At 69.6% G+C, this 221,882-nt stretch carries 223 protein-coding genes and 1 pseudogene (2 of these 224 only partly in view); 112 read left to right on the top strand and 112 right to left on the bottom strand.

Features of this window, described 5'->3' with window-relative positions:
• Positions 1-812, bottom strand: the 5' portion of a protein-coding gene (locus tag ACIBJH_RS02925) for a D-alanyl-D-alanine carboxypeptidase family protein (protein WP_399115064.1). 511 nt of this gene lie to the left of the window's left edge; 812 of the gene's 1,323 nt are visible here — the first part of the coding sequence; the start codon lies at positions 810-812; the stop codon falls past the left edge of the window.
• A 91-nt stretch (positions 813-903) separates the two neighbouring features.
• Between ACIBJH_RS02925 and ACIBJH_RS02920 the strand changes: the two genes are divergently transcribed.
• The gene (locus ACIBJH_RS02920) at positions 904-1,143 is read left to right on the top strand and encodes an SCO4848 family membrane protein (protein WP_399115063.1); all 240 of its coding nucleotides are present in this window, start codon (positions 904-906) and stop codon (positions 1,141-1,143) included.
• Positions 1,144-1,147: 4 nt separating this feature from the next.
• The gene (locus ACIBJH_RS02915) at positions 1,148-2,374 is read left to right on the top strand and encodes a metallophosphoesterase (protein ID WP_399115062.1); all 1,227 of its coding nucleotides are present in this window, start codon (positions 1,148-1,150) and stop codon (positions 2,372-2,374) included.
• Between the two features lie 24 nt (positions 2,375-2,398).
• On the opposite strand, the gene ACIBJH_RS02910 is transcribed toward ACIBJH_RS02915, so the two are convergent.
• Positions 2,399-2,962 (bottom strand): dihydrofolate reductase family protein, encoded by a 564-nt coding sequence (locus ACIBJH_RS02910; protein WP_399115061.1) that lies wholly within the window; start codon positions 2,960-2,962, stop codon positions 2,399-2,401.
• Positions 2,963-3,019: 57 nt separating this feature from the next.
• Positions 3,020-3,616, bottom strand: coding sequence for a DinB family protein (locus ACIBJH_RS02905; RefSeq protein WP_399115060.1), 597 nt, complete (start codon positions 3,614-3,616; stop codon positions 3,020-3,022).
• A 255-nt stretch (positions 3,617-3,871) separates the two neighbouring features.
• Between ACIBJH_RS02905 and ACIBJH_RS02900 the strand changes: the two genes are divergently transcribed.
• Positions 3,872-5,428, top strand: coding sequence for an ABC transporter substrate-binding protein (locus ACIBJH_RS02900; protein WP_399115059.1), 1,557 nt, complete (start codon positions 3,872-3,874; stop codon positions 5,426-5,428).
• The gene (locus tag ACIBJH_RS02895) at positions 5,407-5,754 is read left to right on the top strand and encodes an ATP-binding protein (RefSeq protein ID WP_399115058.1); all 348 of its coding nucleotides are present in this window, start codon (positions 5,407-5,409) and stop codon (positions 5,752-5,754) included. Before ACIBJH_RS02900 ends, ACIBJH_RS02895 begins: the two co-directional genes overlap by 22 nt.
• A 13-nt stretch (positions 5,755-5,767) precedes the next feature.
• Here the strand turns inward: ACIBJH_RS02895 and ACIBJH_RS02890 are convergent, their stop codons facing one another.
• On the bottom strand, positions 5,768-7,222 hold the full coding sequence (locus ACIBJH_RS02890; protein WP_399115057.1) for a sensor histidine kinase: 1,455 nt from the start codon (positions 7,220-7,222) through the stop codon (positions 5,768-5,770).
• Positions 7,219-7,905, bottom strand: a complete 687-nt coding sequence (locus tag ACIBJH_RS02885) for a response regulator transcription factor (RefSeq protein ID WP_399115056.1) — start codon at positions 7,903-7,905, stop codon at positions 7,219-7,221. The genes ACIBJH_RS02890 and ACIBJH_RS02885 overlap by 4 nt, the downstream gene beginning before the upstream one ends.
• Before the next feature lie 187 nt (positions 7,906-8,092).
• Here ACIBJH_RS02885 and ACIBJH_RS02880 point away from each other — a divergent pair, with 187 nt between their 5' ends.
• Entirely contained in the window at positions 8,093-10,495 is a 2,403-nt protein-coding gene (locus ACIBJH_RS02880; protein ID WP_399115587.1) for an MMPL family transporter, read from the top strand.
• 9 nt (positions 10,496-10,504) lie between these two features.
• Here ACIBJH_RS02880 and ACIBJH_RS02875 read toward each other — a convergent pair whose 3' ends face one another.
• The 4 genes from ACIBJH_RS02875 to ACIBJH_RS02860 all read right to left on the bottom strand — a co-directional run bounded on the left by ACIBJH_RS02875 (position 10,505) and on the right by ACIBJH_RS02860 (position 12,732).
• Positions 10,505-11,290 carry a TetR family transcriptional regulator gene (locus ACIBJH_RS02875; protein ID WP_399115055.1) on the bottom strand — a complete coding sequence of 262 codons (786 nt, stop codon included), beginning with the start codon at positions 11,288-11,290 and terminating at the stop codon, positions 10,505-10,507.
• Between the two features lie 11 nt (positions 11,291-11,301).
• Entirely contained in the window at positions 11,302-11,823 is a 522-nt protein-coding gene (locus tag ACIBJH_RS02870; RefSeq protein WP_399115054.1) for a thiol-disulfide oxidoreductase DCC family protein, read from the bottom strand.
• Positions 11,820-12,227, bottom strand: coding sequence for a hypothetical protein (locus ACIBJH_RS02865; RefSeq protein WP_262056093.1), 408 nt, complete (start codon positions 12,225-12,227; stop codon positions 11,820-11,822). Before ACIBJH_RS02865 ends, ACIBJH_RS02870 begins: the two co-directional genes overlap by 4 nt.
• A gap of 94 nt (positions 12,228-12,321) precedes the next feature.
• Positions 12,322-12,732: a VOC family protein gene (locus tag ACIBJH_RS02860; RefSeq protein ID WP_399115053.1), complete on the bottom strand. Its 411-nt coding sequence runs from the start codon at positions 12,730-12,732 to the stop codon at positions 12,322-12,324.
• Between the two features lie 75 nt (positions 12,733-12,807).
• Between ACIBJH_RS02860 and ACIBJH_RS02855 the strand changes: the two genes are divergently transcribed.
• On the top strand, positions 12,808-13,548 hold the full coding sequence (locus ACIBJH_RS02855) for a hypothetical protein (protein WP_399115052.1): 741 nt from the start codon (positions 12,808-12,810) through the stop codon (positions 13,546-13,548).
• Positions 13,549-13,557: 9 nt separating this feature from the next.
• Here the strand turns inward: ACIBJH_RS02855 and ACIBJH_RS02850 are convergent, their stop codons facing one another.
• The 12 genes from ACIBJH_RS02850 to ACIBJH_RS02795 all read right to left on the bottom strand — a co-directional run bounded on the left by ACIBJH_RS02850 (position 13,558) and on the right by ACIBJH_RS02795 (position 28,935).
• Complete coding sequence (locus ACIBJH_RS02850) at positions 13,558-14,934, bottom strand: FG-GAP and VCBS repeat-containing protein (protein ID WP_399115051.1); 1,377 nt, start codon at positions 14,932-14,934, stop codon at positions 13,558-13,560.
• Between the two features lie 111 nt (positions 14,935-15,045).
• On the bottom strand, positions 15,046-15,651 hold the full coding sequence (locus ACIBJH_RS02845) for a Uma2 family endonuclease (protein WP_399115050.1): 606 nt from the start codon (positions 15,649-15,651) through the stop codon (positions 15,046-15,048).
• Between the two features lie 76 nt (positions 15,652-15,727).
• Positions 15,728-18,499 (bottom strand): AAA family ATPase, encoded by a 2,772-nt coding sequence (locus ACIBJH_RS02840; protein ID WP_399115049.1) that lies wholly within the window; start codon positions 18,497-18,499, stop codon positions 15,728-15,730.
• Positions 18,500-18,610: 111 nt separating this feature from the next.
• On the bottom strand, positions 18,611-20,083 hold the full coding sequence (locus tag ACIBJH_RS02835; RefSeq protein WP_399115048.1) for a penicillin-insensitive murein endopeptidase: 1,473 nt from the start codon (positions 20,081-20,083) through the stop codon (positions 18,611-18,613).
• 4 nt (positions 20,084-20,087) lie between these two features.
• On the bottom strand, positions 20,088-21,995 hold the full coding sequence (locus ACIBJH_RS02830; protein ID WP_399115047.1) for a hypothetical protein: 1,908 nt from the start codon (positions 21,993-21,995) through the stop codon (positions 20,088-20,090).
• 10 nt (positions 21,996-22,005) lie between these two features.
• Positions 22,006-23,403 (bottom strand): hypothetical protein, encoded by a 1,398-nt coding sequence (locus ACIBJH_RS02825; RefSeq protein WP_399115046.1) that lies wholly within the window; start codon positions 23,401-23,403, stop codon positions 22,006-22,008.
• A 5-nt stretch (positions 23,404-23,408) separates the two neighbouring features.
• On the bottom strand, positions 23,409-24,467 hold the full coding sequence (locus ACIBJH_RS02820; protein WP_399115045.1) for a hypothetical protein: 1,059 nt from the start codon (positions 24,465-24,467) through the stop codon (positions 23,409-23,411).
• Positions 24,468-24,695: 228 nt separating this feature from the next.
• Positions 24,696-25,475, bottom strand: coding sequence for a succinate dehydrogenase iron-sulfur subunit (locus ACIBJH_RS02815; protein WP_362975035.1), 780 nt, complete (start codon positions 25,473-25,475; stop codon positions 24,696-24,698).
• Positions 25,475-27,229: a succinate dehydrogenase flavoprotein subunit gene (gene sdhA / locus ACIBJH_RS02810; RefSeq protein ID WP_399115044.1), complete on the bottom strand. Its 1,755-nt coding sequence runs from the start codon at positions 27,227-27,229 to the stop codon at positions 25,475-25,477. Before sdhA ends, ACIBJH_RS02815 begins: the two co-directional genes overlap by 1 nt.
• 30 nt (positions 27,230-27,259) lie before the next feature.
• Positions 27,260-27,742, bottom strand: coding sequence for a succinate dehydrogenase hydrophobic membrane anchor subunit (locus ACIBJH_RS02805; protein ID WP_399115043.1), 483 nt, complete (start codon positions 27,740-27,742; stop codon positions 27,260-27,262).
• Between the two features lie 5 nt (positions 27,743-27,747).
• Complete coding sequence (gene sdhC / locus ACIBJH_RS02800) at positions 27,748-28,128, bottom strand: succinate dehydrogenase, cytochrome b556 subunit (RefSeq protein ID WP_329256213.1); 381 nt, start codon at positions 28,126-28,128, stop codon at positions 27,748-27,750.
• Between the two features lie 255 nt (positions 28,129-28,383).
• The gene (locus tag ACIBJH_RS02795) at positions 28,384-28,935 is read right to left on the bottom strand and encodes a 2-oxo-4-hydroxy-4-carboxy-5-ureidoimidazoline decarboxylase (RefSeq protein ID WP_399115042.1); all 552 of its coding nucleotides are present in this window, start codon (positions 28,933-28,935) and stop codon (positions 28,384-28,386) included.
• A gap of 155 nt (positions 28,936-29,090) precedes the next feature.
• On the opposite strand from ACIBJH_RS02795, the gene ACIBJH_RS02790 reads away from it, so the two are divergent.
• The 7 genes from ACIBJH_RS02790 (at position 29,091) to ACIBJH_RS02760 (ending at position 35,345) form a co-directional block, all read left to right on the top strand.
• Positions 29,091-30,770 carry a glycoside hydrolase family 20 protein gene (locus tag ACIBJH_RS02790; protein WP_399115041.1) on the top strand — a complete coding sequence of 560 codons (1,680 nt, stop codon included), beginning with the start codon at positions 29,091-29,093 and terminating at the stop codon, positions 30,768-30,770.
• A 1-nt stretch (position 30,771) separates the two neighbouring features.
• A complete protein-coding gene (locus tag ACIBJH_RS02785; RefSeq protein ID WP_399115040.1) occupies positions 30,772-31,449 on the top strand; it encodes a DUF4328 domain-containing protein in 678 nt (225 codons plus the stop codon).
• 138 nt (positions 31,450-31,587) lie between these two features.
• Positions 31,588-32,148, top strand: coding sequence for a hypothetical protein (locus tag ACIBJH_RS02780; protein ID WP_399115039.1), 561 nt, complete (start codon positions 31,588-31,590; stop codon positions 32,146-32,148).
• 137 nt (positions 32,149-32,285) lie between these two features.
• Positions 32,286-32,672 (top strand): hypothetical protein, encoded by a 387-nt coding sequence (locus tag ACIBJH_RS02775; protein ID WP_399115038.1) that lies wholly within the window; start codon positions 32,286-32,288, stop codon positions 32,670-32,672.
• Between the two features lie 124 nt (positions 32,673-32,796).
• Positions 32,797-34,272 (top strand): MFS transporter, encoded by a 1,476-nt coding sequence (locus ACIBJH_RS02770; protein WP_399115037.1) that lies wholly within the window; start codon positions 32,797-32,799, stop codon positions 34,270-34,272.
• Between the two features lie 238 nt (positions 34,273-34,510).
• Complete coding sequence (locus ACIBJH_RS02765; RefSeq protein WP_399115036.1) at positions 34,511-35,161, top strand: RNA polymerase sigma factor; 651 nt, start codon at positions 34,511-34,513, stop codon at positions 35,159-35,161.
• Positions 35,154-35,345: a hypothetical protein gene (locus tag ACIBJH_RS02760; RefSeq protein WP_399115035.1), complete on the top strand. Its 192-nt coding sequence runs from the start codon at positions 35,154-35,156 to the stop codon at positions 35,343-35,345. Before ACIBJH_RS02765 ends, ACIBJH_RS02760 begins: the two co-directional genes overlap by 8 nt.
• 172 nt (positions 35,346-35,517) lie before the next feature.
• On the opposite strand, the gene ACIBJH_RS02755 is transcribed toward ACIBJH_RS02760, so the two are convergent.
• From ACIBJH_RS02755 to ACIBJH_RS02720, 8 genes are all read right to left on the bottom strand, one after another.
• The gene (locus ACIBJH_RS02755) at positions 35,518-36,783 is read right to left on the bottom strand and encodes an amidohydrolase family protein (RefSeq protein WP_399115034.1); all 1,266 of its coding nucleotides are present in this window, start codon (positions 36,781-36,783) and stop codon (positions 35,518-35,520) included.
• A 129-nt stretch (positions 36,784-36,912) separates the two neighbouring features.
• Positions 36,913-37,734 carry an enoyl-CoA hydratase/isomerase family protein gene (locus tag ACIBJH_RS02750; protein WP_399115033.1) on the bottom strand — a complete coding sequence of 274 codons (822 nt, stop codon included), beginning with the start codon at positions 37,732-37,734 and terminating at the stop codon, positions 36,913-36,915.
• Positions 37,731-38,978 (bottom strand): cytochrome P450, encoded by a 1,248-nt coding sequence (locus ACIBJH_RS02745; RefSeq protein ID WP_399115032.1) that lies wholly within the window; start codon positions 38,976-38,978, stop codon positions 37,731-37,733. Before ACIBJH_RS02745 ends, ACIBJH_RS02750 begins: the two co-directional genes overlap by 4 nt.
• An 89-nt stretch (positions 38,979-39,067) precedes the next feature.
• The gene (locus tag ACIBJH_RS02740) at positions 39,068-40,444 is read right to left on the bottom strand and encodes a cytochrome P450 (protein ID WP_399115031.1); all 1,377 of its coding nucleotides are present in this window, start codon (positions 40,442-40,444) and stop codon (positions 39,068-39,070) included.
• An 8-nt stretch (positions 40,445-40,452) separates the two neighbouring features.
• The gene (locus ACIBJH_RS02735) at positions 40,453-41,013 is read right to left on the bottom strand and encodes an ATP/GTP-binding protein (RefSeq protein ID WP_381248619.1); all 561 of its coding nucleotides are present in this window, start codon (positions 41,011-41,013) and stop codon (positions 40,453-40,455) included.
• A 4-nt stretch (positions 41,014-41,017) separates the two neighbouring features.
• Positions 41,018-41,404, bottom strand: coding sequence for a DUF742 domain-containing protein (locus ACIBJH_RS02730; protein WP_019066890.1), 387 nt, complete (start codon positions 41,402-41,404; stop codon positions 41,018-41,020).
• Entirely contained in the window at positions 41,397-42,224 is an 828-nt protein-coding gene (locus tag ACIBJH_RS02725) for a roadblock/LC7 domain-containing protein (RefSeq protein ID WP_399115586.1), read from the bottom strand. Before ACIBJH_RS02725 ends, ACIBJH_RS02730 begins: the two co-directional genes overlap by 8 nt.
• Positions 42,225-42,244: 20 nt before the next feature.
• On the bottom strand, positions 42,245-43,351 hold the full coding sequence (locus ACIBJH_RS02720; RefSeq protein ID WP_399115585.1) for an ATP-binding protein: 1,107 nt from the start codon (positions 43,349-43,351) through the stop codon (positions 42,245-42,247).
• 854 nt (positions 43,352-44,205) lie between these two features.
• Here ACIBJH_RS02720 and ACIBJH_RS02715 point away from each other — a divergent pair.
• Together ACIBJH_RS02715 and ACIBJH_RS02710 are read left to right on the top strand one after the other, a co-directional pair.
• Entirely contained in the window at positions 44,206-44,868 is a 663-nt protein-coding gene (locus ACIBJH_RS02715; RefSeq protein ID WP_399115584.1) for an RNA polymerase sigma factor, read from the top strand.
• Positions 44,868-46,019, top strand: coding sequence for a hypothetical protein (locus ACIBJH_RS02710; protein ID WP_399115030.1), 1,152 nt, complete (start codon positions 44,868-44,870; stop codon positions 46,017-46,019). The genes ACIBJH_RS02715 and ACIBJH_RS02710 overlap by 1 nt, the downstream gene beginning before the upstream one ends.
• Before the next feature lie 202 nt (positions 46,020-46,221).
• On the opposite strand, the gene ACIBJH_RS02705 is transcribed toward ACIBJH_RS02710, so the two are convergent.
• Positions 46,222-47,028, bottom strand: coding sequence for a L,D-transpeptidase family protein (locus tag ACIBJH_RS02705; protein WP_399115029.1), 807 nt, complete (start codon positions 47,026-47,028; stop codon positions 46,222-46,224).
• A 112-nt stretch (positions 47,029-47,140) separates the two neighbouring features.
• Here ACIBJH_RS02705 and ACIBJH_RS02700 point away from each other — a divergent pair, with 112 nt between their 5' ends.
• From ACIBJH_RS02700 to ACIBJH_RS02675, 6 genes are all read left to right on the top strand, one after another.
• Positions 47,141-48,721, top strand: a complete 1,581-nt coding sequence (locus ACIBJH_RS02700; RefSeq protein WP_399115028.1) for a methylmalonyl-CoA mutase — start codon at positions 47,141-47,143, stop codon at positions 48,719-48,721.
• A 90-nt stretch (positions 48,722-48,811) separates the two neighbouring features.
• Positions 48,812-49,393: a Uma2 family endonuclease gene (locus ACIBJH_RS02695; protein WP_399115027.1), complete on the top strand. Its 582-nt coding sequence runs from the start codon at positions 48,812-48,814 to the stop codon at positions 49,391-49,393.
• Positions 49,394-49,423: 30 nt separating this feature from the next.
• Positions 49,424-50,071, top strand: coding sequence for a leucine efflux protein LeuE (leuE, locus tag ACIBJH_RS02690; RefSeq protein WP_399115026.1), 648 nt, complete (start codon positions 49,424-49,426; stop codon positions 50,069-50,071).
• A 414-nt stretch (positions 50,072-50,485) separates the two neighbouring features.
• Positions 50,486-50,692 (top strand): hypothetical protein, encoded by a 207-nt coding sequence (locus tag ACIBJH_RS02685; RefSeq protein WP_366894508.1) that lies wholly within the window; start codon positions 50,486-50,488, stop codon positions 50,690-50,692.
• The gene (locus ACIBJH_RS02680) at positions 50,676-51,197 is read left to right on the top strand and encodes a DUF6879 family protein (protein WP_393759543.1); all 522 of its coding nucleotides are present in this window, start codon (positions 50,676-50,678) and stop codon (positions 51,195-51,197) included. The genes ACIBJH_RS02685 and ACIBJH_RS02680 overlap by 17 nt, the downstream gene beginning before the upstream one ends.
• The gene (locus ACIBJH_RS02675; protein ID WP_399115025.1) at positions 51,187-52,020 is read left to right on the top strand and encodes a helix-turn-helix domain-containing protein; all 834 of its coding nucleotides are present in this window, start codon (positions 51,187-51,189) and stop codon (positions 52,018-52,020) included. The genes ACIBJH_RS02680 and ACIBJH_RS02675 overlap by 11 nt, the downstream gene beginning before the upstream one ends.
• A gap of 1,323 nt (positions 52,021-53,343) precedes the next feature.
• On the opposite strand, the gene ACIBJH_RS02670 is transcribed toward ACIBJH_RS02675, so the two are convergent.
• From ACIBJH_RS02670 to ACIBJH_RS02660, 3 genes are all read right to left on the bottom strand, one after another.
• Positions 53,344-54,516, bottom strand: a complete 1,173-nt coding sequence (locus ACIBJH_RS02670) for a phage major capsid protein (RefSeq protein WP_399115024.1) — start codon at positions 54,514-54,516, stop codon at positions 53,344-53,346.
• A 932-nt stretch (positions 54,517-55,448) separates the two neighbouring features.
• On the bottom strand, positions 55,449-55,619 hold the full coding sequence (locus ACIBJH_RS02665) for an HNH endonuclease (protein WP_399115583.1): 171 nt from the start codon (positions 55,617-55,619) through the stop codon (positions 55,449-55,451).
• A 1,320-nt stretch (positions 55,620-56,939) separates the two neighbouring features.
• Complete coding sequence (locus ACIBJH_RS02660) at positions 56,940-58,517, bottom strand: recombinase family protein (protein WP_399115023.1); 1,578 nt, start codon at positions 58,515-58,517, stop codon at positions 56,940-56,942.
• 35 nt (positions 58,518-58,552) lie between these two features.
• Here ACIBJH_RS02660 and ACIBJH_RS02655 point away from each other — a divergent pair.
• The 3 genes and pseudogenes from ACIBJH_RS02655 to ACIBJH_RS02645 all read left to right on the top strand — a co-directional run.
• Positions 58,553-58,786 (top strand): annotated as a pseudogene (locus ACIBJH_RS02655) (LysE family transporter); the annotation flags it as partial.
• A 130-nt stretch (positions 58,787-58,916) separates the two neighbouring features.
• Positions 58,917-59,609 carry an IS1634 family transposase gene (locus ACIBJH_RS02650; RefSeq protein WP_399115022.1) on the top strand — a complete coding sequence of 231 codons (693 nt, stop codon included), beginning with the start codon at positions 58,917-58,919 and terminating at the stop codon, positions 59,607-59,609.
• Positions 59,537-60,547 (top strand): hypothetical protein, encoded by a 1,011-nt coding sequence (locus ACIBJH_RS02645; protein ID WP_399115021.1) that lies wholly within the window; start codon positions 59,537-59,539, stop codon positions 60,545-60,547. The genes ACIBJH_RS02650 and ACIBJH_RS02645 overlap by 73 nt, the downstream gene beginning before the upstream one ends.
• A 115-nt stretch (positions 60,548-60,662) precedes the next feature.
• Here ACIBJH_RS02645 and ACIBJH_RS02640 read toward each other — a convergent pair whose 3' ends face one another.
• The 3 genes from ACIBJH_RS02640 to ACIBJH_RS02630 form a co-directional block, all read right to left on the bottom strand.
• A complete protein-coding gene (locus ACIBJH_RS02640) occupies positions 60,663-60,959 on the bottom strand; it encodes an ester cyclase (RefSeq protein WP_399115020.1) in 297 nt (98 codons plus the stop codon).
• A 21-nt stretch (positions 60,960-60,980) separates the two neighbouring features.
• Positions 60,981-61,127, bottom strand: coding sequence for a hypothetical protein (locus ACIBJH_RS02635; RefSeq protein WP_399115019.1), 147 nt, complete (start codon positions 61,125-61,127; stop codon positions 60,981-60,983).
• Between the two features lie 302 nt (positions 61,128-61,429).
• Positions 61,430-62,293, bottom strand: coding sequence for a helix-turn-helix transcriptional regulator (locus ACIBJH_RS02630; protein WP_399115018.1), 864 nt, complete (start codon positions 62,291-62,293; stop codon positions 61,430-61,432).
• 550 nt (positions 62,294-62,843) lie between these two features.
• Here ACIBJH_RS02630 and ACIBJH_RS02625 point away from each other — a divergent pair.
• From ACIBJH_RS02625 to ACIBJH_RS02605, 5 genes are all read left to right on the top strand, one after another.
• Entirely contained in the window at positions 62,844-63,227 is a 384-nt protein-coding gene (locus ACIBJH_RS02625) for a nuclear transport factor 2 family protein (RefSeq protein WP_399115017.1), read from the top strand.
• 106 nt (positions 63,228-63,333) lie between these two features.
• On the top strand, positions 63,334-63,675 hold the full coding sequence (locus tag ACIBJH_RS02620) for a hypothetical protein (protein WP_399115016.1): 342 nt from the start codon (positions 63,334-63,336) through the stop codon (positions 63,673-63,675).
• Positions 63,676-63,752: 77 nt separating this feature from the next.
• The gene (locus ACIBJH_RS02615; RefSeq protein ID WP_399115015.1) at positions 63,753-64,673 is read left to right on the top strand and encodes an alpha/beta hydrolase; all 921 of its coding nucleotides are present in this window, start codon (positions 63,753-63,755) and stop codon (positions 64,671-64,673) included.
• Between the two features lie 169 nt (positions 64,674-64,842).
• Positions 64,843-65,031 (top strand): hypothetical protein, encoded by a 189-nt coding sequence (locus ACIBJH_RS02610; RefSeq protein WP_399115014.1) that lies wholly within the window; start codon positions 64,843-64,845, stop codon positions 65,029-65,031.
• A gap of 239 nt (positions 65,032-65,270) precedes the next feature.
• Positions 65,271-65,969 carry a class I SAM-dependent methyltransferase gene (locus ACIBJH_RS02605; RefSeq protein WP_399115013.1) on the top strand — a complete coding sequence of 233 codons (699 nt, stop codon included), beginning with the start codon at positions 65,271-65,273 and terminating at the stop codon, positions 65,967-65,969.
• Positions 65,970-66,139: 170 nt separating this feature from the next.
• Here the strand turns inward: ACIBJH_RS02605 and ACIBJH_RS02600 are convergent, their stop codons facing one another.
• Positions 66,140-67,564: an FAD-dependent oxidoreductase gene (locus ACIBJH_RS02600; RefSeq protein WP_399115012.1), complete on the bottom strand. Its 1,425-nt coding sequence runs from the start codon at positions 67,562-67,564 to the stop codon at positions 66,140-66,142.
• Between the two features lie 81 nt (positions 67,565-67,645).
• On the opposite strand from ACIBJH_RS02600, the gene ACIBJH_RS02595 reads away from it, so the two are divergent.
• A complete protein-coding gene (locus tag ACIBJH_RS02595; RefSeq protein ID WP_399115011.1) occupies positions 67,646-68,296 on the top strand; it encodes a TetR/AcrR family transcriptional regulator C-terminal domain-containing protein in 651 nt (216 codons plus the stop codon).
• On the opposite strand, the gene ACIBJH_RS02590 is transcribed toward ACIBJH_RS02595, so the two are convergent.
• The 4 genes from ACIBJH_RS02590 to ACIBJH_RS02575 all read right to left on the bottom strand — a co-directional run bounded on the left by ACIBJH_RS02590 (position 68,283) and on the right by ACIBJH_RS02575 (position 73,034).
• Positions 68,283-69,179 carry a class I SAM-dependent methyltransferase gene (locus ACIBJH_RS02590; RefSeq protein ID WP_399115010.1) on the bottom strand — a complete coding sequence of 299 codons (897 nt, stop codon included), beginning with the start codon at positions 69,177-69,179 and terminating at the stop codon, positions 68,283-68,285. The two genes, ACIBJH_RS02595 and ACIBJH_RS02590, sit on opposite strands and share 14 nt — an antisense overlap.
• A gap of 146 nt (positions 69,180-69,325) precedes the next feature.
• Complete coding sequence (locus ACIBJH_RS02585) at positions 69,326-70,501, bottom strand: acyltransferase family protein (protein WP_399115009.1); 1,176 nt, start codon at positions 70,499-70,501, stop codon at positions 69,326-69,328.
• A gap of 221 nt (positions 70,502-70,722) precedes the next feature.
• Positions 70,723-72,060, bottom strand: coding sequence for a polysialyltransferase family glycosyltransferase (locus tag ACIBJH_RS02580; protein ID WP_399115008.1), 1,338 nt, complete (start codon positions 72,058-72,060; stop codon positions 70,723-70,725).
• The gene (locus tag ACIBJH_RS02575) at positions 72,057-73,034 is read right to left on the bottom strand and encodes a glycosyltransferase family 2 protein (RefSeq protein WP_399115007.1); all 978 of its coding nucleotides are present in this window, start codon (positions 73,032-73,034) and stop codon (positions 72,057-72,059) included. Before ACIBJH_RS02575 ends, ACIBJH_RS02580 begins: the two co-directional genes overlap by 4 nt.
• 198 nt (positions 73,035-73,232) lie before the next feature.
• Here ACIBJH_RS02575 and ACIBJH_RS02570 point away from each other — a divergent pair, with 198 nt between their 5' ends.
• From ACIBJH_RS02570 to ACIBJH_RS02555, 4 genes are read left to right on the top strand one after another with little or no spacing between them, the layout of a single operon-like run.
• Positions 73,233-74,552, top strand: a complete 1,320-nt coding sequence (locus tag ACIBJH_RS02570) for a DUF6716 putative glycosyltransferase (protein WP_399115006.1) — start codon at positions 73,233-73,235, stop codon at positions 74,550-74,552.
• Positions 74,553-74,584: 32 nt separating this feature from the next.
• On the top strand, positions 74,585-75,886 hold the full coding sequence (locus tag ACIBJH_RS02565) for a cytidylyltransferase domain-containing protein (protein ID WP_399115005.1): 1,302 nt from the start codon (positions 74,585-74,587) through the stop codon (positions 75,884-75,886).
• A 14-nt stretch (positions 75,887-75,900) separates the two neighbouring features.
• Positions 75,901-76,839, top strand: coding sequence for an N-acetylneuraminate synthase family protein (locus ACIBJH_RS02560; RefSeq protein WP_399115004.1), 939 nt, complete (start codon positions 75,901-75,903; stop codon positions 76,837-76,839).
• 60 nt (positions 76,840-76,899) lie between these two features.
• A complete protein-coding gene (locus ACIBJH_RS02555) occupies positions 76,900-77,997 on the top strand; it encodes a hypothetical protein (protein WP_399115003.1) in 1,098 nt (365 codons plus the stop codon).
• A gap of 15 nt (positions 77,998-78,012) precedes the next feature.
• Here ACIBJH_RS02555 and ACIBJH_RS02550 read toward each other — a convergent pair whose 3' ends face one another.
• From ACIBJH_RS02550 to ACIBJH_RS02540, 3 genes are read right to left on the bottom strand one after another with little or no spacing between them, the layout of a single operon-like run.
• A complete protein-coding gene (locus ACIBJH_RS02550) occupies positions 78,013-78,870 on the bottom strand; it encodes a hypothetical protein (RefSeq protein WP_399115002.1) in 858 nt (285 codons plus the stop codon).
• Between the two features lie 48 nt (positions 78,871-78,918).
• Positions 78,919-79,602, bottom strand: coding sequence for a class I SAM-dependent methyltransferase (locus tag ACIBJH_RS02545; protein WP_399115001.1), 684 nt, complete (start codon positions 79,600-79,602; stop codon positions 78,919-78,921).
• A 29-nt stretch (positions 79,603-79,631) separates the two neighbouring features.
• Complete coding sequence (locus ACIBJH_RS02540) at positions 79,632-79,853, bottom strand: hypothetical protein (RefSeq protein WP_399115000.1); 222 nt, start codon at positions 79,851-79,853, stop codon at positions 79,632-79,634.
• Positions 79,854-80,176: 323 nt separating this feature from the next.
• Between ACIBJH_RS02540 and ACIBJH_RS02535 the strand changes: the two genes are divergently transcribed.
• The 8 genes from ACIBJH_RS02535 (at position 80,177) to ACIBJH_RS02500 (ending at position 90,109) form a co-directional block, all read left to right on the top strand.
• On the top strand, positions 80,177-81,415 hold the full coding sequence (locus ACIBJH_RS02535; protein WP_399115582.1) for a M20 family metallopeptidase: 1,239 nt from the start codon (positions 80,177-80,179) through the stop codon (positions 81,413-81,415).
• 288 nt (positions 81,416-81,703) lie between these two features.
• Positions 81,704-82,750, top strand: coding sequence for a BMP family protein (locus ACIBJH_RS02530; RefSeq protein WP_399114999.1), 1,047 nt, complete (start codon positions 81,704-81,706; stop codon positions 82,748-82,750).
• Between the two features lie 228 nt (positions 82,751-82,978).
• Positions 82,979-84,037: a BMP family protein gene (locus ACIBJH_RS02525; protein ID WP_399114998.1), complete on the top strand. Its 1,059-nt coding sequence runs from the start codon at positions 82,979-82,981 to the stop codon at positions 84,035-84,037.
• A gap of 276 nt (positions 84,038-84,313) precedes the next feature.
• On the top strand, positions 84,314-85,936 hold the full coding sequence (locus ACIBJH_RS02520) for an ABC transporter ATP-binding protein (RefSeq protein WP_399114997.1): 1,623 nt from the start codon (positions 84,314-84,316) through the stop codon (positions 85,934-85,936).
• Positions 85,933-87,057: an ABC transporter permease gene (locus ACIBJH_RS02515; RefSeq protein ID WP_399114996.1), complete on the top strand. Its 1,125-nt coding sequence runs from the start codon at positions 85,933-85,935 to the stop codon at positions 87,055-87,057. Before ACIBJH_RS02520 ends, ACIBJH_RS02515 begins: the two co-directional genes overlap by 4 nt.
• Positions 87,054-88,316: an ABC transporter permease gene (locus ACIBJH_RS02510; protein WP_399114995.1), complete on the top strand. Its 1,263-nt coding sequence runs from the start codon at positions 87,054-87,056 to the stop codon at positions 88,314-88,316. The genes ACIBJH_RS02515 and ACIBJH_RS02510 overlap by 4 nt, the downstream gene beginning before the upstream one ends.
• A complete protein-coding gene (locus ACIBJH_RS02505) occupies positions 88,313-88,732 on the top strand; it encodes a cytidine deaminase (protein WP_399114994.1) in 420 nt (139 codons plus the stop codon). Before ACIBJH_RS02510 ends, ACIBJH_RS02505 begins: the two co-directional genes overlap by 4 nt.
• A gap of 84 nt (positions 88,733-88,816) precedes the next feature.
• Complete coding sequence (locus ACIBJH_RS02500) at positions 88,817-90,109, top strand: thymidine phosphorylase (protein WP_399114993.1); 1,293 nt, start codon at positions 88,817-88,819, stop codon at positions 90,107-90,109.
• Positions 90,110-90,183: 74 nt separating this feature from the next.
• Here the strand turns inward: ACIBJH_RS02500 and ACIBJH_RS02495 are convergent, their stop codons facing one another.
• Both ACIBJH_RS02495 and ACIBJH_RS02490 read right to left on the bottom strand, forming a co-directional pair.
• Entirely contained in the window at positions 90,184-90,909 is a 726-nt protein-coding gene (locus tag ACIBJH_RS02495) for an alpha/beta hydrolase (RefSeq protein WP_399115581.1), read from the bottom strand.
• A gap of 197 nt (positions 90,910-91,106) precedes the next feature.
• Complete coding sequence (locus ACIBJH_RS02490) at positions 91,107-92,027, bottom strand: AEC family transporter (RefSeq protein ID WP_399114992.1); 921 nt, start codon at positions 92,025-92,027, stop codon at positions 91,107-91,109.
• 151 nt (positions 92,028-92,178) lie between these two features.
• On the opposite strand from ACIBJH_RS02490, the gene ACIBJH_RS02485 reads away from it, so the two are divergent.
• Positions 92,179-92,529, top strand: coding sequence for an STAS domain-containing protein (locus tag ACIBJH_RS02485; protein WP_399114991.1), 351 nt, complete (start codon positions 92,179-92,181; stop codon positions 92,527-92,529).
• On the opposite strand, the gene ACIBJH_RS02480 is transcribed toward ACIBJH_RS02485, so the two are convergent.
• Positions 92,413-93,429, bottom strand: a complete 1,017-nt coding sequence (locus ACIBJH_RS02480) for a sigma-70 family RNA polymerase sigma factor (protein WP_399114990.1) — start codon at positions 93,427-93,429, stop codon at positions 92,413-92,415. The two genes, ACIBJH_RS02485 and ACIBJH_RS02480, sit on opposite strands and share 117 nt — an antisense overlap.
• Positions 93,430-93,567: 138 nt before the next feature.
• On the bottom strand, positions 93,568-94,836 hold the full coding sequence (locus ACIBJH_RS02475; RefSeq protein WP_399114989.1) for an MFS transporter: 1,269 nt from the start codon (positions 94,834-94,836) through the stop codon (positions 93,568-93,570).
• A gap of 63 nt (positions 94,837-94,899) precedes the next feature.
• On the opposite strand from ACIBJH_RS02475, the gene ACIBJH_RS02470 reads away from it, so the two are divergent.
• A complete protein-coding gene (locus ACIBJH_RS02470; protein ID WP_399114988.1) occupies positions 94,900-95,856 on the top strand; it encodes a LysR family transcriptional regulator in 957 nt (318 codons plus the stop codon).
• A gap of 1 nt (position 95,857) precedes the next feature.
• Here ACIBJH_RS02470 and ACIBJH_RS02465 read toward each other — a convergent pair whose 3' ends face one another.
• The gene (locus ACIBJH_RS02465; protein ID WP_399114987.1) at positions 95,858-96,871 is read right to left on the bottom strand and encodes a zinc-binding dehydrogenase; all 1,014 of its coding nucleotides are present in this window, start codon (positions 96,869-96,871) and stop codon (positions 95,858-95,860) included.
• A gap of 665 nt (positions 96,872-97,536) precedes the next feature.
• On the bottom strand, positions 97,537-98,298 hold the full coding sequence (locus ACIBJH_RS02460) for a prolyl oligopeptidase family serine peptidase (protein ID WP_399114986.1): 762 nt from the start codon (positions 98,296-98,298) through the stop codon (positions 97,537-97,539).
• 113 nt (positions 98,299-98,411) lie between these two features.
• Here ACIBJH_RS02460 and ACIBJH_RS02455 point away from each other — a divergent pair, with 113 nt between their 5' ends.
• On the top strand, positions 98,412-99,569 hold the full coding sequence (locus ACIBJH_RS02455; protein ID WP_399114985.1) for an adenosine deaminase: 1,158 nt from the start codon (positions 98,412-98,414) through the stop codon (positions 99,567-99,569).
• A gap of 140 nt (positions 99,570-99,709) precedes the next feature.
• A complete protein-coding gene (locus ACIBJH_RS02450; protein WP_019066929.1) occupies positions 99,710-100,069 on the top strand; it encodes a hypothetical protein in 360 nt (119 codons plus the stop codon).
• An 86-nt stretch (positions 100,070-100,155) separates the two neighbouring features.
• Here ACIBJH_RS02450 and ACIBJH_RS02445 read toward each other — a convergent pair whose 3' ends face one another.
• The 5 genes from ACIBJH_RS02445 to afsQ1 all read right to left on the bottom strand — a co-directional run bounded on the left by ACIBJH_RS02445 (position 100,156) and on the right by afsQ1 (position 104,160).
• Positions 100,156-100,359, bottom strand: a complete 204-nt coding sequence (locus ACIBJH_RS02445; protein WP_262056304.1) for a PspC domain-containing protein — start codon at positions 100,357-100,359, stop codon at positions 100,156-100,158.
• A 246-nt stretch (positions 100,360-100,605) separates the two neighbouring features.
• Positions 100,606-101,157, bottom strand: coding sequence for a VanZ family protein (locus ACIBJH_RS02440; protein WP_399114984.1), 552 nt, complete (start codon positions 101,155-101,157; stop codon positions 100,606-100,608).
• Positions 101,158-101,267: 110 nt separating this feature from the next.
• Positions 101,268-101,870 carry a hypothetical protein gene (locus ACIBJH_RS02435; protein WP_399114983.1) on the bottom strand — a complete coding sequence of 201 codons (603 nt, stop codon included), beginning with the start codon at positions 101,868-101,870 and terminating at the stop codon, positions 101,268-101,270.
• Between the two features lie 38 nt (positions 101,871-101,908).
• Positions 101,909-103,486: an ATP-binding protein gene (locus ACIBJH_RS02430; RefSeq protein ID WP_399114982.1), complete on the bottom strand. Its 1,578-nt coding sequence runs from the start codon at positions 103,484-103,486 to the stop codon at positions 101,909-101,911.
• Positions 103,483-104,160, bottom strand: a complete 678-nt coding sequence (afsQ1, locus tag ACIBJH_RS02425) for a two-component system response regulator AfsQ1 (RefSeq protein ID WP_019066936.1) — start codon at positions 104,158-104,160, stop codon at positions 103,483-103,485. Before afsQ1 ends, ACIBJH_RS02430 begins: the two co-directional genes overlap by 4 nt.
• Before the next feature lie 254 nt (positions 104,161-104,414).
• Here afsQ1 and ACIBJH_RS02420 point away from each other — a divergent pair, with 254 nt between their 5' ends.
• On the top strand, positions 104,415-105,188 hold the full coding sequence (locus ACIBJH_RS02420; protein ID WP_399114981.1) for a SigE family RNA polymerase sigma factor: 774 nt from the start codon (positions 104,415-104,417) through the stop codon (positions 105,186-105,188).
• Positions 105,189-105,364: 176 nt separating this feature from the next.
• On the opposite strand, the gene ACIBJH_RS02415 is transcribed toward ACIBJH_RS02420, so the two are convergent.
• Positions 105,365-106,012: a uridine kinase gene (locus tag ACIBJH_RS02415; RefSeq protein ID WP_399114980.1), complete on the bottom strand. Its 648-nt coding sequence runs from the start codon at positions 106,010-106,012 to the stop codon at positions 105,365-105,367.
• A gap of 127 nt (positions 106,013-106,139) precedes the next feature.
• Here ACIBJH_RS02415 and ACIBJH_RS02410 point away from each other — a divergent pair, with 127 nt between their 5' ends.
• Positions 106,140-106,544, top strand: a complete 405-nt coding sequence (locus tag ACIBJH_RS02410; RefSeq protein WP_399114979.1) for a hypothetical protein — start codon at positions 106,140-106,142, stop codon at positions 106,542-106,544.
• A gap of 105 nt (positions 106,545-106,649) precedes the next feature.
• Here the strand turns inward: ACIBJH_RS02410 and ACIBJH_RS02405 are convergent, their stop codons facing one another.
• Genes ACIBJH_RS02405 through deoC form a run of 3 tightly spaced genes read right to left on the bottom strand, consistent with a single transcriptional unit; the run spans position 106,650 to position 109,920 of the window.
• Positions 106,650-107,534, bottom strand: a complete 885-nt coding sequence (locus tag ACIBJH_RS02405) for an aldehyde dehydrogenase family protein (RefSeq protein WP_399114978.1) — start codon at positions 107,532-107,534, stop codon at positions 106,650-106,652.
• On the bottom strand, positions 107,527-108,960 hold the full coding sequence (locus ACIBJH_RS02400) for an aldehyde dehydrogenase family protein (protein ID WP_399114977.1): 1,434 nt from the start codon (positions 108,958-108,960) through the stop codon (positions 107,527-107,529). The genes ACIBJH_RS02405 and ACIBJH_RS02400 overlap by 8 nt, the downstream gene beginning before the upstream one ends.
• 3 nt (positions 108,961-108,963) lie before the next feature.
• Positions 108,964-109,920, bottom strand: coding sequence for a deoxyribose-phosphate aldolase (gene deoC / locus ACIBJH_RS02395; RefSeq protein WP_399115580.1), 957 nt, complete (start codon positions 109,918-109,920; stop codon positions 108,964-108,966).
• Positions 109,921-110,088: 168 nt separating this feature from the next.
• Here deoC and ACIBJH_RS02390 point away from each other — a divergent pair, with 168 nt between their 5' ends.
• Both ACIBJH_RS02390 and ACIBJH_RS02385 read left to right on the top strand, forming a co-directional pair.
• A complete protein-coding gene (locus tag ACIBJH_RS02390) occupies positions 110,089-110,823 on the top strand; it encodes a PH domain-containing protein (protein ID WP_399114976.1) in 735 nt (244 codons plus the stop codon).
• 208 nt (positions 110,824-111,031) lie between these two features.
• Positions 111,032-112,777 carry a hypothetical protein gene (locus ACIBJH_RS02385; protein WP_399114975.1) on the top strand — a complete coding sequence of 582 codons (1,746 nt, stop codon included), beginning with the start codon at positions 111,032-111,034 and terminating at the stop codon, positions 112,775-112,777.
• 149 nt (positions 112,778-112,926) lie between these two features.
• Here the strand turns inward: ACIBJH_RS02385 and ACIBJH_RS02380 are convergent, their stop codons facing one another.
• The 3 genes from ACIBJH_RS02380 to ACIBJH_RS02370 all read right to left on the bottom strand — a co-directional run bounded on the left by ACIBJH_RS02380 (position 112,927) and on the right by ACIBJH_RS02370 (position 116,028).
• Positions 112,927-114,561, bottom strand: a complete 1,635-nt coding sequence (locus ACIBJH_RS02380; protein WP_399114974.1) for a phospho-sugar mutase — start codon at positions 114,559-114,561, stop codon at positions 112,927-112,929.
• An 87-nt stretch (positions 114,562-114,648) separates the two neighbouring features.
• The gene (locus ACIBJH_RS02375) at positions 114,649-115,473 is read right to left on the bottom strand and encodes a purine-nucleoside phosphorylase (RefSeq protein WP_019066946.1); all 825 of its coding nucleotides are present in this window, start codon (positions 115,471-115,473) and stop codon (positions 114,649-114,651) included.
• Between the two features lie 117 nt (positions 115,474-115,590).
• Entirely contained in the window at positions 115,591-116,028 is a 438-nt protein-coding gene (locus ACIBJH_RS02370) for a gamma-glutamylcyclotransferase (RefSeq protein ID WP_019066947.1), read from the bottom strand.
• Between the two features lie 284 nt (positions 116,029-116,312).
• Between ACIBJH_RS02370 and ACIBJH_RS02365 the strand changes: the two genes are divergently transcribed.
• Both ACIBJH_RS02365 and ACIBJH_RS02360 read left to right on the top strand, forming a co-directional pair.
• A complete protein-coding gene (locus ACIBJH_RS02365) occupies positions 116,313-117,761 on the top strand; it encodes an NAD(P)H-quinone dehydrogenase (RefSeq protein ID WP_019072870.1) in 1,449 nt (482 codons plus the stop codon).
• 164 nt (positions 117,762-117,925) lie between these two features.
• Positions 117,926-118,879, top strand: a complete 954-nt coding sequence (locus ACIBJH_RS02360; protein WP_399114973.1) for a DeoR/GlpR family DNA-binding transcription regulator — start codon at positions 117,926-117,928, stop codon at positions 118,877-118,879.
• 129 nt (positions 118,880-119,008) lie between these two features.
• On the opposite strand, the gene ACIBJH_RS02355 is transcribed toward ACIBJH_RS02360, so the two are convergent.
• A complete protein-coding gene (locus tag ACIBJH_RS02355; RefSeq protein ID WP_399114972.1) occupies positions 119,009-119,584 on the bottom strand; it encodes a TetR/AcrR family transcriptional regulator in 576 nt (191 codons plus the stop codon).
• Positions 119,585-119,705: 121 nt separating this feature from the next.
• Positions 119,706-121,478 carry an acetyl/propionyl/methylcrotonyl-CoA carboxylase subunit alpha gene (locus ACIBJH_RS02350; RefSeq protein ID WP_399114971.1) on the bottom strand — a complete coding sequence of 591 codons (1,773 nt, stop codon included), beginning with the start codon at positions 121,476-121,478 and terminating at the stop codon, positions 119,706-119,708.
• Between the two features lie 352 nt (positions 121,479-121,830).
• On the opposite strand from ACIBJH_RS02350, the gene ACIBJH_RS02345 reads away from it, so the two are divergent.
• On the top strand, positions 121,831-122,337 hold the full coding sequence (locus ACIBJH_RS02345) for a hypothetical protein (RefSeq protein ID WP_399114970.1): 507 nt from the start codon (positions 121,831-121,833) through the stop codon (positions 122,335-122,337).
• Positions 122,338-122,340: 3 nt separating this feature from the next.
• Here ACIBJH_RS02345 and ACIBJH_RS02340 read toward each other — a convergent pair whose 3' ends face one another.
• From ACIBJH_RS02340 to ACIBJH_RS02325, 4 genes are all read right to left on the bottom strand, one after another.
• Entirely contained in the window at positions 122,341-122,961 is a 621-nt protein-coding gene (locus ACIBJH_RS02340; RefSeq protein ID WP_399114969.1) for a Maf family protein, read from the bottom strand.
• Positions 122,962-122,992: 31 nt separating this feature from the next.
• Complete coding sequence (gene mmpB / locus ACIBJH_RS02335) at positions 122,993-123,121, bottom strand: morphogenic membrane protein MmpB (RefSeq protein ID WP_399114968.1); 129 nt, start codon at positions 123,119-123,121, stop codon at positions 122,993-122,995.
• A gap of 112 nt (positions 123,122-123,233) precedes the next feature.
• A complete protein-coding gene (locus ACIBJH_RS02330) occupies positions 123,234-123,443 on the bottom strand; it encodes an acyl-CoA carboxylase subunit epsilon (RefSeq protein ID WP_093628832.1) in 210 nt (69 codons plus the stop codon).
• Between the two features lie 13 nt (positions 123,444-123,456).
• Positions 123,457-125,061 carry an acyl-CoA carboxylase subunit beta gene (locus ACIBJH_RS02325; protein WP_399114967.1) on the bottom strand — a complete coding sequence of 535 codons (1,605 nt, stop codon included), beginning with the start codon at positions 125,059-125,061 and terminating at the stop codon, positions 123,457-123,459.
• 111 nt (positions 125,062-125,172) lie between these two features.
• Here ACIBJH_RS02325 and ACIBJH_RS02320 point away from each other — a divergent pair, with 111 nt between their 5' ends.
• Positions 125,173-126,048 carry a biotin--[acetyl-CoA-carboxylase] ligase gene (locus ACIBJH_RS02320; protein WP_399114966.1) on the top strand — a complete coding sequence of 292 codons (876 nt, stop codon included), beginning with the start codon at positions 125,173-125,175 and terminating at the stop codon, positions 126,046-126,048.
• A 118-nt stretch (positions 126,049-126,166) separates the two neighbouring features.
• Entirely contained in the window at positions 126,167-127,321 is a 1,155-nt protein-coding gene (locus ACIBJH_RS02315; protein WP_019072861.1) for an adenylate/guanylate cyclase domain-containing protein, read from the top strand.
• Between the two features lie 8 nt (positions 127,322-127,329).
• Here the strand turns inward: ACIBJH_RS02315 and ACIBJH_RS02310 are convergent, their stop codons facing one another.
• Positions 127,330-127,764: an ester cyclase gene (locus tag ACIBJH_RS02310; protein ID WP_399114965.1), complete on the bottom strand. Its 435-nt coding sequence runs from the start codon at positions 127,762-127,764 to the stop codon at positions 127,330-127,332.
• A gap of 51 nt (positions 127,765-127,815) precedes the next feature.
• Positions 127,816-128,445, bottom strand: a complete 630-nt coding sequence (locus tag ACIBJH_RS02305) for a hypothetical protein (RefSeq protein ID WP_399114964.1) — start codon at positions 128,443-128,445, stop codon at positions 127,816-127,818.
• A 146-nt stretch (positions 128,446-128,591) separates the two neighbouring features.
• Here ACIBJH_RS02305 and ACIBJH_RS02300 point away from each other — a divergent pair, with 146 nt between their 5' ends.
• The 3 genes from ACIBJH_RS02300 to hutH all read left to right on the top strand — a co-directional run bounded on the left by ACIBJH_RS02300 (position 128,592) and on the right by hutH (position 132,405).
• Positions 128,592-129,386, top strand: coding sequence for an enoyl-CoA hydratase/isomerase family protein (locus ACIBJH_RS02300; protein WP_399114963.1), 795 nt, complete (start codon positions 128,592-128,594; stop codon positions 129,384-129,386).
• Between the two features lie 76 nt (positions 129,387-129,462).
• On the top strand, positions 129,463-130,608 hold the full coding sequence (locus ACIBJH_RS02295) for a diguanylate cyclase domain-containing protein (protein WP_399114962.1): 1,146 nt from the start codon (positions 129,463-129,465) through the stop codon (positions 130,606-130,608).
• Positions 130,609-130,866: 258 nt separating this feature from the next.
• Positions 130,867-132,405 carry a histidine ammonia-lyase gene (gene hutH / locus ACIBJH_RS02290; RefSeq protein ID WP_399115579.1) on the top strand — a complete coding sequence of 513 codons (1,539 nt, stop codon included), beginning with the start codon at positions 130,867-130,869 and terminating at the stop codon, positions 132,403-132,405.
• A 42-nt stretch (positions 132,406-132,447) separates the two neighbouring features.
• Here hutH and ACIBJH_RS02285 read toward each other — a convergent pair whose 3' ends face one another.
• Together ACIBJH_RS02285 and ACIBJH_RS02280 are read right to left on the bottom strand one after the other, a co-directional pair.
• Positions 132,448-133,254, bottom strand: coding sequence for a hypothetical protein (locus ACIBJH_RS02285; protein ID WP_399114961.1), 807 nt, complete (start codon positions 133,252-133,254; stop codon positions 132,448-132,450).
• Between the two features lie 41 nt (positions 133,255-133,295).
• Positions 133,296-133,589 (bottom strand): LAETG motif-containing sortase-dependent surface protein, encoded by a 294-nt coding sequence (locus ACIBJH_RS02280; RefSeq protein WP_399115578.1) that lies wholly within the window; start codon positions 133,587-133,589, stop codon positions 133,296-133,298.
• A 130-nt stretch (positions 133,590-133,719) separates the two neighbouring features.
• On the opposite strand from ACIBJH_RS02280, the gene ACIBJH_RS02275 reads away from it, so the two are divergent.
• Positions 133,720-134,073 carry a hypothetical protein gene (locus tag ACIBJH_RS02275; RefSeq protein WP_399114960.1) on the top strand — a complete coding sequence of 118 codons (354 nt, stop codon included), beginning with the start codon at positions 133,720-133,722 and terminating at the stop codon, positions 134,071-134,073.
• Positions 134,074-134,283: 210 nt separating this feature from the next.
• Complete coding sequence (locus tag ACIBJH_RS02270; RefSeq protein WP_399114959.1) at positions 134,284-135,534, top strand: Ig-like domain-containing protein; 1,251 nt, start codon at positions 134,284-134,286, stop codon at positions 135,532-135,534.
• Positions 135,535-136,000: 466 nt separating this feature from the next.
• Here ACIBJH_RS02270 and ACIBJH_RS02265 read toward each other — a convergent pair whose 3' ends face one another.
• Both ACIBJH_RS02265 and ACIBJH_RS02260 read right to left on the bottom strand, forming a co-directional pair.
• Positions 136,001-136,312 carry a DUF397 domain-containing protein gene (locus ACIBJH_RS02265; RefSeq protein ID WP_399114958.1) on the bottom strand — a complete coding sequence of 104 codons (312 nt, stop codon included), beginning with the start codon at positions 136,310-136,312 and terminating at the stop codon, positions 136,001-136,003.
• On the bottom strand, positions 136,284-137,147 hold the full coding sequence (locus ACIBJH_RS02260; RefSeq protein WP_399114957.1) for a helix-turn-helix transcriptional regulator: 864 nt from the start codon (positions 137,145-137,147) through the stop codon (positions 136,284-136,286). Before ACIBJH_RS02260 ends, ACIBJH_RS02265 begins: the two co-directional genes overlap by 29 nt.
• Before the next feature lie 112 nt (positions 137,148-137,259).
• On the opposite strand from ACIBJH_RS02260, the gene ACIBJH_RS02255 reads away from it, so the two are divergent.
• The 5 genes from ACIBJH_RS02255 to ACIBJH_RS02235 all read left to right on the top strand — a co-directional run bounded on the left by ACIBJH_RS02255 (position 137,260) and on the right by ACIBJH_RS02235 (position 141,015).
• Entirely contained in the window at positions 137,260-137,445 is a 186-nt protein-coding gene (locus ACIBJH_RS02255; RefSeq protein WP_399114956.1) for a hypothetical protein, read from the top strand.
• Complete coding sequence (locus ACIBJH_RS02250; protein ID WP_399114955.1) at positions 137,442-137,813, top strand: ATP-binding protein; 372 nt, start codon at positions 137,442-137,444, stop codon at positions 137,811-137,813. The genes ACIBJH_RS02255 and ACIBJH_RS02250 overlap by 4 nt, the downstream gene beginning before the upstream one ends.
• Before the next feature lie 296 nt (positions 137,814-138,109).
• A complete protein-coding gene (locus tag ACIBJH_RS02245) occupies positions 138,110-139,576 on the top strand; it encodes an ABC transporter permease (protein WP_399114954.1) in 1,467 nt (488 codons plus the stop codon).
• Positions 139,577-139,712: 136 nt separating this feature from the next.
• Entirely contained in the window at positions 139,713-140,399 is a 687-nt protein-coding gene (locus ACIBJH_RS02240) for an ABC transporter ATP-binding protein (RefSeq protein ID WP_399114953.1), read from the top strand.
• A gap of 103 nt (positions 140,400-140,502) precedes the next feature.
• Complete coding sequence (locus ACIBJH_RS02235; protein ID WP_399114952.1) at positions 140,503-141,015, top strand: hypothetical protein; 513 nt, start codon at positions 140,503-140,505, stop codon at positions 141,013-141,015.
• Here the strand turns inward: ACIBJH_RS02235 and ACIBJH_RS02230 are convergent.
• On the bottom strand, positions 141,005-141,937 hold the full coding sequence (locus ACIBJH_RS02230; protein ID WP_399114951.1) for a helix-turn-helix domain-containing protein: 933 nt from the start codon (positions 141,935-141,937) through the stop codon (positions 141,005-141,007). The genes ACIBJH_RS02235 and ACIBJH_RS02230 overlap by 11 nt on opposite strands.
• 169 nt (positions 141,938-142,106) lie before the next feature.
• On the opposite strand from ACIBJH_RS02230, the gene ACIBJH_RS02225 reads away from it, so the two are divergent.
• Positions 142,107-143,150 carry an NAD(P)-dependent alcohol dehydrogenase gene (locus tag ACIBJH_RS02225; RefSeq protein WP_399114950.1) on the top strand — a complete coding sequence of 348 codons (1,044 nt, stop codon included), beginning with the start codon at positions 142,107-142,109 and terminating at the stop codon, positions 143,148-143,150.
• A gap of 427 nt (positions 143,151-143,577) precedes the next feature.
• On the opposite strand, the gene ACIBJH_RS02220 is transcribed toward ACIBJH_RS02225, so the two are convergent.
• The 4 genes from ACIBJH_RS02220 to ACIBJH_RS02205 all read right to left on the bottom strand — a co-directional run bounded on the left by ACIBJH_RS02220 (position 143,578) and on the right by ACIBJH_RS02205 (position 147,268).
• Positions 143,578-144,615, bottom strand: a complete 1,038-nt coding sequence (locus ACIBJH_RS02220; protein WP_399114949.1) for a FecCD family ABC transporter permease — start codon at positions 144,613-144,615, stop codon at positions 143,578-143,580.
• A complete protein-coding gene (locus ACIBJH_RS02215; RefSeq protein ID WP_399114948.1) occupies positions 144,612-145,601 on the bottom strand; it encodes a FecCD family ABC transporter permease in 990 nt (329 codons plus the stop codon). Before ACIBJH_RS02215 ends, ACIBJH_RS02220 begins: the two co-directional genes overlap by 4 nt.
• Positions 145,602-145,617: 16 nt before the next feature.
• On the bottom strand, positions 145,618-146,640 hold the full coding sequence (locus tag ACIBJH_RS02210; protein ID WP_399115577.1) for an iron-siderophore ABC transporter substrate-binding protein: 1,023 nt from the start codon (positions 146,638-146,640) through the stop codon (positions 145,618-145,620).
• A gap of 151 nt (positions 146,641-146,791) precedes the next feature.
• Positions 146,792-147,268, bottom strand: coding sequence for a hypothetical protein (locus tag ACIBJH_RS02205; protein ID WP_399114947.1), 477 nt, complete (start codon positions 147,266-147,268; stop codon positions 146,792-146,794).
• An 82-nt stretch (positions 147,269-147,350) separates the two neighbouring features.
• On the opposite strand from ACIBJH_RS02205, the gene ACIBJH_RS02200 reads away from it, so the two are divergent.
• Both ACIBJH_RS02200 and msrA (ACIBJH_RS02195) read left to right on the top strand, forming a co-directional pair.
• The gene (locus tag ACIBJH_RS02200) at positions 147,351-148,127 is read left to right on the top strand and encodes a hypothetical protein (protein ID WP_399114946.1); all 777 of its coding nucleotides are present in this window, start codon (positions 147,351-147,353) and stop codon (positions 148,125-148,127) included.
• 60 nt (positions 148,128-148,187) lie between these two features.
• A complete protein-coding gene (gene msrA / locus ACIBJH_RS02195; RefSeq protein ID WP_399114945.1) occupies positions 148,188-148,700 on the top strand; it encodes a peptide-methionine (S)-S-oxide reductase MsrA in 513 nt (170 codons plus the stop codon).
• A gap of 66 nt (positions 148,701-148,766) precedes the next feature.
• Here msrA (ACIBJH_RS02195) and ACIBJH_RS02190 read toward each other — a convergent pair whose 3' ends face one another.
• The 6 genes from ACIBJH_RS02190 to ACIBJH_RS02165 all read right to left on the bottom strand — a co-directional run bounded on the left by ACIBJH_RS02190 (position 148,767) and on the right by ACIBJH_RS02165 (position 151,927).
• Positions 148,767-149,090: a hypothetical protein gene (locus ACIBJH_RS02190; protein ID WP_399114944.1), complete on the bottom strand. Its 324-nt coding sequence runs from the start codon at positions 149,088-149,090 to the stop codon at positions 148,767-148,769.
• Positions 149,083-149,826, bottom strand: coding sequence for an NAD(P)-dependent oxidoreductase (locus ACIBJH_RS02185; protein WP_399114943.1), 744 nt, complete (start codon positions 149,824-149,826; stop codon positions 149,083-149,085). The genes ACIBJH_RS02190 and ACIBJH_RS02185 overlap by 8 nt, the downstream gene beginning before the upstream one ends.
• A 172-nt stretch (positions 149,827-149,998) precedes the next feature.
• Positions 149,999-150,337 carry a hypothetical protein gene (locus ACIBJH_RS02180; protein ID WP_399114942.1) on the bottom strand — a complete coding sequence of 113 codons (339 nt, stop codon included), beginning with the start codon at positions 150,335-150,337 and terminating at the stop codon, positions 149,999-150,001.
• Complete coding sequence (locus ACIBJH_RS02175) at positions 150,334-150,795, bottom strand: DUF6232 family protein (protein WP_399114941.1); 462 nt, start codon at positions 150,793-150,795, stop codon at positions 150,334-150,336. Before ACIBJH_RS02175 ends, ACIBJH_RS02180 begins: the two co-directional genes overlap by 4 nt.
• 299 nt (positions 150,796-151,094) lie before the next feature.
• Complete coding sequence (locus tag ACIBJH_RS02170) at positions 151,095-151,736, bottom strand: hypothetical protein (RefSeq protein ID WP_399114940.1); 642 nt, start codon at positions 151,734-151,736, stop codon at positions 151,095-151,097.
• Complete coding sequence (locus ACIBJH_RS02165) at positions 151,733-151,927, bottom strand: hypothetical protein (RefSeq protein WP_399115617.1); 195 nt, start codon at positions 151,925-151,927, stop codon at positions 151,733-151,735. Before ACIBJH_RS02165 ends, ACIBJH_RS02170 begins: the two co-directional genes overlap by 4 nt.
• 125 nt (positions 151,928-152,052) lie before the next feature.
• On the opposite strand from ACIBJH_RS02165, the gene ACIBJH_RS02160 reads away from it, so the two are divergent.
• Positions 152,053-152,469, top strand: coding sequence for a DUF6234 family protein (locus tag ACIBJH_RS02160; RefSeq protein ID WP_399114939.1), 417 nt, complete (start codon positions 152,053-152,055; stop codon positions 152,467-152,469).
• 135 nt (positions 152,470-152,604) lie between these two features.
• On the opposite strand, the gene ACIBJH_RS02155 is transcribed toward ACIBJH_RS02160, so the two are convergent.
• The 3 genes from ACIBJH_RS02155 to ACIBJH_RS02145 form a co-directional block, all read right to left on the bottom strand.
• Positions 152,605-153,054, bottom strand: a complete 450-nt coding sequence (locus ACIBJH_RS02155) for a DUF4304 domain-containing protein (protein WP_399114938.1) — start codon at positions 153,052-153,054, stop codon at positions 152,605-152,607.
• The gene (gene msrA / locus ACIBJH_RS02150; protein ID WP_399114937.1) at positions 153,047-153,715 is read right to left on the bottom strand and encodes a peptide-methionine (S)-S-oxide reductase MsrA; all 669 of its coding nucleotides are present in this window, start codon (positions 153,713-153,715) and stop codon (positions 153,047-153,049) included. The genes ACIBJH_RS02155 and msrA (ACIBJH_RS02150) overlap by 8 nt, the downstream gene beginning before the upstream one ends.
• A gap of 81 nt (positions 153,716-153,796) precedes the next feature.
• Entirely contained in the window at positions 153,797-154,915 is a 1,119-nt protein-coding gene (locus tag ACIBJH_RS02145; RefSeq protein WP_399114936.1) for a hypothetical protein, read from the bottom strand.
• Between the two features lie 140 nt (positions 154,916-155,055).
• On the opposite strand from ACIBJH_RS02145, the gene ACIBJH_RS02140 reads away from it, so the two are divergent.
• Positions 155,056-156,210, top strand: coding sequence for a cystathionine gamma-synthase (locus ACIBJH_RS02140; RefSeq protein ID WP_200712174.1), 1,155 nt, complete (start codon positions 155,056-155,058; stop codon positions 156,208-156,210).
• A gap of 7 nt (positions 156,211-156,217) precedes the next feature.
• Here the strand turns inward: ACIBJH_RS02140 and ACIBJH_RS02135 are convergent, their stop codons facing one another.
• The 3 genes from ACIBJH_RS02135 to ACIBJH_RS02125 all read right to left on the bottom strand — a co-directional run bounded on the left by ACIBJH_RS02135 (position 156,218) and on the right by ACIBJH_RS02125 (position 157,613).
• Positions 156,218-156,466 (bottom strand): hypothetical protein, encoded by a 249-nt coding sequence (locus ACIBJH_RS02135; RefSeq protein ID WP_399114935.1) that lies wholly within the window; start codon positions 156,464-156,466, stop codon positions 156,218-156,220.
• 25 nt (positions 156,467-156,491) lie between these two features.
• A complete protein-coding gene (locus ACIBJH_RS02130; protein ID WP_399115576.1) occupies positions 156,492-156,995 on the bottom strand; it encodes a sigma factor-like helix-turn-helix DNA-binding protein in 504 nt (167 codons plus the stop codon).
• Between the two features lie 120 nt (positions 156,996-157,115).
• Complete coding sequence (locus tag ACIBJH_RS02125) at positions 157,116-157,613, bottom strand: MarR family winged helix-turn-helix transcriptional regulator (RefSeq protein WP_201049884.1); 498 nt, start codon at positions 157,611-157,613, stop codon at positions 157,116-157,118.
• Between the two features lie 163 nt (positions 157,614-157,776).
• Here ACIBJH_RS02125 and ilvA point away from each other — a divergent pair, with 163 nt between their 5' ends.
• From ilvA to ACIBJH_RS02110, 3 genes are all read left to right on the top strand, one after another.
• Positions 157,777-159,006, top strand: coding sequence for a threonine ammonia-lyase (gene ilvA / locus ACIBJH_RS02120; protein ID WP_200712178.1), 1,230 nt, complete (start codon positions 157,777-157,779; stop codon positions 159,004-159,006).
• A gap of 174 nt (positions 159,007-159,180) precedes the next feature.
• Positions 159,181-160,197 (top strand): ATP-binding cassette domain-containing protein, encoded by a 1,017-nt coding sequence (locus ACIBJH_RS02115; protein ID WP_399114934.1) that lies wholly within the window; start codon positions 159,181-159,183, stop codon positions 160,195-160,197.
• Positions 160,194-161,051, top strand: coding sequence for an ABC transporter permease (locus ACIBJH_RS02110; RefSeq protein WP_399114933.1), 858 nt, complete (start codon positions 160,194-160,196; stop codon positions 161,049-161,051). The genes ACIBJH_RS02115 and ACIBJH_RS02110 overlap by 4 nt, the downstream gene beginning before the upstream one ends.
• A gap of 85 nt (positions 161,052-161,136) precedes the next feature.
• Here the strand turns inward: ACIBJH_RS02110 and greA are convergent, their stop codons facing one another.
• Both greA and ACIBJH_RS02100 read right to left on the bottom strand, forming a co-directional pair.
• Entirely contained in the window at positions 161,137-161,637 is a 501-nt protein-coding gene (gene greA / locus ACIBJH_RS02105) for a transcription elongation factor GreA (RefSeq protein ID WP_200712181.1), read from the bottom strand.
• 168 nt (positions 161,638-161,805) lie between these two features.
• A complete protein-coding gene (locus ACIBJH_RS02100; protein ID WP_399114932.1) occupies positions 161,806-162,204 on the bottom strand; it encodes a DUF4307 domain-containing protein in 399 nt (132 codons plus the stop codon).
• Positions 162,205-162,431: 227 nt separating this feature from the next.
• On the opposite strand from ACIBJH_RS02100, the gene mca reads away from it, so the two are divergent.
• Both mca and ACIBJH_RS02090 read left to right on the top strand, forming a co-directional pair.
• Positions 162,432-163,295: a mycothiol conjugate amidase Mca gene (mca, locus tag ACIBJH_RS02095; protein WP_399115575.1), complete on the top strand. Its 864-nt coding sequence runs from the start codon at positions 162,432-162,434 to the stop codon at positions 163,293-163,295.
• The gene (locus ACIBJH_RS02090; RefSeq protein WP_399114931.1) at positions 163,288-163,539 is read left to right on the top strand and encodes a hypothetical protein; all 252 of its coding nucleotides are present in this window, start codon (positions 163,288-163,290) and stop codon (positions 163,537-163,539) included. Before mca ends, ACIBJH_RS02090 begins: the two co-directional genes overlap by 8 nt.
• Positions 163,540-163,563: 24 nt before the next feature.
• Here the strand turns inward: ACIBJH_RS02090 and ACIBJH_RS02085 are convergent, their stop codons facing one another.
• A complete protein-coding gene (locus tag ACIBJH_RS02085) occupies positions 163,564-166,767 on the bottom strand; it encodes a tetratricopeptide repeat protein (RefSeq protein ID WP_399114930.1) in 3,204 nt (1,067 codons plus the stop codon).
• A 147-nt stretch (positions 166,768-166,914) separates the two neighbouring features.
• Here ACIBJH_RS02085 and ACIBJH_RS02080 point away from each other — a divergent pair, with 147 nt between their 5' ends.
• The 5 genes from ACIBJH_RS02080 to ACIBJH_RS02060 all read left to right on the top strand — a co-directional run bounded on the left by ACIBJH_RS02080 (position 166,915) and on the right by ACIBJH_RS02060 (position 175,647).
• A complete protein-coding gene (locus ACIBJH_RS02080) occupies positions 166,915-168,951 on the top strand; it encodes a thioredoxin domain-containing protein (RefSeq protein ID WP_399114929.1) in 2,037 nt (678 codons plus the stop codon).
• Between the two features lie 192 nt (positions 168,952-169,143).
• On the top strand, positions 169,144-170,412 hold the full coding sequence (locus tag ACIBJH_RS02075; RefSeq protein WP_399114928.1) for a glycosyltransferase: 1,269 nt from the start codon (positions 169,144-169,146) through the stop codon (positions 170,410-170,412).
• The gene (locus ACIBJH_RS02070; RefSeq protein WP_399114927.1) at positions 170,409-172,058 is read left to right on the top strand and encodes an ArnT family glycosyltransferase; all 1,650 of its coding nucleotides are present in this window, start codon (positions 170,409-170,411) and stop codon (positions 172,056-172,058) included. Before ACIBJH_RS02075 ends, ACIBJH_RS02070 begins: the two co-directional genes overlap by 4 nt.
• Positions 172,055-173,245, top strand: coding sequence for a glycosyltransferase (locus tag ACIBJH_RS02065; protein WP_399114926.1), 1,191 nt, complete (start codon positions 172,055-172,057; stop codon positions 173,243-173,245). The genes ACIBJH_RS02070 and ACIBJH_RS02065 overlap by 4 nt, the downstream gene beginning before the upstream one ends.
• Positions 173,242-175,647, top strand: a complete 2,406-nt coding sequence (locus ACIBJH_RS02060) for a galactose oxidase-like domain-containing protein (protein WP_399114925.1) — start codon at positions 173,242-173,244, stop codon at positions 175,645-175,647. Before ACIBJH_RS02065 ends, ACIBJH_RS02060 begins: the two co-directional genes overlap by 4 nt.
• A gap of 214 nt (positions 175,648-175,861) precedes the next feature.
• Here the strand turns inward: ACIBJH_RS02060 and ACIBJH_RS02055 are convergent, their stop codons facing one another.
• From ACIBJH_RS02055 to ACIBJH_RS02040, 4 genes are all read right to left on the bottom strand, one after another.
• Positions 175,862-176,044 (bottom strand): hypothetical protein, encoded by a 183-nt coding sequence (locus tag ACIBJH_RS02055; protein WP_399114924.1) that lies wholly within the window; start codon positions 176,042-176,044, stop codon positions 175,862-175,864.
• Between the two features lie 9 nt (positions 176,045-176,053).
• Entirely contained in the window at positions 176,054-176,689 is a 636-nt protein-coding gene (locus ACIBJH_RS02050; protein WP_399114923.1) for a TetR/AcrR family transcriptional regulator, read from the bottom strand.
• Positions 176,686-178,266 carry a DHA2 family efflux MFS transporter permease subunit gene (locus ACIBJH_RS02045; RefSeq protein ID WP_399114922.1) on the bottom strand — a complete coding sequence of 527 codons (1,581 nt, stop codon included), beginning with the start codon at positions 178,264-178,266 and terminating at the stop codon, positions 176,686-176,688. Before ACIBJH_RS02045 ends, ACIBJH_RS02050 begins: the two co-directional genes overlap by 4 nt.
• A 113-nt stretch (positions 178,267-178,379) precedes the next feature.
• Entirely contained in the window at positions 178,380-179,093 is a 714-nt protein-coding gene (locus ACIBJH_RS02040) for a hemolysin III family protein (protein WP_399114921.1), read from the bottom strand.
• Between the two features lie 317 nt (positions 179,094-179,410).
• Between ACIBJH_RS02040 and ACIBJH_RS02035 the strand changes: the two genes are divergently transcribed.
• The 7 genes from ACIBJH_RS02035 to ACIBJH_RS02005 all read left to right on the top strand — a co-directional run bounded on the left by ACIBJH_RS02035 (position 179,411) and on the right by ACIBJH_RS02005 (position 186,570).
• Positions 179,411-181,234, top strand: coding sequence for a phosphoenolpyruvate carboxykinase (GTP) (locus tag ACIBJH_RS02035; protein WP_399114920.1), 1,824 nt, complete (start codon positions 179,411-179,413; stop codon positions 181,232-181,234).
• Positions 181,235-181,388: 154 nt separating this feature from the next.
• Positions 181,389-182,372, top strand: coding sequence for a serine/threonine-protein kinase (locus tag ACIBJH_RS02030; protein WP_399114919.1), 984 nt, complete (start codon positions 181,389-181,391; stop codon positions 182,370-182,372).
• Entirely contained in the window at positions 182,359-182,820 is a 462-nt protein-coding gene (locus tag ACIBJH_RS02025) for a hypothetical protein (protein ID WP_200712195.1), read from the top strand. Before ACIBJH_RS02030 ends, ACIBJH_RS02025 begins: the two co-directional genes overlap by 14 nt.
• 80 nt (positions 182,821-182,900) lie before the next feature.
• Positions 182,901-183,812, top strand: coding sequence for a hypothetical protein (locus tag ACIBJH_RS02020; protein ID WP_399114918.1), 912 nt, complete (start codon positions 182,901-182,903; stop codon positions 183,810-183,812).
• Positions 183,813-183,862: 50 nt separating this feature from the next.
• A complete protein-coding gene (locus tag ACIBJH_RS02015; protein ID WP_355903431.1) occupies positions 183,863-184,624 on the top strand; it encodes a VWA domain-containing protein in 762 nt (253 codons plus the stop codon).
• A gap of 3 nt (positions 184,625-184,627) precedes the next feature.
• Positions 184,628-185,419, top strand: coding sequence for a PP2C family serine/threonine-protein phosphatase (locus ACIBJH_RS02010; protein WP_399114917.1), 792 nt, complete (start codon positions 184,628-184,630; stop codon positions 185,417-185,419).
• Positions 185,416-186,570, top strand: a complete 1,155-nt coding sequence (locus ACIBJH_RS02005) for a hypothetical protein (RefSeq protein WP_399114916.1) — start codon at positions 185,416-185,418, stop codon at positions 186,568-186,570. The genes ACIBJH_RS02010 and ACIBJH_RS02005 overlap by 4 nt, the downstream gene beginning before the upstream one ends.
• On the opposite strand, the gene ACIBJH_RS02000 is transcribed toward ACIBJH_RS02005, so the two are convergent.
• The 6 genes from ACIBJH_RS02000 to ACIBJH_RS01975 form a co-directional block, all read right to left on the bottom strand.
• The gene (locus tag ACIBJH_RS02000; protein WP_399114915.1) at positions 186,558-187,169 is read right to left on the bottom strand and encodes a hypothetical protein; all 612 of its coding nucleotides are present in this window, start codon (positions 187,167-187,169) and stop codon (positions 186,558-186,560) included. The genes ACIBJH_RS02005 and ACIBJH_RS02000 overlap by 13 nt on opposite strands.
• On the bottom strand, positions 187,156-188,694 hold the full coding sequence (locus tag ACIBJH_RS01995; RefSeq protein WP_399114914.1) for a substrate-binding domain-containing protein: 1,539 nt from the start codon (positions 188,692-188,694) through the stop codon (positions 187,156-187,158). Before ACIBJH_RS01995 ends, ACIBJH_RS02000 begins: the two co-directional genes overlap by 14 nt.
• The gene (locus ACIBJH_RS01990) at positions 188,691-189,908 is read right to left on the bottom strand and encodes a toxic anion resistance protein (RefSeq protein ID WP_399114913.1); all 1,218 of its coding nucleotides are present in this window, start codon (positions 189,906-189,908) and stop codon (positions 188,691-188,693) included. The genes ACIBJH_RS01995 and ACIBJH_RS01990 overlap by 4 nt, the downstream gene beginning before the upstream one ends.
• 13 nt (positions 189,909-189,921) lie before the next feature.
• A complete protein-coding gene (locus ACIBJH_RS01985) occupies positions 189,922-191,001 on the bottom strand; it encodes a substrate-binding domain-containing protein (RefSeq protein ID WP_399114912.1) in 1,080 nt (359 codons plus the stop codon).
• 178 nt (positions 191,002-191,179) lie between these two features.
• Positions 191,180-191,578 (bottom strand): hypothetical protein, encoded by a 399-nt coding sequence (locus tag ACIBJH_RS01980; RefSeq protein ID WP_399114911.1) that lies wholly within the window; start codon positions 191,576-191,578, stop codon positions 191,180-191,182.
• 102 nt (positions 191,579-191,680) lie between these two features.
• A complete protein-coding gene (locus ACIBJH_RS01975) occupies positions 191,681-192,892 on the bottom strand; it encodes a pyridoxal phosphate-dependent aminotransferase (RefSeq protein WP_399114910.1) in 1,212 nt (403 codons plus the stop codon).
• A gap of 126 nt (positions 192,893-193,018) precedes the next feature.
• Between ACIBJH_RS01975 and ACIBJH_RS01970 the strand changes: the two genes are divergently transcribed.
• A complete protein-coding gene (locus tag ACIBJH_RS01970; protein ID WP_399114909.1) occupies positions 193,019-193,654 on the top strand; it encodes a hypothetical protein in 636 nt (211 codons plus the stop codon).
• Between the two features lie 162 nt (positions 193,655-193,816).
• On the top strand, positions 193,817-194,653 hold the full coding sequence (locus ACIBJH_RS01965; protein WP_399114908.1) for a trypsin-like serine peptidase: 837 nt from the start codon (positions 193,817-193,819) through the stop codon (positions 194,651-194,653).
• Positions 194,654-194,765: 112 nt separating this feature from the next.
• Here ACIBJH_RS01965 and ACIBJH_RS01960 read toward each other — a convergent pair whose 3' ends face one another.
• Entirely contained in the window at positions 194,766-196,346 is a 1,581-nt protein-coding gene (locus ACIBJH_RS01960; RefSeq protein ID WP_399114907.1) for an amidohydrolase family protein, read from the bottom strand.
• Positions 196,347-196,354: 8 nt separating this feature from the next.
• Positions 196,355-197,632, bottom strand: a complete 1,278-nt coding sequence (locus ACIBJH_RS01955; RefSeq protein WP_399114906.1) for an amino acid deaminase — start codon at positions 197,630-197,632, stop codon at positions 196,355-196,357.
• A gap of 138 nt (positions 197,633-197,770) precedes the next feature.
• Between ACIBJH_RS01955 and ACIBJH_RS01950 the strand changes: the two genes are divergently transcribed.
• The 5 genes from ACIBJH_RS01950 to ACIBJH_RS01930 all read left to right on the top strand — a co-directional run bounded on the left by ACIBJH_RS01950 (position 197,771) and on the right by ACIBJH_RS01930 (position 202,298).
• Positions 197,771-198,817, top strand: coding sequence for a sugar kinase (locus ACIBJH_RS01950; protein WP_399114905.1), 1,047 nt, complete (start codon positions 197,771-197,773; stop codon positions 198,815-198,817).
• Positions 198,814-199,581, top strand: a complete 768-nt coding sequence (locus ACIBJH_RS01945) for an IclR family transcriptional regulator (RefSeq protein WP_399114904.1) — start codon at positions 198,814-198,816, stop codon at positions 199,579-199,581. The genes ACIBJH_RS01950 and ACIBJH_RS01945 overlap by 4 nt, the downstream gene beginning before the upstream one ends.
• Positions 199,582-199,588: 7 nt before the next feature.
• Positions 199,589-199,993, top strand: a complete 405-nt coding sequence (locus ACIBJH_RS01940; protein WP_200712523.1) for a RidA family protein — start codon at positions 199,589-199,591, stop codon at positions 199,991-199,993.
• A 108-nt stretch (positions 199,994-200,101) separates the two neighbouring features.
• Complete coding sequence (locus tag ACIBJH_RS01935; RefSeq protein ID WP_399114903.1) at positions 200,102-201,580, top strand: GntP family permease; 1,479 nt, start codon at positions 200,102-200,104, stop codon at positions 201,578-201,580.
• Between the two features lie 76 nt (positions 201,581-201,656).
• Positions 201,657-202,298 (top strand): hypothetical protein, encoded by a 642-nt coding sequence (locus tag ACIBJH_RS01930; protein ID WP_399114902.1) that lies wholly within the window; start codon positions 201,657-201,659, stop codon positions 202,296-202,298.
• Positions 202,299-202,317: 19 nt separating this feature from the next.
• On the opposite strand, the gene ACIBJH_RS01925 is transcribed toward ACIBJH_RS01930, so the two are convergent.
• From ACIBJH_RS01925 to ACIBJH_RS01915, 3 genes are all read right to left on the bottom strand, one after another.
• Positions 202,318-203,682: a M14 family metallopeptidase gene (locus tag ACIBJH_RS01925; RefSeq protein ID WP_399114901.1), complete on the bottom strand. Its 1,365-nt coding sequence runs from the start codon at positions 203,680-203,682 to the stop codon at positions 202,318-202,320.
• Between the two features lie 163 nt (positions 203,683-203,845).
• A complete protein-coding gene (locus tag ACIBJH_RS01920) occupies positions 203,846-205,087 on the bottom strand; it encodes a hypothetical protein (RefSeq protein WP_399114900.1) in 1,242 nt (413 codons plus the stop codon).
• A gap of 53 nt (positions 205,088-205,140) precedes the next feature.
• The gene (locus ACIBJH_RS01915; protein WP_399114899.1) at positions 205,141-205,659 is read right to left on the bottom strand and encodes a SigE family RNA polymerase sigma factor; all 519 of its coding nucleotides are present in this window, start codon (positions 205,657-205,659) and stop codon (positions 205,141-205,143) included.
• Positions 205,660-205,794: 135 nt separating this feature from the next.
• On the opposite strand from ACIBJH_RS01915, the gene ACIBJH_RS01910 reads away from it, so the two are divergent.
• Together ACIBJH_RS01910 and ACIBJH_RS01905 are read left to right on the top strand one after the other, a co-directional pair.
• On the top strand, positions 205,795-205,920 hold the full coding sequence (locus ACIBJH_RS01910) for a hypothetical protein (RefSeq protein ID WP_399114898.1): 126 nt from the start codon (positions 205,795-205,797) through the stop codon (positions 205,918-205,920).
• A 192-nt stretch (positions 205,921-206,112) separates the two neighbouring features.
• Positions 206,113-206,349 (top strand): antitoxin, encoded by a 237-nt coding sequence (locus ACIBJH_RS01905; RefSeq protein WP_399114897.1) that lies wholly within the window; start codon positions 206,113-206,115, stop codon positions 206,347-206,349.
• A 219-nt stretch (positions 206,350-206,568) separates the two neighbouring features.
• Here ACIBJH_RS01905 and ACIBJH_RS01900 read toward each other — a convergent pair whose 3' ends face one another.
• A complete protein-coding gene (locus tag ACIBJH_RS01900) occupies positions 206,569-208,257 on the bottom strand; it encodes a chitinase (protein ID WP_399114896.1) in 1,689 nt (562 codons plus the stop codon).
• 379 nt (positions 208,258-208,636) lie between these two features.
• Between ACIBJH_RS01900 and ACIBJH_RS01895 the strand changes: the two genes are divergently transcribed.
• From ACIBJH_RS01895 to ACIBJH_RS01830, 14 genes are all read left to right on the top strand, one after another.
• Positions 208,637-209,446, top strand: coding sequence for a hypothetical protein (locus ACIBJH_RS01895; RefSeq protein ID WP_399115574.1), 810 nt, complete (start codon positions 208,637-208,639; stop codon positions 209,444-209,446).
• A 122-nt stretch (positions 209,447-209,568) separates the two neighbouring features.
• Positions 209,569-210,282, top strand: a complete 714-nt coding sequence (cpaB, locus tag ACIBJH_RS01890; RefSeq protein WP_399114895.1) for a Flp pilus assembly protein CpaB — start codon at positions 209,569-209,571, stop codon at positions 210,280-210,282.
• A gap of 9 nt (positions 210,283-210,291) precedes the next feature.
• Positions 210,292-211,542, top strand: a complete 1,251-nt coding sequence (locus ACIBJH_RS01885) for a CpaE family protein (protein ID WP_399114894.1) — start codon at positions 210,292-210,294, stop codon at positions 211,540-211,542.
• A gap of 5 nt (positions 211,543-211,547) precedes the next feature.
• Entirely contained in the window at positions 211,548-211,931 is a 384-nt protein-coding gene (locus tag ACIBJH_RS01880) for a TadE family protein (RefSeq protein WP_399114893.1), read from the top strand.
• 1 nt (position 211,932) lies between these two features.
• Positions 211,933-212,310 carry a TadE/TadG family type IV pilus assembly protein gene (locus ACIBJH_RS01875; protein WP_399114892.1) on the top strand — a complete coding sequence of 126 codons (378 nt, stop codon included), beginning with the start codon at positions 211,933-211,935 and terminating at the stop codon, positions 212,308-212,310.
• A 57-nt stretch (positions 212,311-212,367) separates the two neighbouring features.
• Positions 212,368-213,708, top strand: coding sequence for a CpaF family protein (locus ACIBJH_RS01870; protein WP_019072776.1), 1,341 nt, complete (start codon positions 212,368-212,370; stop codon positions 213,706-213,708).
• Between the two features lie 11 nt (positions 213,709-213,719).
• Positions 213,720-214,661 carry a type II secretion system F family protein gene (locus ACIBJH_RS01865; protein WP_399114891.1) on the top strand — a complete coding sequence of 314 codons (942 nt, stop codon included), beginning with the start codon at positions 213,720-213,722 and terminating at the stop codon, positions 214,659-214,661.
• A 13-nt stretch (positions 214,662-214,674) separates the two neighbouring features.
• Positions 214,675-215,565, top strand: a complete 891-nt coding sequence (locus tag ACIBJH_RS01860) for a DUF5936 domain-containing protein (RefSeq protein ID WP_399114890.1) — start codon at positions 214,675-214,677, stop codon at positions 215,563-215,565.
• Positions 215,566-215,585: 20 nt separating this feature from the next.
• Positions 215,586-217,283 (top strand): sensor histidine kinase, encoded by a 1,698-nt coding sequence (locus ACIBJH_RS01855; RefSeq protein WP_399114889.1) that lies wholly within the window; start codon positions 215,586-215,588, stop codon positions 217,281-217,283.
• Positions 217,284-217,373: 90 nt separating this feature from the next.
• Positions 217,374-218,243: a response regulator gene (locus ACIBJH_RS01850; protein ID WP_399114888.1), complete on the top strand. Its 870-nt coding sequence runs from the start codon at positions 217,374-217,376 to the stop codon at positions 218,241-218,243.
• 178 nt (positions 218,244-218,421) lie between these two features.
• A complete protein-coding gene (locus tag ACIBJH_RS01845; protein ID WP_399114887.1) occupies positions 218,422-218,658 on the top strand; it encodes a hypothetical protein in 237 nt (78 codons plus the stop codon).
• Positions 218,658-219,260, top strand: a complete 603-nt coding sequence (locus ACIBJH_RS01840; RefSeq protein ID WP_399114886.1) for a pilus assembly protein TadG-related protein — start codon at positions 218,658-218,660, stop codon at positions 219,258-219,260. The genes ACIBJH_RS01845 and ACIBJH_RS01840 overlap by 1 nt, the downstream gene beginning before the upstream one ends.
• A gap of 20 nt (positions 219,261-219,280) precedes the next feature.
• Entirely contained in the window at positions 219,281-219,859 is a 579-nt protein-coding gene (locus ACIBJH_RS01835) for a hypothetical protein (protein WP_399114885.1), read from the top strand.
• Positions 219,860-219,914: 55 nt separating this feature from the next.
• Entirely contained in the window at positions 219,915-220,502 is a 588-nt protein-coding gene (locus ACIBJH_RS01830; protein ID WP_399115573.1) for an OmpA family protein, read from the top strand.
• A 12-nt stretch (positions 220,503-220,514) separates the two neighbouring features.
• On the opposite strand, the gene ACIBJH_RS01825 is transcribed toward ACIBJH_RS01830, so the two are convergent.
• Complete coding sequence (locus ACIBJH_RS01825) at positions 220,515-220,811, bottom strand: GntR family transcriptional regulator (RefSeq protein WP_399114884.1); 297 nt, start codon at positions 220,809-220,811, stop codon at positions 220,515-220,517.
• Between the two features lie 160 nt (positions 220,812-220,971).
• On the opposite strand from ACIBJH_RS01825, the gene ACIBJH_RS01820 reads away from it, so the two are divergent.
• Together ACIBJH_RS01820 and ACIBJH_RS01815 are read left to right on the top strand one after the other, a co-directional pair.
• Positions 220,972-221,295 carry a hypothetical protein gene (locus tag ACIBJH_RS01820; RefSeq protein WP_399114883.1) on the top strand — a complete coding sequence of 108 codons (324 nt, stop codon included), beginning with the start codon at positions 220,972-220,974 and terminating at the stop codon, positions 221,293-221,295.
• Between the two features lie 44 nt (positions 221,296-221,339).
• Positions 221,340-221,663 (top strand): hypothetical protein, encoded by a 324-nt coding sequence (locus ACIBJH_RS01815; RefSeq protein ID WP_399114882.1) that lies wholly within the window; start codon positions 221,340-221,342, stop codon positions 221,661-221,663.
• A 122-nt stretch (positions 221,664-221,785) separates the two neighbouring features.
• Here the strand turns inward: ACIBJH_RS01815 and ACIBJH_RS01810 are convergent, their stop codons facing one another.
• On the bottom strand, positions 221,786-221,882 hold the 3' portion of the coding sequence (locus tag ACIBJH_RS01810; protein WP_399114881.1) for a hypothetical protein. 416 nt of this gene lie beyond the right edge of the window; the window shows 97 of its 513 coding nt (coding positions 417-513); its start codon lies beyond the right edge, outside the window; its stop codon occupies positions 221,786-221,788.

The raw sequence follows: 221,882 nt of genomic DNA, 5'->3' as shown, positions 1-221,882 counted from the left end.
TCGAAGGTCCCGCGGACCGACTTGCCCTTCACCTTCGTGGTCTCGCCCGGGAACTTCACGCTCACCGTCGAGCAGTACTCGCGGAAGTCCTTCTTCTGCAGCCCGGAACGCGCGAACAGCGTCAGGTCGTACGCCGACGAGACCTGCCCCGGCTCGTCGTAGCCGTCCGGCGTCACCACGTGCGTGTCCAGTGCCTGGAGGTCCTGGGCGTGCGCGTTCATGTCGGCGACGGTCTGGTCCACGCCGCCGTTCATGTGGGACAGGACGTGCACGGCGTCGTTGCCGGAGCGCAGGAAGACCCCGAGCCACAGGTCGCGGACCGTGTAGCTCTCGCCCTCCTTTATCGGCACCACGCTGGAACCGGCGCCCATGCCGGCCAGGTCGGACGCGACCACCTTGTGCTCGGTCGTCTTCGGGAACTTCGGCAGCACGGTGTCCGCGAACAGCATCTTCAGGGTGCTCGCCGGAGGCAGCCGCCAGTGCGCGTTGTGCGCGGCGAGCACATCGCCGGACTCGGCGTCGGACACGATCCACGACCGCGCGGTCAGGTCTTTCGGTACGACCGGGACACCGGCCGCCAGATTGACCTGCGTCCCCGCCTGCGCGAGCCGGGCACCGCCCACCGACGACATGTTCCCCGGGGGAGTGGCCGTAGGACTCGTACTCGGACTCGCCGACGCATCAGCCGACGAACTCGGGGTGGGAGTCGGACTCGGGGCCGCGAGGGCGAGCGGCGCGGTGAGCGCGAGGGACGACAGGGCGGCGGAAAGGACCAGCAGGGATCGCCTGACGGTCTTCAGTGGAGCGGGCACGCACGAGAACGTACATGCCCAGGGACCCGAAGTCCCGTCACCGGCCCCACCCCGGCCACCGGCCCCGGAGGACGACGGCGATACTGGACTCATGAAGCTCAGCCGCCCCGTCTCCTGGTTCCTGCTCGCCTTCGGGGTGTGGAGCTGGATCATCTGGATCACTTTCGTCAAGAATCTCGTCGCGGACGGCAGCGGACTGGCCTTCGACGACGGCCGGCCGACGGCGTACTTCTGGGTGCATCTGACCCTGGCCGTCGTGTCCTTCGTATGGGGGACGGTCATCGGGGGCCTCGGGTTGCGTGGACTGCGCGCACTGCGCGAGACGTCATAGAGAAGTGACCGTCGTCGTCATCGCGCTCGTCGCCCTGGTCGCGGTCGCCGTCCTCGGCAGCGCGCACTGGTACGTCTGGCGCCGCCTGGTCCGCGACACCACGCGCGCGTGGGGCCCGGCCCGCGCCACCGGCACGGCCGTACTGATCGGCGGCCCGATCCTGATGATCGCGGCCCTGGCCGCCGAACGCGGCGGCGCCCCCTTCTGGCTCCAGCGCGTCCTGGGCTGGCCCGGCTTCCTGTGGATGGCCCTGGCGATCTACCTGCTGCTGGCCGTCCTCGCGGGAGAGGTCCTACGGCCGCTGCTGCGGCGGTTCGTCGAACGGCGCGGGCGGGTCGGGACGGTCGTGGACGAGACCGAATCCGCAGCCCCCGAAGAGACCTCCGAAGAGCCGCAGACCCCCGCCCCCTCCCGTCGGCTCTTCGTCTCCCGGGTCGTCGGGGGTGCCGCCGCCGCTGCCGCCGTGGGGACCGTCGGCTACGGCACCTACGGTGTGCTGCGCGGGCCGAGTGTGAAGCGGGTGACCGTGCCGTTGGCCAAGCTGCCGCGGTCCGCGCACGGGTTCCGGATCGCGGTCGTCAGTGACATCCACCTGGGGCCGGTCCTGGGGCGGGGGTTCGCGCAGAAGGTCGTCGACACGATCAACTCGACGCAGCCCGATCTGATCGCCGTCGTGGGTGATTTGGTGGACGGGAGCGTCAAGAACCTGGGGCCTGCGGCGGCTCCGCTGGCCCAACTGCGGGCGCGGCACGGGTCGTTCTTCGTCACGGGCAACCACGAGTACTTCTCCGGTGCCGAACAGTGGCTGGAAGAGGTCCGCAGGCTCGGCATCCACACCCTGGAGAACGCCCGCACCGAACTCCCCGGCTTCGACCTCGCCGGGGTCAACGACCTCCAGGGCGAGAGCGAGGACCAGGGCCCCGACTTCGGCAAGGCGCTCGGGGATCGGGACACCACGCGCGCGTGCGTGCTGCTCGCGCACCAGCCCGTGCAGATCCACGAGGCCGTGAAGCACGGCGTCGACCTCCAGCTCTCCGGGCACACGCACGGCGGGCAGCTGTGGCCCGGCAACTTCATCGCGGCGGCGGCCAATCCGACGGTCGCGGGCCTGGAGCGTTACGGGGACACCGAGTTGTACGTCAGCCGGGGCGCGGGCGCGTGGGGACCGTCGACCCGGGTGGGGGCGCCGTCGGACATCACGGTCGTCGAACTGGCGTCCAAACAGGCCTAGTTGCCGTGCCTCCCGGGCGGGCGCTCAGTGCCTCGTCTCGTACCTGGTCAGGATCACGCCGCCGGGGAGCGTCCGCGTCTCCACCAGGTTCAGGTTCACCCAGTTGTCCAGCGCGGTGAAGAACGGTGTGCCGCCGCCCGCCAGGACCGGCGCGGTGGCCAGTACGTACTCGTCGATCAGCCCGGCGCGCATGGCCGCCGCGGCGAGTGTCGCGCCGCCGATGTCCATCGGGCCGCCGTCCTCGGCCTTGAGGCGGGTGATCTCGGCGACCGCGTCTCCGGTGACCAGGCGGGTGTTCCAGTCGACCTTGTCGATCGTCGAGGAGAACACCACCTTCGACATGTCCCGCCAGCTCCGCGCGAACTCGATCTCCGCCGGGGTGGCGCCCGGTTGCTGGTCGCCGGTCGGCCAGTAGGAACTCATCGTCTGCCACAGCCTGCGCCCGTAGAACGACAGGTCGGTCGCCCGCAGCTGGTCGGACCAGAACTGGAACAGCTCGTCGCTCGGCACGCTCCAGCCGATGTCGTCGCCGGGCGCGGCGATGTAGCCGTCCAGAGTGACGTTCATGCCGTAGATCAGTTTCCGCATGGCGTAAGCCTTCCGTGAATCGGTCTCACGCGTACAGACCGGGGCGGCGCGGGAAACTCATCGGTGTGCCGGGAGACAACCCCCAAGCGTCGGCCTGGCGGCCCGCTCGATCTTGGCGCAGTAGGCCGCACGGGCTGCCTCGTCGATCGGCTGCTCGTGTTCGGGGCGCATCCCGGTCCGGCCGTCGAGGCCCTCGCGCAGGATGTCGGCGTGTCCGGTGTGGCGGTTGGACTCGCCGAGGACGTGGACCATGATCGCGAACAGGTTCGTGTTCGGCTGCGGCTCCCGCCACCACGGCACGTGGCCGGGGGCGTCGAGGGGAAGCTCGTCGATCGTCGCGTCCGAGTGGTCCCACGTGCGCCGGTAGAACGCGACGATCTGCTCGCGGGTCTCGTCCTCGGCCGCCCACAGGTCGCTGCCGTAGTGGTCCTGCCAGCGGGGCAGCGGTTCCGGGGAAGGGCGGTCGAAGACCTCGCCGAAGTATCTGGCCTCGACGGTGGCCACGTGTTTGACCAGGCCGAGGAGGTTGGTCCCGGTCGCTGTCAGGGGCCGGCGGGCGTCGTATTCGGACAGGCCGTCGAGTTTCCAGAGCAGTGCCTCGCGGTCCCGCCGCAGTCTTCCGTGCAGGGTGTCCTTCGCGAATCCATCGATCATGTGGCACGAGCTTGCCATCTTCGGGAGGGAATCGTCGAACTGGCTTCGAAACAAGCTGAGTTGCCGGTGCGGGCGCCCTCGGCGAATGGCTGGGAGTCGCCTGTGAAACGGGCGATTAACACTCGTCGGTAAGTTCTTTCTCATCTCGGTAGAACTCTCTTCCCCCGGACGAAACTCCTGTGGTTAGGTGATCCGCGCCACTAGGGGAGTGGCATATGCGCACGGGCCCGGGAGGGTCCTGGGGAGGGCACACCGATGCGGTCGGTTCGCATACGGATTCTCGCGACACTGCTTGTTCTGGCGGCCGTGGGAGTCGGCGGCTGGCAGTTGCTGCCGTCGGACGGGAACAAGAACAAGACGATCACGGTGGGGACGACGGACGCCGTCACCTCGCTCGACCCGGCCGCCGCGTACGACGCGGGTTCCTGGGCGCTGTACAACAACGTCTACCAGTCGCTGATGACGTTCGACTCGGGCGGTACGTCACCCGTCCCGGACGCGGCCAAGAGCTGCGGGTTCGTGGGCAGCGGGCTGAGGACGTACCGCTGTGTGGTGCGCGACGGGCTCACCTTCCCGAGCGGGCGCACGATGACCGCCGCGGACGTGAAGTACTCCTTCGACCGGGTCAAGAAGATCAACTCGGATGTGGGTCCGGCGCCCCTCCTCTCCACGCTCGGTTCGGTCGACGCCTCCGGCATGACCGTCACCTTCCATCTGTCGTCGCCGGACGCCACGTTCCCGTTCAAGGTGGCCACCGGCGCCGGTGCGATCGTCGACAGCACCAAGTACCCGAAGGACGCCCCGCGCAACGGTTTCCAGGCCGACGGTACCGGGCCGTACATCCTGTCGACGTATACGAAGGACAAGAAGGCCGTCCTGAAGCCCAACAGCCACTACAAGGGCGCGGTCAAGAACACCGGGAGCCCGATCGAGCTGCGGTACTACGCCGACTCGGACGCGCTGCAGAAGGCGTACAAGGCGAAGCAGGTCCAGGTCGCCACCCGGCAGCTGCCGCCGAAGATGCTCTCCGGGCTCTCCGCCAGCGACCCGAACCAGCGGGTGTCGGAGGCCGACAGCTCCGAGACCCGCAACCTGTACCTCAACACCCGCAAGGGCACGCCCCTGCACGACGTCCTCGTCCGGCGGGCCATGGCCTGGCTGATCAACCGCGACGAGCTGGCCGCCACGGTGTACGACGGCACGGTCGACCCGCTGTACTCGCTGATCCCGGCCGGCCTCGTCGGCCACACGACGTCCTTCTTCGACGCGTACCCCTCCGAGAGCGTCAGCAAGGCGAAGGACCTCCTCGAAGAGGCGGGTGTCTCCGTCCCGGTGCGCTTCACCTACGGCTACGGCATCGGGCACGGTTCCGGCGCCGAGGAGGCCGCCGAGCTGAAGCAGCAGCTGGAGGCGAGCGGCCTGTTCAAGGTGGACGTCAAGGGCTACGAGTGGACCGACTTCCAGAAGCGCTGGGCCACCGGAAAGCTGGACGCGTGGGCGGTCGGCTGGGCCGCGGACTACCCCGACCCGGACACCTTCGGCTCCGCGCTCGTGGGCACCGGCTCCACCATGAACACCGGCTACAGCAACAAGCTCGTCGACCAACTCATCCTCAACAGCCAGAAGTTCGCCGACCGCAGCCGCGTCGACGACGACTTCCGCGACGTCCAGACGGACGTCGCCGAGGACGTGCCGCTGATCCCGCTGTGGCAGCGCAAGGACTACGTCGTGAGCAGCGAGGACGTCGGCGGCATCTCCTACCTCACGGACGGCACCGGCGTGTTCCGCCTGTGGGCGCTGGACTGGATCTGAGCCCACCCGCCGAGCCGGACCTCGCCCGGCGCCGGGTCCGGGACCATCTGGCCGACTGGGGGCACGCGAGCGACGATCCGGCACTCCAGGACGCGGTGCTGCCGGTGTCCGAGCCGGCCACCAACGTCGTACGCCACGGGCCGCTCCTTGAGCGGGAGTTCGAGGTCGCGGTGACCGCCCTCGCGGACGGCTCCTGCCTCATCGAGGTGTCGGACGAGGGCCGGGGCGAGCCCCGGCTGCGGGTCGTGACGGCCGCGGCGGAGGCCGGCCGCGGCGCACACGGCAAGACCGTGTGGGCCCTCGTCCAGGGCGACGACACTCCCTGACACCCCCGATGTCCTACGACGGCACCGGCGCCCGCGTCGGCAGGGTCACCGTCACCGCGAGCCCCTCGCCCGGCGCCGTCCGCACCGCCACGTCCCCGCCGTGCGCCTGGACGACGCCCTGCACGATCGCCAGCCCCAGTCCGCTGCCCGCACCGCCGCCCGCCCGGAAGAAGCGGTCGAACATGCGGGCCGCGTCGTCCTGGCAGAGCCCCGGGCCCTGGTCCGCGACACACAGCCGTACGACCCCGTCCTCACGCTCCAGGCCGAGCCGCACGGGCACGTCGGCGGGTGTGTGGGTGCGGACGTTGGCGACCAGGTTGCCGAGTATCTGGCGCAGGCCCGACTCGTCGGCGCGCACCAGCAGGGAGCCGTCGGCGCCGACCGTGACGGGCCGCTCCGGCTGCTGCACCCGCAGGTCCTCGGCGGCGTCGCGCACCAGGCGGCTCAGGTCGACGTTCCTGAAGCGCAGCTCGGGACTCTGGTCCAGGCGGGCCAGGGTGAGGAGTTCGTCGACGAGGCGGCCCATGCGGTCGGCCTCCGCGTTCATCCGGTCCCAGGCGCGTCTGCGTTCGTCGGGCTCGGTCAGCATGCCCTTGTCGTAGAGCTGGAGATAGCCGCGTATCGCCGACAGCGGGGTGCGCAGTTCGTGCGAGGCGTCGGCGACGAAACGGCGGAGCTGGGCCGCCGTGCGCTCGCGCGTGCGGTACGCCGACTCCACCTGGTGGAGCATGGAGTTGAGGGCGAGACGCAGCTGCTCGACCTCCTGCGTCGGGTGGTGGCTGGAGGGCACGCGCCGGGTCAGATCGCCCTCGGCGATCGCCGTCGAGGTCTCCACCATGTCCTCCAGGGGCCGCAGCCGCCGCCGCACGCTCATCATCGTGAGCGTGGCGAGCAGCACCAGCAGCAGGCTGCCGAAGGCGAGGTCCAGCTTGAGGGCCTTGGCCATGCCGTGGTGCAGGCCGCCGGTGGAGGCGGCGATCAGGATGTAGGTGCCGTCGGTGAGTCGGGTCCCGGTGGCCCGGTAGGAGTCGCCGCGCAGCGAGATGTCGCGCGGGGTGCGGTCCTTGGTGAGCCCCGCCGGGTCGTGGAAGGCGTCGGCGAGGGCCCGCTGCGCGGCGGTCGGGGCGTACCCGGCGATGGTGAGCACCTTGCCCCGGCGGTCGACCGCCGCGAACACGGTGTCCGGCTTCGGGGAGCCGGGCTGCTGCTGGGGCACCAGCCGGTCGCCGATGCCGGCCAGTGAGCTGAGTACGTTGATCTGCCGCATGGTGAGCTGCGAACTGCTCAGCGAGTCACGGGACTTGGTGAGTTCCGCGTCGACCTGGGCGAGCAGGTAGTGCCGCATGCCCATCAGGCTGACGGCGGTGGCCATGACGATGCCGAGGGAGAGCAGCGCGAGATTGGCCAGGGTCAGCTTGGCGCGCAGCGAGTGGGCGCCGCGCTCGCAGTTCGGCAGCCGGATCTTCATGCGAGTCCGTATCCGACGCCCCGCCGGGTGGTGATCACCGGCGCTCCCAGGGTGTCCAGCTTGCGCCGCAGATAGCTGATGTAGGTCTCGACGACGGTCGACTCCGGCGGGGTGTGCTCGTACTGCCAGACATGGCGCAGCAGCTGCTCCTTGGGCACGATCCGGCCGCCGTTGCGCACCAGGAAGCGCAGCAGGGCGTACTCGGTGGGGGTCAGCTCGACCGAGCGGTCCGCGCGGTGCACCGAGTACGTCGTGTCGTCCAGCTCCAGGTCGCCGTAGCGCAGCGGCGGGCGCTGGGGGAGGACGTCGGCGGGGCGGGTGCGGCGCAGGACGGCGGTGATGCGGGCGACGACCACGTCGATGTCGAACGGCTTGGTGATGTAGTCGTCGCCGAAGCCGAGGGCGCCGACGATCTCGGCCGGCGCGTCCCGTGCGGTGAGGAAGACGAGGGCCAGGTCGGGCCTGCGGGCGCGCAGTTCCTGCCCGAGCGCGCGGCCGTCGCCGTCCGGGAGCATCACGTCGAGCAGCGCGCAGTCCGGGCGGGTGCGCTCGGCCAGCGCGAGCGCCTCGCGGACGGTGCCCGCGGTCATGACCTCGAAGCGGTGGTAGCGCAGCGCGATGGCGAGGACGTCGGCGATGCTCGGTTCGTCCTCCACCACCAGCACGGTTCCTGGAGCCGTCATGCCCCCAGTATCGGCGGCACCACTGACATCGGGGCCGTCCGGTCTTTGGAGTTCCTTGAGAGTCATGGCCAGGACGTGTCCACGCGCGCGTGCCACCGCCAATTGTGTAGCCCAGGACCTGGGGGACCATCCGACCGATCGACCGAGTCAACTCGGTTTTGCATAAGGAGTGTTGAGCGTGGCGGCATTGGCACGGTGGTGCTATCGGCACCGGCTGGTGGTCCTGTTGCTGTGGGTGGGGGCACTGTTCGGCCTGGGCTTCTCGGCGACGACGGCGGGGACGGACTACGCGAACGTCTTCTCCCTCCCGGACACGGACTCCAAGAGCGCGTACGACCTGATGCAGAAGGCGTTCCCGAACAGCTCGGGCGACACCGACACGGTGGTCTGGAAGGTCGACTCGGGCTCGGTCAAGGACCAGTCCGTACAGACCCGCATCCAGCCCGCCCTCGACAAGATCGCGAAGCTGAAGGGCGTCGGCGAGGTCACCGGCCCCTACTCCGGCACCCGGGGCGCGGCCCAGATCAGCTCCGACGGGACGATCGCCTACGCGCAGATCACCTTCGCCGAGCAGGCGAACGCCGTCCCCAAGGAGCTCGTCCAGAAGGTCGTCGACACCGCGCAGGCGGCCCGACAGAGCGGCCTCCACGTCGAGCTGGGCGGCCAGGCCGTCCAGCGGGTCGAGGAGCCGCCGGGCGGCATCGCCGAGGGCGTCGGCATCCTCGCGGCGGCCGTCGTGCTGTTCCTGGCCTTCGGCTCGTTCTACGCCATGCTGCTCCCGATCGGCATCGCGATCTTCGGCGTCGGCACCGGCCTGTTCTCCACCCAGCTCCTCAGCCACACCACCGACATCCCCGACCTGGCGCCCCTGCTGGCCACCCTGATCGGCCTCGGCGTCGGCATCGACTACGCCCTGTTCATCGTCACCCGGCACCGGCGCGGCCTCCAACGGGGCATGGATCCCGAGGAGTCGGCGGTCGTCGCCCTCAACACCTCGGGCCGCGCGGTGCTGTTCGCGGGCGGCACGGTGTGCATCGCGCTCGCCGGCATGCTGGTGACGCAGCTGCGCTTCCTGGACGGCGTCGTCATCGGCACCTCGCTCACGGTCGTCCTGAGCGTCCTCGCGGCCACGACCCTGCTGCCCGCGCTGCTCGGCTTCCTCGGCCCGCGCGTGCTCAGCCGCAAGCAGCGCCGCAAGCTGGCCGCGACCGGGCCCGAGCCGGAGCGCACCGACAATCTCGCGGTCCGCTGGTCGGCCGCAGTGCAGAAGCGTCCGCGCCGGATCGCCGCGTTCGCCCTCGTCGTCATGGCCGTCCTCGCCTTCCCCGTGCTGTCGCTGCGCCTCGGCGCCACCGACCAGGGCAACGACAACGCCTCGACGACCACCAGGAAGGCGTACGACCTCCTGGCCGACGGTTTCGGCCCCGGCTTCAACGGCCCCCTCCAGGTGGTCACTTCGAGCGGTGACACGGCCACCCTGGTCAAGGACATCGAGGCGACGAAGGACGTGGCCCGGGTCGCCGCGCTGCCGCCCACGGGCGGGGTGACGGTGATCCAGGTCGTCCCGAAGACCTCACCGCAGTCCGTCGAGACCGACGACCTGATCGACACCCTGCGCGGCAAGGTGATACCCGAGGCCGGCGCGACCGGTCACGTGGGCGGGGTGACGGCGATCTCGAAGGACTTCGCGTCCGTCACCGGCGACCGCCTCCCGCTCTTCGTCGCGACGATCATCGGCCTGAGCTTCCTGCTGCTCCTGCTCGCGTTCCGCTCGCTCGTGGTCCCGTTGACGGCCGCCCTGATGAACCTCATCGCGGCGGCGGCCTCCTTCGGTGTCCTGGTGGCGATCTTCCAGTGGGGCTGGGGCCTGGACATGCTGGGCCTCGGCAAGGAGGGCCCGATCAACGCCTTCCTGCCGGTCATCATGCTGTCCCTGCTCTTCGGCCTCTCCATGGACTACCAGGTGTTCCTGGTGAGCCGGATGCACGAGGAGTGGGTCCACACCAAGGACAACGCCCGCGCGGTCCGCGTCGGCCTCGCGGAGACCAGCCGCGTCATCAACTCCGCCGCTCTGATCATGGTCTGCGTCTTCCTGGCCTTCGTCCTGAGCGGCAACACGGGCGCGGCGACGGCGGGCGTCGGCCTGGCCGCAGCGGTCGCCCTGGACGCCTTCATCCTGCGGACGGCCCTGGTCCCGGCCGCGATGCACCTCCTGGGCAACTCCAACTGGTGGCTCCCGGCCTGGCTCGACAAGAGCCTGCCGCACCTCGCGGTGGAACCCGCCGAGGAGCCCGCCCCGGCCGTCCCCGACGGCCCGTCCTCGGCCGTCCACGGCTTCGTCCGGACGACCGACGGGGAGCCCGTGGAGAGCGCCGCCGTCACGCTGCGGACGACCGGCGGACGCGAACTGGACCGCGTCGAGTCCCTGGCGGACGGCTCGTACATCGTCTCGGTGCCGGGCCCGGGGACCTACCTCCTGGCGACGACGGCACCGTCGTACGGCGCGACCGCCCGGCAGGTGACCGTGACGGACGATCCGCTGGTCTACGACGTCGAGCTGGCCGAGGGTGAGGTCGACGCCGTCAACTGACCCGATCGCTCAGGGGCGTTCGTCGTCGGCGGGACCGGCGGCGGACGCCCCGCGCTTGTCCCCCCGCTTCTTCTTCGCCGGGTCGGGCAGCGCGTGGGTCATGCCCGGCAGGAAGTCCGTGAACAGCTCGTGCACCTCAAGGACGAGCGGGCGCAGCACCCGGAAGCGGGCCAACGACACACCGCGCGCGGTGAGCCGGGCGCCACGCTCGGCGAGCCGGTAGCTGCGCTCGCGCCCCTCGGTCCGGTCGAACACCCAGTACAGCACCAGGCCCATCTGCGAGAGCCACATCAACTCCGGGAGCACGTCCCGCAGTTCCGGCGCGACCTTGGTCTTCGCGCCGAACAGGACCTCCTTGTGGACGGCGATGGCCTGCACGCGCGCGTGCTCGCTCTCCGGGGAGAACGGGCTGAGCGGGCTGTCCGGGTCGGCGGCGTTCTTGAAGAACTGCACCGCGAACTCGTGGTAGGGCGTCGCGATGTCGAGCCACACCCGGAGCACGCCCGCGAGCCGTGCCTCCAGATCGGTCTCCCGGTCCAGCACCTCGCGGACCGCGAGCCGGTGCTCCTCGGCGATACGGTCGTAGAAGCCCTGGATCAGGTGCTCCTTGCCGGCGAAGTAGTAGTAGGCGTTGCCGACCGAGACGCCCGCCTCCTTGGCGATCGCCCGCATCGTCGTCTTGTCATAGCCGTGCTCCTGGAACAGCCGCATGGCCGTCTCCAGGATGAGCGCGCGGGTCTGCTCGGACTTGCTGGGGGTGGCGCCGTCGTCGGGGCCGTCGTTGTTCGCGGGCACGGGGACAGAGCCTATCCAGTGGGGCAGGAACCGCCGACGCAGCCCGGCCCGGTGTACGACCACCCGCTGCTCGGGTCGTACGTCCACCCGTCGCTCTGCCGGTACACACCGCCGCCCCACCGCCCCGGGCCCCACTGCCCCCCGCGCCACTTGGCGGCGGCGAGCACGGCGCCCTTGGCGAGCCGGGCGCCGGCCGGGGTGCTCAACCGGTGCGCCAGGGGCCGCTGTTCGCGCAGCGCCCACAGGGTGACGATCCAGGCGGCGGCGCCCCGGTAGACCTGCCCGGAGTCGCCGACGACGGTGATCTCGTCGAGGGTGGCCCGGTGGTCGAGCCCGGGGAAGCGCCGTCGCGACTCTTCGGAGGACGCCGGTACCAGCTCCAGGGGCACCAGCTGCGACTGCCGTACGAGCCAGTCGCGCAGGAAGGCGCACAGGGAGCAGTCGGCGTCGTAGAGGACGGTGAGCCCGCGGACCGGGACGCGCGAGGCGTCCCGGTCCTGGGTCCCGCCGACGTCCGGGGCCACCCCCGTCACGCCCCGGCCGTCGGCGGAACCCACCCCTGCGGCGCGATGGGCGGTACCTGCTCCCGCTCCATGACCCCGCGCCGCCGGATCTTGTTCAGCACGAACACGTTCCCCAGGTGCATCACCCCGAGCACCAGCAGCACCACGCCCACCTTGGTCGACAGGGCCTCGAAGATGCCCCGGGTGTCCTCGATGGTGCCGTCCCCGCTGAGGTACAGGGCGACGAACCCGAGGTTCACGAGGTAGAAGCCCACTACGAGGAGGTGATTCACGGCCTCCGCGAGTTTTTCGTTCCCCCGTAGGACGTCGGCGAGGAAGATCCGCCCGTTGCGGCTGAGCGTGCGGGCCACCCAGACGGTGAGTCCGATGCTGACGATCAGATAGATGACGTAGGCGACGACCGTGCGGTCCATGCGCCTCCCCCTTCTTGAACGCGTTCAAAACGCTGACAAGGAGAATGTAGACGTACTTTTGAACACGTTCAACTCGCCTGCGCTGGGAGCTGCGTCACACCCGCCGTGCCAGCTCCGGCCGCTTCGTGTAGTCCGTGAAACCGATGACGTTGCCCCAGGGGTCGGCGATCTCCACGGTCCACCCGGTGGCCACGGAGAAGGGCGCGTCGAGGGGGGTGATTCCGGCGGCGGTGAGGTGCTCCGCGGCCTTCCGGGCGTCCGGGACCTCCAGCCATGCGCGGGGCGAGGGCCAGGGCGGCGGCCGGTGCCCGAGCCCGTCCTCCAGCCGCAGCAGCACCCCCGGCGTCTCGCCGCCGACCTTCAGGATCGCGATACCGGCGTCGTCGAGCCGGAACCCCACGGTGAATCCGGCACGTTCGTAGAAGGGGACCGCCTCGGCGAGGTCCCCTACGGGGAGGAGGAGGTTGTCGAAGCCGAGCAGTTCGTACGACTCTTCATCTGACATGTCGTCAGGTTAGGGCGATGATCGGCAAAGGCCGGGGATTGTTGCCCACAGGCGCGTTCGCATAATGTCGCGCGCATGGCAGATGTGGATGTGTTCGCGGGAGTCCGGCTGCTCGGCCCGCCGGAGGCCGACGGCGAGTACATCGCGCTGAACGACCACGAGACGGTCCATCTGCACGAGTACGCGCGGATCTACGCCGTGCCCGGCCTCTACGAACACGTCGTCCAGGAACTGCTCCAGTGCACCTCGCCCCAGGTCGCGGCGGCGGGCTTCCTGCGCGCGGTCGAGCGCCTCGGCCTGGAGCCGGGCGGGCTGACGGTCCTCGACGTCGGTTCCGGCACGGGACTGGTCGGCGAGCTGGTGCGGGGCGGCGGTGTCGCCCGGGTCGTCGGGGTCGACGCGTTGCCGGCGGCGCGCGAGGCCGCTCTGCGCGACCGGCCGGGCGTCTACGCCGACTACGTGATCGGCGACTTCCAGCGCGACGACGACACCCTCCGCGAGGCGCTGCGGCCGTACAGGCTCGGGGGACTGGTGTCGGCCGGAGCGTTCGGCGGCACGCACGCCACACCGAGGGCACTGGAGAACGCGCTCGCGCTGCTGCCGGCCGACGCGCCCGTCGCCTTCACGCTCGACGAGCGGTGGATGGACGAGTCGGACCCGGAGGGGTTCGGTGTCGCCGTCGCGAAGGCGGTGGCGGAGGGAAGCCTTGAGGTGCTGGAACGTTCACGGTTCCAGCACCGCGTCACGACGACCGGGGAGCCGATCTTCTATGAGCTGATCGTGGGCCGGACGGCCTCACCGGCGTCCGAGGGCTGATGTCGACCACTACTGCGGGAAGTTCGCCCGCAGAGCCGGCTCCGTGGCGCCGGCCGTGGTGATGCCGGTCGAACCGGCCGGGAGCAGCACGCTCGGGTCATTGTTGTCCGAGATCAGGAGATCCGCGTCGCCGTCACGGTCCAGGTCGCGCAGCCGGACGTAGAGACCGAAGAGGCCGGACTCGGCCGGGCTGCCCGGCACGCCCGCGGTCGCGCGGGAGAACCACTGGGAGCTCTTGCCGGTCAGACCGCTCCTGCCGCCGCGCAGCACGTGCACACCGCCCGCGCCCGCGGCGGAACCGACCTTCTCCTCCGCGGCGCTCACCGCGAGATCCGGGTAACCGTCGCGGTTGGTGTCACCCGCGGACAGCGCCGTACCGAAGGAGTCACCCTTGGCCGGGGCCGACACGACGCCCGAAGTGGACTGGCTGAGGCGGTAGTTGGTGGTGGGGCCGGTAGCCCCGCCGCGCATGACCACGACCGAGCCCGCGCCCTTGTTGTACGGGGTGTCGCTGACGGCCAGGTCTCCGTAGCCGTTCTTGTCGAAGTCCGCGACGACGCCCGTGGGGCTGTAGTCCGGCGACGAGCTGTCGTACGTCGTGAACTTGCCGGACTTCACCGTGGTGCCGCCCCGCAGGAACCACGCGGCCTGCGTCATCTTGTCGTTCTTGTAGCCCTGGCCGAGGACGTACAGGTCCGTCGCCTTGTCCTTGGTGACCTTCCCGGCGACCAGCCCGGTGGGCTCGAAGACATCGGTCAGGCTCGGGCTCGGGACGTGCTTGGTCACCTTGCCCGTCGTGCCCGACGTGGAGAAACCGCCGCGGTAGATGTACAGGGTCTCGGTTCCGTCGGTGACCGCCAGGTCCACCTTGCCGTCGCCGTTGAAGTCGCCGGTCGCCAGGGCGTCGCCGAACCCGTAGTAGGTGCGGGGTGTCACGGAGATACGGCTGGCCTTGGAGCCGAGGCCGGACGCCGAGCCCCACACGATGGTGACCGCGCCCGCCGCGACCTTGCCGCTGACCTTCTCGCTGTGGTCGCCGACGGCGAGGTCGGCGTATCCGTCGCGGTTGAAGTCGGCGTTCGCGAGGGACTCACCGAACCCGTCGGCGAACCCGCCCGCGTCACCGGCAGTGCCCGGAATCCCGGCGCTGTTCTGGTTGAACGTCTTCACCTTGGTGCCGGGGCCCGTGGCGGTCCCGTACGTCACGGTGACCGAACCGCTGTCGCCGACCGCGTAGTCGCGGTAGCCGTCGCCGTTGAAGTCGTCCGCGTACTTCGCGGGGGTCGCGGCGGTCGCGGGGCCCACCGCGAGGGTGAGCAGTCCGCCGGTCAGCGAGGCGGCCGTGGCCGTCGCGAGAACCAGGCGGTGGGTCTTCGTCCTGAACATGTGTCTCCTGCTGCGGGCAGCGCCGGGCGGCTGTCCGCCGTGATCTTGTGATGGGAACACGGAGGAGACTCGTGGAGTGGCGTGCGGGTTGTGCGAGGTGCGGGGATTTGTTCAATCGCCCTTCGGCTGCCCGGCCTTGAGGATCTCCGCGACGTCGAGGGTGACCTTGGCGCCGAGGGAGTCCGGGAGGCTGACGAGTTCGCCGGGGGCGTGGACGCGGTGGTTGGCGTACTCGCCTGTCGTCGGGTCCGTCAGGACGTGGAGGCGTTGGTGTTTGCGGTCGACGATGACGTAGACGGGCACAGCGGCACCGGCATAGGCGGCGACCTTGGTGCGCAGGTCGCTCTGGTAGTTGCTGGACGTGACTTCCAGGACCAGGCGGAAGGCGATGGGCTCGTAGCAGTTGTTCTCGACCAGGTGTTCCTGGAAGTCCGCGTCCACCAGCGCGAGATCCGGGATCGCGAAGTCCTCCCCGCTGGGCAGCCAGAGCCCGACGCCCTGAAGCACCATGGACTCAGTCCCGTGCAGCCCGGCCGTGAGGAAGGGGACCATGAGGTCGGTCAGGGCGGCGGCGTGAGCACCGTCCGGGGGCGGGGACAAGAGGATCAAGCCTCCGATGATCTCGACGCGGTGGCCCGGAAGACGCTCCTGGGCGAGGTTCGCCTCCGCGATCAGCGGACGGTCGCCGTGCGGCTGCTCGACGGGTGCTGCGGACATCACGTGCCTCCCGTGGGCTGTTGTCGAGAGCATCATCGTAGGCCGGGCGGACCACGGGAGTCCTGAGCGAGGCGCTTCACCCGATCGTGCCGCCGACCACGTCCTGGCCGGGCGCAGGAGCGGCCGGCAGTTTGGCCGGCAGGCCCATGCGGGACGTGATGCCCAGCTTGGTGTAGGCGTGGCTGAGGTGGAACTCGACCGTCTTGACGCTGAGCACCAGCTGGCGGGCGATCTGGCGGTTGGTCAGGCCGGACGTCGCCAGGCGGGCGATCGCCAGTTCCTGCGGGGTGAGGGGGGAGTCGGGTCCGATCGCCCCGACGCTGGCGGCCAGTTCACGCTCGCAGAGGGCCGCGCTCGGGGCGGCACCCAGCTCGGTGAAGGTGCGCAGCGCCCGGCGCAGCTGCCCGGCGGCGTCGGTCCGTCTGCCCGTGCGGCGCAGGAACGCGCCGTAGGCGAGCTGGACGCGGGCCCGGTCGAAGGGGTCCGGCACCTGTTCCGCGTGGCCCAGCGCCGTGCGGAACGACGACTCCGCCGCGGCCGGCGACCGACGCGCCGCCAGCAGGGTGCCACGCGCCCGGGCCGCGGCCGCCAGCCAGGAGTGCCGGCCCCGGTGGGCGGAGGGCACGTCGAGGCCGTCCAGGATCCGCTCGGCCTGCCGGTGTTCCCCGAGCGCGGTCAGCGCGTCCACCAGCAGATCACGCCACGGCGCTACGACCGTCCGCGCCACCGACTCCCGTTCCAGCAGGGGGAGCAGCGCGCCCGCCACATCGTCCTGCGCTCCCCGGGCCGCCGCCAACTGGGCCTGCGCCCTTGCCACATGGGCGAGGCCCGAGGCCCCGTGGCCGCCGCTGCCCCGGGCCTTCGCGAGGTACTCGGCGGCACGCTCGGTCCGCCCCCTCAGCGCGAGCGCCCCCGCGAGATCCGCGCAGGCGACCGGCTCCAGCCAGGCGAGGCCGCCGGCGGCAGCGGTCGTCGCCGCCGATTCGAGTTCGCGCAGGGCCACGTCCCAGTTCCCGAGCCGGAGTTCGGTCTCGCCCAGGAGCAGCTGGGCCGTCGCGCGCAGCGGCGCGGGACCGCTCCGGCACAGCGGTGCCGCCGAGCGCAGGTCCGCCCGGCTGCCCTCCAGGTCGTCGCAGCCGAGTCGCAGCGCGCTGCGGCCCAGCAGCAGGTCCACGTCGCCGGACTGGACGAGTACGGACTCCGGCAGCCCGGCCGCCCGCGCGATGCCCTCCTCGGCGGCGTCCGTCAGGCTCAGGGCGGCCAGTTGGGCGTAGCGCAGCATTCCGCCGGTGAACGGCACGGGCGGCAGGGCTCCGGCCCGCCGCGCCCACCGTACGGCGGCCGCCGCTTCGCCCTGGACGAGGCCGACGAGGGAGAGTCGTTCCGCGATGCGCCGGGCCAGCGCCGGGTCCAGGGCGGGGTCGCAGTGCCGCCACGCGTCGTCGAGGAGCAGCCGGGCGCTGGGCGTCTCGCCCCGGGCGAACGCGAGATGGCCGTGCGCGTAGCGATGGGCCGCCCGTGTGCTGTCGCCCGGCAGCGAACGCACCAGGTCGGCGGCCTCCTCCACCCGCCCGTCGCAGAGCAGCGCGTCCGCCGCCTCCACGGTCAGCCGCTCCCGCTCGGGCCGGGTCGTCGCCATCCGGGAGGCGTGCGCGGCCATCGACGCGGCTCGTGACCACTGGCCGGCGGCGGCCTGTCGGCGCGCGCCCGCGACGAGGTCGGCGACGAGCGCCGGATCCGGGCCGCGGCCCGCGAGCAGCTGGTGCCACGTACGGCTGGCGGTGTCCTTGGTGGCCTGCACGACCCTGGTGTGCAGGGCGGCCCGCCGGGCCGGCCCCAGCTGGTGGTAGACGGCGGCCTGGACCAGCGGCTGCGGGAACGCCAGCTCGGGCGGGCCGCCCGCCGGACCCTCCTCCAACAGCCCTTGTCCCACGGCCTGTTCGACGGCGGGCAGCGGGTTCTCCAGACCGGCCAGCTGCGCCACCCGGTGCAGCGGCGCGCGCGGCCCGAGCACACTGGCCGCGGCCACCAGGTCCCGGGCCGGAGCGTCGCAGCGGGCGAGGCGGTCCCGGACCAGCAACTGGTACGAACGGGGCGCGGGCAGTGGGGAGTCGGAAGCGGCCAGGACCTCCGGCTCCACCTCCCGGATCAGCGCGCGTAGATACAGCGGATTGCCGCGAGTGTGGGCGTGCAGCCTGCCGACGGCGTGCGGCGGCAGGCCCGCGGGCAGCAGCCGGTCGCACAGCGCGCCGGTCTGCTCGGCGGTCAGGCCGTCGAGCGCGAGGCGGAGGGTGTGGTCGTCCGCCAGCAACCTCCCCAGCCCCTTGGGGAGTTGGGCGTCGGCCGGCGTGTGGACGGCCAGCACGGTGAGGACCGGCTCGGACAGCAGCCGGCGCAGTACGAAGGTGAGCGCGTCCAGCGACGGCGCGTCCGCCCAGTGGGCGTCGTCGATGACGAGCACGACGACGGTGTCCGCCGGGATCCGGTGGGTCAGGGCGAGCAGCCGCGCGCCGACCGCGCCGGGCTCGTCCCGCGGCCCCGGCGCCTCCTCGCCCACCGAGGTCTGACTGAGGAGCTGAGTGAGTACGCCGTAGGCCAGGGCCGTCTCGTTCTCGGCGCCGCTGGCCTCCAGCACGCGTACCCGGTCCGCCGTGCGCAGGAAGCGGCGGACCAGGGCGGTCTTCCCGATGCCGGGCGGACCCTCCACGACCATCAGACGCGAGGCCCCGGCGCGGGCCTCGCGCAACCTGTTCTCCATTTCCCTGAGCTGCGGCTCCCGTCCGTGGAACGACGGTTCCCCGGCCTCGGCCGGTCGATGGGCATGGTGCAGCAGTGTGTTCACCGGCATGTCGACGTCTACCCCCGTAGTTGCGTCGGTGTTCCGGGCCATGGTGCTCGCCCTGCCACTGCGGTTCAACGCGTGTGCCGTTGAGCGGTCCGGCCGGTCGGATTCCGCGGCTCACCCCGCCAGGACACGCACCGCCGGGACCGGCAGTGCGGCCAGCCTGCGCTGGACGAAGTACGTGTTCGAGTTCTGGTCCAGGCCCGGCACCGGGCCGATCCACCTCCAACCCATCTTCGCGGCGTACTGCTCGGTGAAGCGCCGCCACTCGTCGGGGTTCGGATACCTCCGGTTCGCGTCGTGGAAGTAGACGTACGTGGAACCGAACTCCGTCGCGTTGCCGATCGGGTTCGCGACCGCCCCGCCGAGCGCCCGCAGGGCCACCGACCTTGCCGCGGACGGCAGTTGGGCCCACGGTCGTTGCTGGAGGTCCAGGTAGGCGCGGCGCTGACCGCGCGGGATACCGGGCGGGGCGGGCGGTCCGAAGGTGCCGCCGGTGCGGACGAAGTCGGCGCGGTCCATGTTCCGCTTGCTCGCCCCCCAGCTCTTGAGGACCGGTTGCAGCGGGGTCGAGTAGGCCCGCAGAAAGGCGCTGAACGTCCGGTAGTAGGGGCGGGTGAGCAGCGCGTACCGGTTGAACATCGCCCAGATGACCGCATGGCTGTCGGCGTCGTCCCGGCCGCCGGACTCCCCGATGATGAAGCGGGCGGTCCATTCGACGTCCTCGGTGGTGAACTGGTAGGGCGCCTTGCCCTGGGCGCTCAGTACGCCGAGCCGCGGGGGTGTGGCGACCTCCAGGGCCGGGCCGGAGTTCCTGCGGGCGGCGGACGGCGGCGCCTTTGAGGAAGACGACGACGGCGGCGCGAAGCGCACATGCAGATGGTTGTCGTGGTTCTCCAGGGGCTGTACGCCGTGTATCTCCGGGTCGTTGAAGAAGATCGCGTGGACCGGCAGCACGCCGTTGTTCCGCAGCAGGCCGACGAGTTCCTGGGTGAGTGCCCGTGAGTAGGAGGGGCGACGCCAGTTCGTCGGTCCCTGGCGGCGGTCGGACTTCACCGGGCGGAGGTCCGCTTCGAGGCCGAGCCGGTGGGAGGCGCGTCCGGTCAGCGGGCCGCCGCCGCTGCGGCCGAGATCCCGGATGTCGAGCACGGGCCCCTGGGGATGGGCCCGGTGCCAGGCGGCGGCGACGGCCAGCAGGGCACGGGCGGTCTCCGGCCGCCCGAACCGGTGCGTGGGCCGGCCCGTCACGCGGAAACCGGGTCCGTACTCGGGGAGTTGACAGCTGATGGCCGGGTCCCCGGCCACTCCCGCGGCGGTGCGCAGCAGCGCCCAGGTGGCGGGCCCGATGAGTCCGTCCGCCGGTGAAATGCCCTGCGCCGTCTGCCACTTCAGCGTCGCGGAGCCGAGCGCCGCCCAGTCCCAGTCCGTGCGGTGCGGGTCCAACACCCGCCGGACGGCCGGGAGATGGGCCTCCCAGCCGAGCGAACGGGCGTAGCCGCGGTTGCGGGCGGTGGTGCCGGGCGGGTGCCCGGCCCGGTTCGGCGGCGGGCGCTCCGTCCCGTTCCGCACGGCGGTCGAGGTCGTCGGCATGACCTCACTCCCCTTCCGGGCGGCCGTGCCGGGCCGCGGCGGAACGCCCCGGCGGGAGCCCGGCCGGCCGCCGCTCGGGCTGCCGGCCGCGCGGCAGTTCCCGCGGTGCCCCGGCGGCCCTGGGCAGTTGTGCCCTCGGCTCGGCCCGGCCCAGCTGCCGCGCCCCACGCTGGTCGGAGCCCGCGCCGACGGCGTGCCGGCCCTGCTGCTCCAGCAGCCTGCGGCGCAGATGTACGGCGGGCATGGTGGCGTCGACGCGCCCGTCCGTACGCTCCAGACCGAGGTCGACCCCGGTCACCGAGCGGTACGAGTGCAGGTACCCCTGGATCTCCGAGCGCCAGTAGCGGGCCCAGTTCGCCGCCTGGGTACGGTCGTTGACCGCGTTCCAGTTGCCGTAGCGGATCGACAGGAGCAGTTGCTCGCCGAACCGGCCGAGGTCGCGGAAGTGGATGACGGTGTCCGGGGTCCAGCCCTGGAGCCGCTTCATGGTGTCGACGCGGTCCATCCACTGCTCGGGGTAGGCGACCATCGTGCGGCCGGGCAGGAACTCGCGCATCTCCGGGCGGGCCAGCAGCCACTCCTCCATGAGCATCTCCTGGCGCGCGGTCCAGGGCAGGTCGCCGTACTGGTTGTGCTGGCCCTCGGTCAGCAGCAGATGGACGTCCTTGAGCGCGTTGAGGACCGGGAAACCGTCCGCGATGATCGTGGTGTCGTCGTCCTCGCGGAAGAACACGGACGTCAGGCTCAACAGGGTGTGGAAGGCCTCAAGGAACCGCGGCCGGCTGTCCACCGGCCTGATCGGCGGTGCGCCCGGCGCCAGTTGGGTGACCCCGTACTGGTGGTCGTACTCGTAGGCCCGGCGCAGCGGCGACAGCCGGTTCTGCTCGTCCTGCACATAGCCCCACATCAACTGGCTGAGGGCGCGCAGCGGATCGATGTCGACATGGGCCAGCGGGTCGTAGTCGCCGGGGCCGTGCACGTTCTGGAAGCGTGCGGCGACCGCCTCGGCCGACTGGACCAGCATGCCCTCCTCGTGCCAGTACGACCAGATCAGTTCGAGGAAGCAGGGGAAGGTCAGCTTGTCGCGCAGGATGCCGAAGGCCTCCACACCGAACTTGTCCGCCTCCGTGATCGCCAGCTCGCCCAGCTTCAGCCGGATCACCCCGAGGTAGGGCAGCAGCGCCAAGTCCTGTTCGTCCGGGCGGCGTTCACCCGGCGAGTGGGCCGAGATGTAGCGCAGCCAGCGCTGCTGGATGGCCCGCCCGAAGGCGTCGCCGTCCACATCGCCCGACTCGCCGTAGCGGCGCCGCTCCTCCTCCAGGTCGACCCCGTCGAACGGGGACGTCAGGTCGGCGCTGTCCACGTGGACCCCGCAGCGCACGAGGAGAAACACCTCGGTGGCGACCTTCAGCAGCCGGTACGCGTCCACGCCGGGGAACGGCAGGGCGCGCGGCCCGATCTTCTTGCGCGGGTCACTGGGGTCGGGCAGCCCGGTGCCGTTCATGAGCGGGTCGATGAACGCGGTGTACTCGTTGAACGAGATCCGGTCGGTGGAGCGGCGGATCGCCGTCCACAGCGCCTGGTCGTCCGTCGGGTCCGAACCCGCCCTGCGCAGCTGGACGTTGATGCTGTCGCCGGCGGCGATCGGGCGCACCTGCACGGTGAGGTCGGCGGTGGCCACGTCGTCGGCGACATTGGGGCTGCGGAACGTCACGCGGGCGGTGTACGCGCCGGGCCGCTGGTCGTCGGGGACGTCCCAGACGGCGCGGGCGGGGTCCTGCGGGTCGCTCGGCAGCGGGCCGAAGCCGAGGACTTCCCACGTGACGGTGGCGTTCGAGTGGCTGGATGTGGCGAACAGCGAGACGCGTCCGCCCTGTTGGATCTGTTGGGGCCGTACTTCGATCGTGGCCATGACGGCCTCCTCAACGTGTGCGTATGCGCTCCGCTGGACGGGTGGGTATGGGTTGTTGTTCTTCTGCGGCGCCGTCGGGGCTGGTCGCGCCCCGCGGCGGAGCCGCAGATCGATGCAGTCCCGCGCCCCTATGGGGCGCGAGGCTGTCTAGGGTGTTGGAAAGAGCCCAGTGGGTGATCAGCTCCCCCAGCAGGCCGCTCTCCTCCTCCGGTGTGATCAGGGATGCCGCCCTTGCCTGGCCCAGGACCGCCAGTACCAGCGTGGGCGGGGCGGTGCGCAGCAGCTCGGGCTGTCGCAGCCAGCGTCGGTAGCGGGACAGCAGCAGCGCGGGCGTACGGCTGGAGCGGGGCATCAGGTCGGCCAGCCGGGCGCCGCTCAGCGAAGGTGGACGGTGGCCCACCAGCAGCCGTACGAAGCGGGGCATGGACCGTTCGAGGAGCCTGGTCAGCTCGCGCAGTTCGCGCGGGGCGCGCTGCGGCGGATAGAGCGCGGCCCACAGTGAACTCAGCTGCCGCCACTGCGGATGCGGGTACAGGGCGTCGCCCATCGCGCAGCTGAGCCGGACCCTGATGTACGGGAACGGATGCGGGTCGTCGAGAGCCGGCGCGAGCACCAGCCGGCGCGGCAGGCTGACCACGGCCATCAGACCCAGGGTGCCGCCGATGCCGAGCTTCCCCACGGCGAAGAGATCCGCGAGCACCTCGGAGAGGGTCAGCCCCCAGTAGTGGAAGGCCGTCCGCTCGGCCGCCGTACCCGCGTGCCGCTCGATGTCGTAGAGGACAGGCCTCAGTGATCCGAGGAGCCCGAGCTGGGCGACCGCCTGATGGCCGACCTCGTGGACCAGGGACGAGCCGATCCCGTACCCCACCATGCGTTCGCGGGGGATCCGGATCAGCGAGACCGGGCTGCGTCCGCCGCCGGGGATGCGGGTGTGCACCCGGCGGATCGCGCCGCCCGGGCCTCGGGCGAGGTAGCAGATGATGGGCGGCGGGTCGGCGAGCGGGGTGCCCGGTGTGACGAGCGCGTCGACCGCCGCGACGTCCAGCCCGGCGAGCTGCACCCCGACGTCGTGCTCACTGCGCTGGGTGACGGCTTCGGAGAAGACGTCGAAGTGGCTCAGTACGGAGTTGAACTCCCAGCGCAGCAAGGAGAATTGATGCTGCTGCCACTCGGGGTCCCGGTCGCCGCCCGGCCCGTCCAGCCACTCCAGATACGCGCCGACCCGGTGCCGGAGCCTGCTCCGCCCCTCCATGAGGAAGCGCTCGATCGCGCCCTGGGCGGCGGCGGACGGTGCGGCGGCAGGCACCATGGTCTCGTGCAGCGCGAACGGCCTGACCCGGTTCAGACGGGTCAGCAGAGCGCGGGCCTCGCCTTCGAGCAGCGCGGTGGCTGCCGGCCGCAGGTCCATGGCGGTCAGGCCCCCATGATGACGATCTTGCGGCCCTGCCGGACCCAACGACCCGACCGGGCACGGCCGTTGTGGTGGCCCTCGTGGTGACCTTCGTGATGGCCCTCGTGGTGCGCCCGCTCCTCGTGGCCCCAGCCCTCCTCCCGGCCGCGCCGCTCCTCCTCGCCGCGGCCCCACTCCTCCTCTTCCTCCTCGGCGTGCTCCCAGCCGCGCTCCTCACCGAACTCGCGCCTGGCCTCGCGCCGCTCCTCACCGAACTCGCGCCGTTCCTCGCGCCGTTCCTCGCGGTTGCCCCACTCCCCGCGCTGTTCCTCGCGGCGCCCCTCCTCACGCCGCTCCTCGCCGTGCCGCCACTCCTCCAGCGCCGGGGTGGCGCCCCACTCCTCCTTCGCGGCGGGGGCGGCGGCCGGTGCCACGGCCGGCTCCTCGACAGGCCCGGGGAAGGGCTGTCCCGGCCAGAACCAGGCGGCCGGCACGGCGAAGGTCCTGAAGCGCCGGGCCACGCCAGGTGCGTAACGGCGCGCCGCCGAGTGGACGGCCTGCTGCGCGAGGGCCCGCGGAGCTATCCGGCGCGAGCCGAACGCCGCGTTCCGCGCGGCGGCACCGCTCAGGGCGACGAAGCGCCGGGCGGTCTCGAACTCGTACTCCTCGTGGTCGATGCCCTCGCCCTCGACCTCGAACAGGTTGCTCGCCCAGTCGCCCGCCTTGGCGCCGAGCGCGGTGCCGATGCCGGGTCCGCCGATCGCCGTCCCGAGGGCGCCTCCGATGGCGGGCAGCGCCTGCTTGGCGACGTTCTTGAGGATGCCGCCGACCGCCTTGCCGGTGGCGGACCCCAGGAAACCCCCGGCCTTCCGCGCGGCTGCCCTCAGCCATTTGCCCAGGAATTCCTCCAGCTCCTCCTCGGAGGTGACCCCCAACAGCTCGGTGGCCAGCTGGACTTCCTCCTCCTCGTCGAAGGGGCTCTCCAGCGACTCGGCCACCCGCTCCTCGCGGCGGCCCTCGGCACCGAACTCCTCTTCCTCCTCGCGGTAACGCCTTCCGTATTCCTCTTCGTACGGCTGCATGAGACCAGCCCCTCCCGGCAGTGAGCCGACGCGACCTGTCCAGACCCCCGAACCAGGGCCTGGAACCGCAACGTTGGCAGCGCGCCGGGCACGGCGTCGCCAGGGAGGGCGCTGGGGAAGACCCTTGACCCGGCCGTCCCCAGGGTCCCTGGGGACGGGTACGACCGAGGGCCCCGCCCCGGAACGAATTCCGGGAACGGGGCCCTCATGGCCATAGCGGAAGGAACCTCAGAAGCGGCGCGTGATCAGTGCCCGCTTCACTTCCTGGATCGCCTTCGTGACCTCGATGCCTCGGGGGCACGCGTCCGTGCAGTTGAAGGTCGTGCGGCAACGCCACACGCCGTCACGGTCGTTGAGGATCTCCAGGCGCTGCTCGCCCGCCTCGTCGCGCGAGTCGAAGATGAAGCGGTGCGCGTTGACGATGGCGGCCGGGCCGAAGTACTGGCCGTCGTTCCAGAAGACCGGGCACGAGGACGTGCACGCGGCGCACAGGATGCACTTCGTGGTGTCGTCGAAGCGCTCGCGGTCCTCCGCCGACTGCAGACGCTCGCGCGTCGGCTCGTTCGTGTCCTTCGTGATGAGGAAGGGCATGACGTCGCGGTACGCCTGGAAGAACGGGTCCATGTCGACGACCAGGTCCTTCAGGACCGTCAGACCCTTGATCGGCTCGACCGTGATCGGCTTCTCGGGGTTGAGGTCCTTGATCAGGGTCTTGCAGGCGAGACGGTTCTTGCCGTTGATCCGCATCGCGTCCGAACCGCAGATGCCGTGCGCGCACGAGCGGCGGAAGGTCAGCGTGCCGTCGATGTCCCACTTGATCTTGTGGAGACCGTCGAGGACGCGCTCCTTGGGGTCGATCTCCAGCTGGAAGTCCTCCCAGACCGCTTCCGCCGAGACCTCGGAGTTGAAGCGGCGGATGCGGAAGGTGACCGTGATGTAGGGGGAGTCGGCGAAGCCGGGCTCGGGCTGGCCGGCCGCTTCTTCCTTGTCCAGAACAGGGGTTGCCATCAGTACTTACGCTCCATCGGCTGGTAGCGGGTCTGGACGACCGGCTTGTAGTCGAGACGGATGGACTCGGTGCCGTCGTCGCCGACCTCGCGGTACGCCATGGTGTGGCGCATGAAGTTGACGTCGTCGCGGTTCGGGTAGTCCTCGCGGTAGTGACCGCCGCGGGACTCCTTGCGGGCGAGCGCCGAGACCGCCATGACCTCGGCGAGGTCGAGCAGATTGCCCAGCTCGATGGCCTCAAGGAGGTCCGTGTTGAACCGGCGGCCCTTGTCCTGGATCGAGACGTTGCGGTAGCGCTCGCGCAGCTCCGCGATCTTCTCGACCGCCGTCTTGATCGTCTGCTCGGTGCGGAACACCATGACGTTCGCGTCCATGCACTCCTGCAGCTCGCGGCGGATGACCGCCACGCGCTCGGTGCCCGTGGAGTTGCGCAGGTGCTCGACCTGATCGATGACCTGCTGCGCCGGGTCCTCGGGCAGCTCGACGTAGGACGCCTTCTGCGAGTACTCCGCCGCCGCGATGCCCGCCCGGCGCCCGAACACGTTGATGTCCAGGAGCGAGTTGGTGCCCAGGCGGTTGGCGCCGTGCACCGACACGCAGGCGACCTCGCCGGCCGCGTACAGGCCCGGGACGACGGTGGTGTTGTCCGTGAGGACCTCACCCTCGACGTTCGTCGGGATGCCGCCCATCGCGTAGTGCGCGGTGGGCTGGATCGGGATCGGGTCCGTGTACGGCTCGATGCCGAGGTAGGTGCGCGCGAACTCCGTGATGTCCGGGAGCTTCGCGTCGAGCTGCTCCGGCGGGAGGTGCGTGAGGTCGAGGTAGACGTGGTCGCCCTCGGGGCCACAACCCCGACCCTCGCGGATCTCCGTGTAGATGGAGCGGGACACGACGTCACGGGACGCGAGGTCCTTCATGACCGGCGCGTACTTCTCCATGAAGCGCTCGCCGTCCTTGTTGCGGAGGATGCCGCCCTCACCGCGGGCGCCCTCCGTCAGCAGGATGCCCATGCGCCAGATGCCGGTCGGGTGGAACTGGAAGAACTCCATGTCCTCCAGCGGCAGCCCGCGCCGGTACACCGCGGCCTGGCCGTCGCCGGTCAGGGTGTGCGCGTTCGACGTCACCTTGAAGAACTTGCCGCAGCCGCCGGACGCGTAGATCACGGCCTTCGCCTGGAAGACGTGGATCTCGCCGGTCGCCAGCTCGTACGCGACCACGCCGACCGAGGTCTTCACGCCGTCGACGTCGGCGATCAGCTGGTCGAGGACGTAGAACTCGTTGAAGAACTCCACGCCCTCCTTCACGCAGTTCTGGTACAGCGTCTGGAGGATCATGTGGCCGGTGCGGTCCGCCGCGTAGCAGGACCGGCGGACCGGGGCCTCGCCGTGGTTGCGCGAGTGACCGCCGAAGCGGCGCTGGTCGATCGTGCCGTCGGGCGTGCGGTTGAACGGCAGGCCCATCTTCTCCAGGTCGAGGACGGAGTCGATGGCCTCCTTCGCCAGGATCTCGGCGGCGTCCTGGTCGACCAGGTAGTCACCGCCCTTGATCGTGTCGAAGGTGTGCCACTCCCAGTTGTCCTCCTCCACGTTGGCGAGCGCGGCGGCCATACCGCCCTGCGCGGCGCCCGTGTGGGAGCGGGTGGGGTACAGCTTCGTCAGGACCGCGGTGCGGCTGCGCTTCGTCGACTCGATCGCGGCGCGCATACCGGCGCCGCCCGCGCCGACGATGACGGTGTCGTATTTGTGGATCTTCATCAGAATTCCTCAGTCCCTCAGCCCGATGGCCTAGCGGATGTTCGGGTCGAAGGTGAAGATCACCAGCGTGCCCAGCAGGATGGTGAACACCGTGGCGGTGTAGAGCAGGCCCTTGAGCCACAGCCGGGTGTTCGCGCGCTCCGCGTAGTCGTTGATGACCGTGCGCAGGCCGTTGGCGCCGTGCAGCATCGCCAGCCAGAGCATCAGCAGGTCCCAGACCTGCCAGAACGGCGAGGCCCAGCGGCCGGCCACGAAGGCGAAGCCGATCTTGGAGACACCGCCGTCGAGCACGAGCTGGATCAGCAGGTGGCCGAGGACCAGGACGACCAGCACGACGCCCGACAGGCGCATGAAGAGCCAGCCGTACATCTCGAAATTGCCCCGGGTCGACTTCGGGGTCTTCTTGGTGCGCTTGCGGGGAGCCTCGATGAGGGGCGCGGGGTTGTCTACGGTGTAGACGGCCGCGCTCTCCACCGGGCCGATGCCCGACGTTGCGGTTTCAGTCGTGGACATCTGCGTCAGCTCCCGAAGACAACACGAGCGGCGTGGCCGAGCACGGGGTAGATCGCCCCGAGCATGAGCACGACCCACAGGCCGACGACGGACCAGAGCATCTGCTTCTGGTAGCGCGGGCCCTTCGACCAGAAGTCGACGGCGATGACGCGCAGGCCGTTGAGGGCGTGGAAGAGGATCGCGGCGACGAGGCCGTACTCCAGCAGTGCGACGATCGGCGTCTTGTAGGTGGCTACGACCTTGTCGTAGTCCTCGGGGGAGACACGCACAAGAGCGGTGTCCAGCACGTGTACGAACAGGAAGAAGAAGATGAGGACGCCGGTGACTCGATGAGCCACCCAGGACCACATTCCTTCCCGGCCGCGGTACAGCGTTCCAGCCGGCACGGAAGAACCCTCCGGGAGCGGGGATTTAGGGCCGCGCCGGCTTCTCTGTCGGTCGGGCCCGGCCGGGTACGGTCCACCGGCCCTCAGCATCGTAACCAGGTGCTGACGCGGGTCTTACGGCGGGCCTGCTTGTGTGATCGAACTGGCACCCAAAGGTGCGCGTATGGGCTAGTTTCGGGCGGCTGATGGGGTGGGGGGTTCTGTTGAGTGCCGGGTGCGGCGCCGTTGTGGCTGGGCGCGCAGTTCCCCGCGCCCCTAAAGAACTCCGGCCAACCGTCCTCTTGCCAGGCGCCGGAGTTCCTCTGCCACCACTACCCGCTCCTCCTCCGGGTCGTTCGTCAACCGTGACCGGATGCCCGCCAAAACATGGTCCAGGACCTCGTCCGGGGCAATTCCGTCCGGGCAGATGACGAACACGTGGCCGAACCTCGCCTCGTACGCCGCGTGGGCCGCGTCCAGGGCCATGTGGGCCGCCTCGTACGTGTCGTCCGGGAGGACCGGGAGCGACTCGCCCGCCAGTGCCTCCGCCAGGTCGCCCGCCGTGAGGTCGTACGCCGCCTCGTCGGACGCTGCGAGTAGGGCGTCGAGGTCGGGGTAGGGGCGGTGGTCGGTGAGGCGGTGGGACCAGCGGTGGCTGTGGAGGCAGGTGAGGAGGGTGCGGCGGGCGGTCTCGGGCGGTGCCGTGTTGAAGGCCGCCAGTGCATGCGGGGACGGCGAGGTGCGGGACTGCTCGGGCAGCGCCGGTATGGCCAGTCGGCCGGGGAGATGGGGAAGGCGGTGCGAAGGCAGTGTGGATCCTCGCGTCACGGATGGTGCGGCAGGGGATGCAGTGAGAAGTGCGTCACCACGTTATCGGGAGTGGTCATGACGTGTCCGTTGGATGCCCGAATTTCACCCGGACGGGAGAGTTTCGGAACGTGTGGTGGACACTCGCGGTCCGCCCGGGGCCGTAGGTTGGCGCCGTGAGCCAGCACAGGCGCCGCGTGTCGGCGAAGCAGGTGAGGCCGTTGAAGCAGCGGCGGGGGCTGATCGCCGTCGCCGCGGCCACGGCGGTGGTCGCGGGCGGGGTCGGCCTCGGGGTGTGGGCATCGGGCGGGGACGACGGGAGCCCGGTCGGCGCCGCGCTGAGTCCCTCCGACGCCACCTCCGCCTCCTCGCGGGCCGCGAACTCCCGCACCCCCACCCCCACGCCCACCCCGAGCCCGACCCGCGTCTATCCGCTGTCGCGGACGCCCCGCACGATTCCCGCCGTGCGTTCGCACACCCCCGCCCGCGGTCCCGGCTGGCGTGCGGCGAAGGGGGAGCGGGTCGTCGTCGACGACGCCGACCTCGTCGACGAAGGGCGGCTGATCGCCGGTGAGTTGGGGCTCACGTACGCGGGCGAGGCGAGTGACGTGCGTTCCGGGGACGTGCGGCTGGCGCTGAACGACGACGAGGGCGCGAACCCGGAGTCGTACGCGATGACCGTGCGCGGTGGGCGGGTCACCATCAGCGGGCCCTCGGACGCGGGGGTGTTCTACGGCACCCGGACGCTCAAGCAGGAGGTGCACGGCGGCGGTTCGGCGCCGGAGGGTGTCGTGCACGACCAACCGGCCAAGCCGCGGCGGGGGTTCATGCTGGACATCGCGCGCAAGCCGTTCACCGCGTCCTGGATCGAGGACCGGGTACGGGAGTTGGGCGACCTCAAGTTCAACGAACTCGGGCTGCACTTCTCCGACGACCAGGGGTTCCGGATCGAGTCCACGACCCATCCCGAGGTCGTGTCGAAGGACCACCTCTCCAAGGCCCAGGTGAAGGCGATCGTCGATCTCGCCGCCGCTCGCCACATCACCGTCGTGCCCGAGATCGACTCACCGGGGCACCTGGGCGCGGTCATCGCCGCCCACCCCGATCTGCAACTGCGCAACGCGTCCGGTGTCGCCAGGCGCGGTGCCATCGACATCTCCAAGGACGCGTCCGCCGCGATCGTCGACGAACTCCTCGACGAGTACGCCGGGTTGTTCACCGGCGACCAGTGGCACCTCGGCGGCGACGAGTACCAGGCGCTGACCGTCGCCAACCCCCAGGCGTCCTTCCCGCAGTTGGCCGCCGCCGCGACCAAGGCCTACGGCTCCGGCGGCACCGTCGCCGACCTCACCACCGGCTGGCTCAACGACCGCGCCGACACGGTCCGCAACCACGACCGGACGATGCGGGTGTGGAACGACGGCTTCTTCGCGGGGACATCCGTGCAGGCGGCCAAGGATCTCCAAGTGGCGTACTGGACGGGCAAGGAGATCGGCGCGCGGCAGCCCGTCGCCTATCTGAGCGCGGGCCGCAAGGTCCTCAACTACAACGACGAGTACCTGTATTACGTCCTCGGTGAGCCGCAGACCTTCGTCTATCCGACCGGGCGGCGGATCTACGAGCAGTGGAACCCTCGCGTGCTGCGCGGCACGCAGGCGGTTCCGGCGAAGTACGACGGCCAGATCCTCGGCGGTTCCTTCGCGGTCTGGTGCGACCTCGCCAACTCCCAGACACAGGCCCAGGTCGCGGCCGGCATCCGGATGCCGCTGCGGGCCACCGTCCAGAAACTGTGGGACCCGGGGACACCGGCGCTGACCTGGACCCAGTTCAAGTCTCTTGCGGACAAGGTGGGTTGAGATGGAGGCCATATCCGTGTCCCGGCCGCGTTCGCCGGTCGGCCTCGGCCGGATCGCCGTCGCGCTGCTCGGGCTGGTGATCGCCGTCGATCTGTTCGCCGTCTACGCCGACTTCAGGTTCTACGACGTGATAGGCGATGCCATGGGCGGCGCGGGCGGCGAGGCGATGGTCCGGCGGGTGCTCGCGGCGCATTCGCTCGACTCGCTGGCCGGTCGTGTGCACACGGGCGCGCTGGTCGTGTGTGTGATCGGGTACCTGTGCTGGTTCGTGCGGGTGCGGGCCAATGCCGGGGTGTTCGAACCGGGCGGGCAGAGCATGCAGGCCTGGTGGGCGGTCGCCGGCTGGTTCGTCCCGGGGCTCAACCTCTGGTACCCGCGCCGGATCACCCTGGAGATCTGGGACGCCAGTCCGCCGTCCTCGGGCGCCCGCAGGTCGCATCTCCTGGTCAACCTCTGGTGGACGCTGTGCCTCCTGTCGCTCGTCGCCGACCGGCTCGGCGACCTGCACTACGAGAGCGGCTTCACGCCCGCCGACAACCGCGCCATCCTCCTGTTGTCGCTGCTCGCCCGCACCGTCGAGATCGTGGCCGCCGTCCTCGCGATCCTCGTCGTGCTGCGACTGACCCGGATGCAGCAGGCGAAGGTCCTGGCGGGGCCGGGCGTACCGCTCGCGGTCTGACCGCCGGTTGGCCGAAAATCTCTTCTTCCGCTTTCTCGACCTGCACGGGGTGCTCCCGTGTGACACTCCCGGGGTGGAGCACGCAGTCTGGGGAGACGCGGGCACCAAAGGGGAGGGGCCCCGCAGAGGGAGGTTCGGATGAGTCTGGTGGAACTGATCGCTCGGGCCGACGAACGCGCACTGGCCGTCAGTGGGCTGGCTTGTTTGGATCGGTGTGTGCCGCTGCTGGGCGGTGGCGACGAGGTGCTGCGGCCGTTGTGGGCCGGCCTCGCGGACGGCGCGGCGGGGGAGGAGTGGGGCGAGCGGCTGGAGAAGGCGCGCGGTGAACTGCCCGCCCTCTTCGAGGAACCCGGTGAGGACCTGGCCGCGCCGCTCGCCCGCCGGATGCTCGACACCGCCCCGGACGTACCGGTCGACCCCGCGGTACGGGAGTGGGCCGACATCTGCTCCGTCGCTTCGCTGCGCGTCCACCAGCTCCTCGACCCCGCCGACGACGGCTCCCCGGTCGACACCCGCCGGGCCGGCCGTACGGACGGCCTCTCGCCGCTCGTCGCCGCCGAACTGCGCCGCCAGATCACCGTCCTCGAACTCCTCTCCGGCCCCGCCCCGGGCGGCATCCGCCAGGCACTGGCCGTGTCGACGGAGGGCCGCCGGGTACTGCGCGCGGTGGTGTCCCGCCGGGCCCGCGGACGGGGTTGAGGGAATCCCGTTTCCGCGCGGTCTGTGAGCGTCGTGCGGTGAGTGTGGGGCGGTCCTGCGCCGGTCCGGGGGAATGTCCGGATCGTGGTGCCGGAAGAGTGCCCGGCCGTGCTTCTCCTGGTGTGGTGACAGAGCTGATGAGAGAGCGGTCGCGCCCCAGGGCCGCCGCGCAGCCCGTGCGGTGGGCCGCGGACGCGGTGGCGATGATGCGCGAGGGCGCCAGGGTGCGCCTCGACTACTCGGCGCGGAGCCTGTGGCGCGTCGACCGGATGATCGAGGAGATACGGCGGGAGGGCACGCCGTACGCCGCCGTGGAGAGCGAGTTGCGCGGGTTCGGGGCGTACGCGGGCGAGGTGATCGCGTGGCAGACCGGTGCCGAGTGGTGGGCGACCGGCGGTGAGCACTGGCTGCGCACTCCGGACGGGCGCCTGTGGGACCCCGTCGACGAGGCGCGGCGGTGTTTCGGCGGGCACGGGTCGCTGCGGCTGCTCTGCCGGGACGCGGTGAACGGCGTACAGAGGTAGGGGAGTTCGACGGGCGCCCCGGGGTGCCGGGCTCGGCAAAATCGGCGTAATAAGAGACGCCTGCGTTCCCCAAGGGGGAGGTCCGGGAGGACGATGAGGGCAACTGCCGGACCGGGGAGGGCACATGGCCGAGAACCGTCGTTGGTGGGCGCTGGTCGTCATCGCGCTCGCGCAGTTGATGGTCGTCCTCGACATGACCATCGTCAACATCGCACTGCCGTCCGCCCAGACCGACCTGGGGATGTCGGACGGGAACCGGCAGTGGGTCATCACCGCCTACACCCTCGCCTTCGGCGGACTGCTGCTGCTCGGCGGCCGGATCGCGGACCTCGCCGGACGCAAGAACACCTTCATGATCGGCCTGATCGGCTTCGCCGCCGCGTCCGCGCTCGGCGGTGCCGCCGCCAACCAGGGCATGCTGTTCGGCGCCCGGGCGCTGCAAGGTGTCTTCGCCGCGCTCCTCGCCCCCTCCGCGCTGTCGCTGCTGACGACGACGTTCACCGACCCGAAGGACCGCGGCAAGGCCTTCGGTGTGTTCGGCGCGATTGTCGGCGCGGGCGCGGCAGTCGGCCTGCTCGCCGGCGGTTTCCTCACCCAGTACCTGGACTGGCGCTGGTGCCTCTACGTCAACGTGCCCATCGCACTGGTCGCGTTCGCCGGCGCCTGGGTGCTGCTCAGCGACAGCTCCCGGCACCCGGAGGCCCACCTCGACATCCCCGGCGCGCTCCTCGGCTCGGCCGGCATGCTCACCCTCGTCTACGGCTTCTCCGAGGCGGAGTCCAGGAGTTGGGGCGACGGACTGGTCCTGACCCTGCTCGCCGCCGGTGTCGTCCTGCTCGGCGCGTTCGGGTTCTGGCAGACCCGGGCCCGGGTTCCGCTGCTGCCGATGTCGGTGGTGAAGGACCGTCAGCGGGTCGGGGCGTTCCTCACCATCCTGTTCGTCACCATCGGCATGTTCGGTGTGTTCCTCTTCCTCACCTACTACATGCAGCGCGTCCTCGGCTATTCGCCGGTCAAGACGGGCGTCGCCTATCTCCCCATCACCGTCGGCATGATCACCGGTTCCACTCAGGTCGCGGCCCGGCTGCTGTACAAGGTCCCGCCGCGCACCCTGATGGTCCCGGGCCTGCTGGTCGCGGCGGGCGCGCTCGCGCTGATCGCCCAGGTCGGGGTGGAGCCCGCGTACGCCACGTACATCCTGCCCGGCATGCTGATGCTCGGCCTCGGCATGGGTACGGCGATGATGACCTCGGTGTCCCTGGCCACCGGAGGCGTCGCCCCGCGCGACTCCGGCGCCGCCTCCGCCACCTTCAACACCGCCCAGCAGGTGGGCGGTTCGATCGGTACGGCTCTCCTCAACACGATCGCCGCCACGGTCACTGCGCGCTACGCCACCGCCCACGCGGGCCCGGGTGTGAACAAGCGGCTCCTTGAGGCGGAGGCCGCGGTGCACGGCTTCAACGTCGCCACCTGGTGGGCGATGGGCTCGATCCTGCTGGCCGCGCTCATCGCCGGCGTCCTGGTGAACGCGGACCGGGCGCCCGCCCCGGGCGCGGTGGCGGCGGAGACGCCCCAACAGCCGGTGGACACAACGCTTTAGGGCGACGGGACCGCGATCGAGGGGCGGCACCTCGCGCCGGTGCGGAAGGCCGCCGTACACCAAGAGGCCGCCGAACGTGGGGAGTTGGCGGGTGTCCGGCGACCGTGGCGCGGACGCTGTGACACTTCTGTGAGGCCCGGCGCTGATGGCGATGGGGGGTGCGGGGGGACCGCCGCGCCCGGTACGGATTCTTCGCGAACTCGGTACGTCACGTGGGACGTACGGACGAGGACAGTCCTTGGGCCAGACAGGCGAGCCCCGCCGCGGGCACGCGCACGACGGGGAACTGGGTGCCGCTGTCGCGCGCGCCCAGGAGGGCGACGACAGTGCTTTCGCGGTCGCGTACCGGATCGTGCAGCCCGGGCTGCTCGGGTATCTGCGCGGGCTGGTCGGCGACGAGGCCGAGGACGTGGCGGCCGACGCCTGGCTGGAGATCGCCCGCGACCTCGGCCGCTTCCGGGGCGACGGGGCGGGCTTCCGCGGCTGGACGGCGACCATCGCCCGGCACCGGGCGCTGGACCATCTGCGCAGACAGCGGGTGCGGCCCCGGTCGGCGGCGCTGGAACAGGACGTGTTCGAACTCCCCGGCCCGCACAGCACCCATGACCAGGCGCTGGAGTCCCTCTCCACCGAACACGCCCTCGACCTGGTCCGCGGCCTGCCCCGCGACCAGGCGGAGGCGGTGCTGCTCCGTGTCGTCGTGGGCCTCGACGGGCCGGCCGCCGCCCGGGTCCTGGGGAAGCGGCCCGGTGCGGTACGCACGGCGGCCTACCGGGGTCTGAGGCGGCTGGCCCGTGAACTCGCCGGGGAGGGTGTGACGGATGCCGGCACCAGGACGCTGGGGGAGTCGGACGACGGTTCGCCGACGGATGGGCACGGACATGATTGAGCAGCGGAACGGCGACGGTTTCCCGGCCCTGCTGGGCGCCGCGTTGCGCGATGTCGTCGTGGACGACGAGGCGGAGCGGCGGGCGGTGGCCGCGTTCCGGATGGCCAGGGACTCCGGCACCCACGCGACCGGCCACGCGACCAGTCCCCGGCGCGAGGACGACTGGCGTCCGGGGTCCGCGTGAGCCCGGCCGGCGTGGCCGGGCCGTGTCCGCAAAGTCCCTCCCCCAGAGGGGGTACCCCCAGCCCCGCGACGCCCGGCACTCCCCAGCCTTCGGCCGGGGGGACCCCCAGAGCACGCACCGGACGCCGCGGGGCCCGCCCTCCGGGCGGACGACGGGACTTTGCGGACACGACCTAGACCGCTTCGCGGACTGCCCCGCCCCGCTTGACGATCCGGCCCTCCTGCATGACCAGCACCACGTTCGCCGGATCCCCGAGCAGACCGATGTCGGCGACGGGATCGCCCTCGCACACCACGACGTCGGCGGTCTTCCCGACCTCGACCGTGCCCAACGACTCGTCCAGGCCCAGGAGTTGGGCGGAGGTCAGCGTTCCCGCGCGGATCGCGTCCAGCGGTGACAGGCCCAACCCCACCAGGTGGCCCAGCTCCTGGAGGTTCCGCGCGTGGGGAACCGCGCCCGCGTCCGTGCCGAGCGCGACCTTCACCCCGCGTCGCACCGCCTCGCTCAGCCGGGTCGCCGCCGCCTCCGCGAGCCGGGCCTTCTTCTCGTAGGCGGCGGGCGTGAAGCGGCTCCGCTCGACATGGAAGGTCGACAGGGTCGGGACCAGGAACGCGCCCTTCTCCAGCATCAGATCGATGCCCTCGTCGTCGATGAGGTAGCCGTGCTCGACGCTGGTCACCCCGGCGCGCAGGGCGTTCTTGATGCCCACCGTGCCCTGTGCGTGCGCGGCGACGGGACGGCCGCGGTGCCGGCGGGTCTCGTCCACGACCGTGGCGATCTCCTCCACGGTCAGGCCCTCGTCCTCGGGCTGGTCGCTCGGGCTGTTGACGCCGCCGGTCGCGCAGATCTTGATGACGTCCGCGCCGTCGCGCAGCAACCGCCGTGTCGCCAGCCGGACTTGGCCGGGGTCGTCGGCCAGCTCGCTGAACGGATCGAGGAGGGCCGAGGGGTCGTAGCCGCTGGGCATGCTGAAGTCGGCGTGTCCGCCGGTGTGGCTCATCAGCCGCAGCGCGACATGGAGCCGGGGGCCCTCGATCAGGCCGAGCGCCACGGCGTCGCGGTAGCCGGCGTCGATGCCGCCGAGGTCGCGGGCGGTCGTGATGCCGGCGTGCAGGGTTTCGCGCATACGGCGGGCCCGTTCGAAGACGGTGACCGTGGGCCGGTTGGTCAGCAGTCTGCCGGTGAAGTCGGCGTTGCTGTCCATGAGGAAGTGCAGATGGCAGTCGAAGAACCCGGGCAGCAGGGTCCGTCCGCGGCAGTCGACGACCGTCGCCCCGTCCGGCTCGGGTCGCGCGTGCTCCGGCCCGGCGTAGGTGAACCTGCCGTCCTCCACGACCACGGCCGCCGACTCGACGGGCGGGGCTCCGGTCCCGTCGACGAGACGGACTCCGGTGAACACGACGGGGGCCGACGGGCGACGTTCACTGTTGTCAGGCATGACCCACGTGTATCCCGCACCGACCGCACCCGGCACGCGCGGTGGTCCGGTGGCCGGGACACCGGGCCGGAGACACGGAGGCCCGTGCCGTCCGGGGCGGGCCCACCCCGGACGGCACGGGCGTGACACTCAGCGGGGCTGGGCGAGTTGAGCGGCGAGGAGGTGGGAGTCGAGCAGGGCGGTGTCGCTGGTGCGGGCGGCCTTCGCGTAGCCGGCGAGCATGCGTTTGGTCAGGACGAGTGCCTGTGGGGAGCGGCGGGCGAGGGGCTTGGTCCAGGCTGTGACGGCGTCGTCGAGCCGGTCGAGGGGGGCGACCTTGTGCAGGAGCCCGAGGTGGTGGGCGGTGGGTGCGTCGAACTCGTCGCAGGTGAGCAGGAGTTCGCGGACCCGGGCGACACCGGCCTCGGTGATCAGGCGCCCCATCGCGCCTCCCCAGGTGGGCGCGAGCCCGAGGCCGATCTCCGGCATGCGGAAGCGGCAGGTGTCCGCCCCCGCGCGCAGATCGCAGTGGGCGGCGAGCGCGAGGCCGGCGCCGATGACCCCGCCGTGGAGCCGGGCGATGGTGACGGCGTGGGTGTTCTCCAGCGCCTGGCACAGCCGCTGGGCCTTGTCCGCGATGCGCCGCAGCGTGGCCCCGGTCGGATCGCCGGCCAGCGACTCCTGGTACTCCCGGCGGTCCGCTCCCAGACAGAAGTCCTTGCCCAGTGAGGAGAGCACCAGGATCTGGACGTCCGGCTGTTCGTGGAGGCCGTCGAGTACGGCGATGAGCGCGTCGAGGACGGCGGAACTCAGGACGTCGTCGTCCTGAGCGGACGGGTTGAGCCGTACGTGGAGGACGGATCCGGTCCGGGTGAGGCTCACGGGGCCGGTGGGAGGTGCGGTCTCCGCGTCGTCCACGGGCTCCGACGCGGGGGCGTGCACGGCGGCACTGGAGGCTATTGGCGGGTTCATGTCAGTGAAACGTCCAGGTTGAGGATCCGCCTGAACGCCACCCGGGGTGCCCGCGCGGGGCGGCGGACCAGGGTGAGTCGAGGCAGACGGGCGATCATGCGGTGGAGCAGGGTCTGTGCCTCCATCCGGGCCAGGGGCGCGCCGAGGCAGTAGTGGATGCCTCCGCCGAAGGCCAGGTGGGGCGTCTTGCGCCGGGGGTCGAAGGAGTCGGGGTCGGGGTACCGGGCGGGGTCGTGGTGGGCGGCGCCCATCATGAGGTAGATCATCTCCCCGGCCCGGATCTCGGTGCCCTCCAGGAGGCAGTCGTCGGAGGCGACCCGGCCGATGAGGTGGAGGGGAGGGTCGTAGCGAAGGGCCTCTTCGACGAACTCGGGGACGAGGTCCGGGTGTTCGGCGAGCAGGCTCCAGCGTTCGGGGTCCTCGACCAGCCGGAGAACCATGCTCGACAGCATGGTCGCGGTGGTCTCCATGGCGGCCAGCACGACGAACAGGGCCAGGAAGTACACGGCCTCGTCGGCCTTGTCCCGGTCCGGTTCGAGCTCGTCCCAGGTGCGGATCCACGCCGAGACGGGATCGTCCCCGGGGTGTGCGCGCCGCTCGCGCACCAACTCCGTGAAGTAGGTGCGCAGTTCCGCGGTGGCGGCGTCGGAACGGGCCAGCTGGCTGGCGTTCGGAAGCAGCTCCTGGGAGAAGACCTGTTCATGGGTCAGTGTGCGCAGCCGGGGCCAGTCGGCGCTGGGCAGCCCGAGCCAGCCGCCGATGGTGGCGACCGGGAGTTCCTCGCTGACCAGTGCCGTGAAGTCGGCCTCCCCCGAGCGGAGGCGCTCGTGCAGGGTGTCGAGGAGGCGCTCGATGATCTGGCCCACCGGGCGGCAGATCTCTTCGACGCTGGCGCGGTCGAAGGTGCCGAACGACCGGCGTACCCGGGTGTGCTCCGGAGGGTTGAGCGCGAGCAGGGTTCGGCTGATCTCACGTGAGGAGGGTGCGTTCCAGCGGCTGCGCGGGCCCTGCTGTGCCCGCCAGTCGGTGTCTGCTTCGAGCCAGAAGCCGTTGCGCAGTACTTGATCGCAGATGCTGTAACTGGTCACGAGGTGACCGCCCCAGGGCGCGGGGCTGATGGTGCCGCGCGCCCTGAGTTCTGCGTAGATGGGGAAGGGATCGGCCTGTCCCTCAGCCGTCCGGAGACGGGAGAACAGGGAGACGGTGGCCCGACGGTCCGTGGACGGAGTCGTGACGCTTCCCACGATGGTGGCTCCTCTCTGCCAGCCGCCATCCGTACCCGTGGGATTCTTGAATCATCCAATAACACAGTGCTTTCGTAGGGTTACTTACGTCACTCGCCATTCACCCAGGCGCGGAAGCGGCTGAACATCCCTCCCTTGGGACGCGGAGCGGCGTGGGAGGGCCGGCCGGCCGGGGCCTGCTGCGGCATCGCGGCGGGCGACGGCGCGACCTGAGCGGAAGCCGGCCGCGCCGGCCGGGTACCGGTCGCGGACGGCACGGTGCGGGGCGTGTACCGGATGGGCAGGGTCACCAGCTCGCGGCTCCACGGCGCCGGCACCCACGAGAGCTCCTTGAAGGGCACGCGCATCTCGACATCGGGCAGCCGGTTGAGCAGGGACTCGACGGCCGTGGCCGTGATCATGAACGCGGGGTCCTTCGCCGGGCACCCGTGCGGGCCCGCGCCGAACGCCAAGTGGGCCTTGGAGCTGAGCTGTTCGCGGTGCGCGGTCAGCTTGGGGTCGGTGTTGGCCGCCGCGAAGGAGATCAGGACCGGGTCGCCCGCCCGGATGGTCCGGTCGCCCAACTCGACGTCCTGCGTGGGGTAGTGGCCCGCGTAGTTGGCGATCGGCGAGTAGTTCCACAAGGTCTTCACGACCGCGTCCTCGACCGGCAGGCCGGTGGGCCAGTCGTCGCTGAGGTACAGCGCGGCGCTGGTGCCGATCGAGGCCGCCAGAGGGGTGGTCCCGCCGCCCAGCAGGGTCACGAGCTGGTGCAGCACCTCCTCGTCGGTCAGCCGGGAGGAGTGCACCATCAGCCGGGTGGTGAGGTCCTCGCCGGGCTGCCGGCGTTTGAGGGCGATCAGTTCGAGGACCGCGGCGCCCAGGGCCTCGTCGGAACCCGGGACACCCTGGAAGAGGCCGGTGATCCCGGCGATCACCCGGTCGCCCAGCTCGGGCGGGCAGCCGAACAGCTCACCGAAGACCAGCAGCGGCAGCGGCTGGGCGTAGGCGGACATCAACTCCGCCTGGCCCAGGGCCTCGGAGCTGAACTGGCTGATCAGGTAGTCGGCCGACTGCTGGGTCAGCCGGACGATCCGGCTCTGGTCGACGGTCGCGAGACTGTCCGTGACCGCCTGCCGGAGCCGGGCGTGCGCCGCGCCGTCGCTGAACATGGCGTTGGGGCGGTAGCCCATCATCGGCACGGCCGGGCTGTCCGCGGGCACCCTCCCCTCGTTCAGGGCGTTCCAGCGGCGCGAGTCCCGTATGAACAGGGTCGGGTTCTGCAGGATGTAGAGACTGGCGTCGTAACTGGTGACCAGCTCGACCTCGACGTCCGGCGCGATGTCGACCGGGGCGCTGGGCCCCATCGCGCGCAGCTTGGCGTACGTGCTCTCGGGGTCGGAGCCGAAGTCGGACCCGTACAACGGGAGGTTGCCGTGCGCGGGGCAGCCCGTCGGGGCCCCGGACGCGTCGAAGGGCTGTTGCATGCTGGCTCCTAGCCGAGTGAGGACAAGAGGTGCTTCACGAGCGTGATGAGTGCCTGCATCGAGGAGTCCTGGTCCCGGACGTCGCAGTGGATGACCGGGGTGTCCTCGGAGATGTTGAGCGCCTCGCACACCTCGTCGAGCGGGAACTGGTGCTTCCCCTCGAAGGTGTTGACGCCGATGACATACGGCAGACCGAACGCCTCGACCAGGTCGAGGACGGGGAACGTCTCCTCCAGCCGCTCGGGGTCCGCCAGGACCAGCGCCCCCAGCGCTCCCCGGGACAGCCCCTCCCACATCTGCTTGAACCGCTCCTGCCCGGGGGTTCCGAAGATGTAGAGGACCAGGTCCTCGCCGAGGGTCAGCCGCCCGAAGTCCATCGCCACGGTCGTGGTCGTCTTGTCCGGCGTGTCGGAGAGATCGTCGATCCCCTCGCTGGCCTCGGTGATCTCCTCCTCGGTCTGGAGCGGTTCTATCTCGGAGACACTTCCGATGTACGTGGTCTTCCCGACCGCGAAGTGGCCCACGACCAGGATCTTCACGGAGCGGGAGACGTCGGGATCCAGATACACGGGACTACGCTCCGGTTCGAATTCGCATCAGGCCGTCGAGCACGGCGGTCAGCAGGACGGGATCATGGCGTTCGGCATGGGGCACCGGATTGCGCACATGGATCAGGCCGTCCTCGGCCATCTGCGCCAACAGGATGCGGACGATGCCCAGGGGCAGCCGGGTGTGGGCGGCGACCTCGGCGACCGAGAGGAACCCGTCCGCGATCAGATCCAGGACCGTACGGGCTTCCGGGGCGAGCGTCCGTGCCGCCGCCACCGCACCGTCCTGGGCCGTGATGATCGTGGTGTGCTCGTACTCGCTCTCCCGCGGCAGCGCGCGACCCTGCGCGATGACGAAGAGGGGGACTAATGGAGCCGTCAGCTCCAGCTCGCTGTCCAGTTCGTCACTCATCGCCCGTCCTTCCTCCCCGGGCGGCCGACCCAGCGGCCAGCACCGGCATCGTGTCGCCCAGCCGTACGGTGAACTCCTCGATGTCACAGCCGTGTTCGGCGGCCGCCGCGAGGAAGGCGCCCTCGCCGGCCGCGATCAGGAACACCCAGCCGTGCTCGAACTCGATGACCGTCTGCATCCACTCGTCGTCCTGCTGACCGCCCGCGAACGGCGCGGTCGCCCGGCTGTAGGCGTGGATGCCGGTCATGGCCGCCGAGATCGTGTCCGCGAGGTTCCTGCCGATCCCCGAACTCGCCCCGCGCGGCAGACCGTCCGCGCCCAGCAGCAGCGCGTGCAGGGCGCCCGGCACCGACGCCACCGCCTTGTCCAGCTCCGCGAGCAGGAAGACCCCGCCGCCCCCGGCGTCCAGCGCCGCCCCGGCGCCGTCCCCGGGATGGGCCGTCTCGCTTCCGGTCACCCGCGCCGGAACCGTGAGGTTGTTGCCCAGCCGGGAGACCAGCCGGTTCATCCGGAACGACAGCTGCTCCATGTCCACGTCGGGCTCCGCGGCGGCGGCCAGATAGGCACCCTGCCCGGCCCCGATCAGGAACACCCAGCCGTGCTGGAACTCGATGACCGTCTGGATCCAGTTCCGGCTCGGGGCCAGTCCGGCGAAGTGGGCGGTGGCCCGGCTGAGCGACTGCATCCCCGCCATGGCCGCGGAGATGGTCCGCACGTCCTGGCCGGTCAGGTCGTCCGTGGACCCGCGCGGGACACCGTCCGCGGACAGCACCACGGCGTGCCGTGCCCTGGGCACGTTGTCCACGATGTCCTGGACCATCCAGGACAGGTCAGCTGTACTCATGCGTTTTCGGACCCTCCGGGCGTCGGAATGTCGAAGGAGGCCGTGTCGCGCGCGGACTGCGTACCGCGCTGCAGGGCCGCCAGGCTGCCGGTGCCGCGCCGGGCACCGCGCCGGGGCGTCTGCTCGCCACCGGTGCCGACACCGGTGGGCGACATCCGGGAGCCACGCTTCGGCAGACCGCCCGCCGTACGCGCCGACCGCCCCGTCTCCATCGGCCGGATGCTGCTCACGGGCGCCTCGGTGGCCGGCGGCAGGGCCTCCTCCATGGTCCACAGCTCCTCGGGCAGGAGTACGACGGCCCGTACGCCGCCGTACCGGGAGACACCGGTGACATCCACCGTGAAGCCGTGCTGACGGGCGATCAGACCGATGACGGGGAAACCGAACTTCGGCTGGGTGCCCAGCTGGGACAGCCGGGGCAGGCCCTCGCCGGAGAGCAGCGCGCTGGCCCGCTGCCGGTCCTCGTCGCCCATGCCGACACCCGCGTCGTCGATGACGATGCAGAGGTTCTTCTGCGCCTGGCGGAAGGTGACCTCGATCGGGGCGTCCGCCTGGGAGAAGCTGGCAGCGTTGTCGAGGAGTTCGGCCACGGCCAGGGCGACCGGCGCGACGGCCGAGGCCTTCAGCGCGATGCCGCTGGGCTGCATGATCTCGACCCGCTGGAAGTTGCGGATCTGGCTCTGGGCGCTGCGGACGACGTCGTAGACGCTGGCGGGCTGGCTGCGGCGGCCCAGCGGTGCGCCGCACATGACGGCGATGCCCTGCGCCTTGCGGGCCATCTGGGCGTTGGCGTGGGTGATGTCCATCAGGTCGGAGAGGACCGCGTGGCCGCCGTACTCGCGCTGGACCCCGTCCAGCAGCGTCGTCTGCTCGGCCGCGAGGCTCTGCAGGAAGCGGGCGGCACCCTTGAGGACCGACTTGGTGTTCTCCTCGGCGGCCTGCTCCGCCTCGCGGATGACACCGTCCTGCTCGTCCCGCAGCGTGGTCAAGGCGGCCTGCGCGCGGTCGAGTTCACCCTGGGCGTACCGCAGCCGCGCCTCCAGCGCGGCCTCGGACTCCCTCTTCCTCCGCCCCAGGGCTCTGCTGCGGAGCACGAGCACCACGACTGCGGCTACGGCTGTCACCGCTATCGCAACCAGGCACCAAAGAAGCACGTCTTGAGTCATGGAAACCTTTCCCGGCGCGTGGCACGCAGGCGTCATCGGGTACGCCTTGCAAGGATCCGCAACCCGTCCAGGGGACTGCATGACTGATCGACGCGGAGGGATGACCGCGTTCAGACTCAAGGCCTGACCAAATGTGGATCAAGGTCGCAGACGGCGGAATGCTATCACCGTCAACCGTGGGTAGCGGAGGTCGCTCCATCGGGTTTCACGGAGTTAACACGCCTGCTGCGTAAGGGGTGTTGACCCCAATGAGACACCGAGGGCCACGGCACCGCCGGATCGGTCGGCGGCGGCCTGGCTCGGCCGGGTGACGTGGTCGCGCAGAGGGCCACGGTAAGGCGCCGGATCCCGCCGGGACGCTGTTCTTCCCGGGTCCTTGTCGGTCGGCGGCCAGATCGTTATCAGGTCCCGCTCCACGGGCCCGGGTGCCGGCCGGGCCGGCGCGGACGTCTCGTGCCGTACCGCCACTCGGCGGTTCGGGAGCGGTCCGGTTCGAGTCCCCGCCGCACGGGTGGCGACGTGGCCCGACCCGGAGCGGTGAGCACGGGCGGCCGGCCGTCGCGGCAACGGCCGGGGCCGCCACCCCCCACAGGAGAGGCCCCGGCCGTCGCGCGGCACGGGCCGCGCGGCGGCCCGTACTCTCTACAGCGTCAGGAGTGCGTTTTCTGTCACACCGCACGCCCGAACCAAGTAGTTGCGCGTTGTACGGACATGGACGAGGGACAGTTTCAGGTCGTAACGTGCCTTTCGCGCCGGAGGGCGGCCGCGACCAACCAAATTCGAGGGACCACGTGCTGGGGGACGACGCGGAGCTGACCGCCGCGGTGCTTGCGGCACAGGACGGGGACGAGACCGCGTTCCGGACTGTGTACCGCACGGTGCACCCACGGCTGCTCGGATACGTACGGACACTGGTCGGCGAACCCGACGCCGAGGACGTCGCGTCCGAGGCCTGGCTGCAGATCGCCCGCGACCTGGACCGCTTCAGCGGGGACGCGGACCGCTTCCGGGGCTGGGCGGCCCGGATCGCCCGCAACCGTGCCCTGGACCACATACGGATGCGTGGCCGCCGCCCCGCGACGGGCGGCGACGAGACCGAGCTGGCCGGCCGCGCCGCCGAGTCCGACACGGCCGTGGAGGCCATCGAGGCGCTCGCCACCGGCCGCACCCTCTCCCTCATCGCCCAGCTGCCCCAGGACCAGGCCGAGGCCGTCGTCCTGCGGGTGGTGATGGGCCTCGACGCCAAGACCGCCGCGGAGACCCTCGGCAAGCGGCCCGGCGCCGTCCGCACGGCCGCGCACCGCGGTCTGAAACGGCTCGCGGAACTGCTCGGCGGCGACCCGGAATCGGCCGCGGCCCTCGACGCCCTGCCACCCCAGCGAGACCCGCGCGACCACGCGGTGACGTCCGCCACTGTGACGCATACGCGTGCGCGGACGCAGAAGGACATGTGATGGCCGACGAGCGCTCTGCTGTGCCGGGGGACGCACCCCGGACCCCCGGCCGATGGCTGGACCGCGAAACCGCCGAACTGCTGCTGCGCGGCGAGTCCCTCGAAGCCGTCGACCCGGCCGCCCGCGACCAGGCCGAACGGCTCGCCAGGACCCTGGGCGCCCTGGCCGTGGAACCCACCTCGGACAAGGTCGAACTCGCGGGCGAGGAAGCCGCGTTGGCCGCTTTCCGGGCCGCGCGCACCGGCAACGATGTCGAACGGTCCGCCCTCGGCCGGCCCGGCCGCGCGCACTCCTCCGACGCCGGGCTAGTCCGGCTCGGGCGGCCCGTGGAGACCGTACGGGGACCGCGCCCCGGCAGATCCGCGCGGTTCGCGCTGACCGCCGCGCTCGCCGTCGGACTGGTCGGCGGGATCGCGGTCGCGGCCGGTACCGGAGTCCTGCCGTCGCCGTTCGACGACCCGGCGCCCGCCGCCTCCATCTCCGCCGCCGCGACCCCGGACCGCCCGCTGATCTCGCCCTCGCCCAGCGGCACCTTCGGCTCGGGCACCCCCTCGGCGGGCGGCGCCACGACCGGTTCCGGCGACTCCCCCGGCGAGGCCGTCGGCGGCAGCACGGACCGCACCCCCGCCGCCGGCACCGGAGACGACGAGGCCACCCACTCGGGCAGTTGGTGGAGCGCCGTCGCCTCGTCCTGCCGTGCCGTGCGCGACGGCAAGTCCCTGGAACCCGGCCGCAAGCGCACCCTGGAGGGCGCGGCGGGCGGCACCTCTCACGTGTGGACGTACTGCAAGGGCCTGCTCAAGAAGTCCGGCGGCGGCTCGGACGACCAGGGCGACAGCGGCAAGAGCGGCGGCTCCCAGGGCGGCGACCAGAGCGGTCCGGGCGGCGGCCAGGGCGACCAGAGCGGCGGCCCGGGCGGTACCGACGAGGGCAACGGCACCATGGCCCCGCTCGCCCCGGGCAGCGGCACCGGCAGCGGAAGCGGCAGCGGCGGGAGTGCCGGCGGTCACAAGGGCAACGGCGTGGTCGCCACCCCGCTCCCCTCCGTCTTCACCCCGCTCGCCCGGCGGACACCGTCCGTCCCGGCCCCGTCGCACCCGACCGGCGCCTCGCGGGCACCGGCGCCGGGCCCGACATACAGCACCGTCTGACCTGCGGCTTTGTGACGCGCGAAACTTTTTTCGCGCGGGGTGTGACGTTTTCGGGCCCCGTGGCGCAGTACTGAGTGAGCCGACTGGTCATCGGCCGTCGCACAGGGCCGGGGTTCCCCCCGTACCTACGGCTCGTGCACTCGGCGCGGGCGGGACACGTTCCCCCGGTCCCGCCCGCGCCCCGCACATCTCACCTCGCGTCTCACCGGTAGACGACGACCTTGTCGCCGGTCCGCACCTGCGCGAACAGACTCGCGATCGCCGCCTCGTCCCGTACGTTGACGCAGCCGTGCGAGCCGCCCGCGTAACCCCGGGCCGAGAAGTCGTAGGAGTAGTGCACCGCCTGGCCGCCGCTGAAGAACATCGCGTACGGCATCGGGGAGTGGTAGAGCGTCGACACCCAGTCCCGGGCCTTCCAGTAGACGTGGAACACACCGTCCCGGGTCGGGGTGTACTGCGCGCCGAAGCGGACCGACATCGTCGACACCGTCCGCCCGTCGATCATCCAGCGCAGGGTGCGGGTCGTCTTGTCGATGCACAGCACCCGGCCGGTCAGACAGCGCGGGTCGGGTGCGCCGGCGGGCTGGCCGCCCATCAGATAGAGGTCCCACTTCCCCGGCTTCTTGGTCATCTTCACCAGCCGCTGCCAGGTGACCTTGTCGGTCTCGCCGGTCTTCGGCAGCCCGCGCTTGCCCTGGAAACCGGCGACGGCCTGCTCGGTGAGGTCGTCGTAGGTCCCGGTCGGCCCGTCGAAGAGCCAGTCGACCTGCCGTAGCCGCGACTGCAGCTCGCGCACCCCGGAGCCGCTGTCGCCGCGCGACCACAGGACGTTCGCGGCGGGTTTCGCACTGGGCGTGCTCGGCGTCGCCGAGGGACTGGCCTTGGCTCCCGGCAGTTCGATGCGCACCGGCAGATGGTGCTTGCCGTCCGAGTCCGTGCCCTGGACCGTGCAGCCGCACACCGCCAGCAGCGCCGACAGGGCCGCCGTGGCGACGATCGCTCTCCCCATACCCGTACTACGCATCGCGGACCCCCGCCGTCTCACCGGTGTCACCCGGACACGTACCCCCGGATGACGGGCCGCGAACGGCGCGGCATCGTGGTGACCGGAGGTGCACACCATGGTGCGCGAATCGGAGTCGGGCCTGCCCGTCGAACCCGTCTACGGCCCCGGGGCGCTCGCCGGCTGGGACCCGGCCGAGCGGCTGGGCGAGCCGGGGGAGTACCCCTTCACGCGGGGCGTGTACCCGTCCATGTACACCGGGCGGCCCTGGACCATGCGCCAGTACGCCGGTTTCGGCACGGCCGCCGAGTCCAACGCCCGCTACCGCCGACTGATCGCCCACGGCACCACGGGCCTGTCCGTCGCCTTCGACCTGCCCACCCAGATGGGCCACGACTCCGACGCCCCGCTCGCACACGGCGAGGTCGGCAAGGTGGGTGTGGCCATCGACTCGGTGGACGACATGCGGGTGCTGTTCGACGGCATCCCGCTGGACAAGGTGTCGACGTCCATGACGATCAACGCCCCCGCGGCCCTCCTGCTCCTGATGTACCAGCTGGTCGGCGAGGAACAGGGCGTGGCGGCAGGGCAGTTGACGGGCACGATCCAGAACGACGTACTGAAGGAGTACATCGCGAGAGGGACGTACATCTTCCCCCCGAAGCCGTCCCTCCGCCTGACCGCCGACATCTTCCGCTACTGCGGTGCCGAGATCCCGAAGTGGAACACCATCTCGATCTCCGGCTACCACATGGCGGAGGCCGGTGCCTCGCCCGCGCAGGAGATCGCCTTCACCCTCGCCGACGGCATCGCGTACGTGCGGACCGCGCTCGCGGCCGGCATGGACGTCGACGACTTCGCACCCCGGCTGTCGTTCTTCTTCGTGGCCCGTACGACGCTCCTCGAAGAGGTCGCCAAGTTCCGTGCCGCGCGCAGGATCTGGGCCCGGGTGATGCGGGAGGAGTTCGGTGCGCGCAACCCGAAATCCCTGATGCTGCGCTTCCACACGCAGACCGCGGGCGTCCAACTCACCGCCCAGCAGCCGGAGGTGAACCTCGTCCGGGTCGCCGTCCAGGGCCTGGCCGCGGTCCTCGGCGGCACCCAGTCCCTGCACACCAACTCCTTCGACGAGGCGATCGCGCTCCCGACGGACAAGAGCGCCCGCCTCGCGCTGCGCACGCAGCAGGTGTTGGCGTACGAGACGGACGTGACCGCGACGGTGGACCCCTTCGCGGGCTCGTACGCCGTCGAGACGATGACCGACGACGTCGAGTGGGCCGCCGTCGAACTGATGCGGCGCGTCGAGGAGTTGGGCGGCGCGGTCGGTGCCATCGAGCACGGCTTCCAGAAGGGCGAGATCGAGCGCAGCGCCTACCGCATCGCCCAGGAGACCGACTCCGGCGAACGGGTCGTCGTCGGCGTCAACCGCTTCCGCCTCGACACGGAGGAGCCGTACGAGCCTCTCCGCGTCGACCCGGCCATCGAGGCCCAGCAGGTTGCACGCCTCACACGACTCCGCGCCGGACGCGACCAGAAGGCCGTGGACTCGGCGCTGGGCGCGCTGCGGGAGGCGGCGGCCGGTACCGACAACGTGCTGTATCCGATGAAGGAGGCGCTGCGGGCGCGGGGGACGGTGGGGGAGGTGTGCGGGGTTCTTCGGGAGGCGTGGGGGGTGTATGTACCGGTGGATGCGTTCTGAGATGGTCGATTACTCCGTATGGGTGATCGGAGGAGGAAGCTGCACGTCACCGGTTACGCTCGTGGAGGGTGTTCCCCAAAGGAGGGTGCCGTGGCCGTGATGCTGCATGAGTCGTCGCTTGCCGAAGCCGCCGACCGGCTGTGGGAGGAGCTGCCCGGACACCGGGTGGAGATCCTCAACGGGAGCATTGTGGTGACACCGCCGCCGGATGGCTCGCATCAGGAGACACTGACCCGGCTCATCGAGGACTTCGCCGATGCTGGGGCCAGACAGGCAGGGCTGAGGTACGTCCAAGGGATCGGGCTGTGGCTGCCCACGGGGCCCGACGACTATGCGGTGCCCGACTTCTCTGTCGTCGACGCCGACTTCATGGACGCGCTCGTCGAGAAGAACTGCTACGCGCCGCACGTCTTCCGCCTGGTGCTGGAAGTCACGCCCTCCAACTGGACCAACGACACGGCCACCAAGGTCGACATCTACGCGCGGGCCGGCATTCCCGTCTACGTCATCGCCGACCGCAGGCACGACGAAGTCCTCCTCTACTCCAACCCGGCCGATGGCAAGTACCCCGACCCACAGCGCTACAAGCGAGGCCAGAACATCCCCGTCCCGGAGTCCGTCGGAGTCGCCCTCGAACTCTCCGTGGACGTCCTCCTCGACGGCGAGGGCTGACTGTCGTACCCCCATGGCACACTCGTGCTCATGTTCGGTGTCATAGACCTCCCCACCTACCTCGCCGGCCTGGTCCTGATCGTCCTGCTGCCCGGCCCCAACTCGCTGTACGTCGTCTCCGTCGCCGCCCGGCGTGGCACCCGGGCCGGGTACACCGCCGCCGCCGGTGTGTGGTGCGGGGACACCGTGCTGATGACGCTGTCCGCGGCCGGGGTCGCCTCGCTGCTGGAGGCCAACGCCGTGCTGTTCGGGGTCGTGAAGTACGCGGGGGCCGGGTATCTGACCTGGCTCGCGTTCGGGATGCTGCGGGCCGCGTGGGCGATGTGGCGGACCCGGAAGGAGCGGGCGGCCATGGAGGCGGCTCCCGCCGCGGAGGCCGCCGATGAGCGGCCGTACCGGCGTGCGTTCGTCGTCAGTCTCTTCAACCCGAAGGCGATTCTGTTCTTCGTCGCCTTCTTCGTGCAGTTCGTGTCGGAATCCAACCCGGTCGTGGGCTTCCTGACCTTGGGCGTACTCGCCCAGTTGGCAAGCGTGTTGTACCTGTCCGCGCTCATCTTCGGTGGGTCTCGTCTGGCTGCCGCGTTCCGTCGCCGGAGGACGCTCAGCGCCGGGGCCACCTCGGCCGCCGGGGTCCTCTTCCTGGGGTTCGCGGTCAAGCTGTCTCTGGCGAGCGTGTAGGGGCTGACGTGTCTCAACTTGACGATGCTGCGGCCCTGTTCGCCGGTATGAGCGTCCATGAGCAGCAAGAGGCGCTAGGGGCTCTCGGCTTGCCCAAGAGGCTCCCGAAGGAGTCCCAGGAGTCCCAGGAGTCCCCCAAGGTCACCCCGTTCTCTGCCCTTGCCAGCACGCCCGGCAGGCGGAAGCGGAAGCCACTCACCGTTAAGGCAGTGAGTAGCCCTGAGACGTCCTGAGGTTCTCAGGCCGCAGGATTTATGTACTCGTGCCTTTCCCGGACCGTGTGAGCCCCTGCGCGTCCACCTGCCCGTACCCGACAACGCGAATATTGGCGATGCCGCATAGACGACCCTGAGCGACCCCCCGTACGGTCGTGTTCAAGGGCCCCAACTGGGGCCGGACACAAGGGGGTTTCGCATGGCCCGCGAAGAACTGACCCGCCTTACCGGCAACGGCAACGGTGAGTGCAATCAGAACGACTGCCCCAACGTGTACCGAACCGCAAGCGGCTCCATCATCGTCCAGGGCGACCTGTCCGAGGCTTTCAAGCCTCCGCAGGGTGAGGCCCTGGTGGAGATCCCGGAATCGGTACTCAGGGAGGCTGTTCGTGCTCTTGGATGGTGAAGCGTGGCAAGCCAAGTTCCGGGACTTTCAAAGCGAGGCATGGAGACTTGAGACCCTGCCCGAGTACAGGGTCCCGCAAGAAGAGGAAGAGATCCGGGCTTTTCTAGCGGGCGACCGCATTGACCCCCACACGCACTCGAACTCCTACACCGAAGACCTCAAGAGAGTGCGCCGGGAAGGAAAGAGCAAGGGGCGCGTACACATCGTGACTCGCCCCCTGTCGGCATACCTCCGGTACGAGTTCATGTATTACCGGCCGCACGTATGGGCCGGAGAAGACATTCGAATCATGGACGTGACCGATCGGGAAAATTCTCTGGCGGGCGTCCAAGACTTCTGGATGTTCGACAAAAAGGAAGTCGTCCTCATGAACTATGAGGACGACGGCACGCAGATCGGCCGGGAAGTGTACGAGGGCGACGTGGCGCGGTACCTCGAATATCAGCGCATTGCACTGACCGCGTCGGTACCTTTTGAGGAGTACGTGAAGGGTCTTGACGTTTGAGCCAGAGGAGATGGGGCAGTCCAAGGCGGACCTAGCCGACACTCTCAAGATGCTCCGAAAGCGAGCCGGGATCACACAGACCCGGCTCGCTCGGCTATGCAACATGAGTCAAACAAAGATCAGCAATATCGAAGGAGGGAAACTAACTCCCACTCTAGTTGATGTTGAGCTAATTCTAAGAGCCCTGGACGCACCTCCGGAACTCGTTTCACGAGTCGCAGCCCTGGCGCGCAATGCAAACAGTGAATGGCAAGACGTTTGGAACCAGCGCCGAACCGGTCTAGAGAAGAAGCAGAACGAGCTAGCCGGGTTCGAGCAGGCGTCCACAGAATTCCGGTACTTCCTGCTGTCGATGATTACCGGGCTGCTGGCAACGCCCGAGTATGTGAGAGCGAGTCTCGCCCACATCCCTGGAGATCACAGCAAGGCGATTGCCAAGAAGCTAGAGCGACAGGCAGTTCTATACGATACGTCGAAACGCTTCACGTTCATTCTTACTGAGCAGGCCGTTAGGTGGCCATTCCTACCCTCGGCAGCCATGGCGATGCAGGTTGACCGACTGGCATCGATTTCCTTGCTGCCGAACGTTCACCTCGGGGTCATCCCGCTTGAAGGTCATATGTCGGTAGGGCCGTTGAACACCTTCACCGTATATGACACGCGGATCGTGACCGTCGAGACGCAGACGGGCGCAATGGTATTCAGGGACCACCGGGATGTATCGGCATACCTAGATGAGTTTGCCGTATATGAAGGCTTGGCGTTGTTCGGGGATCAATGCAGGGGACGTCTGTTCGATTGGGCCGAAAGGTTCCGCTCGTGATTCCTACCCGACAACGCAAATAAAGTTCGTTCGACTGCACGCTTCGCGCCACCATTAAGTGACAGACGTGCAGCCGAGGGGCGATAGATGCTTGAGCACCAGCCACACGCCGAATCCCGTTCCGGACCAGTAGCGAGGAACATCCCCGGACTTGAACCTGTCGGGGTCGAGGGGTGCATGACGTGCGCAGCCCTCGGGAATTCCCGAGAAGTGGCCCGCGAAGCGGGCGTGCCGAAAGCTGTGGCGAGTGCCAATCAGGAGATCAGCAACCATCCGCATAGCGGCGTGGGTCAGGGGAGAAAGCTCCCCACCGCGACGGTTTGGGGGGTGGCTGTATGACCTATCCGGGCGAAGCCGTCGACCTACCCCTAGACGATTGGCTGTACGAAGCCAAGCCACGTGAAGGGTGCCACCAGTGCGCGCAAGCCCTTGCTGCATTGGAGACGGCCAAGAAGACCGGTGACGCCTCCGCTCGCTTCGAGGCGGCTCGCAGGGTTCGGCAATGCACGCACGGGGACTAGGCCATGGCCACCGCACCCGAAAAGCCGAGGGCTGGTCGGCGAGGTTATGACAACGGCCGCCCTTCCATTATTGAGTGGTTGAACGGCGTATCCGCGATCTGTGGAGAGTGTTTCGGGAGTCGCGAAGTCTGGTGCCCTGCGTGCGGTGGGTTCGGCGGGTGTGTCACCTGCAATGGTCGGGAAAAAGTCCGGTGCACTCATTGCGCGGGCGGGCGCCTCACCGGATACAGGTTTTGAAGCAGAGCTGAGCTGCGTGCCCAGAGCACGCCGGAATCAGCCTCGCAGTGATCAGAATGCCCAAGAACCGCCCCGTCCGTACGTCGTCCCCCGTGGCGTGCGGGCGGGGCTTCTGAATATCTGCAAGATGAATGATCCGGAGCCTTCTGAGGCGAAACGAAAAATCAGGGGTGCCCCGAGCCGGCTCGGGGCACCCCTAAAAATTTACTGGTCCTTCAGTGACCTCTTAGAACAGTGTCGATCGGGCAAGACCAGGTGAGTCACCGTGATGCAGAGTTGGTTCCCGCACCGGTTCTCGAAGGTGTTCGCGGTGATCGGCCCTCGGTACTTCTTCGCCGTAAGATATCTCTTCACTAGAGTTTCACGGCCACGCCCGAAAATGGGCTCGCCCTCGGCCGTAGTCTTCCCCCGCCATACTCGACAGCCAGTCGAGATAATAGGGCTAGAAAACGCCATGATCTCATCGAGCGGAGTCTTCACGTCCCAACCTTTCCTTCGAGGGATATTCCTTCTCAGAGCGAGGGGAACGGGGCGATCAAACCCCGTTCCCCGCACTGCCAGCCGCTTAGCCAGCGGCAGCCTTCACAATCTGTACCGACGAAGTCTCCGCGAGGGAAACGCCAGCGACTCTCATCGTCAGTTTGAACCCAATTTCATCGGAATCGAAGCGAGCGTCTTCGGAAACCTTCACCGAGGCATTGCGGCGAATTCCAACCATGATGCGCGAGCCATCAGCCACCGCCACAGTCTTGGGCGGCAGGAAGGCGCTCGGAAGGATCGGCAGGCCCCATGCAGTCGAAGCGGGAGAGTCAACCGGAGAGCCACCTTGGTAGGTGCCGCTACCGGAACTCTTCTCCTTCCTCAACGCCGCAGCCATATCAACGGAAGCCCATGCGACCGAAGGCGTTCCGTTCATAGCCTCGATCCGGGCCACGGCGTCGGCCAAATCGTCGTAGGTGACAGTGACCTTGCCCGCTCCAAGGGTCGTAGAGACACCCTGCAAAAGAATGCCCTTGATCGGGTTGCTCCCCGAACCCGTGAACGCATCGGCATCGAACTTGAGGCTAGCGTCACGAAGAAGGTTGCCAGCAATGGCGTTGCGCAGATTCACGGCACTGTCTTCGAGCACCTCGGAACTGGCCCACTGAATTCGGCCGATCTTCTTAGCCTCGAACTTAACCTCACCCCAGACCATTTCTCCTTCGGGGATGGTCTGGCCCTCTTCTACGTAGTCACCGCCAGTAGAAGAGACAAGCTGCGGAACCGAGAAAGTCTCCGAATTGAACGGGACTATGCTGTCGGCAGGGAGACCCCGGAGGAAGGTCGAGTTAGCCTTTAGCGCGTCCACGTACTTGGAAGCCGTCTCGGACGGCACCACATAGCCGCCGCTGCTCGGGGAATTCTCGGCGATAAGTTCGCGGTACTCGTTCGCGGACGGCATCAGGCCGCGCCACGAATTTCCCTTGTCCTGATGCCGATTTCCGGTCGGCGCGAACAGGCCGCCAGCGCGGGTCATGAGCGAACGAACCTCGGCCTCCCGTTCGCCACGCTCGACAGCATCTCGGGCCTCGGCCTCAAGGCCGTTGATGTCCGAGTCAAGCTCCTCGATGCGTTCACGCTTCTCCGCGTTGGAAAGATTCTTGTTGTCATTCACAGAGCGCATCTCGGCAACGAGACGGGAACGCTTCTCCAGAGCGGCCTTAGCCTGAGCCTTGAACAGGGGAGGGCAGTCAGTCATTGATATTCCTTAGAGGTTTTGGCCGGAAGAGGCCATGAAAAAGCCGCCCTGCACCCGGAGTCGGGTGGGGCGGCTTTGTTGTGTCTGTAGTTCTGTTAGTTGGCTAGGGCTTCTTTAGCGCGAGCTGCGCGCTGTTGCTCTACGCGTTCAACGAAGCGGTCTCGGCGCGCATTGCGCCGAGCTTGGTTCTTGCAGGAAGGGTTGCAATACCGGGGTGGACGGCCAGGGCCGTATTCGATATCGAAGGGCTTCTCACAAGCCCAGCACTTCAGCTCGACTGTGTTCTTCATGTCTCATGCCTCTTCGAGGTTCAGCTTTCACCCTTCATAGAACCGTTAGGTAGCACGAAACCTCACACGCTACCCAGCTCAATATTGAGAACCCTTCGAACGCCTCGGCCGAGTTGCGGACCGCCTATCGGTCCCACGAGTTCCGGCTAACCCCCGCGTGTTCGAGGGGAGGGAAAGAAGCGGGTGCGGGAAAGGATCCCGAAAAAGTTTCAGATCCCCCTCCGGGCCCGCCGACGCAGGAAGGCATGTCGGGCGATACACACCAGCCCGGCCACGACTGGCCCGATGGCGGGGAGTCCAGCGATGCCGGTGAGGGCGACCGCAAGTACTCCAAGAGCAACCAAGGCAAGGCCAACGATTAGCAGTCGGTTACTTGAGGGCGCAGGCAGGGGGGCTGGGTTTGGCGTGGTGTCAGGTCCGGGTGAAACCCGCCCCGAGGTGCGGCGAACGTCCGGTGTTCCCTCTGGTGTCGGGGTGTGGGGAGTCTGACGTTGCGGGTCCTGTCGTGTGCCCTGCCGGTGAAAGGCGGCGATGGCATACAAGGTGCCTAGGACTGTGGCTACTACGCTCACGATCTGCATGTGCTCATGATGGCGGTCAGTTGACCGGGCAGTGAGAGGAATGGAGGAGTCCGCTCATGCCTTAGTACCGCTTGCCATTCCGGTAGTCGTTCTCTCGTCTCGTGTTGCATGAGCGGCATAGAGCGCGCACGTTATCGAGCGTGTTCGTGCCTCCCTCTTTCCGAGGGGTGATGTGATATCCGGTTAGGTCTTGATCGGTACCGCAGTGCGAACAGTAAGGCTGGAGCCTGATGGCTTCAGCCCTTACTTTTTTCCATTGGTAGTCGGCTCCGAATAGCCTCAGCCGGCTAGCGCCTATAGCTGAAATTGAAGGAGATCACTTCTCCCGCTCCGACCCCTTCTCGGGAGTCGTTCGCTTCGGCCTTGGCCGATAGAGACTCTGAAGGCTCACAGGCCGAAGGAGTCACGCTCTCGTCCTTCGCTCTGCTCCGCAGGCTTCGATCTTTCAGCCTTGGCCAGAGTCAGCCCCGATAGGGAGCCTGGCTTTCTGCCCGCTCTTCGATCGGCCAGGGCATAGGTGTACCCGAAGGGGTACACCGTCTTATGAACTATAGATATGGGATCTCTATTGAGATCCCTATGAGATTGTGTACCCGCTCGGGTATATCCCCTGTACCCATAGGGGCACTAGCGGGCTACCTGCCCGGCATAGAGCTGATAGGCGTGTTCGGCCGAGGCGTAAGGAATCTCGCGCCACGGCCAGGCCCCCGGTTCCTCTCCGTCGAGGAACCAAAGCTTCTGCTCAAGAGTGAGATCAATCGGCCCGGTAGGGGCTGTGGACGGCCGTTCAGCGGCCGAGGGGCCCCAGCGTCAAGGTCCGCCGCAGCGGCCTTCGTAGGGCCGTTCTCGGGCTTCTGACGCTTGCGCCCCTCCGGTCCGGTCTTGACTGCCGCCAACACCTCAGCCGGGGCAGTGAGGCAGTAGACGACGGTATCGGCGCCCGAGCGGATTCCGGTATCCGTGAGGTAGCCGCACTCGACAAGCTTCCTACGGTGCGGATGAACCTTGGTTGCATTGGACAGGCCGACCATTTCAGCAATGGTCGCCATGGACGGAAACACGTCCGTCCCGTCCGAGTAGTCCCCGAACGTCGAGAAAGCCATTCCCACGGCGAAGGTGTTCTGTCTGATGCGCGGATCGTGGGCTATGCAGCGCCGCCAAAGGTCGTGGTCTACGCGGGAGTTCATCTTTCCGGGTTCTCCAAATCGTGAGGGCGCGTGGCGACTGCTACAGCCCTGCCGCCCGGTTGAGGCCGAAGCGGGCGCGCTGGCTATGTCTACCGTCGTGCCCCTGGCGGTTTCAAGGAAGGGCGTTTAAACGGTGCCTTTGACTTCGCCAGGGGGGAGCGATGCAAGGTTTCTTCACCACAAGCACCCGGCGCACGTTCTCGGGGTCGAGGTAGGGGGAGTATGCGTGTTGTAACCGTGATCCAGGATCAGGACGGTAACCGGAGAGTTGTTGCTGATGTCGTCTATCCATCCGAGAATTGACATAAGAAATGCCCCCTTTTTCCGGAGGGGGCATTTTGGTTTCGCGGAGTGCGCCGGTATGGCTAACTCCAGTTGTTGTCCATCCTGATCAGTCGCTTCTCAACATCGTGCGGAATGATCAACCGCCCCAACAGTTCCCCATCGTCCTGTTTTCCAAGTTCGAAAGTGATTCCGGCGCTCACTAGATCTTTTTCCATGGCTTCTACGCCACCGGTCTTCCAGTGTTGGCTGTAGGTAATGCCGGTGCTTTCGTAGACCCACCTATCTTTTGTGGACTCCGGGTCGATCTTCGTCAAGTCGTTCATGAGAGCGTCTAGCGTTGTCTCTGCCTTCTCGCGAATGAATCCGGCCTTATCGAACCTTCCACCGGGCTCCAACCCAGACATGTAGTAGGCGATGGAATCTTCCAGTCGCTTCCGCTCACGCCTGTTCTCGTCGCCTCGGGCGTACTCACGGCGGATCACCTCGAAATCACCCAGGGCCTCAAAGACGGCCTGTGCCAGAGCCGAGTACACATGCTCAGGATCTGGTGTCACGAATCCGGGCTTCCGGCACTCGGGGCACCGCAAGTATCGGTACTCCTTCGCTTCGCCAGTAGAGAGCGTTTTGTAGTTGTTCGTTTCATTAACGTTTCTACCGCACTGGTGTTTCATGACGCCGAGGAACCTGGTGGGACGGCGGTTCTTCTCATGATGGCGCTTGTTCTTCGAGCGGGTGGCAAGTGCTGCTTGTACGTTCTCGAACTCTTCATCAGTCAAGATCGGGTTATCCGTGACCCGGATTTCCTGGCCGTTCTTGTCCAGTACCGGTGTGGATTTGTAGGTGACCGCTTTCGTTCCTCCCTCCGTGCGAATCCCCTTAACGGCAGGATTCCTAAGGGTCCTGAGGACTTGCTGGTTGTTCCATTTCCCGTTGCTGTAGGTCGGAACCTTGGCCCTGTCAAGGACCTTAGCGATTCGGTTTGCCGGAACCCCCCGCATCGCAGCTTCGTACATGTAGCGCACTGCCCGCGCTTGCTTGGGATCTTGTACTAGGCGGAGTTTCCCGCGCACCCTGCCAGTCTTGTAGCCATACGATGGCTTACCGATACGCCATTGGTCCTGCTGCTTAGTGTATTCCCAGTGGGATGAAACGCGGGTTTTGGTGTTGGCGGCTTCAATCTCTGCAACTGCTGCGACGAACGTCACCATCGCCTGGGCCATGGGAGATGACAAGTCCAGCGTGTCATTGAGAGAAACCAGGTTCTTCCCGAACTTCTCGCACCACTTGATGACCTCGTGTAGGTCAGAAATGCGCCTGATGAACCGGTCCAACTTCCAGAACAGAATGAGGTCAAACTCTGGTATGCGGTTGTTGAGCCAGTCCCCGAGTTCCTTCCGCTCCCAAGGTGCTTTCTTGGTCGCAGACACTCCGAGGTCCCTGGCTACGCCGACAACCCTGATGCCCTCTCGGATGGCATGGCGACGAAGGTCAAGCTCCTGCCGGGCTGGGCTGGTGGTGTCCTCGGTGAGGATGGACAGGCGTACCGACAGGAGCCCACGGGGCGCGCCCTCTGGTAGCGCATCGTTCGTGGCTTGGAGTTCGGCCAGCTCTGCCAGTTCCTCGGCAGTCCACTCGGGAGCGGTCTTCGTAGCGGTCATGGGCGCGAGCGTACATGCAGTTGGATTCTGGAACGTTCTTCGTGCAGTTCGTCGACCCGGGGTACGCCTATCCCGCCCTGTCGTTCGTCGTGCTCGGCGCCTTCGCGCAGCTGGCGAGCTTCCTCTACCTCAGTGCGCTGATCTTCGGCGGGACCCTGCTGGCGACGGCCTTCCGGCGGCGCAGGCGGCTCGCGGCGGGGGCGACCTCGGCGGCGGGCGCGCTGTTCCTCGGGTTCGCGGTGAAGCTGTCGCTGGCCAGTTCCGTCTAGCTCCGTACTTCGCGGGTGACTGAATCGGCTGGTTCGGGACCCGTGAGAGTGTCTGTTGGAGCCGTGGCCGCGTTGGTGGGGTGTGACGAAGTCTTCCCGGTCCCCGCGGCCACGGGCGGTGCGTCCGCGCATGGAATGCGTGGTCAGCGCCGTGGTGGAGAAGCGTCTGGGCGCTCTGCCTGTCGCTGCCGAGTTTCTGCGCCGGCTGGATGTGGCCGGGACCGTCGACCGGTTGTGCCCGGGCCGTGACATCGCTCATCTGACGCATGGCCAGGTCATCGGGACGCTGGTGGCCAACCGGCTGACCGCGCCCGCCCCGTTGTGGCGGGTGGATGACTGGGCGCGTGAGTGGGCGGTGGAGGAGGTCTTCGGCATCGAGCCGGAGCTGCTCAACGACGACCGGCTGGGCCGGGCGCTGGACGCCATCGCCCCGCACCTGACGGAGCTCACCGACAGCATCGGAGCCCGCGCGATCGGCGAGTTCGGCATCGATGTGTCGACGTTCCACTGGGACATGACGTCGATGTCTCTGTACGGCGCCTATCCGGCCGATGACCAGGACGAGGACTATCCCCAGGTCAAGCACGGGCATCCCAAGGACCGCAGATACGACCTCAAGCAGATCCAGACCGGCCTTGCGGTCTGCGGCGACGGTGGCATCCCGCTGCTGTCCCGCGTCATCGACGGCGGAGCCGCGGAGATCTCCCAGGTCACCGGCGCCATGAACGCCCTGCGGGCCATGGCCGGGCCATGGCCGGGCCGAAGGAGTTCCTGCTGGTCGCGGACTCCAAGCTCGTCTCGTACCGCAACGTCACCACGCTGATCAAGGCCAGATGCGATTTCGTCGCCCCGGCCCCGGCCTCCACGGTCGACGACGCGGTCTATGCCGCCCTCGACCTGGATGCGGCCACCGTCGTGGACTACACCCCCGCCCGGGACGAGAACACCCCGGCCCAGCAGCGCGAGACCTACCGGGTCCTGGAGGACACCCACGTCCTGTCCGGACCACGTAAGCGCGATCCGCAGGTAGAAGTGCGCCGGATCCTGGTGCACTCCACCGGCAACGCCAAAGGTCAGCGGTGGGCCCGGGACAAACGCCTGGCCAAGGCCCAAGAGGAGCTCGACAAGCTGCAGCGCGGGGTCGGCGGCCGCTACTACAACACCGCCGAGAAGATCGCTCAGCGCGTCGGCGTGATCGCCAGAACCCGCCGGGTCACCGGCTGCCTGTACACCGAGATCACCACCGACGACACCGGACGGCCCACCCTCGACTGGCACTTCGACCAGGACGTCCTCCAGGCCGAGGCGGCCGTCGACGGCTGGTACGCGCTGCTGACCACCCTCACCCCCGAACAGGCCGATGCCGCCGAGGTGCTGCGGCGCCACAAGGGCCAAGGCACCGTCGAGCGCCGCTACGGCGACTTCAAAGGCCCCCTGGCCGTCACCCCCGTCCTCGTACAGGACAACAAACGGGTCGCCGCACTGGTGACGGTGATCTGCCTGGCCCTGCTCGTGTTCTGCCTGATCGAACGCCAGGTCCGCCAGGCCCTCGGGGGCGACCAGAAGATGCCCGGACTGTATCCCGGCAACCAGCTGGTCCGGCCCACCGGCCGGATGATCCTCTACCACCTCTCCGGCCTGCGGCTGCGAGTCGGTCATGCCACCGACCCACCCACCATCGTCATCAGCCGCGGCGTCCAGCTCCATCTCCTCGACCTCCTCGGCCTTGAACCGACGCATCCCCGCTGGCCAGAGACCTGAACGAGCTACCCGCGAAGTACGGAACTAGCGACGCGGACGCCGGCACCTGGGACCGCCCTGCAGGGGCCTATGGGTGTGTGACTGCCGAGTGGCCGCACCCCCATGTCGGTCGGCCCTATCGTTCGGCCGCGGAGGACGTGACCGCGGACGCGAAGTCCGGCAGAACGCCCATCTGCGCGAACATGGCGGTCATACCGATATGACAGTTGAACTCCTGGATCTTGCTGTCGCGCACGTACCAGAAATCCGCGGTCGGGATGTCGAGCTTGGCCCCCGTCGGCTGGATCACCCCTGCGGGCGTCTCGAACGGTCCGAGGAAGGTGCCCTGGATCGACAACTCGATCGCGACGACGTCCCCGAGCACGTTGACCCGGTGCAGTTCCCGGTGGACGTCCGGAAGCAGCCTGCCCATCCAGGCGACCACGTCGCCCAGTCACTCACCGCGGTAGCTCTCCCGGGGAGTCACACCGCCGATGCCGGTGAACACGCCGAACAGGCCGGCGAACCCCTGGACGTCCAGCACGTCACCCTCCGCCAAGTGGTACGCGCGGCGAACGAGCACTTCGGTTCCGGTTGTCACAGTCATCTCCCATCCGGGCATCGATCGGGATGAGTCCCAGGCTCACCTCCCGGGACGGTGAGAGGCCATCACCGGATTCCGGTGATTCTCCAACGACTTCGCCGATCGCCCCGCCACCCACGGTCACGGTCGGCGCTACTCCAAGCACACGGCCGACCCCAGCACGCCGAGCCCGGCTCCCAGGCCCTCGGGACCGTGCCTCGCGCTCAGCGGGCCGGCAACACGCGATGGGCGAGATCGTCGATGCGCTGCAGTACCAGAACCGGCCGATATGCAGCGTGCGGCTGCGGCGTGGGTGCCGGTCAAGGCTGGGGGAGGTCGGCGTGGTCGGGGGTGGCGGCCCAGTCGGCGAGGCGTTTCAGGCTGTCATGGGAGGGGGTGCCGGGCTCGGCGGTGTGGGCGGTGAGGGTCAGGCCGGGGTCGGCGGGCAGGGGCATGGCCTCGTAGGTGAGGTTGAGGGTGCCGACCGCCGGGTGGTGGAAGGTTTTGGTGCCGCTGTGGTGCAGGCGTACGTCGTGGGCGGCCCACAGGACACGGAATTCCTCGCTGTGGGTGGACAGCTCGCCGATCAGGTCGGTCAGGTCACGGTTGTAGGGGTCACGGCCCGCCTCGGCGCGCAGGATGGCAACGGTGGTGTGGGCGCTGGCGTAGAACTCCGCGGCGCCCGGGGTGAGGAAGAGGAACCGGGCGAAGTTGGCCGGGCGGGCGCCACCGGCGAGGACCGGGGCGTACAGGGCGCGTCCGAGGCGGTTGGTGGCCAGGACGTCCAGACGGCCGTTGAAGATGACGGCGGGGGCCTGGGTCATGGCGTCGAGCAGGCGCTGAAGCGCGGGGCGCAGAGGTTGTTGGGGCCGGCTCCGGCGTGATGCGCGGCGGGCGGCGGGGTGCGCGGTGCGGGCCAGGTTGCGCAGGTGGGTGTGTTCGGCCTCGTCGAGCCGGAGGGTGCGGGCGACAGCGTCGAGGACGGTGTCAGAGGCACCCTGGAGGCTGCCGCGTTCCAGCCGGGCGTAGTACTCGACGCTGATCCCGGCCAGCAGGGCGACCTCCGCGCGGCGCAGGCCCGGCACCCGCCGGTGCCCGCCCACGGCCGGAAACCCTGCCTCTTCGGGGGTGATCTTCGCCCGTCGGGCGCTGAGGAACTCACGGATTTCGCTGTGCTGGTCCACGGCGTCAAGGCTACGGCGGTGCTGGGGGCCGATCACCCGCTGAGGGGTGTACTGCCAGTACACGTAACAGGCGGTCCTTCCACACGCCGCTGAGCTGAGGTTCCATCGGCTGCGGCACCGGGCGGGGCCGCCCCGAATGTGTCATGGATGCTCCGGAGCGGCGCAAGGGCGCCCTGCACGGAAAGCGCGAAGACGCCGGTCACCACACGACCGCTTGCGGGAGGACGCACCATGCATACGCGCACACTCGGCCAGGGCCTGCAGGTCTCCGCCATCGGCGCTCCACGCCCTGCCGAACCCCGGCTGACCAGCCACATCGACCGTCCCGACAACCCGCACCGCCACACCGGTGAAGCGGAGCCCGGCGCCCATCCGACGCGAGAGCCGGACCCGCAACCTGCCCCAGCCCCGAAAAGACCGCACCACGCAAACGCAGAGTCCCCGTCAGCAAACCAACGAGGACTCATGAACGATCGAGGCTAACGATCTGCGAATTACAGGACCGATATGGTGCCCGCAGTATCCGAGATGATCACAGAAAGGCTTGACTATGACCGCTTCTGTTGAGGAAGTACGCAACCGTGAAATCGTCCGTCAGGTATACGAAGCATCTTTTAGCGGTGACGGGAACGCGTTCCGTGCGGCCATGCATGAGGACTTCGAGGAGAGTGTCCCCCCGACCCTGCCATGGGGCGGCGTGCATGATGCTGACGCTTTCTTCCGCGATGTGCTGCCCAAGTTCGCAGCGGCAGTCGACGTTGCGAGCATCCGTGTGGTCAGTTTGTCGGCCGATGGAGATCACGTCGCCGCGCTGCTGAGCGGACGATCGACTACGGGAGACGAGCTCTGGATTGCTGAACACTGGATCTTGCGCGATGAAAAATTGTGGCGGATGCGGAACTTCTACTTTGACACCACCCCACTTCTGAAATAGAGCATGCAAGTGGCCCAGTACTCCAGCCGCACTTCGCGATCTGACGGGGTGGTGGATGCGATGAGGTACTGCAGCAGGGGCGAGGCCGCCAGTTGGGCATGGTGTTGTGACGCATCATGAAGATCAGGCGGCCTCTGCCGTCAGCATAGATCCCCAACTGTTCCAGGAGCAGTTCGACGAGTTCGCGGCCGATCTCGCCCCGCTCTTCTCTCGCCGTGAGCCGAGGGCGCATGCCTTGGACTATCTGCGTGGCCTGGCCGTGAAGAGTTGGAGCAGGCGTCTGGATTTCTGGCACGGTAAGGGCGGTCTGGCGAAAGCAGGCGGGAGGCTCAGCATTGCCGTCGTCGGGCAGGACCGGGGCATGGTGGGTACAGCTGGCGAAGAGCGCGAGTGCCGCCATGGCGAGCGTGAGGTGGCGGCGCCGGGGGCGGTATCGCGCTTCACCTGATCAATAAAACTGCTCGAAGGGCCGTTGCGCCGGAGCGACCCAATCAATTGATTTAATCAACACGTAAGGAGACCGTCATGGGCGCAAGCGCATCTATTCAACCGACGAAAGTAACCTTCCCCAACCAGTATTCGAGCATGGCTGGAAATCTGTTCAGTCCCCCCAATATGGAGAAAACTAAAACATACCCGGCTTTGGTTGTTGTACATCCCTTTGGTGGCGTCAAAGAGCAGACAGCTGGAATTTACGCGAAAAAAATGGCCGACCGAGGGTATGTAACGCTGGCTTTTGACGCCAGCCACCAGGGCGAAAGTGGCGGATACCCTCGGGACACTGAGAACCCGGCGGAGCGCATGGAGGACATCCGCTGCGCCATTGACTACCTGGCGACCCTGCCTGCAGTGAATGAGGACCGCATCGGAATTCTCGGCATTTGCGCTGGAGGGTCGTACGCACTGGGGGTCGCACCTACCGAAATGCGAGCTAAAGCCATTGCTTCTGTAAGTCTTTGGGACCTTGGCGTGACAGCACGAGAAGGGTGGCCGTCGCCGCAGTACGACAGGACCACCGCCCTAGTGGAAATCGGAAGGCAACGCACCGCGGAAGCGCGTGGTGAAACTATCCGACGGGACGCGAGCTTCCTGAAAGAGATGCCGAAGGACCTGCCTCAGGTCATCGAGGAATCCTACGATTATTATAGGACTCCAAGGGCTCAGCATCCCAACTCTCGCAGCGTGTTCGTCTTTACGGATTACGCACGGCTCATGGATTTCAACTACTATTCGCAAATCGAACGTATCGCGCCGCGCCCCGTATTGTTCGTCGTCGGGACAGAAGCCGCCACGATTTTCATGAGCAACGCAGGATATGAAAAAGCGGCGCAACCGAAGGAGTGGTTTGAAGTTCCGGGAGCGACACATCATCGCCTGTACGACGATGAAGCTGCGGTAGAAAAGGCTGTCGCCAAACTTGAAGAGTTCTTTGGGCGTCACCTATAGCGTCGTCTGGTACAGGTTCGTAGCTGGCACGGGCTTGCAACGCCTAACGTCAATAGCAGGACTCTGTTGGTGATGTTGATTGAGTCATGCGGCCGCAGTGCATAGGTCGGCCTCGGGTACGTGAAGGCGGCCTGAAGCGGGCCCACTTGGCCCTCCGCGCTGGTCACTGATGGAGCCGATTCAGGCCGTCGCAGTCCGGGCTTCACAAACTGGGGCGTGCATCGGCATCCCGGACGTCACGACCGGAGAGCTGACCCACTTCATCGAACAATTCACCATCAAGGACGGCAAGGTCATCGAGCTTGGGCTGTTCTACAACAACGCCGGCGCCTTGGTCGACAAGCCCAAGGTCGTGTAGCGCACACTCAAACTCGCTGATCGCCTCCAGCGTCTCCTCACCCAGTAGTCGAACGCTCGGTGTGCTCGGAATTTCCGGGCTGTCCGGGGAGGGCGAGCGCGCACGCGAGGAACCCTCACCAAGCTGGGGTGGACCGCCGCGCGCTTCGTAGAGCGGCGCGATGCCCGGCGCGCCATGCAATGACCGATGACCCGACACATCGAGTCCGCCCGTTTATCGTCAGTCAGAAAGAAAGCGTCGTGAACAACACTCTCATTCCGTTCATCCGTGAGTTCGTGAAGGCGCCAACCGTTGTCGCATCGGTGATACCGAGCGGCAAAGCTCTCGCCCGGCAGATGGCATCACCGATTCCGTCAATGGGGCAACCGGTCGTCGTGGAACTTGGCTCCGGCACCGGTGGGTTCAGCCGGACGATTCAAGAGCGACTCGACGGGCGGGGGCGGCATATCGCCCTCGACGTCAATGAGCGTTTCACCGCCCTGTTGACCGAACGCTTCGCCGGCCTCGACGCGGTCACGGCGGATGCCCGTGACGTCTCCACCATCCTTGCCGAGCGCGGCCTCGGTCAGGCCGATGCCATCGTCAGCGGCCTGCCGTGGGCGTCGTTTCGGCACGAACGACAGCGTGAACTGCTCGACGCCGTCGTGGACGCCTTGTCACCACAGGGTGCCTTCACGACCTTCGCCTATGTCCATGCCCGCCGGTTCATCCCGGCTTGCCGGTTCCGCCGGTCATTGGCGGATCGGTTCGAGGAAGTCGTCCTCGGGCGGACCGTGTGGGCGAATCTGCCTCCGGCCCTGGTGTATCACTGCCGTCGTCCCAGAGACGACAACGAGACCACCGGACGGTCGGCGTACCGGGCCGCACCGCGCCGGCAGATCGATTCGGTGCCCGAGATGCCGGCGCCGTCGATCAGCACTGCTGGTGACGGTATCTAGTCCTGTCTAGTCCCGGACTTGTCACTCGTTCGTGAAGATCACGTGATCGGGGTCGGTCGTCGGGTGATCGTCCCGGACGCGCGATTCTCACTGCGCGTCCGATTGCGACGGGAACCAGTCGGCGATCATGCGCTGGGCCGCCACTAACGGGTGACCCGCGAAGTACGGGTCTAGCGGAGGCCGTAGCGCTCCGCGTACTCCGCGAGGCCGTCCTCCGTCGTGCCCGCCCAGCCGACGTACCCGTCGGGGCGGACCAGGAAGAGGCCCGTGCCGTACGTCTCGACGGCGGGGCCCTCCATGACGCGCACCGAATCACCGACGGCCGTCGGGGGCTTCGTGTCCAGGGCCAGCAGGGTCCAGTGCGGGCCGCGGAAGGTGTCGAAGAGGCGGACGCCGTCGATCGTGCGGTCCGGGGCGCGGTCGCCCGCCCGCAGGGCGTCCTCGGGCAGGTCCGTGCGGGTGTCCACGGCGAGTGAACGGTCCCGGTAACCGAGGGCGAGCTGCTGGGTGGCCTTGCCGCGTTCCAACTCCCCGCGGTGGACCTGGGTGGAGATGCCGAGCATGTCGGCGGCGTTGGGCAGCCGCTCCTCCTCGTAGGTGTCGAGCAGGGACTCGGGGGCGCCCTCGCGCAGCACCGCGCCGAGCTTCCAGCCGAGGTTGTAGGCGTCCTGGACGCTGGTGTTGAGGCCCTGTCCGCCGGCCGGTGAGTGGACGTGGGCCGCGTCCCCGGCGAGGAAGACCCGCCCGGCGCGGAAGCGGTCGGCGAGTGCGGCGCGCGGCCGGAAGTCGGAGGCCCAGCGGAGTTCGGTCACGTCCTCGGGGGCGAGGTGGGTGCGGGCGGCCACGGTCCCCCGGATGCCGTCGAGCGAGAGGTCGACGTCGGTGCCTTCCGGGAACTGGGCGATGACCTGGAAGTCCTCGGTGCCGGACAACGGGAAGACCGCGAGGAAGCCGGCGTCCCCGTGCGGCGGGAAGACGTGCACGCTGTCGCGGTCCAGACCGGTGATGCGGACGTCCGCGACCAGCATCGGGTGCGGGTCGACGGTCTCGCCGGTCATGCCGATGCCCAGGGTCCGGCGGACGGGCGAGCGACCGCCGTCGGCGGCCACGAGGTACCGGGCGCGGACCGTCGTACCGGAGGCGAACTCGACCGTCACACCCGTCTCGTCCTGGGTGAAGCCGGTGACCTCCCGTCCGAAGGCCACCGTCCCGCCCAGCTCCGTGAGCCGCGCGAACAGGATCTCCTGGGTGCGCCACTGCGGCACCATCCACGGGGTGCCGTACGGGGTGTCGGGGTCCGTCTCGGACGGCTCGAACATCCGGTGCTCGCCGACCTTCCGGCCGTCCTTCCAGACCGCCCCGGTCGGGTAGGCGCCGCCCTTCGCGAGGATCTCGTCGATCACGCCGAGGTCGTCGAAGACCTCCATCGTGCGCGGCTGGATGCCCTTGCCGCGCGAGCCGGGGAACAGTGCGTCCGCCTTCTCCACTACCAGCGCGGACACTCCGCGCCGGGCCAGGTCGATGCCGAGGGCGAGGCCGGTCGGGCCGGCGCCGACGATCAGCACATCCACCAGTACATCCACGTGTTCCGTCATGATCCCCATCTCCTTAACACTGTTAAATGACTACGGGTATCAGGGTGCCCTTAACGCCGTTAAGCTGTCAAGCTGTCAAGCGTGAGTACGGAACGACGCATCCCCCTCGACCGCAAACGGGTCGCGGACACCGCCCTGAAGGTGCTGAACGAGGGCGGCCTCGACGGGCTGTCCCTGAGAGCCATCGCCAAGGAGCTGGACGTCAAGGCGCCCGCCCTCTACTGGCACTTCAAGGACAAGCAGGCGCTGCTCGACGAGATGGCGACGGAGATGTACCGGCGGATGGTCGCCGACGCCCCGCTCGCGCGCGAGGACACCTGGCAGGAGCGGCTGCTGAAATCCAACCGGGGCCTGCGCTCCGCACTGCTCGGCTACCGCGACGGCGCCAAGGTCTTCAGCGGCTCACGCTTCACCGGCACCCTGCACGCCGTGCACATGGAGGACACCCTGCGGCTGTTCACGGAGGCCGGCTTCACCCTCGCCCAGGCGGTCCGCGCGACCTCGACGTCGTACCTCTACACGATCGGTTTCGTCAGCGAGGAGCAAGGCGTCCAGCCGCTGCCGGACGAGCGCCGCGAGGGCTACGACATGGACGAACGCGCCCGCCTGTTGGCCGACTTCCCCATGTCGGCCGCGGCGGGCGCGGAGATCTTCCAGGACTACGGCCGGCACTTCGAGGAGGGGCTCGACCTGGTGATCGCGGGCATCGAGGCCCGGTTCAGGAGCGGCTGAGGCCGTTGCGGATCGCGCGGGTCAGGATCGGTGGCAGCAGGTCGGCCGCGAAGCGGCGGGTCCGGGTCGCGCCACGGCGGCGGGGCGAGGCCTTGCCCGGCGCGACCTCTTCCGCGCGGTGCGCGAACCGGGACGGCGGAAAAGGCGGGGCCTGCATGCCCTTCTTGGACTTCAGGCGGACGATGCGGTGCCCCGCGGCCTGCTGGATGCTGAGGTGGCAGTCCTCGCGCCCGCGCACCATCGCCAGCAGCTCGTCCTGGACCGGGCCCGGGTCCTCCCAGGTGCCGTAGAGCTTCTGGGTGCTCAGGCAGATCGGGCGCAGGCCCCTGGTGAGCACCGCCTCCCAGACGGCCACGGAGACACCGGGCGTGTGCTCCGAGCGGAAGTCGTCCAGGACCACGATCCCGCCCGGCAGCAGCGCCTCGCGGGCCGCGCCGATGTCGTCGCGGACGTGCTCGTACAGGTGCGAGGCGTCTATGTGGACGAAGCGGCAGCCGGCCGGGGCGATCTTGTCCGGCACGATGCTGCTGGGGCCCTTCAGGACCCGGGGCAGGGTGTCGTGGAAGGCGAGGTAGTTGTCCTCGAAGACCTGCTGGGTGAGCGCGCGGTACGACTTCGTGGACTCGGCCTGGTTGGCGTCGTCCAGGGCGTCGCCTTCGAAGAGGTCGCAGACGGTGAAGTTCTCGCCGTCCTGGCGGTGCCGGCCGAGACTGATCGCGCTCTTGCCCATGTACACCCCGACCTCCAGCAGATCGCCCCGCGTTCCCATGGCCTCCTGCCGGTCCAGGAACCATTCGAAGAGCACCTGGTCGAGAACGGGAAACCAGCCGGGAACGTCGTCGAGCCGGCGGGGCGGTCGTATCGTGCCTGGTACGAGGGTCATCGTGGAGAACGCTCCCTGGTGTGGACGGGCTCGCCTGTTTGAGCCCGCGCGGGACTCCTCGGCATCTGCCCATCGCCACCCGGCCAAACGGGCGCGGAGATGAATGACAGGCCAATTCCAGTGCGGCACCTGTGCGGAGGGGTCCGTCAGTTGCGCGGTGTCGACAGCAGCGAGCGCAGCTTCGGTGTCAGCCGGTTCTCGACGACGCGGTTCAGCGCGTAGGCCAACAGCAGCATCGTGAAGACGGTGAGCACGACGGTCGCGTACGACGGGATGCCCAGGTCTCGGTGGTAGGCCTTGATGACGACCCAGCCAAGGTGCTCGTGGACGAGATAGAAGGGGTACGTCAGCGCGCCCGCGACCGTCAGCCAGCGCCAGTTCGCCCAGCGCAGCCAGCCGAGGGCGATCGCGGCGACCGCGACATAGCCGAAGGTGACGACCAGGATGATGCCCCAGGCGGAGCGGTTGGAGAACGCCGTGTCGTTGGGCGCGTGCCACAGCCGGGCCACCGCGTAGTGCTGGCCGATCAGCCAGCTGACGGCGACGATGCCCCAGGCGTAGGCGTCCTTGCGGTCGCGGTGCACGAGGTAGAGGCCGACGCCGCCGATGAAGTACGGCGCGTACTCGGGCATCAGGATGATGTCCAGCAGCGGCGACTTGGCGCCCTGGGTGATCGCCGCGGCCAGCGTCCAGCCGGCGCAGAACATGATCACGCGCCGCCGGTTCGCGCCGGGCAGTACGACGCACAGGGCGAACAGGGCGTAGAAGCGGATCTCCGCCCACAGCGTCCAGCACACGCCGAGCACCCGGTCGACGCCCAACGGCATCTGCAGCATGGTCAGGTTGACCAGGACGTCGCTGGGCGCGGCGGCCTTGTACGCCACCATCGGCAGCGCGAAGACGCCCGTGATGATGAGGATCGCCGCCCAGTACGCGGGCAGCAGCCGGGAGGCGCGGGAGGCGAAGAAGGAGCGCAGCGGGCGGCCCCAGCCGCTCATGCAGATGACGAAGCCGCTGATCACGAAGAACACCTGCACACCGAGGCAGCCGTACGAGAACAGCGAGTGCAGGGTGGGGAACTGGTGTCTCGGCGAAGTGCCCCACGCCTGGACGACCTCGCCGTCACGGCCGCCGTAGTGGTAGGCCGCCACCATCAGCGCGGCGACCAGGCGCAGTCCGTCGAGGGCGCGGAGGCGGGTCTCCCGGCGCCTGGGCGGCTGCGGCGGCTCGGCCGGGGGCAGCTCCTCGGCGGCCGGCGGCAGGACGGCGCGGACCACGGTGCCCGTCGGGTTCTCCCGGGTGTCCGCGGGCGTGTCGATCACAGGTTTCCCCTCGATGGGACTTGGCTCGGTCTCAGCACACTAGAACGACATCCGGCCGGGTTTGCGCTCTCGCCGCGACCCTTCGTCACCCCGTCCGCGTCCGTTCACCCAGGTTTCGCCTGCGCGTACCCAACCTTGTGGGGCCACCGCAACAGCTCACGTGTAAAGGCGGCGGGCCGGCCCCTGGGGAGCCGGCCCGCCGGTGCCTCGTACGCCCCGCGTCAGCGGCTCACGCCCCGCTTCAGCAGCCGGGCCCGCCGGGCCACCCGGCGGACGGTCGCGTTGCGCGGGATGAACGCGAGCTGGGCCGGTACCGCGCCGGGCAGCGCCAGCGAGGTGAGGCGCTTGCGCTTGAAGTAGCGCCAGCTGTGCGCGTTGAGCCGCCGGGTCAGATAGGCCTCGGCGGCCGGGCGCAGGTTCGGGTAGATCTTCGGCTGCATCGCGTAACCGACGGCCCGTACCAGCTCGTTGAGCACCGCCACGGCCATGCCCTCGCGCTGCTCGGTGACCGCCGCCTTGTCGGTCAGCTCGGGCACCAGCGCGTCGACGATCGTCACCGGCACCCGGTTGCTGTTCTCGTACGGCGTCAGCCGGTCCAGCAGCGTCGACGTGCCGATGCGGGCGACCGGCAGGCCGTAGAGCGCGCTCGCGGTGAGCAGCGCCGTGGAGAAGCAGCCGACGACCAGGACCGGCCGCAGCCGCTGGTAGAGGACCTCGGCGAGGACCGGGGTGTCGAGGACCGTGAGGTCGGCGCCGAGCCTCTCCGCCTCCTGCTCCAGCGCGCGCGACCAGCGGGCCGGTGCCGAGGGGTGCGGCTTGAACACCACACGCGTGTGGCCGAGTTGGACCACGCCCTTGAGCATCCGGACGTGCAGGTCCTCTTCCTCCTCGGCGGTGAGGATGTCGAGCGCGGAGAGGTACTGGCCCAGGAGCAGGGCCGGTTCGTCCGGGAGCGGCGGCAACTCGTCGGCGGTGTCGCCGAGTTCGGCCAGCACCTTGACGAAGGCGTCGGTCGGGACGATCTCCGGCTCGACGCCGAACTCGGTGAGCAGCAGCGGGGTGAGGCCCGGTACGAGGTCCAGGTGGAGCAGCCGGTCCACCCGGGTCCCGACCAGCGGGTCGATCTTGTTGCGGGTCGGGCCGTAGCTCATCAGGCCGTCGGCGTAGACGGTGACGGGGGCGCCGGTGAAGATCTGGCAGACGCCGAGCGCCGGGTTGACCTGGATCGACTCGACGACCAACTCCACCTCGTCGTCGCCGAGGTTCCACAGGAGCCGCAGATGGCGCTCCCACAGCGGGACGTCGTCGAGCCGGGGGGCCCAACCGCCGGGGTGGAAGGGGGAGATGGTCTCGTTCCACGACAGCACGTCGTCGAAGCGTTCCCGCAGCCGCTCGAAACCGGGGGCCTCGTCGAAGCCGGGCGTGGTCTCGGGGGTCGCCGCGTTGTTGCAGACCAGGAGGATGCGCCGGTCGGCGGGGCGGAAGCAGTCGGAGTCGAGGGCGGCGGCCAGGGTGGCGTTGCCGTACAGCGTCGACGCCAGGAAGATCTGGGTCCTCACGCGGCGGCCCCCGCGGCGGCGGGACGGCGGCGCAGCCGGCGCAGCCTCGTCGCGCGCTGGATGTCCATGGAGTCGAGCGCCTCGTCCACCACGTCCTGTGGCATGCGTCGCAGGGCGACGGCGCTCATCGACTTCAGTTTTCTCGCCACCGCCGGCTCGAACCTTTCGATGGATCCCAGATGATGGGAAATGATTGCGCAATATGTACGGACGGCCTTGGGGAGCAGTTTGTCCGCGTCCCGGTCCTGTGCGGTTTCCTCGATGACCTGGTCGAAAGCGCGAATGAAATCGAGCTGACGGACATCCCCGATCTGGGTCAGGGAGGAGGCGACCCCGCGCCGGTAGAAGACGCCGAGCAGGCTCACCGCGGCGAACGATTCCGCCTCCCGGTGCAGCTTCCAGATCCACGGCCGGTCCTCGGCCGTGCGCAGCCCGTCGGTGAAGTGGAGCAGTCCGCGGTCGACCAGCCGGCGGTGGTAGATGCCCGCCCAGGCGTACGCGTAGTCGACGGAGGTGGACCGGTCGGCGGGCAGGATCGCCTCGCGCGGATTCATCACGACGCCGCGTCTGCCGTGCGGCATCCGCTGGATGGTGCGGGCCCGCGCGGTGCACTGGACATGGTCCGTGCGCACGAAGTCGCAGCCCAACTCCTCGATGGCGTCCACCAGTTGGGGGAAGTATCCGGGGGCGAGCCAGTCGTCGCCGTCGAGGAACGTCAGATACTCCCCCCGGGCCTTGTCGATCCCGGTGTTGCGCGCGGTCGCCAGTCCTCCGTTCTTCTCGTGTCTGACATGCACCGCGCCTGGCAACTCGCGCTCCGCGCGCGCGAGAATGTCGGGTGTCCCGTCGCGCGAGCAGTCGTCGACGAGAATGAATTCGAAGTCCGCGCGCGCGTTCGCCCGCAGGCTCCTGAGGGTGTCGGGCGCGTATTGCTGCACGTTGTAGAACGGCACGATGACGGAGAGCTTGACCACGGGAGTGACATTAGGCGGCGGCCCGTCATCCGTCTTTACTGTCACCTTGATTTTGGGTGAACGACACGTGGCGAACCTGTGTACCGGGTTTTTTCGAGGCCCGTTCCTGTGCCGGTTCGCTATTCGGCGTTGTGCTGTTAACCGTTTGTTGCCCTCGGGTTGGGCCGAGCAACGGAATGGCTTCCTAGCGTCTTCGGTGTGCCAGCAAGTGCAACGCAGACCCTGCGAGTCGCCGTCCTCGCGGATTCCGACACCCGGTGGAAATGGGGTTCGCTCACCGCGAATCGCATCGCTCCGCCGAATTCGGACATCTCTTTGGACGGATACCTCCTGCGGGGTCGTGCCACCCCAACAGCCCGCCAGCTGAAGGAAGTCGGCGTCACCGCGGACTCCCTCCGCGAGGTGACCGCCGTCGAGTTCCTGCGCGCCATGGAGCGAGGCCCCGAGGATCAGTACGACATCCTCGTCCTCTCCCTCGTGGGCGGCGGGGTCCAGGCGATGCTGCACGGTCTGGCACGGGTCTGGCACGGGCGCACCGAGCGGCCCGTCGTCGTCACCGGCTATGTCGGAGTCGTCTACGAGAAGCTCGCGGACGGCCTGCTGCTGCGGCACGGCGCGGACCTCGTCCTCGCCAACTCCCGCCAGGACGCGGACCGTTTCCGCGAGGTCTACGACGGGGTCGGCGCCGACTCCTCCGCGGTGACCGAGGTCGCCCTGCCGTTCCTCGGCGGGGACACCTACACCGGCGAACACGACCCGTACACCGTCGTCTTCGCCGTACAGCCCTCGGTGCCCGACAACCGCCGGGACCGCGACTACCTGCTCAACCGGGCGATCCAGCACGCCCGTTTCCACCCGGACCGCGAGGTCCTCCTCAAGCTGCGCTCCAAGCCCGGCGAACACACCACGCACATCGAGGAGTTGCCCTACCAGAAGCTGGTCCAGGGCAAGGACCTGCCCGCCAACTTCAGCCTGGTGTACGGGCACATGGGCGAGGTGCTCGACCGCACCGACCTCCTGGTGACCATCAGCTCGACGGCCGCCCTGGAGTCCCTGCACCGCCGTATCCCCACCGTCGTGCTGACCGACCTCGGCATCCGCGAGGGACTCGGCAACCACCACTTCGTCGGCTCCGGATGCCTCGCCTCCTGGGAGCAACTGGACGCCGGGCACAAGCCGGTGCCGGACGCGGAGTGGGTCGCCCGGCAGGGAGTGCTGGCCGACGGATCGTACGAGACGGCCTTCGACGCGGCCCGGGAGCGCATCGCCAAGCTGCTGGCCGGCGGCGACATGCCCGCCCTGAAGCCGTACTACACACCCGAGACAGCCCCCGGCTATCTGCCCGGCATCCTCGCCCGCCACCACCTCGGCCCCGACGGCACCCCGCTGCCCGGCGCCCCCGCCGCCGACAAGGAGCCGGGGCCCGTCCGGCAGATCGTGCGCCGGGCCGCCCGCGGCGCCTACCGCCACGGCGTGCAGCGCGTGGCGCCCGTCATCCGCCGGATGGGGGAGCTGTGAACGCCGACAGTCCCGCTCAAGGAGTAGAGCCCATGTCCAACCCGCAAGCGGGCCAAGGCGTTTCGATGCGCCGGGTGCTCGCGGTGATCCCCGCACGCGGCGGCTCCAAGGGCGTCCCCGCCAAGAACCTCGCGCCCGTCGGCGGAGTACCGCTGGTGGCCCGCGCCGTCCGTGAGTGCCGCGCCTCGCGGCTGGTGACGGACGTGGTCGTCTCCACCGACGACCAGGCCATCGCCGCCGCCGCCCGCCAGGCCGGCGCCGAGGTCGTGCTGCGGCCCGCCGCGATCGCCGGCGACACGGCGACCTCCGAGGCCGCCGTCCTGCACGCCATGGACGCCCACGAGGCGCTGCACGGCGCGGCCGTGGACGTCGTCCTGCTCGTGCAGTGCACCAGCCCCTTCATCGTCCGCGAGGACGTCGACGGCATCGTGAACGCGATCGTCGCGAACGGCGCCGACACCGCGCACACCGTCGCCCCCTTCCACGGCTTCGTGTGGCGCGACGCGGACGACGAGGCCACCACGGTCGTCGAGCCGACGCGGACCGGTGAAGTGGGTGGCGGCACGAAGGTCGCCAACCCGCCCGTCACCAGCGGCGGTTACGGCGTCAACCACGACAAGTCCTTCCGCCCACGCCGCCAGGACCGCCCCCAGGACTTCCTGGAGACCGGCGCCGTCTACGGCATGGACGCGGCCGGCTTCCGCAAGGTCGGCCACCGCTTCTTCGGCCGCACGGAACTCGTACGGACCGACCCCGCAAGGGTGTTGGAGATCGACGACCCCCATGAGCTGGCGCGGGCAAGGGCGTTGGCCCCGCTGTTCGACGCGGACCGCCCCGGTTCGCTCCCGACCGCCGACGACATCGACGCGGTCGTACTCGACTTCGACGGCACCCAGACCGACGACAGGGTGCTGATCGATTCCGAAGGACGGGAGTTCGTCTCCGTGCACCGCGGCGACGGACTCGGCATCGCGGCCCTGCGCAAGACCGGGCTGAAGATGCTGATCCTGTCCTCGGAGCAGAACCCGGTCGTCGCCGCCCGGGCCCGGAAGCTCCAACTCCCGGTCCTGCACGGCATCGACCGGAAGGACCTCGCACTCAAGCAGTGGTGCGAGGAGCAGGGCATCGCGCCGGAGCGCGTGCTCTACGTCGGCAACGACGTCAACGACCTCCCGTGCTTCGCCCTCGTGGGCTGGCCCGTGGCGGTCGCGAGCGCCCACGACGTCGTACGCGGCGCCGCACGCGCGGTCACCACCGTGCCCGGTGGCGACGGCGCTGTCCGAGAGATCGCCAGCTGGATCCTCGGCCCCTCTCTCGATTCCCTCACCAAGTAAGGAAACCCGCTGTCATGAGCAACAACTCCCGTCTGCGCCAGTTCGGTTCGAAGACCGCAGGCCCCGGCCACCCCGTCTACGTCGTCGGCGAGATCGGCATCAACCACAACGGTGAGCTGGAGAACGCGTTCAAGCTGATCGACGCCGCCGCCGAAGCCGGCTGCGACGCCGTCAAGTTCCAGAAGCGCACCCCGGAGATCTGCACCCCGCGCGACCAGTGGGACATCGAGCGCGACACCCCCTGGGGCCGCATGACCTACATCGACTACCGCCACCGCGTGGAGTTCGGCGAGGACGAGTACCGCCAGATCGACGACTACGCCAAGTCCAAGAACATCGACTGGTTCGCCTCCCCGTGGGACACCGAGGCCGTCGCCTTCCTGGAGAAGTTCGACGTCCCCGCCCACAAGGTCGCCTCCGCGTCCCTCACGGACGACGAGCTGCTCCGCTCGCTCCGCGCCACCGGCCGCACGGTCATCCTCTCCACCGGCATGTCGACGCCGAAGCAGATCCGCCACGCGGTCGAGGTCCTCGGCTCGGACAACATCCTGATGTGCCACGCCACTTCGACCTACCCCGCGCAGGCCGAGGAGCTCAACCTCCGCGTCATCAACACCCTCCAGGCCGAGTACCCCAACGTCCCGATCGGCTACTCCGGCCACGAGACGGGCCTCCAGACCACCCTCGCCGCGGTCGCCCTGGGCGCCACCTTCGTCGAGCGCCACATCACCCTCGACCGCGCCATGTGGGGCTCCGACCAGGCCGCCTCCGTCGAGCCGCAGGGCCTGACCCGCCTCGTCCGCGACATCCGCACCATCGAGGCCTCCCTCGGCGACGGCGTCAAGAAGGTCTACGACTCGGAGCTGGGCCCGATGAAGAAGCTCCGCCGCGTCACCGGCGTGATCGCCGAGGCGGAGATCGCCGCGGCGGCGGGCGAGCCGGTCTCGGTCTGAGTCCGAGTCATCAAGAGCCAGCGCCAGCGTCACTTACGGTCACGGGACGGTCGTACGACAATGAGCCCCCACGCCGGCACGGCCGGCCTCACCCCCCACACTCTCGCGTTCGTGGAGAGTCCGGTACAGCTGCTGAACGTGCTGGAGTGGGCGCATCTGCGTGCGCCCCGAACCGAGGAGGCGTCCGGGGTGCCCGGCGGGGGGCTCACCCTCGTGGTCCTGTCCCCGACCGACCCGATGACCCGCGGCCAGCTGCGCCGCATGGCCGACCTCGCCCGCGACGAGGGCCACACCGTGCGCTGGGAGGAGGCCCGGGGCGGACCCGCGGCCCCCTTCCAGACCATCGGTGGCCTCACCCGACTCCTCCGCAAGGCGGACCGGATCGTCATGGGCGACCCGTTCTCGCGCTACGTACAACTCCTGCTCACCATCACCAGGGCACGCGACCTGGTGGTGGTCGACGACGGCACGGCCACGATGGAGTTCGTGGCCCAACTCGCCAGCGGCGAACGCCTGGTCCGCTGGCACCGCAAGGGCGGCCGACCGGGCCCCCGAGACCTGATCTTCGCCCCGGTGTCGTCCTCGGCCCGCCGCCGTTTGACCCCCAGCCCCCGCCGCACGGTGGAGATCTTCTCCTCCATGCCGATCGAGGAGACTCCCGAGGGCGTCACGATCACGGCGAACGAGTTCGCCTGGACCCGCGCCACCTTCGGCCCGCCCCGCATCACAAAGGGCGCCGACATGGTCGGCACGTCCCTCGTCGAAACGGGCGTGGTGGACGCCGACCGCTACGTCGAGGCGGTCACCGCCCTCGCCAAGACCCACGGCGCGACGCGGTACTTCGCGCATCGAAGGGAAAGCACCGAGAAGTTGCACCGGCTGGCGGTCGAAACGGGCCTGGAGATCGTCCGCCCGGATCTTCCGCTGGAGTTGATCGCCCGGCGGGGCCCCATCGGCCGTACGATCCTGAGTTTTCCCTCGACTGTGGTCCACACGCTGCCACTGGCCCTGGTGGGCACGGAGGTCCGCGTCGCGGTCTGCGACATCGACCCGGCTTGGCTGACGGAGAACGCCTCGCCTCGGGCGCAGGGGTTCCTGTCGGGGGTCACGGGGACGGCGAAGGATGTGCATCGGTTGTCGGCGGTTACGGCGGCGTAGGGGGAGGGGCGGGGATCAGGCCGCCTCGGGCCCGGTCCCCGGAGGCTCCGGGCCCTCGGCGAACAGATCCTCCGCCCGCTCGACCGTGCGGGAACGCTCCAACCAGGCGTCCATGCGGTCGAGATCGGTGCAGGTGGTGACGCGCTCGCGCACGCTGTCCGGTACTGGGATGCCGCGAGCCTCCAGCACGAAGAGGATTCCCTTGGCCTCGCCTGCGGCCCTGCCCTCAAAGTAGGCCGTCTCACGGACCGTTCCCCGGCCTGGGAAGTAGCTGACGAACGACATGATTTCCTTCCGCTGCATTCCGGCGGGGGTGCTACCCAGGTTGATTTCCAGGAACTCGGCGAAGTACCCGACCGTCTCGGGGTCCGTTTCCTGGAGTTCTTGGAGGACGGTGCCGATCGCCTCCAGTATGGCGCCGCACTCGGGGTTGCGGGCGTGGGCCACGGCGGAGAGGACGGCCAGGGCGAGCTTCTGTGCCACGGTCCTGGTGTCGGTGATCAACGGCAGGTTGTCCGGCCCGGCGACGAGCGGATAGATCCGCAGAGCCGTCCATTCGCTCGTGCCGCAATCGAAGGGACCGACCGCCCACTTGGCCGTGGCCCGGTCCTGGCAGACCACGAGAAGCAGCACGGGCAGGCGGTACTTGTCCTGGAGGTAGGCGATGTAGTACGCCCAACTCGCCGCTTTCGCCTCCTTCTTGTCCGACTGCGCCTCGATGGCGAGCAGGAAGTCCTCACCGTCGGACTGGCCGATGCGCAGGACCGTGTCCACGCGCCGTTCCAGCGGCCGGGTCTCCGTCACGTCCGTGGTGACGGCGTCCACGGTCGCCTTGGCGGATGCGGATAACGGGACCTCCAGAACCTTGAACACGGGTTCCAGGATCTCGGGCCGCAGCGGGAGCCGCCCGAAAGGGGCCTCCTAATCAGCCGCCTCCCCCGGCTTGTGAGCCACCACGAAAGCCCGCCCCAACCTCTGCGCTCCCCGTGGCTCCACCCGCACCTGCGCGTCCAGCGTCAGGCCCGCCCCCGTGAGGAAACCGGCCACCTCCGCCGGAGTCCGGAAGTAGTAGTCGAGCGAGATGTCCAGGCCGTAGCGCTCCGTCATGTGGATGTGTTCGCCGTCCGAGGCCTGGAAGGCGAGGAGGATCTGGCCGCCGGGGCGTAGGGCCCGTTGGAACTCCTTGAAGACGCCGGGCAGTTCGGTGTCCGGGATGTGGATCGTGGAGTAGAGGGCGATGATGCCGCCCAGTGTCGCGTCGGGTACGTCCAGGGAGGTCATCGAGCCGACCTCGAACCGGAGTCGGGGATGGGCCTCGCGGGCCAGTGCCACCATGTGCGGGGAGATGTCGATGCCGAAGGCCTGGAGGCCGAGGGCGTTCAGGCGGGCTGTCACATAGCCGGGGCCGCTGCCCACGTCGGCCACCGGTGCCGTGTCCGACGCCGTACGGACTAGGTCCGCGAAGGCGTTCAGCAGGGCGCTTTCGAGGGGGCCGTCGCCCAGGCCGTCCGGATGTTCGGCGCTGTACGCGGGCGCGATCGTGTCGTAGGAGGAGCGGGTGGCCTCTATGAAGTCCGCGGCGAGATCCGCGTTCGGGTCGGTCACGTCGGCGGACCCTACCAACGGCTCGCGGCTCAGGGATCTTCATCGCGCCAAGTGAAGCCGCCCAGTTCGCCGTGCCCGGGATCGTCGGGGCCGGACGCGGCGGTGCCCGGGGTGCCCGGCGCCCCGGTGTCCTCCGTCCGGCGGCGGATCAGCCACACCACCGTCGCCAGCGCCCATCCCGCAAGGATCATGATGACGAGTACGGCCAGGACCAGTCCCGCCGTGCCGAGGAAGCCGAATTTCGTCAACATCCAAGGGATCTGGTCCTCGCCGCAGCCGCATGCCTCCATCGGGGCCCCCAGGTGCCGTCACAGGACGAAGAGTGCCCAGGTCGGAGGCGTCGGCTGCGCTGCGTGTCCGTACTGTCGTGCGGCGGTGATGATTCCGGGATACGGACGGCGCACGCTGTGCAGGGTGGGGCGTGGTATCCCAGGAAGAGGGAAGAGCCTACCCATCTCCTCAAGCAGCTATGCGGCCGACGGTCAGATTTTCTTCGACTAACGGGTTGAACTTTTGTTGATCGAGGGTCAGTTGACCACCCGGGCGCCCTACCCTTCAGAGGGTGAAGCAATTGATGTCACCAGAGTCCGAGGAATCCGAGGCAGGGTCCGAGGCCGAATCCGTCGGGAATGTGCTTCCGGGCACCCTGCCGGAGGCCCTGCGGGCCGAACTCGTCGCGTTCCGCCGGGACTTGCACATGCACCCCGAGCTGGGCAATCAGGAGTTCCGGACCACCGCCGCGATCAAGGCCCGGCTGGAGCGGGCCGGTCTCGAACCGCGTGTGCTCGCCATCGGGACCGGTCTCGTCTGTGACATCGGGCCGCGCGAGAGCGGCGTACCCGTGCTCGCGCTGCGCGCCGACATCGACGCCCTGCCCATCCCGGACACGAAGCGTGACTGCGCGTACCGTTCCACCGTGCCCGACCGCGCCCACGCTTGCGGCCACGACGTGCACACGACCGTGGTGCTCGGTGCCGGTCTGGTCCTTGCCCGGCTGCACGAGCAGGGGCTGCTGCCCCGGCCGGTGCGGCTGCTCTTCCAGCCCGCCGAGGAGGTCCTCCCGGGCGGTGCCGCCGACGCCATCGAGTGCGGGGTGCTGGAGGGGGTCGGGCGGATCATCGCCGTGCACTGCGATCCCAAGGTGGACAGCGGGAAGATCGGGCTGCGGGTGGGGCCCATCACGTCCGCCTGCGACCGGCTGGAGGTTTCGCTCGACGGGCCCGGTGGGCACACCGCCCGGCCGCATCTCACCACCGACCTCGTCACCGCCGCGGCCCGGGTCGCCACCGACGTGCCCGCGCTCGTCGCCCGCCGTATGGACGCGCGGAGTGGGGTGTCCGTGACCTGGGGCAGGATCGAGTCCGGTCACGCCCCCAACGTCATCCCGCAGCACGCCGAACTGTCGGGCACCGTACGGTGTCTCGATCTCGACGCCTGGCGGCGGGCGCCCGACATCGTGCACGCGGCGATCGACGAGGTCGCCGGCCTGCACCGGGCCAAGACGGTGATCGACTACGTGCGCGGGGTTCCGCCCGTGGTCAATGACGCGCTGGTCACCGAGTTGCTGCGGGATGCCATGGTCGCCCGGCGCGGTCCCCTCTCCGTCGAGGACACCGAGCAGAGCCTGGGCGGCGAGGACTTCTCCTGGTATCTGGAGCACGTGCCCGGCGCCATGGCCCGGCTGGGCGTGCGCACCCCGGGGGAGCGGACCGTACGGGATCTCCACCAGGGCGACTTCGACGCCGACGAGTCCGCGATCACGGTCGGCGTGGAGATGTTCACCGCCGCCGCGCTGATCGACGCGGCTCTCTGAGAGGGACCTGAGAGGGACGGGGGACGTAGAGGCGCCCGTTCGGTACCCCTACGTCCCCTTGTGTCACCCGGGTGTAACCACCGGCGCGTGAACGTAACGCGGCGGCGGCACGATCCGGTAACGGCAAGGAGAAACCCCGTTCCCCTCCTCGTCTACGCGCGTTACTGTGCGCGGAAATCGCCACAGAGGCGGCGCGTTGGGGAAGCGGTCCGGTGACGGTGCCGTGAGGACGAAGGAGTGCTTGCTGTGCGTCATACATCTCGGAGGACGAAGTTCTCCCAAGCCGCGGTGGCCGTCACTGTCATCGCCCTTGCGGCTACCGCCTGTGGTAGCTCCAGCAAGGATGCCAACAAGGCCAGCGACAGTTCGTCGTCCTCGACCGGCAAGTACACCGGCAAGGGCATCGGCCTCGCCTACGACGTCGGCGGCAAGGGCGACCAGTCCTTCAACGACGCGGCCTACGCCGGTTTCCAGAAGGCCGAGAAGGAGTTCAACCTCACCGGCCGCGACATCGAGCCGCAGGACGGCGAGTCCGACGCGGACAAGGTGCAGCGCCTGGAGAGCCTCGCCACGGCCGGCTACAACCCGGTGATCGGTGTCGGCTTCGCCTACGCGCCCGCCGTCAAGGAGGCCGCCGCGAAGTTCCCGAACATCACGTTCGGCATCATCGACGACGAGCAGGACAAGGCCGCCAACGTGGCCGACCTCGTCTTCCACGAGGAGCAGTCCTCGTACCTGGCGGGCGTCGCCGCGGCCAAGGCGACCAAGAAGAACCACATCGGCTTCATCGGCGGCGTCGACGTCCCGCTGATCCACAAGTTCGAAGCCGGGTTCGACCAGGGCGCCAAGTCCGTCAACCCCAGCATCAAGATCGAGTCGCAGTACCTGACGCAGACCGCTGCCGAGGGCGGCTTCTCCAGCCCCGACAAGGGCAAGGACGCGGCCAGCGGCCAGATCGAGGCGGGCGCGGACGTCATCTACGCCGCCGCCGGTCTCTCCGGCCAGGGTGTCATCTCCGAGGCCTCCGCCAAGGGTGTGTGGGCCATCGGGGTGGACTCCGACCAGTACGAGCAGAAGGCGCTCGCCAAGTACAAGGACTCGATCCTGGGTTCGGCGCTGAAGAACGTCGGCGGCGCGGTCTACGACCTGGTGAAGTCCGTGTACGAGGGCAAGCCGAAGACCGGCGTGATCCGCTACGGCCTCGACAACGACGGCGTCGGCTTCTCCGACACCAACCCGAAGTACAAGGCCATGACCGCCGCCGTCGCCGCGGTGGACAAGGCCAAGCAGGACATCATCGACGGCAAGGTCACGGTCGCCACCACGACCAAGTGAGGGTGACACCGCCCTTCTGACGCCGACACCGGGGAGCCCCGGGACCGAAACGGTCCCGGGGCTCCCCGTGTTCTCCGTGTCCGCCATCCGGGTGGTTGGCGTTTGGCAAAGGTTCAAAACGGTCGGATAACGCTCTGGCAAGTTGGGGTTCTCCACCATGTCTACGCGCGTTACTCTGCGACGGAACCAGCGCCTGGTTGGGGCGCTTGCACGAAGGAGTCTCGTTCCATGCGCCGGGTGTCCCGTATCGCCGTTGCAGGCGTTGCAACCGCAGCTCTTGCCGTCACCGTCTCCGCCTGTGGCAGCTCGTCCAGCTCGTCCACCAGCAGCAGTAGCAGCAGCGGTACCTCCAAGGGTATTGGCCTCGCCTACGACGTCGGCGGCAAGGGCGACCAGTCCTTCAACGACGCCGCGTACGCGGGCTTCACCAAGGCCGAGAAGGACTTCGGCGTCAGCGGCCGGGACGTGGAGCCGCAGGACGGCGAGTCCGACGCGGACAAGGTGCAGCGCCTGGAGACGCTGGCCCGCTCCGGCTACAACCCGGTGATCGGCGTCGGCTTCGCCTACGCGCCCGCCGTCAAGGAAGCCGCCGCGAAGTTCCCGAAGATCACCTTCGGCATCATCGACGACAACACCATCGTCGCCGACAACGTCGCCGACATGGTCTTCCACGAGGAGCAGTCCTCCTACCTGGCCGGCGTCACCGCCGCGCTCACCACGAAGACCAACACCGTCGGCTTCGTCGGTGGCGTGGACGTCCCGCTGATCCACAAGTTTGAGGCCGGCTTCGCCCAAGGTGTCGCGGACACCAAGAAGGGCGTGAAGGTCAAGGCGCAGTACCTGACCCAGACCGCGGCCGAGGGCGGCTTCTCCAGCCCCGACAAGGGCGAGAGCGCGGCCGAGGGCCAGATCGAGGCGGGCGCGGACGTCGTCTACGCCGCCGCGGGTCTCTCCGGCCAGGGCGTCATCAAGGCCGCCGCCGCGCACAAGGTGTGGGCGATCGGCGTCGACTCCGACCAGTACAACCAGAAGGCGCTGGCCGCCTACAAGCCGTACATCCTCACCTCGGCGCTGAAGAACGTCGACGGTGCGGTCTACGACCTCGCCAAGTCCGTCATCAAGGACAAGAAGCCGCTCAACGGCGAGATCCGCGGCTCGCTGAGCAACGGCGGCGTCGGCCTGGCCGACTCCAACCCGACCTTCAAGAACAACGCCACCCTCCAGGCCGCCCTCAAGAAGGCCGAGGCCGGCATCAAGGACGGCTCGATCACGGTCAAGACCTCTTGATCCCGAGCCCATTCGGGCCGTAAGGACCATGGCCAAAAGAGCGCTGTAATGACAGCGTTACGGCCACGGAACGGGGTGTGGGGAGGATGTCTCCCCGCGCCCCGTTCTCGCGGCAGAATGCTCGGAACGGATCGGATGTCAAACAAAGCCGGTCAGGTCCGGGCACTATTTAAAGCAGGGGCGCTACGCGCGTAGAGAGGCCCCTTTCCACGAGGAGAGTTCGCCATCGACGCGTCCAGCAGCCCTCCGCTCACCGCACAGTCGACCGCGGTCGAGTTGGCCGGTATCACCAAGCGCTTCCCCGGTGTCGTCGCCAACAGCGACATCCGCTTCAGTGTCCGAAAAGGCACCGTGCACGCCCTCGTCGGCGAGAACGGCGCCGGCAAGTCGACCCTGATGAAGATCCTCTACGGCATGCAGAAGCCGGACGAGGGCACCATCGCCGTCGACGGCGAGCAGGTCACCTTCTCGTCGCCCGCCGACGCCATCGCCCGCGGCATCGGCATGGTCCACCAGCACTTCATGCTCGCCGACAACCTCACCGTCCTGGAGAACGTCGTCCTGGGCAGCGAGAAGCTCTACGGCATCGGCGGCGGCGCCCGCAAGAAGATCAAGGAGATCTCCGACCGCTACGGCCTGAACGTCCGCCCGGACATCCTGGTCGAGAGCCTCGGCGTCGCCGAGCGCCAGCGCGTCGAGATCCTCAAGGTCCTCTACCGCGGCGCCCGCACCCTGATCCTCGACGAGCCCACCGCCGTCCTGGTCCCGCAGGAGGTCGACGCCCTCTTCAGCAACCTGCGCGAGCTGAAGTCCGAGGGCCTCGCCGTCATCTTCATCTCGCACAAGCTGGGCGAGGTCCTGTCGGTCGCCGACGAGATCACCGTCATCCGGCGCGGTACGACGGTCGGCACGGCCGTCCCCGCCGAGACGACCTCCCGGCAGCTCGCCGAGATGATGGTCGGCAGCGAACTCCCCACCCCCGAGACGGCCGAGTCGACCGTCACCGACCAGCCCGTCATCGAGGTCAAAAACCTCACCGTCTACGCCGCCGGCGCCGCCCTCGGCCCCGAGTCGGAGCCCGTCGGCGGCGGACTGGTCGGCGACGCGGCCGTCGGCGGCGACGCCAAGCGCGTCCTCGACGACGTCACCTTCACCATCCACGCCGGTGAGGTCATGGGCATCGCCGGCGTCGAGGGCAACGGCCAGACCGAGCTGATCGACGCGCTGATCGGCCTGAAGAACGCCGACTCCGGCACCATCGCCTTCCTCGGCGAGGACATCACCGCCTGGGCCACCCGCCGCCGCCGCGAGCACGGCATCGGCTACATCCCCGAGGACCGCCACCGCCACGGCCTCCTCCTGGAAGCCCCGCTGTGGGAGAACCGCATCCTCGGCCACGTCACCGAGACGCCCAACGCGAAGGGCGTCTGGCTCGACATCAAGGGCGCCCAGGCCGACACCCGCCGGATCGTCGAGGAGTACGACGTCCGCACCCCCGGCATCGACGTCACCGCCGCCTCCCTCTCCGGCGGCAACCAGCAGAAGCTGATCGTCGGCCGCGAGATGAGCCACACGCCGAAGTTCCTGATCGCCGCCCACCCCACCCGCGGTGTGGACGTCGGCGCGCAGGCCGCGATCTGGGACCACGTCCGCGCGGCCCGCCGCGAGGGCCTCGCCGTCCTGCTGATCTCCGCCGACCTCGACGAGCTGATCGGCCTGTCGGACACCCTGCGCGTGATCTACGACGGCAGGCTGGTCGCCGACGCCGACCCGGCCACCGTCACACCCGAGGAACTCGGCTCGGCCATGACCGGCGCCGCGTCCGGTCACCTCGAACACGTCGAAGAGTCCGCAGAAGACGGCGCCGACGACACTGCCCCGGAGGACGAGGCCCGATGAAGAAGTTCGACAAGGAGCGGCTGCTCCTCGCCGTGGCCGGCCCGGTCATGGCGCTTGTCGCGGCGATCCTGCTGACCTCGGTCGTGCTGCTCGCCTCGGGCAAGAACCCGATCGAGCCGTACCGCCTGATGCTCCAGCAGATCGGGTACTCGGACATCCAGGTGCTGATCATCAACCAGGCGTCGATGTACTACATCGCCGCCCTGGCGGTCGCCCTCGGCTTCCGGATGAACCTGTTCAACATCGGCGTCGACGGCCAGTACCGGCTCGGCGCCGTGATGACCGCGGTCGTCGGCGCGCACATCGGCCTGCCGGCCGTCCTCCAGGTGCCGCTGCTGCTCCTGGTCGCGATCCTCACCGGCGCCTTCTGGGCCGGTATCGCGGGCGTCCTCAAGGTCACCCGCGGGGTCAGCGAGGTCGTCGCCACGATCATGCTGAACGCCATCGCGACCAGCCTGATCCTCTACCTCACGCAGACCAACACGTGGGGCGTCCAGGTCGGCAACAACATGACGACCGGCATCATGAAGAAGTCCGGCTGGATCCCCGGCATCGACATGGGCGCGGACACCGGCGAGATCTACGGCCTGGTCTTCCTCGCCGTGATCATGGGCGTCCTGTACTGGCTCGTCCTCAACCGCACCCGCTTCGGCTTCGACCTGCGCGCCACCGGCGAGTCCGAGACCGCGGCGGCAGCCTCCGGTGTCGACGCCAAGCGCATGACGCTCACCGCGATGCTGATCTCCGGCGGTGTCGCCGGTCTCGCGGGTCTGCCGCTGCTGCTCGGCGACAGCCACACCTACAGCCTCACCTTCCCCGAGGGCCTCGGCTTCACCGCCATCGGCATCGCCCTGCTGGGCCGTAACAACCCCGGCGGCATCGCACTGGCCGCCCTCCTGTGGGCCTTCCTCGACAAGGCGTCGCCCGCCCTCGACTACGCGACCCCGGTGGCGTACGAGAAGGAGATCGCGACGATCATGCAGGGCCTGATCGTGTTCGCGGTCGTCATCTCCTACGAGGTCGTCCGCACCTGGGGCCTGCGCCGCCAGCAGAGCCGCGTCGGCGCCGAACTCGCCGCCGCCCGGAACAACTCCGAGAAGAAGGAGGTGGCGGCCCGATGAGTACCGCGACCATCGCCAAGCCGCAGGCGAAGCAGCCCGGCAAGGGCGGACGCCGATTCTCCCTCCCCGTGCTCCTGCTGATCATCGCGGGCGCGCTGATCCTCACCTCGATCGTCCGCCTGATCACCGGCGCGGACGGCATCACCTCCACCGGCCAGATGTCCACGGCCCTCAGGGCGGCCGTGCCGATCGGCCTCGCCGGTCTCGGCGGTCTGTGGGCCGAGCGCGCGGGCGTCGTCAACATCGGCCTCGAAGGCATGATGATCCTCGGCACCTGGTTCGGCGCCTGGGCCGGCTACCAGTGGGGCCCGTGGACCGGTGTCGTCTTCGGCATCCTCGGCGGCTGCCTCGGCGCCGTCCTGCACGCCATCGCCACCGTGACGTTCAACGTCAACCACATCGTCTCCGGTGTCGCCATCAACATCCTGGCGCTCGGCATCACCCGCTATCTGTCGAAGTTCACCTTCGCCAACACCTCCGAGGGCTCCGCCAAGCAGTCCCCACCCATCGACTCGCTCGGCAACTTCGACATCCCCGGCCTCTCCAGCTGGCTGAACACGCTCAACGGGAAGCACTGGTTCCTGATCTCCGACATCGCCGGTCTCGTCGGCGGTCTGGTCACCAACCTGTCGCCGCTCACCGTCATCGCGGTCGCCCTGGTCCCCGCCACCTGGTGGGTCCTGTGGCGCACCGCCTTCGGTCTCCGGCTCCGCTCCTGCGGCGAGAACCCGGTGGCCGCCGAGTCCCTCGGCGTCAACGTCTACAAGTACAAGTACATCGCCGTGATCATCTCCGGCGGCTTCGCCGGCCTCGGCGGTGCCTTCCTGTCGATCGTCGCCTCGAACGTCTACCTCGACGGCCAGACCGGCGGCCGGGGTTACATCGGCCTCGCCTCGATGATCTTCGGCAACTGGATGCCGGGCGGACTCGCCCTCGGCGCGGGCCTGTTCGGCTACACCGACAGCCTCAATCTGCGCGGCGGCGCCACCAACGTCCACGCGCTGATCCTGCTCCTCGGCTTCCTGCTGGTGGCCGGCTGCGCCTACCTGGTGTGGAAGAAGCGGTACGTCCCGGCCGGCATCACCGCCGCCGTCGCGGCCCTGATGTTCGTCTGGTACGCCACCACCGACCAGGTCCCGACCCAACTGGTCGGCGCCAGCCCGTACATCGTCACCCTGCTGGTCCTCTCGCTGTCCGCACAGCATCTGCGGATGCCGAAGGCGGACGGCCTGCCGTACCGGAAGGGACAGGGCAAGTGACGTCGTCCGCCGCCGAGTTCGCCGGATCCCCCGTGGACTGGGACGAACTGCGGTCCGAGGCGCGGGAAGCGATGTCCCACGCCTACGCGCCGTACTCGGGCTACCCCGTCGGGGTCGCCGCCCGGGTCGACGACGGCCGCACGGTCTCCGGCTGCAATGTGGAGAACGCGTCGTACGGCCTCGGCCTGTGCGCGGAGTGCGGGCTCGTGTCCGACCTCCAGCGCACCGGCGGCGGCCGGCTGACGCACTTCACCTGCGTCGACGGCAAGGGCGACATCCTCGTCCCGTGCGGCCGCTGCCGCCAGCTGCTGTACGAGTTCGGCGGTCCCGGTCTGCTGGTGGAGACACCGGTGGGCGTCCTGCCGCTCTCGGAGATGCTCCCGCAGGCCTTCGGGCCGGACCATCTCACCAGGTAACTCCCGTGCGGCCCCGCTGAGTTGACCAACGGCTCACTCGGCGGGGCCGCGCATTTTCTGAACGCCCGGAAGGAAATCCAAGCCATGGCGCAAGTCTCGATGGACGCCATCTCCGTCATCCGTACCAAGCGGGACCGCGGTGAACTGAGCGACGAGCAGATCGACTGGGTCATCGACGCGTACACCCGCGGGGAGGTGGCCGACTACCAGATGGCCGCCCTCAACATGGCGATCCTCCTCAACGGCATGAACCGTTCCGAGATCGCCCGCTGGACCGCCGCGATGATCGCCTCCGGCGAGCGCATGGACTTCTCGTCCCTCTCCCGCCCGACCGCCGACAAGCACTCCACGGGCGGCGTCGGCGACAAGATCACCCTCCCGCTGGCCCCCCTCGTCGCGGCCTGCGGCGCGGCCGTTCCGCAGCTCTCCGGCCGCGGCCTCGGCCACACCGGCGGCACCCTCGACAAGCTGGAGTCGATCCCCGGCTGGCGCGCACTGCTCTCCAACGAGGAGATGCTGTCCGTCCTGGAGGGCACCGGCGCGGTCATCTGCGCGGCGGGGGACGGCCTGGCCCCCGCCGACAAGAAGCTGTACGCGCTCCGCGATGTGACCGGCACGGTGGAGGCGATCCCCCTGATCGCCTCGTCCATCATGTCGAAGAAGATCGCCGAGGGCACGGGCTCCCTGGTCCTGGACGTGAAGGTCGGCACGGGCGCGTTCATGAAGACGATCGAGGACGCGCGTGAACTGGCGTCCACGATGGTCGGGTTGGGCACCGACCACGGCGTGAAGACGGTCGCGCTCCTGACGGACATGAGCACCCCCCTGGGTCTCACGGCCGGCAACGCCCTCGAAGTCCGGGAATCCGTAGAGGTGTTGGCGGGCGGCGGCCCCTCCGACGTCGTCGAACTGACCATCGCCCTGGCCCGCGAGATGCTCGACGCGGCCGGCATCAAGGACGCCGACCCGGCGAAGGCCCTGGCCGACGGTTCGGCGATGGACGTCTGGCGCCGGATGATTGCGGCCCAGGGCGGCGACCCGGACGCGGAGCTGCCGGTGGCCCGCGAGCAGCACGTCGTGACGGCCCCGGCCTCCGGTGTCCTCACCCGCCTCGACGCCTACGACATCGGCATCGCCGCCTGGCGCCTCGGCGCGGGGCGTGCGCGCAAGGAGGACCCGGTGCAGGCGGGCGCGGGAGTGGAGATGCACGCCAAGCCGGGCGACGTGGTGACAGCGGGCCAGCCCCTGCTGACCCTGCACACCGACACCCCGGAGCGCTTCGCGTACGCCCTGGAGGCGGTCGAGGGCTCGTACGACATCGGCGCCGCGGGCACCGAGTTCACGGCTTCGCCGGTGGTGCTGGAGCGCATCGCCTGATCGGTCTTCGGGGAAGTGGGGGAGGGGCCGGGGCTTTCAAGTCCCGGCCCCTCCCGCTTACTTGGGCCCCGGCCCTACTTCTTCAGATGCCGGGCGTGGAACCGGAAAGCGTCCTCCGACTCGAACGCCGGGGTGCCCGTGTGCCCGCCCATGTTGGCGTGCAGGGTCTTCTCCTGGGTGCCGAAGGAGTCGAACAGGTCCAGGGCCCGCTGCCGCGGATTGCCCTCGTCGTCCCACTGGAGCAGGAGCAGCAGCGGGACGGTGACCTGCTTGGCCTCCTCGCGCTGGGCGCGGGGGACGTAACCCCCGGCGAAGAAACCGGCCGCCGTGATGCGCGGCTCGGTCACCGCGAGGCGGATGCCGAGGGCCGTCCACCCGGAGTAGCCGATCGGGCCGCCGACCTCGGGCAGTGCGAGGACGGCGTCCAGTGTGGTCAGCCATTCCGGGGCCGCGTTCTCGACCAGCGGGCCGACCAGCGACTCGAAGATCTCGTCGGTCGGCTCACCGGCCCGCATCGCCCGGCCGAGGTCGGCGCGAAGCTCCGCGTCGGCCGCGGAACGGGGACGGTCGCCGCAGCCCGCGGCGTCGATGGTGACCGCCGCGTAGCCGGCCGCCGCGGTGGCCCGGGCCCGGGCGATGAGCCGGGGCTGTGACTTGGGCAGGCCGTTGTTGTGGGCGATGAGGATCAGCGGGGCCGGTGCGGTGGAGTCGGGCGTCCACAGGGTGCCGGGGATCTCGCCGAGGGTGAATTCGCGTTCGAGGACGCCGTCGTCGAGGCGCTGCTCGGAGGTGAACCGCAGGGTCGTGTCCATGGTCGTGCCTTTCGGGAGTACGCAGAACGGCGCTCCCGGACGACCTATCGCCCGACCGTGACCCCGGAGGAGAGCACCCATGTCGTTGATGTGTTCACGGGTACCACCTCCTCGTTCTCTCGCACGGCCACGGGAAAGGTAGCAGCGGCCGTGGTACTCCGCCAACGGGTTTTATGCGCGGCGGCTCACCCGAGCAGCGCCGCGATCACCACCAGCACCGGCACCGACAGGATCGTCGACAGCAGGATCGAGTCCCGGGCCAGCCCCTCGCCCACGCGATAGCGGCTCGCGTACGTGTACAGGTTCTGCGCACCGGGCAGCGCCGACGTCACTACGACGTCGAGCAGCGCCGCCCCGTGCAGGCCGAACACGCCCACCGCCAGCGCCCAGGCGATCGCAGGCTGTCCCACCGACTTCAGGGCGACCGACAGCAGCACCGGCCACCGCTCGACTCCGCGCGCCGGCACCGCACTTCCGCGCAGCGAGATGCCGAAGCCGAGGAGTACGGCCGGTACGGCCATGTTGCCGATCAGGGTGAGGGGGTCCATCACCGGGCCCGGGAGGTGCACGCCGGACGCGGCCACCGCGACCCCGGCGAGGGAGCCGACCGCGACCGGGTTGCGTACGGGCGTGAGCAGCCGTAGCCACCAGGGATCCTTGTCGCCCCGGTCCGACAGGTCGAGGATCGTGAGGGCGAGGGGGCTGACCACGACGAGCTGGAACAGCATGACCGGGGCCACCAGCGAGGCGTTGCCCAGGACGTACACCGAGATCGGGATGCCGAGGTTGCCGGAGTTGACGTAGCCGGAACAGAGCGCGCCGATCGTCGTACGGCCCACGCCCCAGCCGCGGGCCACCCCCACCGCCACGAACACGCCCGCCACCGCCGCCGTGCTCAGCACGGTCACGAGCAGCCAGCTGGAGAAGACCACCGAGAGGTCGGCCCGCGCGAGGGTGGTGAACAGCAGGGCCGGGGAGGCCACGTTGAAGGCCAGCCTGGTCAGTACGTCACGGCCGTTCTCGCCGAGGGAGCCGCGCAGGCCGAGCAGATAGCCGACGGCGATGACGACGCCGATGACCGCGAAGCCGGTCAACACCCCCTGCACGGCGCCCCCTCGGCGGTCGCGGCTGCGGCTGCGGCGCGCGGGAGGGCGTCGGGTATCCAGGGCGGGGCTGATCCGTGGGGCATACAGCAAACCTAGGCGGTGGCTCCCGATGAGTTACGACCGCCCACCCGGTCTACCGATCGTGGACGCCATGACACCCGCTGTACTCGTGCCGAACCGCCCCGTCACCCGTGACGAGGTGGCGCGGCTCTGCGACGAGGTGCGGCGGCTGCTGGAGACGACCGGTGCCGGGGTCGTCCTCGTCGGGGTCGAGACCTTGGGACCCGGGCCGCCCGGGCTCGGCACCGTCGATCTCCTGGCCCGCCTCGAACTGACCGCGCGCCGGGCCGGTGGCCGGATCAGGCTGCGCGGGCCCAGCCCCGGACTACGCGCCCTCCTCGATCTGGTCGGACTCCGCTTCGAGATGGAGGGGCAGGTCGAACAGCGGGAACCAGCGCTTGGTGTCCAGGAAGAAGTGGAACCCGGTGAGCCTGCCGTCTGAGATCTCCAGGACCTGCACCGACCACGGGCTGAAGCCGCCCGCCTCCGGGTCCGGCTTGTACTGGGCGAAGCCCGGCAGGCCGTTCACCTCCACCGGGATCAGGCGGGAGCCCTCGCAGGCGGCGCCGATCGTCGTCATGAAGCCCGTGATGTCGTCGTGGCCGGTCAGCCACAGGTCGAACGGCGGCATCGTCATGATGGCGTCCTCGTGCAGCAACGCCGTCAGGGCCGCCATGTCGTAGCCCTCGAAGGCCGCGACATACCGCTCCAGAAGCTTCTTCTGCTCCTCGTCCAGCGGGTCGGAGACGGCAGCGTCGGCCGCCTTCTCGTCCCGCTCGGCGAGGGTGGCGCGGGCCCGCTGCAGCGCGCTGTTGACCGACGCGACCGAGGTGCCGAGCAGTTCGGCGACCTCATTGGCCCGCCAGGCCAGCACCTCGCGCAGGATCAGCACCGCCCTTTGTTTGGGCGGCAGTTGCTGAAGTGCGGCCATGAACGCGAGCCGCACCGACTCCTTGGCGACCGCCGCCTCCGCCGGGTCGGTGACAGTGGGCAGCACGCGCGCGTCGGGCATCGGCTCCAGCCAGGTGTTGTCCGGGCGGGGCGACAGCGCGGCCTGGGCGAGCGGGGTGGAGTCGCTGAGGTCGACGGGACGCGCCCGCTTGTTGCCCGCGGACAGCATGTCCAGGCAGACGTTGGTCGCGATCCGGTACAGCCAGGACCGCAGACTGGACCGCCCCTCGAACTTGTCGTAGCTGCGCCAGGCGCGGACCATCGTGTCCTGCACCGCGTCCTCGGCCTCGAAGGAGGAGCCGAGCATGCGGTAGCAGTACCCGGTCAGCTCGACGCGGTGTTTCTCCAGCCTCATGTCGAGGTCTGTCGTCGTCGCGGTGCCGTCGCTCATGGTCTCGCCCACCCACCCCTGTGGCCGTTCTTCCCTTACCCCGCAACGTAGCGCAGCCCACTGACAATGGCGCGAGGAGTGGATGAACGTGCAGGTCAGAAGGGGTTTCTTTACAGGGTCGGGGCGACTGGGGCCCGCTCAGGCCGGGGCGAGGGCCCGCTCCACCCGCGCCGCCCGCGACCCGAGCACCGTGATCGTCACGACACCGAGCACCGCGAGGACGCCCACGCCGACCGTGCCCGCCCAGCCGCCCGCGTGGAACGCGAGCGCGCCGACCGTACTGCCGGTGCTGGAGCCGATGTAGTACGCGGACTGGTAGAGGGCGGAGGCCTGGGCGCGCCCGGTGGTGGCCGTCTTGCTGACCGCCGAGGACGCGACCGCGTGCCCCGCGAAGAAGCCCGCCGTGATCAGCACCAGACCGAGCAGCACCAGGGGCAGCGAGTCGGCGAGGGAGACGAGGAGGCCGGTGGCCGTCGTACCGCCCGCCAGATACAGGGCCCCGCGCCGCCCGAGCCGGCCCACCAACCGCCCGGCCGTGGACGCGGACACCGTCCCCACCAGGTACACCAGGAAGATCGAACCGACGATGCCCTGGGGGAGGGAGAAGGGGGCCTCGGTGAGGCGGTAGCCGATCACCGTGTAGACGCCGCCGAAGACCGTCATGAACAGGGCGCCGATCGCGTACAGCCGGCACAGCAGCGGGTTCGCGAGGTGGGCGCGGACCGTACGGGCCAGTACGCGCGGGCGCAACGAGCCCGGCGTGAAGTGCCGCGGCGCCGGGAGCAGAAGCCGGAAGGCGACCGCGCAGCCCACGGCGATCAGACCGATCACCCCTACGGCGACCCGCCAGCCCCACTCCTGCGCGACCCAGCCGGTGATGACCCGGCCGCTCATCCCGCCGACGCTGTTGCCCGCCACGAACAGGCCGATCGCCGTGACCAGCGCCTTCGGCCGGACCTCCTCCGCCAGATACGCCGTCGCCGACGCGGGCAGCCCGGCCAGCGCGGCACCCTGGAGGAACCGCAGCACCACCAGCGCGCCCAGCGACGGCGCGAACGGCACCAGGACCCCGATGCCCACCGCGACCACCAGCGACGCGGTCATGACCGTACGACGGCCGAAACGCTCCGACAGCGCGCTCATCGGCAGCACGAACAGCGCGAGTCCGCCGGTCGCCGCCGCCACCGTCCAGCTCGCCGCGCTCGCGCTCACGCCGAAACCGGAGGAGATCAGCGGGAGCAGGGCCTGCGTGGAGTACAGCAGCGCGAAGGTCGCCACACCCGCGAGGAAGAGCGCGAAGCTCATCCGGCGATAACCGGGACCACCGGGCGTCAGCCGTGAGTCGGAGGAAGTGGAAGTGGTGGAGGCGGCCACGATGGTGGACGCCCCGGTATCGGCGGGAGACATGCTTCGAAACTACGTACGCTCCCACTCATCCGTCCAATGCACGGAAACGTCATAATCGTTCCCATGGTGCATCAGTACAGCTCACAGGTTCGCCTGTCACCGTCCGGTGACACAGAAGACATCGTCGCGCTGCTCGCGCCGCGCCTCGCGTACTTCGCCGGGGTCGCCCGCACCGAGCACGTCACCCGGGCCGCGCAGGAGATGCAGGTCCCGCAGTCCACCCTGTCGCGGGCGATGGTCCGCCTCGAACAGGACCTGGGCGTCGACCTGTTCGCCCGCAGAGGCCGCACGGTCTCGCTCACCCCCGCCGGCCGCACCTTCCTCACCTCCGTCGAGCGCGCCCTCGCCGAGATCGGGAAGGCCGCCGACGAGGTCCGCGCCGACGCCGACCCCACCACCGGCAAGGTCGCCTTCGGCTTCCTCCACACCCTCGGCTCGGAGACCGTCCCCGAACTCATCCGCGCCTTCCGCGCCGACCACCCGCGCGTCCGCTTCAGCCTCGTCCAGAACTACGGCGAGGCCATGCTGGAGCGGCTGCGCGCGGGCGAACTGGACCTGTGCCTGCTGACCGCCCCGACCCTGGACGCCCCCGACGTCGTGGCCCACCGCCTCGACGTCCAGAAGCTCCGCCTCGTCGTCCCGGCCGACCACCGCCTGGCCTGCCGCAAACGGATCCGCCTCGCGGAGGCGGCCGAGGAGACCTTCGTGACCCTGGAACCGGGCTACGGCCTCCGGAGCATCACCGACGCCGTCTGCGCGGAGGCGGGCTTCCGCCCGAAGATCGCCTTCGAGGGAGAGGAGGCGGAGACCCTACGGGGCCTGGTGGCGGCGGGTCTCGGAGTGGCCCTGCTCCCTCCACCGGCCGTACCCCGCCCGGGAGTTGCGGAGCTGACGGTGACGGCCCCGAAGGCGGTACGGGAGATCGGCGTGGCCTGGCTGGACGGACGCCCGGACACACCCCCGGTGGCCGCCTTCAAGAAGTTCCTGCTGTCGAGAAGGGGCAACCTGCTGCCCGAGTAGCTCAGTTGTGGTGCCGGACCCGGACGACGAGTTTCCCCGTGGCGCGGTCGTGCTCCATGTCGTCGTGGGCCTGCGGTACCTGCTCCAGGCCGTCGTACACGCGGTCCACGGGGAAGGCCAGTTGGCCGTCGGCGATCGCGTCCAGGATTTCCTGGAAGGTCTGTTGGGGGAGGTCGGAGGCGTCGCCGAAGTAACCCGCGAGGCGTACGCCCCTGGGCAGGTACTCGTTGGGGGAGAAGTCGCGGACGGTCCACTGGTTGGAGAGGCTGCCGCCGAAGCAGGCCGTGCCGTGGACGCGTACCGCGCGCAGCGTGTCCGGGAGGGTCGGGGTGCCGACCAGGTCGAGGGCGGCGTCGACACCGTCCGGGTACAACTCCCGTACGGCGGAGGCGACTTCGCCGGTGTCGAGGAGCGGATGGTCGACACCGCGTTCCTTGAGCAGGGTGATCCGGTCGGGGCGCCGGGTGGTGGACAGCACCGTGGCTCCGTGCCGGCGGGCGAGCGCGGCGGCGGCCAGCCCCACCGAGGAGGTGCCGCCGCGGATCAGCACGGTCTGACCGGGCCGCAGGTCCAGTCCGACGGTGAGGGAGCCATGGGCGGTCTGCACCATCTCCGGCAGAGCACCCAGCACCTCCCAGGGCAACTCGGTCTCGACGGGGATCACTTGAGCCAGCGGCACCGACGTGTACTCGGCATAGCCCCCGTCGTAGGTACGCCCCATGTCGCCCATCATCGCGACGACCTTCTGTCCGCGCACCAGCCCGCTGCCGGCCGGGGCCGAGTCGACGGTACCGGCCGCCTCGATCCCCGGCACCCGCGGAAAGCTGACCCCCTCGCTCACCCCCAGCCGCAACTTCAACTCCGACCGGTTGAGCCCGAACGCCTCCACCCGAATCCGCACCCAGCCGTCCCGCTCGGGCGGGAGGGGGAGGGTGGTCAGGCGCAGGTTGCCCACTGGCCCAGGGCCGGAGAGCCGTACGGCACGCATGCTGCTCGGAGAGGACGTCGTCGTCATGGGCCTGCCTTCTTCCCGGACGGGGAGGAGAGTCGGACGGCGGGCGTCAACGTCGGGGTGCCGGGGCTTCATTCCCGACTCGGCCCGGGGACGGGTCAGTTGGCTGCCGCGCCCGGGAACGGTGGCGTGAGCGCGTGTCCGAGGGGCCCTGGGTGCCGACCGGTTGGCCGCCGCGCCGGGGGGGTCGCGTCCGGCTGACTGGCGTAGGGAACGCCCGAAGCCTGCCGTCGGCGCATTCCCGACTCGATCCGGACGCTGGCCAGTTGGTTGCTGGGGCGCGTCGTGGTGGCGTGGGCGTGTGTCCGACTGGGTCTGAGTCCTGGCCGGTTGGCCGCCGTGTCGCGTGGTCGTGTGCGGCCGGCTTGTGCGGGGAGTGCCTGACGCCTGCTGTTGGCGTGTTCCCGACTCGCCCGGGACATCGGCCAGTTGGCTGGGGGGGGATGCGATGGCGGTGCGAGCGCCCGTCCCGGCTGGTCCCGGGCCCTGGCCGTTGGTCGGCCGCGCCGCGCCGCGTGCCCGGTTCACCTGCGCACGGGCACCCGCCGCCACCACATTCCCGACTAGCCCCGAGCGTCGGTCAGTTGGCCGCTGCGCCCGCAGTGACGGCGCGACTCACTGCCTACCCGCCTCCCGGGTTTTCGCCGGTCGGCCGCCGCGCGCCCCGCTCACTTCCGCAACGACCGCCCGAACCCCGCCGCCAGCGGCATTCGCAGGCCCAGGGGAGGCGGTGCCTGGAGCGCGTCCTCCACCGGGCGGGCGAACGCGTGCCCGAACAGTGCGCCCAGTACGAAGTCCTCGGTCAGGGCGTGTACTTCCTGGCGGTGTTGGTGCAACGCGTGGCCGTCGGAGTGGACTTCGAAGCGGCACACGTCTCGGTTGGCCTTCTTCGCTCGGGCCGCCAGGCGGAAGGACAGCTCGGGGTCGGTTCGTTCGTCGTTCGTGCCGTGCACGATCAGGACTCGGCGGCCCACCAGTTGCTTCACCGGTTCGGGTGGTGCGGCCACGTCCTGCTCGGGGAGCCAAGGGGCCAGCGCCACTACGGAGTTGACCGCCTCGTGCCCGGCGGAGCGCAGCGCGGCCCGGCCGCCCATGTCGATGCCGACGAGACACACGGGCACGTCACCGTAGCGTCGCACGACCTCGTCCACCGCCCAGGTGGCGTCGTGCGCGAGATACGCCTCGCTGCCGTTCCAGCCGCGGCAGCGGTAGTGGACGACATGCGCGGCCAGACCCTCGACCGCGCCTGCCCGGGACAGGCGGCGGCCCAACGTTCGTACCGAGGCTATCGCCATGAGGGGGGACGGCCTGCGGGCGGAGACCTCCTCGCCGCCGGGGAGCAGCAGCACCACGCCGCTCACCGAGGTCGGTTCTGGACCGAGCGCTCTCCCCAGCCGGGCCGTCCGAACCGGCGTCGCTTGCTGTGCCATGACAGAACAGTGTCAGAAGTGAGCGTGTACGCCATCCTTCCGCGCGGTCACCGTTACGTATCGACGGATTCGTACAACGGGTGATCTACGCGCGTAGGAGTTAGAGTGCGGAAATGACGAGCCAGAGCACCCCGAACACCCCGACGCCGGACCAGATCCGCCGGGCGCCGAAGGTTCTGCTGCACGACCACCTCGACGGCGGTCTCCGCCCGGGGACGATCGTCGAACTCGCGCGGGACGCCGGGTACACCGGCCTCCCCGAGACCGACCCGGACAAACTCGGCGTGTGGTTCGCCGAGGCCGCCGACTCCGGTTCCCTGGAACGGTACTTGGAGACCTTCTCGCACACCGTCGCCGTGATGCAGACCCGGGACGCGCTGATCCGCGTCGCGCGCGAGTGCGCGGAGGACCTCGCCGAGGACGGCGTCGTATACGCCGAGGTGCGGTACGCGCCCGAGCAGCACCTCGACGGCGGGATCAGCCTCGAAGAGGTCGTCGAGGCCGTCAACGAGGGCTTCCGGCAAGGGGAGTCGCTGGCGAGGGAGGGCGGGCGACGGATTCGCGTCGGGGCGCTGCTCACCGCCATGCGGCACGCCGCCCGCGCCCTGGAGATCGCCGAACTCGCCAACCGTTACCGCGACTTGGGTGTCGTCGGCTTCGACATCGCCGGTGCGGAGGCCGGGTTCCCGCCCACCCGCCACCTCGACGCCTTCGAGTACCTCAAGCGCGAGAACAACCACTTCACCATCCACGCCGGCGAGGCCTTCGGACTGCCGTCCATCTGGCAGGCGCTCCAGTGGTGCGGCGCCGACCGGCTCGGGCACGGCGTGCGCATCATCGACGACATCCAGGTCCAGGACGACGGCACGGTCAAACTCGGCCGCCTCGCCTCCTACGTCCGGGACAAGCGCATCCCGCTGGAGCTGTGCCCCAGCTCCAACCTCCAGACCGGCGCCGCCGACTCCTACGCCCAGCACCCCATCGGGCTGCTGCGCCGGCTGCACTTCCGGGCCACGGTCAACACCGACAACCGGCTGATGTCCCACACCAGCATGAGCAGTGAATTCGAGCACCTTGTCGAGGCGTTCGGTTATTCGCTCGACGACATGCAATGGTTCTCCGTCAATGCTATGAAGTCAGCATTCATTCCTTTCGATGAACGACTCGCGATGATCAATGACGTCATCAAGCCGGGATATGCCGAGCTGAAATCCGAATGGCTGTTCCGGCAGACCGCCTCCACCAGCGGTTCTGTACCCGAAGAGGGCTGACAGAGGTCGAACGGGATACACGGGATGCGGGCGGGCGTTCACAATCCGTCCGCATTTCGATGTTTGCGGCGGATGCCTTCGCGTGTTTACGGTCTTGGACCGCTCACATCTCCGTCATCCCATTCAAGGACGCATTCACCATGAAGCAGTCTGCTGCCAAGACCCTCGGTGTCGCCGCCCTCGGTGCCGCCTTCGCCGCCGTAGGCGCGGGTGCCGCGAGCGCGGCTCCGGCGGTCCCGGACACCACCCAGGTCCTGGGCGCCGTGACCCACACGCTGCCCGCGGAGAACGTCACCAAGGCGCTCCCGGGCGCCGGCGAGGCCCTGAGCCAGGCGCAGCCCGCGCTCGCCGGTGGTCTGTCCGCCGTGCAGCCGGCCGCCGAGAAGGTCCTCTCCGACGGCCCGACCGCGCCCGTGGCCGGACTGCTGGGCGGCCTCCCGCTGTCCCAGACGGGCCTGCCCACGCACGGCCTGCCGCTGAATGGTGTTCCGCTGGGCTGAGGCCACCCCTGAACGCGCCGATGGGGCGCCCCCTGGACGAGGGGTGCGCCCCATCGGCGTACGCGCGCCGGGCCGTCGTGGGTTGTTCACCAGGCCTCGGTACGCACCTTGTCCTCGGACGGGAACAGGATCCACAGCGCGATGTAGAGCACGAACTGCGGCCCGGGCAGCAGACACGAGAGCAGGAAGATCACCCGCATCGTGGTCGCGGAGGTACCGAAGCGCCGCGCCAGCGCTGCGCACACTCCGCCGATCATGCGGCCTTGGGTGGGGCGGGCAATGGCGGTCATCTTGCGCACTCCTTCTTTTGGGTCGTTCGCCTTCGGGGGCGCCTCAGCCGGTGTCGAGAGCGCGATCGTGCTCGGCGCTGCGCGCCTCCGCGCGTTCGCACTCTCGACACCGGCGCGCCCCCTGCGGCTCTCTCCCGGCCGACGCGTGGGGACACTGGCCCTTGGTGGGCCCTGGGCGTTCGTTGAGGTGGGCGGGCTGCCCATCTGCCTTCAACGGTACGGCGGCGGGGGCCGACGGGCGTCGCTCTACGGTGCGATGCCGACCCTGGGAATCGTCGGGGTCCGTCCCTGAGTCGCTTCCTCCTGGAGGAGGGGCGTGGGGAGGGGGCTCTCGGTCCTGCGGCGGAGCCAGGCGCGGGCGGCGGGGACGATCGCGACGTGTGCGAGGGCCACGCCCACCGTGTTCATGAGCAGCGAGTCGACGTCCACGACCTGGCCCGGCACGCCGGTCTGCAGCAGTTCGATGCCCAGGGAGATCAGGGCGCCCGCGGCGACCGTACGGATCAGGGACGCGAGCGGCGAGACATACAGCCGGCCACTCACCATCGGGAGCAGAACGCCCAGCGGGGCCAGCAGCGCGAGGCCCTCACCGATCCGCTTCGCCGCCTCCGGCCAGCCCAGCGCCAGATCGGCCCGGATACTCGCCAGCGGGTGCAGGTTCGGCGGCATCACCCAGGGGACGTCCCGCGGGCGCAGCGTGACCCAGGCGACGAGCACGAGATGTGCGACGAGGAGGACACCCCCTGTCACACGGACGCGAATCGCGGCACTGCCGCCGATGGAGCCTTGACGCTGCACGCCCCACTAGACGCCCCCTCCGGCACGATCGGTTCCGGGTAGGGCCCAAGCACCGGGCTGAGGCTTCCGCCACACCCGTGCTTCCGGGCTCGTTCACCTCGGGGGCGCTTTCAGCCGCCCGTCACCTCACTGGACGGCGGAGCCTTCGTGCCGGGGGAGGAGCGGACGTCGTCCGTGCATTCGTAGCGGCGCAGCGGGGCGTCGTCCGGGCCGCCGAGGATGACGGAACCGTCGCCCTCGGCCGCGGCCGAGTCGGAGAAGGTGCAGACGATCTGGGCGAGCGCGTACGACGTCAGGTCGGCCGGTGAATTGCTCAGCCGCAGCGTGTCCTTGGGGTCCTTGGCGCGCGGTCCGGTCACGGACATGCCGCCGCGTACGTCGGTCGTGTACCGGGCGTCCTTCTCGCCCGGCGACGGCGACTGCGCGAGCTGGTCCAGCAGCCCCTGCGCCACGATCACGCGCCGCTGCACGTCCGCGGTGCCGTCCGGCACCTGTACGGTCCGGTCGACGGTCACCAGCGACGACCCGCACAGCAGGAACACCTGCACGGGCACCCCGCGCGCGGCCTGCGCCGACACGTCCGGCTCGGTGAGCGTGCAGGGCACCATCGAGGGCGCGGGCCCGAAGTCGGTCGGCACCTCCGTGGCCCGGATCCCGCACCCGGCGAGCAGCAGTGCGAGCAGCGGAAGCGCCAGCAGTCGGCGTGTGGACACGGCCCGTTCCCCGGCGGGAGCCGTCGATCGGCGTGCCTTCATGAGGGGTTCCCCTTCGAACTGTCCCCTTCGCCCTCGCCCTTGTCGGTCTCCTCCGTGAGGACGGAGGCGTCCCTCGGCAGTCGCAGGGTGAACACCGCGCCGCCGTCGGGGGAGTTGGCGGCGGTGATGTCGCCGCCGTGGATGTGGGCGTTCTCCAGGGCGATGGAGAGGCCGAGGCCGCTGCCCTCGGAGCGGGGGCGGGAGGCGCTCGCCTTGTAGAAGCGGTCGAAGACGTGCGGGAGGACGTCCTCGGGGATGCCGGGGCCGTGGTCGCGGACCGCGATGACGAGGTCGTCGTCCTCCAGGCGGACCGACACCCGGACGGGCGAGCCGCCGTGCTTGAGGGCGTTGCCGATGAGGTTGGCGAGGATGACGTCGAGGCGGCGCGGGTCGAGCCGGGAGTGGATGCCGCGTTCGGCGTCGAGGTCGACGGCGTCGAGCCAGGCGCGGGCGTCGATGCAGGCGGTGATCTGGTCGGCGATGTCGACGTCGTCGAGGACGAGCCGGGCGGTGCCCGCGTCGAAGCGGGTGACCTCCATCAGGTTCTCGACGAGATCGCCGAGCCGCTTGGTCTCGCTGACGACGAGCCGTACGGCGGGCTCGATCATCGGGTCCACGCTGCCGGTCTCGGCGTCGAGTTCCTCCTCCAGGACCTCCACCACGGCGGTGATGGCGGTGAGGGGGGTGCGCAGTTCGTGGGACATGTCGGCGACGAAACGGCGCGAGGCGTCGTCGCGGGCGGCCATGTCGGCGACCCGCTTCTCCAGCGCCTCGGCGGTCTGGTTGAACGTCCGTGACAGCTCGGCGAGTTCATCGGTCCCGGAGACCCTGAGCCGGGTGTCCAGCTTGCCCTCGCCCAGTCGGCGCGCGGCGATGCCGAGGCGGTGCACGGGCTTGAGGACGGTCGTCGCGGCGGCCTGCGCGAGCAGCGCGGAACCGATCAGCGCGAGTCCGGTGGCGATACCGAGTGACCAGGCGAGGGAGTTGAGGTCCTTGGCCTCGGGCTCAAGTGACTTGAGCATGTAGCCCGTCGGGCCGCCGCCGATCATGCGCGTACCGGCCACCAGGAACGGCGTGCCGTGCTCGGTGACCCGCTGCCAGTACAGGTGGTACGGCTCCTTGTTGCCGTCGGTCACCGACTGCTGCTTGTTCACCGCCGTGCGCAGCGACTTGGGCACGTCCTCCAGCGAAAACCCGTTCAGGCCGCCGGAGTTGCCGTAGACCGTCTTGGAGTTGGTGTCCTCGGCGACCAGCAGGACGCTGAAGCGCTGGCTGCTGTTGGCCATCTGGCCCGCCGTGCGCATGAGTTCGTCCTGCGTGGGGTGCACGGGCAGGGCGCCGGCGTGGTTCTGCATCTCCTGGCGGAAGTCGCGCAGCACCGCGTCCTGGGCGCGGGTGAGGACGGCCTCGCGGTTGAGCCAGTAGGCGATGCCGGACGCGGACACGGCGGCGGTCAGCGCGACCAGGCCGAAGACGACCACCAGCCGCAGGCGCAGGCTGGTGAACCGCAGCCGCCACAGGACTCCCTTACGACCCGGGCGCCAGCCGCGGATCCCCCCTGGTGCGTCGGTCACTGAGGCGAGTCCAGGCGGTAACCGACGCCGCGCACGGTACGGATGAGCGTCGGGGACGAGGGCACGTCCTCGACCTTGGCGCGCAGCCGCTGGACACACGCGTCCACCAGCCGCGAGTCACCGAGGTAGTCGTGCTCCCACACCAGGCGCAGCAACTGCTGCCGGGACAGGGCCTGTCCGGGCCGCCGGCTCAGTTCGAGCAGCAACCGCAACTCGGTGGGCGTGAGTTGAAGGTCCTCGCCGTTCTTCGTGACGGTCATCGCGGCCCGGTCGATGACCAGCGAACCGAACGAGGCCGCGTCGTTGGCCTCCCGCTCGCCGCGCCGCAGCACGGCCCGGATGCGGGCGTCCAGCACCCGCCCCTGCACCGGTTTGACCACGTAGTCGTCGGCACCGGACTCCAGGCCGACGACGATGTCGATGTCGTCGCTGCGCGCGGTGAGCAGAATGATCGGCAGCTGGTCCGTGCGCCGGATGCGCCGGCACACCTCGAAACCGTCGATGCCGGGCAGCATCACATCCAGCACGATCAGGTCCGGCCGCTGCTCGCGCAACAGCTTCAGACCGTCCTCGCCGCTGGCAGCGGTGGCTACCCGGTGTCCCTGGCGCGTCAGCGAGAGCTCCAGGGCCGTCCGGATGGCGTCGTCGTCCTCGATCAGCAACAGGGAAGGCACGGGGCTCATTCTGGCCCATGTGGGGGCGGTGTTTCGACACCTGCACGGGTACGTGCCCGTACCGCCCCTCTCTGTGACCGGACTGTCCGTTTTCTGAGGACGGCCGCAGAGACCCACCCCTGTGACAGGTCTGTGACAGTCGGCGGACACGTCCATGAAGTGACCCCGGCAGGATTTTCGTCACAGGCAAGGAACCACGAGGAACCGAGCCGGAAGATCCGAACACCGGGCAAGTCCACTACGGGGGGCGCGAGATGAGCACGCTGCACAGCACCAGCAACAACGCAGTCATCACGCGTCTGCACGACGTGACCCGGGGTTCCGAGAAGTCCGGTGCCGATGGGGGTCCCTCCCGCGCGAGTGGGTTCGAGCGTGGGGGAGGGCGGGGGTGCGTTCGCGGTGCCGGGCGTCAGCACACCGGTTACATGACGGTGGTTGACGCGCACACGGGGGAAGCGCACGGGGGAAGCGGGTACAGGGAGGACACGGGGGAGCGTCGCTCGCTGTCGGAGGCGGAGTTCACCGCCTACGTCCAGGAGCGCCGCGCCTCCCTGTACGCGACCGCCTACCACCTCACCGGCGACCGCTTCGAGGCCGAGGACCTGCTGCAGAGCGCGCTGTTCTCGACGTACAAGGCGTGGGACCGGATCAGTGACAAGGCCGCGGTCGGGGGCTATCTCCGCCGCACCATGACGAACCTGCACATCAGCGCGTGGCGCCGCCGCAAGCTGAACGAGTACCCGACCGAGGAACTGCCGGAGACGCCCGGCGACACGGACGCGATGCGCGGCACCGAACTGCGCGCGGTCCTGTGGCAGGCGCTGGCCCGGCTGCCCGAACTCCAGCGCACCATGCTGGTCCTCCGTTACTACGAGGGCCGCACGGATCCGGAGATCGCGGAGATCCTCGACATCAGTGTCGGCACGGTGAAGTCCAGCATCTGGCGGTCGCTCCGCCGCATGCGCGAGGACGAGGTCCTCAGCTTCGGCCGTGACGAGGAGGACGCCTTCGGGGAGCTCGTCGCCTGAGGGTCGGGGGGAAGTGGGGAACGGGGGAGCACAAAGGGACCACGGGGGATCGGCGCTGGGGGGGCGCCGACGGGGTCCTGGGGGGGGGAATCACGGGGGAAGTACCACGGGGGAAAAGAGAGAGCGGGACTGGAGGGCCGGGGGGTCCGTCCAGTCCCGCTTTTTCGTGCGTGCCGTCAGGTGGCGGGTGTGGGTGCGGGAGCCGCCGCCGGACGCCGGCCCACCGCCGCCGCGGCCAGCCTGCCCAGCGCCTCGTCCTTGTCGCACGCGTACGCGCCGAGCGTCGTCTGCCGGGCCACGATCGACCGCTCCAGCCGCATCAGCCGCCAGCCGCGCCGCAGCAGGAACGGCACGGACTTACGGCCCTCCCGCAGATCCCGCAGAAAGCGGCGGCGGAACGTCCGCACCGGACCGCGGCTCAGGCACAGCGCGTCCGCGAGGACACCCAGCTCCCGGCACCGGGTGATCACCTCGGCGGCGAAGATGCCCTCCGCTATGAACAACGGCGTCCGGCCCACATCGACCGCCTCCGTGCCCGTACGGGCGCTCAGCGAGATGTCGTAGACCGGCACATCCGTACGACCCGTGCGGCACAGCTCGACGATCGCGGTGACCGCGACCTCCGCGTCCCAGGAGTCGGGATGGTCCCAGTCGATGTCCGAACTCCCCGCCACGAGTGGCAGCGTCGGGTCGTCGCCCTCCTTGTAGAAGTCGTCGAGCCGCAGCACGGGAAGACCGGAGCGGGCCGAGACGAGGGACTTGCCGGAACCCGAGGGGCCGCACAGCAGCACGACACGGGCCGGTGACGGGGAAAGGTTGCTCACGGGACACCAGTTTGACGTATTCCGTACGTCCTGCCGACCCCGCGGGTCGCCATTGGAACGCGCATCACACGTCAACTACCCTTCGTGCTGACCTGATTACCCTGCGCACCAGAAGGTGGCACCAGCAATGGCACGACACACGTCCTCCCAGCACCCGACCGCCCAGCGCGCCCTGGTCGCCCTCGCGACCGCCGGAGTCGCCCTGGGCGCGGGCGCGGCGACGGCCTCCGCGGACTCCGCGCCGGTCGTCGACGTGATGCGGACGCGGCCCACCTCGCTGGGCAAGATCGACCCTGCGGCCGGCCTCCAGGCGGTGACCGGAACGGTCGGTTACGTCACCGGGCCGGTCGCCGGGCTCAAGCCCAACCCGCTTGCGGGTACGGGAGTTGACCCCCTCGACAACGGCGTTGCCACGCAGCTGGCGGACTTCCAGCCGGTTGCTTCGCAGATGTTGACCGCGCCCGTTGCCCAGGCGGAGTCGATCAGCAGGATTCCTGTGGTGGGGCAGGCGTTGGGAGTCCTTGGGGGTTGAGTTGCGGGGGAGGGGCGGGGAGCTGCGGTCTCGTTGCCGGGTGCGCGTCCGGTTGTGGCTGGTCGCGCAGTTCCCCGCGCCCCTGGTGAGCGTGCCTTCGGCCGCTCAGTACGAGGAGCCGCCTGCTCCCAGTGAGCCCGTGGGATGCCAGACCGTCTTCGTCTCCAAGAAGGCCGTCAGGCGGTCGGTGCCCGGAGTCTCCGTGTAATCCACAGGCTGTGGACGAAGAACTCGCTTGAGGTTGTCGGCCGCCGCGATCTCCAACTCCTTCGCCAGTACGTCGTCGGCGCCCGCCAGGTCGATCGCGTTGACGTCCTGGTGGGCGGCCAAGGGGGTCGCGATCTCCGCCGTTTTCCCGGACAGGACGTTGACGACTCCGCCGGGGAGGTCCGAGGTCGCCAGGACCTCGCCCAGCGACAGTGCGGGGAGCGGAGACTTCTCGCTCGCGATGACGATGGCCGTGTTGCCGGTCGCGATCACCGGGGCCACAACCGAGATCAGCCCGAGGAACGACGACTCCTGGGGGGCCAGGACGGTGACCACTCCCGTCGGCTCGGGGGAGGAGAGGTTGAAGTACGGGCCCGCGACCGGGTTCGCGCCGCCGACCACCTGGGCGATCTTGTCGGTCCAGCCCGCGTACCAGACCCAGCGGTCGATCGCCGCGTCCACGATCACGGAAGCCTTGGACTTCGACAGGCCCTCCGCGTCCGCCACTTCGCGTACGAACTGGTCCTTGCGGCCCTCCAGCATCTCGGCGATGCGGTAGAGGATCTGGCCCCGGTTGTACGCCGTCGCGCCGGACCAGCCGCCGAAGGCCTTGCGGGCCGCTACGACCGCGTCCCGGGCGTCCTTACGGCTCCCCTGCGGGGCGTTGGCCAGCCACTTGCCCTTGGAGTCGGTCACCTCGTACACCCGGCCGCTCTCGCTACGGGGGAACTTGCCCCCGACGTACAGCTTGTAGGTCTTGAACACACTGAGACGGTCAGACATCGAGGTACGCCTCCAGGCCGTGGCGACCGCCCTCGCGGCCGAAGCCCGACTCCTTGTAGCCGCCGAACGGCGAGGTCGGGTCGAACTTGTTGAACGTGTTGGACCAGATGACACCCGCGCGCAGCTTGCTCGCGACGGCGAGGATGCGGGAGCCCTTCTCGGTCCAGATGCCCGCCGACAGGCCGTACTGGCTGTTGTTGGCCTTCGCGACCGCCTCCTCGGGCGTGCGGAAGGTCAGCACGGACAGCACCGGGCCGAAGATCTCGTCGCGGGCGATGGTGTGTGCCTGGGTGACGTTCGTGAAGAGCGTCGGGGCGAACCAGTAGCCGGAGGACGGGAGTTCACAGGCAGGGGACCAGCGCTCGGCGCCCTCCGCCTCGCCCTGTTCGACGAGCGTGGTGATGCGGGAGAGCTGCTCGGCGGAGTTGATGGCGCCGATGTCGGTGTTCTTGTCGAGCGGGTCGCCGAGGCGCAGGGTCGACAGCCTGCGCTTCAGCGAGTCCATCAACTCGTCCTGGATCGACTCCTGTACGAGCAGACGGCTGCCCGCGCAGCAGACCTGGCCCTGGTTGAAGAAGATGCCGGTGACGATCCCCTCCACCGCCTGGTCGATGGGGGCGTCGTCGAAGACGATGTTCGCGCCCTTGCCGCCGAGTTCGAGGGTGACCTTCTTGGTCGTGCCCGCGACCTGGCGCGCGATGGCCTTGCCGACCGCCGTGGAACCGGTGAACGCGACCTTGTTGACGTCCGGGTGCGCGACGAGCGCGGCGCCCGAATCGCCGTATCCCGGAAGGATGTTGACGACACCCTTGGGGAGGCCGGCCTGGCGGCAGATGTCCGCGAAGAACAGCGCGGACAGCGGGGTCGTCTCGGCGGGCTTCAGGACCACCGTGTTGCCCGTCGCGAGCGCCGGGGCGATCTTCCAGGCCAGCATCAGGAGCGGGAAGTTCCAGGGGATGACCTGGCCCGCGACACCGAGGGGTCGGGGATTCGCGCCGAAGCCGGTGTGGTCGAGCTTGTCGGCCCAGCCCGCGTAGTAGAAGAAGTGGGCCGCGACCAACGGCAGGTCCGCGTCCCTCGTCTCCTTGATCGGTTTGCCGTTGTCCAGGGTTTCCAGGACGGCCAGTTCGCGGCTGCGCTCCTGGATGATCCGGGCGATACGGAACAGGTACTTGGCGCGCTCGGAGCCGGGCAGCGCCGACCACTTCTCGAAGGCCTTGCGGGCGGCCTTCACCGCGCGGTCGACGTCCGCCTCGCCCGCCTGGGCGATCTCGGACAGGACCTCTTCGGTGGACGGGGACACGGTCTTGAAGACCTTGCCGTCCGCTGCCTCCGTGAACTCGCCGTCGATGAACAGGCCGTAGGAGGGCGCGATGTCGACGACGGAGCGGGACTCGGGAGCCGGTGCGTATTCGAAAACGGTCATGGGTCAGTCCACCGTCACATAGTCGGGGCCGGAGTAGCGGCCGGTGGCCAGCTTCTGACGCTGCATCAGCAGGTCGTTCAGGAGCGAGGACGCGCCGAAGCGGAACCAGTGGTTGTCGAGCCAGTCCTCGCCCGCCGTCTCGTTGACGATGACCAGGAACTTGACCGCGTCCTTGGAGGTGCGGATACCGCCCGCGGGCTTCACCCCGACCTGGATGCCGGTCTGGGCGCGGAAGTCGCGGACCGCCTCCAGCATCAACAGGGTGTTCGCGGGCGTCGCGTTGACGGCGACCTTGCCCGTCGACGTCTTGATGAAGTCCGCGCCGGCCAGCATGCCGAGCCAGCTCGCGCGCCGGATGTTGTCGTACGTCGACAGCTCGCCGGTCTCGAAGATGACCTTGAGGCGGGCGGCGCCCGAGGCCTCCTTCACGGCGACGATCTCGTCGTGGACCTTCATGTAGTTGCCCGCGAGGAACGCCCCGCGGTCGATGACCATGTCGATCTCGTCGGCGCCGGCGGCGACCGCGTCGCGCACGTCGGCCAGCTTCACGGCGAGCGCGGCACGGCCGGCCGGGAAGGCGGTGGCGACGGAGGCGACCTTCACGGAGGAACCGGCGACGGCCTCCTTGGCGGTGGCCACCATGTCGGGATAGACGCAGACGGCCGCGGTCGAGGGGCTCGTCCGGTCGGTCGGGTCGGGGCGGACCGCCTTGGCGCCGAGCGCCCGGACCTTGCCGGGAGTGTCCGCGCCTTCGAGCGTCGTCAGGTCGACCATCGAGATGGCGAGGTCGATGGCGTACGCCTTCGCGGTGGTCTTGATGGAACGGGTCCCGAGCGAGGCGGCACGCGCCTCCAGGCCGACCGCGTCGACGCCGGGCAGCCCGTGGAGGAAACGGCGCAGCGTGCTGTCGGACGCGGTGACGTCACCGAGAGCGTGTGCTGTGGGTGCAGTGGTGGGCATGGTCACCAGACGAGCATATCTACGCGCGTAGCGGCTTGTACACCCCGGGGGAGATCCGCGCCCCAAAGGGGCGCGGGGAACGGCGCGAGCAACCACAACGCACCCGCGGTCGCGAACGCACAGGTCCCCAACGGCGACAAGGCGAACGGCTGAGGCACAATCGGCACCATGACGACCCCGCACCACGAGCCCTCCGCACCGCAGCCCCCGCTACCCATGTCCAGGGACCGTATCTACCGGTCCCCCATGGGCATCGTCGGCGGCGTACTGCTGCTCGGCATCGGGCTGTGGCTCGGCATCGACGCCCTCGCGCGCGGGCACGGCCGCACCCCGTGGCTCGCGCTCGCGGGGCTGATCCTCGTGGTGCCGCTGGTGGCGGCCTTCACGTTCCGCCCGGCGGTGTACGCCAACGAGGACCGGCTGCGCGTGCGCAACCCCTTCCGGCTGATCGTGCTGCCGTGGGGCGAGGTGGCCGCGCTGCGGTCCGGGCTCTCGAACGAGGTCGTCGCCAAGTCCGGCACCAAGTTCCAGCTGTGGGCGATCCCGGTCTCGCTGCGCGGCCGCAAGCGGGCGGCGCGGCGCGAGGCACGGGCCGCGGCGGAGGCCGCGGGCGGCGGGCGGACCGCCCGGGGCGGCAGGGCCGGGGGCCTCGGTGGCGGCTTCGGCGGCGGGCTCGGAGGCGGGTTCGGAGGATTCGGCGGGGGCCTGGGCGGCGGGTCCGGGGCCGGTGAGCCCACGCGGGCGGAGTCCGACCAGATCATGAGCGACCTGCGGGAACTGCTGGAGAACCGGGAGCAGGCGGAGTCGGCGCAGGGCGAGGTCACGGTGCGCTGGGCGTACGAGGTGATCGCCCCGGCGCTCGCCGGCGCCGTGGTCCTGACGATCCTGCTGGCGACGGGCTGACCGGACCGCGCTCCTGCCGGTGACGGTTGACCGGGTGACCGGACCGAACCGCCACCCACCCCCTCCCCGCGTTCACAGTTTTCCGGGTCATCATTCGACATTCGACATTCGACATTCGACCCGAACTCGGCCGCGACGGCGGTCCCCCCACCCGGAGGCGAAGCCGAGCCACACCGACCACGCCCGTGGTCCGAGTCTCTGGGAAGTCATGGACACGAGAGTCCGGGAGCCGCTGCGGCTGCCCGCCTCCGCGATACCCGACGGCTCCCTCCGCTGGCGCGGTGAGCAGGTGCGCCGGTGGACGGAGGCGCTGCCGCCGCGCCGGACATCGATACGGCTGCGGCTGCGGTACATCAAGCTCGTGGTGCTGTGCGCCTGGCTCGCCGGGTACGGGCTGATCTACTCCACCCACCTCTCCCCGTACCTCGCGGCTCTGCTGCCGCTCCAGACGGTCTGGCTGCTGTGGCGGCCCGAGGTCATGTGGTACACGGCGTCGGCCCTGTTCGCCGCCCTGGTCGTGCAGGAGTCGTTCGCGCCGGCGACCTGGTGGGTGCTCGCCCTCGCCGCTTCGCTGCTGGCGGGCTCGGTCGCGCTCGCCGAGATCCGGACCCGCGCGGGCCTGCGGCAACGGGAGGCGGCCCTGGCCGCGTCCGACGGCGTCACGGCCCTCCTCCCCGATGCGGGAAGGCCGGTCCGGCGCGGCCGGTTCCTCATCGGCGCCGGAACGTTCCTGCTCGTACCCGGCGCCGTCCTGACCGCCCTGGCGCCACTCATCTCCGACGCCGAGGACCAGCGGGCCGCCGTGATGACCGGCTGCTGTGTGACGGGACTCGGCTTCACGGTCCTGCTGTCCGGTGTGCTGGGCCGACGGCGGGCCCGCGCGCTGCGGCAGGCTCCGGCACCCGTGCTGCGTGTGCTGGTCCGGGAGACCGCACACGGCGACACGGAGGTCCTCGCCGCCGACGACACGGCCGCGCTACGGCCCCTGTTCCGGGTCGCCGTCTCGGAACCGGACAAGACGGCAGCCGGTACCCACACCGTCGACCGCGCCGCCAAGGACGCGGAGAACCCTGAGGAATTCGAGGACGCCGACGACCTCCCTACCGCCCTCGACGACGTCGTCGACGACGTTCTCGACGACGTCCTCGGCGGCGGTCGCGTCCCCGTCGAGCGTTCCGGCCCCCTCCGCGAGGCCGTCCTCTACGGCACCCCCTACGACGGCGCCGAGATCCTCCTGGTCAGCGCCGCCCCGAAGCCGGGCGGGGCGCCGCGGACGCAGTGGTCGACCGGGCCCGTAAGGCCGTTGTCGGAGCCCGAGGTGCGACGGCGGCTCGTGCGGGCGAAACGGGCGGCGGTCCGGGCGGCCCGGAGCGACGCGCGGCACGCGGAACTGGTCGCGACGGTGCGGGCGGAGAGCGTCGAGACCGTGCCGGTACGGCGCTGGCGGGCGGGCCCGGTGGACTGGCTGGCGACTTTCCTCATGGCGCAGTGCGCCGTCTGGCTGTACTGGGCCGCGATCGACGAGAGCCTCTGGCACCGCGTCCTGCTGGTCTTCGTGGGGATGACGGGAGCCACCCGGATCCCCGTGAAGCTGTCCTGGCGCATCACCGCCGACCGCACCGGCATCTGGCTGAACGGTCTGCGCCGGCCGCGGCACATCCCCTGGAAGGACCTCCGCTCGGCCCGCCGCGAGGGGTTCGACCTGAAGCTCCGGTGGCGCGGCGGCGACACGTGGGTGGTCGCCGCCCCCCACTCGGCCCGGCTGCAACGCAGACGCGGCCTGATCCACCCCTACGACGCCCTCGCCGCCGAACTCTCCGTGATGATCGCCGACCCGGCCCTGCGGCCCACCGGTGAGAGCGGGGAGGAGGAGCACGGGCGCCCGCTGTGGCCGTTCGCCGCGGTCCTCGGTGTCGCCTGGATCGCGGCGCTCGTCACGCGGTGGCTGTACTGACCGGCCGACGCCGCAGGCCTCTACCGGGGCGACCTCACCGATCTCACCCTCCAGTCCTGCGCGTGGGACCGGCCACGGGGTTCAGCCACTTCGCACCTGACTGAACCCCGCGAAGGGGCAAGGGAGTTGGCGGCGGGCCGCTCAGATACTCAGATACCGGCCGCAGCCGACAGGTCCCGCTTGATCGTCGCCAGCGTCTCGGCGGCCCGCGCGCGGGCGGCCGGGAGGTCGACGTGTGCGGCCACGGGAACCACGACCTCCAGGTAGCACTTCAGTTTGGGCTCGGTGCCGCTGGGCCGGACGATGACGCGGGCACCGTCGAGCGTGTAGCGCAGGCCGTCCGTGGGCGGGAGCAGTTCCGTGCCCTCGGTCAGGTCCTCGGCCCTGGTGACGGCAAGCCCGGCCAGCTCGGTCGGCGGCCGCTCGCGCAACCGCCGCATGGCGTCCGCGATGACGGTCAAGTCCTCCACCCGCACCGACAGTTGATCGGTGGCGTGCAGACCGTGCGTCACGGCGAGATCGTCGAGGAGATCCAGCAGATCACGGCCCTCCTCCCTCAACTCGGAGGCCAGCTCGGTGATGAGCAGGGCGGCGGTGATGCCGTCCTTGTCCCGCACACCGTCGGGGTCCACGCAGTAGCCGAGGGCTTCCTCATAGCCGTAGCGAAGCCCGTCCACCCGGGCGATCCACTTGAAGCCGGTGAGGGTCTCCTCGTAGGGCAGGCCCGCCTTCTCGGCGATGCGGCCGAGGAGGGACGAGGAGACGATCGACTCGGCGAAGGTGCCCCGGGCGCCGCGCCGCACGAGGTGCGCGGCGAGCAGGGAGCCGACCTCGTCGCCGCGGAGCATGCGCCAGTCCCCGTCGGCCTTCACTGCCACGGCGCAGCGGTCGGCGTCGGGGTCGTTGGCGATGATCAGGTCGGGGTCCGTGGCCCGGGCCCGCGCGAAGGCGAGGTCCATCGCGCCCGGCTCCTCCGGGTTGGGGAAGGCGACGGTCGGGAAGTCCGGGTCGGGCTCGGCCTGTTCGGCGACGAGCACCGGCTCGGGGAACCCGGCGCGGGCGAACGCGGCGAGCAGGACGTCCTTGCCGACGCCGTGCATGGCCGTATAGACGGTACGGGCGGTGCGGGGGGAGCCGGGGGAGAGGACGGCGTCGGTACGGGCGAGATAGGCGTCCAGGACACCGTCGTCGAGGATCTCCCACCCGTCCTCCGGGCGAGGCACGTCGTGCAGGGAGACCACGGCGTCGATCTGGGCGGCGATCTCCGCGTCGGCAGGGGGCACGATCTGGGAGCCGTCGCCGAGGTAGACCTTGTAGCCGTTGTCCCGGGGCGGGTTGTGGCTGGCTGTGACCTCCACACCCGCGATGGCGCCCAAGTGCCTTATGGCGAAGGCGAGTACGGGGGTGGGGAGCGGGCGGGGCAGCACGGCAGCCCGGAGCCCCGCGCCGGTCATCACGGCGGCGGTGTCGCGGGCGAAGTCCGCGGACTTGTGCCGGGCGTCGTAGCCGATGACGACGACTCCGTCGGTGTGGCCCTGGTGCTTCAGATACGCGGCGAGGCCGGCGGCGGCGCGGATGACGACGGCGCGGTTCATCCGCATGGGTCCGGCACCGAGTTCGCCGCGGAGTCCGGCGGTGCCGAACTGGAGGGTGCCGCGGAAGCGCTCCGCGAGTTCCGTGACGTCCCCGGCGTCGATGAGCTTCCCCAGCTCCTCGCGGGTGTCCGCGTCGGGGTCCTCGGCGAGCCAGGTCTTGGCCCGCGCGATGAGATCGTCGTCGTGCACGTCAGGTCAACCTCTCGTGGTGTGGTGTACGTCAGCTTCTCGACTGACCGAGACGGGCGGGCGGGTGGGCGAATTCCTGAACGGTGCCTACAGCCGGCCCAGCACCTGGGCCAACAGCGACCCCATCTGCGTAGCGGAGTCCCGCCCCGCCTGAAGAACTTCCTCGTGGTTCAGCGGTTCCCCCGTCATCCCCGCGGCAAGGTTCGTCACCAGGGAGATACCCAGCACCTCCGCACCGGCCTCCCGCGCCGCGATGGCCTCCAGCACCGTGGACATCCCCACCAGGTCCGCCCCGATCACCCGAGCCATCCGGATCTCCGCCGGGGTCTCGTAGTGCGGCCCGGGGAACTGGGCGTAGACCCCCTCCTCCAGACCGGGGTCGATCTCCTTGCACAGAGCCCGCAGCCGCGGCGAATACAGATCCGTCAAGTCGACGAAGTTCGCACCGATGATCGGGGAGGCGGCCGTCAGATTGATGTGGTCGCTGATCAGCACAGGCTGCCCGGGCCGCATACCCTCCCGCAACCCCCCGCAGCCATTGGTCAGCACGATGGTCTTGCAGCCCGCGGCGACGGCCGTACGAACCCCGTGCGCGACGGCGGCGACACCGCGCCCCTCGTAGTAGTGGGTACGGCCGAGAAAGACCAGCGCGCGCTTGTCGCCGATCGCGTACGAGCGGACCCGCCCGCCGTGGCCCTCGACGGCCGGCGGCGGGAATCCGGGCAGCTCGGTGACGGGGAAGTCGGCCTCGGGCACACCGAGCGCGTCGACGGCCGGCCCCCAGCCGGAGCCCATCACAAGAGCGACGTCGTGGGTCTCGGCGCCCGTCAGTTCGCGCAGGCGCGTGGCGGCGGCGTCAGCGGCGGCGTGGGGGTCGCCCTGGATGTCGTCCGGAAGAAGAGATGCGTTCACGCGGTTGAGGGTAGCTGGTCTGGGCCTACGCGCGTAGATGACAGAGCTCACGGGATTGCGATCGTTGTCTTGTCGTTTCCAACGAGCCCCGTGACGGACGCAGTGTGTGGGAAGCCCTCAGCAGGGCCGCTTCCGCAGCTCCATCACATAGTCGTGAGGCGCGCCCGCCGACTCGGCGGCATCGGCAAGCTCGCCAAGATAACGAGCCGACGGCAGCCCGCCCTCATACCCATTGAGTACGTACACCCATGCGGGTTCCTCGCCGTCCAGGGTGTGCACCCGCACCCGCATCCGCCGATAGACGTCGAGGCCGACGCCCTCCCACCGGTCCATGGAGTCCTCGTCGGGCGGCGCGATCTCGTACAGCGCGACAAAGACCTGCGAGCGCGGCGCCTCCACGATCGTCGCGAGCGCGCCCTCCCAGCCCATGTGCTCACCACCGAAGGTCAGCCGCCATCCGTTCAGCCAGCCCGTGGCGCGCAACGGCGAGTGCGGAGCGCGGCGGGTCATCAGCCGCGCGTCGAGATTGCCGGCGTACGCGGCGTAGAGCGACATGCTCCGAGAGTACGGCAGCGAACCCACCCGCCACTCCCGTAACCGGGGGTACTCGGGCCACCCGCGTACGGCGAGAAGGTGACGTGTCGGGGGGTGTCCGCCCGCAGCGGTTGGCGCGTCAACGCGCCCCCGATCTCGAAAGGCCGATTCCGCGCCGTTCCGAGGACGGACACCCCCCGCGCGGCACCGACCCACACCCAACCGCAGGCGACCCACACCGAACCGCAGGCGAACCAAGCACCCCCGCAGCCCCCGGGCGGAAGCATCTTGAAGCGTGCGGGACAATGGGGTACGTGACTCGGATCGTGATCATCGGTGGCGGACCCGGCGGCTATGAAGCGGCGCTGGTGGCAGCGCAGCTCGGCGCGGAGGTGACCGTCGTCGACTGCGACGGTCTGGGCGGGGCGTCGGTGCTGACCGACTGCGTGCCGTCGAAGACCCTTATCGCGACGGCCGAGGTGATGACCACCTTCGACTCGTCGTACGAGGAACTGGGCATCATCGTGGCGGACGACACTCCACCCCTGGAGCAGGCGGCCAGAGTCGTGGGCGTCGACCTCGGCAAGGTCAACCGCCGTGTGAAGCGCCTCGCACTGGCCCAGTCGCACGACATCACCGCCTCCGTGACCCGGGCCGGCGCCCGTGTCATGCGCGGCCGGGGCCGGCTCGACGGCATGCAGGCGATCGACGGTTCCCGCAAGGTGATCGTCAAGGCGGCAGACGGCACCGAGGAGACCCTCGTAGCCGACGCCGTCCTCATCGCGACCGGCGGCCACCCCCGCGAGCTGGACGACGCCCGCCCCGACGGCGAGCGCATCCTGAACTGGACCCAGGTCTACGACCTCACCGAACTCCCCGAAGAGCTGATCGTGGTCGGCTCCGGTGTCACCGGTGCCGAGTTCGCCGGCGCCTACCAGGCCCTGGGCTCCAAGGTCACCCTCGTCTCCTCCCGCGACCGCGTCCTCCCCGGCGAGGACCCGGACGCAGCCGCCGTACTCGAAGACGTCTTCCGGCGCCGCGGCATGAACGTGATGGCCCGCTCCCGCGCCCAGTCCGCCAAACGGGTCGGCGACAAGGTCGAGGTGGTCCTCGCCGACGGCCGCGTCATCACCGGCTCCCACTGCCTGATGGCGGTCGGCGCCATCCCGAACTCCGCGGGCATGGGCCTGGAGGAGGCGGGCGTCAGGCTGCGCGACTCGGGCCACATCTGGACCGACAAGGTCTCCCGTACGACCGCTCCGGGCGTCTACGCGGCCGGTGACGTGACCGGCATCTTCGCGCTCGCCTCGGTGGCCGCGATGCAGGGCCGTATCGCGATGTACCACTTCCTCGGCGACGCGGTGGCCCCCCTCAACCTGAAGACGGTCTCCTCGAACGTCTTCACCGACCCCGAGATCGCGACGGTCGGCTACTCCCAGGCCGACGTCGACGCGGGCAAGATCGACGCCCGCGTCGTCAAGCTCCCCCTCCTCCGCAACCCGCGAGCGAAGATGCAGGGCATCCGCGACGGCTTCGTCAAGATCTTCTGCCGTCCGGGCACCGGGATCATCGTCGGCGGCGTGGTCGTGGCCCCCCGAGCCTCCGAACTGATCCACCCCATCTCGATCGCCGTCGACAACAATCTGACGGTCGAACAGATCGCGAACGCCTTCACCGTCTACCCGTCCCTTTCGGGCTCGATCGCAGAAGTGGCCCGACAGCTGCACACCCGCAAGGCGACGGGCGAAGTCTGAGGCCGCACCGACTCCCCGCTGGTCACGGGGAGTTGCCGCCCATTCGTACGGCATAGGCGCCGGGACTAACCCCTATACCACTTCTCGCCCCCCTGTGCGAACAACTTCTGCTATTCACCGCAAACAGCTGAAAGCAGACGGTCGTTGGGGTTACTGTCAGTTTCGTGTTCGCTGCAGAACGTCGCCAATTGATCCTCGAAATGGTGCGAGCGAATGGGGCTGTATCGCTCCGTGAGCTCGCCCGCGTCGTCCAGACCTCAGAAGTGACCGTACGGCGGGACGTGCGCGCACTGGAGGCAGAAGGACTCCTCGACCGCCGGCACGGCGGTGCGGTATTGCCGGGCGGGTTCACGCGGGAGTCCGGCTTTCCGCAGAAATCGCATCTCGCGACCGCCGAGAAGACGGCCATCGCCGATCTCGCCGCGAGCTTCGTCGAAGAAGGCGAAGCGATCGTGGTAGGGGCGGGTACCACCACACAGGAGCTGGCCCGCCGGCTCGCCCGGGTCCCCGGACTGACCGTAGTCACCAACTCCCTCCTTGTCGCCCAGGCGTTGGCCCATGCCAACCGCGTGGAGGTCGTGATGACCGGGGGCACCCTGCGCGGTTCCAACTACGCGCTGGTGGGCAGCGGGGCCGAGCAGTCCCTCCAGGGGCTGCGCGTCTCCCGGGCCTTCCTCTCCGGAAGCGGGCTCACCGCCGAACGCGGTCTCTCCACGTCCAACATGCTCTCGGCGTCCGTCGACCGGGCCCTCGTGCAGGCGGCGGCCGAGGTCGTCGTCCTCGCGGATCACACCAAGCTCGGTACGGACACCATGTTCCAGACCGTGCCCACGGACGTGATCACCCGCCTCGTCACCGACGAGCCCCCGGGCCACGACGACCGCGCCGCCACGGAGTTGCAGGCCCTTGCCGATCAGGGGGTGCAGATCGCCGTGGCCGGCGCGGCCGGAGGCCAGGGGGGTGATCAGGCCCCGACGCGGGAACAACGCCGCCGGGACGTACCCCTTCCGGCACCGCGACGGGGTCAAGTACCGGGGCTGCGCTCGGCGGGCGTACTCACTGGGGAGTCTCCTGAGCGGGAGCGCGCGGCTAGGGTGGCGGACTTGCGCAGGCGTTGATCGGTTCGGTTTCCAGGTGCGGCGCCGTCGTGGCCGGCCGCGCAGTTCCCCGCGCCCCTAAAAAGCGGCGTGAGTCTAAAGGGGCGCGGGGAACTGCGCGACCAGCCCCCACGGCCCGCACCCGAAGCACTACGGCTTGAGCCCTCGCAGAGTCAACGTCAGCAATCTGTCCGCCAGTTCAGGGTCCCCCGGGTTGCCCTCAGCGGCGAGCGCGATCGCATGCGTCAGCTGAAGCAGATCACCGATCTCGACGTCACCACGCACGTCCCCGGCGTCCTGCGCCCGGGACAGCAACGCACCCCCCGCTTCCCGGATAGGGCTGCTGCACCGGGCCAGGGCAGACGTCTCGTCCTGGCCCACCGCCATCAACGCCCGTGAAAGCCCCCGGTATTCACTCGCGTGCGCCACCATCTCCCGCAACCAGCTCACCAGAGCCACACACGGCTGCGGAGCGTCCCGCAACTCCCGTGAACGCGCGAGGAGTTCACCCACCGCGTCCTCGAAGACCGCGCTCATCAGGGCCTGCCGGTTCGGGAAGTGGCGGTACAGCGTGCCGATGCCGACACCCGCACGCCGGGCCACGTCCTCCAGGGACGCGTCCGTGCCGTGCGCGGCGAAGGACACCCGGGCCTCGGTGAGCAGCCGCTCGTAGTTGCGGCGGGCGTCGGCACGCAGACCCGCCGGCGGCCTGGCTGTGTCAGCCACGGGTCCCACCTGCCCTCCTCGGCGCGATACAGCGCGATACGGCGTTGTCCCGTCACATTACAGAGGTGCCCGGCGGACAGGCTGTTCCTGTCGGCCGGGCACCCCTGGACGTACCGCCGGATCAGTCCTTGATCTCGCAGATCGCGGCGCCGGACGTGATGGACGCACCGACCTCCGCGCCGAGGCCCTTGATCGTGCCGGACTTGTGCGCGTTCAGCGGCTGTTCCATCTTCATCGCTTCGAGGACGACGATGAGGTCGCCCTCCTTGACCTCCTGGCCCTCCTCGACCGCGACCTTGACGATCGTGCCCTGCATCGGCGAGGCGAGGGTGTCGCCGGAGGCGACGGGGCCGGACTTCTTGGCCGCCCGGCGCTTGGGCTTGGCCCCGGCGGCGAGGCCGGTGCGGGCCAGCGACATGCCGAGCGAGACCGGCAGGGAGACCTCAAGGCGCTTGCCGCCGACCTCGACGACGATCGTCTCGCGGTCCGCGTCCTCGTCCGCCTCGGCGTCCGTGGGGGCCGCGAAGGGCTTGATGTCGTTGACGAACTCGGTCTCGATCCAGCGGGTGTGGACCGTGAACGGCTCGGCGGAACCGGTCAGTTCAGGAGCGAACGCCGGGTCCTTCACCACCGCGCGGTGGAAGGGGATCGCCGTGGCCATGCCCTCGACCCGGAACTCCTCCAGCGCCCGCGCGGCACGCTGCAGCGCCTGCTCGCGGGTCGCGCCGGTCACGATCAGCTTGGCCAGCAGCGAGTCCCACGCCGGACCGATCACCGAGCCCGACTCGACACCGGCGTCCAGCCGGACACCCGGCCCGGACGGCGGGGCGAACGTGGTGACGGTGCCGGGCGCGGGCAGGAAGCCCCGGCCCGGGTCCTCGCCGTTGATGCGGAACTCGAAGGAATGGCCACGCAGTTCGGGATCGCCGTAACCGAGTTCCTCGCCGTCCGCGACACGGAACATCTCGCGCACGAGGTCGATGCCGGCGACCTCCTCGGTGACCGGGTGCTCCACCTGGAGGCGGGTGTTGACCTCAAGGAAGGAGATCGTGCCGTCCTGGCCGACGAGGAACTCGACGGTCCCGGCGCCGACGTAGCCGGCCTCCTTCAGGATCGCCTTGGACGACGAGTACAGCTCGGCGACCTGCTCGTCGGAGAGGAAGGGCGCGGGCGCCTCCTCGACCAGCTTCTGGTGCCGGCGCTGGAGGGAGCAGTCACGCGTCGATACGACGACCACGTTGCCGTGGGTGTCGGCCAGGCACTGGGTCTCCACGTGCCGGGGCTTGTCGAGGTAGCGCTCGACGAAGCACTCGCCGCGGCCGAAGGCGGCGACCGCCTCGCGGACCGCGGAGTCGTACAGCTCGGGAACCTCTTCGAGCGTGCGGGCCACCTTCAGACCGCGACCGCCGCCACCGAAGGCGGCCTTGATCGCGATGGGCAGCCCGTGCTGCTCGGCGAACGCGACGACCTCGTCCGAGCCCGACACGGGGTCCGGCGTACCGGCCACCAGCGGGGCACCGGCGCGCTGCGCGATGTGCCGGGCGGCGACCTTGTCACCGAGGTCCCGGATCGCCTGCGGCGGCGGGCCGATCCAGATCAGGCCGGCGTCGAGCACCGCCTGCGCGAACTCGGCGTTCTCGGACAGGAAGCCGTAGCCGGGGTGGACGGCGTCGGCACCGGACTCACGGGCCGCGTTCAGGACCTTCTCGATGTCCAGGTAGCTGCTCGCCGGTGTGTCACCGCCGAGGGCGAACGCCTCATCCGCGGCGCGGACATGCAGAGCGTCCCGGTCCGGGTCGGCGTATACGGCCACGCTCGCGATCCCGGCATCCCGGCAGGCCCGGGCAACGCGGACAGCGATTTCGCCACGATTGGCGATGAGCACCTTGCGCACGATTGAGGCTCCCTCCTTGAAACAAGCCGAGTTTAGGGACTGCCGACACGGCGCATCGACCCGTCCCCTGTGGTGAGCTTGCCCACACGGAGCGTGATGCGAGGCCCGCTCGACCCGCGAAATCCCTTGTCGCACCTCGGTACGCAGGACTCCTCGGGGAAACCCTAGCCCTCCGGTGTGGTCAAGGTCTCTGTGAGAGCGTGCCGCGCGCCACGCCGTTTCTTTGTGGAGTCCCTACGAATGGCCCAATGATTCTTTGCCCCTGACGCAACCCTTGTCCCGAGGTTTACCCGTTAGTAGCGTTCGGGATGTCTCGAACGGAAGTGGGTGGGGGCCGGTGGTGCGCAGACCGGTGGCATGGATCTTGGCGGTCGTCCTCTTCGTGGAGGCGTTCGGAGTGGCCGCGCTGAACTGGTTCCTGGGGATCGTCGCCGACCGCCAGAACATGTCCCTGGCCGGCATCGACCCGGACGCGATGTCCGTCTCGTCGAAGGTGGGAGGAGTGGTCTTCGGCCTCTACTTCCTGCTGTGCGCCGTGGTCGCCCTGCTGGTCGCGGTGCGCGACCGGGCCCCGGCCGGCCTCGGCCGCATCCTGCTCATCAGCGTGGCCGTCGTGCACGGGCTGCTGGGCGCGTTCGCCTGGGCCATGCTGGAGGACAACAAGGCCGCGTTCGTGTTCATGGTGGTGGTGCTCGGCCTCGTCGTCCTGCTCCTGATGACCTACGACCGTCTGGAGGGGCCCTCGGACGCGGCACCGGCATCGGACGGCCCGCGCGGCTCGGACGGCCCCAAGGACCCCGAGCAGCCCGACCAGGACCCGGCGCCGATCGTCCCGCCACCGGCCCCCAGCCCCTCCTGATCGCTAGTTGTCCCGGGGCGTCCACAACTCCGTGATGCCGACGCCCAGTTGACCCAGCAGACGCCGAACGAGCGGCAGGCTGATGCCGATCACGTTGCCGTGGTCGCCGTCGATGCCCTCGATGAACGGCGCCGAACGGCCGTCCAGGGTGAACGCCCCGGCGACGTAAAGGGGTTCGCCCGAGGCGACGTACGCGGCGATCTCGGCGTCGGTCGGCTCGCCGAAGCGGACGACGGTCGACGCGGTCGCCGAGACGTACCGGCCGCTCGTCGTGTCGTAGACGCAGTGGCCGGTCTGGAGTGTGCCGGCCCGGCCGCGCATCGACTTCCAGCGGGCGGTGGCCTCCTCGGCGTCGGCGGGCTTGCCGAGGGCTTCGCCGTCGAGGTCGAGCACCGAGTCGCAGCCGATCACCAGAGCGCCCTTGACCTCGGGCTTCGCGGCGACGACGGAGGCCTTCGCCTCGGCGAGCGCGAGGGCGAGGTCGGCCGGGGTGGAGGCTGAGACCGCGTCCTCGTCCACCCCGCTCACGATCACCTCGGGGTCCAGTCCCGCCTGGCGCAGGAGTCCCAGCCGGGCGGGGGACTGGGAGGCGAGCACGAGGCGGCGGCGCGGCTGATCTGTCATACGACCAGGGTATCGGCGGCGCCCCGGCCGCCTACGCCAGTCCGAGCACGATCATCGCCAGCACCATCGCGAGTGCCATGAGTATGCCGAGCCGCCGCAACATGACCTGCATCTCCCGCAGGTCCTCTGGAGGTTCGTCATCGGGGTCGGACCACAGCATGTCACTAGCGTGCGGCTTGGCAGGGGGCGGCGCCTGAGTACGGGTACTTAAATTCGTGCCCGGGATTTGTGCTGTTGTGCGCGGTTCCCCGCGCCCCTGAAAGTAAGACCGCTTAGCCCGGCCAGAAAGTGCGAGTCCATGCACTCGGCCCCGGGATCGGGAGCCGCGCCGTCGCGATCCTCGACGGGTCCGACCACGCGTCCCGTTGCCTCGGTGCGCCGGGCGGTGTGGTTGTCGCCGCCGCGGCGCGGGCTCTGACCACCGCCAGGGCGGCGGCCAGTTCCTCCGGGGTCGGGTTGCCTCTTACGACTTTGATGTTCATGGAGGCCGCTCCTCTACAGGGGGATGTTGCCGTGCTTCTTGGGGGGCAACGACTCGCGCTTGGTGCGGAGTTGGCGCAGGCCCCGGACCACGTGGCGGCGGGTGTCGGAGGGGAGGACGACCGCGTCGATGTAGCCGCGCTCGGCCGCGATGTAGGGGTTGAGGAGGGTGTCCTCGTACTCCTGGATGAGGCGGGCGCGCACCGCGTCCAGGTCCTCGCCCGCCGCCTCCGCCTCGGCGAGCGTGCGGCGGTGCAGGATGTTGACCGCGCCCTGGGCGCCCATGACGGCGATCTGGGCGGTCGGCCAGGCGAGGTTGAGGTCGGCGCCCAGGTGCTTGGAGCCCATGACGTCGTAGGCGCCGCCGAAGGCCTTGCGGGTGATCACCGTGATCAGCGGGACCGTCGCCTCCGCGTACGCGTAGATCAGCTTCGCGCCTCTGCGGATGATGCCGTAGTGCTCCTGGTCGACGCCCGGGAGGAAGCCGGGGACGTCGACGAAGGTGAGGACCGGGACGTTGAACGCGTCGCAGGTGCGGACGAAGCGCGCCGCCTTCTCTGACGCGTCGATGTCCAGGCAACCCGCGAACTGCATGGGCTGGTTGGCGACGATGCCGACCGGGCGGCCCTCGACCCGGCCGAAGCCGGTGAGGATGTTCGGTGCGAACAGCGCCTGCGTCTCGAAGAACTCGGCGTCGTCCAGGACGTGTTCGATCACCGTGTGCATGTCGTACGGCTGGTTCGCGCTGTCCGGGACCAGGGTGTCCAGCTCGCGGTCCTCGTCCGTGACGGCGAGGTCCGCCTCCTCGGGGAACGCCGGGGGCTCGGACAGGTTGTTGGAGGGCAGGTACGACAGCAGCTGCTTGATGTACTCGATCGCGTCCTTCTCGTCGCCCGCCATGTGATGGGCCACACCCGAGACCGAGTTGTGGGTGCGCGCGCCGCCCAGCTCCTCGAAGCCCACGTCCTCTCCGGTGACCGTCTTGATGACGTCCGGGCCGGTGATGAACATGTGCGAGGTCTGGTCGACCATCACCGTGAAGTCGGTGATCGCGGGGGAGTAGACCGCGCCGCCCGCGCACGGGCCCACGACGAGGGAGATCTGCGGGATCACGCCGCTCGCGTGGGTGTTGCGGCGGAAGATCTCGCCGTACGCCCCGAGCGAGGCCACGCCCTCCTGGATGCGGGCGCCGCCGGAGTCGTTGATGCCGATGACCGGGCAGCCGGTCTTCAGCGCGAAGTCCATCACCTTGACGATCTTCTGGCCGTAGACCTCGCCCAGGGCGCCGCCGAAGACCGTGAAGTCCTGGGAGAACACGGCGATGGGGCGGCCGTCGACCGTGCCGTAGCCCGAGACGACACCGTCGCCGTAGGGGCGGTTCTTCTCCAGGCCGAAGTCCGTGGACCGGTGCCGGGTGAACTCGTCGAACTCGACGAAGGAGTCCTCGTCGAGGAGCAGCTCGATCCGCTCACGGGCCGTCAACTTGCCCTTGGCGTGCTGCTTTTCGACCGCTCGTGCCGAGCCCGCGTGCGTCGCCTCCTGGGTGCGGCGCCGAAGATCCGCGATCTTCCCGGCGGTGGTGTGGATGTCGATCTCTTGAGGCGCTTCCGGCTCGGACATCGGGATTACGGCTCCCTGCCTGCTCAAAAGGGGGGACGGTTACTCATTCGTAGAGTAGTGGCGGGCCTACCGATCGGCAGTGCGGCGTACAACACACCTAGGGTGGCTTGCATGACGCCGCGAGATGCCTCAGACGAGAACAGCAGTCGTTGGTCCGATCTGGACCGTCCACCGCTCAACGGCGCCGCGCTGCGCAAGGGCCTGGTGCGCGACGGCGGTCACGCGGGCCTCTACTGCGACATCGAGGTCGTGCAGCGCACCGGGTCCACCAACGCCGACCTGGTCGCCCGCGCGGTCGCGGGGGACGCCGACGAGGGCGCGGTCCTGGTCGCCGAGGAGCAGACCGCCGGGCGCGGGCGCCTCGACCGGCAGTGGACGGCACCGGCCCGCTCCGGGCTCTTCTTCTCCGTCCTCCTGAAGCCTGGCGACGTCCCCGTGTCCCGCTGGGGCTGGCTCCCGCTGCTCACCGGTGTCGCCGTCGCCACGGGGCTGTCCCGGACGGCCGGCGTCGATACGGCACTCAAGTGGCCCAACGACCTGCTGGTGACTGTCGGTGGCGAGGAACGCAAGGCCGGCGGCATCCTCGCCGAGCGCGCCGGGGACGACGCCGTGATCATCGGCGTCGGCATCAACGTCACCCTCCGTGAGGACGAGCTGCCCGTGCCGCAGGCGGCCTCCCTGGCCCTGGCCGGGGCCGTCGCCACGGACCGCGACCCCCTGCTGCGGGCGGTCCTGCGGTCCCTGGAGCACTGGTACGACAAGTGGCGCGCGGCGGGCGGCGACCCGGTGGAGAGCGGCCTCCAGGAGACCTACGCGGCCGGCTGCGCCACGCTGGGCCGGACCGTGCGGGCCGAGCTGCCCGGGGACCGGTCGATCACCGGGGAGGCCGTCGCCATCGACGGGGACGGGCGGCTGGTGCTCGCGACGGAGGACGGCGTGCAGGAGCCCGTGGGGGCGGGCGACATCGTGCATCTGCGCCCCGCATGACCCCGACCGCTCTTGTGGCAGCTTTGTCCCCGTGACTCACGGAGTGAGCTGGCCCACACCTGCCGTAGCATTGGGCCCGGTCGATACCTGACCGTGGCAGATCGGAAGGGCAGCAGGCGTGACCGTCGACGACACGGGCTCCGGCGCGGACGCGGACGGCCGGGTGGACCCCGATGCCGCCGGTGGCCGGGCCGACCCCTATGCCGCCGATCCCGGCGAAGACCCCCTCGCGCTGCGCCTCGAAGGGCTGATCCTGGGCGCGGAGCGCCGCTACACCCCGTTCCAGGCGGCCCGTACCGCCGGTGTCTCCATGGAGCTGGCCACCCGTTTCTGGCGCGCCATGGGCTTCGCCGACGTGGGCCAGGCCAAGGCGTTCACGGAGGCGGACGTCCTCGCGCTGCGCCGCCTCGCCGGTCTGGTCGAGGCGGGGCTGCTGAGCGAGGCGATGGCCGTACAGGTGGCCCGCTCCACCGGGCAGACCACCGCGCGGCTGGCAGGCTGGCAGATGGACTCGTTCCTGGAGGGCCTGACCGAGCCGCCCGAGCCCGGGATGTCGCGCACCGAGGTGACGTACCCGATCATCGAGCTGCTGCTGCCCGAGCTGGAGGAGTTCCTCGTCTACGTGTGGCGGCGCCAGCTCGCCGCCTCGGCCGGCCGGGTCGTCCAGGCCAGTGACGACGAGGAGATGGTCGACCGGCGCCTCGCGGTGGGCTTCGCCGACCTGGTGGGCTTCACACGGCTGACCCGTCGTATGGAGGAAGAAGAACTCGGCGAGCTGGTCGAGGCCTTCGAGACCACCGCCGCCGACCTCGTGGCCGCGCGCGGCGGCCGGCTCATCAAGACCCTCGGTGACGAGGTGCTGTTCTCCGCGGACGACGCCGGGGTCGCCGCCGAGATCGCGCTGCGCCTGATCGAGACCATGGCCCACGACGAGACGATGCCCGAACTCCGCGTCGGCATCGCCTTCGGCACGGTCACGACCCGCATGGGCGATGTCTTCGGCACGACCGTGAACCTCGCCTCGCGGCTCACCTCGATAGCCCCCCGTGACGCCGTCCTCGTCGACAGCGCCTTCGCGGAGGAGCTCATCCGCAGCGGCGAGGCGCCCGCCTCCGAGGCGGAGGCGGCCGAGGCCGCGGCGACCGCCGAGAAGGAGGGCGAGGAGCCCCCGACGTACCGTTTCGCGCTTCAGCCGATGTGGCAGCGGCCGGTGCGGGGGCTGGGCGTGGTGGAACCCTGGCTGCTGACCCGCCGGGACTCGGCTCCCGCGTAACGGTCTCGTCAGGGCGCGATCCCCAGTTGGCGCAGGATGCCGAGTTCGTCGGGGCGGTTCCAGCGCTCGACGATGTGGCCGTCGCGGATCCTGAAGATGTTGGTTCCGTGCAGGGTCAGGGGGCGGCCCTCGGCCGGGGCCGGCACCCCGAGCAGCTCACCGCGCTGTGTCCCGCCGGCGGTGAAGTGCTCGACGACCAGGTCGTCCTCGGCGATCATCAGGTCCGGCTCGCTGTGCCAGTCGGGACACGCCTCCCGGAACAGCGCGCCGGCGGTGCGGAAGCCTTCGCGGTCGCCGGGGCCGTTGAACGGGGGGTCGTGGTCGACGAAGTCCTCGGCGAGATACTCGTCGACCGCGCCGAGGTCGCCCTTGGTGAACAGCGCGTCGATGAACGCGTGCACCAGGTCCTTGTTCTGCGTGAGGGTGGTCTCTGAGGTGCTCATGTCTTCAGTCTCGCGCCGTCCGTAAAACGGCACAAACGGGGCTCTTGGTGGTCAGTTCCGGTGCACCAGTGGGTCCACGCAGAGGCCGATGATCGGTACGCACAGGCTTGGTCGACTCGGCGCCGGGGCGGGGGAGTTGGCAGTCCGGCCGGGGGTCGGCGCGGGTGTCGGCTCCGGGGCCGGTGCCGCGCTTGTCGCGGGGGCTTGGGGGCTCGGTGCGGTGACTGGGGTCCGGGGCTGTGGGGTGTCCTGTGCTGTCGTCGCCTCGGGGGCGGTCGTGGGTGCCGTCGTCGTGTACGGAGTCGGTACGACGCCGTAAGCCGTGGTCGGGGTCGCGCTCGCGCCGCCCATCACCGACGTCGCGGAGGGGATCGCGGTGGGGATCGCGGACGGGAACGCCGTCGGGTCGGCGCTGATCGTGGCGGCGGCGTTGGCCGGGTGTCCGGCGCTCTGCTCCGCGTCGGCGTCCGGGCTCGGTTCCGCCTCCGCCGTGCCCACTCCGCCGACCCCGGACTCGGGCGTCAGCCGTACGAGGCTCAGCACCCCGGCGGCCACGGCGAGCCCGCCGAAGGCCAGCAGGACCTTGCGGGGGCGGGGGCGGCGGTGCCGGCCCCGGGGGAGGACGGGTGGCGTTACGTTCGCGGTGTCCTCGGCCCGCTCCGCCTGCGTGGTCGTCGTCACGATCCCTCCCCTGTCGTGTGGCGGACGCACGTTATGCGCTTCTCCGGGCGGTGCGGCGGGAGTTGGGCGCCATGTCACCCGAACGGGGAAGGCCCGTGCGATGATCGGGGCGAGTTCTGTTAACCCGCGTTAACCAGGAGGGCGTCATGAGCGAGGAACGGTTCGGGGAGTTCGTGCTGGTGCGGCGGCAGGAGTACGTCGCCGAACTCGTTCTGGACCGGCCCAAGGCCATGAACGCCGTCTCCACCGCGATGGCCGGGTCCATCGCGGCGGCCTGTGCGGCGCTGGCGGCGGACCGGGACGTCCGGGTGACTGTGGTGACCTCCTCGCACGAGCGGGCGTTCTGTGTCGGCGCCGACCTCAAGGAGCGCAACTCGCTCACCGACGCGGAGCTGGTACGGCAGCGGCCGGTCGCCCGGGGTGCGTACACCGGTGTCCTGGAACTCCCGATGCCCACGATCGCCGCCGTGCACGGCTTCGCGCTGGGCGGTGGCTTCGAACTCGCCCTGTCCTGCGACCTGATCGTGGCGGACGGCACTGCCGTGGTGGGGCTGCCGGAGGTGTCGGTGGGTGTCATTCCGGGGGGTGGGGGGACGCAGTTGCTGCCTCGGCGGGTGGGTGCGGCTCGGGCGGCCGAACTCATCTTCACCGCACGGCGGTTGGAGGCGGCCGAGGCGGCGGGGCTGGGGCTCGTGGACGTCCTGGTGGAGGCGGGGCGGGATCGCGAGGAGGCGCTGGCCCTGGGTGCGCGCATCGCCGCGAACTCGCCGGTCGGGCTGCGGGCGGCCAAGCGGGCGCTGCGGCTCGGGCACGGGCTGGATCTGCGTGCCGGGCTTGAGGTGGAGGACGCGGCGTGGCGGTCGGTGGCGTTCTCGGGGGACCGGGCGGAGGGTGTGGCGGCGTTCAACGAGAAGCGGAAGCCGGAGTGGCCCGGTGAGTAGGGGCGGCTACCCCGCGTAGACACCTGTTCGCCGCATCAATGTCCCGATATGCGGCAAATCTCCCTAGCCTGGGACGATGGGTGAGGACAGGCGGCTGGCCGCCGTGGTGGAGCTGGCGCAGGGGATGGCGGCGGCGCACACCCCGCGCGAGTCCTGGCGGGCGGCGGCGACCGGGGCGTGCCGGGCGCTGGCGGGGAGTTTCGCCGCGTTGTCGGTGTGGGAGCGGGAGCTGGGGCGGCTGCGGGTTCTCGTCAACGTGGGGGAGCGGGCGGCGGGCGAGGAGGAGTTCCCGGACGGCGAGACCTATCCGGTGCATCAGTTCCCGGAGATCACCGAGTTCCTGCACGAGCGGTGGGCCGGCGGCGGTGAGCCCAACGCCTGGGTCGAGACCGCGGAGGGCCCGGCCGCGGGCAGCCCCGGGTACTGCCATCAGCGGGTGGCGGCGCTACGGCGTCGTAGGCGCGGCTGCTGTGTGATCGCGCCGATCGTGCTGCACGGGCGGGCGTGGGGCGAGCTGTATGTGGCGCGGCCGGTCGGTGCGGCCGTGTTCGACCGGGGGGACGCTGACTTCGCGACGGTGCTGGCGTCTGTGGTGGCGGCGGGGATCGCGCAGACCGAGCGGCTGGAGGAGGCCAGGCGGCTCGCCTTCACGGACGCGCTCACGGGGCTCGCCAATCGGCGTGCGGTCGATGTACGGCTCGACGAGGCGGTCGAGCGGCATCGGCGCGACGGGGTTGTGGTCAGCCTTGTCGTCTGCGATCTCAACGGGCTCAAGCGCGTCAACGACACCCGCGGGCACGCGGTCGGGGACCGGCTGCTGGAACGCTTCGGGTCGGTGCTGTCGCTGTGCGGGGCGATGCTGCCGGGCGCGCTCGCCGCGCGGCTCGGCGGGGACGAGTTCTGTCTGCTCGCGGTCGGGCCGCCCGCCGACGAGGTGGTCGACGCGGCGGACGAACTCTGCCGTCGCGCCGCCGAGTTGGAGCTCGGCGAGGGTGTCGCCTGCGGGGTCGCGTCGACCGAGGACCCGATCGGGGCGGTACGGTCCGGCCGTCGGCTGTTCCGGCTGGCGGACGCGGCCCAGTACCGTGCGAAGGCGCTGCGCGCGGACCGGCCGGTGGTTGCCGGGCGTGGCGGTCCGGACGATCCGGTGGTGCGGCTTGCCGACTCGCCTACCCCGGAGCTGCCGGCGGAGCGGCGCCGCTTCCGGGGCCGCCGGGCGTGAGGGGTGGTTCGCCTTGCGTTGGGTGTGGGTCGGTGCCGCGCCGGGGGGTGTCCGTCCTCGGAACGGCGCGGAATCGGTCTCGCAAGATATTGGGGGTGTTGACGCGCCAACCGCTGTGGGCGGACACCCCCCGACACGGCACCTTCGCGCCGTACGCGGGTGGCGGCCCTCCCGGGCCAGCGACCTATCTGTAAGGGTCTAAGTGGGTACCCGGTAGTGACACTGTCGCATTCAATGCGTACGCTCCTGAATATGGATATGCACACTGTGGTGGTGGGGACGTCGGGGGTCACCGCGTCCGACGTTCTTGCCGTGGCGCGCGGGGGCGCCCGGATCGAGCTTTCGGCCGAGGCCGTCGCGGCGCTCGCCGCGGCGCGCGAGATCGTGGACGCGCTGGCCGCCAAGCCGGAGCCCGTGTACGGCGTGAGCACCGGGTTCGGGGCGCTGGCGTCCCGGCACATCAGCCCGGAGATGCGGGCTCAGTTGCAGCGCAACATCGTCCGCTCGCATGCCGCGGGGATGGGGCCGCGGGTGGAGCGGGAGGTCGTGCGCGCTCTGATGTTCCTGCGGCTCAAGACTGTGTGCTCGGGGCACACCGGGGTGCGGCCCGAGGTCGCGCAGACCATGGCCGATGTGCTGAATGCCGGGATCACGCCCGTCGTCCACGAGTACGGTTCTCTCGGGTGCTCCGGTGACCTCGCCCCGCTCTCTCACTGCGCCCTCACACTCATGGGCGAGGGCGATGCGGAGGGGCCGGATGGGGTTGTGCGCCCTGCTGGTGAACTGCTCGCCGAGGCCGGCATTGCCCCCGTCGAACTCCGCGAGAAGGAGGGCCTCGCCCTTCTCAACGGCACCGACGGGATGCTCGGCATGCTGGTCATGGCGCTCGCCGATCTGGACATGCTCTACAAGTCCGCCGACGTCACGGCCGCGCTGTCGCTGGAGGCGCTGCTCGGTACCGACAAGGTGCTCGCGCCCGAGTTGCATGCCATTCGGCCGCATCCCGGGCAGGCCGCCAGTGCCGCCAACATGCTTGCCGTGCTTGACGGTTCGGAGCTGACCGGGCACCACCAGGACGACGCGCCCCGGGTGCAGGACGCGTATTCGGTGCGGTGTGCTCCGCAGGTCGCGGGTGCGGGGCGGGACACGATCGCGTATGCCCGGGTGGTTGCGGAAAGGGAGTTGGCTTCGGCTGTCGACAATCCTGTTGTGCTGCCTGATGGTCGGGTGGAGTCCAACGGCAACTTCCATGGTGCGCCGGTGGCTTACGTTCTGGACTTTCTTGCCATCGCTGCCGCCGATCTCGGTTCTATCGCCGAGCGGCGTACCGACCGGCTGCTCGACAAGAACCGGTCGCACGGGCTGCCGCCGTTTCTCGCGGACGACGCCGGTGTCGACTCCGGGCTGATGATCGCCCAGTACACGCAGGCCGCGCTGGTGAGTGAGATGAAGCGGCTGGCCGTGCCTGCTTCCGTTGATTCGATTCCGTCCTCCGCCATGCAGGAGGACCACGTCTCCATGGGGTGGTCGGCCGCGCGTAAGTTGCGCACTGCTGTCGGCAACCTCACTCGGATCATCGCGGTCGAGCTGTACGCGGCCACGCGTGCCGTGGAGTTGCGGGAGGGGCTGGCTCCGGCGCCTGCGTCCCGGGCGGTCATCGATGCCGTGCGGGCGGCGGGGGTCGAGGGTCCGGGGCCGGATCGGTTCCTGTCTCCGGACCTGGCGGCGGCGGAGGCGTTCGTGCGTGACGGGCTTGTGGTGGAGGCCGTGGAGAAGGTCACCGGGCCGCTGCTGTAGGGGAGTTGGGGCCCGGGCGTGGCAACGGCCGGGCCCCGTACGTCACTTCAGCTTGGCGGACTGGGCGGTGACCACCGCGGCCGGCACCGTGTAGGCCTTGTCGGCGACCATCGCGCCGATGTTCATCGTGTAGTACGTCGCGACGACGTTCCCCTGGCGGACGACCTCGGCGTGCGCGACGGAGGTCGTGCCGTCCGTTTTGTCCGGCTCGCCGTACACCGCGTAGGCCACCGACTCGTCGCCGGTTCCCGAGCCCTTCTCGGTGCTGATCTTGGTGAACTTCTGCTCTTCGCCGCCGGCCGTCCCCGTGAAGCCACCGGCGCAGCCCTTGACCGCGTCGGACACGGCCTTAAAGGCCTTCTCGGCGCCGTCACCGTCGTACGACGAGAGCCCGACCATCGTCAGGTCGATGCTCATGGAGTCGGTGAGGGCCTTCTCGACGTCGTCGCCGCTCAGGTCGTCCAGGTCGGTGGTGGCGGCGGCCGACGGCTTCTTGTCCGCGGTGGCCATGCGGTTGGTCTCCGTGGGTGCGTCGGCCGGGGCGACGCCGCTCAGGACGTAGAGCAGGGGCTTGCACTTCTCGTCGGCCTTGATGCCGCTCTTGCCGCCGGGGATCGACTCGCCCGCCTCGATCTTGTAGCCGTCGACATCGCCCTGAGCGAGGGCCAGCTTCTTCAACTCCGCGGCGGTGAGCGCCTTGGCGGTGTTCTTCCCGGAACCCTGCGCGGTGTTCTCGGCGTCGCTCTTCGCGTCGTCCGAACCGCCGTCGGAGCAGCCGGTGATGAGGGTCAGCGACAGTGCGCCCACCGCGACGGTGACGCACAGCCGTATGCCCGATGATCTCTTCATGAGCGGACTATGAAGCTTGCGTCAAGCAATCGTCAAGCAAGTTAAAACCCGAGGCGCTCCCGCCGTACCGAATACGCCACGAAACCGGCGCCCAGGCCGAGGAAAATGGTCCCGCCGACGATGTACGGCGTGGTGTCCGGGCTTCCGGTGTCGGCGAGGTGGGTGTCGTCCGAGAAGGTGGTGACGGCGGTCGAGGTCACCCTTGCCTGCTGGGTGGCCTGGGAGGTTGGCGTCGCCGAAGTCTCCACTCTCACCTGGTCGGTCACCGTCGCGTTGGCGGAGGGGACGAACCACAGGGCGCCCAGCAGGGTGCCCGCGGCGGTGGCGGTCAGCATCGTTCGGCGAGCGGTTGACACGGAATATCGATCCCCTTGTGGCGCTGGCGAATTGGCCGTGTGGAGCGATGCTAATGAACTCTGCGGGTCGTGGGAAAGTCACGGGAGCTGTGGGTCGTACGCTCCCGGCATGACCACTCCAGAGACATCACGTTTTGTACGCCTTCGTGTCGAACTCGTTCTTGAAGTCGAGAACGAGGACGCCGTGACCAAGGCCGCGCTGGCCAAGATCGCCGACGATCCGGAACTGCCCGGTGACGAACGGACGCACGCCGAGAGCGCTGTGACGGAAGACACCGCCGAGGCCCTCGCCTATCTCGTGGACCCGTTCGACCTGGTCGGCGAGATGCCGGGGGTCGAACTGGCCCAGGCCTCATGGAGCAGTGAGGAGATCGACTACGACCCGGATTCGCCGGATTGGGACCTCGACGAGGATGATGTCGACGGCGATGAGGAAGCAGACGGGACGGCAGTGGCCGGCTGAGCCGTGCGCGGGAGCGTATGACCCCGGGCGGCAACCGCTGTCCGGGGTTTCGTCGTCTCAGCGGTTTCCGGGCGTCACGGTGGACGTGGTGTGCCCCACAGATAGTGGGGAAGCGGAACGGGATGCACCAGTCGTAGCGTTGGATTCTTAAGAACTGTTTAACGGGGCGCTCGGGTTTTTGGTGATTCGGCAACGATGGAGAAGCGTGTGATGACGGACAGTAAGCGGCGCAGGGGTCTTGCGGCCGCGTCCGCACTGCTCGGCGGTGTGCTCGTGCTCACGGCGTGTTCCGGCAGCGACGACAAGTCGTCCGGCAGCGATTCGAGCCAGAGTTCACAGTCGAAGGCCGACGAGGCGGCGGCGAAGAAGTCGTCCGAGGCCCAGATCAAGATCACACCGGCGGACGGTTCGGACAACGCCTCCATCAACAACTCGGCCGCCGTCACCGTCAGCAAGGGCACGCTCACGGCCGTGACGATGACGACCGCGGACGGTACGGCCGTCGCGGGCACCATCTCCGCCGACAAGTTGAGCTGGAAGCCCAGCGCCCAGCTGGAGCGGTCTACGACCTACAAGGTCGCGGCGACCGCCAAGGACTCCGCCGGTCTCGCCGCCCACGAGAACGCCTCCTTCACCACGGTCTCCCCGGCCAACAGCTTCATAGGGAACTTCACTCCCGAGGACGGTTCCACGGTCGGCGTCGGCATGCCGGTCTCGATCAACTTCAACAAGGCGATCACCAACAAGGCCGCCGTCCAGAAGGGCGTCACCGTCACCTCCACCAGCGGTCAGGAGGTCGTCTGCCACTGGTTCAACACCCAGCGGATGGACTGCCGCCCCGAGGACTACTGGAAGGAGAACTCCACCGTCACGCTGAAGCTCGCGCTCGACGGCGTCGAGGGCGCCTCCGGGGTCTACGGCGTGCAGCAGAAGACGGTCACCTTCCACATCGGCCGCAACCAGGTCTCGTACGTCGACGCGAAGACCAAGCAGATGAAGGTCGAGCAGGACGGCAAGGTCGTCAAGACCATCCCGATCTCGGCCGGTTCCCCCGAGAACACCACGTACAACGGCCAGATGGTGATGTCCGAGAAGTTCGTCCAGACCCGGATGAACGGCGCGACGGTCGGCTTCACGGACGACGACGGCAAGGGCGAGTACGACATCAAGGACGTCCCCCACGCCATCCGCCTCACCAGCTCGGGCACGTTCATCCACGGCAACTACTGGGGCTCGCCGTCCGTCTTCGGCAGCGTCAACACCAGCCACGGCTGCGTGGGCCTGCAGGACGTGAAGGGCGCGGGCGACAAGAACATGCCGGCGGCGTGGTTCTACAACAACTCGATCGTGGGTGACGTCGTCGTCATCTCCAACACGGGTGACAAGACGGTGGCCCCGGACAACGGCCTCAACGGCTGGAACATGGACTGGGCCCAGTGGAAGGCGGGTTCGGCGGTCTGACCCGCCAACTCCGTTTGGCTTGAAGGCGGTTGCCCCCTCGGCCGGGGGTGACCGCCTTTTCTGCTGCCCTGCTCAAGTGGTCGGCGGCATATGTGAGTTGACGGCAATATCCGTCATAGGACGCGACTTCGGGTGCGCCTCCCTTGTTCCGGGTCCCGTCCCCTCGGGGCCCGGCCCGAAGTGAGGCGGCTCCGGGTACAAAAAAGGCCGCCTCCCTGAGAAAAGGGAGGCGCACCCATGGGACGTCATGCCAGACCAAAGCTGACTCTTGTGTGTCGGTTCACCCGGTTGCTGCCGGAATCGTGGGCCCAACACGTGAGGAGGTGGTGGCTCTGGTGGATCACCAGGTAGCCGGAGGCCCCCAGCAAAATTAGGGGCCTCCGAAGGCTCCTGAGTGAGCCTGAGCCCCTGTCACGGATACCCGCCGTGGCGGGGGCTCGTTCCTCTTCAACGACGACGATACCGGCTACGGCGCCCGCAGCAACCCCGACTCGTCAACAGGGGTCTTGAGTGCGGTGATGAACGGGGCCCAGGCGGTGGCGGTGAGGACGAGGGCGGGGCGGTGGGGGGCCTTTGAGTCGCGGACGGGGACGAGGCCGGGGAGGTTGGCGGCGACCTCGACGCAGTTGCCGCCGCTTCCGTTGCTGTAGCTCGACTTGCGCCAGAGGGCGGCGCCGGGGAAGTCGCTGGCGATCTCTACGCAGTTGCCGCCGTCCCCGTTGCTGTAGCTGCTCTTGATCCAGAGCGCGTCACTCAAGTCGGTCCCGTAGCTTGCCATCTCGGTATTCCTCTGCCGCTGCCTTGATCATCGCCAGGGACGCCTCCGGTGACAGTGCGACGGCCCTGAGCCGATCGTATGCCTTGCGGTACTGCTTCACGAGGGCCGGATCGTCGATGGTGTCGCCGCTGTATGACGCCTCGGTGTAGATCAGCGGCGGGGCGTCCGGGAAGACCATGACCATGATGGAGGCGGCCATCAGAGGATGCGCGCCGCACGTCCGCGGAACGATCTGCGGAGTAACCCGACGCCGCTCGGCCAACTCCACGATCCGGTCGAGCTGTTCGGCCATCTCCCGTGGCGGGAGGACCGGGTCCGCGAGCAGCGACTCGTGCAGGATCGCCCAGTACTCAGGCGTGGCGTGGTCGTCCTCGAAGAGACGGGCGCGGGCGAGGCGGCCCATCACCTTCTCTTCGACCCACTCGTCGGAGGCCGCCGGGTGAGCCGACCGGACCATCGTCCGCGCGTACGCGGCGGTTTGGAGCAGCCCCGGGATGTTGATGGGGCACCACTCCTCGATGGACTCCGCGTGCTTCTCCGCCTCCAGGACCTTCTCGAAATACGCGGCATGCGGCCCCCTCCGCGCCTTCCGCACCGACTCACAGTTCCGCTCGAAGAACCCGTCCGTCCCCAACACCCGATCCGCGTGCTGAGCCAGATCCAGCGGCATCCTCCGCTCCCCGCGCTCGATATCGCTGAGGTACGTCTTGCCGTAGAAGATCCCCTTGAGGAACGCATCCAACGACAGCCCCGCCTCCTCCCGCTTCCACCTCAACTCCTTGCCGTAGAACGTCGGAACGCTCATCGAGCCGTCGATGTCCTTGCCCCGTGCCACCACTCGCCCTCCTCCGCTGACCCGGTCGCGAACGCGAAACCTCTTTTACGGTAGCCAGCGGGACGCCAGTCTGTGAGGTGTTCGTCACAGAGCGCACAGGAGGCACCCGTTCATGTCCGACCCCTACGACACGACCCTCTGCGTGGAGGAACTCCGCGAGGCCCTCGGCCTGCACGGCATCACGCTCCCTTCCCTCGGCGTGGACATCCTGGCCGCCGGCCTCGTCGCGCTCGGGAACTGCAACACCGTCACGGCCCGTGAACTCGCCGCCGCCCTCCGCAAGGCGGCGGAACAGTGACGTTCGAACTCCGCCTGCTCGCAACTCCCAAGGCCGTACCGGAACTTCGCCACCACCTCCGCCACCACGACTACGACGTCCGCCTCTGCGCAACGGAGTTGATGACGAACGTGATCGACCACGTGGGGGAGGGAACCCCGGTCACGGTCCGCGTCCTCGATGCGGACGACGGCCGCACGCGGGTCGAGGTCACCGACCCGGACGCCCGCGCGCTGCCTGTTCTTCTTCGCGCCGCGACGACGGACGAACACGGCCGTGGCATGGCGCTTCTCGACGCGCTGGCGATGCGGTGGGGCGTGGAGCAGGCGGCGGACCGCAAGACGGTGTGGTGCGTGCTCAGGAGTCGAGGAGAGCCCGAAGACGCCTGAGTTCTGGGACCAGTTGGGGGACTGTCTCTCTGGCCATGGCGATGAACGCCGCGTTCTCGTCCCAGCGCCCGTCGGCGCAGTCCACATACCGGGCCTCTTGAGCTGGGGCTTCGTGTCATTGTGGGAATCCATCGGTGCGCCGTGCCCCGCGACTCCGAAAGTGTCGCGAAATGGGTTGTCCCGGGCCCCTGTTGACAGCCCCGTAGCGGGTCATTCTTTGCCCACGGACAGGCTTCTCATCGTTCTCTTATGTCGGCCTTATGGCATCATCACGCGCTGTACCTAGCTTGCGGGCCATGTTCTTCACCTACCTGAGGCGCGAGTTGCGCCGCCGCAGAAAAGCGGCCCTCGTCGTCGCCTCCGGCCTCGCACTGGGCATTGCGCTGGTCATCGTGGTCAACTCCGTGTCCTCCGGCATGGGGAAGGCACAGGACAAGGTCCTCCAGTCGCTGTACGGACTCGGTACGGACATGACCGTCACCAAGGCGGCCACGGCGAGCGCGAGCAGCTCGCAGCAGCCGCGGTTCCAGTTCGACGCCAACAACAACGACGACAGCAAGACGCAGAGCAGTGACCGCGTCATGGTCCAGGGCTTCACGACGCTGGCCTCCACCACCGTCACCAAGGTCGCGGGCCAGAAGGGGGTGTCCGACGCCGTCGGCGGGCTCAGCCTCAACGTCGTCAAGGTCGACGGCCAGTTCACCCGCGGCCAGTTCCAGCAGAACCAGGGGAGCGGCACCGAAGGCGGCAACCGTGGCGGCGGCACCGGCGCACCGCAGGGCTCGGTCACCGGTGGTGGCGCCAACTTCAACATCAACGCGTACACGGTCTACGGCACGGACGTCACCAAGCCCGCGCTCGGCCCGCTGACCTCCTCGAAGATCACCAGCGGCCGTACCTTCACCACCGCCGAGGCCAACTCCAAGGTCGTCGTCGCCGACTCGGCGTACGCCAAGACGAAGAAGCTCAAGGTCGGTTCGACCGTCACGATCAAGAGCGTCAAGTACAAGGTCATCGGCATCGCCACCGCCACCAGCGGTGACGCGGCGGCCAACCTGTACATCCCGCTGACGCAGGCGCAGACCCTGAGCGGTGACAAGAACAAGGTCACCACGATCTACGTCAAGGCGACCGACTCCAAGCAGATCTCGGCCGTCAAGAAGACCATCACGAGCAATGTCTCGGGTACGACGGTCACCACCTCCGCCGACCTGGCGGACACCGTCTCCGGGTCGCTGTCCACCGCCTCCTCCCTCGCCACCAGCGTCGGCAAGTGGCTGTCGATCGCGGTGCTGATCGCCGCGTTCCTGGTCGCCGGTCTGCTCACCTCCTCGGCGGTCTCCCGCCGGGTGCGCGAGTTCGGCACGCTGAAGGCGCTCGGCTGGAAGTCGGGCCGGGTGACCCGTCAGGTGGTCGGCGAGGCCATCGTCAACGGTCTGGTCGGCGGCGCCCTCGGTATCGCGCTCGGCCTGGCGGGGGCGTACGTCGTGACCGCGATCAGCCCCACCCTGTCCGCCTCCCTCGGCAACTCGGCCGGCGGCGGCGCCCGCGCGGGCGGCCCCGGCGGTGGCGGCGGCTTCGGCGGTCCCGGCCGGCAGGCCGCGGCCAAGACGCTCGACGTCGCGCTCACCGCGCCCGTCAACGCCACCACCATCGGCCTCGCGGTCGGCCTCGCCGTCGCCGGCGGCCTGATCGCCGGCGCCTTCGGCGGCTGGCGCGCGTCGCGACTCCGTCCCGCGGACGCCCTGCGCCGAGTCGAGTAGCGGTACCTGCTGCGCCCCAAAGGGGCGCGGGGAACTGCGCGACCAGCCACGACGGCGCCGCAGCCGAACGACGACGCAATGGGGCCCGTCCCACCGACGGGCCCCAACCCCCTTTACTTCCCCAGGAGTTGCACGAATGTACGAACTCAGAGGCGTCACCAAGCTCTACTCACGCGGCAAGGAAACCGTCCACGCCCTCGACGGCATCGACCTCACCATCGGCGACGGCGACCGCCTGGTCATCCAGGGCCCGACCGGCGGCGGCAAGTCGACGCTCCTCCAGATGATCGGCGCCCTCGACAGGCCCACCGCAGGTGAAATCGTCCTGGACGGCGTCGACTTGGCGAAGCTGTCGGAGGCCAAGCTCACCAAGGTCCGCAGCGAGAACATCGGCTTCGTGTTCCAGTCCTTCAACCTGATCCCGACGCTCACCGCGCAGGAGAACGTCGAGACCGCCCTCGTACCGCTGGGCGTGAAGACGAAGGAGCGGCGCCAGCGCGCCGCCGACGCGCTGGCGTCGGTCGGGCTCGCCGAGCGCCTCGGCCACCTCCCCGGCGAGATGTCCGGAGGACAGCAGCAGCGCGTCGCCATCGCCCGCGCGCTCGTCAAGCAGCCCAAGGTGCTGCTGGCCGACGAGCCGACCGGCAACCTCGACGAGTCGATGCGCGACGAGATCATGGACGTACTGGAGCGCATGTGGAAGGAGCACGGGCTGACGTTCATCATGGTCACCCACGACTCCGCCATCGCGAAGAAGGCGCCGCGTCTCGCCACCATCCGCAAGGGGAAGATCACGGTGAAGGAGAACGCGGCGTCCAAGTGACGGTCCAGACCTACGCCAAGTAGGCCCAGGAGTCGGCTGAGTTGAAGCGGGCGGCCCGCCGGGAGCGCACCTTCCGGCGGGCCACCCGTGTTTTCCTGAGACCATGACCGCCGCCGTCACCGCCATGATCACCGCCGTCGTCGGTGTGCTCGGTACGCTCTTCGCGCCCGTTCTCAGCCAGCGCCTCACCGCCCGGCAACGTGCCGAGGATGCCCAAGTCGCCGAGCGCAGACGGCTGTTCGAGGAGCGCAGGGACGCCTACACCGCGATGAACCGCTCCTCGCGGCAGTTCCACGAGCTTCTCAAGGACGCCTTGCATCGCGTCCGTGACGGCGTCTACACCGAGTTGGAGCGCGACCAGCTGGAGGAAGCGCGCCGTGAATACCGGGACCGCTACGCCGAGGCGCAGATGGTCGTGCCCGAGCGTGTCCTGGACGCGTCGCGTGCGGTGAACGCGGTCCTCGCGGACATCGACGCCGTCGTCAAGCGGCTCGATCGAGGGCTGGCCCGGGACGGCGAGAGCGCTGAGCAGGCCATGCTCGACCTGACGGAGGTCGTGCCCCGGCTGTCGGCGATGCGGCAGCTGATGCGGGCCGACCTCGGTGTCAGGGAGTGAGCCCCGGGCGGTCGGCCGACGCTCCCGCGCGGGTCGCGTCCGTGCCCCAACTGGCCAGCAGGCGAAGGGCGTCGGCGGACGGGGAGCCGGGTTCCGCGTGATAGGTGATCAGGGCCTGCTCGGTGCCGTCCGACAGCCGGAAACCCTCGAAGTGCAGGGTGAGGTCACCGACCAGGGGGTGGAGGAGGCGCTTGACGCCGTAGGTTTTCTCCTTGACGTCGTGGGTCGCCCACAGCCGCCTGAACTCCGCGCTCTTCACGGAGAGTTCGCCCACCAGCGCGGACAGCCGCGGGTCGTCCGGATGACAGCCCGCGTCCATCCGCAGCATGCTGACGATGTCCGCCGCCTTCTGCTCCCACTCCACGAACAGGTCCCGGTACTCGGGCCGCAGGAACACCAGCCGCGCCCAGTTCCGCTCCTGCGGCGGCAGCTCCGACCAGTCGCCGAAGACGGCCGCGGCCATCCGGTTCCACACCAGGATGTCCGTGCGGCGGCCCGTGATGTACGCCGGGACCGTGTCGATCGAGTCGAGCAGCTGCCGCAGCGGCCCGCGCACGTGCTGGGCCGGGGACGACGACTTCTTCTTGTGCTGCTTCGGCTTCGCCAGGTGGGTGAGGTGCGAGGACTCCGCGTCCGAGAGGCGCAGCGCGCGGGCGATCGCGTCGAGGACCTCCGCCGACACGTTCCGTCCGTTGCCCTGTTCCAGGCGCGTGTAGTACGCCACCGACACCCCGGCCAGCTGCGCCAGCTCCTCGCGCCGCAGCCCGGGCACCCTGCGGTGCCGCCCGAAGTCCGGCAGCCCGACGTCCTCCGGCTTCAGCCGGGCCCGCCGGGTGCGCAGGAACTCGCTGAGTTCGGCGCGCCGGTCCAGTGGCCGGCCGGGGTCCAGGGGCTCGGTGGCGGATTCGGGCTGTTCGTCCATACGGTCCAGTATTCCCGGTCGTACGTCCATGAGCCTGACCTCGCTGGTGGTAGGCACAGCGGACGTACGCAGAAGCGTGGCCTGGGTAGCCCTCGGTCTTTCGGGCAGGCTGTTCAGCGTGCCCGGCCGGAAGGCAGCCGGGCGCACATCCCCCTAGGAGTGTTCCGGCATGACCACCACAGTCGCCGCATACGCAGCCCCCGCCGCCAAGGCTCCCCTGGAGCGCACCACGATCGAGCGCCGGGCGGTCCGCGAGTTCGACGTCCTGATCGACATCAAGTTCGCCGGCATCTGCCACTCGGACATCCACCAGGCCCGCGAGGGCTGGGGCGAGGCCATCTTCCCGATGGTGCCCGGCCACGAGATCGCCGGCATCGTCTCCGAGGTCGGCCCCGGTGTCACCAAGTTCCGGGTCGGCGACCGGGTGGGCGTCGGCTGCATGGTCGACTCCTGCCGCGAGTGCGACAACTGCAAGGCCGGCCTGGAGCAGTACTGCACCGGCGGCAACGTCGGCACGTACAACGCGCTCGACAAGAACGGCGAGCCCACCTACGGCGGTTACGCCGAGAAGATCGTCGTCGACGAGAACTACGTCCTCGGCATCCCCGAGGGCATCTCCCTCGACGTGGCCGCCCCGCTGCTCTGCGCCGGCATCACCCTGTACTCCCCGCTGAAGCACTGGAATGCCGGCCCCGGCAAGAAGGTCGCGATCATCGGCATGGGCGGCCTCGGCCACATGGGCGTCAAGATCGCGCACGCGCTCGGTGCGGAGGTGACCGTCCTCTCGCAGACCCTGAGCAAGAAGGAGGACGGCCTCAAGCTCGGCGCCGACCACTACTACGCGACCAGCGACCCGAAGACCTTCGAGGAACTGCGCGGCAGCCTCGACCTGATCATCTCCACGGTGTCGGCCCCGCTCAACCTCGGCGCGTACCTCTCGCTGCTGAAGACGGACGGCGCGCTGGTCAACGTGGGCGCCCCCGAGGAGCCCGTCTCCCTCAACCTCTTCTCCGTGATCGGCGGCCGCAAGACCCTCGCCGGCTCCGGCATCGGCGGCATCCAGGAGACCCAGGAGATGCTGGACTTCTGCGCCGAGCACGGCTTCGGCGCGGAGATCGAGCTGATCTCGGCCGACCAGATCAACGAGGCGTACGAGCGGGTGCTGTCGAGTGACGTCCGCTACCGCTTCGTGATCGACACGGCGACGATCTGACTGCGTCGCTTTTAGCGGGGGCGTGGGGTGCGGGGCGGGGTGCGTTGTCGGGTGCGGGTGTGTGGGGGCTGGTCGCGCAGTTCCCCGCGCCCCTTTAGTGGGATCAGCACAGGCGCTTTTACAGGCGCGGTGCTCGGTGCGTTGTCGGGTGCGGGTGTGTGGGGGCTGGTCGCGCAGTTCCCCGCGCCCCTTTAGTGGGACCAGCACAGGCGCTTTTACAGGCGCGGTGCTCGGTGCGTTGTCGGGTGCGGGTGTGTGGGGGCTGGTCGCGCAGTTCCCCGCGCCCCTAAAAGACGCAGGGCGACCGGTGTTCTTCGACGCACTCGACAGCGCACCGCGCCCCTGAAATCGGCTGTGCTGGTCCCACCTAAAGGGGCGCGGGGAACTGCGCGACCAGCCCCCACCGGCCCGCACCCGCCGACGAACCTCAGCCTCCCACCCTGTTCCGCCCCAACAACCACAGCAGATACGGCCCCCCGACCAGGGAGGTCAGCGCGCCGACCGGCACCTCCAGTGGAGGCAGGACCGTCCGCGCCGCGAGATCCGCCGTCACCAGAATCATCGCCCCCGTCAACGCCGAGCACAGCAACGGCAGTTGAGGCGTACGCGTGAGCCGCCGGGCCAACTGCGGTGCGGTCAGCGCGACAAACCCGATCGGCCCCGCCGCCCCCGTCGCCGTCGCCGCCAGCACCACCCCGAGCACGGTCAGCGCGAGCCGCGTCCGGTCCACCCGCACCCCGAGCGCGGCAGCGGTGTCGGCGTCGAGCCCGAGCGGCCGTACGGCCCGGCTCGCCCACACCAGCGCGGGCAGACACACCAGCAGTACGACGGCCAGCGGCCCGGCCTGCTCCCAGCCGCGCCCGTTGAGCGAACCGGTCAGCCACAGCTTGACCTGCTCGGCGGCCTCCAGCTCGCTGTCCGCGAGATACAGCTGCACGACGGCCGACAGCGCGACCCCGATACCAACTCCCGTGAGCACGAACCGACTTGGCTGCATCCCGTGCCGCCACGCCAGCACATACACCAGCGTGGCGGCGGCGAGCCCGCCCACCACGGACACGACGGGCATCGCACCCGGCGAGGCGACAAGCCCCGTGGACAGCGCGAGCACGGTCGCGGCGGCGGCACCGTGCCCGACCCCGATCACATCCGGGCTGGCCAGCGGATTCCGCGTGACGGTCTGCACCAGCGCCCCGGCGAGCCCCAGCGCCACCCCGACCAGCGCCCCCAGCACGATCCGCGGCACCCGCAACTCGTTGACGACAAGGTCGTAGGGCCCCGAACCGGTACGCAGCGTGTGCCACACATCGGCGGGCGGGATGTAGGTCTGCCCGAGGCAGGCCGCCGCGCCCATCGCAACGGCCAGCAGCACTACGAGAGTTACGGCGACGGCGGCCGAACGGCGGTGCAGGACAAGGGAGATGGTGGGGCGGGGGCGGAGGACCGTGACGCCGGTGGTGCTCATAGCGCGGTTCCCCTGCGTCGTACCAGCACCACCAGCACCGGCACCCCCACCAACGCCGTCATCACCCCGGCCGGCACCTCCGCCGGTGCGCGCACGACTCGGCCGGCGGCATCCGCCGCGACCAGCAGCGCCGCACCGAGCAGCGCCGACAGGGGCAGCAGGGCGCGGTGTCCGCCCGAGGTGAGGCGCCGGGCCAGGTGCGGGACGGCGAGCCCGACGAACGCGATCGGCCCGGCCGCGGCCACCGCCGACGCCACCAGCAGAGTCGCCCCGAGCGCCGCACACACCCGTACGACCCCCACCCGATGCCCCAGCGCCCGCGCCGTCTCGTCCCCGAGCGCCAGCGCGTCCAGCCCGCGCGCACAGGCCAGCACCAGCACCGCGCCCGCCGCCAGGAACGGCAGCATCCGTACGACGGTGTCGGCGTCCCGCCCGCTCAGCGAGCCGACCTGCCAGAACCGGAACTGGTCCAGGGTCGCCGAGCTGGAGGTCAGGACGACGGTCGTACCACCGGCGGTCATCGCGGACAACGCCGTACCGGCCAGGGCGAGTTTGACCGGGGACGCGCCGCCCCGGCCGCGCGCGGCGATGCCGTAGACCAGGCAGGCGGCGAGGACGGCACCGGCGAAGGCGTACCAGACGTAGCCCTCGAAGCCGTTCGCGAGGCCGGTCGCGATGGCGAGGACGACACCGGCCGCCGCGCCCTGGCTGAGGCCGAGGATGCCCGGGTCGGCGAGCGGGTTGCGGGTGACGGCCTGGAGCGCGGCGCCCGCCACGCCGAGCGCCGCGCCCGCCGTCAGTCCGATCTCGGTGCGGGGCAGCCGCAGCGACCGTACGACCAGCGCGTCCGGTGAACTTCCGCCATGGAGAAGGGTGTTGAGCACCGCGGACGGGGGGATCTGGCGGGTGCCGACGGCGAGGCTGAGCAGCACGGCGGCGGCCACCGCGAGGGTGGCCGCCGGCCAGGCGAGGCGTTTGAGGCTCATGACCTTGTGGGACTCACTACTTGCTGATGTCCTCGGCGAGTTGGAGGACGACGAGGCGGGCGGCGGTGGGGCCCGCGTTGAGGTACCAGGGGTCGTCGTCGACCTTCACCGCGTGGCCTGCCTGCACGGCCTTCATCGACTTCCACAGCGGCCCGGCAAGGACGCTCGCCGCGTCGGTCCTGCCCGCGTCGCCCTGCACCGAGTAGAAGATCCAGTCACCGTCGGCCGAGTCGATGCTCTCCGCGCCGATGTCCTGCGAAATCGCCTTGAACTGCTGCGACTTGGGCCGGTCCAGCCCCATGTCGACGGCGATGGAACCGGTGAAGGACGAGACACCGAACATCCGGGTCCGGCCGGGCGTGAACCGCAGCATCGACACGGAGGTCTCCGACAGCGCCTCCCCCTTCTCGTGCGCGTCCTCGACGATGCCGTCGAGCAGCTTCTGCGCCTGCTCGCCCTTGCCGATCGCGTCGCCGACGAGCAGCAGGTCGCGCTTCCAGTTGATGCCGTTGCCGGCCGTGATGACGGTCGGCGCGATCTTCGACAGCTTGGGGTAGAGGTCGCCGAGCGAGTCGTTGGCGAGGATCAGGTCGGGCTTGGCGGCGGCGAGCGTCTCCAGGTTGGGCGCCTGGCGGGTGCCCGCGTCCGTCATCGCGGCCAGCTTCGACTTGTCGGCCGGGAAGGCGTCCGCGAGGTAGTCGGGGACGAGCCCGGCGTTGTCGGCGCGGGTGGTGGCGGTCGGGACCGTGCCGAGGGAGAGCAGGTCGTCGAGCTGCCCGGTGCTCAGCACGGCGATCTTCGTGGGCTTCGACTTGATCGTCGTCCTGCCCTCGAAGTGGGTGACGGTCCGGGGGAAGGTCCCGTCGGTGTCGGTGTCCGCGCCCATGCCGGTCGCGAGGGTGCTCGGCGCGGCGGGCGGGCCCTCCGAGGCGCCGATCACCTTGTTCTGCGAACCCTCGGTCGTCTTCTCGGCATCGTTGTCGGCGGAGGAGGACGAGCACCCGGCCAGCAACCCTCCGACGACGGTCACGGCGGCCACCGCCGTGACAGCCTTCCTCTTGAACGCACGCACTGTCACTGTCTCTCCGACTCTCCGCTGAAAACTGGCCAGGTAAGGCTTACCTTAACTTGCCGTCGGAGCGGGTCGGGCAGGGGGTTCAGTGGGTGCTCACTGGGTGCTCAGTGGGTGCTCAGTGGGTGAGAAACGACTCGCCGGCTCCGAAGGACCGTACGAGCACACCGCCGCCGTCCGGGGCGGGCCGCACCGAGTGCGCGCGCCCCCGTCCGGAGACCTGCGCCCGGCCGTCCGCCGCCACCTCGACCAGCGTGTTCTCGTCGACGGCGACGCCGTGCGGGAGCCCATGACGGGCGACGCCGGCGATCAGCCGGGGCAGCGTCCCCCCACTGCGCCGCGTGCACGTCCACGGCGAAGGGCGCGAGCCCCAACTCCGGCCGTACGGCGATCTCTTCGAGGCCCTCCGCCGTGTCCTCCGGGGACACCGCGACACCGTCGAGCAGCCGGCCCCCGACGACGGCCGACCGTGCGGCGAGGGCGGCCCGCCGCACACCAGCAGCCCGTCGGCGTCCGGGACCGCGCCGAGGTCGAAGCGTCCGCCGATCGGCACGAGCGACGGTACGGGTGTGCAGTCGGCGGCGGCCCTCGACACGGTTTCGTAGCGCGTGAATTGACGGTCCCCGTCGCCGAGGCCCTGTCACACGTTTCTGCCGACGGCTGGAATCATGGCGCGCATGGACATGGACTGGTCACGTCTGACCCACGCCTATGGCTCCGCGGCCGGACTTCCGGAGCTGTTCGAGGCGGTGGGCGATCCGGAGTCGGCCGACTGGGCGTGGGAGAAGCTGTGGTCCAGCCTCTACCACCAGGGCACGGTGTACCCGGCCAGCTTCGCCGTCCTGCCCGTTCTGACGCACATCGCCGCGGGGCGCAGCCCGGGCGATCACCGGCACGCGATCGCGCTGGCCGGCGCCATCGTCGCCAAGGAGGAGCAACTGCACGAGCGGGGGTACGTCCGGGCGCGCTACGCCGCCGAGTTGGACGAACTGCGCCGGTCGACCCTCCACCGCCTGACGGCCGAGGCCTTCGAGGCCGACGACCACACCTGCCTCTATCCGCTGGAGTGCCTGCTCGCCTTCGAGGGGGAGCGGGTGTGGAGCGACCGTCTGCTGCCCGCCTCGCACGACGTGGAATGTCCGTCCTGTTCGCAGAGCCTGGAGATCGACGTGGGCGGCGGCGACTCGGGTACCCGCCGCCGCGACCCACAGCGACGGATCATCCGCGTCAACCGCAGGGGCCCGGCCCTGACCGGGGTCACTCCGGCGGAGCCGGTTGAGCTGCCGCCGCTCGCGGCCCGCCTCCACGGCATGGCCGTCGCGGCGGGCCAGCCCCTGGCCGCCGACCATCTGACCCGGCTCTTCGGCCGCACGACCTGTCCGGACTGTGCGGAGGACTTCTCCGTCGCCGAGCAGATCGAGAGGTACTTCCTGCGGTCGGGTACGGAATCGTAGGGCGTCCCCGAGCGTTGTGGACTGTGGGTGACCGAGCCGACAGAAAGTGGAGGGATCGCGATGGCTGCGCAGACGCAGAGGGCCGTGCTGGCGGGCGGATGTTTCTGGGGGATGGAGGAGCTGATCCGCCGGCTCCCGGGCGTGACGGCGACCCGCGTCGGATACACCGGCGGTGACGTGGCGAACGCGACCTACCGCAACCACGGCACGCACGCGGAGGCCATAGAGATCCTCTACGACCCCGAGAAGACCGACTACCGCGCGCTTCTGGAGTTCTTCTTCCAGATCCACGACCCGAGCACCAAGAACCGCCAGGGCAACGACATCGGCCTCAGCTACCGCTCGGCGATCTACTACGTGGACGACGAGCAGAAGCGGATCGCCGAGGACACGATCGCCGACGTGGACGCCTCGGGCCTGTGGCCCGGCAAGGTCGTCACCGAGGTGGAGCCGGTCGGCCCCTTCTGGGAGGCCGAGCCCGAGCACCAGGACTACCTGCAGCGTTACCCGGACGGCTACACCTGCCACTTCCCCCGCCCGGGCTGGCGTCTGCCGGCGCGTACGCAGGGCTGACCGTGAGCCGGCCCGGCGGGAGCCAAGGCCGACCGGCCGAGGCTCCGCGGCCGGGCCGCGCCCGCGTCACCCGTGGTCCTGTGGTGTCTCCTCGTAGACGATGTCGTAGGGCGCCGCGATCGGATTGATCTGCGCGGGATCCAGCCGCCCGTCGGTGAGCACGGCGGGCCCCGCCTCGAACAGGTCCTCCAGGTAGTGCTCCCAGCCACCGGGCGCGGAGATCTGCAGGACCCGCGGCGGTGGGGCGGAGTCGCGGCGGAGCGCGTGCGGGACGCCGTGGGGGAGCAGCACGAACGAGCCCCCCGGCGCCAGGTGGACCACCTCCAGCAGCGAGAACCGCCCCGGCCGGGCGGCACTGGGCGCCGGCAGGACGAACCGTTCCTCAGCCATGGACGCGCTCCTTCGTGTTCCCGCTCCGCCTGCCCTTGCCGCCGAACGCCTCGTTGCGGATCAGGTCGAGGAAGCTCGGGGTGTTCTCCGTGGTGCGTACGTCGATGAAGGCACGCAAGGCACCCGCATGCCGGTCCTCGACGGCCTGCCGCAGCAACGCGTGCGCGAGGTCGGCCCGCGCGGTGTACCGGCCGGGAAGGCGCTCGCTGCCCACCTGGTAGTCGCTCACCGAGTCGTTGTCGAACAGGCCGCCGGGGCGGATGACCGTCCAGTCGAGATCGGTCGCGCGGAGGATCTCCTCCATGCGCCGCATGTCGTCGTACACGGTGCGTCCCATGAAACGTACGACGGACGGCTCCAGCACCTTGCGGAACAGAACGCCCTCGCCGGGCGCCGCCGTCCCGAAGAGCACGGTCGAGGTCACGCCGACGACGCGTCGGACGTCGTGCCTGGCCATGGCCCGCGTGATGTGACGGATGCCGACGGAATACACGGTGACCGGCTTTCGGCCGTAGGGGACGCCGAGCGTCGAGATCACGGCGTCCTGCCCGGCCACGGCGCGTTCGACCGCGGCGGGGTCGAGCACGTCCGCCTCCATCACCCGCAGCCGTGGACCACGTACCGGAAAGTCCGCGGGACGGCGCGTGACAGCGGTGACGGTGTGCCCTGCGGCCCCGGCCTGCTCGGCGGCCAGCCGCCCGGTCGTTCCGTTCGCCCCGAAGATGACGATGTTCACGGGGTCTCCCCTCCTCAAGTCGGTTCTGCCGACAAGAGGGCCGGGACGGCGCCGAGTGTGACGTCCGCTGCACGGGCGGGTCGGCCGTGACGGCGAACTGGCCGTAGCACCGCGTGAGTTGCCGGTGCCACGGCCGCCGTCCTCCTCGCCCACCGGGGATCGTCCCTTCGCGCTACGACGGGCCGAGCAGCGCCTTGATGGTGGCGATCACCGGGACTCCCGCCTCCCCGATGACGGCGGCGATGCCGGCGATCCTCCGCAGCAGCCTGCCGAATCGTTCCTCGGAAGGATTCGAACGGATCTCTTCGACCGTCGCGTCGACCTCCGCCCGGTCGCTCGCGTCCAGGTGCCGCCTCAACTCCTCGATCTCCTTGAGCAGGCCGGCGAGTGCCGAGGGTCCCGCCTCCGGTCCCGGCCCGTGCTTGCCGCCGGTCACGATGTCACCGGAGCCGCTGTGGGTGGCTTTGCCGATGCTCCCGGCTCCGTACTGGTGGAAGCTGTCGCCGCTCATGAGGCGGTGATGTTGCCGGAGCCGCTGTGGGTGGCCTTGCCGATGCTGCCGGCCCCGTACTGGTTGATGAGGTCCCCCTGGACGGCGTGCTGCACGTTGTAGATCACCTGGGCGATGTCCGGGTGGCCGATCGCCTTGGTGATCTCGCCCACGAGATAGTGGATCTCGCCGTTGTCCGTGGACCACACGGCGTCGCGCTGAGTGCCCGAGGTGTTGAGGACCAGGCCGAACAGGTCCGGTTTGCCGAGCGTGGTCACGAGCCGCCAGATCAGCAGGGCCTCCAGGGCGAACATGATCAGCACGCCGACGGTTCCCGCGCCGGCCGCCAGGAAACTGCCGAAGAACAGGCAGACGAGCGAGCGCACGATGAACTGCTTCCAGGCCGCCCTTCTGTCGACTGTCAGCTTGCGTTGTCCCACGTGGGAGATGTTGCGCAAGGGGTAAGCCTCACCCGCCACCCATAAGACGCCTTCGTTCACCCGGACCTGAACCGCTGAGTGAGTGGGTGCCACCGCTGCCTCCTCTGTCTTTTATCGGCAGAAACATGCCGAGATATCGGGACCGTAAGGTGATCGGCATCTCGGTGGTGGGCTTTGGCGTCTTTTCATCCTGATCGGTCAAATTATGTTCTCTTGAATGACGGTTGACGCTGGCCGCGGTCATGCGATGCCCTGCCGTCGAAAGCGACAGGAAACCGTTCGGGCGTACGACCACCGGGCGTTCTCGTGAATCCGGGCTGCCCCTCGCAGACCTTTCCTCAGTACCAGCGGACTTGGCCGGCCGCTCCCTGCCCCGTACGGGCGGCGTGGCGGAGAACGCGCAGCGGGCCGTCGAGAAGTTCGTCCGCGGCGTGGGCGGGATCGTCACCCAGCCCGGTCATCCACGCACGGATCCGCTCGATCGCGTCACGACGTGTGGCTCCGGTCAGGGTCAGAGTCTCCTCGGCCGAAGGCAGTTGAGTGCGGACTTGTCCGGCGTCGAGAAGGAAGTCCCCGAACCAGCCTGGCAGTTGCAGCGTCGCGTCGGGACCCAGGGCGTAGGCAAGGGCGGAGAAGGGGCTTGCCTTGCGCGCCGTGGCCACGAACAGACCCTCTCCGACATCGGGTGGGAACCGGTCCATGACGGCCTCGCGCAGCCTCTCCCCGCTGTCGGAGTCGTCGTGGCAGGTGTCGAAGAACGCGCTCAGCCGGAGTGCGTCCTCGTCGGCGCTCGCATCGCCGGGAGAGCACGTCGACGTGGTGAACATGGACGCCGGCGCCTTGCGACGCCACCAAGCCAGCTCCCCGAGCGCGTCACGGTGTTCCGGTGCCGGCGACGAGTTCTGAACCGAAGCGCTCAGCAGATTCCGTACCTCTTGGTCAGGCACGGCGCCGACGATCCACACACCTGTGACGCTCAACTCCGCCTCCTTCCGCTCTTCCACCCGAACTCGGTCATGTCCCGGCCGCCGGCGTGACGGTCGTCCGTACCGCGGGTCCACAGGGCGAGGTCACTGCTCGTCGCCACGGCGATCGTCAGGCCGGAGGGGGAGAAGCCGGCCGCACGGAATTCGGGCTGCCCGGCCGGAGGCGTCTCCTTCGTCCACTTCATCACGGGACCATGATCCTCGCCTCGCTCACAGACCTTTCCTCGTCGGGACGCCTTGGTGTCCGCGCAACACCTTGATCAGTGCGACCTCTTGGCTCCTTCATCAAGTGCCTTGGGTACGGATACTCATGACACCGCGTGCCTGGCGGATGGAATCTGGCCGGGTGAGTACAGATCCTGAACGTACTGGTCGGGCCGTGGCCGTGTCCGTGGGCCTGGCTGTTTTCGAGCTGTTGGCTCTGGGCCTGATCTGGTTGTCCTGGATGTCGTCCTACTGGTCGGCCTTCGACGCGCAGGACTACGGCGCACCCCCGGGTCCCTACCTGCAGAAGGCCGTGTTCGTGGCGGCAGCCGCCCTGATCGCGTCTGTCGTGGCCGGAGTCCGCCGGGTACCTGTGGTTGCCGTCACCCAACTCGTCATGGTCCTCGCCATGTGCGCGGCCCTGACCGGCGCGAAGGCCGCCGGTGAACGCATCTACGAGTCCTCCTACCGGAATGCCTGTCTCTCAGGCCTGGCCTGCGACGCGACTTCGCCCCCGCGATGAGCCGCTCCTCACGCGGATCAGGCTCCCCCCGGTCCAGGCCCGCTGGGCGCTGCGGCGGGGATCGACGGTCACGGACCCGCCCCGGAGTGCCTCAGCGTCGTCGGCGGGACACTCGTGGTCCTGGGCCCCTGACAGTCATGAACGCCGTTGCTCCCGGATGGCTGGGAGCGCGTACTCCGTCACCGCGGTGATGACACCACGGGCAACAGGCCCCGGGTCGGTCGTGGCCGAGATGGTCCACCAAGTGTCGCGCTTCGCGGGGAGGAGTTGGCCTATGCGGCGGTGCCAGGCAGCGGCGCCGTACACCGTGTTCGGGCTGGGGCGGGCGGGCAGATGCGGCTGACTCCTGCGGGCCCGGGCCCAGCCGAGCTTGTCGGCCACGGTCACGTTGAGCGTGAACTCGACCCGCCCCGCGGTGTTGTGCGCGGACTTCTGGAAGCCTATGAGAGCCCAGGTTTCGAGATGGGGCAGCTCGTACGTCTGCCCCGACCCCTTGAAACCCAGCGCGCGCAGACCCGGAGCGATCCGTGCGCGCATCAGCGCGGTGAACGCCTCCTGCGCCGTGGGCACCGACCGGTCAGCCATCGATCGGCGCCACACCGACCGGGCCGGAGACCCCGGTCCCGCCGAGCCCGCAGTACCCCGCCGGATTCTTCGCCAGGTACTGCTGGTGATGTCCCTCGGCCGGATAGAACACCCGCCCCTCCGCCGGAAGGATCTCCGTGGTGATCGTCCTGAAGCCCGAGCGGGTGAGGACCTGTTGGTAGGCCGTGCGGGAGGCTTCCGCCGCGGCTGACTGGGCGGGGGTGTGGGGGTGGATCGCGGAGCGGTACTGGGTGCCCACGTCGTTGCCCTGGCGGAAACCCTGGGTCGGGTCGTGGGACTCCCAGAACGTCTTCAGCAGCTTCTCGTAGGAGATCAGCGCCGGGTCGTAGACCACCCGGACCGCCTCCGTGTGGCCGGTCAGGCCCGAGCAGACCTCTTCGTAGTGGGGGTTCTCGGTGTAGCCGCCCTGATAGCCGACCAACGTCGTCCACACACCCACCGGGAGCTGCCAGAACTTGCGCTCGGCACCCCAGAAGCAACCCAGCGCGAAGTCGGCGATCTCCAGATGCTCGGGGTAGGGGCCGAGCAGCGGCGTACCGAGGACGACATGGCGGTCGGGGACCGCGAACACCCGCTCCGGTCGGCCCTGCAGAGCCTGCTCGGGGGTGGGCAGCTGGGGTGTACGGCTGTGCAGGAACATGCGCTCTCCCAACGGGCCCCGGGGTGAGCCCGAGGTCGAAGTGTCAACGGGCGGGGCGCATGGAGAATTCCGGTCCCGCCGTCAGTGCGGCAGGCTCGCCGGACTCCCGCCGTTCGCCTCGTAGCCCGCCACCGCCAGCGCCCGGTAGACCGCGAACTCCGCCGCCGGGTCGGGCGACAGCGTCCAGGGGAGGGCCCCGACATGGCCGTCGATGTGTATGAGCTGGTTCATCGCCTCGGACCAGCGCTCCGCGCGGACCAGGAAGAAGACCAGCAGATGCCGGACGTGCGCCAGCATCGGGTCGTCGGGGCGGGCCGCGTGCACCGCGAACAGCGCGCCGTGGATCGCCTTCTCCACGACCTCGCTCTGGTAGAAACTGCTGACCAGATTCACCTCGGGGAGGTGCTCGAAGACCGCGAAGAGCGGCATCGCGGCGAGCAGCGACCCCTGCGGCGCCCGCGCGGCGGCCGCCTCCGCGAACGAGTTCGCCAGCTCGCGCGAGCCGTGCCACTTCTCGCACCAGTACTGCAGGGCCGCCAGATGCGCCCCCATGTGGGCCGGCGCACGGTCCAGGACCTTCAGCCACAGCTGCTCGAACTCCGGCTGCGGATACGCCAGTCCACGGGCCACCGACAACTCGACGATGTACGGGACCGGGTCACCGGGGGAGAGCAGCGCCGCCTGCCCGCAGGCGTCCCTCGCCTCCTCCATGATGATCCGGAACTCGTCCGTCCCCCGCGTCGACGTACGCCACGCCTGCTGCACCAGGAACTCCGCGTGCACGGCCGCGCCGCCCGCGTCCTTCAGATGCTCGGCCCGCCACACCCGCAGCCACTGCCCGCCCGGCGTCTCGCTGACCCCGCCGGGCCGCTGCTGCAGCTCCAGCGAGGCGGCGCCCGCGAAGGCCTGCACCCGCTGCCAGCGCAGCTCGCCCGTGATCTCGGTGCCGGCCAGCAACTGCATCGCCGCGCGGTAGTCCTGCGTGCGCTGCACCAGGTCGAGGACGTCCAGCAGGTCCTGGTCGGGGCCGGGCATGCGGATGTCCAGCTCCTCCTCGCGCACGAAGCCGTAGGTCGCCGGGTCCGCGGCGTCCGGATGGCCCGGCGAGACCTGCTCGATCATCCCGCGCCTGCGCCGCAGGAACGGGATCAGCACGAAGCCCATCATGAGCAGCGCCATCAGGACCCAGAGAATCTCCATGCCTCAAGCGAACCAGACGGGTCCGACAATTGGCCAACCCGGCCCACCACCCTGTGGAAAACCGGCGTCGCCCTGCCCCGCCACACTGTGGAAAACCTCCGGATCGTCGTCCGCCCCGCGAGCGCACTACGCTCGGCCCCATGAGCGACAGGCACATCAGTCAGCACTTCGAGACTCTCGCGATCCACGCGGGCAACACCGCCGATCCCCTCACCGGCGCGGTCGTCCCGCCGATCTACCAGGTCTCGACCTACAAGCAGGACGGCGTCGGCGGTCTGCGCGGCGGCTACGAGTACAGCCGTAGCGCCAACCCCACCAGGACCGCCCTGGAAGAGAACCTCGCCGCCCTGGAGGGCGGTCGCCGAGGTCTCGCGTTCGCGTCCGGACTGGCGGCCGAGGACTGCCTGTTGCGTACGCTGCTCAGCCCCGGCGACCACGTCGTCATCCCGAACGACGCGTACGGCGGCACGTTCCGCCTCTTCGCGAAGGTCGTCTCCCGGTGGGGTGTCGAGTGGTCGGTCGCCGACACCAGCGACCCGGCGTCGGTACGGGCCGCCATCACCCCGAAGACCAAGGTCGTCTGGGTGGAGACCCCCTCCAACCCGCTGCTCGGCATCACCGACATCGCGGTCGTCGCGCAGATCGCCCGGGACGCGGGCGCGCGGCTCGTCGTCGACAACACCTTCGCCACGCCCTACCTCCAGCAGCCGCTGGCCCTCGGCGCGGACGTCGTCGTGCACTCCCTGACCAAGTACATGGGCGGCCACTCCGACGTGGTCGGCGGTGCGCTGATCGCGGCCGACGAGGCGCTCGGCGAGGAACTGGCGTACCACCAGAACGCGATGGGCGCGGTCGCTGGGCCCTTCGACTCCTGGCTGGTGCTGCGCGGCGCCAAGACGCTGTCGGTCCGCATGGACCGGCACAGCGAGAACGCCACCAAGGTCGCCGACATGCTCACCCGGCACGCGCGCGTGACGCGCGTTCTCTACCCGGGCCTCCCGGAGCACCCCGGCCACGAGGTCGCCGCCAAGCAGATGCGGTCCTTCGGCGGCATGGTCTCCTTCCAGGTGGAGGGCGGCGAGGAGGCGGCCGTCGAGGTCTGCAACCGCGCCAAGGTGTTCACGCTCGGCGAGTCCCTGGGCGGCGTCGAGTCGCTGATCGAGCACCCGGGACGCATGACGCACGCGTCCGTCGCCGGTTCGGCCCTGGAGGTCCCCGGCGACCTCGTACGCCTCTCCGTGGGCATCGAGAACGTGCAGGACCTCCTGGAGGACCTGCAGCAGGCGCTCGGCTAGAACCTGCTCACCAGCCCGTCAGCGGTGGAGTCGTCTCCGACGGCGGCTCCACCCAGGGATGGACCATCAGCGCCCACACGGTGAACGCAACGACCGCCGCGCACAGCAGCAGCCACATCATCCGCCGGGCGGCCATCCGACGGCGCAGCATCCGGCCGCCGCGGCGCACCACGTCCGCGTACAGCTCCGGCGGCACCTGCGGCGGAGTCCGCTCCATGATCCGCCGTACGGCCGCCTCCCGCTCGGGCCTGTTCACGCGCGCGTACCCCCGTTCGGCGACCTCATGACGGCGCCACCTCGGCCTTCGCCACCTTCGGCACCGGGGAGCGCGGCGGATGCAGCAGCCGCGCCGTCGCCCGCTCGCAGATCGTCCGGACCCGTTCCGTGGGCAGCCCGAGCAGTGCGGCGGCCTGTTCCTCGGCGACCCCCTCGTACAACCTGAGGACCACGATCAGCCGCTCCTGGGGCGCCAGAGCGCCCAGCGGGCTGCCGGGATGCGCGCGGCCCCGGCCCAGGCCGCCGTACTGGTGCCAGGCCGCACGGGCGAAACGGCTGGCCAGATACTGCCGGGCACGGTCGTACGGGTCCTCGCCGCGCAGCCGGTCCCAGCACGCGTACGTGTGGGCCAGCGACAGCGCCAGCAGGCGTTGCGCGCGTGGGTTGTCGTCCGGGGCCTCCGCGGTGAGCAGGGTGGCGGCGTGCAGGAGCCGCCCTGCCGCGCCCGCGACGAACGCCTCGAACTCGCGGGCCCGGCGGGCGCCTTGGGACACCTGCCGTTCACGCACCATGCCCTCCCACCTGATGGACCCGGTTTCATATGAGGCCAGGGCCGTCGTGAGGTCAAGAGTTCGGTACGAAGGGGCGGGAGTCGGGCACCACGCGCGTGTGCCCGACGCACCGCGGGATCAGGAGGCGGACGACGGCTCGTTGCCCGGCATCGCCATCCGCGCGGAGAGGGCGCTGTTGAAGCGTGTGAGGAGCGTGCAGAACGCCTCGCGCTCCTCCGGCGCCCAGTCGTGTGTCAACTCGTCCATCAACTGACGCCTGGACGACCGGACTTCCTCCAGCCGCGACTGCCCGCGCGGGGACAGCTGCAGCACCACCGCGCGGCCGTCCTCGGGGTGCGAGGTGCGCTTGACGAGCCCGGTGTCGACGAGCGGAGCCACCTGCCGGGTGACCGTCGAGGAGTCGATCCCCATGCTCGCGGCGAGCGCCTTGACGCCCATCGGACCTTCCTTGTCCAGGCGGTTGAGCAGCAGATACGCGGCGCGGTCCATGGAGTTGCGCACCTGTCCGACTCCGCCGAGCCGGGTCTGTTCGGCACGGCGCGCGAAGACCGCCACCTCGTGCTGCAGCGTGTCGAGGAGACCGGGTTCACCGACGGTCGTCATGTCCATCGACATTTCAGGTGTTGTGGGCATGGCCGGGGGCTCGCTTCATGAAGGGGGTGCTGGGTTGGGGGACAGGGTACGCGGATGGAACGCGGCCCGTACCGACGCTGCGCAAACCAGTCTCGGAGCTTGGTCACAACCGTGGCACGCGGCTGTGAACTGCGATGCTTGAGTCATGAGCTACAGCACGGCTGACTCCTTGCGACCCGTCACCCTCGACGATGTGCGCGGCGCCCAGAAGATGCTCACGGGCGTGGCGCGGGTGACCGCGATGGAAGGCAGCAGGCACCTCACCCAGCTCGTCGGCTCGCCGGTGCACTTCAAGTGCGAGAACCTCCAGCGCACGGGCTCCTTCAAACTGCGCGGCGCCTACGTCCGTATCGCCGGGCTGCTGCCCGAGGAGCGCGCCGCCGGAGTCGTCGCAGCGAGCGCCGGCAACCACGCCCAGGGCGTCGCCCTCGCCTCCGCACTCCTCGGCGTGCGCTCCACGGTCTTCATGCCCAAGGGCGCGCCCCTGCCGAAGATCAGCGCCACCAAGGAGTACGGCGCCGAGGTGCGCCTGCACGGCCACGTGGTCGACGAGACGCTGGCCGCCGCGCAGGAGTACGCCCACGAGACGGGCGCGGTGTTCATCCACCCCTTCGACCACCCGGACATCATCGCGGGCCAGGGCACGGTCGGCCTGGAGATCCTGGACCAGTGCCCCGAGGTGCGCACGATCGTCGTCGGGATCGGCGGCGGCGGACTCGCGGCCGGTGTCGCCGTCGCCGTGAAGGCACTGCGGCCCGACGTGCGGATCGTGGGCGTGCAGGCGGCCGGTGCCGCCGCGTTTCCGCCCTCGCTGGCGGCCGGACGTCCCGTGTCGATCCAGCACCCGGCGACGATGGCCGACGGCATCAAGGTCGGCAGGCCCGGCGACGTGCCGTTCGGGATCGTCGCCGATCTGGTCGACGAGGTCCGCACGGTCACCGAGAACGAACTGTCCACCGCGCTGCTGCTGTGCCTGGAGCGGGCCAAGCTGGTCGTCGAACCGGCCGGCGCCAGCCCGGTCGCGGCGCTGCTGAGCGATCCGCGGAGCTTCGAGGGACCGGTCGTCGCGCTGCTGTCCGGCGGGAACGTCGACCCGCTGCTGCTCCAGCGCATCCTGCGCCACGGCATGTCCGCGCAGGGCCGCTACCTCGCTGTGACGCTGCGGTTGACGGACCGGCCGGGGGCGCTCGCGACGCTTCTCGGGGTGTTGTCAGTGGTCGACGCTAACGTCCTCGATGTGAGCCACGTCCGGACCGACCCACGGCTCGGGCTCACCGAGGTGGAGGTCGAGCTGCACCTGGAGACGAAGGGGCCGGTGCACTGCGCCGAGGTCGGCCAGGCCCTGCGCGACGCGGGGTACACGGTCATCGACTGAGGTCAGGGCCCCGTTCGTCACCTGTTCCGTCACTCGTTCGAGAAAATCCATTGAGAGACGCGATACATCGCGTTATGGTGTGTCTCGTGCTGCCGTTCCTGTGAAAAACGGGAGGCGTAGCACCACGCGCAAACCTAGGCTTTTCGAAGAATCCCCGACGACGTGGAGACTGATATGCCAGGCGCCATCTATGCCGAAGGCCTGGTGAAAACCTTCGGCGATGTGAAAGCTCTGGACGGCGTCGACCTCGATGTCCCCGAGGGCACCGTCCTGGGCCTGCTCGGGCCCAACGGCGCGGGCAAGACGACCGCCGTCCGCTGTCTGACCACCCTGCTGCGCCCAGACAGCGGCAAGTTGACCGTGGCCGGCCTCGATGTGCTCAAGCAGCCGAACGAGGTGCGGCGCTCCATCGGCCTCTCCGGCCAGTTCGCCGCGGTCGACGAGTACCTGACCGGCAGGGAGAACCTGCAGATGGTCGGCCAGCTCTACCAGATGAAGGCCAAGGCCGCGAAGGCCCGGGCCGACGAACTGCTCGACCAGTTCAACCTCGCCGACGCCGCCGACCGCACGGCCAAGACCTACTCCGGAGGCATGCGCCGTCGGCTCGACCTCGCGGCGGCCCTGGTCGTCTCCCCGCCCGTGATGTTCATGGACGAACCGACCACCGGCCTCGACCCGCGCAACCGCCAGATGCTGTGGGAGGTCATCAAGCAGCTCGTCTCCGGCGGCACGACCCTCCTCCTGACCACGCAGTACCTGGAAGAGGCCGACCACCTCGCGCACGACATCGCGGTCGTCGACCACGGCAAGGTCATCGCCCGTGGCACCTCCGACCAGCTCAAGGCCCGCACCGGCGGCGAGCGCGTCGAGGTCGTCGTGCATGAGCGCGACCACATCGAGATCGCCTCCGAGGTGCTCCGCGGGTTCGGGAAGGGCGACACCACCGTCGAGGAGCACACCCGCAAGCTCACCGTGCCCGTCACCGGCGGCGCGAAGCTCCTCGCCGAGGTCATCCGCGAACTCGACACCCGCGGCATCGAGATCGACGACATCGGCCTGCGCCGCCCCACCCTCGACGACGTGTTCCTCTCCCTCACGGGCCACCTGGCCGAGGAGAAGACCGAGGGCAACGGCGCCGACACGACCCCGGACACCAAGGACCGCAAGCACAAGAAGGAGGCCGCGAAGTGAGTGCCGTCACCGAAGCCGTGCCGGTCGCGGCACCGAGCAGCGCGCTGGGCCAGTCCGTGCACGACTCCCTGGTCGTCGCCAGGCGGAATTTGATCAGAATGTCCCGAATTCCCGAGATGGTAATTTTCGGGCTGATCCAGCCGATCATGTTCGTGGTGCTGTTCACCTACGTCTTCGGTGGTTCCATGCAGATCGGCGGCAGCACCAGCGCCACCGACTACAAGAACTTCCTGATGGCGGGCATCTTCGCGCAGACCGTCACGTTCGCCACCGCCAGCTCCGGCGCGGGCATCGCCGACGACATGCACAAGGGCCTCATCGACCGCTTCCGTTCGCTGCCCATGGCCCGCGGCGCGGTGCTGACCGGGCGGACGCTCGCCGACCTCGTGCAGACCGCGCTGACCCTCCTGGTCCTCGCGATAGTCGCCCTGCTGGTCGGCTGGCGCGTCGGCTCGGACGGAAGCACCAACGCCGGCAAGGTCCTCGGCGCCTTCGGCCTGCTGCTCCTGCTCGGATACGCGTTCACCTGGATCGGCGCCCTGATCGGACTCAGCGTCCGTACGCCCGAGGCGGCCACCTCCGGCGGACTGATCTGGCTCTTCCCGGTGACGTTCATCTCGAACGCGTTCGTGGACACCAGCAATATGACGCCCTGGCTGCGCCACATCGCCGAGTGGAACCCGTTCAGTGCCACGGTGCAGGCCTGCCGGGTGCTCTTCGCCAACCCCGGACAGTCGCCCTCGGACGCCTGGCCCATGGTGCACCCGGTATGGGCCTCACTGATCTACTCGCTCCTGATCATCCTCATATTCCGGACGCTGGCGGTGCGGAAGTACCGCTCGGCGACGGCCTGAGGAGAGTCCGGGACGACGGAACCCCCGGCGCCGCAAGGCGGCCGGGGGCTCGTCGAAGGCGAAACCTCGGAGTCCCGCAGGTCGGTCAGCCGTTGTACGGCTCGGCCTTGAGGATCGTCACCGAGGCCTTCTTGCCGTTGGGCAGCTCGTACCGCGCTTCCTGGCCGACCTTGTGGCCGAGCACGCCGGAGCCCAGCGGGGACTGCGGCGAGTAGGTCTCGATGTCGGCGCTCGCGTACTCGCGCGAGGCGAGCAGGAAGGTCATCGTGTCGTCCTCGTCGCCGTCGAAGGCGATCGTGACGACCATGCCGGGCGCGACCGCGCCGTCCGCCGACGCCGGAGCCTCCCCGACCTTGGCCTTCTCCAAGAGCTGGACCAGCTGCCGGATGCGGAGCTCCTGCTTGCCCTGCTCCTCCTTGGCCGCGTGGTACCCGCCGTTCTCGCGCAGGTCGCCCTCCTCGCGCGCAGCCGCGATCTTCGCGGTGACTTCCTCGCGCGCGGGACCAGACAGGTACGCCAGCTCTTCCTTGAGCTTGGTGTACGCCTCCTGCGTAAGCCAGGTGACGTCTTCGCTGGTCTGGGTCACAGGTGCTCCTCGTAGGTACTGGGAATACAAAGCATCGCCCTACCCAGAAGAATGTTCCTTCATGGAAGGGCGAAACCACGAGCCTAACAATTCAACGGCGTCAGGGGGAGGACATAAGGCACCAGAAATACGTCAACGCAGGTCAAGACCTACACAACGAGGGTGATGTCAGTCGGCGTGGCAGCCCAGCAGCTCGGCCGTGGTGCCTCTGGCCGTCGTGCGCAGGGTGACGACCTTGTCGATGCGGGTCGCGGAGCCGCCGAAGTGGAAGTCGGCGCGGCCCACCTCGGACTGGTCGGCGGCCTGCGAGCGCAGGGTGCAGTAGCCGCTGGTGCCCGAGTCCTTGTGGACCTCCAGATGCACCTTGACCTCGTTGTCCGAGGCCTGGAAAGTGATCACCTCGGCGCTGATCTTGGCCTCGACGACATAGTGGTAGGCGAAGTAGCCGACGAGGACGAGCAGGGCCGCCGCGAGGACGGCACCGGCGATCTTGAGCTTGTGGTCGGCACGCTCGTCCGACGAGTTGCCGTAGCGGCCCTCGGGCAGTCGCGTACTCGCCGTACTCATGATCGTCCTCCCGGCAAGGGGCTCAAGGGCGCGATGGCTCAAGGGCCCCGAAACCAGCCCCCGGAATTATTCGCCCCCGGATTCGGTCACTATAGAAGCCTCCCACCCGCCGCCCGACCACCGCCCCTCAACGACGTCCCTGCGGGACGGCACCTGTTGAATTGCACCCCAGGACACCGGGGCGCCGACTTACTGAGGATTGAGTCTTGACTGACCAGCTGCGACTGATGGCCGTTCACGCGCACCCCGACGACGAGTCGAGCAAGGGCGCGGCCACCATGGCGAAGTACGTGTCCGAGGGGGTGGACGTGCTGGTCGTGACCTGCACGGGCGGGGAGCGCGGCTCCATCCTCAACCCCAAGCTCCAGGGCGACAAGTACGTCGAGGAGCACATCCACGAGGTACGCAAGAAGGAGATGGACGAGGCCCGCGACATCCTCGGCATCAAGCAGGAATGGCTGGGCTTCGTCGACTCGGGGCTGCCCGAGGGCGACCCGCTGCCGCCGCTGCCCGAGGGCTGCTTCGCGCTGAAGGACGTCGACCGGGCGGCCGGCGAGCTGGTGAAGCAGATCCGCTCCTTCCGTCCGCAGGTGATCACCACCTACGACGAGAACGGCGGCTACCCGCACCCCGACCACATCATGACCCACAAGATCTCGATGGTGGCCTTCGAGGGCGCGGCGGACACCGAGAAGTATCCCGAGGGCGAGTACGGCCCGGCGTACCGGCCGCAGAAGCTGTACTACAACCAGGGCTTCAACCGGCAGCGCACCGAGGCGCTGCACAAGGCGCTGCTCGACCGGGGCCTGGAGTCGCCGTACGGGGACTGGCTCAAGCGCTGGGACGAGTCCGGGCAGATGCGGGACCGCACGCTCACCACGCACATCCCGTGCGCCGAGTTCTTCGAGATCCGCGACAAGGCGCTGCTCGCGCACGCCACGCAGATCGACCCCGACGGCGGCTGGTTCCGGGTCCCGATGGAGATCCAGAAGGAGGTCTGGCCGACCGAGGAGTACGAGCTCGCGAAGTCTCTGGTCGATACCTCCCTCCCCGAGGACGACCTCTTCGCGGGCATCCGCGACAATGCCTGATATGAGCTCAAGCGCAGCCCTGGCAATGACGCACCTGGTCCCCCTCGCCGAGGTCGACGAGAACAAGGTCACCCCCGGCGTCCTCGGTTTCATCGTCTTCGCGGTGATGGCCCTGGCCGTATGGGGACTGATGAAGTCCATGAGCAAGCAGATGAACAAGGTCGACTTCAAGGAGGCCCCGGACCCGACGACGACGGCGGAGTCCGAGGCCGCCGTCGTCGACTCCCAGGCCAAGCAGGGCTGACCGGGCGGGCCCGCGCGGGGGTGCTCAGGGCCGTTCCGGCACCGCCACCCCCATCACCTCACGGGCGTGTCGGCTCGGCACCATGCCCAGCCGCCACGCCTGCCAGCCCGCCTCCAGGTTCACGCCCCGCTCCAGCAGCAGCTGGTACGCCTCCACGTAGTCGTCGAGTTTCTCGTCGCGGTAGGGGTGGCGGGTGCGGGCGAGCTGGGCCAGTTCCTCCTGGGCGACCGCCGTGCCGACCTCGACGCCGCCGGGGGCCGCGTAGGGCAGGAGTGTGGAGCGCAGGAAGCGGGCCCAGTCCTCGCCGCGGTGGTCGCCGTACGAGGTGAACAGGCCGAGCGCCTCGTCGCACAGGGTCAGTGCCTGTGCGGTACGGGCGTTGCCCGCGTCGACGACCGCGAGTTCCAGGCAGGTCCACGCCTCGCCGTGGGCGACGCCGATGCGCTGGAAGTCGGCGCGGGCGTCGACGAGGAGCTGGCGGGCGAACCCGGAGTTGCGCAGGGAGCCCGTCTGGGCGGCGCGCTGGTCGCGGGTGACGCGGGCCGAGTGGTGCCGGGCGCAGGCCAGGCCGTAGACGTCCCGCATGCGGGAGAACATGGTGCGGGAGCGTTCCAGTTCGCGTACGGCGAGGTCCAGGTTGCCGGTCTCCTCCAGGGCCTGGCCGAGGTAGTAGACCGTCCAGGCCTCGCCGCGGGCGTCCTCGTTGTCGCGGTGCCGGGAGGCCGCCGTGCGCAGGCCGTCCACCGCCGGGGACGGGTCGCCGGCGACCAGCCGGGCCCGGGCCAGCTGGGTCAGCGCCCAGGCCTCGCCGCGGGCGTCGCGGGTACGGCCGTAGAGGCCGAGGGCGGTGGTCAGTTCGTGCTCGGCGCGGGGGATGTCGCCCATGCGCAGGCCGAGTTGGCCGAGCTGGAAGTGGGCCCAGGCCTCGCCGTGCACGGACTCGCCCGCGCGGTGCAGGACCAGTGACTCGGTCAACAGCCGCATGGCTTCGGGGAGTCGGGCGCGGTCGCGCTCGACGGCGGCCAGGGCGTGCATGGTCCAGGCGCGGTCCGTGGCCAGTTGGGGCGGGGCTTGCAGGTCGAGGGCCTCACGGAGTTTCGCCGCCGCCTCGGTGAGGTTGCCCTGGTGGTGCAGGGTGATGCCGAGGGAGCAGAGGGCGCGGGCGGCGCCGGCGTCGTGGTGGGCCTCCATGTAGAGGTCGACGACGGAGGTGAGGGTGGTGCGCGCCTTGTCGAGTTCGCCGAGCTGCCGGGCCGCGATGCCCGTGCGCCACTGCACCGAGCGGACGAGCAGCCCCTGGTCGACGGCCTGCGCCAACTCGCTGATCTCGCCCAGCCGGTAGAGGTCGCCGCGCAGCAGGCAGTAGTCGCACAGCGCGCCCAGCAGATTGAGTACGGCGCCCTGGTCGACGCCCTCCGCGTGCCGCAGTGTCGAGGTGATGAAGCTCGACTCGTCGTCCAGCCAGCGCAGCGCCTCGTCGAGCGAGGTGAAGCCGTGCGGGCCGAAGCGGTCCGAGCGGGTCGACATGTTGCCGTCGACCAACCGCAGGACGGAGTCGGCGAGTTCGGCGTAGTTCACGATCAGCCGCTCCTGCGCCGCCGTACGTTCCGAGGACTCCTCCTCGTCGAGGAGGCGGGCCTGGGCGAAGGCGCGGACCAGGTCGTGCAGGCGGTAACGGGTGCCGCGGACATGGTCGATGAGGCCCGCGCGGGAGAGGGCGACCAGGTGGCGGGTGGCCTCCGTCTCGTCCGTGGCCAGCAGGGCGGCGGCCGCCGCGGCGCCGAGCGAGGCACGACCGGCCAGCGCCAGCCGGCGCAGCAGGGTGCGGGCCGGGTCGGACTGGTCGGTGTAGCGCAGCCACAGCGCCCGTTCGACCGGCTCGACCGGGCCGTACGCGCCGAGGTCCGTGGCGAGTCGGCGGGGCGAGCGCGGGCCGAGGGACGAGCCCGCGATCCGCAGCGCCAGCGGCAGCCCGCCGCACAACTCCCTGATCCGCTCGTCGGATTCGGCGTCGTACGGCCCCGAACCGTCCTGCGCCACGGCGCCGAGCAGTTCCTCCGCGCCCGCCGCGTCGAGCGCGTCCACCGGCAACTGGTGCACCCAGGCGACGAGTTCGGCCGGAAGGTCGAGCGGCTTGCGGGCGGTGACGACGACCAGACTGTCGGACCGCTCGGGGACCAGGGTGGCCACCTGCCCGGGGTCGGAGGCGTCGTCCAGGACGATCGTCACCGGGAGGCCGGTCAGATGCTGGTGGTACAACTCGCCCAGGCGCCTGACCTGTTGGTCGGGGGAGGAGCGTTCGCGGAAGAGCAGTTGTTCGCGGGGCGCGCCGAGCCGGTTCAGCAGATGCAGCAGGGCGTCGCGAGTGGGCAGCGGGGACTCGCCCGGGCTGTCGCCGCGCAGATCCACCACGCACGCACCGCGGAACTGGTCGCGCAGATCGTGCGCGGCACGCACCGCGAGGGTGGTGCGGCCCGAGCCGGGCGCACCGTGCAGGACGACCACCGTCGGCCGGGTCTCCGTGCTCGCGCGGGCCGCCTGCACCAGCTGCCGGATCCGGGCCAGTTCCGCCCGCCGCCCGGCGAACGCCCCTACCGGCTCCGGGAGTTGACCGAACGACTGCTCCAGCACACTCCGTCTGCGGGCCGCCGCGCTCTTGTCCGTACCGCGCAACTGCGGCCCTGGCTTCTTCGTCGGCCCGGTGGAGGCGGCGAGCACCCGCTGCTGGTCCAGGAACGGCCGGATGCCCCGCACCTCCAGCGCCGTCAGCCACTGCAACCGCAACTGCTCGGGCCCGCCGGGCTGGTTGGCGGCACCGGCCCGGTGATGCGCGGCGGGCACGTGCGAGGCGGTCACCTTCACGACGGTCGCCGCCGCACCGACGACACCGACGGTCACACCCGCGCCGAGCGCGGTACCGGTGCCTGTACCGAGGGCGAGGTCGGCCACGATCGCCGCGACGGCGGCAACACCCGCGACCAGCAAGGGAGTTCCACCACCCTCCCTGGCGTACCGCTGCCCGAAGGTGAGCTGCCCGGCCGCCGCCTCGTCGAGCGCGCCCGTATAGGCCGCGTACTCCTCGGCCGCCGTCTCCGCCATGGCGTCCAGCGCGGCCCGGGACCGCGCCAGCAGCACCGGCCCCTCGACGCGCCCGCCGGAACGCCGCACCTCCTCCTCCACGGCCCGAGCCAACAGCCGCTCGGCATCGCTCCGATGGCTGTCCCGCATGTCGCGTCCCCCTCCGACGGCAACTCCCTGGCCTATGAGTGTCCTTCGGGGGAGGCGAGAGCGCGAGAGGGCGACGATCACCCGTTCGCTGCGCGGAAGCTGCGGGCCGTCCTACGACCTGTGCCGCCCGTCGGGCACGATGGGTCCATGCCGAACCGACTGGCCCATGAGACTTCCCCCTACCTCCTCCAGCACGCCGACAACCCCGTCGACTGGTGGCCCTGGTCGGAAGAGGCGTTCGACGAGGCCAGGAGGACGAACAAACCGGTCCTGCTGAGCGTCGGATACAGCAGCTGCCACTGGTGCCACGTCATGGCCCACGAATCCTTCGAGGACCACGCCACCGCCGACTACCTCAACGCCCACTTCGTCAGCATCAAGGTCGACCGCGAAGAGCGCCCCGACGTCGACGCCGTCTACATGGAAGCCGTGCAGGCGGCCACCGGCCAGGGCGGCTGGCCCATGACCGTGTTCCTCACCCCGGACGCCGAACCCTTCTATTTCGGCACCTACTTCCCGCCCGCGCCCCGCCACGGCATGCCCTCCTTCCGGCAGGTCCTCGAAGGGGTGCGCAGCGCCTGGACCGACCGGCGGGACGAGGTCGCCGAGGTCGCGGGGAAGATCACACGGGATCTGTCCCAGCGGCAGATCGACTACGGCGGCACCGAGGCCCCCGGCAAGGAGGAGCTGTCCCAGGCACTCCTCGGGCTCACCCGTGAGTACGACCCGCAGCGCGGGGGATTCGGCGGCGCGCCCAAGTTCCCGCCGTCGATGGTCGTCGAGTTCCTGCTGCGGCATCACGCCCGCACGGGTTCCGAGGGTGCGCTGGAGATGGCGCAGGACACCTGTGAGCGGATGGCGCGCGGTGGTATCTACGACCAGCTCGGGGGCGGGTTCGCGCGGTACTCCGTCGACCGCGAGTGGGTGGTGCCCCACTTCGAGAAGATGCTTTACGACAACGCCCTGCTCTGCCGGGTCTACGCCCACCTGTGGCGCAGCACCGGGTCCGAGCTGGCCCGCCGCGTTGCCGTGGAGACCGCCGACTTCCTGGTGCGTGAACTCCGCACGAACGAGGGCGGGTTCGCCTCCGCGCTCGACGCCGACAGTGACGACGGGACCGGGACGGGCAAGCACGTCGAGGGTGCCTACTACGTCTGGACGCCCGAGCAGCTCACCGAGGTGCTTGGTGAGCCCGACGCGGAGCTGGCCGCTCAGTACTTCGGTGTGACGGACGACGGCACCTTCGAGGAGGGGCAGTCCGTCCTCCAACTCCCGCAGAGCGAAGGCGTGTTCGACGCCGGGAGGATCGAGTCGGTCAAGAGCCGCCTCCTCGCGGCCCGTTCGCAGCGGCCCGCCCCCGGCCGTGACGACAAGGTGGTCGCCGCCTGGAACGGGCTCGCCATCGCCGCGCTCGCCGAGACCGGTGCCTACTTCGACCGGCCCGACCTGGTCGAGGCCGCCGTCTCCGCCGCCGACCTCCTCGTACGGCTGCATCTGGACGAGCACGCCAAGCTGGCCCGCACCAGCAAGGACGGTCAAGTCGGCGCGAACGCGGGGGTGTTGGAGGACTACGCCGATGTCGCCGAGGGCTTTCTCGCGCTGGCGTCGGTCACGGGGGAGGGGGTGTGGCTGGAGTTCGCCGGGTTCCTGCTGGACCATGTGCTCGCCGGGTTCGTGGACGAGTCGGGGGCGCTCTACGACACCGCCGCCGACGCCGAGCGGCTCATCCGCCGGCCGCAGGATCCGACCGACAACGCCACCCCGTCCGGCTGGACCGCCGCCGCGGGCGCCCTGCTGAGCTATGCGGCCCAGACCGGCGCCGAGCCCCATCGCAGCGCCGCCGAGCGGGCGTTGGGGGTCGTGAAGGCGCTCGGGCCGCGCGTTCCCCGCTTCATCGGGTGGGGGCTCGCGGTCGCCGAGGCGTATCTCGACGGGCCGCGTGAGGTCGCCGTCGTAGCGCCCTCGCTCGACGACGAAGCCGCAAAAGCCTTGCACCGTACGGCACTTCTGGGGACCGCGCCCGGTGCGGTGGTCGCCTTCGGGGTCGCGGAGAGTGAGGAGCTGCCGTTGCTCGCGGACCGGCCGTTGGTGGGTGGTGAACCGGCCGCGTATGTCTGCCGTAACTTCACCTGTGACGCGCCGACGACCGATCTCGAACAGTTGCGCACCGCGCTGAGCAGGTGAAACGGGGGAGTCGTAACCATCCCAAACGCGACCAGTGCGGGAAATGGTCATGTGTGGGACCCAATGTGAAGAAACATGCTCTTCACCGAAATCACCTGTCCACTTCACAGGTCGCCCATAGTCTCGGCCCCGTGACGCGACGGAGGTAACTCCCCGTCGCGCAGGGGGGATTGGGATCTGGGGGGATCTGCTGTGCTGACGTCCGTATTCGTCGCTGCCGTTTCGCTTGCCCTGTTCTGGATGGCCGCCTTCACCCTGTGGTGGCAGATGCACGCGTGGCGTACGCCCGAGGTGCTGGCCTCCACCCGCTTCAGCAGTCCGGACGGGGACGAGCACGTCTCGTTCTCGTTGCTGCTGCCGGCCCGGCACGAACAGGCCGTGCTGGACCACACCATCCAGCGCCTGCTGGAGTCCACGCACACCGACTTCGAGATCATCGTGATCGTGGGGCACGACGACCCCGAGACCGCGGCGGTGGCCCACAGTGCCGCCGAACGCGACTCGCGCGTCCGGGTCGTCGTCGACACGCACGAGAAGAAGAACAAACCGAAGGCCATGAACACGGCGCTGCCGCACTGCCGCGGCGATGTCGTCGGGGTCTTCGACGCCGAGGACCAGGTCCATCCGGAGCTGCTCGCCCACGTCGACCACGCGTTCCGGACGACGGGAGCGGACGTCGTCCAAGGGGGCGTCCAGCTCATCAACTTCCACTCCAGCTGGTATAGCCTGCGCAACTGCCTGGAGTACTTCTTCTGGTTCCGCTCCCGGCTGCATCTGCACGCGCAGAAGGGGTTCATCCCGCTGGGCGGCAACACGGTCTTCGTACGGACCGACGTCCTGCGGGAGGCCGACGGCTGGGACCCCAACTGCCTTGCCGAGGACTGCGACTTGGGCGTCCGGCTGTCCAGTGTCGGCAAGAAGGTCGTCGTCGCCTACGACTCCGACATGGTGACCCGGGAGGAGACCCCCGGCTCGCTGATGTCGTTGCTGAAGCAGCGAACCCGCTGGAACCAGGGCTTCCTTCAGGTCTACCGGAAGAAAGACTGGAAGCAACTCCCGGGATTCGGGCAGCGGTTGCTCGCCCGCTACACGCTGATGACGCCGTTCCTGCAGGCCTTCTCCGGGGTGATCATCCCGCTCAACGCGGCGGTCGCGCTCTTCCTGGACGTGCCGGTCGGCATCGCCTTCCTCACCTTCCTGCCGCTGGTCACCGCCGCGGTCACCTTCGTCTTCGAGGTCGTCGGACTGCACGACTTCGGCAAGCAGTACGGACTCCGCGTCCGCGCCGTCCACTATCTGAAGCTCGTCGTGGGCGGCCCCTTCTACCAGGTCCTCCTGGCCGGAGCCGCGATCCGCGCAGTGTGGCGTGAGCAACGTGGCCGAAACGACTGGGAGTTGACCTCCCATGTCGGCGCGCACCTCACCGAACCCGCAGTGATCCGAGAGGACGTTCCTGCGTGACCTCCACCCTTCCCGCGGCGACCACCACGGTCCCCGCGCAGCGGCAGCCTGCGCCTGAAACCCGTTCGACAGGCCGAACAGCGCCACCTTCGAGGCTGCGTTCCTCCCGCCCCGACCTCCTCCTCTGCGGCCTGCTCCTCACCGCGATCCTCGTCGTGCAGGGCTGGAACATCGCCGACTACCCGACGCTCAGCGACGACGAGGGCACCTATCTCGCCCAGGCCTGGGCCGTCCAGCAGGGCACCGGCCTCGCCCACTACACCTACTGGTACGACCATCCGCCGCTCGGCTGGATCCAGATCGCGCTGCTCACCTGGATCCCCGCGCACCTCAGCCCCGACTCGATGACCGTCGGCACCATGCGTCTCGCGATGCTGGTGATCAGCGCGATCAGCGCGGTCCTCGTCTACGTCCTCGCCCGCCGCCTGTCCCTGCCCCGCTGGGCGGGCGGGCTCGCCATGCTGCTCTTCGGACTCTCCCCGCTGTCCGTGATCCTCCAGCGGGAGATCTTCCTCGACAACATCGCCGTGATGTGGATGCTGTTCGCGTTCTGCCTGGCCGCGTCACCGAGTCGCCACCTCTGGCACCACTTCGGGGCCGGTCTGGCAGCCGCTGCCTCGGTCCTCACCAAGGAGACGATGGTCGTCGTCCTGCCCGCGCTGGTGGTCACCATGTGGCGGCACGGACACCGCGACACCAGGAAGTTCGCGCTCACCGGAGCCATCACGGCCTGCGTCCTGATCGGCTTCGCGTATCCCCTCTTCGCCCTGCTCAAGGGCGAGTTGCTGCCGGGCAGCGGCCATGTCTCCCTCTGGGACGGCCTCAAGTACCAGATGACCAGGCCGGGTTCGGGCTTCATCCTCGACCAGGGCACGGGCTCCCACGGCGTCCTCCACTCCTGGCTCTACTACGACCGTGTCCTGCCCCTGGGCGGACTCGCCGGGGCGCTCCTGCTCCTGGTCACCTGGCGCTGGTCCGTCACCGCCCGCTCCCTCGCCGGACCGGCGCTGACCGTGGCGATCCTCGCCGCCGTCGCCCTCCGTCCGGGCGGCTATCTGCCCGCCATGTACGTCATCGGCGCGCTGCCCTTCCTCGCCCTGGTCCTCGCCGGAGGCACCGCGTCCGTGGCCCACGCGGTGCTGCGCAGACGGCGGCGCGAGGGGGAGAAGCGGTACGTCACCGGGGGCCGGTACGCGCTCGCGGCGGTCCTCGCCCTCGCCGCCGGCGCGTATGTCGTACCGCAGTGGTACGACGGCGACCGCACCGCCGTGACCGCGGATGCCAACGCCCCCTACCGGGCAGCCTCCCAGTGGCTGTCCACCGAGGTGCGGGACCCGAAGGACACCCGGGTCCTCGTCGACGACGCGCTCTGGCTCGACCTCGTGCACGCCGGGTACCGGCCCGGGCTCGGGGTCATCTGGTTCTACAAGGCCGACCTCGACCCCGCCGTCACCAAGACACTGCCCCACGGCTGGCGGGACATCGACTACGTGGTGGCCTCCCCGACGGTACGGCGCGACGCGGTCGACCTGCCCAACGTCAAGGCGGCGATCGAGCACTCCACACCCGTCGCCACCTTCGGCACCGGCGACGACCGCATCGAGATCCGGCAGGTCCGGTCCGAGACCGTGGGAGCCCAGCGATGAGCCAAGAGTCCACCGTTCCGGGCGAGTTGGGTGAACCGGCCCTACAGGGCGCGGAGTTGGCCGAGCCCGGTGCCGTCACCATCGTCGTACCGACCTTCAACGAGTCCGGAAACGTACGGGAGTTGCTGCGCCGGATCACCGAATCCGTGCCCACCCGGCTGCCCTGCGAGGTCGTCTTCGTCGACGACTCCACCGACGACACGCCCGAGGCGATCTCCGAGGCCGCGCGGGACTGCCCGTTCCCGGTGACCGTGCTGCACCGGGAGGCGCCGGTCGGCGGGCTCGGGGGCGCGGTCGTCGAGGGGATGCGGAGGGCGACGTCGGACTGGATCGTCGTCATGGACGGTGACCTTCAGCATCCGCCGTCCCTGGTACCGGAGCTGGTCGGTACGGGCGAGCGGGCGCACGCCGGGCTCGTCGTCGCCTCCCGGTACATCAAGGGCGGCAGCCGCGAGGGCTTGGCCGGCGGCTATCGCATCGCCGTTTCCCGTGGGGCGACCTGGCTCACCAAGGGCCTCTTCCCGCGCAGACTGCGGGGCATCAGCGATCCGATGAGCGGCTTCTTCGCGATCCGCCGCAGCGCGGTGACGGCGGAGGCGCTCAAGCCGCTCGGCTACAAGATCCTGCTCGAACTCGCCGTCCGCGGCCGTCCGCACACGGTCACCGAGGTGCCGTTCGTCTTCCAGGACCGCTTCGCCGGCGAGTCCAAGTCGACGGCGCGGGAAGGGTTTCGCTTCCTGCGCCATCTCCTCGGCCTGCGCACCGCGTCGCCGGTCGCCCGCATGCTGGTCTTCGGCCTGATCGGCGCCACCGGCTTCCTGCCGAACCTGGTCGGCCTCTGGGCGCTGACGAAAGCCGGTATGCACTACGTCCCCGCCGAGATCCTCGCCAACCAGCTCGGCGTGGCCTGGAACTTCTATCTCATCGAGCACCTGCTGTTCCGCGACCGCCGGATGCACCGCAACTGGTGGGACCGGGCAGGCCGGTTCGCGCTGCTCGCCAACGCCGACCTGGTGCTGCGGATCCCGCTGATCGCCCTGTTCGTGCACCGGTTCGGGATGAGCGCGGTGTCGGCGACCGCGCTCGCGCTGGTCACCACGTTCGTTCTGCGCTTCGTCGGCACCGAGGCACTGGTCTATCTCCCTCGCCGCAAAGGGAGTTGTACGGAACCAAGGAGAGGCGCGTGAACAAGTACCGCAGAAGAACAGTCTTCGTCGGCGTGGGAACGCTGACCGCCGGACTGCTGCTGACCTCGCCGCAGTCCGCCGAGGCCGCGAACCTCGTCCTCAACCCGGGCTTCGAGACAGCGGGCACCGACGGGATGCCGTACTGCTGGGAGAAGTCCGGCTGGGGCGACAACGACTTCAGTTTCACGACGACTTCGGACGCCCACTCCGGTGCGAAGGCCATGCAGGTCAACGTGACCCGGCGGGTGGATGGCGACCGGAAGGCGCTGATCACCGAGTCCACGGCCTGCGCGCCGGTGGTGACGGTGGGCAAGCAGTACGACCTCGGGCTCTGGTACAAGACGACGACTCCCGACGCGAACATCACCCTCTTCCGGCATGACACCACCGCCGGCTGGCAGTACTGGACCGACCTCAAGACCCTGGAGATGCAGGGCAGTTGGACCCAGGCGAGCGTCCGTACGCCGGAAGTCCCGGCCGGTACCGACCGGATCACCTGGGGTGTCTCGGTCTACGGCACCGGGTCCGCGACCACCGACGACTACACGATGGACCAGGTCCCCGACACTCTCCCGCCCGCGACCTGCACGGCGACCGCCGAGCAGTGCGCGAACGGGCGTTGGGACGTGCTGCCGACGCAGAACCCGGTGCGCTCGATGCACTCCGTCGTGCTCAACAACGGCAAGGTGCTGCTGATCGCGGGCTCCGGGAACAGCCAGGAGCAGTTCGACGCGGGGACGTTCACGAGCGCGGTGTACGACCCGGTCGCGGGGACGTACAAGGTGATTCCGACGCCGAAGGACATGTTCTGCTCGGGGCACATCCAGTTGCAGGACGGCCGGGTGCTGGTGATGAGCGGCAACAAGGCGTTCCCGGCGGCGGACGGTTCGCACGGGTACGAGGGGTACAAGGACTCGTACATCTTCGACCCGGTGACGGAGACGTACAGCAAGACGAACGACCTCGTCGACGGGCACTGGTACCCGTCGGCGACCGAGCTGGGCAACGGTGACGTGGTCTCGTTCGGCGGGCTGCGGGAGGACTCGACGGGGTCGGTGACGGCCGAGTACTGGTCGGACGCGCAGCAGAAGTGGCTGCCGTTGTCGCAGGTCAACCAGACCTGGTCGTACTGGGGGCTGTACCCGTCGATGGTCCTGATGCAGGACGGGCGGCTCTTCTACACGGGTAGCCATGTCTTCGGGAACAACATCCCGGGCACGGGCAGCGCGATCTACGACTACAACGCGAACACGATCACGTCGGTCTCGGGGCTCCAGAACAAGGACCAACGCGACCAGTCCGCGAGCGTGTTGCTGCCTCCGGCGCAGGATCAGAAGGTCCTCACCATCGGCGGCGGCAACATCGACTCCAACCCGGACGCGAACCGGCTGACCGACATCATCGACCTCAAGGCTGCCAACCCGGTCTACACGGTCGGCCCCCAGATCCCCCAGGGGACGGTCGACTTGGGGAACGGTCCGGTGGCCGAGACCGGCGCGCAGGGCAAGATGTACGTGTCCGCCGTACTGCTGCCGGACGGCACGGTGCTGGAGACGGGCGGCGGGCTGCACAACCGGGCGAACCCGGTGTACGAGGCGTCGATCTTCGACCCGGCGACGACGACGTTCGACCCGGTGGCGGCGGACCCCGAGGCCCGCGGCTACCACTCGTCCTCGTTCCTGCTGCCGGACGGGCGGGTGATGTCGACCGGTGACAACCCGGGCAACGGCACCTGGAACCACAACGTCTCGATCTACACCCCGCCGTATCTCCTCAAGGGCACGCGGCCGACGATCACTTCGGTGATCGACAACGAGTGGGAGTACGGCGACACCCAGACGATCACCGTCGACCGGCCCATCGCCAAGGCGGAGTTGATCCGCCCGGCGGCGGTCACCCACTCCTCGGACCCGAACCAGCGGTTCGTGGACCTGCCGCTCTCGGTGAACGGCAACACGGTCGACCTGAACGTGACGAGCAACCCCAACCTGGCGCCGCCCGGCTGGTACATGCTCTTCGCGGTCGACGCCAACGGAGTCCCGTCGGTCGCCAAGTGGGTCCATCTGCAAGGCCCTTCGGCCATGACGACGGACACGGCCGCGGCCCACGTCCACTCCTTCGCCGACTCCCTGACCGGCAAGGTCACCGAGCCCGGCGAGAAGCGCACCTCGCAGAAGGTCAGCACGACCATCTCCGGCTGCGACCGCCACTACGGCACGATCAACGTCTGCGTCCCGACGGTCTTCCCGTCGGAGGTCAAGTCGACGACCGCGGCCCGCTGTTCATGGCTCCGGCAGAACGACTACGGCCGCCTGAAGGTCAACGGCAAGGACGACCCGCTGCGGCTGGACCCGAACGGAGACGGGGTGGCTTGCGGGAAGGGGGACGTGAGGAAGAGCTAGTGGTCATCCGTGAACTCGGCGAGGGCGCTCGCCTGTTGGGCGGGCACCCTCGCCGAGTTCACAGGTTTCGATAGACGTCGCGGCGATTGCCGACGGATGTCGAGGGACGAGGTGTCGTTCGCGTCGAGGGCCCCCTGCAACTCCGTGAGCCGGCGGAGGGGGCGCAGGTCCAGCTCGGCGTGCGGTGCGCACCGGGTGACGTACCCCGTCAGAATCAGGTGCTTCGGGAGCGGAGCACGGCGGTCATCTCCTCAAGAGAGACGGAGCCGTCGCGCCCCTCGGTCTCGGCCTTGTCCGCCAGGCCGTTCAGCCAGGCGTCCTCTGCCTGCTGTTCAAGTTCACGCAGGCGCCCGTACTCGTCGATGTTGACGACCTCCTTCACGAACGTGCCGGACACTCACCGGGGTCACTCCTCGGAGAGCCCGTGCTCCAGCACGTTCAGCGTGCGGTCCACGAGATCCTTGAACTCGTCCCTGTGGCCGTGTTCCGCCCAGTACAGGGATGTCTCCATGAGGGCGCCGATGAGGGCCATCGCGGAGACCCGTACCTCCAGGCTCTCCGGGTCCCGGCCGGTGCGCTCGGCGATGGCCTGGCAGAGCATGTCGCCGGTGACCGACATGCTCTCCATCATGCGGGAGCGCACGGCCGGGACCTGGACCATCAGATGGGTCCGGAGCCGGGAGATCTCCTCGTCCTCCTTCATGCCGTACGTGATCGCCTTCTGCAACACATACCGAAGGGTGTTCGCCCACGGTTCGTCGGTGGGCCGGGCCCGCAGTTCCTCCATGATGATCGGGTCGAACTCGTCCGTGAGGACGATGTCCTCCTTCGTCGGGAAGTAGCGGAAGACGGTCGACGGCGACACCTCGGCGCGTTCGGCGATCTGCTCGATCGTGGTCGCGTCGTAGCCCTGCTCCTTCACCAGTGCGTACGTCGCGGTGCGGATCGCCTCGCGGGTCTTGATCTTCTTGCGCTCGCGGAGGCCCAGTTGAGGGCGGTCGGCGGGGCTGAAGGGGGAGGGTGCGGCCGTCATGGTGTTCATTGTCCGGCATCCGCCAGGGCGACGGCCACGGCTGTGGCGGGGTCTTCCTCCTCCCGCTCCTGCACCGTGGGCGCGGCCGGAGTGTTCGGCAGGAACGCCGCCGCCAGCAGTGCGGTGACGAGGGCCGCGGCGCCGCACACCAGCAGGACCAGGCCCATGCCGTGGACGTACGCGCTGTTCGCGGAGGCGATCAGGTCCGCCGAGCCCGTCCGCTGACCGACGATGTGGGCCGCGACCACCGACTCCCCGGCGGTGTCGGCCGCCTTCGCGGGCAGGCCGGTCACGTCGAGGCGGTCCCGGAACGTGCTCGCGAGCAGGCTGCCGAGCAGGGCGATGCCGATCGCGGCGCCGACCTGGCGCATGGTCATGAGGAGCCCGGAGCCGCTGCCGGCCCGGTCGCGGGGCAGCGCGCCGAGGGAGCCGTCCATCGCGGGGACGATCGAGAAGCCGAAACCGAAGCCGGTGACGGACAGCCACAGCGCGGTGAAGCCGTAGCCGGAGTCGACTGTCGTACGGCTGCCGAGCACCGCGGCGAAGGCGAGGACCACCAGGCCCCCGGTGACCACGGCTCGGGAGCCGAACTTGACGACGAGCGGCTGCGCGGCGCGGGCCGCGATGATCAGGCCGCCCATCATGGGCAGCAGGCGGACGCCGGTGCCGAGCGCGTCGTTGCCGAGGACCGCCTGGAGGTACTGCGGCAGCACGAACAGCAGGCCGGACAGGACGAACATCACCAGGGTCGCGGCGATCGAGTTGAACAGGAAGCCGCGGTGTCGGAGCAGAGTCATGTCGAGCATGGGGCGTTCCATGCGCCGTTCGCGCAGCACCAAGGCGGCGATGAGGATCGTGGCGCCGATGAGCATGCCCACGATCAGCGGGTCGCCCCAACCGCGGCTGGGCGCCTCGATGATGGCGTAGATGAGGGAGCCGAGGCCGGCCGCGGTGAACGCGGTGGAGAGGGCGTCGACCCTGGGGGAGGCGGGGTCGCTGGTCTCGGGGAGCAGGAAGACGCAGGCGGCGATGCCGATCGCGGCCATCGGGATGTTGACCAGGAAGACCGAGCCCCACCAGAAGTGGTTGAGCAGCCAGCCGCCGATGATCGGGCCGAGCGGCAGTCCGAGCGAGGAGGCCGCGGAGATGATGCCGACGGCCTTGGTGCGCTCGTCGGGGCCGAAGAGCGAGGGCAGGACGGACATGGCGAGCGGGGTGACCAGGGCCCCGCCGACGCCCATCACCGCGCGGGCCGCGATGACCCAGTTGACGTCGCCCGCCAGGGAGCCGGCGACCGAGCCGGCGAGGAAGATGCCGAGCCCCGTGATCAGCATCCGGCGCCGTCCGAAGCGGTCGCCGAGGAGTCCGGCCGGGAGCATCAGGGCCGCGAAGACGATGACGTAGGAGTCCGCCATCCACTGCTGCTGGCCGGTGGTGGCGCCGAGGTCGCCGGCCATCGTGGGCAGGGCGACGTTGAGGATCGTCGTGTCGAAGCCGAGCGTGAGCATGCTCGCGACCAGGGCCGCGAGGGCCCACCAGCGGCGCGGGTCGCGTCGCACCTCTTGGGAGTGAGTGACAGTAGCCATGAAATGAGAGTAGCTGTCAAAAGGTGGTGCCTGTCAACGGGGATTGGCTGTCAGCACATGAAAAATGGCCACGGCTTGAGAGCCGTGGCCATGAAGAGGAGGTGTCCCCGGTGCTACCCGTGCTGGTACGCCACCAGGGAGATTCCCACGTAGTGCACGAGGAAGGCCGCGACCGTCAGGGAGTGGAAGACCTCGTGGAAACCGAACCAGCGCGGTGACGGGTTCGGCCGCTTTATGCCGTAGATCACGCCGCCCGCGCTGTAGAGCAGTCCGCCGACGATCACCAGGACCAGGACGGCGATGCCGCCCGTGCGCATGAAGTCCGGCAGGAAGAAGACGGCCGCCCAGCCCATCGCGATGTAGCAGGGGGTGTAGAGCCAGCGCGGGGCGCCGACCCAGAAGACCCGGAAGGCGATGCCGGCCAGTGCCGCGCCCCAGATGCTCCACAGCAGCCACTGACCCTTGGCGCCGGGGAGCAGCAGCATCGTCAGTGGTGTGTAGGTGCCCGCGATGATCAGGAAGATGTTGGCGTGGTCGAGTCTGCGCAGGATGCCGTCCATGCGCGGGCTCCAGTTGCCCCGGTGGTACAGCGCGCTGACCCCGAAGAGCAGGCAGGCCGTCAGGGCGAAGATCCCGCAGGCGATACGGCCCCGGGCCGAGTCGGCGAGAGCGGTGAGCACCAGGCCGGAGACGAGAACGGCCGGGAACATGCCGAGGTGCAGCCAGCCGCGCAGCTTCGGCTTCACATGGTCGGGGATTGAGAGCGCGGAGGGACCGTGGCCGGCGATCGGCGTGTCCGTGGGCGCGTCGGGGACGGACGCAGTCATGCGCGCAAGCGTACCTACGGAACCGTAAGTTACGTGTCAGTGCGGCGAGATGGGGGTCCAGAAGTGGCCACTCTCTCATGGCCGGCCGGCGTGCGGGTACCCGGGGTGAACCGACGGTGACGCACGGAAAACATCGCGATACGTGGCGATCCTCACGTCGCTCGTCTGTGAGGCCCTCTGGACATATGGGCGGGCGAGTCGGATGATCAAATGAGTGCGGTCGGCACCGGATGAGCGCCAAGATCGACCATCTGAAGCATCCGGGTCGCGGCCCCCACGGGGCAATAAGGACAAAATCCCTCACCATAGGAGCAATCGTGGCGCGCGACATCGCGGCTCCCCCCGTCATTCCCACCGAACACAAAGAACTGGTCTCGTGGGTGAACGAGATCGCAGAACTGACCCAGCCGGACAGCGTGGTCTGGTGTGACGGATCAGAAGCCGAGTACGAGCGGCTGAGCGAGGAGCTCGTCCGAAAGGGCACCTTCCAGAAGCTCGACCCGATCAAGCGCCCCAACTCCTACTACGCCGCCTCCGACCCGACCGATGTCGCCCGGGTCGAGGACAGGACGTTCATCTGCTCCGAGCAGGAGCAGGACGCGGGACCGACGAACCACTGGAAGGCTCCCGCCGAGATGCGGGAGATCTTCGCGGGAGAAAAGGGCATCTTCCGCGGCTCCATGAAGGGCCGGACGATGTACGTCGTCCCGTTCTGCATGGGCCCCCTCGGCTCGGACCTCTCCGCGATCGGCGTCGAGATCACCGACTCCGCCTACGTCGCCGTCTCCATGCGCACCATGACCCGCATGGGACAGCCCGTCCTCGACGAACTCGGTACCGACGGATTCTTCGTGCGTGCTGTGCACACGCTCGGAGCGCCGCTGGCCGAGGGCGAGCAGGACGTGCCGTGGCCGTGCAACTCCACCAAGTACATCTCGCACTTCCCCGAGAGCCGCGAGATCTGGTCCTACGGCTCCGGCTACGGCGGCAACGCGCTGCTCGGCAAGAAGTGCTACGCCCTGCGCATCGCCTCCGTGATGGCGCGGGACGAGGGCTGGCTCGCCGAGCACATGCTGATCCTCAAACTGACGCCCCCGCAGGGCGAGTCGAAGTACGTGGCCGCCGCCTTCCCGAGCGCCTGCGGCAAGACCAACCTCGCGATGCTGGAGCCCACCGTCTCCGGCTGGACCGTCGAGACGATCGGTGACGACATCGCCTGGATGCGGTTCGGCGAGGACGGCCGGCTCTACGCGATCAACCCCGAGGCCGGTTTCTTCGGCGTCGCGCCCGGCACCGGCGAGCACACCAACGCCAACGCGATGAAGACGCTGTGGGGCAACTCCGTCTTCACCAACGTGGCGTTGACCGACGACAACGACATCTGGTGGGAGGGCATGACGGAGGAGACTCCGGCCCACCTCACCGACTGGAAGGGCAACTCCTGGACACCGGAGTCCACTTCGCCCGCCGCGCACCCCAACGCCCGCTTCACCGTGCCCGCTTCGCAGTGCCCGATCATCGCGCCAGAGTGGGAGGACCCCAAGGGCGTGCCGATCTCGGCGATCCTCTTCGGCGGCCGGCGCGCCTCGGCCGTACCGCTGGTGACGGAGTCCTTCGACTGGAACCACGGTGTCTTCCTCGGCGCCAACGTGGCCTCCGAGAAGACCGCCGCCGCCGAGGGCAAGGTCGGCGAGCTGCGCCGCGACCCCTTCGCCATGCTGCCGTTCTGCGGCTACAACATGGGTGACTACATGGGCCACTGGATCGACGTGGCCAAGGGCAAGGACCAGGCGAAGCTCCCGAAGATCTACTACGTGAACTGGTTCCGCAAGAACGACGCGGGCAAGTTCGTGTGGCCGGGCTTCGGCGAGAACAGCCGTGTCCTGAAGTGGATCGTCGACCGCCTCGACGGCCGCGCCGAGGGCGTCGAGACCCCGATCGGCGTGCTGCCGGCCAAGGGCGCCCTCGACACCAAGGGCCTCGACCTGTCCGAGGCCGACCTCGACTTCCTGCTCACCGTCGACAAGGACGTGTGGCGCGAGGAGGCGGCCCTGGTCCCCGACCACCTCAACACCTTCGGCGACCACACCCCGAAGGAACTGTGGGACGAGTACCGCGCGCTGGTGCAGCGCCTGGGCTGAATTCCGCAGCGAAACCGTAGGGGCCCGCACAACGGCGTGCGGGCCCTTGCCCGTTGGCCGCCATTTCTCCCATCGCCTCTGCCCGGACCGGCATTTCGGGGGACACTCGGGACAACTCGCAACGAACCCGAACCCCGAAATGAGGTGAGCGGGGGTGCGCACTCCGGTCAGCGATCCGCTGAGCGTGGGGCCGTACCGGATCGCCGGGCGGCTCGGCTCCGGCGGCATGGGATGGGTGTATCTCGGCCGTTCCCCGGCCGGCCGCGAGGTGGCGGTGAAGGTCGTACGGCCCGAACTCGCCGCCGAGCAGGAGTTCCGCGAGCGCTTCGCCCGCGAGGTCGCCGCCGCGCGGCTGGTCAGCGGCGCCTACACGGCGGCCGTCGTCGACGCGGACACCGAGGCCGAACTCCCTTGGCTGGCCACGATGTACGTGCCGGGCCCCTCCCTCGCCGAGGCCGTCCGCACCGACGGACCGCTGCCCGAACCGCAGGTCCGCAGGCTCGGCGCGTTCCTCGTCGAGGCGCTGCAGGCGATCCACGCGGCCAGCCTGGTCCACCGCGACCTCAAACCGGCCAACGTGCTGCTCGCCTCCGACGGCCCCCGCGTCATCGACTTCGGCATCTCCCGCGTCGAGGGCGCCCCGAGCCTCACCCAGGCCGGAATCGTGGTCGGCACCCCGCCGTTCATGTCGCCGGAGCAGATGACGGCCGCGCCGCTCGGCCCGCCCACCGACGTGTTCTCCCTCGGCGGCGTCCTGGTGTACGCGCTGACCGGCCGCCCGCCGTTCGGCACGGGCGAGGCGGTGAGCCTGCGCGTGGTGCACCACGCACCCGACCTGGACGGCGTACCGGCGGGGCTACGGCCGCTGCTCGCGCGCTGTCTCGCCAAGCGGCCCGCGGACCGGCCCCGACTGGACGTCCTGCTGGGGGAGTTGCTGGCACCGCCGCGCACCGCGGTCTGGCCGCCGCCCGCCGTGGCCCGCACCATCGAGGTCCGCCGCAGTGAGCTGGCGGCCCGGCGCGGCGGCGGTACGAGTCTGCCGGTGCCGTCCTGTCTGCTGCTGCACGCGCAGGCCCTGCTGGACGCCGGCCTCACCGACGACATGGTCACGCGGGCGGTGGCGCGTGGCGACGCCTGACTCCTCCCTCCCGCCCGGCCGGGACTACGACATCGCCTCCTCCTGGCGGCAGTTGACGCACACCTGGGGCGCCCGCCGGAATTACCACGTCGAGAGCGATGTCGATTCCCTCTCCCTGCAATTCGATCTAGAGGAGTCGGGGCGCACCCTCACCGTGCGTTTCATGACCACGAAAAGACTTCTCGTCGCTTTTGTCACCGACGGTCATTCTCTGCGCAAGGATCAATTGGCGATCGCCGCCGCCGCGTCCAACGCGTGGAACACCGAACAGCTGAATCCCATGCTGTCGGTGTGGGACGTGCGCGGACCCGGACCCTGCCTCGCCGGAGTCTGCGACCTCCCGCTGACCTGCCGGATCTCGCAGGACGACTTCGATGTTCTGGCCAGTGATTGGGTGGAACGGGCGCGACAGATGTTCACCCGTTGCCATCAGGTTTTCCAGCTGTAGAAATGAATTGAGCATTCTCAGTCAACCCCTTTCGGCCACGGCCCTGTTGCCTCCACTATGGGCGCCAACGGGGGGTCGTCATGAGACGTACGTTGTGCACTGCCGTGCTGTTCGGCTTGTTGATCGCATGGATTCCCGCAGGACCGGCGGCCGCCGCCGGCGCGGACTGCGGCAAGAACTTCCCGACGCGCCTGGGCTGTTGGCAGGACGCGCTCGACGACGGCGCCGAGGTCACGGTCACGCTGCACAAGCCCCTGGCCGTCGACACCGGCGGCAGGGTCGATCAGACCAGCGCCCGCCGGGACCTCAAGAACCTTCGGGTCCAGGTACCGGCCGACGTCCGCACCGGCCAGGGCGGCACCGCGCTGCTCCTCCTCGCCGGCCACGCACGCGTCGACCGGGACGCCCGGATCGACCGGCTGGACAGCAGGACGCTGAATCAACTCGGCCCCTGCACAAGCGACTTGTGCACAGCACTCAAGGAGTCCTCGCTCACCGGCGGCCAACTGATCGACAAGAAGCTGGGCGTCACCGAACTCGGCGGGCACAGGTCCACGGACCGGACGCGCCTCCTGCTCTACGCCCTGACCGCCGTACTCCTCCTCCTGCTCCTCGGCCTCTTCCTCGCCGTCCGCCGCTCCCGCACCCCGGCCGTCGCGAGCGCCACGACGGTCCACTCCGAGGAGACCACCGCCGAGACCACCGCCAGACTCCGCCCCGTCCCGCCCGCCCCCGCACCGCCCCCGTCCCCCGGCCGCCGGGTCGGCCCCCGCACCGGCCCGTCCCGAACAGCCGTCGTCCGTACGGCACTTCACCCGCAGGGCTACGTCGAACTCGACCACGTCCTCTACCGCGCGGTGTGGGCCGAACCCGACCGCACCCCGCCCGAGCCCGGCGCGCAGGTCGAGGTCACCGACGCCCGCGAACCCGACTCCGACGTCCTGTACGCCTTCCCTCCCGCGGCCCGGCATCACGCCCGCGGCAGCTCGTGACCCCGTAGCACTCGTTCCGCCCGTACCGCTCGTGCCACCAGGAGATCCCCATGCACAGCGAATACCCGCCCACGCTCCCGGCGGAGTACGCCGACATCGAGTTCGAGAACAACGCGCAACGGCTGCCGCTGGTGCTGTGTCTGGACACGTCGAGTTCCATGGCGGGGGCGCCGATCCAGTCCCTCAACGACGCGCTCGCCGAGTGGACCCGTGAACTCCACGACGACGTCTCCCTCAGCTACAGCGTCGAGGTCGCCGTCATCACCTTCGGCGGCCGGGGCGTCGGCGCCTGGCGCGGACCCCAACTCCTCGACCCGCGCACCCCGATGAGCCCCTTCGTGCCCGCCCACGCCTTCCAGGCACCCCGCTTCACCGCCTCCGGCGTGACCCTGATGACCGAGGCCCTGGAACTGGCGATGCATGTCGTCGCGGCCCGCAAGGCGGAGCTGCGCGCCTCCGGACTCCAGTACTACCGCCCGCAGATCTGCCTGGTCACCGACGGCCTCCCCACCGACGGCACCGGCCACATGACCGACTCCTGGCACCGGCTGCTGCCCGTCCTCGCCGAGGAGCAACAGGCCCGCCGCTTCCGGCTCTACGCGATCGGCGTCGGCGGCATCACCGACCGCGGGGAACAGGTGCTCCAGGCGTTCGCGCCCAAGTTCAACGCCCGCATCCAGGGCTTCCCGTTCCGTGAACTGCTCCAGATGATGTCGGCGAGCGCCAACGCCGAGCAGAAGGGCGCGGGCGACGAGGTCTTCGAGAAGATCTTCAGCCAGTTCAAGACCCAGCGCCCGGCCTGGGAGAGCTGAGCGGTGGCCGCCTCGCCCTGGCGCATCCACGGCCTCAGCGTCGAGGGCTACCGCCACCGCCGCACCGGCACCCCCTGCCAGGACGCCTGCACCTATGTGACGTCCGCGCCGGTGACCGTGCTGGCCGTCGCGGACGGCGCGGGCAGCCGCCCGCACTCCGACCAAGGGGCCCTGCACGCCGTCGAGTTGGCGGCCGAACACTTCCGCCGCCGGGCCGCCGCCGCGTCCGGCTGCCCGCCCGGCACCGAGGTCCACGACCTGCTCGCCGACGCCTTCGACGACGTGGCGAAGATCTTCCTGGACACCTACGGCGCCGCCGCCCCCGACTACGCGACCACCCTCACCGTCGTCGTCCTCACCCCCGGCTGGCTCGGCCATCTCAGCGTCGGCGACGGCTTCGTCGTCGTACGCGCCGGAACCGAGGACGGACAACGGCAGTTCCACCTGCTCCCGCAGCCGCCCGCCGTCAGCGAGTACAGCAACGAGACCGTCTTCCTCACCTCACCCGACGCGCCCCGCCGACTGCGCACCGACTGCCTGGCGGACCCGCGCGTCGACGGCGTGCTGCTGTCCACCGACGGCCTCGCGCAGGCCGCCCTCTCCACCCCCGGCGGCGGCCCGCCGCAGCCCAACACCTCTTTCGTGGAAGCCGTGTTGCGCTCCCTGGACACACCGGGGCCGGTGACCGACAGCGCGAGCGAGAACATCGCCGCGCTGCTCCGCTCCGACCGGCTGACCAGTCTCAACGGCGACGACAAGACCCTGCTGCGGGCCGTGCGCGCGGTGACCCCGTGACCGGCCGCACCGTCCACCTGGACGGCAAGCAGGTCACCCTCGCCGAACTTCCCCTCAAGGGCGGCGGCCAGGCGGCCGTCTTCCCCGTCGAGGGCGACGACACGATCGTCGTCAAGCTCTACCGCGACCGCCCGGGACCGGACCTGGAGCGCCGCCTGACCCGCATGCTGACCATGTCCCCGCTCGCGGCCCGCCCCACCGACGCCAACCAGCCCCCCGAACTCGCCTGGCCCACCGCCATCGCCCGCGGCCCCGACGACACCTTCCTCGGCTACGCCATGCGCCGCTTCGGCGAGCCTCAACACGTCCAGCTGGTCGGCCTGTTCACCCGCGCCCAGCGCCTGCGCCTGTTCGGCGACCGCGCGGACTGGCGCTTCCTGCTCGGCGTCGCCTGGAACCTCGCCTTCATGACGGCCCGCATGCACTACGACGACCTCGTCATCGGCGACTTCTCGTCGAGCAACGTCGTCGTGGACGCCAACGGCTTCGTCACGTTCCTCGACTGCGACTCCATCGCCTTCACCGACCCGGTCACCGGCGAGCACTTCCCGTGCCTGATGCACACCACCGACTACTCCTCACCGGAACGCCAGTCGGGCGCGGCGGCCACCCCGGAGAGCGACAACTTCGCGCTGGCGGTGCTCATTTACCAACTCCTCACGGCCGGCAACCACCCCTTCGGCGGCGTCCCGCACGACAGCACCAGCGAGTCGACGGTCAAGGACAACATCGCCGCGAGCGTCTCCTACGTCGTCCGCCCCGAGGCGGTCGTCATCCCGCGCGGCACAGTGGACCCCTCAATCCTCCCGCCCGGCCTCCTCACCCTGGCCCACACGGCCTTCGGCCCGGGCGTCCACGCCCCCGCCGCCCGCCCCACCCCGGAGGTCTGGCTGCGCGCCCTCGACCAGGAACGCTCCCGCGTACGGGCCTGCCCGACCCGCCCCCTGCACACCTACGGCTCCCACCTCCCGACCTGCCCGTGGTGCACCCGCGCCGCGGTGACGGGACACGACGTGTTCAACCTCCCGGTACGACAGCCGGTTCCGGTACCTCCCCCGGCCGAACCGGCGGTCGGCCTCGGCCCGTTGAAGGTGCTGGGCGCCGTACTGCTCGCGCTCGTCCTGCTGATCGTGATCCTTCAACTGCTCTGAGAACGCCCCCGGTCCTCCAGATACCGCGTGTGCGACTCCTGCCGCCGCGCCTCCGCCTCACGCAGGTTCGCCGCGAGCCCCCGCGCCTCCTCCTGAAGCACCGTCAACTGCCGTTCCAGATGCCGTTCCGGCGGCTCGGTGCCCGGCGCCAGCCGCGTCCACCACCGCGTCCGTACGAACGTGTCGACGGCCTCCGGCACGTCCTGCCGGATCGCCCGCGACAGGATGTGCACGCCCTCCGGATCCTGCGCGAGGTCCTGGGTGATCCGCGGATCGAGCAGCCCGGCGAGGAGCTGGGTCAGCTCGGTGAGCCGGCCGGCGGCGGCGGGCGGCAGCTCGATCGCGGTGAGATAGCCACCCAGCTTCTCGAAGTCGTCGCGCAGTTCCGCCAGTTGGGCCGACGGATCCGGGAAGTCGGGCAGCGGCGGCCGTTCCGGCGGCGCGATCAGCGCACCCGCGACGTACAGCCCCACGACCACGACCGGCCAGTACGGCCCCGCCACCCCCACGAACGTCAGCACCAGCCCGAGCAGCCCGCACGCGCTGCCGGTGAGGTTCTTGCGGGACTCCACGTAGCCGAGGAACTTACTGGTAGCCACGGATCTCCTCGAAGGCGCCGTCCAGCGAGCCCTGCTGGGCGTCGAAGAGACGGCCGCCGGTCAGGTCGGCGATGTGCTGCAACTCCGCCTTGTCCGAGTCGCCGAAGAGGATGGGGAAGACGGGGATCTCCCGCTGGGCGGAGGGCAGTTGACGGTAGAACCCGTCGAACTCCTTCGCCTTCGCGCCGGTCGTGTTCTCGCCGTCCGTCATCAGCACGATCGACGTGAACGTGTCGCCGCCGGTGCCGAGATGCTCGTAGGCCTTCTCCAGCGAGGTGTAGATCGCGGTGTTCCCTTCGGCGCTGAGCGCCTTGGTGTCCGCGCGGATCGCGTCGAGCCCGGCCTTCGGGTCACCCGGACTCACCACATGCGTCCGCACGCTCTTCACGCCCGACCCGAACGGCATCAGTGTGACCTCCTCGCGCTGCCGGAAGTCGCCGGTCAGATCGGTGAGGGCCTTCTTCAGCCGGGACAGCCGGTCGCCCGCCATCGACCCCGAGGTGTCCAGGACGTACACGGTCCGCGAGGGCCGGCGCAGCTTGTTCTCGTACGAGTCGAGCAGCCCGTCGGCGACGGACCGGCTCCCGGGAAACGGGAGTTCACGCCGTCGGCCGGTGTCCAGGCCGGACGCGGGCGGTACGGAGGCGACGACCGGGCGGCGGTGCGTGCGGGTGGTGATCAGCCTCTGCACGGCGTCCGTGCGCAGGTCCGTCGTCACCCGGCGGACGTTGTCGCGGGTCGTCGCGTCCGTCGAGGCGAGGGAGGTCAGCGGGTAGTCGGCGGTGACGACCCCGTCGCTCGGACGGATCACGGTCAGACCCGGGATGCCCTTGAGGACGGACTCGTAGTTGAGCAACGCGTCGACGTTCCCCCGGCGTTGATACGCCTCCGCGAGCCAGCCCGACGAACCCGACGTCAGCTTCTGCCCCTGGAAGAACTCCTTCAGCCGGGGAGTCGCCTTCGTGACGTCCGCGTCGGTGAGCGCCGACTGGGCGCCGGAGAGCGCGGAGGCGACCGAGACGAGCGTGGAGAACCCGGAGTTGGAACGGGCCGGGTCGGTCATGCCGTAGGTCAACCTGCCGTCCTGGACGGCCTGTTCGATCTCCGACCAGGTGACCTTGTCCGGCTGCCAGCCCAGTGAGGTGACGGTGGCCGTCTTCACCCCGATCGCGACCGGGCTCGACATGATCGACGTCTCCGAGACGACCTTCTTCGCCGCGTCGGGCCGCAGCCGCAGATAGTCGTTCGACGACAGCCACAGCGCGTCGTACTGCCCGTCGACCTCGCCCTTCGCCAGCAGGTCCACCGCGTCCAGGGTGCCCATGTAGGTGGGGCGGATGGTGATGCCGGTGTCCTTGCGGACCTGGTCGAACACCGGGGTCATGTCGCTGAGTTCGCTGGAGGCGAGGACGCGGAGGGTGCCGGGTCGGGGTGCGTTGTCGGTCTCGGTCTTCGTGTCCGGCGTCGACGTGCAGGCGGTCAGCAGCGCGGCCGTGCCGAGCGCGAGGGCGATCAGGCGTCTCATCCGAGCCCACCCTCCAGCGCGCTCTGCGACCGGCTCCGCTCCAAGTAGCCGCTGGCGTTCTGGAGTTCGGAGGTCAGGGACTCCACGGTCGCGGCCATCACCTCGGTCGCCCGGACCTTGTAGGTGTCGATCGCGTCGAGGGTGCGGTAGATCTGCTGGAAGGCGGTGCGCAATGTCTCCGCGCCCACCGCCGGGTCGGCCGCGATGCGCTGGATCTCGCCGCTCTGCGTGGCGAGCATCTCGGCGTTGCCCCGGATGAGGTCCTCGGTCGTGCCGCGCAGGGCGTTGACCTGGTCGACGACCTTGCGCTGGTTTTCGAGGGCGGAGGCGAGCATGACCGAGATCCGGAGGGCCGAGACGGTCGTGGTCGCCGCCCGGTCCACGCCCTTGATGAGTTCGTCGTTGTTGCGCCGTACGACGTCCATCGCCAAGTAGCCCTGCGCGCAGACCGCGAGCTGGGTCAGCAGGTCCTGGTGCTTCTGCCGGACCGGGAAGAGGACGTCCGCGCGGAGTGTGTCCGCCTGGCTCGGGTCGCTGGACTCGACACCGGCGATGTGCTGCTCGACGGCCGAGTCGAGGGCCTGTGTCAGAACCACGTACTCCTGGAGCTTGCCCATGGTCTCCCAGAGCCGGACCCGCTCGGTCTGCAACGAGGCGTTGTCGCGCCGGAGTTCGTCCTGCCCGCCCCGCAGCGAGCCCACGATCTTGTTCAACGTGCCCTGCGCGGAGGCGTACTTGGCGACATGGTCGCGCAGCTTGTTGCCGCCGGGCAGCCGGGACAGGAACTTCCGCCCCTTCGACGCCGACAGGTCACGCGGGTCCAAGTCCTCGACCACGCGCCGGAGTTCGACGAGCGAGCCCGCCACCTGCGACTGGGCGTCCCCGCCCTTCGAGGGCAGACTCCGCACGGTCCGCTCCAGCATCCGGTTGGACTGCGCGGTCGCGCTGCGCATCTCCCCGGCGCCGAGCGCGGTGATCTCGCCGACCTTGCCCGCGAACTCGGGAGAGCGGGCGTCCAGTGCGGCGAGCCCCTCCACATAGGCGGAGGCCTTGCGCTCCATGTCCGTACGGACGGAGTCGTCGACGGGCACGAGCCCGCCGGCCTTCTCTCTCGGCACGGGCTTCACGGCCTCCGGCGGAGTGAGAGTGAAGACGTCGTCACCGCTGAGCGTGTGCTCACTGCTGTTCTGGCTGGTGTTGAAACTGCTGCTCATGTGGTTCCCCCGGTCAGCCGCGCGCCCGGCGCGCCATGTCGTGCAGCACCGTGGAGGTGGGCACGGGCGCCTGCCGGACACCGGTCAGCGTCTGGTTGAGATAGCTGGAGTGGGCGGCGGTGGCCGCGACGAACTCGGCGGTGTCACCCTGCGGCCGGAACCCGTACCGCACGGCGAGCTTCCGCAACGTCGGGTCGGAGCTGAGGAGTTCACCCAGCGCCCGGCCCTCGGGAGTGAGCGGTACGACGGTGTGGTCGCTGTTGGCCGTGGTGTCCGGGTAGAGGACGACGAGGTCACCGACCGGCTCCTTGCCGAGGAGCAGCGAGGCCACCTGCGACTCGTACACCAGGACCAGTGGATTGCCGGCGCCACTGATGAAGTCCCTGAACGGCCCGTCCGAGCTGGACTGTTGGGCGCCCTGCACGCTGATCAGCTTGCGCATCAGGGGCGCGGTGCGACCGACATCGGCGCTACTGGCCGCCACCCGCCCGCCGTCGGCGACGTAGGAGGCGGCGGCGAGATAGAGAGCACCCGAGTTGGAGGTCTCCGGATCGGTGGTCGCGATGTAGAGGGTGCCGGTCAACTCCCCGTGCTTTTCGGCCCCCTTGAGCTGCTGCCAGGTCCGGTCGCCCTTGGCCGCGTCCAGATAGGCGGCCATTTTCAACGTGCCGCGGTCCTGGACCTTGTCCAGCGTGGCGAGCCCGTTGGCCGCGAGGACCTGGGCGGCGCCGCGATGGGCCACGACGACGAGCGGCGAGTAGAAGGGCCGCGGCAGGGGCTGTTGCACCTTGTACTTGGCGGCGAGCGCGTCGGCCGGCGCCTGGCTGGAGGGGAAGGCGAAGTCGTACCCCTTGAGGTCGCGCCCCTCCATGGCCCAGGACCCGGAGGTCTCCGTCTTCACGGTGAAGCCCTTGGCGGCGAGGGCCTTCACCACATCGGGATCGGCGAAGAAGTCCGCCTTCTCCGAACCGATCACTCCACGCACGGTCTTCGTTGCCGTGCCCTTGTCCCCGTTGTCCCGGCCCGCTACGACGGCTGCCACCACTCCGCCGATCAGCAACACCGCGAGGACGATTCCTGCGATACGTCTCACGAGGGGCAGCGTGCTCGCGGAACCCAACATTCCCCGAGGAAAGGGATGAACGGAGGGTGTCGGACGGGTCCCGGATCAACACGGCCACATGGCAACGCCCTGCTTTTAGGGGCGCGGGGAACTGCGCGACCAGCCACAACGGACGCGCACCCGCAAGCGCACAGAACCCCTACGGCGACTAGGCGACCACAGTCACCGCATGCGCATCCATCCGCTCGGCCGAAAGAATCGCCGCAGCCGTATCAGCCCGGGACGCCGCAACAACCAACGCCCGCCCGGCAAGAGCGTGCGCCCGCTGATGCAGGTCATCCAAACGGGACGTAGGAGAGGCCGCCGCCACTCGGACCGGTGAGGCACTCCCGCGCAACCGCGTCAACTGCCCGGCAAGCCGCTCGGCGGCAACATCCAGCTCGGCCGAAGGCGCCAGCGCCCGCAGCTCATCGGTCACCGCAAGCAGTGCAGCGAGGTGCCCCGCCAGCTGAATGTCCAGTTCCTCCTCGCGCGACCGATGCGGAAAGTCGGCGGAGGGGCGGGCCACCGTGCTGTGGACCGACTTCGTGCGGATCGGTTCGTACATGGCATGGTCTCCTGTGCTCAGACAGGAAACCATCCTAGCTTAGATTGCGTCTAAAGTTGTGCTGGCCGAAAAATTGGCCGGAAGATTCCAGGTCCAGGAGGTTTACGGCTGGCTGTACCCGTCCAGGAAGTTCCCGATCCGCGTCACCGCGTCCCGCAGATCCCCGACCGTCGGCAGCGTCACGACCCGGAAGTGGTCGGGCTCGGACCAGTTGAAGCCGGTGCCCTGGACGACCATGATCTTCTCGCGGCGCAGCAGGTCGAGCACCATCTGCCGGTCGTCCTTGACCTTGAAGACCTGCGGATCGAGCCGCGGGAACAGATACAGCGCCCCCTTCGGCTTCACGCAGGTCACACCCGGGATCTGGGTCAACAGGTCGTAGGCGACGTCCCGTTGCTCCTTCAGCCGCCCGCCCGGAAGCACCAGGTCGTTGATGGTCTGCCGTCCGCTGAGCGCGGCGACGACCCCGTGCTGGCCGGGCATGTTGGCGCAGAGCCGCATGTTGGCCAGGATCGTCAGACCCTCGATGTACGACTCGGCGTGTGCGCGCGGCCCGGAGATCGACATCCAGCCGACGCGGTAACCGGCGACCCGGTACGCCTTCGACATCCCGTTGAACGTGAGCGTCAGCAGGTCCGGGGCGATCTTCGCGGTCGCGGTGTGGGTGGCGCCGTCGTAGAGGATCTTGTCGTAGATCTCGTCGGAGCAGACGAGGAGGTTGTGGCGGCGGGCGATGTCGGTCAGCCCGCGCAGCATCTCCTCGTCGTAGACGGCGCCTGTCGGGTTGTTCGGGTTGATGATGACGAGCGCCTTGGTGCGGTCGGTGACCTTGCGCTCGACGTCGGCGAGGTCGGGCATCCAGTCGGACTGCTCGTCGCAGCGGTAGTGGACGGCGGTCCCGCCGGAGAGCGAGACGGCGGCGGTCCACAGCGGGTAGTCGGGGGACGGTACGAGAACCTCGTCGCCGTCGTCGAGGAGCCCCTGCATCGCCATGACGATCAGCTCGGAGACGCCGTTGCCGATGAAGACGTGCTCGACGTCCGTCTCGATGCCGAGGGTCTGGTTGTGCATGACGACCGCGCGGCGGGCGGCCAGTAGGCCCTTCGCGTCGCCGTACCCGTGTGCCGACGACACGTTCCGGAGGATGTCCTCCAGGATCTCGGGCGGGCACTCGAACCCGAAGGCCGCCGGGTTGCCCGTGTTCAGCTTCAGGATGCGGTGGCCGGCCGCCTCCAGACGCATCGCCTCTTCGAGAACCGGGCCCCGGATCTCGTAACAGACGTTGGAGAGCTTGGTCGACTGGATCACCTGCATGTCGGTGAGCTTACGGCCCGGTAACGCGGTGCGGGCCGTGTTTTCCACCACGTGAGACGCATCGGTTTGGACTGTTATCGCCGGTAGCTGTCTCCGGTGCGGGTCCTGTCTCTACACTCTGCCGCCATGTCCAGCCCGCTCCACGACGAGAACGGCGCGTTCGGCGAGTCCGACGCTCCGCCGAACGTGTACCTCCCGCACGTCGACGCGGCGGTTCCGTCGTACGACGGGTACCGCGATCCGGCGGCCGCCCACGGCTGGCAGAACGCGTACGACGAGACCCGCGAGCTGCCGCCGGTACGGGGCGACGGCATCGCGGGTGCGGGCGTGGGCGTGGGCCGGGCCGAGCTGCGGAGGCGGGGGGCCCGGCGGTCGCGCCGGGGCGTGGTCGCGGTCGGCGCCCTGGGGGCCGTGTCCGTCGCCGCGCTCGTCGTCGGCTTCGCCGTCTCCGGTACCTCCTCCGACGGATCGCCGGACAAGGGGGACCGGGCGAGTGCCACGGCGGGTTCGACGGCCGGTACGTCGACGGTGGGGGAGTCCGCCACCGGTTCGCCCGGGGGGTCCGTGACCGGTGCGCCCGCCGCCGGTTCGTCGGTGTCCGCGCGGCCCTCGGCCTCCGTCGCGGCCACCCCCACGACCGCGGGGTCCACGACCACCGCTCCGGCCGCCACTTCGGCCGCGCCCTCCGCGACCGGCACCACGGCCACCCCCTCGCACGGCAACGCCGGTCACGGCCGGGGAGCAACCAAGCACCCCAAGTGAGTCATCTACCAAGCCGCGTCGCCGAGTTGGGCGCGCGGCTGTGACCTGCGGCCGGAAACAGTTCCTTGCCTCTCGTGCATCCGCCCCATCACAATGCACATGACAAGACAAGAAGTGACCGGAAGATCTCCGGTCGCTCACGTCTCCAGAGGGGACCCCCACATGAAGAAGCCTCTCCTTGCCGCACTCTCGGGCCTGGCCATCGCCGGGGCGGGCGTGGTACCCGCCGTCGCCGCACCGCAGGCGGCGCCGAAGGCCGCCGCCGTGACCGTCGACTTCGCCGGCACCGTCTCGCTCAGCAACTGCTCGGGCTCGGTCATCCGCTTCCCGAACTCGACCGACACCTCCCCGGCGCTCGTGCTCACCAACGGCCACTGCCTGGAGACCGGCTTCCCGGCGGCCGGCCAGGTCATCACCGGCCAGTCCTCCACCCGTACCTTCGGGCTGCTGAACTCGGCCGGCACCAAGGTCGCCACGCTCCGCGCCAACCAGGTCGTCTACTCGACGATGACCGACACGGACGTGACGATCTACCGCACCACCACCACGTACGCGGCGATCAAGAGCGCGTACGGCATCAGCCCGCTCACCGTGAGCGCCACGCACCCGACCGCCGGCACTGCCATCAAGGTCGTCTCCGGCTACTGGAAGACGATCTACAGCTGCAGCATCGACGGGTTCGTGTACCGGCTGAAGGAGGGCTCCTGGACCTGGAAGGACTCGGTCCGCTACACCTCCGCCTGCAACACGATCGGCGGGACGTCCGGCTCCCCGGTCATCGACACCAGCACCGGCCAGGTCGTCGCCGTCAACAACACGGGCAACGAGGACGGGGAGACCTGCACCGTCGACAACCCGTGCGAGGTCGACGAGAACGGCGCGGTGACGGTTCGCGAGGGCATCAACTACGCCGAGGAGACGTACAACATCCCGGCGTGCTTCACCTCGGCGAATGTGCTCGCCCTCAGCAACACCGGCTGCACGCTGCCCAAGCCGTAGCGCTCCGCTGGGTGCGCCGTTTTCGTCTGCGGGCGCGTTGTGGCTGGGCGCGCCCACGCGGCGGAGCCGCACATGTCACAGCCCCGCGCCCCTAAAGACAAAGGCAGGGCGTTTACGAGGTTCGGCGTACTGATCTGCCCGCCAGTTCGTTCGTTCGGCGGCCGTCTTCGATCACGAAGCGGCCGTCGATCAGGACGTGGGGGATGCCGGTCGGCAGTCGGCGCGGTTCCTCGAACGTCGAACCCGCCGCCACCGTCTCCGGGTCGAACAGGACCAGGTCCGCCTTGTAGCCCTCCTTGACCAGACCCCGGTCGGGCAGGCGCAGGCGGGCCGCCGGGCGGGATGTCAGATGGGCCACGCACTCCTCCAGGGACAGCACGCCCAACTCCCTTGTGTACCGGCCCAGATACCGCGGGAACGTGCCGTAGGCCCGTGGATGCGGCTTCGCGCCCTGGAGGATGCCGTCCGAGCCGCCCGTGTGGACGCGGTGCCGCATGATCTGGCGGACGTTCTCCTCGTGGCCGACGTGCTGGAGGATCGACGGGGCGAGCCGGTCGGTCAGGAGGAGATGGCGGGCCGTGGCCCAGCCGTCGAGGCGGCGGCCGACGTACTCCGCCAGCGCGGGGTCCGTGACCCCCGAGATCTCGATCGTGTCCCACTCCATCGGCACCCCGTGGCAGCCGTCCGAGCCGATCACCTCAAGGTGGTGGCGGATACGGTCGGACGTGGCGTCGTCCGCGAGCCGCTTCAGGATCTCCTCCGGACCGCCCTCGCTCGCCCAACTCGGCAGCATCGCCACGAGAGTTGTGCAGCCGGGGGTGTAGGGGTAGGTGTCGAGGCTGATGTCCGCGCCGGTGGCCAGGGCCTCGTCCAGGAGGGTCAGCAGCTCCGGTGCCCGGCCCTCGTTCACGCCGAAGTTCATGGTGGCGTGGGCGAGATGGAGGGAGCAGTCGGCCTCCCTCGTCAGCTCCACCATCTCCGCGTAGGCCTCCAGCGCGCCCGCGCCGTACGAGCGGTGGTGCGGGCAGTAGTAGCCGTCGTACGACGCCACCACCCGGCAGAGTTCGGTGAGTTCGGCGTCCTTGGCGTACATGCCGGGCGTGTAGGTGAGCCCGGACGACATGCCGACCGCGCCCTGTTCCATGCCCTCGGCGACCAACTGCCGCATCCGGTCCAGCTCTTGGGGCGTCGCCTCCCGGTTCTCCCAGCCGACCGCGAGCATCCGGACCGTGCCCTGCGGGATCAAGTAGGCCGCGTTGACCGCGATTCCACGATCCAGGCGGTCCAAGTACTCGCCCACCGACCGCCAGTCGAAGTCGATGTCGTCGCCGTAGCCGTTCCACCCGGTGATCGCCCGGCGCACCTCCGCGAGGGTGCGGTCGTCGACGGGGGCGTACGACAGCCCGTCCTGGCCGATGACTTCGAGGGTCACCCCCTGCGCGGCCTTGGCGCTGTGGTCCGGGTCGCGGAGGAGGGCGAGGTCGCTGTGGGCGTGCATGTCGATGAAGCCGGGGGAGAGGACCAGCCCCTCCGCGTCCAACTCCCGCCGCGCCTTGGGGCGTTGACAGCCCGCCGCCGATGCCTCCCGCACGATCGAGACGATCCGGCCGCCGTCCACGACCACATCGGCGCGGTACGAGGGCCCACCGCTGCCGTCGACGACGTCCGCGTCCCGGATGACGAGCTGCTCCACGACTCCTCCTAGAAGAACGTACGGATGTAGTCGACGACCGTCCCGTCCGCCTCCGCCACCGGGATCAACTGCCACTTGTCGAAGGACGTGCAGGGGTGGGACAGGCCCATCCCGATCCAGTCGCCCACCTCCAGATCCGCCTCGGGCGTCGTCCGCAGCCACGCGTGCTGGTCGGACAGGCCGGTGATCTCGACGCCGGTCGCCGGGCGCTCGATGCCGTCCCGGCGGACGACCTGGGCGAAGGGCAGGTCGAGGTCGTAGGCCGCGTCCCGCTTGCCCGCGTTGGCGAAGGCCTGCTCGGGGGAGGGGCGGGAGACGATCTGCGCCCAGAGCCGGAACGCGGGCTCCAGGGCACCCTCTTCGGGGACGCGCGTGAAGGGCGTCAGCTTGCGGTAGTGGCCGTCGTCGTGCGAGACGTAGGCGCCCGAGCGCAGCAACTTCAGCGCGGGGAGCGAGAGTTCGGGCAGCTCGGCGAAGACGTCGGCCACCGCGTCGAACCAGGCGCTGCCGCCCGCGCTGACCACGATCTCGTCGACTCCCTGAAAACGCCCGCCCTTGTCGAACTCCAGGGCCAGCGCGGTCAGTCGGCGCAGCCACGCGTGCACCCGCTCCGGGTCCGCCCGCGGCACCTCGCCCTCGTACCCGGCCACCCCGACCAGCCGCAGTGTCTCCACGGCGCCCACCGCGTCCGCGACCGCCGCGCACTCCGCCTCCGTGCGGGCGCCGGTGCGGGCGCCCTCGCCGGCGGCCAGTTCGACGACCACGTCCAGCGGGCGGGCGGCGCCGCGCAGGGCCGCGTCCATCAACTCGACCCCGCGCACGGAGTCGACGTAGCAGACGAAACGGAAGTCGCTGTCTGCGTCCAGCTCCGACGAGATCCACTTCAGGGCCGTCGCGTCGACGAGTTCGTTCGCCAGGAAGATCCGGTCGATCCCGAACTCCCTTGCCACCCGCACCTGGTGGGGGACCGCGAGGGTGATGCCCCAGGCGCCGTGGGCGAGTTGGCGGTGGAAGAGCTGGGGGGCCATCGAGGTCTTGCCGTGCGGGGCGAAGGCGAGGCCGTGGCGGGTCGCGTAGGTCTCCATGAGGCGGAGGTTGTGGTCCAGGCGCTCGGCGGAGAGGGCGAGGACGGGGGTGGTGAAGCCGCCGGTGAAGAGGTTGCGGCGCTGGGCCGCCAGCTCGGCGAGCGTCAGGCCGTCCGCGTCCGGGGGGAGGCCCTTGAAACGGTGGTCGACGCGTTCCCCGGCGAGCCGGGCGAGCGCTTCGGTACCGGTGTCGCGGACCATGAGGCCTCCCTGAGCTGGAGTGTTGCAATCTCTGCAACCTTCATTGCGTATATCGCTTACCGCTGTCTAACATCTCGCCCAACACCGGGTCAACGGAGCCGCCGCGAACCGGTGCACCGACGAGGAGCCATCACCATCGTGACCGCCGACGGACAGTCCACCGCCGCCCGTGACGTCGTCGACGTCGTAGCGCTGGGCGAGTCCATGGTCACCTTCCTACCCGGCCGCCCCGGCCGCCTCGCCGACGTACCGTCCTTCGACCGCGCCATCGGCGGCGCCGAGTCCAACGTCGCCTGTGTGCTGGCCGCCGCCGGGCACACCGTCCGGTGGGTCAGCCGGGTGGGGGCCGACGGCTTCGGCGACCACCTCGTCGAGACCATCGGCGGGTACGGGGTCGACGTGTCCGCCGTGGAGCGCGATCCCGTGCGCCCCACCGGCATCTACTTCCGCACCGCAGGGGACCGGGCCACCGACGCCCACGAGGTGGCGTACTACCGGGCCGGATCCGCCGCCTCCGCGATGGCCGCGACGAACGTGGACCTGGCCGCCGTACGGGCCGGACGGGTGCTGCACCTGTCCGGGATCACCCCGATGCTCTCCGACGGCTGCCTCGGCCTGGTCCGTGAGCTGACCGCGCTCCGCGCCCACCGCCCGCTGATCTCCTTCGACGTCAACCACCGCCCCGCGCTGGGGCGTTCGGCCGACGGGCCGGGCGTGCTGCTGGAACTGGCACGCGGCGCCGACCTCGTCTTCGTCGGCGAGGACGAGGCCGCCGAGGTCTGGGGGCTGGTCGGGGCCGATGCCGTACGGGCCGCGTTCCCCGACCCCGAGACACTCGTCGTCAAGCAGGGCGGGCGCGGGGCCACCGTCTTCCACAAGAAGCACGCCACCTTCGTGCCCGCGCCGCACGTCGACGTCGTCGCCGCGGTCGGTGCCGGGGACGCCTTCGCCGCCGGGTTCCTCTCCGCGACCCTGCGGGGACTGCCCGTACGGGACCGGCTGCGGCACGGCCACCTCACGGCCGCCGCCGCCCTCACCGCCCCCGGCGACCTCGCCGCGCCCCCGGCCCGCGACCACGCCGACCGCCTGGTCGCCCTCGACGACCTGGCGTGGGGGAGACTTCGACTCGGCCCCGGCTGGACCGACGCCGCCGACCGGGCCGACGAGGAGGTACGTACGCCATGAGTCAGACCGTCGACCGCGCGCTCAGCATCCTGCCGCTGCTCGCCGAGGGCCCCGCCGACCTCGGCCAGGTCGCCGAACGCCTCGACGTCCACAAGTCGACGGCCCTGCGCCTGCTGCGCACCCTGCACGAACACGGCCTCGTCTACCGCCAGTCCGACCAGCGCTACCGCCTCGGCGCCCGCCTCATCGCCCTCGCCCAGGAGGCGATGGAGAACCTCGACATCCGCGAGATCGCCCACCCCCATCTCGCACGACTCAACGAACAGTGCGGTCATACCGTCCACCTCGCGGTGTACGAGGAGAACGAGGTCCTCTACATCGACAAGGTGGAGAGCCGGTACCCGGTGCGCATGTACTCGCGGATCGGGAAGCCCGTCGCGATCACCGTCGCGGGGGTCGCGAAACTGCTGCTCGCCGACCTTCCGGAGGCCGAGCGGCGGGTCCTCGCCGACAAGCTCGACTACCCCATGTACACCGCCCGCTCCACCCCCAACGCCCCCGCATTCCTGCGGGAGTTGGAGAAGGTGCGGGAACAGGGCTGGGCCACCGACCTCGGCGGCCACGAAGAGTCCATCAACTGCGTCGCCGCGCCGATCCGGGGCGCTGACGGACGCGTGGTCGCCGCGATGTCGGTCTCCGCGCCCAACGTCGTCGTCACCGCCGACGAACTCCTCACCCTGCTCCCGCTGGTCCGTCGTACGGCGGACGCCATCAGTGGCGAGTACTCCGGCAGAACCCCCGTCAAGGAAGCCCCAGAGAAATGAACACAGCATGACCGAGAAGACCGCCCTCACCCCCAAGACCCACACCGCCCCGCCCGCGAAGTTCTCGCACGGCGTCCGCAAGGGGAACATCCTCCAGGTCGCCGGGCAGGTCGGCTTCCTCCCCGCCGAGGAGGGCAGGCCGCCGACGCCGGCCGGTCCGACCCTGCGCGAGCAGACCCTCCAGACCCTCGCCAACGTCCGGGCGATCCTGGAGGAGGGCGGCGCGAGCTGGGAGGACGTGATGATGATCCGCGTCTATCTGACGGACGTGGACCACTTCGCCGAGATGAACGCGATCTACAACGAGTACTTCGAGGGCCTCGTCGAGGTCCCCGCCGCGCGCACGACGGTCTACGTCGGCCTGCCCGCCGGCCTGCTCATCGAGATCGACGCGCTGGCCGTTCTGGGCTAGCGCTGCCCCAACTCCCGCACACCGTACGACGGTTCGGCGCCCCTCGGGGTGCCGTGCCGCGATCCCCCCTGCCCGAAAGCCCGATGCACCTACCCAGAGGACCCCCAAATGTCCTATCCGCTCGCCGCCACCGCCCCCGTGACCCCACCACCCCACACCGGAGGCCTGCTCCTCCTCTTCGACGGCACCGCAGGCCTGTTGACGGTCGCCGCCATCGGTATCGCACTCCTCCTTTTCCTGATCATCAAGGTCAGACTCCAGCCCTTCGTGGCCCTCCTCGCCGTCTCCATAACCGTCGGCCTGCTGGCCGGCCTGTCCGTCACCGAACTCTTCGGCACGGTCCAGCGCTCCGACGCCGTCTCCACCATCGAGTCCGGCATGGGCGGCATCCTCGGCCATGTCGCGATCATCATCGGCCTCGGCACGATGCTCGGCGCGATCCTCGAAGTCAGCGGCGGCGCAGAGGTGTTGGCGTCCCGGCTGCTCGGGTTGTTCGGCGAGAAACGAGCCCCTCTCGCCATGGGTCTCACCGGCCTGATCTTCGGCATCCCGGTCTTCTTCGACGTCGGCATCTTCGTCCTCGCGCCGATCGTGTACGCGGCCGCCAAGCGCGGCGGCAAGTCGATCCTGCTCTACTGCCTGCCACTGCTCGCGGGCCTGTCGATGACCCACGCGTTCCTCCCGCCGCACCCCGGCCCGGTCGCGGCGGCCGGTCTGCTCCACGTCCAGCTCGGCTGGGTCATCCTCATGGGCATCGTCGTCGGCCTCCCCGCCGTGCTCGCCGCGTGGGCCTACGCGGCCTGGATCGGCAAGCGGATCTTCGTCGCCGTACCGCAGGACATGGTCGAGGCGGCGGCCGAGGCGAAGCAGGCGGTCATCGACGAACAGCGTGCGTCCGGTGTCGAACCGCAGGAGAAGCCGGTGGCACTGGGCACGGTGCTGGCGATCATCGGCACGCCCTTGGTCCTGATCCTCGCGGCCACCTTCTCGTCGATCGCCTTCGACCCGTCCACCGGCCGCTCGGTGGTGGAGTTCTTCGGCAGCCCGTTCGTGGCCCTGACCATCGCGCTCCTCCTCGCGTACTACCTCCTGGGGCTACGACGAGGCTGGTCCCGCAAGTCCCTGGAAACCGTCTCCACCGCGTCCCTCAAGCCGGTCGGCAACATCATCCTGGTCGTCGGCGCGGGCGGGGTCTTCGGCGCCGTCCTCAAGGCGAGCGGCGTCGCCCAGGCCCTCTCGGACACCTTCCACGACGTAGGCCTGCCGGTGGTCGTGCTGTCGTACCTGATCTCGCTGGTACTACGGGTCGCACAGGGCTCGGCGACCGTCGCGATCGTGACCACGGCAGGCATCGTGGCCCCCCTGCTGTCCGAGGGCGACCACTCCCAGGCCTTCGTCGCCCTCGTCATCATGGCGATCTCGGCGGGCTCCATCTTCGCCTCGCACGTCAACGACGGCGGCTTCTGGATGGTGGCCAAGTACTTCGGGATCAGCGAGCGGGACACGCTGAGGACGTGGACGGTGCTGGAGTCGGTGCTGTCGGTCGCGGGGTTCGCGGTGGCGGCCGTATTGAGCGTCTTCGTCTAGAAGTTCGTGTAGGCGTCTGATAACGAAGTAGGGGCTGGCTGTGTCCGACACAGGATCGTCGACCATACTTCGCGCTGTGGAGCAGCGCATAGGTTCGAGCAGCCAGCCCCTGGAGGGCGCCGGATTCGACCCGGCCTTCGTCCCCGGGCTCACCGCACCCGCCGTGTCCTCCGACGCACCGGAGGACACGAAGTCGCGGGACGCGGAGCCGGAGGACGCGACGGCCGAGGCGGCGGAACCGGAGGAGTCGTCGGCCGACAAGGCGGACGTCGGGGAGGCGGAGGCCGAGCAGGCCGCCGCCGAGGACGGTGACGCCGAGGAAGACGGTGACGCCGAGGAAGACGGTGACGACGAGTCCGACGGTCCCGTCTTCGAGGCCTCCGACCGGCGGGCCGAGATCGTCGCGGACGGGAAGGGCGTACGACTGCGCCTGGACGACCAGGCGTGCGAGTTCCGCTGGGACGAGATCGGAGCCGTCGAGACCGAGACCCCGCGCTTCGGCAAGCGGTTCACCATCACGGTGCACACTCCCGACAGCCGCTGGTACCCGATCGAGATCGAGGCGGCGGCCAGGAGCCGGTTCGCCGAGTGGGAGACGCAGCTCGACGCCGTCCTCGACGCGTACTTCGAGGACGGCGACGAGGACGAGGACGACGAGTCCGCCGAGGTGGACGAAGCCGCGCTCGCCGAGGCGGAGGCCGAGGTCCGCAAGGACTAGTCGGCTGTCTGCCAGTCGGCTAGCTGCAGTACTGGGCCGCCTTGCCTATGGACCGGTACATGCAGTCCGCGTTCTCCAGCAGTTGGAACACCGCGTCCCGGTTCCGTGAGGTCTCCCTCTCGATGACCTCGTCGGGCGGGTAGAACCCGCCCGCGGAACTGGACGTCGGGTACATCTCGAAGGTGTAGTCGAAGATCTTCTGGGTGCCCCAGAGGTAGTCGTCGATCGAACCGTCCGTGATGTACAGGTCGCTGGACTGCTCGGCCGTGTAGCCGTTGCTCGCGCCCATCTTCTGCCCGACCGCCTTGAACGCGGCGTCGTCGTCCGTGGTCATCCCGGTGGCGGTGTCGGAGTACGTGTATCCGAAGGGCCACAGCACCAGTTCGCTGTACGTGTGGAAGTCGATGCCCGCGGTGATCTGCTGCTTCCCGCCGACGACCCGGCTCCGCACGAAGTCCGCGACCACCTTCACCTCGGGCGCCGACTCGGCGGACGCGCCCCGGTAGGTCTCGGACGAGGTCGAGGTCGAAGAGCCGCCGCAGCAGCCCCACTTGTAGTTCCAGTTCCGGTTGAGGTCCGTACCGACGTACGAGGAACCGGAGTTGGGCTGGCGGTTCTTGCGCCAGGAACGGTAGGCGCCGGTCGCGATGTCGTACTCGCCGCCGTCCGGGTTGAGGTCGGGCACGATCCAGATCTCACGGCTGTTGACGATGTTCGTGACGCGGGAGTCGGTGCCGTAGCCCGCGCCCAGTTCGCGCAGCAGGTACAGCGCCATCTCCACGGTCATGTGCTCGCGCGCGTGCTGGTGGAAGGTGAAGAGGACCTCGGGCTCGTTCTCGTCGGTGGCCACGTTGTCGCTGACCTTGATGGCGACGATGTCCCGGCCCTGGTACGACTTGCCGATCACCTTCTTGCTCATGATGCCGGGGTAGGCGGCGAGCCGCTGGTCGATCTCCGCGTTCGCCTCGGCGTAGTTGTGGTACTTCGAGTCGGCCGTGGGGAAGTCGAGGAGCCGGGCGCCGTCCGCGGCCGAGGAACGGTCGGGTGCCGCGCCCAACAGCGAGACGGTGTAGCCCTGTTGGCGCAGCTGTTTGATCTGGGCGGCGCGGCCGGAGACGACCACGGTCTCCTCGTCGGACTCGTCCACCGTGACGCCGGCCGCCGCGATGGCGGTACGGGTGACCGGGGTGTTGTGGTCGACGTGGATCTCGTACTGGCGGATGTCGTCCGCGGCCGGAGCGGCCTGCCGTGCGCTGCCGGTGGTGGCCTTCGCCGCCGTGGCCGTCTCCGCGACGGGGGCGGCGAGGGCGAGGGCCATCAGGGCGGCGAGCGCGGCGGTACGTCTGCCGCTCCGGGCGCCTGAGCCGCGTATGCGAAGTCGCATGAAATCTCCTTGCTGGAGTTGGGGGGTGTTTCAGTGCGACGTGCGTGAAGTACGGCGTGCGGGTGGGGAGTTCCTGTGCGGGTTCCTCCGGGTGTTTCTGTGTGGCGCCTATGTTGATGTGTTGGCATGGTCAGGTCAAGGGTGTCCCAAGTCGGTGGCCGGATTACCGCCACTTCGGGCTCAGGGCGATCGCCCTGAGCTGCTTCATCGTCAGGGCCGGGGTCTTGCGGGTCGAAGGGGTGTCCTGGGCACCGGAGTTGAAGGCGCTGATCACCACGCGCGTCCCGTCGGTGCGGAGGGTGTCGGCGGTCCACATCACGACACCCGAGCCGCCCTTCTCGCCGGGCCCCTGGTGCTCGGCGACCTTCGTGCCGTCGGACAGGACCTCGGCGTCCGAGCCGAAGAGGTCGCCCTCGACGTCCGACATGTTCGCCTGGACATTGACCTGGACGAGGGTCTTGCCCTTGCCGTCGTCCACGACGAGATAGCCGAATCCGGTGTCGTCACCGCTGCTGTCGGAGACGGTGAGCCCCTTCGGCAGCAGGCTCTTGAGGGTCGGGGCGATCGGAACGCCGAGAGCGGTGTCGCTCGGTGCCGGGGCCGCCGGCGGCGTCTGCTCGGGCATCGCGTCGATGACCTTCCGCCACGCCTCCGAAGCCACGAATTTCGTCAACCGGGCGGGGGACAGCGGCGGTTGGGGCCTGGTGATCGGTGCGTCCTTCTCGGCGGCGGCGTTCCACTCGCTCACGCTCACGTGCTGCCCCTGGGGGGTGACGAGTTCCGCGCTCCACAACTTGGTGTCCACCCGGCGGTCGGGATACTCGTACCCCTGAAGGACCATGACCACCGACCCGTCCGCCAGCCGGCTCGTGCGGCACGCGTCGTAGTGCGTGAACACCTTCGCCGGGCACGTGGTGGCCTGCCGCGCCTCGTCGCTCCCCGGCTCCACCCGGCCCAGGCTCAGCTCGACGGCCGACTTGCCCTTCCCGTCGTCGTAGACGGCATGGACGTACGGCGCCGGTCCCTCGTCCGTGCCACGGGTCTCGATATTGGTGTACGAGCCCTCGCCCATCAGGTGCCCGAACGTCATGAACAGGTCCTTGCCGGAGACGGGAGCGGGAGCGGAGGTGGCGGAGGCGCGGGTGGACGTGGCCGGGGAACCCTGTACGTCGGGGGAGCCGCTCGGCAGGAGCACCGCCGTGCCGACGCCGACGAGGGCGATACCGGCCGCGCCGCTCATGACGGCGGCGTTCCGGCGTCGCAGCAGCCGCCGTCGTCCCTTGAGGGCACCCCCGGTGACGAGCGCGGCCCGGTCGGTCTCGAAGGCGTCGCCCGCGTCCCGGAGGCCGGCGGCGAGCCGTGTCTCGAAGGGGTCGGCGCTGTCGCTGGAGTGTGCGTCGGGCATGGCGAACCACCGTTTCGCATAGGGGGTGTTGGCGGGATGGATGTGCGGGGCGGTCAGGGGCGGGCGTACTCGTCGAGGTTCTCGCCGAGGAGTTCCCGCAGGCGGCCGAGCGCGCGGACGCAGCGGGTGCGTACGGCGGCCGAGCTGACGTGCATGACGTCGGCGGTCTCCTCGACGGACCGGTCCTCCCAGTAGCGCAGGACGACCACGGCCCGGTCCTTGGCGGGCAGCCGGGACAGGGCCTGGAGCAGGGTCAGCCGCAGGGGTGTGTCACCGGTGGCGCCGCCGGGGTCGGGCCGGTCGGGCAGTACGTCGGTGGCGCGCTCGGTGCTGCTGCGGCGCCGCTGGTGCGCGAGGTACGTACGGGTGAGCACGGTCTGCGCGTACCCGGCGGGGTTGCCGATCCGGGACATCCGCCCCCAGCCGACGTACAGCTTGCCGAGGGTCTCCTGCACCAGGTCCTCGGCGAGATGCGTGTCCCCGGCGGTCAGCAGACAGGCGGACCGATAGAGATGCCCGGCGCGTGCGGCGGCGAACTCCGCGTACTCGTCGGCGCGTCCCTGTCGTCTCATACCGTTTCCCCCTGCCCCCGCGGGCTGTTGCCCGCCGCCCTCACTTCATTGATGCGCTGGACCCACAGGAATGTTTCAGACGGGGCGGGGCGGGCTCGCCCTTCATTGTCAGTGGCGGCTGCTACGAATGCCGGTATGACCGAGGACGAGATCATCCAGGCGGTCCGAGAACGGCATCGGGCAGGCGAACGGCCGCCGACCGCCCTGCCGGAGGCCGTGGCCGAGCCCCCGACCACCCGCCCTCCGTCGTACCGCTGTTGACGTGGGGCTGTGCGATCTGGTCCTTCGTCGACCTCAGCACCCCGGAGGGCGCGGGACGAGTGCGCCCCGAACACACCCGCCCCGCGCCTCCGTCCGCCGGGGCGGTTGCGCCGGGGCCGCCTTGTTCTGTGGGGCCCTCGTGAGGACCATGTCCCTGACCGTGTACGGGCGTTGCAGCGAGGGGGATCCGCCGTGTTCGACAACCTGGGAGACCTGGGGAAGCTCAAGGACAAGGCCGAGGAGATCGCCGAGGAGCACGGGGACAAGATCTCCGACGGGCTGGAGAAGGCCGGTGACCTCGTCGACGAGAAGACGGACGGCAAGCACACCGAGCAGATCGACACCGCGGTCGACAAGGCGCAGGAGCTGCTGGACAGGCTCGCCGAGAGCGCGCGCGACGCCGACGGCAAGAACCGGCCGGCGGGGTAGAGCAGAAGTGGGGGGGGGGGGGGGGGGGGGGGGGGGGGGGGGGGGGGGGGGGGGGGGGGGGGGGGGGGGGGGGGGGGGGGGGGCGGGCCGGGGGCGCGCCCCGCCCCCCCCCGCCCCGCCGCCGCCCCCCCCGCCCCGGGGGGGGGGGGGGCCCCGCCGGGGGCCCCCCCCCCCCCCCCCCCCCCCCCCCCCCCCACCCCCCCCGTTCAACACGATCCGCTACGGCAGCGCGTGCACATGCGCTCCCACCGAGTTCGACCATGAACTGCCCGCCGCGGCGTCCCAGTTCGTGGACCAGGTCATCGCGCCCCGGAGGTCGGGGTACGTCTTCGACGGCTTGAAGGTGCCGCAGTTGGTGCCGGCCGTCAGGCAGTCGAGGGCGTTGTTCACGATGGTGGGGGAGACGTAGCCGCTGCCCGCCGCGCTGGTGGAGGCCGGGAGGCCGAGGCCCACCTGGGACGGGGCGAGGCCGCCCTGGAGCTGGATGCAGGCGAGGGCGGTCAGGAAGTCGACCGTGCCCTGGCCGTAGACCTTGCCGTCGCAGCCCAGCATCGTGCCGCTGTTGTAGTACTGCATGTTGACGACCGTGAGGATGTCCTTCACGTTCAGCGCGGTCTGGAAGTACGAGTTCGACGTCGACTGCATGTCGATCGTCTGCGGCGCCATCGTGATGATGAGCGACGAGCCCGCCTTCGAGGACAGGGTCCTCAACGCCTGTGTCATGTAGGTCGCGTTGAGGCCGTTCTCCAGGTCGATGTCGACGCCGTCGAAGCCGTACGTCTGCATCAGGGAGTAGACCGAGTTGGCGAAGTTCGTCGCCGACGTCGAGTCGCTGACCGAGATCGTGCCGTTCTGGCCGCCGATCGAGATGACGACCTTCTTGCCGGCCGCGTGCTTGGCCGCGATGTCCGCCTTGAACTGGTCGACCGTGTAGCCGCCGAGGCCGGACGAGTCGAGCGTGAAGGAGACCGCGCCCGGGGTCGAGGTCGCGTCCGCGAAGGCCACCGCGATGATGTCGTACTGGGAGGAGACGGCCGAGAGCTTCTGGACGGTCGCGCCGTTGTTGAAGTTCTGCCAGTAGCCGGTCACCGCGTGCTTGGGCAGGGTGCCGCCGCCGTTTCCGCCCGTTGCCGTCGTCGTGCCCGTCACCGCCGTCGACTTCCCGGACTCACCGGCCGAGTTGGTCGCCGTGACCTGGAAGGAGTACGAGGTCGAGGCCGCAAGTCCCGTGACCGTGGCGGACGTTCCCGTCACCGCCGTGATCTTCGTGCCGTTCTGGTAGACGTTGTAACCCGTGGCTCCCGACACCGCGCTCCACGCGAGCGAGACCGAGGAGGACGTCGTGGAGGAGACGGACAGGCCCGTCGGCGTCGCCGGGACGGTCGGGGCCGGGTCGCTGCCACCGCCGCCGTCGGGGCCGTAGACCGAGATGTCGTCCGCGTAGTACGCGGCCTGGCCGTACCAGCCGTGGGTGTAGACCGAGACGGACGTGGTCGAGGCGCCGGTCGTGAATGTCGTCGACAGCTGCTTCCAGGACGTGGTGTCCGGGGTCCAGGTCGAGACGTCCGTCGTGCCGGTGCCCGTCACGCCGAGGTAGGAGTAGCCGCCCTGCACCCACGCGCTCAGCGTGTACGTCGAGTTGGGCTTGACCGCGACCGACTCGCTGCACTGGGCGTTGTCCTGGCCGGCGGGCGTGGCCTTGAGGGCCGCCGCGCCGCTGTGCACCGGGGAGGAGACGGTCGTGCCGCTGCCCGCCGTACAGGTCCAGTTGGTCAGGCCCGACTCGAAGCCGGCGTTCTTGGCGTTGTTGATGTCGGCGGCGGACGCCTGGCCGGTGCCCGCGAAGGAGAGGGCGAGGGCGGCCATGGCGACCCCGGCCCACAGACGTCTGTTCCTGAGTACGGGCATGCCTGGTGCGCGGTCCACTGATGCCTCCGGTGGGGGAGTTGGAGGGGACTGTGACGAACGACGGTGGCCACCGCTGGAGTTCAAGAGTTGGTCCAGACCAATTGCGCTGTCAAGAGGTCCAGACCAACTTCTCCGGCGGCGGAATCGGGGTCCCGGCCTCGATCGGCTGCTCTACCTGCCCCGTTTTGGCCTGGTGTGCGCAATGACAGTTGCGGCACAGCTACAGAAACGCTGTTCTCCGGTCACAGGGGCGTGGATACAGTGCTGAGGTAGTCACGCAATGAAGTCGACTCGGCGTACCGGAGTAATACCGGGAAGCCGACAGGCGTGAGACGGGGAGCTGCGCGTGCCAACTGCCATTGCCGTGACCAGCGCCGACATGGCGCTGCCATCACAGGACGAACGAACCCTGCCCGCCGTCGTGCTGCGGGACCTGGATCAACGGCCGCTGGACCAGGCGCTGTCGGAGATGCAGACCCTCATCGACCAGCACGGGCATGTCGTCGTCGTGTCCTCGCAGGCCGTCTCCGAGGGCGTCGACCGCCGGCTGCACACCATCCGGTCCATCCTGGAGACCGACCGGATCGCCCTGTTCCGTCCGAATCTCCCCCCGCTCGGACTCGCCGTCCTGGCCCGCCAGTTGAGGCAGCTCGCGTCCTGCGACCTCAGTCCCGGGGTGCTCGCCTCGGCGGGCCGGCTGCTCACCCACTACATCCACGCCGGCGCCGTCCTCGGCTCGGTCGCCAGGCTGGACCGGGTCCCCGTCGGCCTCAAGTCGCACGCCAAGTCCTGGGTGCCCGGCAGCCAGTTCGCGGTGATCGCCCACCCGGAGCCGCAGCTCATCAGGGTCGGCCCCGGAGTCGCCCTCGCCGGGCCGGAGTTCGGCACCTGGATGCTGGTCGCCAAGGGTCAGTTGCAGTCCGACTGGATCGGCACCACCCTCGCCCCGGCCTGGAACGCGATGGGGCTCCGCGAGGCCACCCTGCCCGCCGAGTCGGCGAGTTGGTGGGGTACGAACAAGTTGATCGAGTTCTGCACCTATCTGCCCGATCTGTCGGTGCTGTATCAACTGGTCACCTCGGTACGGCAGTCCGTGTGCCATTGGTGCGGTATCGACGTCATCGGCGACCGTTGTGTCTTCTGCTCGGCAACACCGCCGGTTCATGAGAACCAAACGTCGAGCGGATAAGTCATCCCTTCACAGGACACGCTTACAGCACCTGATCCCGCTCGACCCGCCCGACCCGGCTAGATCTCGCTCGATCCGCTCATTTCCGCTCGACCGATATCCCCAATGAGGTTGTACGGTTCATGAACTCCCGTCAGCGCCGCGGCGTGATACTCCTGCTCCTGTCGGTCCTCTGCGCCCTCGGCGCGTTCGCCGGCGTCCTCTCGGTCATCAGCGACGTGAAGTCCAAGGTCGGCCCCGAAGTCGCCGCCTACCAGGTCAAGGACGACGTGGCGCCCTACACGACCCTCACCGCCGCGCAGTTCAAGAAGATCGAGATGCCCAAGCGGTGGCTGTCGGACAACGCCGTGACCGATCTCGGCCAGATCAAGGACAAGATCGCGGTGACCACCCTGCGGAGCGGCTCCCTGCTGCAGACCGACATGATCGTCGACCAGCCGGCCCTGCGGCCCGGCCAGCAGGAGGTCGCCATCATGATCGACGCGGCCACCGGCGTCGCGGGCAAGATCTACCCGGGCTCCACGGTCAACGTGTACGCCACCTTCGCGGGCGCCAAAGAGGGCGACCCCGACCAGTCGAAGATCATCGTGACCAACGCGAAGGTCATCGACGTCGGCCACATCACCGCCCTCGACCCGGGCAGCAACAGCGACAAGAACCAGCAGCAGTCCACCAACGCCGTCCCGATCACCTTCGCGCTCTCCACGCTGGACGCCCAGCGCATCACCTACGCCGAGTCGTTCGCCGAGCGGGTGCGGCTGGCACTGGTGGCGCCCGGCACCGATACGACCGTGCCCGAGCAGGACCGGACGTACGAACTCGCGAAGGACAAGTGAGAGGCCCGCATGCCCACCAGGATTCTTCCGGCGGTCGGTGACGCGGACGCCATCCGCGCCATCACGACCCTGCTCAGCCAGCTCCCGGACGCCGACCCGGTGGCCCCGGTGGCCGACTCGACGCAGCTCATCGACACCCTGGCCCGGCTCGCCGCCGAGTCCGTCGACGAGCTGCCCGAAGTCGTGGTGGTGCATGAACGCATCGGTCCCGTCCCGGCGTTGGAGCTGGTCCGCGAAGTCGCCCTGCGCTTCCCTGCGGTGGGCGTCATCCTCGTCACCACGGACGCCAGCCCCGGCCTCTTCCAGGCCGCCATGGACTCCGGCGCCCGCGGCCTCATCGCCCTCCCGCTGAGCTACGAGGAACTGGCCAACCGGGTTCAGGCCGTCGCCGCCTGGTCCGTGGGCGTACGGCGCCATCTCGGCCACGGCGGCGATGTGTTCACCGGCGTCGGCGGCACCGTCGTCACGGTCAGCGGCGCCAAGGGCGGGGTCGGCGCCACCCTCGCCGCGATCCAACTCGCCCTCGCCGCCCAGACCTCGGGCCGTACCACCGCGCTCGTCGACATGGACCTCCAGACCGGCGACATCGCCTCCTACCTGGACGTCCAGTTCCGCCGCTCGGTCGTCGACCTCGCCGCGATCACCGACATCTCGCCGCGCGTCCTGGCCGACGCCGTGTTCCGGCACGACACCGGGATGGCGCTGCTGCTCGCCCCCGGCGAGGGCGAACGCGGCGAGGAGGTCACCGACCGGGCCGCCCGCCAGATCGTCAGCGCCCTGCGCTCCCGCTATGAGGTCGTCGTCATCGACTGCGGGGCCCAGATGAGCGGCGCGAGCGCGGCGGCCGTCGAAATGGCCGACACCGCCCTGCTGTTCACCACCCCGGACGTGGTCGCCGTACGCGCCGCGAAGCGCACCGTCCGCATGTGGGACCGGCTGCAGATCCGCAAGGCGGAGGAGACGACCATCGTCGTCAACCGGCACACCCGCGGTACGGAGATCCAGCCCGCCCTCATCCAGCGCATCACCGGCACGGCCGTCGCCGCCACCGTGATCCCCGCCAACTTCAGGGAACTCCAGGGCGCGGTGGACGCCGGCCGGCTGCACGAACTCGACAACAAGAGCGTGGTCAAACAGGCCCTGTGGGGTCTCGCGGGCGAACTCGGCCTGGTCAAGGTCCCCGAGGGCGCCCAGAAGGGCGGCCGGGCGCGGGGCGGCGGCGATCGCGGCTCGCTGAGCTTCCGGCGTCGTAGGGAGTGAGGGGGATGCGTATGACCGCGCACGGGCGAGACCGGGGCCAGGTCACCATCGAGTTCCTCGGCATGACCCCGCTGATCATTCTGACGCTGGTGCTGATGTGGCAGTTCGTGCTGGTGGGGTACACGTACACGCTCGCGGGGAATGCTGCCGACGAGGCGGTGCGGGCGGCGACGGCGGCCACACGCGGCGAACGCCAGGCCGCCTGCGAACAGGCGGGCCTCAGCAAGCTGTCCGCCGCGTGGAGGGGGGACGCCGAGGTGACCTGCCAGGGCACGGGCTACGTCACTGCCGACGTCACCCTCAAGGTGCCCGTCCTCTTCCCCGGCTCGATCGCCTTCCCCTTCACGGTGCACGCCCACGCGGGCGCCGTCGAGGAGGCGACGAACTGACATGCCCCACGGACGAATCGAGATGTCCTACGGCCGTGAAGCGCGCGACCGCGGTCAAGTCGCCATCGAATACCTCGGGTTCATCCCGATCCTGATCCTCGTCACCCTGGCCGCCGTGCAGTTGGGGCTGATCGCCTACACCGCGGAGCAGGCGGGGACGGCGGCGAGGGCGGGCGCGCGCAGCGCCTCGCTCCGGCAGGGTTCCCAGCCGGCGTGCAGCGACGCGGTCAGCTCCGGGCTCACGGTCGTCGGCTGTCCGGCCTCGTTCGGCAGCGACACCGTCACCGTGACCGCCTCCATCCACATCCCGTCCGTCATCCCCGGCTACGACGGCTTCGGCAACGCCAGCAAGACCGCCACCATGCCGCTCGACCACTGACACACCACCACTGAACGACACGGTTCGACTGAACAAGGAGCGAGGAGCACAGCACTCATGGGTCTGCGGGAACGTGTCAACCATCCCGAGGAGAACGGCCATCGGGGCGAGGAAGGCCACATGGTCGCCTCGTACCGCGCCAAACTCCTGGAGGAGATCGACCTCGCGGAGATGAGCGCGCTGGCCGCCGCCGAGCGACGGGCCCGCCTGGAGCGGGTGCTCGGGCACATCATCAGCCGCGAGGGCCCGGTCCTCTCGACCGTCGAGCGCTCGCAGCTGATCCGCCGGGTCGTCGACGAGGCGCTCGGCCTCGGCATCCTCGAACCGCTCCTCGAAGACGCGTCGATCACCGAGATCATGGTGAACGGCCCGGACGCGATCTTCGTCGAACGCGGCGGCCGGGTCGAGCAGTTGCCGCTGCGCTTCCCCTCCCACGACCAGCTGATGCAGACGATCGAGCGGATCGTGTCGACCGTCAACCGCCGCGTGGACGAGTCGAATCCGATGGTCGACGCGCGACTGCCGTCCGGCGAACGCGTCAACGTCATCATCCCGCCCCTGTCGTTGACCGGCGCGACCCTCACGATCCGCCGCTTCCCGCGCTCCTTCACGCTCCAGGAGATGGTCGGCTTCGGCTCGCTCGACGAGCACATGCTGTACCTGCTCGCGGGGTTGGTGCACGCCAAGTTCAACATCATCGTGTCCGGCGCCACCGGCACCGGCAAGACGACCCTCCTCAACGCCCTCTCCGGCCTCATCCCGGAGACCGAACGCATCATCACCATCGAGGACTCGGCCGAACTCCAGCTCCAGCAGTCGCACGTGATCCGGCTGGAGGCCCGCCCCCCGAACGTCGAGGGCAAGGGCCAGGTCACCATCCGCGACCTCGTCCGCAACTCCCTCCGGATGCGCCCCGACCGGATCGTCGTCGGTGAGGTCCGCGGCGGCGAGTCCCTCGACATGCTCCAGGCGATGTCCACCGGCCACGACGGCTCCCTCGCGACCGTCCACGCCAACAGCGCCGAGGACGCGCTGATGCGCCTCAAGACCCTGGCGTCCATGTCCGAGGTGGAGATCCCCTTCGAGGCGCTGCACGACCAGATCAACAGCGCGATCGACGTCATCATCCAGCTCACCCGCTTCGCCGACGGCGCCCGCCGGATCACCGAGATCGCCCTCCTCGACAGCCACGGCAGCGAGCCGTACCGCCTGGCCACGGTCGCCCGCTTCAGCCCGCAGCCCATCGCCGCCGACGGCCGGATCTACGGCGTCTTCGAGTACTTCCCGCTCTCGCGCCGCACCGCCGACCGCCTCTACATGGCGAGCCAGCCCCTGCCGCAGGCCTTCGGCGTCGCCCAGAGCACGGAACACCTAGCCCTCAGAGAAGCCAGTAGGTAGGGACCGACCCCATGGATCTCCAGACGATCGTCACGCTCACCACCGGCATCACCCTGCTGACCTGCGTCCTGGGTGTCGCCGGCGTGCACGCCTACGCCACGGGCAGGGCGCAGCGCGCGGCCCTGGTCGACCGGCTGTCGTCGACCGGACAGATCCCGCTCGGCCGCCCCCGCCGCTTCCGCGCCCTGGACCGCCGGCTGCGCCGCACCCGCCTCGGCCGCAAGCTCGAACTACGCCTTTCGGCAACGGGGTTGGACATGACTCCGGGCGAGTTCTTCGTCTACATGCTGGCCACGGTGGCCGCCCTCTGGCTGATCGGCCAGGCCGCCCTGGCGCCCTTCTTCGGCCCGATCGCGGGGCTGTTGGGCATCGGGGTGGCGATCCAGTTCCTCAACTGGCAGCGCCAGAAACGCATCGAGAAGTTCATCAACCAACTCCCCGAACTGGCCCGCATCATGGCCAACGCCACCCACGCGGGCCTCGCCCTGCGCACCTCGATCAGCATGGCGGCGGAGGAGCTGGAGGCCCCGGCCGGGGAGGAACTCGCCAAGGTGGCCAACCAGTTGGCGGTCGGCGCCTCGATGGACGACGCGCTGGGCGAGCTGGCGGACCGCCTCCCGTCCCGTGAACTCGTCGTACTGGTAACGACGTTGGTGCTCTCGAACAGGGCCGGCGGCCAGGTCGTCAGCGCCCTGCGCAATCTCACCGAGACCCTGGAGGAACGCAAGGAGACCCGCCGCGAGGTCCGCACCCAGCTCTCCCAGGTCAACATGACGGCGTACGCCGTTCCGGTGATGGGCGTGGGCGCCCTCTTCCTGATGGACGGCGTGAAACCCGGCGCCCTGGACCGGATGACGGGCTCCCCGATCGGCCAGGCCTGCGTGATCATCGCCTTCGGGCTGTACGTGGTCGGCTTCGTCCTCATCCGCCGCCTGTCCCGCATCGACGTCTGAGAGGAGGGACCCGATGACGGCACTCGTCCTCGGACTGGTCATGGGCCTCAGCGTGTGGGGCATCTTCGCCGGCGTCCGCATGTACCGCGCGGACGCGAAACTGCCCAGCGACCTGGTCCTGGCGCTGGAGGTCGGCTCGACCCGCACCGGCGCGGTCGACTCCCTCGTCGACCGCCTCGGCATGCGCTACGCGCCCACGGTCCTGCGCCTGATGGGCCCCAAGCAGGTCGCCAAGTACCGCAGGAAGATCGACCTCGCGGGCAACCCCGGCGGCCTGACCATCGACCGCTACGCGGCCCGCCGGGCGGTCTACGGCTTCCTGGGCGGCTTCGGCGGCCTGGTGTTCCTCCTGAAGGGCAACTACCTCCTCGCCCTGATCCTGTTCGCGTTCGGCGCGTTCTGGACCGAGGTCGGCATCTGGTCGGCGATCCGCATCCGCAAGGACGTGATCGAACGGACCCTGCCCGACTTCCTGGACGTGCTCGCGGTGGTGGTCAGCGCGGGGCTGGGCTTCCGCCAGGCGCTGGACCGGGTGGCGTCGAAGTACGAGGGCCCGTGGGCGGACGAACTCCGCATCACGCTCCGCCAGATGGACCTGGGCATGAGCCGCCGCGCGGCCTTCGCCGAACTGCGCCGCCGCAACGACAGCGAGCAGGTCGCCATGTTCGTCACGGCGTTGCAGCAGGGCGAGGAGCTGGGCGCGCCGATCGTCGACACGCTGGTCGCCCTGGCGAAGGACATGCGCCGCACGGACGCGCAGAACGCGCGCAGGAAGGCGGCTCGTGCGGTCCCCAAGGCCACGATGATGATCACCACGTTCATGGTCCCGGCCACGATGCTGCTCCTCGGCGCGGGCCTCCTCCTCGGCTCCGGCACGGACTTCAGCACGATCACGGGCAAGTAGAGGGCGGGGGCGAGCGGCGGATGGCGACGACGGAGGAACGCACAGGACGACTACGACGACGCCCGAAGCCGGCGGAGATCACGACACCGCCGGCGGGAACGGTCCTTCCGGACGACGTCCGGTCCGGGGCAACGGACATACCGGTCACGACGGTGACACCGGCGCTGCCGCCGGGGTGGACGCCGGTGGGGCCGGGGACGCCGGGGACGCCGGGGACGCCGGTGGGTCCGGTGGGTCCGGTGGGACCGGTGGGACCGGTGGGACCGGTGGGTCCGGGGGCGAGGCTGGCCGGGGTGCCGACGCAGCCGGGGTCGGCAGGGCCGGCGGGGTCGGGGATGCCGAAGGCGGGGCGGTCGGCCGACGGCGGACGGATGCCTGATGACGTACGGCTGGCCGCCGATGGCGAGGACGCCCCACAGGGGCCACCCGCACCCGACAACGAAAGTAGTACGGGTGGTGCGGGTGGGAAATCTGTCTCGGCCGAAGGCCGAATCGCTCTGCCCATCCAGATCAGCGCCCTACAGGCAATGTGCCGGCAAGTCTTCGGCTTCCGCCTCGCGATGATCGCCCTCGCCGCCCCCTCCGCCCTCCTCAACGCCAACCCCGGCGTAGCCACCCGCCTCGTAGGCGCAGCCGTGGTCGTCACCTTCATGGCCTCCTACGTCCTGTTCAGGGACTGGGAACGCTTCGGCCCCCTCCTCCTCCGCCACCCCTCCCTCCTCGCCCTGGACACCCTCTTCGCCGCCCTGCTCCTCATCTCCGCCGGCCCCACCAGCACCCTCGCCTACGTCAGCGTCTGCACCCCCCTGCTCGCCGGCATCGTCTACGGCTGGCGCGGCGCCGGCTGCTTCGCCGGTCTCCAGGCCGTGATCCTGCTCCTGGCGCAGACCGCCGCGGCCGACGCCCACCGGGGCGTGGCGCAGGCCTCGCTCCTCCCCGGCCTGTGCGTGATCGCGGGCGCGGTGGGAGTGACCCTGCGCAACCTGATGCTCCGCTTCGGCGAAGCCACGACGGCGTTGACGACGGTTCAGGCCAGGCTGGCGGTGACAGAGGCGGTGGGCGCCGAACGGGCCCGCCTGGCCCGCGAGTTGCACGACTCCGTGGCAAAAACCCTGCACGGCGTGGCACTCGCGGCGGACGGCCTGGTCGGCTCGGCGGGCGCGGACCGCATGGACCCGACCCTGGTGAAACAGCAGGCGGAACTGGTGGCCCGCTCGGCACGCCGGGCCGCCGCGGAGTCCCGCGAACTCCTGGCGGACCTGCGCCGCGAGTCCGACCCGGACGAGGGCACGGACGTACTGGTCGAACTGGCAGCCCGCACAAGGGACTTCAGCATCAGAACCGGCCTGCCCACGACCTACCGCCCCACCGGCGAACACGGCGTACCGCCGGTCCCGCCCGCCGTGGCGCGCCAACTCCTCACCATCGCGACGGAGGCGATGGAGAACGCCCACCGCCACGCGGCGCCCACCAAGGTCGACGTACGGGCCGGAGTCCACGACAGCCTGCTCCGCATCAGCGTCTACGACGACGGCCGCGGCCTGCCTCCCGGCACGACCCTCGAACAGCTGCGCAGGGCGGGCCACTTCGGCCTGGTCGGCATGGTGGAGCGGGCGGCTTCGGTGGGTGCCCGCATCCGTATCGGCCGGGGCGACCACCCCAAGGGCACGGAAGTCCGCCTGGAACTCCCGCTGGACGCCCTGACGACGAAGACGTAACCACACCGCACGCATACGACCCCTACGACCCCTACGACCCCTACGACCCCTACGACCCCTACGACTCCGACGACCCGAGAGGAGGCAGCCATGCCGGACCACACGACGCCCCACCCCGGCGCGCCGCAGCCGACCCCGTTCCCCAACTTCCCGCAGCCCGCTCCGACTTCGGTTCTCCGGGTCGTGGTGGCCGACGACAACCCGGTGGTCCGGGCCGGCCTGACGGCGCTGCTGTCGGGCCGCGCGGACATCACGGTCGTGGCGGAGGCGACGGACGGCCGCGAGGCCTACGAGGCGGCTCGGTCGTACCGCCCCGACGTGGTCCTCCTGGACGTACGCATGCCGGGCGTGGACGGCATCTCCGCGCTTCCCTACCTGGTGGGGATCGCGCCGGTCGTGATGCTCACGTACAGCAGGGAGTCGGAGATAGTCCAGGAGGCGCTGCGCCGGGGGGCGGGCGGTTATCTGGTCCACGGAGAGTTCACGGCGGACGAACTGGTGGCCGCCGTAAGGGACATCAAGCAGGGCAGGGCCCACTTCACGCCGTCGGCGGCGGGGGCGCTCCTGGCCCAGCTGCGCCAGGAGCGGACAGGCCCGGCACTGCCCGAGGGCCTGGGCTCGTACGAGCATCAACTAAGTGCGAATGCACACGGATTCCAGACCTCTACTGCCCCTGTTTCGCGAAGTTCTTCGGAGAAGCTTTCGCAACTGCAACCGAATGTGGGACAGTTGGCGTCGGACAGGTCACGGTTCCAACTGAGCGCGAGGGAGGCGGAGATCATGGACCACATCGCGTCCGGCATGACCAACCAACAGATCGCCGCCACCTGCTTCATCTCCGAGAAGACCGTCAAGAACCACATCAACCGCATCTTCGCCAAACTCCACAGCACCAGCCGCTCCGAGGCCGCCGCCAAGTGGCTCGGCACGGCCCCGGGTTCGGCCCGAGGGCTGGGGTGAACCGCGGTGACACGACGAGACGACACACGGGCCCAGGGCGACGGCCGGGACTCCGATTGGGCCCGGGATTGGGCCCTGGGACCCTCTGACACAAGGGGAGTTCAGGCATACGGTTCTCCTGTCGAAAGCGCCGCCGGCGACGAGGAAGCCGGTAACGCGTCACTCGGAGGGGAACACCATGAGCGACCTGATGCTGAAGACCGCCGTCGCGACCAAGGTCCGCGTGAACAACTGGAAGAACACGACCGTCGCGGCCGTTCGACGCCGCGCCGGCGACGAGGGGCAGACCGCGGTGGAGTACCTGGGCATCATCGCGGTGGTCGTGGCGATCGTGCTGGCGATCACTGGTACGGACATCGGCAAGTCGATCTACGATGGGATCACGAAGAAGATCACCGAGGTCACCGGCGGTTGATGCGGCTGCGTAGGTCGAGCGACGCAGGGCAGGCCTTCCCCATCTACATCACGGTGGTGGCAGGTCTGCTCTTTCTTGCGTTCGCCTACGTCGCGGTCGGCCAGGCCGCGGTGAACCGGGGTGGAGCCCAGACAGCTGCCGACGCTGCGGCCCTCGCGGCGGCCCAGGACACCCGGGACCAACTCGCGGACGAGTGGGTGAAGAACGTACTCGACCCGACCAAGTGGCGGGACATCTTCGACGGCAAGGTACTGGGACTCGCCGACTCGTGCGGGCACGCCGACCAACTCGCAGGGCAGAATGACGCCTACGTGACCGGTTGCGGGCCGTCGGCCGGGCTGCCTCCTGGCTACACGGTCGAAGTCCGGACCGACAAGTCGGTTGGAGAGTCGATCGTTCCCGGCACGGAGAATAAGCACTCCAACGCCTCTGCCACCGCAGTGATCGAGCCGCTCTGCACGTTCCAACTCCCCGGCGAGGACGCGGGGGACGACGTGCTGCCGAAACTCACCTGCAAGGACAGGGACTGGGACCTCGACCCGCAGGACCTCACTGGTCTCCCGCGACCCGAGGACCTTTTCGACGTCCATCTGGCCGACTGACAAGCGAAAGAAGCGGAGTCATGAGCATTCGGTTCACAACGAAGGCCCGCAAGGGGATGGTCGCGGTGACGGTCGCGGTCGGTCTGGCCCTCGGGATGGCCGGCTGCGGCGGAGGCGGCGACGCCAAGAAGCCCGATGCGACCACTTCCGCTTCCAAGGGCGGCGGATCCAACGCGAGCGCCCAGGAAGGCCAGTCGGACCAGCCGTTGGCTGAAGTCCGGGGCCCGGACGGGCTGCTTCTCGACATCACATCCGCGGATCGCGACTCGGGCGGCTTCCTTACCGTCAACGCGGATCTGAAGAACGACGGAAGCGAGACAGCCATCATCTCGTCCCAACTCACGGGCAACGAGACCGAGATCATGAAGAACGGCCAGTCGTTCGGTGGGGCCACGCTCGTGGATTCCAAGGGGAAGAAGCGCTATTACGTACTCCGCGACACCGACGGGAGGCCGCTTACCACGACCGGCCTCACGACGATCAGGGCAGGCGAGACGAAGGTCGTCTTCATGCAGTTCCCCGCCCCGCCGTCCACCACCACCGAAGTCTCCTTCGAACTACCCACGTTCTCCGTCGCCACCATCAAGATCTCCGGATGAGGCGACAGTGACCACCACCCCCCGTCTCCCCCTCGTCGTGGCCGCCGCCACCCTCATGGTCGCCGCGAACATCGTCGGCGCGGTCGCGGCCCACGCCGCCGACACCCCGAGCCCCAGCGTCCCCCCGGGCACCGACGCCTCCGCCTCCGCCCCGGTGCAGGTCGACCCGAACGACCCCGACCTGAAGCTCCCCGAGGGCGCCACGCTCGCCACCCCCAAGGTCCTGGACATCAAGTCCGTCGTGGAGGACCAGGGCGGCGAGGAACGCCGCGAGGACACCAACTCCGACGTCACCTTCGCCCTCCAGGCCGAGGTCCTCTTCAGCAAGGACAGCGCGAAGCTGAGCGCCGCGTCGAAGTCCCGTATCGACGCGATCGCCGCGGAGATCAAGAAGCAGAACGCGACCACGGTCCGCGTCTTCGGCTTCACCGACAACCTCGGCTCCTCCGCCCACGGCGACGTCCTCTCCAAGCAGCGCGCCGACGCCGTACAGGCCGTCCTGGACGCGGACCTGAACGACCCGAACATCACCTTCGAAGTACGCGGCTACGGCGAGCAGTACCCGATCGCCGACAACTCCACGGAGGCCGGCCGCAAGAAGAACCGCAGGGTCGAGGTGACCTTCCCGCGCACGGAGAGCTGACGTGGACGGCCGTCAGTCGGTGCTCTCGATCTTGGCGGGCGCGTCGGCGGACGGCTTGTCCACAACGAACGAGCCTTTGCCTCGCACGGTGACGATGAGTCCTCGTTCGCGGAGTTCCTGTGCGGCACGTCGTGCCGTGAGCCGTGCGACGCCGTACTCGTTGGCGAGGTGGTTCTCCGAGGGGATAGGCCTGTCCGGCACAAGTTCGCCGGACTTGATCTTCCCGGCGACCACGTCAGCCAACTGGACATAGAGCGGTCTGGCGCTCATGGGGTCCAAGGGCGACTTCGTTTCCTCTGCATCGCTCATATGTCCAACGTAGGTATGCCTCGATCTGCACAATTGAGTGGATCCCTCTGTACTTGTATACAGAGGGCTGTGCTCCGATGTAGTGTCCGAAGGGAACAGAGACCCCGGCGAGGTGGCTAGACCTCCCGGGGCATGGCCAACCTGAAGGAAGCAGGTCGACATGCACGACCTTATCCGCCGCCTCGCCGCGTGGCTGAGCCACCTGCTCGCCCCCGGGACGGGGAGCCATCGCGCCGGGGCTCACCCCGCAGCCGTACCCGCCCATCGTGAAGGCTCGCCCTTCTCCCTTCCCGTCCACCGCTCTCCCTACGGTCTCGACATCCCCCTCGACGCCACCGAAGCCGGTCTGGTCCGCCCCTATCTCGTCTCTCACGAGCGGGAACTCGTCCGTCGGCGGTGTCGGCGCCTCGCGCGCGTGGTGGCCGCGGACTTCGGGATCGAACTGGGCCGGTATCCGGCCGGTGCGACGGAGGCGGCAGCGTGATGAGGTCGATGAAGAAGGGGGAGTTGAACGAACCGGGGGAATCGGTGAGTACTGTCACGCCCCTCCGTCTACTGCCGTGGCCGTCGCCGGAGGGTAAGCCCTGCTATCTGTCGACCGACAGCGAGGGCGGGTACCTGTCGCGCCTCGCGGACGAGATGGAGGCCGTACAACTCGGCCTGGCCGCCGACGTGTTGAGCGGTGCCGGGAAGGTGCTGGACGACCCCATGTCCCCGTACACCGAGGTGCGATACGTGGCCATCCGGCTCGCCGAGTGCCTGACCGACGTCGTACGTGTAGCCGAGTCGCGGGGCACCCGCCTGGACCCGCCGCACTCGGAGGCCGACGGCGGTAGGAACGAGATTCTTTGAGGTTGAACGGCGCCCGGACCGCCCCTCCCGGGGGGTGAGTTGCAGAAGTGTGACACTTTCCACTCGAAGTGTCACGCTTTCGCAGGGCAGGCCCTCCCCGGCAGACACTGCGGCTGATGACCTCACAGCTTGCCGAAGACCACTCCCCGCCAGGTCCAGCCGGACTTGAGGACGGTGTCGCGCAGGGGCTCGCGCATCTGGGCGCTGTCGAAACGGAAG

The sequence above is a fragment of the Streptomyces sp. NPDC050548 genome, assembly GCF_044457385.1.
Classification (GTDB): domain Bacteria; phylum Actinomycetota; class Actinomycetes; order Streptomycetales; family Streptomycetaceae; genus Streptomyces.
The sequence above is the reverse complement of the archived record's forward strand: the minus strand, read 5'-3'. Positions and strand labels throughout refer to the sequence as shown.

What these genes read in the sequence shown, in the direction of transcription:
- ACIBJH_RS02920 (WP_399115063.1), top strand. Translation starts at nt 904, where the DNA reads ATGAAGCTCAGCCGCCCCGTCTCCTGGTTCCTGCTCGCCTTCGGGGTG.
- ACIBJH_RS02910 (WP_399115061.1), bottom strand. Translation starts at nt 2,962, where the DNA reads ATGCGGAAACTGATCTACGGCATGAACGTCACTCTGGACGGCTACATC.
- ACIBJH_RS02905 (WP_399115060.1), bottom strand. Translation starts at nt 3,616, where the DNA reads ATGATCGATGGATTCGCGAAGGACACCCTGCACGGAAGACTGCGGCGG.
- ACIBJH_RS02900 (WP_399115059.1), top strand. Translation starts at nt 3,872, where the DNA reads ATGCGGTCGGTTCGCATACGGATTCTCGCGACACTGCTTGTTCTGGCG.
- ACIBJH_RS02890 (WP_399115057.1), bottom strand. Translation starts at nt 7,222, where the DNA reads ATGAAGATCCGGCTGCCGAACTGCGAGCGCGGCGCCCACTCGCTGCGC.
- ACIBJH_RS02885 (WP_399115056.1), bottom strand. Translation starts at nt 7,905, where the DNA reads ATGACGGCTCCAGGAACCGTGCTGGTGGTGGAGGACGAACCGAGCATC.
- ACIBJH_RS02865 (WP_262056093.1), bottom strand. Translation starts at nt 12,227, where the DNA reads ATGGACCGCACGGTCGTCGCCTACGTCATCTATCTGATCGTCAGCATC.
- ACIBJH_RS02860 (WP_399115053.1), bottom strand. Translation starts at nt 12,732, where the DNA reads ATGTCAGATGAAGAGTCGTACGAACTGCTCGGCTTCGACAACCTCCTC.
- ACIBJH_RS02855 (WP_399115052.1), top strand. Translation starts at nt 12,808, where the DNA reads ATGGCAGATGTGGATGTGTTCGCGGGAGTCCGGCTGCTCGGCCCGCCG.
- ACIBJH_RS02850 (WP_399115051.1), bottom strand. Translation starts at nt 14,934, where the DNA reads ATGTTCAGGACGAAGACCCACCGCCTGGTTCTCGCGACGGCCACGGCC.
- ACIBJH_RS02845 (WP_399115050.1), bottom strand. Translation starts at nt 15,651, where the DNA reads ATGTCCGCAGCACCCGTCGAGCAGCCGCACGGCGACCGTCCGCTGATC.
- ACIBJH_RS02840 (WP_399115049.1), bottom strand. Translation starts at nt 18,499, where the DNA reads ATGCCGGTGAACACACTGCTGCACCATGCCCATCGACCGGCCGAGGCC.
- ACIBJH_RS02835 (WP_399115048.1), bottom strand. Translation starts at nt 20,083, where the DNA reads ATGCCGACGACCTCGACCGCCGTGCGGAACGGGACGGAGCGCCCGCCG.
- ACIBJH_RS02830 (WP_399115047.1), bottom strand. Translation starts at nt 21,995, where the DNA reads ATGGCCACGATCGAAGTACGGCCCCAACAGATCCAACAGGGCGGACGC.
- ACIBJH_RS02825 (WP_399115046.1), bottom strand. Translation starts at nt 23,403, where the DNA reads ATGGACCTGCGGCCGGCAGCCACCGCGCTGCTCGAAGGCGAGGCCCGC.
- ACIBJH_RS02820 (WP_399115045.1), bottom strand. Translation starts at nt 24,467, where the DNA reads ATGCAGCCGTACGAAGAGGAATACGGAAGGCGTTACCGCGAGGAGGAA.
- ACIBJH_RS02815 (WP_362975035.1), bottom strand. Translation starts at nt 25,475, where the DNA reads ATGGCAACCCCTGTTCTGGACAAGGAAGAAGCGGCCGGCCAGCCCGAG.
- sdhA (WP_399115044.1), bottom strand. Translation starts at nt 27,229, where the DNA reads ATGAAGATCCACAAATACGACACCGTCATCGTCGGCGCGGGCGGCGCC.
- ACIBJH_RS02805 (WP_399115043.1), bottom strand. Translation starts at nt 27,742, where the DNA reads ATGTCCACGACTGAAACCGCAACGTCGGGCATCGGCCCGGTGGAGAGC.
- ACIBJH_RS02785 (WP_399115040.1), top strand. Translation starts at nt 30,772, where the DNA reads ATGGAGGCCATATCCGTGTCCCGGCCGCGTTCGCCGGTCGGCCTCGGC.
- ACIBJH_RS02780 (WP_399115039.1), top strand. Translation starts at nt 31,588, where the DNA reads ATGAGTCTGGTGGAACTGATCGCTCGGGCCGACGAACGCGCACTGGCC.
- ACIBJH_RS02775 (WP_399115038.1), top strand. Translation starts at nt 32,286, where the DNA reads ATGAGAGAGCGGTCGCGCCCCAGGGCCGCCGCGCAGCCCGTGCGGTGG.
- ACIBJH_RS02770 (WP_399115037.1), top strand. Translation starts at nt 32,797, where the DNA reads ATGGCCGAGAACCGTCGTTGGTGGGCGCTGGTCGTCATCGCGCTCGCG.
- ACIBJH_RS02760 (WP_399115035.1), top strand. Translation starts at nt 35,154, where the DNA reads ATGATTGAGCAGCGGAACGGCGACGGTTTCCCGGCCCTGCTGGGCGCC.
- ACIBJH_RS02755 (WP_399115034.1), bottom strand. Translation starts at nt 36,783, where the DNA reads ATGCCTGACAACAGTGAACGTCGCCCGTCGGCCCCCGTCGTGTTCACC.
- ACIBJH_RS02750 (WP_399115033.1), bottom strand. Translation starts at nt 37,734, where the DNA reads ATGAACCCGCCAATAGCCTCCAGTGCCGCCGTGCACGCCCCCGCGTCG.
- ACIBJH_RS02740 (WP_399115031.1), bottom strand. Translation starts at nt 40,444, where the DNA reads ATGCAACAGCCCTTCGACGCGTCCGGGGCCCCGACGGGCTGCCCCGCG.
- ACIBJH_RS02730 (WP_019066890.1), bottom strand. Translation starts at nt 41,404, where the DNA reads ATGAGTGACGAACTGGACAGCGAGCTGGAGCTGACGGCTCCATTAGTC.
- ACIBJH_RS02725 (WP_399115586.1), bottom strand. Translation starts at nt 42,224, where the DNA reads ATGGTCCAGGACATCGTGGACAACGTGCCCAGGGCACGGCACGCCGTG.
- ACIBJH_RS02710 (WP_399115030.1), top strand. Translation starts at nt 44,868, where the DNA reads ATGGCCGACGAGCGCTCTGCTGTGCCGGGGGACGCACCCCGGACCCCC.
- ACIBJH_RS02705 (WP_399115029.1), bottom strand. Translation starts at nt 47,028, where the DNA reads ATGGGGAGAGCGATCGTCGCCACGGCGGCCCTGTCGGCGCTGCTGGCG.
- ACIBJH_RS02700 (WP_399115028.1), top strand. Translation starts at nt 47,141, where the DNA reads ATGGTGCGCGAATCGGAGTCGGGCCTGCCCGTCGAACCCGTCTACGGC.
- leuE (WP_399115026.1), top strand. Translation starts at nt 49,424, where the DNA reads ATGTTCGGTGTCATAGACCTCCCCACCTACCTCGCCGGCCTGGTCCTG.
- ACIBJH_RS02685 (WP_366894508.1), top strand. Translation starts at nt 50,486, where the DNA reads ATGGCCCGCGAAGAACTGACCCGCCTTACCGGCAACGGCAACGGTGAG.
- ACIBJH_RS02670 (WP_399115024.1), bottom strand. Translation starts at nt 54,516, where the DNA reads ATGACTGACTGCCCTCCCCTGTTCAAGGCTCAGGCTAAGGCCGCTCTG.
- ACIBJH_RS02660 (WP_399115023.1), bottom strand. Translation starts at nt 58,517, where the DNA reads ATGACCGCTACGAAGACCGCTCCCGAGTGGACTGCCGAGGAACTGGCA.
- ACIBJH_RS02650 (WP_399115022.1), top strand. Translation starts at nt 58,917, where the DNA reads ATGGAATGCGTGGTCAGCGCCGTGGTGGAGAAGCGTCTGGGCGCTCTG.
- ACIBJH_RS02645 (WP_399115021.1), top strand. Translation starts at nt 59,537, where the DNA reads ATGGCCGGGCCGAAGGAGTTCCTGCTGGTCGCGGACTCCAAGCTCGTC.
- ACIBJH_RS02640 (WP_399115020.1), bottom strand. Translation starts at nt 60,959, where the DNA reads ATGGGCAGGCTGCTTCCGGACGTCCACCGGGAACTGCACCGGGTCAAC.
- ACIBJH_RS02625 (WP_399115017.1), top strand. Translation starts at nt 62,844, where the DNA reads ATGACCGCTTCTGTTGAGGAAGTACGCAACCGTGAAATCGTCCGTCAG.
- ACIBJH_RS02615 (WP_399115015.1), top strand. Translation starts at nt 63,753, where the DNA reads ATGGGCGCAAGCGCATCTATTCAACCGACGAAAGTAACCTTCCCCAAC.
- ACIBJH_RS02610 (WP_399115014.1), top strand. Translation starts at nt 64,843, where the DNA reads ATGGAGCCGATTCAGGCCGTCGCAGTCCGGGCTTCACAAACTGGGGCG.
- ACIBJH_RS02600 (WP_399115012.1), bottom strand. Translation starts at nt 67,564, where the DNA reads ATGACGGAACACGTGGATGTACTGGTGGATGTGCTGATCGTCGGCGCC.
- ACIBJH_RS02590 (WP_399115010.1), bottom strand. Translation starts at nt 69,179, where the DNA reads ATGACCCTCGTACCAGGCACGATACGACCGCCCCGCCGGCTCGACGAC.
- ACIBJH_RS02565 (WP_399115005.1), top strand. Translation starts at nt 74,585, where the DNA reads ATGTCCAACCCGCAAGCGGGCCAAGGCGTTTCGATGCGCCGGGTGCTC.
- ACIBJH_RS02560 (WP_399115004.1), top strand. Translation starts at nt 75,901, where the DNA reads ATGAGCAACAACTCCCGTCTGCGCCAGTTCGGTTCGAAGACCGCAGGC.
- ACIBJH_RS02555 (WP_399115003.1), top strand. Translation starts at nt 76,900, where the DNA reads ATGAGCCCCCACGCCGGCACGGCCGGCCTCACCCCCCACACTCTCGCG.
- ACIBJH_RS02540 (WP_399115000.1), bottom strand. Translation starts at nt 79,853, where the DNA reads ATGTTGACGAAATTCGGCTTCCTCGGCACGGCGGGACTGGTCCTGGCC.
- ACIBJH_RS02535 (WP_399115582.1), top strand. Translation starts at nt 80,177, where the DNA reads ATGTCACCAGAGTCCGAGGAATCCGAGGCAGGGTCCGAGGCCGAATCC.
- ACIBJH_RS02525 (WP_399114998.1), top strand. Translation starts at nt 82,979, where the DNA reads ATGCGCCGGGTGTCCCGTATCGCCGTTGCAGGCGTTGCAACCGCAGCT.
- ACIBJH_RS02515 (WP_399114996.1), top strand. Translation starts at nt 85,933, where the DNA reads ATGAAGAAGTTCGACAAGGAGCGGCTGCTCCTCGCCGTGGCCGGCCCG.
- ACIBJH_RS02510 (WP_399114995.1), top strand. Translation starts at nt 87,054, where the DNA reads ATGAGTACCGCGACCATCGCCAAGCCGCAGGCGAAGCAGCCCGGCAAG.
- ACIBJH_RS02500 (WP_399114993.1), top strand. Translation starts at nt 88,817, where the DNA reads ATGGCGCAAGTCTCGATGGACGCCATCTCCGTCATCCGTACCAAGCGG.
- ACIBJH_RS02485 (WP_399114991.1), top strand. Translation starts at nt 92,179, where the DNA reads ATGACACCCGCTGTACTCGTGCCGAACCGCCCCGTCACCCGTGACGAG.
- ACIBJH_RS02480 (WP_399114990.1), bottom strand. Translation starts at nt 93,429, where the DNA reads ATGAGCGACGGCACCGCGACGACGACAGACCTCGACATGAGGCTGGAG.
- ACIBJH_RS02475 (WP_399114989.1), bottom strand. Translation starts at nt 94,836, where the DNA reads ATGTCTCCCGCCGATACCGGGGCGTCCACCATCGTGGCCGCCTCCACC.
- ACIBJH_RS02470 (WP_399114988.1), top strand. Translation starts at nt 94,900, where the DNA reads ATGGTGCATCAGTACAGCTCACAGGTTCGCCTGTCACCGTCCGGTGAC.
- ACIBJH_RS02465 (WP_399114987.1), bottom strand. Translation starts at nt 96,871, where the DNA reads ATGACGACGACGTCCTCTCCGAGCAGCATGCGTGCCGTACGGCTCTCC.
- ACIBJH_RS02460 (WP_399114986.1), bottom strand. Translation starts at nt 98,298, where the DNA reads ATGGCACAGCAAGCGACGCCGGTTCGGACGGCCCGGCTGGGGAGAGCG.
- ACIBJH_RS02455 (WP_399114985.1), top strand. Translation starts at nt 98,412, where the DNA reads ATGACGAGCCAGAGCACCCCGAACACCCCGACGCCGGACCAGATCCGC.
- ACIBJH_RS02450 (WP_019066929.1), top strand. Translation starts at nt 99,710, where the DNA reads ATGAAGCAGTCTGCTGCCAAGACCCTCGGTGTCGCCGCCCTCGGTGCC.
- ACIBJH_RS02445 (WP_262056304.1), bottom strand. Translation starts at nt 100,359, where the DNA reads ATGACCGCCATTGCCCGCCCCACCCAAGGCCGCATGATCGGCGGAGTG.
- ACIBJH_RS02420 (WP_399114981.1), top strand. Translation starts at nt 104,415, where the DNA reads ATGAGCACGCTGCACAGCACCAGCAACAACGCAGTCATCACGCGTCTG.
- ACIBJH_RS02410 (WP_399114979.1), top strand. Translation starts at nt 106,140, where the DNA reads ATGGCACGACACACGTCCTCCCAGCACCCGACCGCCCAGCGCGCCCTG.
- ACIBJH_RS02405 (WP_399114978.1), bottom strand. Translation starts at nt 107,534, where the DNA reads ATGTCTGACCGTCTCAGTGTGTTCAAGACCTACAAGCTGTACGTCGGG.
- ACIBJH_RS02400 (WP_399114977.1), bottom strand. Translation starts at nt 108,960, where the DNA reads ATGACCGTTTTCGAATACGCACCGGCTCCCGAGTCCCGCTCCGTCGTC.
- deoC (WP_399115580.1), bottom strand. Translation starts at nt 109,920, where the DNA reads ATGCCCACCACTGCACCCACAGCACACGCTCTCGGTGACGTCACCGCG.
- ACIBJH_RS02390 (WP_399114976.1), top strand. Translation starts at nt 110,089, where the DNA reads ATGACGACCCCGCACCACGAGCCCTCCGCACCGCAGCCCCCGCTACCC.
- ACIBJH_RS02385 (WP_399114975.1), top strand. Translation starts at nt 111,032, where the DNA reads ATGGACACGAGAGTCCGGGAGCCGCTGCGGCTGCCCGCCTCCGCGATA.
- ACIBJH_RS02370 (WP_019066947.1), bottom strand. Translation starts at nt 116,028, where the DNA reads ATGTCGCTCTACGCCGCGTACGCCGGCAATCTCGACGCGCGGCTGATG.
- ACIBJH_RS02365 (WP_019072870.1), top strand. Translation starts at nt 116,313, where the DNA reads ATGGGGTACGTGACTCGGATCGTGATCATCGGTGGCGGACCCGGCGGC.
- ACIBJH_RS02340 (WP_399114969.1), bottom strand. Translation starts at nt 122,961, where the DNA reads ATGACAGATCAGCCGCGCCGCCGCCTCGTGCTCGCCTCCCAGTCCCCC.
- mmpB (WP_399114968.1), bottom strand. Translation starts at nt 123,121, where the DNA reads ATGCTGTGGTCCGACCCCGATGACGAACCTCCAGAGGACCTGCGGGAG.
- ACIBJH_RS02330 (WP_093628832.1), bottom strand. Translation starts at nt 123,443, where the DNA reads ATGAACATCAAAGTCGTAAGAGGCAACCCGACCCCGGAGGAACTGGCC.
- ACIBJH_RS02325 (WP_399114967.1), bottom strand. Translation starts at nt 125,061, where the DNA reads ATGTCCGAGCCGGAAGCGCCTCAAGAGATCGACATCCACACCACCGCC.
- ACIBJH_RS02320 (WP_399114966.1), top strand. Translation starts at nt 125,173, where the DNA reads ATGACGCCGCGAGATGCCTCAGACGAGAACAGCAGTCGTTGGTCCGAT.
- ACIBJH_RS02310 (WP_399114965.1), bottom strand. Translation starts at nt 127,764, where the DNA reads ATGAGCACCTCAGAGACCACCCTCACGCAGAACAAGGACCTGGTGCAC.
- ACIBJH_RS02300 (WP_399114963.1), top strand. Translation starts at nt 128,592, where the DNA reads ATGAGCGAGGAACGGTTCGGGGAGTTCGTGCTGGTGCGGCGGCAGGAG.
- ACIBJH_RS02295 (WP_399114962.1), top strand. Translation starts at nt 129,463, where the DNA reads ATGGGTGAGGACAGGCGGCTGGCCGCCGTGGTGGAGCTGGCGCAGGGG.
- hutH (WP_399115579.1), top strand. Translation starts at nt 130,867, where the DNA reads ATGCACACTGTGGTGGTGGGGACGTCGGGGGTCACCGCGTCCGACGTT.
- ACIBJH_RS02285 (WP_399114961.1), bottom strand. Translation starts at nt 133,254, where the DNA reads ATGAAGAGATCATCGGGCATACGGCTGTGCGTCACCGTCGCGGTGGGC.
- ACIBJH_RS02280 (WP_399115578.1), bottom strand. Translation starts at nt 133,589, where the DNA reads ATGCTGACCGCCACCGCCGCGGGCACCCTGCTGGGCGCCCTGTGGTTC.
- ACIBJH_RS02275 (WP_399114960.1), top strand. Translation starts at nt 133,720, where the DNA reads ATGACCACTCCAGAGACATCACGTTTTGTACGCCTTCGTGTCGAACTC.
- ACIBJH_RS02270 (WP_399114959.1), top strand. Translation starts at nt 134,284, where the DNA reads ATGACGGACAGTAAGCGGCGCAGGGGTCTTGCGGCCGCGTCCGCACTG.
- ACIBJH_RS02265 (WP_399114958.1), bottom strand. Translation starts at nt 136,312, where the DNA reads ATGGCAAGCTACGGGACCGACTTGAGTGACGCGCTCTGGATCAAGAGC.
- ACIBJH_RS02255 (WP_399114956.1), top strand. Translation starts at nt 137,260, where the DNA reads ATGTCCGACCCCTACGACACGACCCTCTGCGTGGAGGAACTCCGCGAG.
- ACIBJH_RS02245 (WP_399114954.1), top strand. Translation starts at nt 138,110, where the DNA reads ATGTTCTTCACCTACCTGAGGCGCGAGTTGCGCCGCCGCAGAAAAGCG.
- ACIBJH_RS02240 (WP_399114953.1), top strand. Translation starts at nt 139,713, where the DNA reads ATGTACGAACTCAGAGGCGTCACCAAGCTCTACTCACGCGGCAAGGAA.
- ACIBJH_RS02235 (WP_399114952.1), top strand. Translation starts at nt 140,503, where the DNA reads ATGACCGCCGCCGTCACCGCCATGATCACCGCCGTCGTCGGTGTGCTC.
- ACIBJH_RS02230 (WP_399114951.1), bottom strand. Translation starts at nt 141,937, where the DNA reads ATGGACGAACAGCCCGAATCCGCCACCGAGCCCCTGGACCCCGGCCGG.
- ACIBJH_RS02225 (WP_399114950.1), top strand. Translation starts at nt 142,107, where the DNA reads ATGACCACCACAGTCGCCGCATACGCAGCCCCCGCCGCCAAGGCTCCC.
- ACIBJH_RS02220 (WP_399114949.1), bottom strand. Translation starts at nt 144,615, where the DNA reads ATGAGCACCACCGGCGTCACGGTCCTCCGCCCCCGCCCCACCATCTCC.
- ACIBJH_RS02215 (WP_399114948.1), bottom strand. Translation starts at nt 145,601, where the DNA reads ATGAGCCTCAAACGCCTCGCCTGGCCGGCGGCCACCCTCGCGGTGGCC.
- ACIBJH_RS02200 (WP_399114946.1), top strand. Translation starts at nt 147,351, where the DNA reads ATGGACATGGACTGGTCACGTCTGACCCACGCCTATGGCTCCGCGGCC.
- msrA (WP_399114945.1), top strand. Translation starts at nt 148,188, where the DNA reads ATGGCTGCGCAGACGCAGAGGGCCGTGCTGGCGGGCGGATGTTTCTGG.
- ACIBJH_RS02190 (WP_399114944.1), bottom strand. Translation starts at nt 149,090, where the DNA reads ATGGCTGAGGAACGGTTCGTCCTGCCGGCGCCCAGTGCCGCCCGGCCG.
- ACIBJH_RS02180 (WP_399114942.1), bottom strand. Translation starts at nt 150,337, where the DNA reads ATGAGCGGCGACAGCTTCCACCAGTACGGAGCCGGGAGCATCGGCAAA.
- ACIBJH_RS02165 (WP_399115617.1), bottom strand. Translation starts at nt 151,927, where the DNA reads ATGAAGTGGACGAAGGAGACGCCTCCGGCCGGGCAGCCCGAATTCCGT.
- ACIBJH_RS02160 (WP_399114939.1), top strand. Translation starts at nt 152,053, where the DNA reads ATGACACCGCGTGCCTGGCGGATGGAATCTGGCCGGGTGAGTACAGAT.
- ACIBJH_RS02155 (WP_399114938.1), bottom strand. Translation starts at nt 153,054, where the DNA reads ATGGCTGACCGGTCGGTGCCCACGGCGCAGGAGGCGTTCACCGCGCTG.
- msrA (WP_399114937.1), bottom strand. Translation starts at nt 153,715, where the DNA reads ATGTTCCTGCACAGCCGTACACCCCAGCTGCCCACCCCCGAGCAGGCT.
- ACIBJH_RS02145 (WP_399114936.1), bottom strand. Translation starts at nt 154,915, where the DNA reads ATGGAGATTCTCTGGGTCCTGATGGCGCTGCTCATGATGGGCTTCGTG.
- ACIBJH_RS02140 (WP_200712174.1), top strand. Translation starts at nt 155,056, where the DNA reads ATGAGCGACAGGCACATCAGTCAGCACTTCGAGACTCTCGCGATCCAC.
- ACIBJH_RS02125 (WP_201049884.1), bottom strand. Translation starts at nt 157,613, where the DNA reads ATGTCGATGGACATGACGACCGTCGGTGAACCCGGTCTCCTCGACACG.
- ilvA (WP_200712178.1), top strand. Translation starts at nt 157,777, where the DNA reads ATGAGCTACAGCACGGCTGACTCCTTGCGACCCGTCACCCTCGACGAT.
- ACIBJH_RS02115 (WP_399114934.1), top strand. Translation starts at nt 159,181, where the DNA reads ATGCCAGGCGCCATCTATGCCGAAGGCCTGGTGAAAACCTTCGGCGAT.
- ACIBJH_RS02100 (WP_399114932.1), bottom strand. Translation starts at nt 162,204, where the DNA reads ATGAGTACGGCGAGTACGCGACTGCCCGAGGGCCGCTACGGCAACTCG.
- mca (WP_399115575.1), top strand. Translation starts at nt 162,432, where the DNA reads ATGGCCGTTCACGCGCACCCCGACGACGAGTCGAGCAAGGGCGCGGCC.
- ACIBJH_RS02090 (WP_399114931.1), top strand. Translation starts at nt 163,288, where the DNA reads ATGCCTGATATGAGCTCAAGCGCAGCCCTGGCAATGACGCACCTGGTC.
- ACIBJH_RS02085 (WP_399114930.1), bottom strand. Translation starts at nt 166,767, where the DNA reads ATGCGGGACAGCCATCGGAGCGATGCCGAGCGGCTGTTGGCTCGGGCC.
- ACIBJH_RS02080 (WP_399114929.1), top strand. Translation starts at nt 166,915, where the DNA reads ATGCCGAACCGACTGGCCCATGAGACTTCCCCCTACCTCCTCCAGCAC.
- ACIBJH_RS02065 (WP_399114926.1), top strand. Translation starts at nt 172,055, where the DNA reads ATGAGCCAAGAGTCCACCGTTCCGGGCGAGTTGGGTGAACCGGCCCTA.
- ACIBJH_RS02050 (WP_399114923.1), bottom strand. Translation starts at nt 176,689, where the DNA reads ATGAACACCATGACGGCCGCACCCTCCCCCTTCAGCCCCGCCGACCGC.
- ACIBJH_RS02045 (WP_399114922.1), bottom strand. Translation starts at nt 178,266, where the DNA reads ATGGCTACTGTCACTCACTCCCAAGAGGTGCGACGCGACCCGCGCCGC.
- ACIBJH_RS02040 (WP_399114921.1), bottom strand. Translation starts at nt 179,093, where the DNA reads ATGACTGCGTCCGTCCCCGACGCGCCCACGGACACGCCGATCGCCGGC.
- ACIBJH_RS02020 (WP_399114918.1), top strand. Translation starts at nt 182,901, where the DNA reads ATGAGACGTACGTTGTGCACTGCCGTGCTGTTCGGCTTGTTGATCGCA.
- ACIBJH_RS02015 (WP_355903431.1), top strand. Translation starts at nt 183,863, where the DNA reads ATGCACAGCGAATACCCGCCCACGCTCCCGGCGGAGTACGCCGACATC.
- ACIBJH_RS01995 (WP_399114914.1), bottom strand. Translation starts at nt 188,694, where the DNA reads ATGAGACGCCTGATCGCCCTCGCGCTCGGCACGGCCGCGCTGCTGACC.
- ACIBJH_RS01990 (WP_399114913.1), bottom strand. Translation starts at nt 189,908, where the DNA reads ATGAGCAGCAGTTTCAACACCAGCCAGAACAGCAGTGAGCACACGCTC.
- ACIBJH_RS01980 (WP_399114911.1), bottom strand. Translation starts at nt 191,578, where the DNA reads ATGTACGAACCGATCCGCACGAAGTCGGTCCACAGCACGGTGGCCCGC.
- ACIBJH_RS01975 (WP_399114910.1), bottom strand. Translation starts at nt 192,892, where the DNA reads ATGCAGGTGATCCAGTCGACCAAGCTCTCCAACGTCTGTTACGAGATC.
- ACIBJH_RS01970 (WP_399114909.1), top strand. Translation starts at nt 193,019, where the DNA reads ATGTCCAGCCCGCTCCACGACGAGAACGGCGCGTTCGGCGAGTCCGAC.
- ACIBJH_RS01965 (WP_399114908.1), top strand. Translation starts at nt 193,817, where the DNA reads ATGAAGAAGCCTCTCCTTGCCGCACTCTCGGGCCTGGCCATCGCCGGG.
- ACIBJH_RS01955 (WP_399114906.1), bottom strand. Translation starts at nt 197,632, where the DNA reads ATGGTCCGCGACACCGGTACCGAAGCGCTCGCCCGGCTCGCCGGGGAA.
- ACIBJH_RS01945 (WP_399114904.1), top strand. Translation starts at nt 198,814, where the DNA reads ATGAGTCAGACCGTCGACCGCGCGCTCAGCATCCTGCCGCTGCTCGCC.
- ACIBJH_RS01940 (WP_200712523.1), top strand. Translation starts at nt 199,589, where the DNA reads ATGACCGAGAAGACCGCCCTCACCCCCAAGACCCACACCGCCCCGCCC.
- ACIBJH_RS01935 (WP_399114903.1), top strand. Translation starts at nt 200,102, where the DNA reads ATGTCCTATCCGCTCGCCGCCACCGCCCCCGTGACCCCACCACCCCAC.
- ACIBJH_RS01925 (WP_399114901.1), bottom strand. Translation starts at nt 203,682, where the DNA reads ATGCGACTTCGCATACGCGGCTCAGGCGCCCGGAGCGGCAGACGTACC.
- ACIBJH_RS01920 (WP_399114900.1), bottom strand. Translation starts at nt 205,087, where the DNA reads ATGCCCGACGCACACTCCAGCGACAGCGCCGACCCCTTCGAGACACGG.
- ACIBJH_RS01915 (WP_399114899.1), bottom strand. Translation starts at nt 205,659, where the DNA reads ATGAGACGACAGGGACGCGCCGACGAGTACGCGGAGTTCGCCGCCGCA.
- ACIBJH_RS01910 (WP_399114898.1), top strand. Translation starts at nt 205,795, where the DNA reads ATGACCGAGGACGAGATCATCCAGGCGGTCCGAGAACGGCATCGGGCA.
- ACIBJH_RS01900 (WP_399114896.1), bottom strand. Translation starts at nt 208,257, where the DNA reads ATGCCCGTACTCAGGAACAGACGTCTGTGGGCCGGGGTCGCCATGGCC.
- ACIBJH_RS01895 (WP_399115574.1), top strand. Translation starts at nt 208,637, where the DNA reads ATGGCGCTGCCATCACAGGACGAACGAACCCTGCCCGCCGTCGTGCTG.
- cpaB (WP_399114895.1), top strand. Translation starts at nt 209,569, where the DNA reads ATGAACTCCCGTCAGCGCCGCGGCGTGATACTCCTGCTCCTGTCGGTC.
- ACIBJH_RS01885 (WP_399114894.1), top strand. Translation starts at nt 210,292, where the DNA reads ATGCCCACCAGGATTCTTCCGGCGGTCGGTGACGCGGACGCCATCCGC.
- ACIBJH_RS01880 (WP_399114893.1), top strand. Translation starts at nt 211,548, where the DNA reads ATGCGTATGACCGCGCACGGGCGAGACCGGGGCCAGGTCACCATCGAG.
- ACIBJH_RS01875 (WP_399114892.1), top strand. Translation starts at nt 211,933, where the DNA reads ATGCCCCACGGACGAATCGAGATGTCCTACGGCCGTGAAGCGCGCGAC.
- ACIBJH_RS01870 (WP_019072776.1), top strand. Translation starts at nt 212,368, where the DNA reads ATGGGTCTGCGGGAACGTGTCAACCATCCCGAGGAGAACGGCCATCGG.
- ACIBJH_RS01865 (WP_399114891.1), top strand. Translation starts at nt 213,720, where the DNA reads ATGGATCTCCAGACGATCGTCACGCTCACCACCGGCATCACCCTGCTG.
- ACIBJH_RS01860 (WP_399114890.1), top strand. Translation starts at nt 214,675, where the DNA reads ATGACGGCACTCGTCCTCGGACTGGTCATGGGCCTCAGCGTGTGGGGC.
- ACIBJH_RS01855 (WP_399114889.1), top strand. Translation starts at nt 215,586, where the DNA reads ATGGCGACGACGGAGGAACGCACAGGACGACTACGACGACGCCCGAAG.
- ACIBJH_RS01850 (WP_399114888.1), top strand. Translation starts at nt 217,374, where the DNA reads ATGCCGGACCACACGACGCCCCACCCCGGCGCGCCGCAGCCGACCCCG.
- ACIBJH_RS01845 (WP_399114887.1), top strand. Translation starts at nt 218,422, where the DNA reads ATGAGCGACCTGATGCTGAAGACCGCCGTCGCGACCAAGGTCCGCGTG.
- ACIBJH_RS01840 (WP_399114886.1), top strand. Translation starts at nt 218,658, where the DNA reads ATGCGGCTGCGTAGGTCGAGCGACGCAGGGCAGGCCTTCCCCATCTAC.
- ACIBJH_RS01835 (WP_399114885.1), top strand. Translation starts at nt 219,281, where the DNA reads ATGAGCATTCGGTTCACAACGAAGGCCCGCAAGGGGATGGTCGCGGTG.
- ACIBJH_RS01830 (WP_399115573.1), top strand. Translation starts at nt 219,915, where the DNA reads ATGGTCGCCGCGAACATCGTCGGCGCGGTCGCGGCCCACGCCGCCGAC.
- ACIBJH_RS01825 (WP_399114884.1), bottom strand. Translation starts at nt 220,811, where the DNA reads ATGAGCGATGCAGAGGAAACGAAGTCGCCCTTGGACCCCATGAGCGCC.
- ACIBJH_RS01820 (WP_399114883.1), top strand. Translation starts at nt 220,972, where the DNA reads ATGCACGACCTTATCCGCCGCCTCGCCGCGTGGCTGAGCCACCTGCTC.